Source organism: Enterobacter sp. CCUG 70166, from assembly GCF_020224095.1.
Classification (GTDB): domain Bacteria; phylum Pseudomonadota; class Gammaproteobacteria; order Enterobacterales; family Enterobacteriaceae; genus Enterobacter; species Enterobacter intestinihominis.
Map to the genome: position 1 here is coordinate 57,672 of NZ_NRIQ01000035.1, position 226,430 is coordinate 284,101.

A 226,430-nucleotide genomic window follows, 5' to 3' on the forward strand; every position below is an offset into this window, starting at 1 on the left:
GAAAATGAAGTTAAAATCCCGCGTCGAAGCCGCCGTCTGGGTGCATCAGGAGCGCATTTTTTAACTTACTCATCCGGCAGCAACTTCCACCGTGGATCGTCGGCAGGCATTGCGACGAGCGGTTGCACCACGGAAAGCGTGATCTCATTGGAGGAGACACGCTGCCCATCCTTATCTTCCACCACGGCCGTAAGCCGCCATTCGTTTTTCGCCCCTTCCGCGTCGTTCCAGGCGGGCATGATTATGCTCCAGCCATCGCTGCTGTTGCTGTTTGCCGGTGAGGTCAGGCTGAGCGCCTGGGTATCACCCAGCCAGTGGATCTGACGGATACCGTGCGTGCTGCGAATTTGCAGCTTCAGCATCACAGTTTCGCCTGGCTTAAGATCCCACGGCGGCGTGGCCAGATAGACCGAGAGGGTTTTACGCTGACGGAATTCCATCACGGGCAGATTATCACGCTCAGGTGAATCATAGCGGCTACCCCGCAGCGAGCGCGTCGCCGCCACTTCCCCGGCGGAAAGCTGTTTCGCCAGCGGCACGCCAAAGCGATAGTTGAGCTTCAGCCCGAGGTTATTCTGGCTAACGCCGCTCTCCCCCTGCTTATGGGCAGCCGTCAGGGTGACCAGCGGAACGGGGGTATAATTCAGCCCCAGGTTGACCGCAACCGGGTTGTGATACCCCGTACCGCTGTTAAACAGATCGACGTTATCGCCAAAATACTGTTCAAAGCTGACGCTGGTGTTCAGGTGATGAAACCAGGGAAGCCAGGCTTTGGCCGTTACGTCGTACCCGCGCGCCATGCGCTGCTCCCGGATGTCGGAACGCGGCTGCCAGCCAGCGAACGGCTGGTAGTAATTGGCCGACAGGCGAAGGTTTTCGCCCCACGCCTCTGCGCCCAGTCCGGCACGTTGCAGGTTGTCTTCCAGCAGGTTGTCGTAAAAAGTGTTGTAGCCCAGCAGCCAGTTTCCGGCAACCCAGCGCTGCCCGATCCCGACGTTGCTCACCAGCCCGTCTGTCTGCTGCGTCAGGCCAAGCTGGCTCCAGCTCAGATAGCGGGTGTTGTCGTTCCAGGGGATAAACCAGCTTCCGCTGCTGCCGTTAAAGTTGCCGTCGTCATCCACCAGTACATTGACGTTGGCGTTACCCCAGGGGGAAAGCCAGGATTCAATCTGCTCGTTGACTTCCCCGCTGACGGCATCCCGCACCTTGCCAAACGCGAACTGTCGCGCCTGCTGACCGGCCGTCAGGCCGTTATCGATCATACTGGCTTCACCGAAGGCCTTTGCCATTTCAGCCAGGTGCTTTTCGCCTTCGGTAGTCGGTTGCGCCATACCGAGATCCGGCAGACTATCGCCGTTGTTATCAAACGGATTTTGCGCCTGCTGCACGAAGGATTTCGGCGCACCGTGAACGGCTCCAGCCGTAAAAAGGGGGAGTAACAGCAAAAAACGGATGCGGGACGATACAGCCTTCAACGTCGTCAATCAGAACCTGTGTTTATGAACAAACACTTATTATGTTAACGCCATAAGCCCTGAAAACCAGTCTTAACAGAAATTTCAGGAATATCCTGAACAGAATTGTCGGGTGGCGGCTTCGCCTTACCCGACCTACAAATTCGTGCCGGTGCGAAGCCGCCACCTGACGCCTTTACACTATTATCCCAACAACCCTTTCAGCTCCGGCAGGCAGGAGCCGCAGTTCGTACCGCAACGCAGCTTCACGCCCAGCGCTGCGGCAGAATTACAGCCTCCGGCTATCGCCTTACGTATCGTATTTTCACCCACGCTAAAGCAGCTACAGATAATTCGCCCGGGATCGGCATCTTCGCCCGGCCGTTGTCCCTGCAGCAGCGCGTGGCGTTCAGCGAGTTGTACGGGCGCAGCAGCAAAGGCTTCTTCAATAAACGCATGCGCCAGCGCCGGCAGCGTCTGGCCCTCCCAGTAGCCCAGCATCAGCTCGCCGTGATGCCAGGCGAGCACGCTGCTGCGTTCTCCCGTCTGTGCCACCTGTAACTGCCAGCCCCGACCGCTGGCGTACGCCATGACCCACGACAGCAACGGCTGCTCCCCCGCCACCGTCAGACGTGAGGCTTTACGCCACCAGCAGACCGACAGCGGCAGCGCTGGCAACTCGCGGGCATACAGCTCCCCCTGCCAGGCGGGTAGCCAGGGCAGGATCCTCACCGCGGTTTGTTTACTCTCCGGCTGGCCGGACCAGGCATCAACCCGCCCTTCCACCAGCGCGTTGACCTTCCCCTGCCGGGCAAACTGCGCGTTCCAGTGCATCGGCGCAAACAGCTCGCCCGCACGCTGTGCGGTAGAGATACGTACTCTGGCAACCATGACCCCGCGCGGGGAGCTTATCCGCACCAGTTGGCCGTCAGTCAGCCCCGCGCGCGCCGCATCGGTTGCGTTCATCTCAATAAAAGGCTCATCGATATGCTGCATCAGGCGCGGAACATACCCTGTGCGCGTCATGGTGTGCCACTGATCGCGGATCCGCCCGGTATTCAGTATCAAGGGGTACAATTCGTCGACGCCTGCCCCATGTGAGGAAGGATCAACCGGTACAAGATTTCTTTGCGGGAAATCACCGGCATGCCACTGATAAGGCGCCAGCTCGTCCCACGCCTCTCGCGACAGCGACGCCAGTTCGCGCAGGTTTAGCGCCCGTTCGCCGTTATTTTCAAACGCCGTCAGCGCCGCATGTTCACAAAATATCTCATGAGGGTGTTCCCAGGCGAAGGCATCGCCATAACCGAGCTGCTCTGCGATCCGGGCGATGATCCACCAGTCCGGTCTGGCCTCGCCCGGCGCAGGCAGAAACGCGCGCTGGCGAGAAATACGCCGCTCGGAATTGGTCACCGTTCCGTCTTTTTCGCCCCAGCCCAGGGCGGGAAAACGGATATGAGCAAACCGGCTGGTGTCCGTCTCCTGCATCACCTCAGATACTATGACCAGCGGGCAGGCTGCCAGGGCCTGGCACACCGCGTGGCTGTCGGGAAGTGACACGGCAGGATTGGTGCCCATGATCCACACCACCTTCACTTCGCCGCGGGCAATCGCGTCAAACAGCTCTACCGCCATCAGCCCCGGCGTTTGTGCCAGCCGCTCGGTTCCCCAGAAACGCGCCACGCGCGAAAGATCGTCCGGCTCGAAGTTCATGTGCGCCGCCAGCTGGTTCGCCAGCCCACCCACTTCCCGCCCGCCCATGGCGTTTGGCTGTCCGGTCAGCGAAAACGGGCCGCAGCCCGAACGATTGAACTTCCCGCTGGCAAGATGCACGTTAATGATGGCGTTACACTTGTCGCTGCCGCTGGAGGACTGGTTGATCCCCATGGTGTAGAGCGTGATCGCGCGTGGCGCAGTGACAAACCAGTCGTAGAAGGTGCCAATCTCGTCTGAAGGCAGATCGCAAAACGCGGCCACGTGAGGAATCGGCCACTCGCCGCTCCCCTGAATCAGATTGAGCAATCCCACAAACAGCCCGGCGTCGCTGCCGGGCTTAAGCGCCAGATGCAGGTCAGCGACATCGCAGGTGGCGGTTTTGCGCGGATCGATCACGACCACTTTCATCTGCGGGTTGCTGCGTTTTGCCTGCACCAGCCGCTGATACAGCACCGGATGCGTCCAGGCCGCGTTTGAGCCAACGAGTACCACCAGATCGCTGTTTTCCACGTCCTCGTAGCTGCACGGCACAATGTCTTCACCGAAGGCGCGTTTGTAGCCCACCACCGCTGACGACATGCACAGCCGCGAGTTGGTATCAATGTTCGCCGCCCCGATAAAGCCTTTCATCAGCTTGTTGGCCGCATAGTAATCCTCGGTCAACAGCTGGCCGGAGGCATAAAACGCCACCGCCTGCGGCCCCCATACGTTGATGATCTTCCGTAGCCGCTCGCCCGCTTCACCCAGCGCCTGCGGCCATGCCACCTCTATGCCGTCAACAACCGGGCGCAGCAGACGTCCCTGCAACCCCGTCGTTTCCCCAAGGGCAGATCCTTTTACGCACAGGCGACCAAAGTTCGCCGGATGAGTTTCATCCCCACGAACGCTTACCGCGCCATCTTCCACACTGGCGACCACACCGCAGCCCACCCCGCAGTAAGGGCACGTTGTACGGGTTTCCGTCATGAGGCCTCCGCACGCATCACCAGCTCTTGGCTTCCAACCCAAACCTTGCCGTTTTCAATTTTTACCGGCCAGGCGCGCACCACGGGTTCGCCGTTCTCCACCTGACACCCATCGCGCAGACGTATGCGCTGCTTGTAAAGCGGGGAAATCACCACCGGCTCGCCCGCTGCATCGCCAAGGATGCCGCGCGAAAGCACGTTCGCGCTGCTGCCCGGCTCCAGGTCGTCCAGGGCATAAACGGACGTTCCAAAGCGGAACAGCGCAATCGGTTTTCGGCCAAGCCGCGCGCCGATGCCAGCCTGCTCGGGGATATCATTGATGCCGCAAATTTCCTGCCAGCGCTTGCTCTCCGCCGCGGCAGGGACATTCACCGCGGTGCGGAACAGCGCCAGGCGATCAGGATCGTTGAGGGTGGTTTGCCATTCGCACTGATAGGTCTCCACCACCCGGGCCATCTCCTGCTCCAGCTCGTGGGCGATCCCCAGGCTGTCGTTGAGGATCACCTCGCGCAGATAGTCGAGGCCGCCTTCCAGGTTATCCATCCAGGTACTGGTGCGTTGCAGACGATCTGCCGTGCGAATGTAGAACATCAGGAAACGGTCAACGGTGCGGATCAGCGTTTCGTCGTCCAGATCGCTGGCAAAGAGATCCGCGTGGCGCGGCTTCATCCCGCCGTTGCCGCACAGATAAAGGTTCCAGCCCTTGTCCGTGGCAATCACCCCCACGTCTTTGCTTTGCGCCTCTGCGCACTCACGGGTACAGCCGGAGACCGCCATTTTGATTTTGTGCGGCGCACGTAACCCCTTGTAGCGATGCTCCAGTTTGACCGCAAGGCCGGTGGAGTCCTGCACGCCATAGCGACACCAGGTCGACCCGACGCAGGATTTCACCGTGCGCAGGGATTTCCCGTACGCATGTCCGGTCTCAAATCCGGCCTCCACCAGCGCCTGCCAGATTTCCGGCAACTGTTCGAGCGTGGCGCCAAACAGGTCAATACGCTGTCCGCCGGTGATTTTGCTGTAAAGGCTATAGCGTTTCGCAATCTGGCCGATGGCGATCAGCCCGTCGGCCGTCACTTCCCCGGCGGGCATGCGCGGCACGATGGAATACGTTCCGTCCTTCTGAATATTGGCAAAGTAGCGGTCGTTGGTGTCCTGCAGCGGCAGATGCGCCGGTTTCAGCAGGTATTCGTTCCAGCAGGAGGCCAGAACTGATCCCACCAGCGGTTTACAGATCTCACAGCCGTGCCCTTGTCCGTAACGGCTGATAAGCTGGTCGAAGGTCCGGATATGGTTGACGCGCACCAGGTGGTATATCTCCTGACGCGAGTACGGGAAGTGCTCACAGATATCTTTTTTCACCTCCACGCCCTGCTCCGCAAGCTGGAACTCCATCACCTGCTTCACCAGCGCGCTACAACCTCCGCAGCCGGTCGCCGCTTTGGTGCACTGCTTAATGGCGCCGATATCCGTTGCGCCCGCACTTACCGCCAGGCAGATATCCCCTTTGCTGACGTTATGACACGAACAGATCTGCGCGCTTTCCGGCAGCGCCGCCACGCCCAGCGCTTTCGGCGCGCAGCCTGACGACGCGGGTAAGATCAGCGTTTCCGGCTCTTTTGGCAGACTAATGCCGTTAAGCATCATCTGCACCAGCGTGGCGTATTCGCTGGCATCGCCCACCAGCACGCCACCCAGCAGGGTTTTGCTGTCGTGACTGACCACAATTTTTTTGTAGATTTGCTGCGGCCCGTGCGTCCACTGGTAGCTCAGCGCCCCCGGCGTGCGCCCGTGGGCATCACCAAACGACGCCACATCCACCCCCAGCAACTTGAGTTTGGTACTCATATCCGCGCCGGTGAAGCGCTTCTCCTCACCCGCCAGCACAGCGGCAGCCACGCGCGCCATCTGGTAGCCCGGGGCCACCAGGCCAAAGATTTTCCCCTCCCACAGCGCGCATTCCCCGATGGCAAGCACGTCCGGATCGGAGGTCCGGCAGCCGTCGTCAATACAGATCCCGCCGCGCTCGCCAATAGCCAGCCCGCTGCTGCGTGCCAGCGCGTCCTGCGGACGAATACCGGCAGAGAAGACGACCATGTCCGTTTCCAGCTGTTCACCATCGGCAAAGCGCAGTACCAGCCCGTCGTATGCGGTGGCAATCTCCGTCGTCGATTTACTGGTGTGTACCCCTACGCCCAGCGCCTCAATTTTCTTGCGCAGCATTGCCGCACCGTCGCTGTCGAGCTGCACCGCCATCAGGTTCGGCGCAAACTCCACCACGTGGGTTTCCAGCCCTAGCTGCTTAAGCGCATTCGCCGCCTCCAGCCCCAGCAGGCCGCCGCCAATTACCACGCCGCGGCGAGAGCCTGCCGCATGGGCCGCAATATTGTCCAGATCGTCGAGGGTGCGGTAGACAAAACAACCCGGCAGATCGCTGCCCGGAACGGGCGGTACGAACGGGTACGAGCCGGTCGCCAGCACCAGCTTATCCCAGTGGGTTTCATGGCCGCTGGCGGTACGCACAACGTGTGCATCACGATCGATAGCGACAATCTGCTGCGAGAGGCGCAGCTCTATACCGTTATCGGCAAAGAACTCCCCCGCCACCAGCGAGAGCGAGTCCGCGCTGCGTCCGCCAAAATATTCCGACAGATGCACGCGGTCATAGGCCGCATAGCGCTCTTCGCCAAAAACAATAATCTGATACTGCTGATGCAAATTGCGGTTAACGCAGTCTTCGAGGAAATGATGGCCGACCATACCGTGCCCAACCACCACCAGAGTAGGTTTTGTCATAGCGTTCTGTCCTGCAACCTGCGGTTGCGTTGTGAAACGATCGAACAGCCAGTCCGCGTGGGCGGGCGCAGCCGTTGCCAGTAAATCGGTAAAGGTTGCCGCACTGCGGCAGTCACCCAGCAGCAGCACGCCAGCCAGCGCCCCCTGATGGATCAGTAAACGTCGATAGTGACGGGTCAGCGGATCCCATGAACTCCATACCACATCGTCCGCCTGCGCCGTCGCGCGTCCGAGGCTGAACAGCTCCACGCCGGTCACCTTAAGACGCACGCCGTTGTCGGTCCGGGTAAACGGCGCGGTGATCTCCCCGGCCAGCCGCGCGGCGAGAATATCCGCCTGCGCCAGACAGGGGGCGACCAGGCCAAATGTCTGGCCGTCAATTTCACAGCACTCGCCGATGGCGTAGATATCCGGCACGGAGGTTTGCATCTGGTGATCCACCACGATGCCGCGCGCGCAGTGAATGCCGCTGGCTTTTGCCAGCGCAACGTTGGGTTGTACACCCGTGGCCAGCACCACGCGCGCGGCGGTGACGCTGTGCCCGTTGAGTAGCGTCACGCTCTTGCCGTTAATCGCCGCGATGCCAGAGGCGAATTCACAGCTAACACCCCGCGCCGCCAGCGCCTCTTCAAGCAGCAGTCCCGCCTGCTGATCCAGCTGCTGTTCCATCAGCCAGGGACCACGATGGATAAGCGTGACGTTGTCACCGTTGCGCGCCAGCGCTGCCGCTGCTTCCACGCCAAGTACGCCACCGCCCAGCACTACCGCCGGACCGGAGAGGTTCTGGATGGCGCGGGTCTCTGCCAGGGTGCGAAAGGTGAACACATGCGGCGCATCGCCGCCGGGGATCGGCGGCACTACAGGGGTAGACCCGGTGGCAAACACCAGCGCATCCCAGCCCAGCGTGCGAGCAGAGGTACGCACTTTACGCGCGTTAACGTCTACTGCGAGCACCGTTTCTCCTCGCAGCACCGTCACGCCTCGTGCCGTGTACCAGTCTTCATCGTGCAGACAGATGTGCTCCGCCTGCTTTTCACCACTCAGCACCGGCGAAAGCTGGATGCGGTTGTACGCCTGCTCCGGCTCGTCACCGATGACGGTGATAGCAAAACGACCGGTCACACGCCCGGTGAGCGATGCAATCAGCCGGGTTGCCGCCATACCATTACCGATAATGACCAGTCGCATCGTGCCCCCTCATTACGCCGCTTTCGGCTGTTTTTCGTAGAGGAAATGGAGGATCTGCTGGCGCATGTGGTGATAGCGGCTATCGTCCGCCAGCTGCACCCGGTTGCGCGGGCGCGGCAGATCGACGCGCAGGATCTCACCCACGGTGGCCGCCGGGCCGTTGGTCATCATCAGTACGCGGTCAGAGAGCAGTACCGCCTCGTCCACATCGTGGGTGATGAGCACGATGGTGGTGTTCAGCGCCTGCTGGATCTGCATCACCGAGTCCTGAAGATGGGCACGCGTCAGCGCATCGAGCGCGCCAAACGGCTCATCCATAAGCAGCACTTTCGGCTTCATTGCCAGCGCCCGGGCAATACCGACGCGCTGCTTCATACCGCCGGAGATCTCCCCGGGGCGCTTATGCAGCGCGTGGCCCATCTGCACCCGGTCGAGATTGTGCTCAATCCACTCTTTGCGCTCGGCCTTACTCATGGTGCGACGGAAGACCTGATCCACCGCCAGCGCCACGTTGTCGAAGCAGGTTAACCACGGCAGCAGCGAATGATTCTGAAACACTACCGCACGCTCAGGCCCCGGCCCGGCGATTTCGCGGTTGTCGCAAATCAGCCCGCCTTCCGTCGGCAGCGTGATCCCGGCGATCAGGTTTAACAGCGTCGACTTGCCGCAGCCGGAGTGACCAATCAGACTGACGGTTTCGCCCTCGTGGATATCAAAAGAGACGTTTTGCAGCGCCAGAAACTCGCCGCTGGCGGTGGAAAAACGCTGGCTCACGGCCTGGACCTGAATTAAAGGTTTCATCTTCACTCCTTATTTTTCCTGCCAGCTAAAGCGACGGGCGATCAGCATCAGCCCCTGCTCCAGCAGCAACCCGACCACGCCAATGATGACGATGGCGATGAGAATGTTTTCGACGTTGAGGTTGTTCCACTCATTCCAGATCCAGAAGCCAATGCCTAAACCTCCGGTGAGCATCTCGGCGGCGACAATCACCAGCCAGGCAATGCCAATGGAGAGACGTACCCCGGTCAACACCGCAGGCAGCACGGCGGGGAAAAGAATGCGGCGCATGATGGTCCACTCTGAGAGTTGCAGCACCCGGGCCACGTTGAGGTAGTCCTGCGGAATACGGCGCACCCCTTCGGCGGTGTTAATGACCATCGGCCAGATGGAGCAGATGAAAATGGTCCAGCTCGACGCGGGCTCCGCTTTCTGGAACAGCAGCAGGCCGATAGGCAGCCAGGCCAGCGGGCTGACCGGACGCAGGAGCGCGATCAGCGGGTTGAACATGCGGGAGAAAAAGGTGAAGCGCCCAATCAAAAAGCCCAGCGGAATGCCCGCCAGCGCCGCCAGACCGAAGCCGATGGCGACGCGCTGCAACGACGCCAGCACGTTCCAGCCAATGCCCATATCGTTTGGCCCGTCGCGATAAAACGGATCGGCAAACAGGGTCATGGCCGAATCGAGCGTGCTGAGCGGCGTCGGGAAACCTTTACTGTTTATCGCCGCCAGCTGCCAGAGCACCACCAGCAGACCGAGACCGAGCAGCGCCGGGATGACGCGCTGTAAAAACTCATTCATCCGACGCGTAAACGCTGGCGCACGACGGCGAACCTGTAGCGGAGGCAGGACAATCACTTCCCCGCTCTCTGACTTCTCTTGTGGTTGCGTATTTTGCAGATGCTGCATACTCAGGCCCCTTTACGGTGAATGGCGAAGCGGTTGGCGTACCCTTCCGGATCGGTGCCGTTCCAGACGGTGCCGTCCATCAGGGTACTGCTGCGATACGGTGATGACGGTGTGGACATGCCGCCCACGGCGGTCGCGGCATCCTGCCAGACCGCGGTCTGGTTAATGCGCTGTGCGATGCCCGCATAATCCGGCGCGGCGTTGAGCAAGCCCCAGCGACGGAACTGGGTTAAGAACCACATGCCATCGGAGAGATACGGGTAGCTCACGGCACCCTCATTGAAGAAACGGATCGGGTGCGCATCCTGCCAGCGCTGACCGAGCCCGTTGTCGTATTCGCCGAGCATGCGTCCGGTGAGGTACTGTTCCTTGCAGTTGAGCCATGCGCGGCGCGAGAGGATCTGCGCGGTTTCACGTTTGTTTTCCGCTGACGCCTCGATCCAGCGCGCGGCTTCCATCACGGCGCTCACCAGCGCACGTGCGGTGTGCGGATTTTTCGCCACCCAGTCGCGTCGGGTGCCGAGGATCTTTTCCGGGTGATCGGCCCAGATGGACTGTGACGTGGCGGCGGTAAACCCGATGCGGTCGTTAATCGCCCGCGCGTTCCACGGCTCGCCGACGCAGAACCCGACCATGTTGCCGATGCGCATGTTCATCACCATCTGTGGCGGCGGGACCACCACAGTGCGCACGTCGTCAAACGGGTTAATGCCCGCACTGGCCAGCCAGTAGTAGAGCCACATAGCGTGTGTCCCCGTCGGGAAGGTATGCGCGAAGGTGTAGGTTCCCGGTGCCTGCTGTGTAATCAGCTTTTTCAGCCCGTCGAGATCACGAACGCCCTTCTCCGCCAGATCGCTGGAGAGCGTAATGGCCTGACCGTTCTGGTTGAGAGTCATCAGGTTCGCCATCTGCTGCGGCTTGCCCGCGATACCCAGCTCCAGTCCGTACAGCAGGCCGTAAAGAATGTGTGCGGCGTCCAGCTCCCCCGCCACCAGCTTGTCGCGCACCGCCGCCCAGCTCGCCTCCTTGGTAGGTACAATGGTAATGCCGTGTTTTTTATCGAACCCTTTCAGGGCCGCGATAACCACTGGCGCGCAATCGGTCAAGGGGATAAACCCGATACGCACGGTATCCTGCTCCGGCTTATCTGACCCCGCCGCCCATGCGGCCTGCATGACACCCGGCAACAGCATCGCACCACTCGCCAGCATGCTGGCCTGCAATAACCGCCGTCTCGACAAATCCGCCATAATTGCTCCTTAAAAAAGGCAAAAAAAAGCGCCCGACGGTGCTGAAGCACCGCTGGACGCCTTTATCCCGAAGACGTATGCACCGCCGTTGGCGCATCGTCAAAAATAGTTAATCTGTTAATGCAAAGGTGATGCCAGCTTTTTAACCCCGGCGTTACGGGGTTTCTGCAAGGAGAGCGCTGTTTTACGCACCTCAATCAGGCATTAAATGCCCACTGACTGTGCAACTACTCCCCAGGGGGTATCTTCCACAGATTTTTCACCGTAAGGAGCGCACGGGCGATATCCACCATGCGTTGGTTTTTATCCATCGCCATTTTGCGCAGGGCTGTCCACGCCTGCTCCTCGCTCATGTTCTGATGCGTCATTAGCACGCTTTTGGCCTTGTCGATGGTCTTGCGCTCCTCCAGCGTGTCGCGCAGGGAAGCAAGTTGACGGGAGAGTTGCTCAATTTCGCGCGCCTGCTGGCGCACCAGCGGCAGCAGTGGTCTATCCGGAAATCGCGCCAGGATATCGCCGTACTCATCGTCTACGTGCAGGTTTTCGCTATAGCGACGCTCCTCAACTGCCGTCATCAGATCGGCAATGGCTACCTCCTCCAGCGTGCGCAGATGCTCAAGACGCGCGGTTTGCAGGGCAAACCATTTGAGGGCGGTATCGCCATTATCTGCCGGAGGCTGGCGGGTGCACGCTTCACGCCTGAGTTTTTCAGTCTCCAGACCCGGCTGACAGTTGAGGGTAAACGTCTCCTGCACGTCTGGAGTGCAATGGGAGATAAAAACCTCAAAGCAGGCCTGCTGGCCATCAATGCGATCCACCAGCCGCTGGCGAGTTTCATCGTCAAAGAATCCCTGGGTGAAACCAATAGCCCCTAACGCCCGCTCTTGTCCCACAAGTTCTTTGCCCTGCATCAGGCTGTAAAGGGCCACAAATCGGCCCGCGATGTGCGGATCGTCAATGCTGTCGCTGAGTTGAGGTACGATATTGAGCAGATGACGCAGTATGCGGCTGTAGTGTTCCATCGCCTGCGGCGCGGTGACGCGTTGACCTGTAACGCCATCACGCAGCACCGTCAGCGTTTCAAGGCCGTGCAGTGCGCTGGCGATACGTTCGCAGAGGGCGCTGCCCGGCAGCGGTTCGCTAAACAGGAGGTGCAATGCAGCAAGGTTTTCATCCACCAAAGCCCTGCTGGCCTTGCATTCAGGCCCGTACAATTTACCCTGCGAGCAGAGCCAGACATTTGACGCACCGCGTTCGCACTGTAGCATATGCACCAGTCGACTGATGCCGTTCACCAGTGCGCCCAGCTGCGCTAATCTGCCGAGCTGTTCCTCCCGCAGCATTCTTGCACGCTGGAACCATTCGGTCGCGCCAGGCGAACTGCCAGCCACTATCGTCATCGTTTCTCTCTCCGATACATATTCTTCGGTATGAGAAGCAATATTCGTGCCTTTTCAAAGAACAGGAGTCAACATGCAGAAGATTGTGATCGTCGCCAACGGTGCGGCCTACGGCAGTGAATCCCTTTTTAACAGTCTGCGCCTGGCAATCGCGCTGCGCGATAAGGAGAGTGAGCTGGAGCTGCGCCTCTTTTTGATGTCCGATGCCGTCACGGCCGCGCTGAAGGGGCAGAAACCCGCTGAGGGCTACAACATACAACACATGCTGGAGATCCTGACCGCGCAAAACGTTCCGGTCAAGCTGTGCAAAACCTGTACCGACGGTCGCGGCATTACCGGGCTGCCCCTGATTGATGGCGTGGAAATTGGCACGCTGGTTGAACTGGCTGAATGGACTCTTACCGCTGATAAAGTATTAACTTTTTAATAATAAATCGCTAAAAATATTATTTTCTTATGGACGCGGTTTCAGCATCAAGTTTACCTGCGCCATTGCCGATAGGCATGGAAACAACACAGCAGGTATTACACTTATGTTCAGATCCATTCGCGCCCGCATCATTGCGGCGACGACAGGCTGTATGGTCGTCGCCCTTCTTCTTAATACCATTATCAACTTTCAGGTCACGCGCCAGGATAATCAGCAGTCGCAGCGCGATATACTGACCAGCACCAGCGCCAGCCACAATATGGCGATTGCCGACTGGGTCAAAAGCAAAATGACGGTGATTGCCTCCGCGCAGAGTATCGCGCTGGCTGACGATCCGGTTCCGGTGTTTAAGCAATTAGCCCAGGCGGGCGGCTTCACCAACGTCTACGCAGGCTACGCCAGCAAGACGGCGAAATTCTCCGATCCTGCGGGGGTCCCGGCGGATTATGACCCAACCATTCGTCCCTGGTATCAGCAGGTGGTGAGCACGGACGGCCCGGTTGTGACGGCGCCCTACGTTGATGCCGGGACCGGGAAGCTGGTGGTGACGTTTGCCGTACCGGTGAAGGAGAATGGTACTCTGAAAGCAGTGGTAGCGGGCGATGTCGCCATGGATAGCGTGGTGGCGAACGTGCGCGGGATCCACCCAACGCCTGCCAGCAGCGGGTTGCTCCTGAACAGCGACGGCACGGTTATTGCCGCCAACGAGCCGACCCTGACGCTGAAGCCGTTTACCGGGACGATCAAAGGCATCGACCTTGCGGCGCTGAAGAGCGGTAATCCGGTCGACGGGACGCTGAATGATGAGGAAAAAACCTTTATCGCCTCAGCCGTGCCGGGCACGAACTGGCTGCTGGTCGTCGCCCTCGACAGCAGCGACGCTACCTCCGGCATGCGTTCCTTGCTGAAAGCGTCGGCAATCTCGCTGGTGATTCTGGCGCTTCTGAGCGGCGCCATTGTCCACCTCCTGATAGCCCGCCTGCTTAAGCGCCTGTCCGACATTCGCGACGCGATGCACAGCATTGCCAACGGCACCAACGATCTGTCCCAGCGTCTGCCGGATAGCGGCGATGACGAAGTGGCGCAAATTGCGCAGGCGTTTAACGCCTTCAGCAATAAACTCTCGGTGGTGATGGTCCAGCTTCGCGACGCCAGCGCCTCAGTGAAAAACGCCGCGCAGGAGATTGCGGCAGGCAATCAGGATCTCTCCGGACGTACCGAGCAGGCCGCGTCCAGCCTGCGTGAGACCGCCAGCGCCGTGGAAGAGATAACCGCCTCCGTCACCCAGTCGAATGAATCGGCCGAAGAGGCCAACGACCAGGCCAGTAAGGCCTCTGCGGCCGCAGCGCGCGGCGGCGAAGTTGTCTCGCAGGCAATCAGCACCATGCAGTCCATCGAAGTGGCTTCTGCAAAGATTGGCGATATCACCAGCGTGATTGACGGCATCGCCTTCCAGACCAACATTCTGGCGCTTAACGCCTCCGTCGAAGCGGCTCGTGCCGGTGAGCAGGGCCGTGGGTTCGCGGTCGTTGCGGGGGAAGTGCGTAATCTGGCCAGCCGCAGCGCTCAGGCGGCGAAAGAGATAAAATCCCTTATTGACTCCACTACCGAAAGCGTTGCAACCGGCTCCCGGTTTGTGCACCTTGCGGGCGACAGCATGGATGAGATCCGCGCCAGCGTCGGGAGCGTGTCTGGCATTATGCGTGAAATATCTATTGCCACCCGCGAGCAGATGAAAGGGATCCATGAAATTAACCACGCGGTGACTCACCTGGATCGTATGGTGCAGCAGAACGCTGAACTCGTTGTACAGTCTGCTGCGGCGGCCAGCGCGCTGCAAAGCCAGGCGGGCGACCTTGCTGAGACCGCTGGCCATTTCCGCATATAATTTTTCCCGGACGCGCGTTAAGCAGGGAAAACGCGCGTCCGCTGAAAGGTTTCAGGGATTTTGTCATTTTTGTTTAATCGTTGCGCCATTTTTTGATCGAAATCAGCATCACCCACCTTCCCCTTTGGTGTTATGCAATGAGTAAATTGTGAACAACATCACGCTCGGGATGGGCAAAAACGACGGGGTATAAAAAATGTCCGCTGTCAAGCTTCTAGGTGAGCGATGCAGCGCGACGATAGGGCTTGTGGGACAACAGGTTAGGCCAATTTCTGGCTTCTGCGTGTCGTTGCCGTTTTTCAAGCTAGGTGTCGTATAGGCGCTTCGCGATAGAAAGCGTAAGAGCGCCGTAGCGTGCAAGATCGCATCGATATCACGCCTTGAGTTGCCACAAGACTTCCTCAAAAGCGAAAGCGCAGCCCGCAGGCTGCGCTTTCATTCTGGGCAGTGGTGGCTGCGCCGACATCGTCAACTCGATTTCGGAGGCTCAGTCTTGCTCGTGCCCCCCTTCCTGAATCCCCGATCTCCAGCCATGAACGCTTCCAGCATATGCGGGATTAGCGTCGCCGCGTCGACAGCCTCGCCATACGCCTGCGCGTGTAGCGCGGCGTAGCGGTCGAGGTCGGCTTTCAAACTGGTCGGGCAAACGAAAGTCAGCTTGGTGCTCTCGGTCTTCGGCAGCGGGCCGAGTCGCAGCTTCTTGGTCGTGCTCATCGTGAAGTCCCCCGGTTGAAGAACAGCGGCTGGTACGGCCGCAGCACCAGATCCCGGTTGACGATGATGCGAACCGGCAGGCCCGGCCGTTGCGTCAAGGTCGGCTGGATGTTGAGGTTGCGCCGGGTCATCTCCTGGCCGACCTGATTGATGCTGTCCTGCGCGCTGTCGCGCCCAGCGATGATGACGCGATCACCATCCTGCCGGTTCTCCGGCGCGGCCAGCTCGGCACCGACGCCCAGCAGCGTGGTGAGTGCCGCACCGGCAAAGATGCGGCCCCAGTGGTAGTCCACATCGTCCTCCAGCCCGGCATAGCCGGCTGGGTCGGTGCCGGCCAGGTTGTCGAGCGTGAGCGAAGACGTGTCCGGCAGGATGATCCGGTTCCAGACGACTTGAACGCGGCTCTGCCCGTAGCTGACCTGGCTGTTGTATTTGCCCAGGATGCGCGAACCCTGCGGAATCAGCAGGAAGCGCCCGGTGGCTGTGTCATAGACCGGCTCCGTCACCGTGGCGATCACGTCGCCGGGCAAGTCCGACTTGATGCCCGTCACCAAGGCACCTGCGACCACTGTTCCGGCCATAACCTGATACGGCGAAATTGGCAGAGTCAGATTGCCGGAATTACGGGTTTCAGTGGGGCCAGCTTTCATGAAAGCCTCTTTCTGGTCTTGCCGGTTTTGCACCGCTGTCGGGTCAGCAGGTTGGGCCGCCGTGGAGGCCGGCCCGGCCGCCAGCGGGTCAAACGCCGCATTGGCGGCGAAGCCCGGCGCAGCGGCCACCTGTGTCTGCGCTACCGGCGCCGCATTCTGCCCACCCGAGCGGAAGAACACGGACGAGGCCGCGGCCGCCTCGGCTTCTTTTCGCAGGGCATCGTTCGGGTCGTGACCGGGGGCCGCGTAGGCAGCCGTCGCCGGCTGCTGCGACTTCACGATAGCCGGGCCAAGATCGCCCGGCAGCGGTGGCCCTAGTTCGGGAACGGCAGGCGGCAACGCCGGCGGCAGCTTGGAATAGTCCGTCGGCAGCGCATCCAGTCCTTCCGACTTTGACACGCGATCGACGTTGTAAAGCTCGGTCTGCTCGCCTGTGCTGCGTCGATGAGGTTGCAGCGACCACATCAGCGCGCCGAGCACGGCGACCGCTAGGACGCCGGCAAGGATGGCCAGCGAGCGCCGGTTCAGGCGTGTGACTGGACGCGGCTGGGCGCGCAGCGCCACTGCCTCCGGCGCCACCTTGTCCGCCTGCGGCGCGGCAAGGTCGGGAGTGTCATCCTGGCTCATGGTCAGTTCCTCCGTGCAACACCATCGGTGCGCTCGATCCGCACCACGTCGCCGCCATCGCCGCCCAGCCGCAGTTCGGCCGCGCCGAACAGGCGATCCACGACGTAGTACGGCGAGCGAAAACGGTAGTTCACCAGTTGCCCGTCGCCCTGCGCGCCGATGACAAACAGCGGCGGCAGCTCGCCCTGGGCGATGCCCGGCGGGAACTGGATATAGACCTTCTCTCCATCATCGAAGGCGCGCAGAGGCTTCCACGGCGGGTTGCTGCCCGATACCGCGTAGCGGAAGCGGATCTTGTCCAGCGACAGGCCCGTATCGACAGGCGTTGTTGCCTGCGCTGCCTGCGCCTGGCGCTGCAACGCGAGCATTCGGTCTTTCGGATAGTCCCAGGACACCGACGCCATCCATGCCCTCTCGGTCGAGGTCAGCTCCAGCAGGTAGGTGCGCCGACTGGTGGTGATGACGAGATTGGTTTTCAGACCGGAGCGGATAGGCTTGACCAGCACATTGACGCGCAGATCGGCCCCGCCGCCGCTGGACGTGTCGCCCACGATCCAGCGCACGGTATCGCCGGCGGCGACCGTTACCAGTTCCTCGCCCGGTTGAAGCGAAACCACCGTCACGCGCCCCGGCGACGCATAGACCTGATAAAGCGCGCCATCGGTGAACGGCCACACCTGAATCGCGTTGACGTAGCCCTCACGGGTAGGCGCGATACGCGCTTCTGCATTGGCACGGGAAACGCGCACCTTTTCGTCGGCCGGCTCCGGCGCAACGGGGGCCTCATCGAGTTCCGGCAGCGGCTTCAACTGCGCCGGCAGCGCCAGCGGTTCAGGGACGGCGACGACTTCGACGGGCGTGGGCGGTTCGGGCAATGGCTGGGCCAGCACCGGCTCGTCGAGCAAGATGGACGGCGGCGGCTTGCCCTGCGAGGCGCAGCCCGCGAGGGCCAGAAGCGTCAAAGGAAAAACGTAAAGGCGGAAACGAAGTTTCATGGTTTGGCTCCTTCGGAAGAATCCAGTTCGCGGCTCCATGACAGGCCGTTGACGTAGATGCCCAATGGGTTCTTGCGCAGGCGCTGTTCAGTACGCGGGGTTTGCAGGACGGTCGAAAGCACGGCGTTCCAGCGTTCGGTGCCGGCGGGCGCACCGTTGACATAGCGCTGCTCTGTCCAACGCACGTTGAAAGACGTGTCGCTGGCGCGAACCACGCTGGTGATCTGCACCGTCACCGATTCCTTGCCGATGCGGGCGAATGGGTCATTGGTGCGGGCGTAGTCGTTGAGCACCGCCGCGCCCTTGTCGGTGGTGTAGTCGTAGGCATCGAGCCAGTTCTGCCGCACCACGATGGGGTCGATGGACAGCGAGCGAACCAGCGTCACGAAGCGCGCCAGGTGGTGCGCGATCTGCGCGTCGCCGGGCCGGTACGGCGTGGCGGCCTCACCTACGGCGCGCACGTGCCCGGCCTGATCGACCTCGATGACATAGGGCGTCACGATGGACTGCGCCGAGCGCCACACCAGGCCACCGGCCATCAACAGCGCGAGCACCAGGCAGCCGAAGGCCATCAGGCGCCAATTCTTCGCCTGCACGCGAGCCGAGCCGATACGGTCGTCCCACACCTGGGCGGCGGCTTGATACGGGGTGGCAGGCTGCGGCGTATCGGCGTAGCGCACCTGCGGTCGTTTGAATCGCATGGGTGTTCTCCTTGAAGATTAGGTATCCGAATCCCGCAGGCTCGGGCCTTGCCCGGAGCCGCCGCCGTCGCCGCCGCGCAGCGTGTGGGCGGCAGTGGTCGCGGCATGGGTGGCTTGCTGGCGGCGGTGCATCCGCTTGGCCCAGGCAGGCTGCTCTTGCTTCTGCGAGCCTGCGGTGCTGTCCGCGGCCTGGCCGGGGCCGGCACCGTCGCTGCCGGCTTCTGTGCCGTTCCAGCCGGCGCGGAAGGAATCGGTCATCTTCTGCCCCGCAGCGGAAGCACCAGAGGCGACGCGGCGGCCTGCGGCTTGTGCGCCAGTCTTGGCGACATTGCCGAAGCCAGCCACCGCGCCCTTGGCACCGCCGCTGGCCGCAGTGGCACCGGCCTGGAACGCCGATCGGGCACTGCCGGCCGCCGAAGTCGCGGCACGCGCGCCGGCACCGGCCAGCTTTGCGGCCGCCGGGGCCATTCGTGCACCTGCCATGACGGCGCCGCCCACGCCCGTTGCGGCGGCCCCGATCGCAACGCCGGTGCCGACAGCCCCGACCGCAGCACCAGCCATCGCGCCCGCACCAAGCTGCGGCGCACCGGACACCAGGCCGGTGGCGATACCGGGGCCGAAAATGCCCAGCGCCAGCAGCGCGAGCGAGGCCAGCATCACGACCAGCGCGTGGTCGATGGATGGCTCGTCCGGATGCACCTGGAACTCGGCGAACAGGCCGGAACCGATGCCGACGATGACGGCCAGCACCAAGACCTTGATGCCTGACGACACCACGTTGCCTAGCACCTTTTCCGCGAGGAACGAGGTCTTGTTCCAGAGTGCAAACGGGATCAAGACGAAGCCGGCGAGCGTGGTCAGTTTGAACTCGATCAGCGTGATGAAAAGCTGTACCGCCAGCACGAAGAAGCAGAGGATCACCACCAGCCAGGCGATGAACAGCACCACGATGGGGTCGATGTTCACGAACACCTCAGGGAACCCAGCCATGTCCCCGATTTGCTCCAGAATCGGCGCGGCAGCGTCGATGCCGGTTTTTGCCAGGCGGCCCGGCTGAAGGAAGTTCTCCATCGTGATGGCCGAGCCGGTCGCGGTAATCCCCAAGCCGGCGAACGAGCGGAACACGATGCTCGCCAGCCAGTTGAAGTTGCCGATGATGTAGGCGAACGCGCCGACATAGAGCACCTTGCGCAGCAGCTTGGCGATCACGTCGTCTCCCTGGCCGGTGGCGTGGCTCATGGCCCAATACAGGCCAGCGATCGTCATGTCGATGATGATGAGCGTGGCGGTGAGAAATGCCACTTCGCCCTGCAATAAACCGAAGCCCGAGTCGATGTAGCGCGAGAACGTATCGAAGAAACGGTCGATGATGGTCACGTCGTTCATGGCGAATCCTCGGGCGGAGTGAGCGGAGCGGCGCCCTCTGGCAATTCATCTGCGGGCGTATCGAAGCTCGGCGGAATCGGCAGGAGTTCAGCCAGCGAGTTGTATTCGTCCGGCCCGGTATAGCCGGCGAAAAAGCGCCGCCGGAAGGCTTCGGCGGCGGCGCGGCAGGCATCCTCGCCCACGGCCTGCCGGTCGGCCGCGCATTGCCCGCGCAATGCCTTGAGCCGCACCGGATCTGCGGCCAGGGCGTCGGCCAGGTTCTCGGCCGGCTGCTGGCCGCACGCGGTCAGCAGCACGGCCAGCAGGACGGAAGCGCATCGCATGGCCGCCTCCGGTCAGTTGTTGTAGAAGTTGACGGACTGCGGCGTGTACGGCGTGCCGGTGCCGAGGAAGCGCCGCCGCACTTCGCGGGCGCGCTCCATAGCCGCCGCTTGCCGCGCCAGTTCCAGCGAAGCGGCCCGGTCTTGCGTGATCTGGAGCTGCTGCGACTGGATCGACTGCTTGGCCTGCAAAGCCAGGAGCTGGTTCGTCGCCTGCATCGCTTGCAGCGCGCCGGTGGCCGACTGGCTCTGGCTCACGAGGTCGGCCAGCGCGCTTTCGTCTTGGGCGAGGTTCTGCGACACCTGCGCCTGCATCCGCATCGCGGTATGCAGGCCGTTCAGGGTGTTCTGCCAGCGTTCGCGGGCATCCTGTGCCATGCGGTCGCCGCTGATGGTGGCGGCGTACTGTTCCGGGTACAGGCGGGCGAACGTGGCATCCATGCTCTGCACGTCGTAGGCCAAGCCGCGCGCCTCGGCGATCAGGCGCTCGGTGGTGGCGAGCGTCGAGCGCAGGCGGTTGACGATGTTGAAGTCGAGATTTGCCAGGTTCCTGGCCTGGTTCATCAACATCTGCGCCTCGTTCTGGAGCTGGTTGATCTGGTTGTTGATCTGTTCCAGCGTGCGCACGGCGGTCAGCGTGTTCTGCACGAAGTTGGACGGGTCGAACACCGTCAGCGCGGATGCGGGCTGCACGGCCAACATCGATACCGACAGCACGGCAGCGAGTGAGACGGAGAGCAAACGGGGCTTGGTCTTCATGGCGAAACCTCCAGCGGTTGAGAAGCGAGAAAGGAAGCTGCCGCCTGAGCGGACGGCAGCAGGTCGGCGGCCCAGCCGAGGCCGCGATGACGCAGCCACGCGCCGGCGAAGCCTGGAGCGCCGGCCTGCGTCAGCATGCGGTCAATGTCGCGTTGGTCTTGAGGGGTGGATGCGCCCGCGAATGCGAGCGCGACAGGCCCCAGGTCGAGGTCGAAAAGGCGGTTGCCGAGGCGCGACTGGTAGTAGTAGTCGCGCTTGGGCTGCGCGGTGGCGACGATCTCGATCTGCCGGCTGTTCAAGCCGAAGCCTTCGTAGATCGAGCGAATCTGCGGCTCGGTCGCCTGCGGATTAGGTAAGAAAATCCTGCTCGCACAGCTTTCGATGATGGCTGGCGCGATGGTCGAGTCCTTGATGTCGGCCAGCGACTGCGTGGCAAAGATGACGCTGACGTTCTTCTTTCTGAGCGTCTTGAGCCATTGCCGGATGCGGGCCGCGAAAGATGGCTCATCAAGGAATAGCCACGCTTCATCGAGGATCAAAAGCGTGGGCGCGCCGTCGAAACGTTCGTCGAAGCGGGCGAACAGGTAGCGCAGCACCGCTTGAACGGCGGCAGGGCTGTGCATCAGTTCTTCCATCTCGAAGCCCTGCACGTCTGCCATGCCCAGCCGGTCTTGGTCAGCGTCCAGCAGCTTGCCGTGTGCGCCGCCCAGCACATAGGGCGCGAGCGCTTGGCGCAGCGCGTTGGACTGCAATAACACCGACAAGCCGGTCATGGTGCGCTGCTCCGCCGGCGCACCGGCAAGGCTTCTCAGCGCCGACCAGATGGCAGCCTTCTCGTCCGGGCCGACCGTCACGCCTTCGTGCAGCAGCCGGCCCTCCACCCATTCGGCGGCCCAGGTGCGGTAGCCCTCCTGGGCAATTCGTGCGAGTGGCTGGAAGGCGATGCCGCCATCGGCGCCGAGGTCATAGTGCTCACCGCCAAGGCCGAGGATGGTGGCGCGCATCGAGCGCCCCATGTCGAAGGCGAAGATCCGCGAGCCGAAGTAGCGCCGGAACTGCATGGCCAGGATGGCGAGCAGTACTGACTTGCCCATGCCAGTCGGCCCAGCGACAAGGGTGTGGCCCACGTCGCCGATGTGCATTACCAGCCGGAACGGCGTCGCACCATCGGTGCGTGTCACGATCAGCGGCGGGCCGTCGAGGTGGTCGTTCTTCTCCGGCCCAGCCCATACCGCTGACAGCGGCATCATGTGGGCCAGGTTCAGCGTTGAAACGATGGGCTGACGCACGTTCGCGTATGCGTTTCCGGGAATCGAAGACAGCCAGGCATCGACGGCGTTCAATGTTTCGGGGATCGTCACGAAGCCCCGGCCCTGGATGACGCGCTCCACCATGCGCAGCTTCTCGTCGGCCACGGCCGGGTCGGCGTCGAGCACCGTCACCGTGGCGGTGAGGTAGCCGAAGGCAACTTGGTCGCTGCCCAACTCCTGCAAGGCGGAGTCGGCGTCAGCGGCCTTGTTGCTCGCATCGGTATCCACCAGCGGGGATTCCTGCTGGAAGATCGTCTCGCGCAGCAACGCGACGACGTTCTTCCGCTTCGCAAACCATTGACGGCGCAAGCGGCCGAGTTCCTTTTCCGCCTCGGCTTTGTCCATGCAGAGAAAGCGTGTGCTCCAGCGGTAGCCAAAGCCCAGGCGGTTGAGGTCGTCCAGAACCCCCGGCCACGTCGAGGTCGGAAAGCCTCGCACCGACGCCACGCGCAGGTGTTGGTCGCCGAGCATGGGCGCAAGGCCACCGACCAAGGCGCAGTCGGCCAGCAGCGCGTCGATATGAAACGGCACGTCGGGCACGTCGACGCGGTAGCGCCGCGTGGACACCGTGGCGTGCAGGTAGGTCAGCGTCTGGTTGTCATCGAGCCAGGCAATCTCCGGCATCACGCCATCGAGCAGATCGAATACCCGATCGGTTTCCGACACGAAGGCATCGAGCCGGCCACGCCAGTCCACTCCGTCGCCTGGCGAGTTCTCGTAGAGCAGCTTGGCAGCGCGGGCACGCGATTCCTCGGGCGGCAGAAACACCATCGTCAGGTGATAGCCGCTCTCGAAGTGGTGGCCCGATTCCTCAAAGGCGGCGCGGCGTTCCTCGTCCACCAGCCAGGACAGTGGCTCGGGAAAGTCCGAGTGCGGATAGTCTGCCGCTGGCCGGCGCGCGGCTTCGATGAACAAGGCCCAGCCTGAACCCAGGCGGCGCAGCGCGTTGTTGAGCCGCGCCGATGTGGCGATCAGCTCGCCCTGCGTGGCGCTGTCCAAGTCTGGCCCGCGAAAGCGTGCGGTGCGCTGGAATGAGCCATCCTTGTTCAGCACCACGCCTGGCGCGATCAGCCCGGCCCAGGGTAGCCAGTCGGCAAGCAAGGCCGGGCGCTGACGATATTCGGCAAGGTTCAGCATGCGATCCTCCTCACACGTCCAGCAGCGGCTTGTGCTTGATGTGGCGCGCGAAGACCTGCATAAACTGCGGATCGACGCGCGCACCCCATACGGCCAGCGAGTGGCCTACGATCCAGAGCACCACGCCGAGAATCCACAGTTGCAGGCCCAGGCCGACGGCGGCGGCCAGCGTGCCGTTGGCGATTGCCACGGTGCGCGGTGCGCCGCCCAGCAGTATTGGCTCGGTCAGCGAGCGATGCAGCGGCACCTCGAAGCCTGGAAAGTCGCTGGCCGCACTCATACGACGGCCCCGCCGGAGAACGAGAAGAACGACAGGAAGAATGAGGAAGCGGCGAACGCGATGCTCAACCCGAACACGATCTGGATCAGCTTGCGAAAGCCGCCGCTGGTGTCTCCGAAGGCCAGCGCCAGTCCCGTGGCGATGATGATGATGACCGCGACGATGCGTGCCACCGGCCCCTGGATCGACTCCAGAATCGACTGCAAGGGCCCCTCCCACGGCATCGAGGAACCGGCGGCCTGCGCCGTCCCGGCCAGCAACAGCAGCAGCGCGGCCAGCAGCAGTCCATGACCCGCAGGGCGGGTGAGGCTGCACAGCGGCGCCAGGCCGGACAGGCGAGGAGGCGGATTTACGGAAAAGCGGAAAGAATCAACATGCGTCATGGCAGTTCTCCAAGTCGGTTGGGGGGGCGGGGATGTGCAGCGGCGTCAGCTGCGAGAGGAACCGGCGTCAGCTCCGGAAACGGCGTTTCCAGTGCGTCCGCCAGGCGATAGCCCGTGTCGTCGAAGCCGACGACACGGGCTATGGTTTCGACGTGGCGCTTGCGGCCGCGTCCGGCGATGTGGATGACGACGTTGACCGCCTCGGCGATCAGCGCCCGCGGCGGATTCACAGCGACTTCGAGAATCAGCTGTTCGAGGCGCAGCAAGGCGCCCAGCGCGGAGCCGGCATGGATGGTTGCAATGCCGCCGGGGTGGCCGGTGCCCCACACTTTGATGAGGTCGAGGGCTTCGCCGCCGCGCACCTCACCGACGATCACGCGGTCAGGCCGCAGACGCATCGTGGCTCGCACCAGCTCGGTCATGGTGACGACGCCGGCGCGGGTGCGCAGCGGCACATGGTCGCGGGCCGCGCATTGCAGCTCGATGGTGTCTTCGAGCACCAGCACGCGGTCGCCTGTGGCGGCGATCTCGGCCAGCAGCGCGTTCGCCAGCGTGGTCTTGCCGGTGCTGGTGCCGCCAGCGATCAGGATGTTCTGCCGCTCGCGCACGGCGCGGCGCAGGAACTCGGCCTGCCCGGCGGTCAGGATGCCGTCGGCCACGTAGCGATCCAGGCCGATGATGCTCACGGCCCGCTTGCGCAGCGCGAAGGCTGGCCCCGGGGCGGCCGGAGGCAGGATGCCCTCGAAACGCTCGCCGGTCTCCGGCAACTCGGCGGTCAAGAGCGGCTGGCCGCGATGCACCTCCGCACCGACATGCGCGGCGACCAGGCGGATGATGCGTTCACCATCGGCCTCGGGCAGCTCCACGCCCAGCGGCGAGCGACCCGACGACAACCGATCCACCCACAGGGTGCGATCGGGGTTGAGCATGATTTCCACCACATCCGGGTCTTCGAGCGCAGCGGCGATCAGCGGCCCCATTGCCGTGCGCAGCATCTGGATGCGGCGATCCTGGGACGCTGCTGCGGATGAGCGAGGTTCGGGCGGGATCTGTGGAACGGCACTCATGATGCACGCTCCGCAGTTCGTTCATGGGCGGACGCCATCACTGCTGCGTCATCCATCCGCATCGGATCGGGGTGCAGTTCCTCCACCACGTCGCGCACCAGACTGCGGCCGCGCAGAAGGTGGCGGCCCAACTGCTCGACGAACTGCTCGAAGCGCACCTTGCCCTGGGCGCGTGCCGCATCCTGATGGGCTTCGGGCACCGGCGTGCTGACGGTCAGGAAGTAGCGGATGAACAGCGCGAGCGTTTCGATCTGGATGTTTTGGTCGCGCTCCAGGCGTTCGGTCTGCCGCGACAGTCGATCCAACCGCTTGGCAATGGCGGCCTCGCGCTGGTCGCCAGCATCGGGCGACAGCCAGGACGCCAAGGCCGCTGCGACGATGGACGACTTGGACACGCCTTTCTTGGCGGCCAGTTCGTCCAGGCGCTGGGCGTGCTCGGGCTGGATGAAAAGATTGAGGCGGTATTGGCTCATAGGTCGATTCCGTCGTTGGGGTCGAGGGAAGCCAGCCGGGCCGTGCGCTGCATGGCCGGGTCGAGCTGGCCGGGAAGCGGCAGCGCCAGGTCGTCGTCATCGAGCAGCGCCAAGTCGTTCGCATGTGCGTCCGGCTCAGGGTCGTAGGCGACGGTTTCGGAGAGTTCGGGCTGGCGGCGCGGGCCGCCGTCGTCGGTGCCGCCCAGGCCATCGGCGGATGCCGAGGCCGGCGCCGCAGGTACGGCCGGGATCGCCAAGCCACTCCAGTCGTCGGGGCGGGCTGGCGGCGCGTCGGTGTACCTCCCGGCTACGAGCGCGGGCGGTGGCAGGACGCGATTCTTGAAATTGGCGTCGGCGTAGTAGCGCAGCTTCTTCGCGCGGATCGGGGCAACGCTGGACACCATGACCACTGCGTCATCAGGTGGAAGCTGCATCACCTCGCCGGGCGTCAGCAGCGGACGTGCAGTTTCCTGACGCGACACCATCAGGTGCCCCAGCCACGGAGCGAGCCGGTGGCCGGCGTAGTTGCGCTGCGCGCGAAGCTCGGTGGCGGTGCCGAGGGTTTCTGAAATCCTTTTCGCCGTCCTTTCGTCGTTCGTGGCGAAAGTCACCCGGACATGGCAGTTGTCGAGGATGGAATGGTTCTGCCCATATGCCTTGTCGATCTGGTTCAGGCTCTGAGCGATGAGAAAGCTGCGGATGCCGTAGCCGGCCATGAAGGCAAGCGCGGACTCGAAAAAATCTAGGCGACCCAGCGCCGGAAACTCGTCCAGCATCAGCAGCAGCTTGTGCCGGCGCGCGATGCCATCGCTGCCGTCGAGCGATTCGGTCAGCCGCCGCCCGATCTGGTTCAAGATGAGCCGGATCAGCGGTTTGGTGCGGCTTATGTCGGAGGGCGGCACCACCAGATAGAGCGATACCGGGTGCTCGGCGGAAATCAGGTCGGCGATGCGCCAATCGCAGCGCGATGTGACTTCGGCCGCGGTCGGGTCGCGGTACAGGCCGAGAAACGACATGGCGGTGGAGAGCACGCCCGATCGCTCGTTGTCCGACTTGTTGAGCACTTCGCGGGCAGCGGATGCGACAACCGGGTGAGGCGCATCGCCCAGGTGCTTCGTCGTCATCATCCGGTGCAGCGTCAGCTCGAACGGACACGCCGGGTCGCTGAGGAAGTTGGCGACACCGCGCAGCGTCTTGTCCTCGCCTGCGTACAGTACATGCAGGATGGCGCCAACCAGCAGCGCGTGACTGGTCTTTTCCCAATGGTTCCGGCGTTCGAGTGCGCCATCGGGATCGACAAGAATGTCGGCCACGTTCTGCACGTCGCGCACTTCGTGCGCGCCGCGCCTCACTTCCAGCAGCGGGTTGTAGGCTGCCGACTGCGCATCCGTGGGGTTGAACAGGAGGCAGTGGCTAAACCGCGAACGCCAGCCTGCGGTGAGCGTCCAGTTCTCGCCTTTGATGTCGTGAACGACGACGGATGCGGGCCAACTCAACAAGGTGGGAACGACCAGGCCCACACCCTTGCCCGAGCGCGTTGGTGCGAAGGTCAGGACGTGTTCCGGGCCTTCATGGCGGAGGTACTGGCCGCGATGCAGCCCGAGGAAAACCCCGTCGGGCTGGATCAGCCCAGCTTTGCGTATGTCTTCCGCATCGGCCCAGCGTGCCGAACCGTAGGTGGTGACAAGGCGCGCTTGCCGCGAGCGCCACACCGACATGGCGATGGCGACCACCACGGCCACCAGACCACTTCCACCCGCGATGGCCCCGCCGATATCGAAGACGTGCGGCGCGTAGGCATCAAAGAAGAACCACCACTCGAACAGCCGCCAAGGGTGATAGACCGGGGTTCCAAAGAAGTCGAACCATGGCGAGCCAAGGCGTAGTTGATAGCCCAGGGCGGCGGCTGTCCATTGCGTTGCACCCCACACGCCGGCGATCACGATGCCGAATACGGCGGCGATCTGCCCGAACAGTACGCCCTGAGCTTGCATTGACTGGCCTCCGATTTCCCTGCACTGATTCCTCGTTCAAAAGCGGCACAGGAACGTGCCGCATAGAGCGAGGATCGGTGCCGGGTGGGTGCCCGTCAAAGACCGTTTTGAGCACAACGGTCGAGGGAAAAGAAAGAATGAGCGGCGGGGCGAGTCGAAGACAAACGCCGCAAACTACAGCACCCTATGGCGCATTTGGAGTTTCCAAGAGGTTGCCCAGAAAAAAATTCTCGCTGGGTCTTGCTCCCCTCATGAGCAGAATCTAGATATCATGGAAAAGAATTATTTATTGAAATCTTGATAAGAATGAAAGATATGAAGAGCATGGATCTCAACTTACTCAAGGCGCTGGACGTATTGTTGGACGAACGCAACGTGACACGGGCGGCAGCACGTCTTGGACTAACCCAACCGGCCTTGAGCGGCATGCTTGCGCGGCTGCGTGAAAGCTTCGGCGACCCGCTGTTCGCGCGTGCGCAGCGGGGCATCGTTCCGACGCAGCGGGCGCTAGACATAGGGATATCTGTCAAACAGGTGCTAGCGGAAATCGACGCGCTGCTCCAGCCACCTTCTTTCGACCCAGCCACCGCACAACTGACCTTCTCCATCGCCGCGACGGACTATGCGCTGCGTGCCATTGCTGTCCCATTTCTATCGGCACTCAAACAGCACGCACCGCGCGTTCGAGTCTCATTAGTGCCAGTCGAGAGCGGACTGCTACAGAACCAGCTTGAGCGCGGTCAGATCGATCTAGCCCTCCTGACGCCAGAGATCACTCCGCCAAATCTGCATGCCCGAGAGCTATTCAAGGAGCACTACGTGTGTGTCCTGCGGGAAGACCATCCAGCGGCTATGGGGCGCAAGCTGACAGTTAAGCAGTTCTGTGCTCTCGACCATGCGCTTGTTTCCTACGATGGTGGAGGTTTCCGCGGCGTCACCGACGATGCGCTAGAACAGTTGGGCAAACAACGAAGCGTCACACTGTCGGTCAAGAGCTTTCTGATCTTGCCAGACATCCTGCGTGCCAGTGACATGGTTGCGATCTTGCCGAGCCGCTTGGTCGCCGGTATGGACAAGCTGGCTATCTCCCTGCCGCCGGTGAAGATACCGGGGTTCACCAAGACGGCTGCTTGGCACGAACGCACCCATCACGATCCAGCACATCGCTGGATACGAGCACTGCTGTTCACTTCCTGTGCTAACAACAAGTAGGCAAGATGGCTCTCATCGTCATGCTCAGCACAACTCTGCCTCGCACTACAAATATGCAATCAGCCGGCTCAATTGGAGACGGACCCTTTCGTAGCACCGCTGCGAGATAGCCTTGTCGGCGGATGGCAGAACCTAGACGCTGATATCAAATTATATGATTTCAAAAATAAAAAATTAGTATTTCACTTATTTCACAGGGAGGATCATGATTGCTCTATGACCACTTGAATGACGCAGCCACCCCTGTTGCGTCATTGACATTTTGTGAAGGAGCTTCGATATGAGCAAGCAACAGAACGCCATCCTCTGGCCCGAAGGCTACACGCCGGGCTTTACTGAGAATTTCGCCTCTAATGAGATCATCGCCGCCGGCTTGAGCGCGGCCGACGTATGGCCGCTACTCGTCACACCATCGCTGTGGTCAAGCTACTACGCCAACTCGGCTAACGTGCGCTTTCATGGCGGCAAAGGCCCGGTACTGGCCGACGGCGATCGATTTTATTTCGAGACCTTCGGCTTCCCGGTAGAGGGGCAGTGCAACGAGTACGTGGCACCTGCGGATGGGCAACCCGGCCGCGTGGCCTGGCACGGCTGGTCCGGCGAGGAAGGCACAGATACGCGCCTGGATGTGCATCACGCCTGGCTGGTCGAGAACCTGGACGGCGGGCGCGTGCGCATCCTCACGCAGGAAACGCAGAAGGGCAAGCCGGCCGAGGAGCTGCACAACGCCAAACCCAACCCGATGATCAACGGCCATCAGGACTGGCTCGACAGCTTGGTCGAGACAGCGCGCAAAGCCAAGCAGGCGTAATGGTCGCTGGCCGCTTGATCCCAAGCGTCTGAACTGAGAAAACCATGATGGGAACTCCCCTCGAGATTCTGCTGGTTTTGACTTCGCAGGCAACGATGGGCGACGACCCGCGCCTGACCGGCGTGTGGTTCGAGGAACAGTCCACCCCGTACTACGCCTTGGTCGATGCAGGTGCCAATGTGGATATTGCGTCAATCGCCGGCGGCGAGATTCCGGTGGATCCTCATTCCATAGCGAGCGAAGGCATGAACCCGCCGAGCGTGGAATGCTTCCTCGATGACAAGGTGTCGATGGACAAGCTCGAAGGCTCGCTGAAGATCGACAGCATCGCCCCGGAAGGGGGTGCGGTGATGTTCCTGCCCGGCGGCCATGGCACCATGTGGGACTTACCCGGAGCGGGGCGCTCGTCAATCTGCTGTCGGGCGCTTGGGCTGACGGCAGGGTGGTCGCGGCGGTCTGCCACGGCCGAGCCGGACTGGTTAATGTCAAGGAAGCGAATGGCCAGCCGCTGGTTGCCGGCCGTCGCGTCAGCCCCTTTGCCAAACGCATGAGCCGCGAGACTGGGCTACCTGTGGCAGTGAGTTGGGGCATCGACCATCCGCGAATGGCCGAGCACGTGATCGCTGGCAGGTAGATGGGTTTGGTGATTCTTGGCCGCGCCATGCTAGCCAACCCACACTCTTTCTCCACCTTTGCAGGAGCTGAAGGTGGAGCACCCGGAATGGCTGCTCCACCGCCTTACGCGCACTGGCTCGAACTCTCCCGAGGCTGCGGCAAGCTCACCACATATAACGACTAGGAGGAGGTGACCGTGCGAGTTCCCAGAACCCGATCCAGTCTGTGTCGCAGGGTGTCCCAGTGACTACGCTATCAAAGGAGCTAGTACTCAACTCGATAACTTGAGCGTGATAACGCCCAGGATGATCAGCGCCACGCCAAGGTATCGCATCAGGGAGGTTGGGTCGCCATAGAAATGAATTCCGACTAAGAACGTTCCCGCCGCTCCGATACCCGTCCACACCGCATAAGCAGTCCCAATCGGTATCTGACGCTGAGCAAGCCATAGGAAGGCGCCGCTAATTGTCATGAAAGAGACGGCTACTGCGACCCCACTCCAACGCGATGTTGGCTCTTGCGCCATTTTCAGCCCGACCGGCCATCCGATTTCAAACAATCCAGCCAAAACAAGATAGATCCAGCCCATTGCAATTCTCCTTCAAGTTTTTCATATCCGGCATACATACTCCAGCGTGACCACCAGCTTAGAACTTCGGCGGCTCTTTAGGTGTGGTGTAGGGCACATCGCCATCTTCGTAAAAGCGCTTTCGGGTAGCCTCGGCAACCCGGTTACATAGTTGGTCGCCCAGCATAGGACGATCCAACTTGCATTGCTGGCGCAACTTTTTCAGCCGCTCAGGATTGAGCGCTAATTCATCGACCGTCGGAAGGTTGCCTTTATCTGGTTTCCCGGATGGGCTGCAGGCTGCCAGTGTCGAGGAAAGCAATATGAGAGCAATCTTCTTCATGGTTAAGTTTCCTTGGGAGATTGTGTGATGGTTTACCGCCGACTTTTGGCGTCTGGAGATTTGATCGAATGAACGCGTTCCATGAAGCGAGTCAGTATTTCTGACGGCTCGCTGGCCGGTCGTAGCAGATAGGTCGTGAGCATGGGCGAACCTCCAGTCAGCGGCCGTGCGACCACACCCTGTTCCCTGCTGGCAGTAATATGCGCACCTCCTGTGAGGCCTAGTGCAAGTCCCGCCGAAACCAGGACCATCATTAGATCGCTGGAAGTCACGCGTTCGGCAATTAGAGGCTCAATGTCCACGCGACGTAGCACCCGTTCAACTTGCCGAGCATGGCCCTCACACGCCACCGCGTCGCAGAGCACCAGCGGATACCGCAACAGCTCTTCCAGGGGAATCTGTTTGTGGGATAGCAAGGGGTGCCGTGCGGGCACAGCTACCATCAGAGGGTCACTCCACACCGGCACGGCGATGATGCCTTCGCCGACTTCATCCGATTGAGCGAAGCCGAGATCGTACAGTTCGCCACACAATCCCTTGATTTGCTGTGACAAAGGCACTTCGAAGAAGCGAACTTCCACTTCCGGCTCTTCCTGCCGGCAGAGCGCCAACAACGCAGGCAGGCGCGATGGCGTGATTCCATCAGACAATGCAATACGGAGCTGGCAATGAAAGCCATTGGCTGCGGCGTTCACACTGTCGCGCGCCTGCTGCAAAGCTGCGAAGACACGGGGTACGCTCTCAAAGAAGAGTCTGCCTGCACGAGTCAAGCGGGTGCTCCGAGTGGTTCTCGCAAATAGCGCTACGCCCAACTCCTCTTCAAGCTCTTTGATGGCGCGCGACAGCGGCGATGTCTCGATGTGGAGGCGCTCTGCGGCTCGGGCAAAGTGCAGTTCCTCTGCCACCGCTAGAAAGTAGCGCAGATGCCGAATTTCCATGTTCGCATTCCTCCTCACTTAGGCCTCACCACCTTCGCCTTGCGCCACGCTATCTAGCCTTCGCAAGCTGCTCCAGCAAGCTTCCCCGATCAAACAGGTGGGCCGGATAGTGCTTTTGCCAGCACACCCCATTGCACGGCTGTCTCGGCCCGCGTGCGGATCAGCGAAGCCTGCGCTGACATCACCCCCGCCTCAGCCTCGGCCACCACCGTGGCGTCCACTTGTCCCGCCTCAAACAGACGGCGGCTGCGATCGAGCTGACGCTCCGCGACTGCGACCCCCTCGGTCTGATGCTCCAGTGCGGCGTGCTGCGTATGCCAACCGAGGTATGCGTTCTCTACGTCCTGCAATGCACTCAACAAAGTGCGCTCGAACTCCGCGCGCGCAGCTCGGCTGCGCGCCTCTCCGGTCTCGATGCCGGCACGGATCGCGCCACCATCGAAGATCGGCAACGAAACCCCGGCCCCAAGTGAAAAAATGTTGCCGGTAATGCGCGTCCCCGCACTCTCAACGCGCTGCCGTCCGCCGCTCAGGTCCAACACCAGCTTAGGGAAGCGTTCGCCTTCGGCTGCGTTCCAGCGCGCGGTTTCGGCTGCGAACTTCGCTTCGGCGGCGCGCACGTCGGGCCGCTCACTCAGCAGGTCCGCAGGTATGCGTGTCGGTGTCCAATTGGGGGCGGCGAGTGAAGCAAGAGTCGGAGAAGCTGCAGACGCTCCGGGCGTTTGTCCCGCTAGTACATCAAGTGCATGCGTCGCCTCGCCGCGCGCACGCCGAAGTTGCTCTTGCTCCACACGCAGTGCGACGACGCCGGAGCGGGTTCGCTCGATGTCGAAGCCGGTAGCTTGTCCGGCCTCGAACTTCCGTTGTGTCAGCAAGACAAGTCGCTCGGCGGATGCCAGCCGCGCCGTGGCGAGCGCTTCGAGTTCACTGGCTTGGCGCTGCTGCACAGCCGCCGACACTGTTTCAAACGCGACCTGCCAACGCGTGGCAACCCACGCTTGTTCGGCTGCCACCGCATCCAGGCGCGCACCTTCTGCTGCCTGCGAAAGCCGCCCCGACAGGTCTGCCTCCCACGATGCAGACAACGTGGCGCGGCCATCATTGCCGATCGCAACGTTCTCTGAATAGTCGCGTCCTCGAGTTGCCTGCGTGCCCGCGGACAACGAGGGGAGCAGGGAGGCCCGTGCTCGCCGCGTGGCGGCCGAGGCCTCGTCGACGCGCGCGCGCGCAATCGACAGTTCGGTGTTGCGCTCCAGCGCCGCCCGGACTAGGACATTGAGCTGTGGATCGCCGTAGGCCGTCCACCAGTCGACGGGAAGAGTACGGCGGGATGATTTGTCCAGGATGCCTTCACCTCCCTCTTCATTTGAGAAATGGGCCGGTACATCCAGGCGAGGCGGATCGGCAGAGTGCGGAGCATGGCTGCAAGCCGCAAGAAGCATTAGCGGCGAAATCATGGCCATGAGGCGATAGCGTTCAAGAATTTGAGACATGGCAGGTCCTTGCATTCCGAAAAAGTCTTGACGGACTGTTTTACGCCTTCTACTATACCGTCTGGACTGTATATGACTCAAGCTTTTTTTGGAGCACGACCATGCCGCCTCGCGCGAAAACAAAGTTGCACCCCCCGTCCACCGCCCATAGCAGCACCGATGCGCAGCCCGTTCTCCAGCAAGGAGCCCAGCTAACTCGCGAGCGCATCCTGCAGGCCGCTCGCGAACTGGTGCTGGAGGAAGGCGCCAGTCGTCTGACGCTGGACGCCGTCGTCGTGCGGGCCGGGTTGAGCAAAGGGGCGTTTCTCTATCATTTCAAGACCAAACGCGATTTGTTCGTGACACTGATCGACGAGATGATCCGGGCGTTCGACGCGGTACAAGCCAATCACGAGCGCAGGTTTGCCGGAGACCCGGACCCCTGGCTGTCGAGCCAGGTGGAAGCGATACCCGACGACGAGATGCAGAAGATGGGCGCAGCGCTGCTCGCGGCAGCTGCGGAAGATCCAACACTTCTCGACCCACTGCGCGAGTGGTATCGCGTGCAGTACGAACGCGTGCGTCGATCCCCGCGTGGCACCGAGACCGCGGCACTCATCATGCTGGCATTGGATGGCGCCCTGTTCGCCGATCTCCTGGGTCTGCCGATACTCGCACCCGCAGAGCGGCGGCATTTCTTTCGGGCGCTCCAGGATCTCGCCTCGGGCCATCTCGAACTGATCCCTGCGAAAGGACACCCATGAGTCGCGTCCGTAGAGCTTTCATGACCGCGTGCGCACTGCGCTCCTTGACGGTTGCTTGCACACTATTCATTTCGACCCTGGTCTCAGGGTGCGGAAACTCGCAATCCACCGTATCCGAGCCTCCGCGTGCAGTGAAGCTCGCCGCCGCGCAGTCGGATCTTCCGCATAGCTCCCGCATCGAATTGACTGGCTCGGCGCGAGCAACCGAGCGCAGCATCCTAGGATTTGAAACAGGAGGACGGATCGCCAAGTTGAACGTCGACGTGGGTGAACGGTTCGCCCGCGGTCAAGTCATGGCAGAACTTGATGCGGAACCTGACCGGCTTCGCGTGACGCAAGCGCAAGCATCCCTGGCGGCCGCCGAAGCCGGCCTGATGGATCGACGTGTACAGACAGATCAACAGCGCCGGTTGCTCGAAAGCGAAGTCATCTCCCCTGCTGCGTTCGAGAGCGCCAAGGCGCAGCTAGCGGTCGCAGAGGGCCAAGCGCGCACTGCCAAGGCAGCGCTTGGCCTGGCCGAACGAGCACAACGTGGCACGATAATCGTCGCTCCTTTCGATGGTGTCGTGGCGGAAAAGCTGGCTTTGGCGTTCACCGACATTGCTGCTGGTGCGCCGGTATTTCAGGTCGACGGTGTGCGCAGTGGCACTGAGATCATCGCGAACGCGTCTACTACACAGGCACCTCACATAGATGTCGGCCAACGCGCAGAACTGTTCTGGAGCGGAGCCGAACAACCAATCCGAGCGGTGGTACGTCGTGTCGGTCTGCGCGCCGAAAATGGCTCGCTCCTACCCGTGGTGCTAGTGCCTGAAGATAACGCGCAAGCGCGCGCACTTCGGCCAGGTATTCCCGTACAGGTCGTGCTCGACGCACCTGCGGCGACCTCCAAGACCTCTCGGCCCGAGACTGTATCCGTCCCTTATGCCTCGCTGGTGCTCGGCACGAAGCCGGGTGAGGCTTCCGTCTTCGTCTACACCCCTGCAGATAAGAAGGTGCACCGTCGCGCGGTGCGCTTCACGCCGGCACAGGAAGGAGACAGCGCGCGCGTCCTCGCTGGACTTAAGCCCGGCGAGACGGTGGTTGCCGCCGGAGGCGGATGGCTCACCGATGGACAGCCAGTGACACCACTGGAAGCCACCACTCAATTGACCAAGCGCTAACGCGATCCACCAGGTTACTTCATCATGAAGATCACCGAGATGGCGCTGCGCGCCAGTCGACTTACCTACTTTGTAGCGCTTATCATTTTCGTCGCCGGCATCGCGACCTTCCTGAATTTTCCTTCTCAGGAGGAGCCGACTGTCACGGTCCGCGATGCGATGGTCACGGCGTTGAACCCGGGGCTGCCCGCCGAACGCGTTGAGCAACTCATTGCCCGGCCGATCGAGGAGCGCTTGCGCGAACTGGCAGAGGTCAAGCGCGTGACGAGCACCGTGCGCGCAGGCAGCGCCATGATCCAGGTCACGATCTGGGACCGCTACACCGACTTGGCACCGATCTGGCAGCGCGTCCGGGCCAAGGTCGCCGATTCGAAGGATGCCTTACCACAGGGCACGATGGGGCCTTTCGTCGACGAAGACTTCGGCCGCGTCGCGGTTGCCTCGATTGCGGTCACTGCACCAGGTTACTCCATGAGCGAGATGCGCGTCGCGCTCAAGCAGATGCGCGACCGCCTGTACACCGTGCCTGGTATTGAGCGCATCACTTTCTACGGCCTGCAGGAAGAGCGCGTCTATCTCGAGTTCGATCGGCCTAGGCTTGCGCGATTGGAGCTGACACCACAGGGGGTGATCGACCAACTCGTCAAACAGAACGTCGTCGCTTCGGGTGGACAAATTGTCGTCGGCGGCATCAATGCAACCTTGGCGGTCAGTGGCGAAGTGAGTGACGCTCCCTCCCTGCGAGCAATGCCGATCGCGCTGCCGCGACCGCAAAGTAGTACGGCGCCCATGCCGACGATCGCATTGGGTGAACTGGCGCAGGTGAGTGTGCGGCCAGCCGATCCGCCGGAGTCTGCCGCCATCTACAAAGGCCAGCCCGCGGTCGTCATGGCGGTTTCGATGGCCTCTGGTCAAAACGTGGAGCAGTTCGGAAAAGCGCTCAAAGCACGGGTTGCAGACCAGGAGAAGCTGCTGCCGGCGGGTTTCGATCTGTCATACGTCACTTTCCAGGCCGATGTCGTCAAGCACGAGATGGGCAAAATGAACCACGTCATGATGGAGACGATCATCGTCGTCCTCGGTGTCGTCGTGCTCTTCCTCGGTTGGCGAACCGGGATCATCGTGGGCATGATCGTGCCGTTGACGATCCTCAGTGCACTCATCGTCATGCGCGCGATGAACATCGAGCTTCAGAACGTCTCGATGGGCGCCATCATCATTGCGCTCGGCTTGTTGGTGGACAACGGCATTGTGATTGCCGAAGACATCGAACGCCGCCTAGCCGGTGGCGAAGATCGTAAGCATGCCTGCCTCGAGGCCGGCCGCACGCTCGCCATTCCGCTGCTCACGTCCTCGCTCGTGATCGTGATCGTGTTCTCGCCGTTCTTTTTTGGCCAGAACGCCACGAGCGAGTATCTGCACAATCTCGTGGTCGTGCTGGCACTGACGTTGTTCGCATCGTGGCTGCTGTGCCTGACTGTCACGCCCCTGTTGTGCTACCACTTCGCCAAACCCCACCACAAGCAGGAGCATGGCGACGCCTATGACACCCGCTTCTACCGTGGCTACCGGCGCGTACTGGAGTGGGTTCTCCACCATAAGGCGGTCTATGTAGCGTCGATGATCGCGGCGCTTGCCATTGCGCTGTATGGCTTCACCACCCTGCCTTACGATTTCATGCCCAAGTCCGACCGGCTTCAGTTCCAGATTCCGGTGCAGCTCGCCCCAGGTACGGATTCGCGCGAAACGCTCGCACGCGTGAAGCAGATCAGTAGTTGGCTGGGCGACACGAACATCAATCCAGAAGTCTCCGATCACATCGGCTACGTCGCCGATGGTGGACCTCGCTTCATCCTTAGCCTGAATCCACCGCTGCCGGCATCGAACATCGCGTACTTCGTTGTCACACTGAAGCCGAAGAGCGACATCGACGCTGTCCTCGCCCGAACCCGCAGCTACTTTGCGCACGCACATGGCGACGTGCGCGCCGAGCCCAAGCGCTTCTCGCTCGGTGCGACCGAATCAGGGACCGCCATCTATCGTGTCAGCGGTCCGGATGAGGAGGTATTGTTGGAGGCTGCGTCCAAAATCGAAGCAGCACTGCGCAAGCTGCCCGGAACCATCAACGTCAAGAACGATTGGGATACGCGCATTGGCCGCATCGACGTAAAGGTTGACCAGGACCGCGCGCGTCGGGCGGGCGTAACGACTGAAGACATCGCTGGCGGGCTGGATGTCCGCTACAGCGGCCGATCGATCTCGGTGATTCGCGACGGTGACACCTCCGTTCCGATCGTCCTGCGCAGCATCGTAAGCGAGCGTCGCAGCACGGCAGACGTAGGCGCGACGCTCATCTATCCCAGCAACGGCGGTCCGGCGGTGACGCTGGCCCAGGTCGCAGACGTATCGCTCGCGAGCGAGCCATCGGTCATCCAACGGCGTAATCTCATCCGCACGATCACCGTGCAAGGACAGAACACCTCCTACACCGCCCAGGAGATCGTCAACCGCCTGGTGCCTAGCGTCGCTGCCTTGGACCTGCCCGCGGGCTACTCGGTCGAACTTGGCGGCGAGATCGAGGAAGCTGCCGAATCGAACGCCGCGCTGTCGACCTACATGCCCCTCGCATTTCTGGCGATGCTGATGCTGTTCGTATGGCAGTTCAATTCCTTCCGCAAGCTCGGTGTGATCCTCGCGACGATCCCTTTCACGCTTATCGGCGTGGTATTGGCTCTGAAGCTAACCGGCACACCTTTCAGCTTCATGGCGACCTTCGGCGTACTGGCCTTGTTCGGGATCATTGTCAACAACGCCGTGCTGTTGCTGGAACGCATCGACCAGGGCTTAGCGGAAGGCCTGCCGCGCCATGAAGCCTTGGTTGGGGCCGCGATACAACGACTTCGTCCAATCGTGATGACCAAGGTCACCTGCATTTCGGGACTGGTGCCACTCATGCTCTTCTCCGGACCGTTATGGAAAGGGATGGCGATCGCGATGATCGGTGGGCTGGCGCTCGGAACGCTGGTGACGTTGGGCTTGATTCCGTTGCTTTACGAAGTCCTGTTTGGAATCAAGCGAATTGGGCCGTGGAGCCTGAGTGCCGCCACCGCGCATGGAGATCGCTCATGAGTCTCTTGCGGACCGCCTCGTGCTGCGCATTCTCAGAATTCGTATGTACCCACGCTTCATCCGTATGTCTCGCTAGGCTTATGCGATTCAGCATCCATCCGCTGATCTGGAAATCCTGGTCGATTGTCATTGCCGCAGGGGTTCTAGGAGCGGGCTATCCATTGGGCCTGCGGGCCATCACGGCGGGCGGTCCGACGCGCTGGGTCGGCCTCTGTGTGGCAGTGACGTGCATGGCGGCCAGCGGCGCACTTTTGTGGCTCGCGCTCAAGCGGATTCCGATCAGCGCGGCCTCTGCAGCCTGGGCAGGAATCGGGCTACTTGGAAACTTGGGTATCGGCGCCCTCTTGCTAGGCGATCTCGCATCAGTGACGCGCTGGTCTGGCACCGCCCTCATCGCAGCAGGCATTGCCTGTCTTAGTTTCGTTTGATCAAGGAGACCCATTATGAAGAGCAAAACTGCATTGATCCGCGGCGGCATTTTTTTTTGCGTAGCAGCCGCGCTCTCTGGATGCGCGACCAACAGCATGACGCGCTCCGGATTTCTCGGCGACTACGAGAAGTTATCGCCGACACGATACGAGAACGTACTGATGTACCGCGCAGCGGGATTCGAGCCCAAGCGTTATGCCGCTGTCGTGGTGGAAGATGCGCAGATCAAGACCGCCTCGGGTCGCATCGATGGGCTCGATGACGCGCAGCAGCGTGAAGTGCTAGACCATGTGACGAGCGAACTGAAACGCCAGGAAGGCAAAAGTCCCGCCACCCCAGGTGGCACGGGACAGGTTCGGGTGCGTGTAGCGGTCACCGAACTGCAGACACCGAATCGGGCAGTCAATGCAATGACGACCCTGCTGGTTGGACCCGTGACGACGGGCGGTGCCAGCCTAGAGTTCGAAGCAGTCGATGTAAGTACGGGACGACGCGTTGCTGCCGCCAGTTGCTTCGAGCGCGGCAACGTCATTAAAGAGTTCGCCGGTTCGTACACATTGCTGGGTCATGCCAAAGCGGCGATCACGAACTGCATCGAGCGCATCGACAGCGCTTGGCGGGACACGCAGCCATGAGCAACGCTTCACAGGCTTGGCTCCGGCAGGATGCCATGGTCGGCGGTGATCACAAATGGCTGGCGGGTGGCGACTGGACGATAGAGCACTACGCCAGTCTGGCAAAATCCGTGTCCGCCGCCCGCATCAGCCATGCCGAGGGGTACGCCACTCCCTTGCTCGACTGGACGCAAGTCCAGAGACTGGACACCGCCGGCGCGGCTCTGCTGGTGGAAATTCTCGGGCCAGACTCGATACTCGACCGGCCGGAGGCAGCTCCAAATCTGTCCCCGGATCGCCTCGCCCTAATGAAAGCGCTTGCCGCCGCTGCTACCGCTCAGCAGAAGACGGACAAAGCAGCGGTGAGCGGGAATCCTCTGCTCCGCGGTCTGGGACGCATAGGCCTGACCGTGGAACAGGGCTGTCGTGCGTGTCTTGGTCTGGCCGGGTTCGTGGGTCAGATCATCGAAACATGGAGCCGTACCGTTCGTCACCCGCGTCGCTGGCGCACGACCTCGGTGATCGCTCAAATCCAGCGGTCAGCGGTGGACGCCATTCCCATCGTGGCGCTACTGAGCTTCATGGTAGGAATGGTGGTGGCGTTCCTGGGCGCAACGGTGCTGGCCAACTTCGGTGCGAGCATCTTCTCGGTGCATCTGGTCGCCTTCTCGTTCATGCGCGAGTTCGGAGTGCTGCTCCCGGCCATATTGATTGCAGGCCGTACCGCAAGCGCGTATACCGCCCAAATCGGTTCGATGAAGGCAAATGAAGAGATCGATGCGCTTCGCTCCAACGCGCTCGACCCCATCGAGTTGCTGGTGCTGCCACGCGTGCTGGCGCTTCTTGTGTCCTTGCCACTGCTCACATTAGTAGGCATCTTGGCTGGCATTGTGGGCGGCGCCACTGTATGCGCACTGAGCTTGGAGATTCCTCCTGCACAGTTCCTTGCCATCGTGCAGGAAAAAATCGAGGTGCGCCATTTTCTTGTCGGAATGAGCAAGTCCCCGCTCTTCGCGGTGATGATCGCCGCTATCGGCTGCCATGAAGGGTTCAAGGTCGCCGGTAGCGCTGAGTCGGTAGGCGACCACACGACTTCTAGTGTTGTGCAATCAATCTTCATGGTGATCCTGATCGATGCCATCGCTGCACTGTTCTTCATGGAGATGGGCTGGTGAGCGCGGTGAAGCAAGACACCGACAACGGTGTGCGACACGCTATTGAAGTGCGCGGCCTAGACAACAGGTTTGGAACCCAGCAGGTCCATCAGGACCTGGACCTGGACGTGCGACGCGGGGAAATCCTTGGCGTGGTGGGAGGATCAGGCACCGGGAAATCCGTGCTCTTGCGTAGCATCGTCGGGCTGCAGAAGCCGCATTCGGGCGTGGTCCGTATCGGGGGGCGCGACCTACTGCGAGCCCAATGGCTTGCACGCGCGCGTATGGAGCGAAGGTTCGGCATTCTGTTCCAGAAGGGCGCGTTGTATTCATCGCTGACCGTCTTGGAGAACGTCGCTCTTCCTTTAATCGAGCATGTCGGTCTGGCGCGGCCTCTTGCCGAGCGTTTGGCAAGAAGCAAGCTGGGCTTGGTGGGGTTGCCTGCCGGAGCGGGAGACAAATATCCGGCCTCGTTGTCCGGAGGCATGGTGAAACGAGCAGCACTGGCGAGAGCCTTGGCGCTTGATGCGAACATCCTGTTTCTTGACGAACCCACCGCAGGACTGGATCCAATCGGGGCTGCATCTTTCGACCAATTGATTCTGACCCTGCGCAATGCACTGGGTCTCACGGTGTTTCTGGTAACCCACGACCTCGATACGCTGTACACCATATGCGACCGTGTCGCGGTCCTGGCGAACCAGAAGGTACTCATCAACGACGGCATCGAGGCAGTCGAGCGATTCAAGCACCCGTGGATACAGGAATACTTTCACGGCCCCCGTGGCCGTGCGGCCGCACAGGCCACTGGTGCTTCCAGCCAAGAGACGCAGCCATGAAACCCTTCCGCATCTGCATCATTCTTCCGTCGCGCACGCATTGGGCTGGGCGCACGCAATATTTACACTCTGAAAACGAGGTGGTCTGATCATGGAGCCACGTGCCCATCATGTATTCATTGGTCTGTTCGTCGTGCTGCTCGGTGCGATTGGTATCGGCTTCGCGCTCTGGCTCAGCGACACACGTTCCGACCACGATTACCAGTATTACCGGATCATGTTCGATGAGCCAGTGACCGGGCTTACGCCCGGCAGCCAGGTTCAGTACAGCGGAATCACGATTGGCGAAGTCGTTGCACTTTCTCTTTCGCCGCGTGACCCAAGGCGGGCGATAGCGCGCGTGCGTATCAATGCCACCATCCCGGTCCGGCAGGATACCCGCGCTGAATTGGTCATCACGGGAATTACCGGCAACGCGGTGATCGAGTTGAGCGACGGCGGGCCAAACGTGCCATTGCTGGATCGGAAAGAGGACGAGGAACCGTTGATCCTCGCGCCACGTTCGGCGATGGCATCCCTGGTCTCCGGCGAGGGTAACAGCATGACGACACTCAACGGCATCTTGCTGCGCACGCAGGAGTTACTGTCGAAGGAGAATTTGGCTCTTGTGCACCGCAGTCTAGTGAATCTCGAACAGACTACGGGCGCGGTCGCTGACCAGAGGGCCGAGATCGCGACGTTAATCAGCAATCTGACCGAAGCAAGCAGAGAATCGACAGCTGCCGTGCGCCAAGCAAATAGCACTCTTCGCGATGCCAACCTGCTACTAAATAACGATGGTAAGCAAATCATGGTGAACACGCGTGATGCAACGGCATCCCTCGAACGCGCCGCTTTCAGGGTTGAGACGCTACTGCAAAACAATCAGGAATCGCTGAACCAAGGCATGGCCGCCACAGGCCCTGCCATGCACGAACTCCAGCAGGCGCTGGCCAATCTAAACACCGTGCTGCGCCGACTGGATCGCAATCCGGCGCAATACCTGCTCGGTGGAGAGAACATTGAGGAAACCAAGCCGTGAACACTTCCGCCAGGATGATTCCCGTCGCTGCCGCGACTATGACGCTAGTACTCGGCTTGTCCGCGTGCAGTGTGCTTCCCAAAACAGCTCCAATGGTCACCTACAAACTGCCCGACTATCACATCGCCCAGGCGGAGAGTACGCCACGCGCCGTTCCTGGACCTGGGGCGCTGCGCGTCTACGCCCCTGAGAGTAGTCGCGTCCTGGATTCGGAGCGGCTTTTCATTGCGCAGCCCGATGGTCGCTTGTCGGCTTGGCAAGGAGTGCGTTGGGCCGACCCCGCACCGGTGCTGCTACGCGACCGAATCGTCGAAGCCTTCATGCGCGATGGCCGGTCGACTTCGGTGATTACCGATAGCACGCCAATGAGCGCCGATATGGAGTTGCGCAGTACGCTACGGGCGTTCCAGCTCGAATACCGCGGCACTGAAGCGATCGCCGCGGTTCGGGTTCGGCTCGATGTGCAACTGGTCGATCCGGCCAAACGGACTGCTATTGCCAGTAGACGCTTCGAAGCAATCCAAGCTACAGGCAGCAAGCGAGAGGCAGATGTGGTGAGCGCGTTCGGTGTCGCGACAGACGTGTTGGCCGGGCAGATCGTTGAATGGGCAGTTCAGGTCGGGGCAGCGCGTTTGCGAGTTGCACCGGAATCGGCAAGCAACCATGCACCCACAGCGTCGGCGATAAGCACAGACTAGTCGCCTTAACGGAGCACAGAAGCTAGGGCCAGAACGCTGCTCGACACCTTAACTCGGTACGACAGCCTACGGCCCCTATCCAATCCCAGGACCTCGTTGCCGTCCAACCTCCCATGACACACCGCCGCCGCGTACAGTCGCGGCGATCTGCTGCCCCAGTCGTGGCTCGATTATCGGCCGCCAAGGCACCAGACTGAACCCCATGCCGTCATCGAGCAGCGCATAGCGACCGCTGGCGAGAATGACCGAGCGCCGGTAGATGCCGGCTACGCGCTGCCCGTCTGTGACGTGCCGATGCTCCAACCCACTATCGGCGGCAATGTGCTGGGCGGCCTGCGCCAGCTCCCGATTGCGCAGCGTTTCCAGCAGATTCCGGGAGAGAATCACCCGCTGCCCACGCCGCTGGGCCAGCCCCTGTTCTTCGAGGAAGTCGGCGCGCTGCTGCAAGGCTTGCTTGGCATCGCCACCAAAGCCCAGGTCGCCCAATCCCCGGCCGCCGCCGATCAGTTGCTGGTCGAGCCAGGTGGCGCCGATCACGCGGGCCTGCCGCTCGATCGGCAGGTGAGATTTCAGGTCCACGGCCACGCCGCCCAGTCGCTGCGCATCGTACTGGCGCCCACGCTCGGATAGGTCGTCCGGCACTTTCCATAGCCCTTCCGCCACGCGCTCCACGATGCCGGCCCGGCGCAGGGCTTCCAGCCGTCGGACGTGGGCCGCGACGACTTCCTGCGGGTCGCGGCCGGGCTTGGCTCGGCCTTGCTCGATCGCCAGGTGATGATCGGTACGGTACAGGCCATCGCTCGCCAGTGCGGCGATGTTCTTGTCCGCCGCCCGTACCTCGGCGGAACCACGCACCTCCACCACCGCGCCGGTGGGGTAGCTCGCCAGTTCGTCGCGGGCGTTCAAAGCGACGTAGTGGGCCTTGCCGTCCACGCCGTCGATGACCAGATAGCCGCGGTCGTGCAGCTCGTCGGCCAGCCCCTTGGCGGCCACGCGGCCGACGAGGGTACGGCCGTCGTCGGCCGGCTCGAATATCGCCAGCTCGCGCGGCTGGCCGCTCATGGCGCGCTGCATGGTGCGGATGATGTCGCCACGCTCGCCCAGGGCACGCAGGGTCTTCTCAGCGTCGGCATGGATGGCCCAGGTGCTGGGCTGCACCTCGTCGGCCAGGCCGAGCCGCTGCAAGCGTTGCAGCCGGCCGATCAGTAGCAGGCGCTGGCGTTGCAACGTCGGTTCGTTGAAGCGTTCGATCCGCACCCGGTCATCCTCGCCGACCTCGCGCTGCAACGTGCGGTCGAGGCTCGTCCACCGCTCTTGCTTCACCTCGCGCTGCCAGGTCTGCTGGATCTCCAGTTCGGTGCGCGGCCCCAGCCATTCCGTCGCCAGCTCGGCGGCGCGATGGCGGAAGCCGTGGGCGATGTAGTCGCCCGCGATGACGAGGTCTCTGCCGGTATCGTCGCGTCCGCGCACGATCAGGTGCGTGTGCGGGTTGTCGGTGTTCCAGTGATCGACCGCCACCCAATCCAGCCGCGTTCCCAGGTCGGCCTCCATGCGGTTCATCAGGTGCCGGGTGTAGGTGCGCAGGTCGTGCAGCTCGGCTCCGTCTTCCGGGGAAACAATGAAACGGAAATGGTGTCGGTCGTCCTGGCAGCGTTTCTTGAAGGCATCGAGGTCGGCATGGTCGGTCTGCGGCCCGTAGGCACGGCCCGGCTCGCCGTCCCGGCCGGCACCGTCGCGCTCGATGTAGCGCAGGTGCTTGGCGAGCGACTGCGGGCTGGCGTTGCGCTGGTTGACCAGCAGCGTCTTGACGGTCACGCGCCGTGACATGGGTGTCAGCTTTGCACCTGCGAAGCGCGCTGCCGTATGGCCGCGCCCAAGCCGTGAGCCGGGCCGCTGGCCCGCGTGCTGGCCGCTCCCGCCAGCGACAGGACGGCGCACCGCCGACTTGCCGCCGCTGGCTTTGCCAGCCCGCTTGAGCACCTTGGAAACGAAGCTCCGGCCCTGGCCTTTGCCTCGGTTCTTCGGCGCGCCAGGGCGCACCCGGAAATCGTCGTCGCGGCGGTCGGTCATGGCAGCGCCCCTGGCAAGCTCCGGCGTCTCCGGGCGTGCGAAGCACGCGGACATGCCTGCATTGGCGCGGGCCTCGCGCCCCACGCGGCACGGCGGCAAAGCCGCTCCGTGCCGCGCCACCCCCATGTGCAGACAGGCCTTCGACGCGGCCCGGTGCCGCGTCCTTTTGTCTTGCCTTCCGCCGTTGCCCTTCGCTCCCGCTCCGGGCATCGTCGGCCCGGCGGCGCTGCTGCACCCGCAGCCAACCCGCCGGCGAACGCGCAGGTGGACAAGCCTGGAGCCGCAGGCCAGGCGCGTTCGAAGCAAGACGTCTGCACGTTGGACGGCTGCGCTGAAGGCGGCGCGAAGTGCGGTGCGAATGCACGCGCACTGCACGCGCGACGGCACGCCGAAGACCTGCAGAACGACGCACCTGATAGCACGACAAGAGGCACGGCAACGTGCAGTGAATTGGCGGCCATCATGGGCGTGCCTCCATCCAGACCGGATGCGCAACGCCGATCACGGCGGATGCGCTGACCGGCCCGAAATACCGGCTGTCGAACGATGCCGGATTGGTCACGCTCAACAGGAACAGTTCGCCCGCCTCAAGGCGACGGCAAAGCTGCAAGGATGGCAACGGCCGGCCCAGCCGGTCGGCAGGCAGCGCAGCGGCCATCGGCACGCCGTCGATGCGTACCTGACCAGCGACGATGCAGACGTGTTGCGGCGCGACCGCGCCCACACGCTTGAGCAGCGGAACGCGAGTCGGCAGGTAGCCGCGCTGCGCAGCGAGCGCAGCTACATCTGGCGGCAATGTGGTCAGGACGACGCTGCCCACGGACAAGGGACGCGGCAGCGAATCGGCGCCGTGGCGCTGCGGATCGACGCGATACCAGCCGACCGGAACGCTGTCAGACGGGTTGTAGATCAAGCGCGGCAGCGGCTGCACGAAAGCCGCCCAGGCCAGCGCAGCGAGACCGACGGCGGCGAAGCTCGCCAGCACGAGGCGAGCACGCAGGCGCGAGCGAGGAAGCGGCGCGGCTTTGTGTGTGTGTGCGGTGGTGGGATGGGCCGTCATGGCGGCGCCCTCCCGGCCAGCCAGGCGGCGTGCCGCTCGGCGGTGTATTCGGGCAGCGGCGAATGCGCGGCGAGCCGGTTGGCGAGCGTGCGCCAGTACGCGGGCGACACGTCGATGGCAGAGATACCCAGCGCCTCAATGCCGTCGATGCGTTCCAGCACAGCACGCACATTGGCGTCACCTTCGGCATGCAGCAGCAGGCACGCGCCTGGCTGCACGCCGGGGATGCGTTGCACGGCATCAAGCGGTGTAGCAGCCTGCATCACCATGAGCTGCCAGCGGATCGTGCCGTAGTCGTTGGCCTGCCAACGAACGCGGCAGAGCATTGCACCCGGCATGAACATGGCACAGCGCCGCCAGCGATCTAGCTGGAGCGTGCGCGCTGGTTGGCCGAAGCGCAGGTAGAGCTTGAAACGTGGTTCGATGTAGGCGAGCGATACGCGCGTCAACGGCGCGCTGGCGGGTTGGCTGGAAGGTGATGTGCGCGCAGCCGTGGCCGCGATGGCGGCAGGTGCGGCAGCAGACAATGAGGATGTGGTCATGGCGTGTTCTCCCTGCGGTGTTCTGGAAACTCGCGCTCCAGCAAACCGCGCAGCAAGTCGGCCACGGTCACGCCTTGCGTGAAGGCCGACACCTTGATGCGCGCCCGCATGGCGGGCGTGATGTCGAGGGTCAGGCGAGCGGTGTAGAGGTCGCCCTTGTTGAGCGCATCCGCGTCGCCCTGTCGAATCCAAGCCTCGGCGTGCGGATTGGCGGGCGGACGCGCGCCGATGCCGACCCGCTTGGCCGGGCGTTTTCTGTTGGGTGGGTTGCTGTTGTCGCTCATGACGGCCACCGCAGCAGCTCATCGACCAGCGCGGTGATTTCCTGCGCCGCCGCGCTATCGGGGGCCGTCTCCCGCGCCAATCGACCCGCAGCCACGCTGTCGGCAAAGACGATGCGCTGGCGCACCTCGCTGCGCAGCGCTGGCAACGGCTGTTCGGCCAAGGCTTGTCGTACTTCGCGCCCGATTACCGTTGTGCTGACGCGCCGGTTGATGACGAAGGCCGCGCTTAGCGCAGGCCGGAACACCTGGGCCTCACGGATCAGCGCCACCATCTCGGCGCTGGCCCACAGGTCGTAGGGGCTGGGTTGTACCGGGATCAGCACCCGTTCGGCCGCCAGCAGCGCAGAACGCGCCAAGGCGGCAATCCTGGGTGGCCCGTCGATGATGACGTGATCGGCCCGTCTGGCGAGTTCTGGGGCTTCCTGGTGCAGTGTTTCGCGTGCCAGGCCCACTGCGCTGAAAAGCCGGGGCAAGCCCTGCTGGCTTCTGCGCTGCGTCCAGTCCAGTGAGGAACCCTGCGGATCGGCATCCAGCAGGACGACATGCTGGCCGCGCAGCGCCAGTTCGCCAGCGATGTGCGTGGCGAGCGTGGTCTTGCCGACACCGCCTTTCTGGTTGAGCAAGGCAACGATCATGGCGCGGCCCTCCAGCTTGGAAGACCGGACTGTTTTTGCCGTGCCGAACGGGGTGATTTTTGCGGCTTTTCCTGGCCGGTTTTTCGGCCTGCGGCACTTGTCCACCGCAATGCTGTTTCTCTATCAATAGTTAGAGAATTTAAGTTAGTAATGTTAGAGGGATCGCAAACCCGCGCCGTTACTGGCTTTCCGGCGTTTTCGTACTCCTGATAGCACGATAGGCGTACTCCTGATAGCACGACACCCCTTACTCCTGATAGCACGACCCCATCCACAGCTTGTCCCGCTGTTATCCCCGTGCCGTCTGCGGCACGGGCCGGAAGGTCAGCAATTCCATGTCGTCCTCGGGAATCCGCACGATTCCCAGCTCGTAGCCCGGCAGCGATTGCCGGGCAACCAGCGCCCGCAAGTCGTAGGCGAAATCCGAAAACCGCGTGCTGCTGCCCGACTTGCGGTGCAGATGCCGGAAGTCGAACTGCCAGCCGTATTCCTGCCTCCCGCCATGCTTGCGCACCAGGCGGTACAGCCAGCGCTCGATGCCGCCCGTGAGGCGGAAATACGTCGGGTCGATGGTCAGCACCAGGGCGGCGTCCAGCACGCCGGCATAGAACCAGTCCGGCAGGATCAGTTCGATGCCCAGCGGTGTGCCGTTGGCATCGGCCAGTTCCTTCCATTCGTTGATCCACGAAAAGCGGTGCAAGCGCCTTCCCGTCGTTTCGCGGATGGACGTGGCCACCGTGGTCGATTGCAGCCGGTCGAGCGCGGCCTTGAGACGCTGGTAGTCGCGCAGCGACTTGCCGCGCCCGATGAAGCGCAGGATCTCGTAGGGCGTGGCCTGCATCCGCCGAGAGGGCTGGATGCCCGCGTCCTTGGCTTCGACAATCTGGCTGGCCGCCCAGATCAGGATGTCGGCATCCCAGATCGTGGCAATGCCATGCTCCTGCGTGCCTTCCACGCGAATGGTGATGTTGCCGCTGCGAAAGTCGATCGGCGCGGTGCGCCGCGACTTCGCCAGCGAGAAGAACGGATAAGCCATCAAGTCCTGGGCATCGCGCGGTGCCATGTCCTCGCCCGGCAGAGCTCGGAACAGGTCGAGCTGTTCGCGCTGCTGCAAGGCGTGCCCTGGTGGGCGGGACATGGAGATGGCCACCGGCGATGCGCCGATCAGCGCGCACGGCTGTCAGCCGAGTGGTGCTCGGCATATTCGGGGTCGGAAGTGGTCTCGAAGCTGCGCGTTTCCGCCCAGGCATCGAGGTCGGCCACGGCGTACATGACACGGCGACCGAACTTGCGGAACTTCGGGCCACCACCAATGACGCGCTGTTTCTCCAGCGTGCGCGGTGACAGGCGCAGGTAATCGGCAGCTTCATCGTTGGTGAGATAGCGCTGGGGTTGTGCGGGTGTGGCAACGGGAGCGGCGGCAGGCCACAAGGGAGCGGGTCGCATGGGATGTACCTCCATCAAGCCCGGCCACACAGCGCAGCCGGATGGAGGCAGTCTCAAGAAACTTGGGACTCTTGCTCAGGGACGTTCTGCAGGGGATGCGAAACGTCCCCCCTCATGCGAAGTGACAGCCGGAAGCTGTGCCAGACGGCGATAACCGCCGCGCATCAGCCCATCGCCCCGTCGCACCAGCCGCCGCACGCGGGCGCGCAGAGCGCTGTCGGCGTGCCAGTCGGCGGCAACGGCATCCACACCAAACAGCCCTTCGGCCACCTCCCGCAAGGACGCACCCGCCAGGGTTGCGTCCAGCGCCTGAAGCGTGTGCAGTTCCAGCAATGCGGACAGCGACGGACGTGGCCGGACGGTCGCCGCAGGTACGGCACCGGCTGCTACGGCGATCTTGTTCAATTCGCTCGCCAAGGCCGCATAGCGTTCGCAAGGCGCGGCGCAGGCCCGGATGGCATAGGCGTACGCCATGCCATCAGCCAAGCCTGGTGCGAGAACGAAACGCAGGCAGCAGCCGGGCCAGCGCGCCACCAGCACCAGGCGCTTGCCGTCATGGATCAGGTGTTTGTGGCCCGGCAGCTTCCAGAACTCAAAGCACAAGGCATCGGGCGGCGGATCGGCGTCGGGGTAGAGCTGCACCACGGCATCGTGATCGGGGAACCAGGCCGGGTGCGCGTCCCGCGCATCCAGGGCGGGATCTTCCAGCAGGCGCAGCCCCCAATGCCCGGCAGCATCCGGTTGGCGACGATAGCGCAGCCAGTCGTGCCGATAGTCTGGATGACGGCGCAGGTACTCCCAGGCCAGCGCCGGGCCATCCAAATGCAGAACATAGAGATAGGCCGCCGTGGCATACCACGGCTCGGCACTGCGATCAGCCATGAGGCAACCTCCCTGTGCTGGGGATGCGTCGCCACGGCGAAACGGCGTGCTACGAGGCCATCGTCAAAACGTCATGGGTGAAGCGTAAACTGGCAGTGTCAAGACCGATGAACTCCGATGCGTTGCTGAAATCGTCCGAGTGCGACGGCGGCAACGCACTCCAATGGCATGCCGCGTCGGTCAGCTTGCCGCAGCCCGCGCCAGGCATCATGACCGTTTCGATCTGGCACGCACCACTGCGGTGCAACACTGCCGATTCAGACCTAACGGGTCACAGACCAGACCGAAATAGACACATTGCGCCACCGTTTCGCGGTGGCCCTCAATCGGTGATCGAGCTGTTGTCTTCGGCCAGCCGCAGGTATTCCGACAGCCGCCGCACCGGCTGGAAGTAGCGATCCCGCATCACGGACTGCTGGCGCGGCCCGACGATGGCGGCCAGGTCGGACAGCTTCACCGTTCCCAGTGCAGGCATGCCAATCCCCAAGTCGATCAGGCCGTGGGCAGTATCGCCATCGGCTGGGTCGAGCGAAGCCAGCAGCCAAGTGGCATGCGCATCTGGCGTGAACAGGCGCACCACAGGCAGCGGGTCGGTGTCCTGCCCGGCGGCGCGGGCGTGGCCGTTGGCCAGCAAGTGCGTGCGCTCGTTGGCGGTGATGAGCGCGGTCATGGTTGCACTTCCACGGATACACAAAGCATCAGAGACGCTTTCACGCCTTCCCACGAAAGCACCAATGCGCAACCCCACGTATCCGCAGAGACGTAGAAACACGAAGGCACATGCACGGAAGTCAGGAAAGACACGGAACAGGCTCTCCGCTTTTGAAGAAAGCCGCCGATGCGGTTTTCAGTAAAGGCACAAAAACAGTTGATATTGGATGAATGAGTTAAATATAACGTGGTTTTAATTGTGCTGTGAATCGACGCTTCTGTCTATGCAGAAGCGAACCGTCCAGCGCGGCCGACCGGCCGGCTCCACCACCTTCGACGCCGAGCTGGCCCAGGCCTTCGGCGCGGCGGTGCGCGCACTGCGGGTCGAGCAAGGCGTGGCGCAGGAAACCTTGGCACATCAAGCCGGTATCGAGCGTTCTCACATGGGCAAGATTGAGCGCGGCGAACACATGCCCACGCTGGCGATTATTTTCAAGATCGCGCGTGCGCTGGGGCTCAGCGTCGCCCACTTGATGGGGGCCGTTGAAGAAGTCCTGGGCGAAGTACCTAATTGACTCTGCATCGCATAGCTTCGCTTGGCGTGGTGCAACTTTGGAAAGGAACTCAATGGCGAAGACATGCATCGTGTGCGGACAGGCCGCAGGCTCTGGGGAGCACGTTTTTCCGGCGTCTCTTGGAGGCCGGCGGGTCAACTCCGGCATCTATTGCCCCAAGCACGACAACAGCTATTCGGGTCTCGTCAATGAGATTGCCGAGCAGCTCGACTTCCTCAATGCATACTTGGGCGTTCGGCCGGATCACTCCAAGCACCCCAAAACTGCCTATGGCGAGCATACGCTGACGGGAGAGACCGTTTCGATCTCTGCCAAGGAGATCAAATTCACGAAGCCCCGTATCATCTCCCGCACAGCAGTTGGCGAAGGTGAAGAGTTGCATCTGGCATTTCCCAACCAGCAGTCCGTCAAACAGTTCGCAAACAAGATGGAGGACGATGGACACGAGTGGACACCCTTGTCGAAGCCCTCCGCTCGGCCGTATATCACCGGCTCCATTCACCATAAGCGCAAATTTGGCGGTGCCTGTGGTCTGGGCGCCATCGCGTACATGACGCAGACATTCTTCGCGCAGGAATTCCCAGAGCTCGCGCGATCAGGGACGCTTTTCAACTTCATCAACTACACGCAAGCCATCGCCAAGGTCGCAGCGCTGGGCGGCTGCGAACAGCAGCCGGAAGAGCGCGAGGAATTGATCAAAGCACGCGCGGCGGTGACGGTTGCGCTGGAGCCCTTTGGAGGCACGGCACCGATCTGGTGGGATTTCAGCCCGCCCGCCGGAGCGCGCGCCAACAAGTTTGAATTTGGGCATCGAGTGACGGTCGGCGTTGATGGCTTCGACGGCCAAATTTACGGCCGTGTCGCGCTGTTCTCCGCTTTAAACTTTTCCGTACACCTGGGCACGGCACCGCAGGGTTCCGCCACGCGCGAAGTGACAGTGGACATTGATCCTCTCGCGGAGCATCCGCCACACGATATCGACAAACATCAGGTGCTCTTAGCGCCAAGCCGCGTTCAAGTGCCGGAACACGCTACCGAAGGGCTTGCGAATGCGCTCGCCGACGGCACGCAACAGCGTGCGTTCGCAAACCTGCTGGAACGCTTGGAAGAACATCAACTCCTCAAGCTGGCGCGCACCATGAGTACGGCGCTCGCGCCATGTTCCACGTTGTCGCTATTTGAGGCGCGAACACTGATCGAAAAGGAACTTGACCAGCAACCACAGCAAATTTGGCGCTTGGTCACTGCTGTCGTTGAAGGCTTACGGGCGGAAATGGTCAAAGGCGGCATGGAAAATATTACCCCAGTGCTCGATAACCTGATTGCGTATGACGCTCAATCAGCGAGCGGCCTATCGCAGCAGGCAGAGGCCACGTTGGCCCTGGCCAAAGCCGCATTGGTTGCACAGATGGAGCAAGACTGCGCGGCAGGCGTACTCCACGAGGAACGAATTGCGGAACTCATGGGCAGAGGGCCGGGCCTTTATTCCGTGGGCCAGTTGGTGCTGGCGCCTGTCTTGCAGGTGTTTGGTAAATTCGCTGACCCCCAATGAAGTGAGCAGGTAGGCCAAGCGCCTCGCCATAGTGGGCGAGGCGCTGAGGTGGTTACGCCGCCTTGGGCTTGCTGCGTGACCAGATCAGGGCATGCGTGCCATCCTCGTTTTCGATCAGGCGGGCATAGACCGTTGCAGGGAACGATGGATCATCAAGGGTCACGGACACATAAGGGCGTCCGGCCTCACTGGTCTTTTTCCACGCTGCGCCGATGTCGTGGCCAGCCGCTTGCAGGCGGTAGTCGGGTGCGCTTTCGTTCTCGCCCTTGGGGTTGGCAACCAGCTTGACCTTGACATTGAGTGTCAGAGTGCGAAGCGTGCCGGTGAAACCGTCTTTCTCTGCGGTGAAGGTGCCGATGTTTGCCATGATGAATTTCCTTTCGATTGAACAGGGTTCGCGCCCATCGCGTCCTGTTGTGATCCGACCGGCGGGGGACGGGCTGGCTGCACCGCTTGCGGGCGCAACGCAGTGGAGCGCCTGGAAGCGAAAAGAATTTGTGCCGCGAGGAATGCGCGCAGCGCAGGGGAAATTGTTTTCGCCTCCAGGTTGCGGTCATAAAGCCCAAGGCGCAGCCGCGCCACCGCCAGGATTCGCAACAAGACAAGGACGCACGGGCCGCCCGCTCCCGAATGGAAACATGGCCGACTCGGCATCCTCGCATGACAACTTCACCGGCTTGTTCCCTGACGCGGCCAGGTCAATGCCCCAGCAACAAGGTACGAGCGCTCCTGCCACAACTTGCGGCCACATGCTTGATGCGTGGCGTGGAAGTTCCAAATCGAGGCTATGTGGCGTGTCGGTGAACCGTCCTTCGTGACGTACAGGCAAAGAACCGCCAGCGTCGAGCACGGCACGCTTTCGAGCAACCTGCCGCAGCAAGCCGGGGCGTAGGCCCACAAGCGCCGCCCATTGCGGCGAGGTGCTGTCGGAATGTCGGCGGCGCGTGCGCCGCTGCACTTGCATGGCCTCAATGGCTTTTGCGCACAAGGCGACTTGTGCGCGGCCCCTTTACCGCCTGACCGAAGGCGGCAAAGGGGCGTTTTGGCTTTGAGCCTTGAAACCGGGCGCGGCCACCGCCGTGCCCGGATTTTCGGCATTCCCCGCGCCCAAGACGGAACGGCTTGGGCGCGGGGGGCTTCCTATTCTTTGGTTTCGATGATCCACCACACGGCACGCGGCAAGGCGCGGCCCGTAATGGGGTGTAGGTCGGTCAGGTCGGCACGGGCTGTCCAGCCGCGAGGCGGACGATAGCCGCGCACGTCGCTATCGCCATGCCAGCGGCGGGCGCGTACCGTGCCGGGGGCGTAAGTCGCGGCCATGCGCGGGCGGTTCGTGGTGTCGTGGCTCATGGGGGGAGTCCTCGGCATGATAGCGCCCCGCAAAGGAACCGGGGCGCTATCTGTGGTGCGGGGTCAAGCGGCCAATGCCTCGGCTCGCGTCTGCTCATCCGCCACGGCGGCGACTTCATTCGGTGCTTCGACTGCCTCGTCCGTCACCACCTCCTGCACGGTCTGCTGCGTGGCTTCGGCGGCGAAGATGGCAGGCATCCAGCCGGTGCCATCGGCCAGCCGCTCGGCTTCGCTGGCAATGTCGCCTTTTTTCAACTTCGCCAGCCGGGTGACGTGCTCCGGTGCGAATTCGCCCACTGCTTCCAGAGTCGCGGCCTTCGGCACATGCTGGAAATAGCCGTCTGCGGTCGGTTGCCACCATGCCGCCATGTCCAGCGCCACGGCCTGCGCCAGTTCGGCGCCCGGTTGGTGCTGCGTGGCGCGGGGTGTCACCACATCGACCGTGGATGCCACGCATACGGCCAGCAGGCGAACCAGTTCATCCTGCGGCTTCGCCAGCAGTGCGGCGAACAGTTCGGCGCTGTCCTCCGGCAAGGCTTCACCCGCTACCTGTTGCAGTTCGCGCAGTGCCACGGCGGCGGGCGATTCCGGCCAGTCCGGGGCCATGCCTTCCAGCCGATCTTGCTGGGTCAGCTTCACGCCCAGCGGCAGATCGTGGCCGTAGTAGCTGCCCTGCAAAACGGTCTGCGCCATGCCATGCACCAGTGCGGCCAGCGCCACCTGCGGATGCCGGGCCACTTCGATCTGCAGCGCGGCGGTACGGTGGGCACTCAAGCGTTGCGCCAGCCGGTCGGACATGGCGGCGGGCTTGGGGGCGTCGTCGGCTTGCTCGCCTGTGTCGTCGTTCCCAGCTTCGCCCTCGCTGCCGAAACCCTGCCGCAGCCGTTCAAGCGTGCGCAGTGCTTTGGCCTCGGCTTCGCGCAGCAGGCCACGATGAATCACGGCCTCGCCGTTGCGGTCGATGGTGACGATGGCACCGGCGGCAGCTTTGACGGCTTCCCCGTAGTCCAGCAAGCCATCTTCCAGCGCCTGCAACTGTTCGCCCAGGTGTTCGCCTTCTTCCTGCAAGGCATCGGCCTTGTCTTCATCGTCGGCGTCCAGGGCGGCATCCACGGCCTCGGCCAACGCCTGCATCTTGGTTTGCAGCTTCTCGATGCGTTGGGCTTCGCACTTATCCGGGCTGCGGCGCTGTCTCGGGGCGCGCTGGAAGGCTTGCAGGTCGGCATAGGTCGTGCCGGTGGTGGCATCCACCCATGCCCAGCCTTCGGCCTTCACCTCGGCGGCAAGGCTGGCCAGCTTGTCCTGCGCCAGCCGTTCCAGCAGCGTGGCATCGGTCAGATACACGCCGCTATCGGCCTCCGCGAACAGATCGCGGCGGATGCCACCGTCTGCGGCCTCGTAGGTGTCCAGCCCAACGAAGCGCACCAACGGATGCCGATGGGCATCAATCTCGCGCTCGGTCAGGCGGTCGCGCAGGTTATGCGGGCTGCGCTGCCATGTCGGCGCATCGTAGAACGCGGCTTCCTGCGCGGCGTGGTCGTCGGTGATGGCAAGGGCCATCAACTGGTCAAGGCTCACGGCCTCGGCCCGGTAGTCGGCCAGCAGGCGCGGCGACACGTTGGCGAGTTTCAGGCGGCGCTGCACCACCAGCGGTGTGACGCTGAAATCTGCGGCTATGTCCTCGATGGGTCGGCCTTCGGCCACCAGCGCGGCGAATGCCTCGAACTGGTCAGCGGGGTGCATGGCTTCGCGCTGCACGTTCTCGGTCAGGCTGGCGGTGCGGGCGGTGCCATCGGCCACCAGCAGGCAAGGCACATCCCATTCTTTGCTGATGCGGCGCTTCTTCGCCAGCAGCTTGAGAGCGGCAAGGCGACGGCCTCCGGCCACGACTTCGTAACGCTCGCCATCAGTGGTCGCGGTGACGATCAGGTTTTGCAGCAGGCCGACACGCTGGATGCTGGCGGCGAGTTCAGGAATCGACATGCGCGGGGTCTTGCGCACGTTGCGGCCCGTAGGGCGCGATACCAGCCGCGACAGCGGCACAAGAATCAGATTCTTGCTCGGGTCGGCGGCTTCCAGCAGCACGGCAGGCGCGGCGCTGGCTGCGGCGTGGATGGCTTGGGCTTCGGTGTGGTTGATGGCGTTCATGGTGAAAACTCCTTGCGATGATGGAATGCAGCAGCGAATGACGCGGCAAGGGTTGCTGCCTGCCCCTGCCGCGCAGGGGAATCAGGCTTTCAACTGGCGCAGGCCGTCGGCCAGCAGCCACAGAGCGCGATTGAGGCGAATATCGGAATCAATGCCCTGCACGGGGCGGGTCTGCTGGCGGCGTCCGTTGGCGCTGCGCCCATGCAAACCGCCTTTGGTCAGGTTCTCTTGGGTGCGGTTGAACACGCTCCACAAGTCCGGGCGGCGGTCGTCGAACCGGCGCGGCATCAGGATTTGCGATTCGGTGATGGGTGCGGGCTTATCCGGGTCGTCGTACTTGAGCGACAGCGCGGCGCGGGCGAATACTTCGGCCTCGCCTTCGTCCAGCGTGATGGCCTGCATGGATTCGCGGGATTCCAGCGCACGGTCAAACCCGTGCAGCACCTGATAGGCACCTTCGATCACTTGTCCGGCCACGTCGCCCTTATGCGGCACGCGCACATCGGCCACGGTATCGCCGCACACCAGCCCATTGCTGCACACGAAACGGAACATTCCGGCCAGCATCTGGTAGCTGCTGGTGCCATCGTGCGAGTTCAGCAGGATGATTTCGTTGGCTTCGCCTCGGGCGTTGATCTGGCTGGCATGGCGCAGCCGGATCATGTGCTTGGTGTAGTCGCGCCGGTCTTCGTGGCGGGTGCGGGTCTGCGTCACCATGAAAGGCTGAAACCCTTCCTTGCGCAGTTCGGTCAGCACCGTGGCGGTGGGGATATAGGCGTAACGCTGGGAACGGCTTTCGTGGGGGGCTTCCGCAAAGATGGACGGGGCCACGCGGTGAATCTGGTCATCGGACAGCGGGGAATCGCTGCGCAGTACCGGGGAACGGGAAGCAAAACGGGATGCAAGCATGGTCTTTCTCCTGACGAAAAGGGTTTGCTGTTCAAACCGCACACCGGATTCCTAGATTCGGAGCCCAGCCTTTCGGCTGTTCGGTGCGGTTGGCACGAGGAACCCGGTTGGCCCTGTTGCCACCGTCTTTCCTGAGTTCATCGCCCGCGACGGTCAGGAGCCCACGGACGTGGGCCGTCAAGGAGAAAAGCGACAGGTTGGTGCGGCCCGCAGGCGCAGCCGAGGACACGGCCTGGCGCGCCTTGATGGCACGCGGCCACGGGCTACAGTCGCGAGCAAGGTGATGGAGTCAGGAGAGACGGCTGGACATGGCAACGGCCGCCACGATGTGCAGACCGCACGCAAGCGAAGCGCGCAGGCCCGAAGCTGGAAGCCGGGCCGTAGGCGTCAGCCGAGCGGAGCGAGGGAACGATGGAAGCCCGAACAGGGGCGAGACTCGTGCAACGAGGCTCGATGCGCGGCACGACAGCGCGACCGGCCATGCTTTTGGGCCGGGGACGCCCGCCATGTTTGTTCCTTCAGCCTTATGCGTCCGACACGATTAATATCGAAATATCTGTTACATTCGATACGAAGTATCGCGACAGGCACTCCAACACCATTTCGGCAAAAGAGGATCACATGGCAGACAAGAAAGTTATTTTCGTTGCATTCGCTATTGAAGACGAAAGGCAAAGGGACTTTTTGAAAGGTCAATCACTTCTTACAAATTCCCCTTTCGAATACATAGATATGTCAGTCAAGGAAGCCTATGCGTCGGAATGGAAAGACAAAGTCCGTACCCGAATTCGCCGATCGGATGGCGTGATCGCCTTGATTAGCAAGAACTCCTTGGCGTCAAGCGGGCAGAAATGGGAGATTGCATGCGCACGTGAGGAGGGGAAAAAGGTGCTGGGCATCTGGGCCTATTCCGATGACAGGACAAAAATTGAAGGCGTAAACACTGTCGTATGGACATGGGATGCCATAAAGAACTTTATCAACGGTCTCTGACATACGCGGAGTGACGTTATGCGCATAGCTCTTATCGTTGGCATAAATCATTACGAGCATGGTGGCTCTTTATATGGATGTGTCGATGACGCTCACGCGGTGCAAGCTGTCCTAGCTCGTCATGGGGATGGCTCCGTCAACTTCGATTGCAAAATGTTCACCGGGACTGGCCCAACAGATCGCGTCGAACGGTCTTTATTAAAAGATCGGGTTGAGGAGCTTTTCAAGGCGCAAGCTGATATTGCTCTTTTTTATTTTGCTGGTCATGGGCATATTGAAGCAACTGGAGGATATTTGCTGGCGACGGACTCTCGCCGTGGTGACGAAGGTCTATCGCTGTCGGAAGTCCTCGCATTGGCAAATAAATCGCCAGCACGCAACAAGATAATCATCCTTGATAGCTGCCATTCCGGAATAGCCGGCACACCTCCAGTCGCAGGAGAGCTTGCCAGTTTGTCTGAAGGTTTGACGATCCTGACTGCTTCAGCAGCTGATCAATATGCAACGGAAGAAAATGGTAGGGGCGTATTCACAACCCTGTTGGTAGATGCTCTTCATGGAGGGGCGGCCAACCTTACTGGAGACATCACCCCGGGCAGCATTTATGCACATGTTGACCAATCCCTGGGGGCTTGGGAACAACGTCCGATTTTTAAAACTAACGTCCGGCAATTCGTCTCGCTTCGAAAGGTCAATCCGCCGATCTCTCTTGATGATCTCAGACGCATAACTGAATTTTTCCCTCAACGTGGGTTTGAATACAAGCTTGACCCTACGTTCGAGCCAGAACTTAAGGGTAGAGATCCCGGCATGCCTCCGCCAGACCCTGAAAATACGCGGAAATTCGCGCTACTCCAGCGATACAATCGCCTTAACTTGGTTGCGCCTGTCAATGCACCACACATGTGGCACGCTGCCATGCAAAGCAAGTCCTGCAAATTGACAGTACTAGGCGAGCACTACCGACTTCTTGCTGAAAAACAACGTTTGTAAATTGCATCCAAAGGAGGGGGCATGAAGATATTTTTATCCCATCAGCAGTTGGACTCGGCATTAGCCTTGAGGATACAAGGCCACTTGAAGAATAATCACAATATTGACTGCTACCTAGATGTAATTGATCCAAAGTTTAACAATGGTGAAGATGTTGCTGCGCATGTCAGAAAAGAACTTGATAAATGCACGCAACTATTGGCTGTTGTTTCTGAGGCGACCAAGGCGTCATGGTGGGTACCATGGGAAATAGGTGTTGCAACGGAAAAGGACTTTCCTCTTGCTACATTTGGCGGAAACATCGAGCTTCCAGATTATTTAAAGAAGTGGCCATATCTCAGAAGCACTTCTGATCTGGATAAATACGCTGAGACATCCAAAGAAGCAGCCAGGCGCGTGGTAACAGCAAGTATGGACTCAGCTTCGTCTGGGACGACTGTATTCAGAGGTGATGCAACTAGACACTTCTATAAAACATTGCGAGCAAAGCTTGGGCAGTAAAAGCGGTGACAGAAACCCCTGTCACACTGGCGTAATCAAGTCTCTGCCAAGAGTGCATTATTGAGCCATTGCGTAAGCTTCATATCAGCCCGCAATGGCTCAAGATTCCCGGCAGGAGGGCTCTGTGAGAGAGCTACTATCGCCGCACCGAGTCGAGATGCCTCCTTTGCCCATATAAAAATCCGAGGCAGCGTCTCGGTTTTTTATAAGAGAGCCTAACCAAAAAAACATCGTAAAAAGGGGCCGAAGCCCCTGTACTCACAGTAAGCCATGCTCTGCAAATGATGTTGTGCTCGTGCCGCAAACAATGATGTGATCCAGCACGCGCACGTCCACCATTGCCAGCGCCTCCCGAAGTCGCTTCGTCAGCGACTTATCGGCTGCGCTAGGCTCGGGATTCCCGCTCGGGTGGTTATGAGAAATGATGGCTGCCGCTGCATTGAGCCGCAGTGCCTCCTTGAGAACTTCACGCGGGTACACCGATGCACTGTCGATGGTGCCCCGGAAAAGCTCGCTGTACTCGATCAGCCTATGCTGCGTATCAAGGAACAGCACTGCGAAGACTTCATGCTCCAGGCACGCCAGCTTGGTGCCCAGATACTCCTTTACCGCCATCGGTGATGTAAAGGATTCGCCGCGCGGCATTTTCTGGTCGATGACCAAGCGTGCAGCTTCGAGGATCTGATTGGCAGAAGCTGGCTGGTAGCGCCCACGCGCGCTGCGAACCATCAGAACGGAATCGAAGGAAGAAAGAGAAAGTTGCGACATGATCGTGCTCCGGTTGCACGGGCGGAATTGCCCGGAACCGTGGCCAGCACGGCGCAGCGCAAGCAGTCAGGGGTCGCAGACGGCCAACGTGCCGCAAGCGCGCATGGCGCGTGCAGCCATTGACGGCGAGAACACCGTGATACGGTGAAGGGAACAGCAAGACCGCCTAAACCCGCCCAGTCACACAGTCGGCTTTCGGGCAAGCGGAGCGCGCAGGTCCACGAGGGCCGAAGGCGTCAGGGGGCAGCCGGATGGCTGCGATTCGGCACGAAGCGCGGGGCGCAGCCCGCGAACCCGACGGCGGTACGCCAGGACGCACGGATACTGCTGTCAGGACTTCTCGCCAGGCTCCCGCTGCTCGATCTGCAATCGCGCCCTCTCGGTCGCCTGCTGCAGCTTCTCGCCCAGCACCGCTCGCGGCGGCAAGCTGGTCAGGTACTCGGCGACGTGAATGCCTGACTTATCCAGTTCCAGTAATTCGATCTGTTCGCGCTTCTTGCCGGTGCAAAGGATGATCCCCAGCGGCGAGGCTTCTTCCGGCTCCCGCTCGTGCTTGTCCAGCCAGCGCAAGTAAAGCTCCATCTGTCCCTTGTAGGCTGCTTTGAACTCGCCGATCTTCAATTCCACCGCCACCAGCCGCCGCAGCTTGCGGTTGTAGAAAAGCAGGTCAAGGTGGAAATCCTCGTCGTCGATCTGGATGCGCTTCTGCCGGGCAACGAAGCAGAAACCCGCGCCCAGCTCCAGCAGGAAAGCTTCCATTTCGCGGATGATGGCTGCCTCCAGGTCGCTTTCCTGCCAGCTATCTCGCAGCCCCAGGAAGTCGAGGATGTAGGGATCGCGCATGACCAGTGCTGGGGTCATGCGCTTTGCATCGCGCAGTGTCGCCAGCTCCTGCGCGATGGTTTCTTCCGGTTTTTGGGATAGCGCCGTGCGCTCGTACAACATCGAGTCGATGCGCTCGCGTAGCGTCCGCACGCTCCAGCGCTCGGTGCTCGCCATCTGAGCGTAATAGTCCCGCTGAAGGGGGTCTTTCAGCGGCAGCAAGGCTACGAAATGCGACCAGCTCAATTGTCGTGACAGCGTCACGACAATTGGCTCCTTGGGGTAAGTGGCCGCGAACTGCACCATCCGGCGCAGGTTCTTGTCCGCGAAGCTGCGTCCATAGTCGCGGACAAGCTGCTCGGCCAGAGACGGCAGGATCTCCTCGCCGTACCCGGCCCGTTGCCCGGCCAGCACTTCCGTATGGATGCGCTGGCCTATGCGCCAGAACAGCAAGGTTAGTTCGGCATTGACCGCCGAGGCGGCGCGCTGGTGCGCAGCCTCAATCAGTGCCCGAATGTCACCCAACAGTGCCTTCGGCGCTGCTGGTGAAGAGGGGGACACCTTGCGCCTGCTCATGCCGTCACCTCCGCAGGGGATTGCTTAGCGCCGGTGATCGCCTTGCGCCGGTTCGCCACCAACTCGGCGGCCTCCCGCACGGGCTTGTCTTCGGTGTGGACGTAGCGCATGAACATCGCCACGGTCTTGTGGGCTGTCAGAGCCATACCGACCTTCACCGGGATGCCAGAATTGGCGATGTCCGTCGCCGAGCGGTGACGGATGCCGTGCGTACCCACATGCGTCACGCCAGCGGCTTTGAGAGTGCGGCTCCAACCGTTGTAATACTCCCCGTCGGTCAAATGCCGATCAGGGTGACGCGGAGACGGTAATACATGGGGCGTCGTAGCATTGCGAGCCGCCGTCGAAAGAAGCCGATAGGCTTCTTCGCTCATGGGCTTGGACATACCGCCTGTCTTGCTGTCAGGCCACACCACCCGCCGGTTTTCCAGATCAATCCAATCCCATTGGAGTGAGACGATCTCAGAAAGGCGAGCGGCAAACTCGAATTGCAGGCGGATGGCCAACGGGATCACGGCATGCTCCAGGCCTTCCGCCTCCAATTGGTCAAGGTAGCGAAACAACTTGCCCATTTCCTCGTCGCTGATGAGGTGAGTCGCCTTGCCGTTCGGGTACATGGGCACATGGCGGCATGGGTTAGTGCCGTCAGGGCGATAGCCCCATATCTCGGCCAAGTTGAACATCTTGCGCATCACGCTGAACGTGCGGTTCGCATCGGCGGGTTTGTGCGCCATCTTCTTCATCATCGAAGCCACGTCAGGCCGCTTCAGATCCTGCACCTTCATGCGGCCAAGCATCGGGATGATGTTGCGATCAATGACGCTCTGGTAGCCTTCCTGCGTGCTCGGCTTGTTACGCTGGCTGGAGTAGTCTTCCATGAACTTGATGCACAGCTCCTTGACCGTGGGTGCCTGACGCGCTGCAGCCTTCTCTGCGGCAGGATCTCCACCCCGGCGCACTTGCGCCAGCCACTCCTGCGCCAGCGACCGAGCCTGTTCGACGGTCAGCTCTCCGTATAGGCCCAAGGCAGGTTTGCGCCGCTCTCCGGCGTTTGTGCGGTACTGGAGCATGAACACCTTGCGGCCTGCCGGGGTGATCTTGCACAGGAAGCCAGGAACCAGGGTATCGCGCAGTTCGACTGGCTGCGCTTGGGCTTGTGCCGCATCGACTGCGGACTTGGTGAGTTTGATTTTCGCCATGATGACTCCTCGGAAGACCCGATTTCCAGGAGCCTGTTGGGAGCCAAGCGGATGGAAGCCGGGTCAAGTTTCAGAAAGCACCGGCATATGATGAATCCGCCTAAGTTATTGATAAACCTGCTGTATCTGGCTGCGGCGTAGTCCAGCGAAGTTCGGTGCTGGAGTCATGGTGAAATAAAAAATGGCACGAGTTAAAACGAGTCTGAAACTGTTTGGCGGGGATACGGTAGTGGTGCGTTGCTCAGAACGTTGCCGCATCCATCTGATGAGTACAAAAGGGCAAAAGCAATCGCAGGCAGATATCCTTACCGTCCAGGATGATAAGGCCTGGCTGACGGTGCCTTACACCGGCACCTGGGATGTGCTGATCGACAGCCACAGCCAGTCGCTCGAACATTCCGTAAGTTACGTGGCAGCATAACCATAAACGCCCGGCCAGCCGGGCGTATTATCAGGCAAAACCCGGGCGCAGCGTATTGCTGAGCGGGTTCCCTTCCAGCAGCGCTTTAACCTTCACCACCAGCTCACTCAGACAGTCGTCCTGCATACCGAGACGCGTCAGCTCCTGATCGAGCGAGAAAAGGTACTGGGCGTTAGTGCCCAGCGGTCCACTGGCGGCGGCAATCAGCGGGGCAATCACCTGGGTTCGGGTGTCGGCTTCATACAGCGGGTGGCGCGGATCCATAATGAACACCAGCGCGTTGACGGTGCGGCCGTCGTCCAGTTCCAGCTTGCACCAGCTGGGCATATAGCAGCCGGTGATCATCTCGCGCTTCCACAGCAGCGTCAGCTCATCTTCCAGCGTGGTATCCGGCAGCCGGTATGCCACGCCCGTGGTGCGCCCGCCCTCTTTTAGTGCAAGCATACGTCCAGGCTGACAGGCGCTGCCGCGTCCGGCGGTCAGGCGCAAACAGAAGGCGCGGTGCCAGCCAGGCAGCGTTCCGGTTGCCGATTCAACAAACTCGAGCGCCGGGTTCCACATCAGAGAGCCGTAACCAAAAATCCAGACCGGGCCATCATCCGGGCGGCAGGCCAGCGTTGCCGCAAGCGACGCCGCACGTTGTTCAGCCGACCACAGAAGCGATTCCTCAATAGCACCAAATGCCGTCTTACAATCTGCCTTCATCAAGAAATCACGCGTTAACACATTCCACCTCCGCCACTGCATGCTTCCTTGCGACATCTTTAATGCGCCTTCCCGGCATTCTGTGCTGTTCATTTTAACAGCAGTTGAGCAACGATAAGCAATTCGCGGGCCAGATGCAATACAGCGGCAGTTCAACCGCCTGAAATGTCAAAATGGAGGCAGCGTATTATTCGGCAGCTATTTCTTTTTGTGCCATTTGTCATCATCCCCTTTCTCATAGTCATTTTTTACGGCGGCCCAGGCCACTTTATGCGCCGTCTCTTCACGGCTGGCATCGTCCCGGCGATCTTCTTTATCTTTGTACTGATCCCAGGCGCTGTTAAAGGCTTCTTTGTAGATATCCTGAGCGTGGGCAGGCAGTACGTTTTGCACGTTATCCGGTAATTCGCTTTTCGATTTGTATGGCATCGTTAACCTCTCTTTTGGCTAAAAGATAAGTGTGGACGACGATACGCCAGGGTGCCAGCCGACAGCAAGAAATGAACTAATTAAGAGCGCAAGGCGTTGTTATTAAATTAATATTTTGTGTAAATAAGGTATTATAAGCTTCAGGAAGAAAATTCCCATTAAAGGGTAAAATTAAGTAAAAAATACAGGGTATTTAACCGTTTTCTGTTAATTTAACACCCTCAAAATCTATCTATAATTACAAGCACCTGCACTGTTGGAGAAACACATGACAGCAACACACGAGGCGGTAAAGACCCGCCACAAGGAGACCTCTCTCATTTTCCCGGTTCTGGCACTGGCTGTGCTGCTCTTCTGGGGAAGCAGTCAGTCATTGCCAGTGGTTGTGGGGATCAATATTCTGGCTCTGGTGGGTATTTTAACCAGTGCATTTAGCGTGGTACGCCATGCGGATGTTTTAGCCCACCGTCTTGGAGAGCCGTATGGGTCATTAATTTTAAGCCTTTCGGTTGTGATTCTTGAGGTCAGTCTAATTTCCGCATTAATGGCCACCGGCGACGCCGCACCAACGTTAATGCGCGATACGCTCTACTCCATCATTATGATTGTTACCGGCGGCCTGGTCGGTTTTTCGCTTTTATTAGGTGGCCGCAAATTTGCCACCCAGTACATGAACCTTTTTGGCATTAAACAGTATCTGATCGCCCTGTTCCCGCTGGCGATTATCGTGCTGGTATTCCCGATGGCATTGCCGGGCGCAAACTTCACCACCGGCCAGGCGCTGCTGGTGGCGCTGATTTCCGCGGCAATGTACGGCGTGTTCTTGCTGATCCAGACCAAAACGCACCAGAGCCTGTTTGTTTACGAGCATGAAGACGACGGCGACGATGATGACCCGCATCACGGTAAGCCGTCGGCCCACAGCAGCGCGTGGCACACGGTTTGGCTGATCGTGCATCTGATTGCCGTTATTGCTGTCACCAAGATGAATGCAAACCCGCTGGAGGCGCTATTAACTGAACTGAACGCGCCGGTCGCCTTTACCGGTTTCCTGGTGGCCCTGTTGATCCTGTCGCCAGAAGGCCTGGGAGCGCTGAAAGCGGTGCTCAATAATCAGGTGCAGCGTGCGATGAATCTGTTCTTCGGCTCCGTTCTGGCGACCATCTCCCTTACCGTTCCGGTGGTGACGTTGATTGCCTTTATGACGGGAAATGAATTGCAGTTTGCGCTGGGTGCGCCAGAGATGATTGTGATGGTGGCATCCTTGCTGCTGTGCCAGATATCCTTCTCCACCGGCCGCACCAATGTGCTGAACGGCGCGGCGCATATGGCGCTGTTTATTGCGTATCTGATGACGATATTTGCGTAATTTTTTTGCCGGGTGGCGCTGCGCTTACCCGGCCTACGAAACCCGTAGGCCCGCGCAAGCGTAGCGCCGCCGGGCAAAGAAAAACCCGCCGAAGCGGTTTTTTATTAGTTGCTGGTATCCAGCTCGTCGAAGCTCTTCACCAGATCGTCAATCGCTTTAATCTGTTTCAGGAATGGCTCCAGCTTATCCAGCGGCAGCGCGGATGGACCGTCGCATTTCGCGTTAACCGGATCCGGGTGCGCTTCAATGAACAGACCCGCCAGGCCGGTTGCCATACCGGCGCGCGCCAGTTCGGTCACCTGCGCACGACGCCCGCCAGACGCGGCGCCAAACGGGTCGCGACATTGCAGGGAGTGGGTCACGTCGAAAATCACCGGAGACTGGTTAGAGACGTTCTTCATTACGCTGAAGCCCAGCATATCCACAACCAGGTTGTCATAACCGAAGTTTGAACCACGGTCGCACAGGATCACCTGGTCGTTACCACCTTCGATAAACTTATCGACGATGTTACCCATCTGGCCAGGGCTCACGAACTGAGGTTTTTTCACGTTAATCACGGCACCGGTTTTCGCCATCGCTTCTACCAGGTCAGTCTGGCGCGCCAGGAACGCCGGAAGCTGAATCACGTCTACCACATCAGCCACGGGCTGTGCCTGAGACGCTTCGTGCACGTCGGTGATCACTTTCACGCCAAACGTCTGTTTCAGCTCCTGGAAAATCTTCATCCCCTCTTCCAGGCCCGGGCCACGGTAGGAGTGAATGGAGGAGCGGTTGGCTTTGTCAAAAGAGGCTTTAAACACGTACGGGATGCCCAGCTTTTGGGTCACAGTCACGTAGTGTTCGCAGATGCGCATAGCGAGATCGCGGGATTCCAGTACGTTCATACCGCCAAACAACACGAACGGCAGGTCGTTTGCCACGTTGATATCACCAATGCTAACCACTTTTTGTTTCATAGGATCGCCTTATTCAGGTGTGAATCGGAATTAAGATTAATGCAGTGTAATGTGTTTATGCGCGATCGCGTTGATCTGCGCGCGAATCATTTCGCTGATCGGATCTTCCGGACATTGCTCGACGAAATAATTCAAATCATTCAGCGCCACGTGTTCGCAGTCGAGCTGCGCATAAATCAGGCCGCGGTCGCGGATTTCGTACGGATCTTCCGGATTGAACTGTAACAGCACTTCGCTTGCGCGCAGGGCCAGCTCCATCTGACGCTCTTCCATCAGCGCAGACTTCAGCGTATCCAACAGCTTGCGGATCACTTCGGCGTTATCGGCTTCATCGAGATCTTCATTGAACAGCTCCGCTATCGGGCTGATGTTGCCTTTCAGCCAGACGTCCAGCGTATGCTCATCCAGCGTGTCGCCGTTAAACGGATTGATTAACCACATCTCACCGTCCAGCCACTCCGCCCGCAAAATCATCTGCGTGGGGAAAATGACCGGCACCAGTGGAATATCCAGTCGGTGCGCAACCCACAGTAAAATGGCGCCCAACGCGACGGCGCTACCCTGTCGATTTTTCAGCACCTGGTCCAGCCACAGTGCGTCAGACAGGCGATACACGCCTCGCGTGTCGCAGAAACCCCATTCGCCGTAGAAAAGCTCAATCAGCTTCTCTAATTGCCAGTCTTGCGGACGTGCCTGATTGATCTCTTCGCGCGCCAGGCTGACCAGATTTTCCAGTTCAGCGTAAACGTACTGTGATGTGAAATCGTCGCGGATCATCTCTGAAATCAGGATCATACCATCGCATAGCGGCACTTTGTTAAATTCGAAATCGGCTAAGGACCTCATGACTTACCCCAGTAACGGTATTCTTGTGGTGGCGAGTTTAATGATGATGTACAGCACCACCAGACCCAGCAGAAAGGCGATAAACCCTGTCTGCTGGCTGCGCGGACGATGACGCCCAAGCGCGATAAAACCCAAAACGATGTAGATGATAACGCCAAACAGCTTTTCAGTCAGCCATAGGCCTTTATCAGTAAATGGCAGATAGCCGGTCTTCCAGATTAACCCGGCTCCGGAAAGGAACAGCACTGTGTCGATACCGTGTGGGGCGATACGTACCCAGCGGGCGTTAATCAGCGGATTATTGCTGTAGCGCCACCCGTAGCGGACAATGAAAAAGCCGATGGTCAGGGCAACGGAAACCAGGTGAACGGAGATTAGCAGCGTAAACAGGCTCATGACCACTGCCCCAGCGTCAGACGTTCATTGCCGCCGTAATCCCGGCAGGTTTCCACGGCGGCGTATCCGGCACGCGTAAACAGTGCTCGCACCGCCTTTCCCTGCGTCCACCCATGTTCCACCAGCAGCCAGCCACCGGGAAGCAAATGTTGCCGTGACGTTGTCACAATGTGATCGAGATCCGCAAGTCCCTGATTCGCAGCGACCAGCGCGGTCAACGGTTCGAAACGCACGTCGCCCTGCGCGAGATGCGGATCGTCTTCGTCGATGTAGGGCGGATTGCTGACAATCATTTCGAACATGCGGCTTTCAAGCGCGGCAAACCAGCTGCTTCGCAGAACGGAAACATTGTTCAGCCTCAGCCGTTCAACGTTGCGCCGCGCGAGGGCGACCGCATCAGGCATCACGTCTACCGCCATCACGGTACAGTCCGGCCGCTCGCTGGCAAGCGCCAGCGCAATCGCACCGGTGCCGGTACCGAGATCGAGGATCTGACACGACTGCGCCGGTAACCGCGCCAGCGCCTGCTCCACCAGACACTCGGTGTCCGGGCGCGGGATCAGCGTCGCCGCTGAGACATACAGCGGAAGTGACCAGAACTCGCGCTCACCAACCAGATGCGCCACCGGCTCGCCGGTTTTACGGCGGGCGAGCAGCGCCTCCAGCTGCGATAGCTGTTCAGCTGTCAGTTCGGTTTCGCCGAAAGCCAGCAGATACGTGCGGGCTTTACCCGTCACATGCTCAAGCAGAATTTCGGCGTCCCGCTTCGGGCTTTCACTTTCTGAAAGTTCACGGGCCGCCTCACGTAACCAGCGCTGAAAATCCATTAATCCTGCTCGGACAGCGCCGCCAGCTGGTCGGCCTGGTATTCCTGCACGATAGGCTCAATCAGCATATCGAGCTTGCCTTCCATTGCCTCATCCAGACGGTAGAGCGTCAGGTTGATGCGGTGGTCGGTTACGCGCCCCTGCGGGAAGTTATAGGTGCGGTTACGATCGCTACGGTCGCCGCTGCCCAGCAGGTTACGGCGGGTAGAGGCTTCCGCCTGCTGGCGTTTCGCCATTTCCGCCGCGTGGATACGGGCACCCAGCACGGATAACGCCTTAGCTTTGTTCTTGTGCTGGGATCGCTCGTCCTGACACTCAACCACAATCCCGGTGGGCAGGTGAGTAATACGGATAGCGGAGTCGGTGGTGTTAACGTGCTGACCACCCGCCCCTGAAGAGCGGAAGGTGTCGATGCGCAGATCCGCCGGGTTGATATCCGGCAGTTCCGCTTCCGGCAGCTCGGGCATGACCGCCACCGTACAGGCCGAAGTGTGAATGCGTCCCTGAGATTCTGTCGCAGGCACACGCTGCACGCGGTGACCACCGGATTCAAACTTCAGCCGACCATAAACGCCGTCGCCGCTGATTTTGGCGATAACCTCTTTGTAGCCGCCATGCTCGCCTTCGTTGGCGCTCATGATCTCTACGCGCCAGCGGCGTGATTCCGCATAACGGCTGTACATACGGAACAGATCTCCGGCGAACAGCGCCGCTTCGTCGCCGCCGGTACCGGCGCGGACTTCCACAAAAGCGTTACGCTCATCGTCCGGATCTTTTGGCAGCAGAAGGACCTGAAGCTGCTGCTCCATCTCTTCTGACCGTGCTTTAGCGTGCTGCAACTCTTCCTGGGCCATCTCGCGCATTTCAGGATCGTCGAGCATCATCTGCGCGGTTTCGATATCTTCCTGGACCTGTCGCCAGTCGGTAAAGCATTTTGAAACATCACTTAACTGCGCGTATTCACGCGACAGCGCGCGAAAACGTTCCTGGTCGGCAATGGTCCCGGCATCGCCGAGCAGCGCCTGGACTTCTTCATGGCGCTCGTGCAGAGCTTCCAGTTTAGCGACGATAGAAGGCTTCATAGGCGTAAATGCACCTTGTCTTAGAAAATGGGTATAGGGCGCTATTCCAGCCCGAGGCTGTTGCGCAGAATAGTCAGGCGTTCATCGTCCCCGTCACGGGCAGCCTGCTGAAGAGATTTGGTTGGGGCATGGATCAGGCGGTTGGTCAGTTTCCAGGCTAAATCCTGCATAATCGCCTGCGCGTCGCCGCCCTGTTCAAGGGCCGCTAACGCTTTGGCCGTCAGGTCATCACGCACCTGCTCCGCCTGACCGCGGTATTCGCGGATGGTCTCGCTGACGCTTTGCGCGCGCAGCCAGGCCATAAATTCGCTGGTTTCCTGTTCAACGATGGTTTCCGCCTGCACAGCCGCCGCCTTACGCTGGGCAAGGTTGTGCGAAATGATGCTTTGCAGGTCATCCACGCTGTACAGGTAGGCGTTCGCCAGTTTGCCCACTTCCGGTTCGACATCACGCGGAACGGCGATATCCACCAGCAGCATCGGTTGATTGCGGCGGGATTTCAGCGCACGCTCGACCATCCCTTTCCCGATAATCGGCAGCGGGCTGGCGGTAGAACTGATAATAATGTCCGCCTCTTTCAGACGTTCATCGATGTCGCTCAGCGCAATCACCTCAGCGCCCACTTCATCTGCCAGCACCTGCGCACGTTCGCGGGTGCGGTTAGCGATGATCATCTTCTTCACCTTGTGTTCGCGAAGATGGCGCGCCACCAGCTCGATGGTTTCGCCCGCCCCCACCAGCAGTACGGTGACGGTCGACAGCGATTCAAAGATTTGACGGGCAAGAGTACAGGCCGCGAAAGCAACCGAAACCGCACTGGCGCCAATGTCGGTTTCGGTTCGCACACGCTTCGCCACGGAGAATGACTTCTGGAACATTCGCTCCAGTTCGCTGGCTTTCAGATGCCCTTTCTGGGAATCCGCGAAGGCTTTTTTCACCTGGCCGAGGATCTGCGGCTCGCCCAGCACCAGCGAATCCAGACCGCTGGCCACACGCATCAGATGGCTGACCGCATCGTTATCCTGATGCCAGTACAGGCTGTTGCGCAGCTCTTCTTCGTTGAGGTTGTGATAGTCACATAGCCAGCGGATCAGCGCCTCGTGCAGGTTGTCCTGCTCCTCCACGCTTAAATAGAGCTCGGTACGGTTGCACGTCGACAGCACCACGCCACCCTGCACCATCGGCTGTGCAAGCAGGCTATCCAGCGCCAGGTCGAGCGTATCCGGCGAAAACGTAACGCGTTCTCGCAGTGAAACCGGGGCCGTTTTGTGGTTAATACCGAGTGCTAATAGGGTCATGTTGAGCGGGAGTAGTACCAGCGTTAATAAGGTTAGCAGGACGCATCATACAGGATGCGCGAGATCAATAAAAGAGACTGCCCCCTTTCGGAGTAATAGCTTACGCCGCGCTTTGAGATAATTTGAACGTAGACGGTGGCACCCTTCAACGCTAGCATTAACAGTTATAACTGCAACGTATCTCAAGGATTTGTCATCATTATGACCCGAATGATTCGCCTGCTGCCTCTGGCGGCCCTGGTTCTGACCGCCTGTTCCGTTCATCAGCCGAAAGGCCCGGGCAAAAGCCCCGACTCACCGCAGTGGCGTCAGCACCAGCAGGATGTGCTGAAATTAAGCCAGTACCAGACCCGCGGTGCATTTGCATATCTCTCTGACGAACAAAAAGTTTATGCTCGCTTCTTCTGGCAGCAAACGGGGCAGGACAACTATCGCCTGCTGCTGCTCAACCCGCTGGGCAGCACCGAGCTGGAGCTTAACGCGAAGCCTGGCGAAGCGCAGATCACCGATAACAAAGGCCAGCACTACACCGCGACCGACGCCGAAGAGATGATTGGCAAACTGACCGGGATGCCGATTCCGCTCAATAGTCTGCGCCAGTGGATCCTTGGCCTGCCGGGTGACGCCACCGACTATACGCTTGATGACCAATACCGTCTGAGCCAGGTTAACTACACCCAGGGCGGTAAAACCTGGAAAGTGGTGTACAGCGCGTATGACAGCAAGACGCAACCATCGCTGCCGTCCAATATGGAGCTGACGCAGGGTAGCCAGCGTATCAAGCTGAAAATGGATAACTGGATCGTTAAATGATGACCCACTGGCCCTCTCCCGCAAAACTGAACCTGTTTCTCTACATTACCGGGCAGCGCGCTGACGGCTATCACACCCTGCAAACCCTGTTTCAGTTTGTCGACTACGGCGACACGATCTCAATCGAACCGCGTCAGGACGGGCAGATTTGCCTGCTGACGCCAGTCGACGGCGTGGCGCATGACGATAACCTGATCGTGCGCGCTGCCCGCCTGCTGATGAAAACGGCGTCGTCGTCGGATCGTCTGCCAGCGGGAAGCGGTGCGGATATCCGTATCGACAAACGCCTGCCGATGGGCGGCGGTCTTGGCGGCGGTTCGTCAAATGCTGCAACCGTTTTGGTGGCGCTTAACCATCTGTGGGGCTGCGGTCTGACAACGGACGAGCTGGCAGCGTTAGGGTTGACGCTGGGCGCCGATGTACCAGTGTTTGTACGCGGCCACGCGGCGTTTGCTGAAGGGGTGGGCGAAATCCTCACGCCGGTCGATCCGCCGGAAAAATGGTATCTGATCGTTCACCCTGGCGTGAGCATTCCTACCCCGGTCATCTTTAAAGATCCTGACCTGAAAAGAAATACCCCGGTACGGTCAATAAAAACGTTATTAAATTGTGAATTCAGCAACGATTGCGAGGATATCGCAAGAAAACGTTTTCGCGAGGTTGATGCGGTGCTTTCCTGGCTGTTAGAATACGCGCCGTCGCGCCTGACCGGTACAGGGGCCTGTGTCTTTGCTGAATTTGACACCGAATCCGCCGCCCGTCAGGTGCTTGAGCAAGCGCCGGATTGGCTGCATGGTTTTGTAGCACGCGGGATGAACACCTCCCCCCTACAGCAGGCCATTCTGGCGCAGACTGAGTTTCGGTGACAACGTCACCCTGTTCCAGACGTTGCATCGCGCTCTTTAATACACCGCCTGGATAGCGTTTGCTTAGGCCCCGCAGTTTGCGGCGAACGCTATCCACCACTGGACGCATGCCTGAGGTTCTTCTCGTGCCTGATATGAAGCTTTTTGCTGGTAACGCCACCCCGGAACTAGCACAACGTATTGCCAACCGCCTGTACACTTCCCTCGGCGACGCCGCTGTAGGTCGCTTTAGCGACGGCGAAGTCAGCGTACAAATTAACGAAAATGTACGCGGTGGTGATATTTTCATCATCCAGTCCACCTGTGCTCCAACGAACGACAACCTGATGGAATTGGTTGTTATGGTCGACGCGCTGCGTCGCGCTTCTGCTGGCCGTATCACTGCTGTTATTCCTTACTTTGGCTATGCACGTCAGGACCGTCGCGTCCGTTCCGCGCGTGTGCCAATCACCGCTAAAGTTGTCGCAGACTTCCTGTCCAGCGTCGGCGTTGACCGCGTACTGACGGTCGACCTGCACGCAGAGCAGATCCAGGGCTTCTTCGACGTGCCGGTTGATAACGTTTTCGGCAGCCCAATCCTGCTGGAAGACATGCTGCAACTGAATCTGGACAACCCGATTGTGGTTTCTCCAGACATCGGCGGCGTGGTACGTGCTCGAGCTATCGCGAAGCTGCTGAACGATACCGACATGGCGATCATCGACAAACGCCGTCCGCGCGCTAACGTTTCTCAGGTGATGCACATCATCGGTGACGTGGCTGGCCGCGACTGCGTGTTGGTGGACGACATGATCGATACCGGCGGTACGCTGTGTAAAGCCGCTGAAGCGCTGAAAGAGCGTGGTGCGAAACGCGTATTCGCTTACGCGACTCACCCGATCTTCTCCGGCAATGCGGTAAACAACCTGCGTAACTCCGTCATCGACGAAGTTGTGGTGTGCGATACCATTCCACTGAGTGACGAGATCAAAGCGCTGCCAAACGTGCGTACGTTGACTCTGTCCGGGATGCTGGCCGAAGCGATTCGTCGTATCAGCAACGAAGAATCCATCTCTGCAATGTTCGAACACTGATCGAACACGGCCAAAAAACCCGCTACGGCGGGTTTTTTTGTTTATAGTATTTATTTGTATGACTTATGCCTCCTTCACCTGCCATTCATATGACAGATGATGCGCACACGGATGATAGATAATTGTGAAAAACGTAACCTCCTCACATGTTCTGCCCTTTCGCGCCCTCATCGACGCCTGCTGGAAAGAGAAATACACGTCGTCACGCTTCGTTCGTGACCTGATAGCCGGGATCACCGTCGGGATTATTGCCATCCCGCTGGCGATGGCACTGGCGATTGGTAGCGGCGTCGCGCCGCAGTACGGGCTGTACACCTCAGCCGTTGCGGGGATTGTGATTGCGCTGACGGGCGGGTCCCGCTTCAGCGTCTCCGGCCCAACTGCCGCCTTTGTGGTGATCCTCTACCCGGTTTCCCAACAGTTTGGTCTGGCAGGCCTGCTGGTTGCCACCCTGATGTCCGGCATCTTTTTAATTCTGTTCGGTCTGGCCCGCTTTGGTCGCCTGATTGAATATATTCCCCTTTCCGTGACGCTGGGGTTCACCTCGGGGATTGGGATTACCATCGGGACCATGCAGATTAAGGATTTCCTCGGCCTGCAAATGGCCCATGTTCCGGAGCACTACTTACAGAAAGTGGGCGCGCTGTTTATGGCGTTGCCGACGGCCAACCTGGGCGATGCAGCCATTGGCATCGTTACCCTCGGCACACTCATCGTCTGGCCTCGCTTAGGCATTCGTCTCCCGGGGCATCTCCCCGCTCTGCTGCTGGGCTGCGCGGTGATGGGCGTCGTCAACCTGCTCGGTGGACAGGTCGCCACCATTGGCTCCCAGTTCCACTATGTTCTGGCGGATGGCTCACAGGGTAACGGTATTCCGCAGCTGCTGCCGCAGCTGGTTCTGCCGTGGGACATGCCGGGCTCCAGCTTCACCCTGAGCTGGGATTCCCTTCGCGCTCTGCTGCCTGCCGCGTTCTCCATGGCAATGCTGGGCGCGATTGAATCCCTGCTCTGCGCCGTCGTGCTCGACGGCATGACCGGCACTAAGCACAAAGCCAACAGCGAACTGGTCGGTCAGGGCTTAGGGAACATCGTTGCACCGTTCTTCGGCGGTATTACGGCTACGGCTGCGATTGCCCGTTCCGCCGCGAACGTACGTGCGGGCGCGACATCACCGGTTTCCGCGGTCATTCACTCCCTGCTGGTGATCATGGCGCTGCTGATCCTTGCCCCACTGCTTTCATGGCTTCCGCTCTCTGCCATGGCTGCGCTGCTGCTGATGGTGGCCTGGAATATGAGTGAGGCGCATAAGGTGGTGAATCTGCTGCGCCGTGCGCCGAAAGACGACATCATCGTGATGCTGATCTGCATGTCGCTGACCGTGCTGTTTGATATGGTTATCGCTATCAGCGTCGGCATAGTGCTGGCCTCGCTGCTGTTTATGCGCCGCATCGCGCAGATGACGCGTCTCTCCCCGGTTAACGTTGAGGTGCCTGAAGATGTGCTGGTGTTGCGCGTGATTGGCCCGCTGTTCTTCGCCGCGGCGGAAGGTTTGTTCAGCGATCTGGCGTCCCGCATCGCGGGCAAACGGATTGTGGTGCTGAAGTGGGATGCCGTCCCGGTGTTGGATGCCGGCGGTCTGGATGCCTTCCAGCGCTTTGTTGCCCGCCTGCCGGAAGGCTGCGAGCTGCGGATCAGTAACCTCGAATTCCAGCCCCTGCGCACCATGGCGCGCGCGGGCGTGCAGCCGATCCCTGGCCGATTGTCCTTCTACCCTAACCGTGAAGCTGCATTAGCGGATCTGTGAGTCATCTGATGCAGAGACACGTCTTTGCATCATCACCCCGATCGCCTGCTGGAGCCATTCAAGCACGGCAGGCGTCATCCACGTGCCTTTCATCAGATGCGGCTCCTGCTGCATGGCGAGACGAAATTTTTGCTGGGTCTGCGGGTTTGTTCCCGCATAGGACTGGAATAAAACCAGCCACTTTTCTGCCAGCTTTTGCGCATCGTCAGAAGCGGGACTGAGATTATCCCGCTGCGCCTGATGCAGCTTCGCCACCAGCGGCGGCCATTCCATCATCCGGTCAAAGTAGTGCGCCCGGGTAAAGGCCATCTCTTCGGCAGTGAGATATTGCTCCCAGATGCTGAGCTTTGATTCGGCAAACGCCCGCGTGATGTAATCCGTAATCTCCGGCGTAATGCCGGTTTGCTCCTGCATCTGCGGCTCCACGCTGTGCATTTCGTTCAGACGGGTCAAAAATTCCGGTTTGCCTGCGGTATCCTGTTCCAGGCGTTCCATCCACCGTGAAGCCAAATCGGTCGCCCGCGCGTCCGTGACGCTGACGTTCTGTTCCAGCAAGCGTTTAACCTCCGTCACCAGACCCGACCAGATATCCGCCAGCGCCTCTTTCTCTACCGCAAACGGCAGTTGCTGCAACTCTTCTTTGCTAAACCAGCGATCGTACATATTCATTAACTCCAGAGTCTGTAGCCAGGATTCCAGATCCGGCGTCGCATCGTCGGTCAGCCCGGTACGCAATTCCACCAGCCGGTTGCGCAGCGTATGGATGCTACGCAGTTGCTTGTCCAGCAAAGTGATTTGCCCGTCGAGTAATTCCGCTAATGACAGCGAACGCTGTTCCAGAAAATCCCTGATTTCGGCAAGCTCCAGACCGGCTTTTGCCAGCGTCTGGATCATATGCAGACGTTGCACATCCGCCAGGTTATAAAGCCGGTAGCCTGCCGCGCTTCTGGCAGAAGGTAACAACAGCCCTGTTTGCTCGTAGTGATGCAAAGTCCGCACGGTGATCCCAGCGCGTTTCGCCAGTTCACCCACCTGAATCAACATAACGGCTCCTTTTGTTCTGCCAGTGTCGCTACTCTGAAGCCTTACGTTACGTGAGGGTCAATGCGTCATGCAAAAAAAAACGACTTCATCTGAAGTCGTTTCGGTGTTCTTTATGGGGCACTAGCCGTGCTTATGCTGGTCGCGGCGGCATCGTTTATCGTAATGGCGCACCCACCAGTATTTATCGCAGACTTCCTCATGTCCGCTCACGCGCGCCCCGGCGAGCCACAATACCGCACCGAGGAAGATACTCAGCACCGCGCCATGCGCAAAGTATTGTGGGAGGTCAAGCTGTGGTAATTGGTTTAAAATTGAATAACCGACACCGGCGACCATCACGAACAGTCCCAACCCCATTAGCACGTTACCGAGCATTGAAGCGTTTTTGCGTTTCATATGTCACCTCCGGAACTTTGGGTTGTCAGGGGAAAAACCCCTTCTCCTTGTGTGTAAAGTATAGACAACGCCACTTATATGAGTTGCGTGAATGATCACATTTACAGATAACTCCCGGACAAAAATTTACAAATAAGACATTGAACAGCTTGAAATTCTAATTGTTCAAAGAAGAAATTATTCGCATTTCGGTGTACAGCAGGCAGAACTTTGTCAAGCGGCGCGCCAGACAGTAAACTACGCGCCAGATCTGGAACCCATTAGGAAGTAAATCGTGACGATTAAACTGATTGTCGGCCTCGCCAATCCGGGCGCAGAGTATGCCGCTACCCGCCATAACGCCGGCGCCTGGTATGTTGATCTGCTGGCGGAACGTCTGCGCGCGCCCCTGCGTGAAGAACCCAAGTTTTACGGGTATACCTCACGCATCAATCTTGCGGGTGCCGACGTGCGGTTGCTGGTGCCAACCACCTTTATGAACCTGAGCGGCAAAGCCGTGTCGGCCATGGCAACGTTCTATCGCATCAATCCGGATGAGATCCTGGTGGCCCACGACGAACTGGATCTGCCGCCAGGCGTGGCGAAGTTCAAGCTGGGCGGCGGTCATGGCGGCCACAACGGCCTTAAAGACATCATCAGCAAACTGGGTAATACCCCTAATTTCCACCGTTTGCGCGTGGGAATCGGCCATCCGGGCGATAAAAACAAAGTTGTTGGTTTCGTACTGGGTAAACCACCGGTTTCTGAGCAGAAGTTGATTGACGAAGCGGTGGACGAAGCGGCCCGCTGCACCGAGATTTGGCTTCAGGACGGCCTGACGAAAGCCACCAATCGACTGCACGCTTTCAAAGCGCAATAATAGGCGCCATGGGGCTTTTTTACCGCGCGTCGTGCGGGTTACGTGTATAATAGGCGTAGTTATTTACTTTTCTTCAATCGGTTATCGTTAACGGATTGATTATCAAGATATTAAGGTGATTTAGAAATGGGATTCAAATGCGGTATCGTCGGTCTGCCAAACGTAGGCAAATCCACCCTGTTCAACGCGCTCACCAAGGCAGGTATTGAAGCGGCGAACTTCCCGTTCTGTACCATCGAGCCGAACACCGGTGTTGTTCCTATGCCCGATCCGCGTCTGGACCAGCTCGCAGAAATTGTGAAGCCGCAGCGCATTCTGCCAACTACCATGGAGTTCGTGGACATCGCGGGCCTGGTAAAAGGCGCATCCAAAGGTGAAGGCCTGGGCAACCAGTTCCTGACCAACATCCGTGAAACCGAAGCGATCGGCCACGTTGTGCGCTGCTTCGAGAACGACAACATCATCCACGTTAACAACAAAGTGGATCCGGCTGACGACATCGACGTCATCAACACCGAGCTGGCCCTCTCTGACCTCGACACCTGCGAGCGCGCCATTCACCGCGTGCAGAAGAAAGCCAAAGGCGGCGATAAAGACGCGAAAGCGGAACTGGCTGCGCTGGAAAAATGTCTGCCACAGCTGGAAAATGCGGGTATGCTGCGCGCGCTGAAAAACCTGACTGAAGAAGACAAAGCGGCGATCAAATACCTGAGCTTCCTGACCCTGAAGCCAACCATGTACATCGCCAACGTTAACGAAGACGGTTTCGAGAACAACCCGTACCTCGACAAAGTACGTGAAATTGCCGCGGCTGAAGGTTCTGTGGTGGTAGCGGTTTGCGCGGCCGTTGAATCTGATATCGCCGAGCTGGACGATGCCGACCGTGAAGAGTTCATGGCCGAACTGGGTCTGGAAGAGCCGGGCCTGAACCGCGTGATCCGCGCGGGCTATGAGCTGCTGAACCTGCAAACCTACTTCACCGCTGGTGTAAAAGAAGTGCGTGCGTGGACCATCCCTGTGGGTGCAACTGCGCCTCAGGCGGCTGGTAAAATTCACACCGACTTCGAGAAAGGCTTTATTCGTGCGCAGACCATCGCGTTTGAAGACTTTATCACCTACAAGGGTGAGCAAGGCGCGAAAGAAGCTGGCAAGATGCGTGCTGAAGGGAAAGACTACATCGTTAAAGATGGCGATGTGATGAACTTCCTGTTTAACGTCTGATTAGTTTTGAATGAAAAAAATCCACGCTTTGGCGTGGATTTTTTATTCCGAGATTAATTCCCCGATCAGTATTAAATTTAAAAAATACCTTCTTTGGGAAGAGGTTCTCTCACCCTCCAAGGATCATCTAGCAAAAACTTCGCAGCTGTACGTTCATGCCATCAAGCGCGCCATGCTGTTTCCTTATAACACCCTATGGCTTATCATAGCATTTTATTAAAAAATCTCATAACAACAGCAACTGTAGCGAATAATTCGCTTACATTTAATTGCTTCTTAGGAAAGATCTTCTTCTGTTACCAATCCATTAACAAATTTAGAAAATGAATTTGTTAGATATCTTTGAAGTTTTGTGTGATTTTCTTGCATAGTCAAATCCTCATCAAAAGAATCTGTAGCAAAATATACGATTGAATAATTATCTAAATTCAGACAAAAGAAGTTCCCTCCCCAATCATTTGCGAAAGGAAGCAAGTTATTAGGAATGACTTCCCGAGCCAACATGCTGATATAGCAGCCGTCAATTAAAGATCTAGGATCATCATTTGTCTGAGCATTATAAACAAACGGTTTAAACCCTGCCACCTCTACTGGCTCAAAATCTTCATCACAGTCCCACCAACTTTTCTCAGGAGTGCCACCATTAAAATGCAGATAATGTGAAACAAAATCATCCGGAAGGGTAATAGATAATTTCTCTTCGATTTTAGCAATATCTGCACGTTCAATCTTTTTTTCACAGTTACTGAAATGATTCATAGATTTATACCTCAATGGTGACAGTTTGCACGCAATTTTTTCGGAACACGCCCCTTCAACCAGCCTTTAGAATGTGAAACAGCAATAGCTTCTTGGGATCCATATTTTACACCAAAATATTTCTCGAATTGTGAAACTGAGCCTTTGTGGGGGAAAGTAGCTTCATGCGCAGAAGTTTTTACTAGTTGCATTGTTGTCCTTCCTGTGGCTGGGTCAAAATCATCGACATGGTGCCATGTATATCCGATTGCTTCGCTTTTAGAAATACCGGCTGCCTTGAATGCCTCGGTGAAATCTCTATCTCGAGTTCCTTGCATTGTAATAGATACAATATTCTGTTTCGTTCCATTGATTGGGAAAAGATCTGGGCTTCCTGTAAAGTCGACTCCCTTTAATGCCAACCCCCACGGATCCACCCACCCCAGCGCATTCGGCGCATACTGGTATAGGTTTATCCCCCCCGCCAGCCCTATCTGGTCCTGCTGCGTAAACCGTCCGCAGTCCGGGTCGTAATACCGGAACAGATTGTAGTGCAGCCCTGTCTCACGATCCAGGTATTGCCCCTGCATCCGCAGATTCTGGGAATACCCAGATACCTGCGTCTCGCTTTCCCGCAGCAGTTTGCCCCAGGCGTTGTTCACCCCTTCCCAGCGCACCTGCCCTTCGCTATCCGTCATCCGCTCCGGCGTGCCGTTGGGCTGACAGTGGAACCAGAAGATTTCCGGGGCATCAACGCCGTCAAGACGCGCCAGCGGGTCGTAGCTGTCCTGATCGCTGTAGACGTAGGTCAGCAGCACATCCCCGCACATTTCCTGTAACAGCCGTAACCGTTCCCGGACAAACCGCGTGGCGACCAGCTTACCGGTTGGCAGGCCGTCAGGCATCTGGCGGTGCGTATTGCTGATGCGGCGGCCCAGTGGATCGTAGCGGAAGCTGACCTCCGTCTGCGGTCTGTTGCGGTCCCGCGGCTGGCTGATGACCTCCGTCAGGCGGTGCTCGCCGTCGTAGCGGTAGTGCCAGCGGGTCTGGCCGTTATCTTTCTCCACGGTGCGTCCGTGGACGTCATAGCGCCAGCGAATGCCGTTGAGCTGCGTCAGACGGTTTTGCGTGAGCTTCTCAGCAGAACCTTCAAGCGGTGAAGGTTCGTTAGTGGTAGTAGTTTGCGCCACGGTTGAATCCGATAATGCTGAACTGGACGATGCCGACCGTGAAGAGTTTATAGCCGAGCTGGGTCAGGAAGGGCCAGGCGCGAAAGAAGGAGGCAAGATGCGTGCATAAGGAAAAGATTACATTGTTGAAGATGGCGATGTGATGAACTTCTTGTTTACGTTTAATTTTTATGAACGGGAAAAATCCACGCTTAGGGGTGGATTTTTTATTGCAGGGTAAAAGTTATTGTCTAAGAGAACTGTCTTCAAGCTGGGTACAAAAGTAATGATTTCAGAGTCTCAAACTTTAAAGTCTGTAAAGACTTCTCGCGTAGATGCTTTCCAAGTAAGGCCTGACACTAGCACTTAGCGAGACTGACACCTCCGATTCACAGTATCAGTATGCCGGACGCCTGAAAGATCCGCTCTGAATTCCCCTTTTCTAGCCATTCCACATGAGCAGGTATCGCTGCGTCAATCTCTTTGACTGGTTTTATATAGGTAAATATGACAAAGTAAACAGTGCTCATCCTTTGCTTCTCAGCACAGTTTATCAGCCACTTGTTAGAACTGCTTATGCAACCCTCTTTTGCCACTAGTTATTGTTAATATTTTGGGGCGCTTTCGATCTCAACACGCAGGGCCTGACCGAGACAGCGTGTTAAGCTTCATATCATAGGTATAAAACCAGTCATACCAGCCATTTTGGTGAATTGCGAAACTACAGACAACAATGACTTCCTTCGACAAATTAAATGTTAAGTAATAGAAATAAGCGTTTTCAGGTGGTGCAGAAAGTAATAGCTCTTGGCCCTCAGCATTGAAGATTTTCAAAACGGTTGGTAATGTTTCTGGTTCGCTTATCGCAAAGACTAATTGGCGTACAGGATCGACCTTTGCGGCATCTAAGCGAGGTATGTTTAGTCTAATAATTTTTGAACAGAAAATCCATTCTAGCACGTTGTTTTCTCAGATAAACCTGAAGTCAGCGATCATATTCGCTCTCAATAAAAAATAATTTTATACATGGATGATGTTGAAAGCTTTTGATATTGATGCTGACTTTACTCTTTAAAACGGCCTCAAGATTCCAATGAGGCTTCAGGTTTTTATCATTAAGAATAACAACCTTAAATTTAGTTTTGATTTGAATATCTTATCTGAGAAATAATAAAAATATCATCTATTTGGTTGTTGATAGCTTTCCAGGCTCTGGAATTATAATATTTTAAAAGAAAAGGATTGATATGCTTAATCACGGGCCATAAAAATGCATCAATGTACTAAGATCATCTAAATCTTGTGCGGTGAGTTCATTTCTCTCCATTTTGTCATACTTATACATTATACCTTTCATCGGAGGGCCGGAATCATGTTTAGTTGCCATGCTCATTAACTCATCAATATCTGATTCTTTTATTAAAGTTCTCTTTATAAATTCAAAGAGCATTTTTTCTGCATCTTTTCTTTCTAAAAAATACATTTTGATTACCTTACTGATTTTATGTAAAAAGTCACAAGTATAACTAGAAGTGCCTTTTTGTCGCTGATCTATGGTTCTTCATTTTAACATTTTTTTGGATGAAAAAATCTACGCCAGGGCGTGGATTTTTATTCAGAGATAAACACCCTCTTCTAATGAGTTTTCAGTAAACGTTGCTTTTGTAAAGGAAATTAGCACATCTGAACCATGCTTTTTATATTTAACCTCGTAACTACCTGGTTCTAAAGTAATAAACTCGCCTGAAATAGCATCTGAATCATCTGGCTCCAGATCTCCGCCAGTGACATCCTCTCCCGCCCCTATTAAAACCTTTCCAGTAGGTACGTTTAAAAATAACGATCCGGCATATTCACCAATGTCACTTTTAATATCAACTTTATAGTTACCATCATCTCCAAGATTGAGAAATAATACATTCCCTTTATTTATTTCTTCAACTTCATCTTCTTGAAGACTCCACCAATCTGCATCATCATTAATCCTATGCTTCAATGACATCAAATCATAAATTACTAATGTGGCAGTATCCGTCTGTATATTAATAGATTTATTCATTTTACCCCCTATTGAAATATTATTTCACTGATGGCATCTCCGGGCTGAAGCCCCGCCTTTCTGCCTGCATTTTTCAAAGAACTACCGACACTTTTATTAATAGTTTCATTCAGCATTTGTAATCTTTGTGTAGGCGAACCTCCAACAATTAAATCAACAGGATGATCAGCGTTTAATTTACTTAGATCAGGTGCTGAACCAAACATTTTTTCAAAGCGTGCTGAAACAGCCTGCCTGTAAGAACTTTGCAAAGATGAAATCCTAACCTCATGGGTGCCAGGGGACCAAACTAACTCTCCTCTTTGAGCCGCTCGGTTTAAGGCATTCATTTTTTCATAAACTGTCTTTCGAGGAATTTTCTCTAAGTTGATGACAGCTTTGTGCTGCTTAAAATCTTCGGTTTATTAACAGTTAAGCGGGTACCTCCAGAACACCTACTCAACCCCCACGGATCCACCCACCCCAGCGCATTTGGCGCATACTGGTAAAGGTTTATCCCCCCCGCCAGCCCTATCGGGTCCTGCTGCGTAAACCGTCCGCAGTCCGGGTCATAATAACGGAACAGATTGTAGTGCAGCCTGTCTCACGATCCAGGTATTGCCCCTGCATACGCAGGTTCTGGGAATATCCTGATACCTGCGTCTCGCTTTCCCGCAGCAGTTTTCCCCAGGCGCTGTTCACCCCTTCCCAGCGCACCTGCCCTTCGCTATCCGTCATCCGCTCCGGCGTGCCGTTGGGCTGACAGTGGAACCAGAAGATTTCCGGGGCATCAACGCCGTCAATACGTGCCAGCGGATCGTAGCTGTCCTGATCGCTGTAGACATAGGTCAGCGGCACATCCCCGTGCACTTCCTGCAACAGCCGGAACCTTTCCCAGACAAACCGGGTGGTGACCGGCTTGCCGGTTGGCTGGCCGCCCAGCATCTGGCGGCGCGTTTTGCTGATGCGTCGCCCGAGCGGATCGTAGCGGAAGCTGACCTCCGTCAGGCGGTCTGTTGCGGTCCCGCGGCTGGCTGATGACCTCCGTCAGGCGGTGCTCGCCGTCGTAGCGGTAGTGCCAGCGGGTCTGGCCGTTATCCTTCTCCACGGTGCGGCCATGGATGTCATAACGCCAGCGAATGCCGTTGAGCTGCGACAGGCGGTTGTGCGGGATCTTCTCAGCAAAATCTTCGAGCGGTGAAGATTCTGTAGTGGTGGCGGTTTGCGCCGCGGTTGAATCCGATATCGCTGAAATGAACGACACCGATCGTGAAGATTTAATGGCCGAGCCGGGTCTGGAAGAGCCGGGCCTGAACCGCGTGATCCGCGCGGGCTATGAGCTGCTGAATCTGCAAATCTACTTCACTGCTGGCGTAAAAGAAGTGCGTGCATGGACCATCCCTGTCGGTGCGACTGCGCCTCAGGCGGCCGGTAAGATCCACACCGACTAAATCATAGGGTAATTGCGTCCTATCCCTAGCAGCTGTAATGTTCCACCATTAATTTATTCAAGATATGCACTTGAAAAGTTGCAACAGTGCAGCGGGCACGCTCGTTAGAGCTCTACACAGTTTAACAGAAGATGTCATAGTTCCAGCGAATGCTTGCGCTGGGCTTTTTATCAAGTAATAATCCGTAGTATAAATCCTAATTCATACTGGGGCATTTTATTTTCGAAGGCTCCAATCTGTGGAATCAGCTACACGGATTTCATTAAGAATGAGATCTAGAGGAACGTGTGCAATTATTTACCCCTCATTAACTACACTGAATCGACCACCTGTGGACGTGGTACACCATTGATATGTTTATGCGTATCGATTATTAAAAAAGAAAAGATCAAAAAACAGTCAACATGCGATACTTATTTGATAGTTAATTCCATGTTATATAGATACCGCAATTAAATGATTTAATGTCATAGCAGACAGTAATATCACCCCATTCCAAACGCCATGTTACACTATGTTTTTCTTTTGCATCTGGTTCGCCAAGATCATATTCCTCTGCTACCCAACGATATAAGAAATCAACTTCTTTGTTTAACATATCAATGTTAGAAACTTTATTCCAATCACTTATTGTCTGATAATACTCACCCTCTTTATAAATTAATTGCACCATAAATGGAAAATTGCTAAAGCATAATGGGCGTATTATAAGCTCAAATTTCTTATCAAACCAAAGAACGGTATTAACGGTATAATGATAAGGAATTAATCTTTGCATTTTATTTTTTGATTCAAGATATTTGTAAAGTTCAGAAACTATAAACGTATCCTCCCGTTGTATGAAAAGATATTTATTATCTAACTTAACTTTGCCATCTGCGATGTTAATTTCAAAATCAATCATATGCTTATAACCTTCCCCGGTATCAGTAGATTTCTAAATTCCTCAGGGATAAAGAATTGCATCCCTCCCCCTCGGCCATAAATGTTATTAGCCAATGCTCTTCCATATGCGACATCAATATCCTCGCTGACATAATAAGCTCTTACTTGCGTTCTTAATGTACGATGAGGATCAATTTTAACCTGAAGCGCTTCATGGTAGCCTATAGCATTTCCTTTGTTTTGCCTAACGGTTGGATAAGTCACCGCATATGATGGAGGAGTATCACCGTTCGGATATAATGCATACAAAATCGTGCCTTTTTTCAGTTTCCTATTTTTGTAGACATCTATACCTTTGTAATCACCTTGACCTTGCCATTTCGTAGCTTCTTTAGATGGATCCTTACATTTACGGCTCAACCCCCACGGATCCACCCATCCCAGCGCATTCGGCGCATACTGGTAAAGATTTATCCCCCCCGCCAGCCCTATCGGGTCCTGCTGCGTAAACCGTCCGCAGTCCGGGTCGTAATACCGGAACAGATTGTAGTGCAGCCCTGTCTCGCGGTCCAGGTATTGCCCCTGCATGCGCAGGTTCTGGGAATATCCTGATACCTTCGTCTCGCTTTCCCGTAGCAGCTTGCCCCAGGCGCTGTTCACCCCTTCCCAGCGCACCTGCCCTTCGCTATCCGTCATCCGCTCCGGCGTGCCGTTGGGCTGACAGTGGAACCAGAAGATTTCCGGGGCATCAACGCCGTCAATACGTGCCAGCGGATCGTAGCTGTCCTGATCGCTGTAGACGTAGGTCAGCGGCACGTCCCCGTGCACTTCCTGCAACAGCCGGAACCCTTCCCAGACAAACCGGGTGGTGACCGGCCTGCCGGTTGGCTGGCCGCCCAGCATCTGGCGGCGCGTTTTGCTGATGCGTCGCCCGAGCGGATCGTAGCGGAAGCTGACCTCCGTCTGCGGTCTGTTGCGGTCCCGTGGCTGGCTGATGACCTCCGTCAGGCGGTGCTCGCCGTCGTAGCGGTAGTGCCAGCGGGTCTGGCCATTATCCTTCTCCATGGTGCGTTCGTGGACGTCATAGCGCCAGCGAATGCCGTTCAGCTGCGTCAGGCGGTTGTGCGTGACCTTCTCAGCAGAGCCTTCGTGCGGGTTACCGGTAGTATCCCAGCGGTGCAACCAAGAGCACTGAGAATTACCGGTAACTATATCCCGGCGATGCAGGCGGCCAAGACGGTCATATTCGCTGCGGGTAGACAGCCCCCCTGCGTGCGCCTAGAGCAAGGGCTTATACGTGCTCAAGCTATAATGTATAAGGACTCCACGCCGACAAGGATAAGCAAGGCACGAAAGTAGCGGACAAGATGGTTGTGGAAGGGGAAAATTACTTCTTACAGATTTCTATGAGATAATTTTTTATTTATGTTTTAATCGCTTTGAACAAAAAACGCCCCCCATGCGTGTTTTTAGTTCTCTATTATAATTGGCTAAAGTTAACTTTTACAAAGAACCTCATTGAGCGACTTATTTTGGTTTGTAGTAAAAAACCATCCTTATTACTGATCGACAGGTAATTATTAAAAATGAGGCCAATAATTTAGCTTTTCTTTTTTTCAATGGCTATTAAAACCTCATAAGCATCCTTTTCACTCATTTGAACTTTTTTGGCCTCATCAATGCTCAATTCTTCTTCCTCTTCTTTCATAACTATCCCCCCTGAATAAAACCTAATAAAAAAACGCCCTTCTCTTTCGATAAGGATTACTCCATAATTATTAAATATTATTTTATCCATTGCGCCTCCTTTTTTTAATTTTTCAACGGTGTGATCTTTAATTGATTTAGCGGAGTAGGATCTATGGCCGCCTCTGGGATACCACCTGAAGTATATCCTCCCGGCAACCAAAATTCATTTGCTCCTCGTTCATTTCCTGTTGGCATTCTTAAACCTGTCGGATTATTAATATCAACTCTTAAAGGAGCGTCTCCGAGATCACCTGCATTTAACCCTAACAATCTTTCAAGCTTTGGAATGTTCCCACCCGAACGTCTAATTAAGTCATCAGCAACGGTCCTTGGCATAACAAAGTGGCCTCCTGGAGGACCTAAATGACTAAATTCAGGATTAATACCCCAAACGAACTTAGTAACCCCTCCCTTGAATAGTTCTAAATGCCTACTAATTTTTCCTGCATCGAGGTATGTCGCCGGATTAGGGAAATCTGGCTTTGAAATTCCATGAGTAGCTCGGTAGGCCCGTGCAGCATGACCTCTTGTAGCAAAAGCACCTCGAGTTTTGCTCTGGAAATCATTCCAGCTATTTCTGCACGATAACCCCCACGGATCCACCCATCCCAGCGCATTCGGCGCATACTGGTAAAGATTTATCCCCCCCACCAGCCCTATCGGGTCCTGCTGCGTAAACCGTCCGCAGTCCGGGTCGTAATACCGGAACAGATTGTAGTGCAGCCCTGTCTCGCGGTCCAGGTATTGCCCCTGCATGCGCAGGTTCTGGGAATATCCTGATACCTGCGTTTCGCTTTCCCGCAGCAGTTTGCCCCAGGCGCTGTTCACCCCTTCCCAGCGCACCTGCCCTTCGATATCCGTCATCCGCTCCGGTGTGCCGTTGGGCTGACAGTGGAACCAGAAGATTTCCGGGGCATCAACGCCGTCAATTCGCGCCAGCGGATCGTAGCTGTCCTGATCGCTGTAGACATAGGTCAGCGGCACATCCCCGTGCACTTCCTGCAACAGCCGGAACCCTTCCCAGACAAACCGGGTGGTGACCGGCCTGCCGGTTGGCTGGCCGCCCAGCATCTGGCGGCGCGTTTTGCTGATGCGTCGCCCGAGCGGGTCATAGCGGAAGCTGACCTCCGTCTGCGGTCTGTTGCGGTCCCGCGGCTGGCTGATGACCTCCGTCAGGCGGTGCTCGCCGTCGTAGCGGTAGTGCCAGCGGGTCTGGCCGTTATCCTTCTCCACGGTGCGGCCATGGATGTCATAACGCCAGCGAATGCCGTTGAGCTGCGTCAGACGGTTGTGCGTGACTTTCTCAGCAGCCCCCTCAAGCGGGTTACCGGCCGCATCCCAGCGCCACTGCTCCTGGCCGGGCAGCGTGCCGTCCTGAACGAGCAGGCGCCCTGCGCTGTCGTACTGCCAGCGGTACCAGCTGAACGGGTTATCGTCCCGCTCTTCGCGGACAAGATTATTGCGGTAGTCGTAATCCCAGCGGCGGGACCAGCGGCGCGGCGACGGGCGCTGGGCATTGCCGGTAAAAACGTCCCGGCGATGCAGTCGGCCAAGACGGTCGTATTCGCTGCGGGTGGTCAGCAGCCCCTGGGTACGGCTGGTTTCACGATGGAGTTCGTCGCGGGTAAAGTCGGAGACCGACAGCTTATCAAGGGCAATGCTGAGCAGATGTCCGCTGCCGTAGTAGAACTGCTTCAGCTCGCGGCCATCGGGCAGCGTGACGGAGGTGCGGTTACCGAGGGCGTCATACTCCCACGCCAGCTCTCCGTGTTCGCCCGTTTCGCGCGTGACGCGTCCAATCGCGTCATACTCAAACACAAGCTCCTGCTCGGCTTCGGCGCTCCAGGCATCGGCTGAAAGCGTAGGATGCAGCCCAATCCGGCTCAGAAGGCCGGACGGGGTGTAATGGTAGCGGGTCTGCCCTTCCGGCGTGGTGCGGGCGACCAGCTGGCCGCTCGCGCTCCAGGCGAAGGCATGGGTAATGGCCTCCGGATGTCCAGCGGCAAAGGTGCGCGCTATCGTACGCCCGCAGGCGTCGTAGCGATACTGCGAGGCCACGCCATCCAGCCCCACCTCTTCCAGCAGCAGCGAGTCCGCACCCCAGCGGAACTGGTACGCTTCGCCGTTTTCGTTTTCCAGGGCAATCAGACGCCCGCGGCTGTCCCAGCGGCGACGCACCTCTTCACCCTGCGTATTACGGGTGGCGGTTAAGCGCCCTGCCTCGTCGTATCTGAACTCGCTCTCTTTCCCGTCGGCGCCCGCATGCTTCACCGGCAGGCCACGCGCGTTCCATTTGAGCGACTCGGTCCAGCCTTCCGGACGGTCGAGCTGCACCGGACGCCCCGCGGCGTCGTAGCGGTAACGCGTCTCTTCGCCGTCGGCGCTTATCTCAGCCACCAGCCAGCCCAGCGGATGATAACGGTATTGTGTCACACGGCCCGAACAGTCCGTAACACGCACCATCTGCCCGGCCTCGTTGTACTCCTGGTAGCGGCTGTTGCCGGCGGCATCAACTTCTTCCACGACCTGACCAAACTCGTCCCGACGAAGCAGCGTGGTCTGCCCCATCGGATCCACCACGCACTTCAACCCGTGATGTTCGTCATACAGGAAACGGGTGGCGCTACCGTCGGCTTCGATGATGGAGGCCGGAAGCGCACGGTGCTCCAGCCAGGTGGTGGTGCGGGTATTGCCGTCGGCGTCGATCTCCTGCACCCGGTTACCCATGTCGTCATAGACGAAGGTAACGGCATTACCGAGCGGATCGATGCGGCGCGTGAGGAGTTCGTTGTCATCCCACTCGTAGCGCCAGTTCTCACCGCGCTCGTCAACGTAGCGAACAATCAGGTTTTGCGCGTTCCAGTAATGCTTTCGCGTCTGACCGTCGTAGTGATCGACGTTCGTCAGCCCGGCGGCTAGATCATAGCTAAAGCGACAGCCGTCGCCGGTGCTGGTGCGGTTTTCCACCACGCGCCAGTGGTCGAATTTTTGCCATCGGTATTCACTCTCCAGACCGCCCGGCAGACGGTGCCAGACCATCAGGCCATCATCGTTATAACGGTATTCACGGGTTACCACGCCGGAGGCATCCGTTGCGCTGGCCAGCTGGCCGCGCACGTCGTACCCCCACTGCATCAGCGGCCATGTCTGGTTGCCGTCAAAATGGCTCGCCGAGGTAACGCGCTGCGGGAAACGTTCATTTTCATAACGCAGAGTGACGTCGATCGCCCGCGGCTCATCGTGCAGACCGACCAGCCGCCCGTGTTCATCCCACGCCGTCAGCAACGCGTTGCCGTACTCGTCGCTGAGGGAGGCCAGGCGCAGGATGGCTGGGTTGGCGCGGGTCGGTTTATACAGACGCCACACCGCGCCGTCATCGTCGGCAATCGCCACGTCGCCGCTCTCATTGCGGCGGATGATAATGCCTTCGCTGATGCTGTAAAACGCGCGGTCGACCGGCGGCAGTTCAAAGCTCAGCTCGCGCCCGGTTTCATCGAACCAGGTGGCGTTGTTTTCTTCCAGCGTCAGATAGCTGTCAAAGGTGGTAGCCCAGCCCAGACCAAACAGCCCTTCGCGGGTGGTCAGGCTGTTGTAGCTGCGTTGCCAGCGTAGCGGAAAGCGCCCCGGCAGCGAGAAATCTAGTTCGTCGTCGTCATTCAGCACCTTCACGCCGGTAGCGGCGTGAACCGGGTGCGAGGAGCCGAACACGGCGTTGACGGCCATATCAGCCAGCATCCCGCCACCGGCAGCAGCCAGCGCGCAGGGCATGTTTTTCAGAATCTTGCCCGGACGCCCGCGCAGCAGGGAGAGCGCAATCATCCCCAGCGCCAGGCCCGGCGTTTTGCCGCTTTTAATATCGCGAACCGTGAGGGTGTCGCCGCCGATGATCACGTTCGGGGAGACGTCGTCGGAAACGGTGCCTTCGCAGGTGGTGCGATCTTTTGCACGCACCGCGGGCTGCCCGTTGATAAAGACGCTTTTCGAGCCTTCCGCCAGATACTGCGGCCCGGAGTGTTTCTCGCACGCCACCTTGTCTTCTTCCAGCGGCGAGGTCCCGGCAGCGGCAGAGGCCACGCTCGGCTGCCACATTTCGCTGCCGAACTGTCCGGCAGCGGCAAGCAGCATGCCCGCGTAATCGGCAAAGCTGCCCGGCGACTGCGGCTCAGGGGAAGGGGTATCGGCGGGCGTCAGCGTGCCTGCCGCGCGTGCAGCGGGGATCGCATTGGTAAGAACGTTGCTGGAACCGGTAGTGATCTTACCCGCAGGCGACGGCGGGAAAAGCGCGTTGCCCAGCCCTTCAGCGGCGTTGCTGATATCGTCGGTGATCCCCGCGACGTTCGCCAGAACCCCACCAATAATGCCGCTCAACAGACAGCTGGATCCAATTGCCGCCACGCCTGCCGCTGCGGCCCCGGCTCCCAGCAGTGGGGCCGCGACGGTCGCTGCCGCGCCCACCGCCGCGCCAATCACCGCATAGGCAGCGCCTTCCGCCACAATGCTGGTAATATCAGCAAAAATACTGGAGTGAATAATCTCGTCGCCCCTACGGGCCGCGTTGTTATCGCTCATGCCTTACACATTCCGGTTGTCGTTTAGCGTCAGACTTTGCTTCAGTGCGCTCCAGCGCGCCTCGTCCTCTTCCGTAAAGGCTTTTAAGGCCGAGAGGGTAAAAATCATCAGTACCGGTTTGTCCGGTGTCTGCACGGCAAGCTGTTTTTGCCACAGGCGCTGGCCGTTACGGTCAAAGGTGGTCTCAACTTCCAGTCCGCTAATGTTTCCGTCTGGCCCGGCTTTTACGTGCTTAAATTCGCTCTGGGCGATCTCCCCCATCTGAGAACGCAGCACATCCCACTGGCGGTGAAACTCTTGTTCGTAATTGCTGCCATCCGGGATGACGCCGCGGCTGACCACCACGGATAATCCGCTCTCGTCATCACGAATTATGTTCATGCTATTATCCTGCCAGGCGGCAGGAAAAAGGGAAAACGAACCTTCCTGGAGGGTGTATTTCATAAGTGAACTCGGGATGATATTAGAAAAATAAGATTAAAAGCGCTAAAGTTTATACAGCCAATATTAATTACTGCTTAGCGACTCAGAGGGACAAGATCATTACAACGTTAGCACTTTCTTTTTTTCCGCAAAAACTTTAGGGGCAGCGATATTATTGGCCGTTTGATGATTATCTTCTTTCACAGCCCGTAAAGTTGCCTCGCAACTTAATGTTCGTAGCGTGACATAACTACCCTGCTCAGGCATTCCTGATTCAGAACTGGAAAGCTAAATGCCCATGCCAGCCCGCGTTCATCGGTAGGAGTGCGATATCCAACTGATTGTCCCGGCGTGTTTCCGCGAGGGATATTAGACAATTTCAGATCTGGAAAATGAGATTTGACTTGTTCAAGAGTAATACATGGTTGATTAATTACGAAAGAAACCAAAGATACGCTGTTATCGCCATTTCCCCATAAACGAACATCCACATCGCTGATCCGTGCGCCATCAGTTAACGTAAAGGGAGCTGAAGTATAACGGTCTTCTTTCTCCTGTGTATTATTAATCAGCGGTTGGTTAAACAGTTTACTGACATCCTCAACTTGTTTACCCCACACTGATTTCATTTCTTTGATCATTTGCCACAACGAATCTTGATTCATTTTATTATGCCCTGCATAGGTAAATGCTGAAAATAATGGAAGAACAATGAGGAATGTAGCTTTAATCATCCTACTTTCCATAGAATCCTCCATAGTAATCATTATAATTTAAATTAGTCCCTGAGGCTATTTCGCCTTTACCATACACTTTTCCTATTGCTTTGGCTGCATCAATGCGAGATAACTCACCGCTCACCATTTTATCATATGCAGAATTATATGCTTTTAGGTTTTCGGCACTTCCCGCTATATCAATATCAATACCGCCGTTTGCAAGGATCTCGCGTTGTATTTTAATGTTATTCAGCGTTGCTCCACCTTCATCCATAAGCTGGCTGTTGATGAAGTTTTCCTTACTCGAAGCATCTACCGCAACAGGATAAGTTGCATGCCCTGCCTCATGTGCCAGAGTTTGCACAGTTGTGGCTGTATCCTCCATGTGTTCAGGGTCCATGACAATCAATTTGTTATTAGTATCAGCGTAACTCCCCCCTCCTGCGGCTCCCGGCTGGATAGCCCACCCTTTATCTTTTAGATCTTTTAATTGTGTCTGAAGCGTTGGTGACTTATTGATTTCCTTAACTACATCTTCACTGAAGGGCATCACATCAGAGTTGTAGGAATTATTTTGATAAACGTAACTCCCTTTTAATGGTGGAGCTGCTGCAAATTTTGTTGTTGGTTTTGGTCTGGATGCTGCTGGCGCTGAAACTGCGGGAGCCGGATTCTTAGCACTTTTATTTGGAGAAAACTTCTCCTGCACCGCCGCATCAATATCCCCTTTATGCCCCGATCCCGGTGCCGTTGTGCCCGGCTTGGTTCCCGAGGTATTCAGATGCAGCTTACCACCCGTGGTGATATACCCATCTCCCTCAACGAAAAAGTTAAACTCTTTGCCAATCAGGTTAATCTTGCCGTTAGCGTTAAGCTCAATAGCACTCTCACCCGAGACCAGCCGCAGCTTCGTCCCGGAAGCAATGACATACTGCTCTACCGCTGCATCCAGCTTGCCTTTTCCCGTCAGGATCTCGGTTCCGCCTTTCACGGCCTGGATCTGGTTCGCTTCAACACGATGCAGCTCATTTTTCTTCACGTAATGGCTGCGCGCGCCGCCAACGCTGTGCGTTTCATCATTCTTGACGCTGGTGTCCATGTTGCGCTCGGCCTGGATCCACACCTGCTCTGCTCCCGCCTTGTCCTCAAAGCGCAGGGCGTTGGCGTTGTCCACTGAACCGTCTTTCGTACGGCTCATAAAGCCCATCTGCGTCGCCGCAGCCGGCAGCGCCCACGGCGGCATGCTCGCCTCGTTATACACGCGCCCGGTGATAATCGGTCGGTCCGGGTCACCGTTGATAAAGTCCACCACCACCTCATCGCCGACGCGCGGGATTTGCACCCCGCCGTAGCCCTGGCCCGCCCATGCGCTGGAGACACGCACCCAGCAGGAACTGGTGTCGTCACCCTTCGCCAGCCTGTCCCAGTGGAACTTCACCTTCACGCGGCCATATTTGTCCGTCCAGATACTCTCCCCCTGCGGCCCCACGACTTTCGCCGTCTGCGGGCCGTAGGTCCGCGGCCACGCCGTGCTCTGCGCCGGACGGTACGACACCGCCGCCGGGATAACGGTGAAATCGGTGCGGTGAATGGTTTCCCCTTCGCCGCTCGCGTAGCGGTTCTCCTCGAAGTGATACCCGGCCGCCGTCACCAGATACTCACCGTTATCGCTGAAGAATGGCGCGTTGGTCAGGGTAAAGATGTGGCCCGGCGCAATGCCCGCCGCCGTGGCTGTCGCCTGAATCTGCTGATGCTCCACCTGCCAGCGCTCCTGACGAATGCGGGCGTAGAACTCCGCATGGCCTGTCTCCACAAAGCGGCCCGGCCAGTCGTACACATCGATGCTGCCCGGTTTCGGTGACGCCGGGTTCTGCTGGGCCTGGAAAAGCCACGCGTTCGGCTTGCGGAAGTCGTAATCATCGAGGCTGTAAATCCCCGGCGTCACGCTGTCCTCCAGCGCCCACTGGCTGATGCCCTCTTCATACGTACTGCCGCCGGACGGCGTCTGATGGTAAGGAATGACCTCATAGCCGCTGAACGGCTGATGCTGCGTCGCGGCGTCGGTCAGTACCAGGGTGTGCTTGTCCGCCTCGTGGCTGAAGTGATACGCAATCCCCTCCAGCTCCATCAGGCGGCTGATGAAGTCCAGGCTCGACTCCTGATACTGCACGCAGTAGTCCCACACCCGGTAGCTGCCGGTGAGTTTGTCTTCGAGGTTAACCTGATGCTCACCCAGCAGGGTTTTCACTATCTGTGGTACCGTCTGGCCCTGGAAAATCCGCAGGTTACGGTCGCGCTTCATCGGCCACAGGTCCGGCTCTACAGTCAGCTGGTAGACCGCATAGCGGGTGCCCGTCAGCTCCACGGCACTCACCGCCACGCGCGTCACCTTACCGTTGATATAGCGGGGGGTGAGCAGGTTCTGCGTGGGGATGGTCACTGTGACCGGCTGACCGAGCAGCCTGCTGCGGTCAATGCGCGCATCCGTGCCGAGCAGGGTCAGCGTCAGCGCGAACGACTCGGACATCGCCTCGCGGCCGGAGAGTTTCCAGAAAAGCAGCCCCTCAACCGGGAGCTGAACGGTAATTCGGTTGAGCATAATCTTTATTCCACTATGGACTAATCTCAGTGTTCATTGAGATATTTTTTATTAAATATCGTGCTTATTTAAGCCATAAACCTGAAAACATAAGGACGCTACCCAGGGAAACCAGGCATTTTGCAACGATAAGTAAGCCAGGCGCAACGACGGGTGTTATAGACGATATTGCTTCATAATTTTTCGCATTGTATTTTTTGTGCCTTCCTATAATCCCGGAAAAGATCGTGCAGAGCAGCACAACGGTAACTTTTAGTCCCCATACGCACAGTAAAGACATGGAAAAGATAATTGAATATTGTTTCGCCGTTGCGACGGAGAATAATGACATTGACAGAGCTAACCATTTCAACGTTAAACCAATAACTACCGTAGCCACCAGCACCAGAACAAACATCACCCGGCCAGGAACCATTGTTTTTTACTGAACAAGTCTTTTCCATTCCATATAAGCGTCTGTGTCCAAATCATAAAGAGAATAAAGAAGAGCCAATGCATCATAACATACCACATTTATACATGTTGTATCTCCAAGCATTGTCGTGTCGTCATCTCACTTCACATCACACTTTTTCCAAACCAAACACTATAAAACATCAAAATACAGCTTAACGAAGCGAGAGATTTTGCTACCAAGCGTAATTTTTGGCCCGAACCGTTGATTGATTATACCAATGACACCATTAATTCAACCCAGCTTAATATAATTTTTATCCACAAACCATGGTAACCACATCTTCTCTTCTGAAAGAATATGTATTTTAAAATGTTTGACACGCAGGGATGTTTTTAGCTAACAAAACATTAGGTACAGACAAAGAAAGAGGCACGGTACAATACCCGTGCCCGATGACTAATATAATTATAAAAAATTATCCTCTGGAGCTCTATCGAACAGTTCACCAGCCATTTTGGCGATACGTTCGTGCTGTACGAGTTTGCTTTTCCACTCCTGCGGAATACCGGAATAACCATATAATGCTCCAGCGATTTGTCCCGCTGTCGCCGCAACGCTGTCAGCATCATCGGCAAGATTGGCGGCCAGCAGAATCGCATCCCGGAAGTTATCAGTATTCCATACGGACCACATCGCGGCCTCAAGCGTATCGATAACATAACCACTTGAACGAATCTGATCGCGAGTTTTTTGCTTATATTCACCCGCATTTATGATCATTACACGCGCGCACAAAGGAAAAACATGAGGCGAAAAAGCTTCTTCTTTTTGATAACCGTTAATTAAATAGTGCAATACCAATCCGAGAAATTGGCATGCATTAATTGACTCTACCGCGCCATGAGTTGCGCGACTCTGAGCCTGGGATTCGAAGTAAATCGCACGCAGCGATTTTCGACGAAAGATAGACACCGGAGCTTGACGAATAACCCCAGCATTACCAGCAGTGTGTTTTTCTGTATTACCATACCAGGAAGGCCCGATACGCATATACTGTTCAAGCGCAAATCGCGTCGTATTGCCAATATCGAAACAACGACCATTACTGCTATTATCACCGTTAAGATACCATTTGACGAGATATTTTCTAAGTACATCGGTATGCATTCTGTTTTCTGAAAGATAAGTTTCCGCCAGACATAATGCCATGGACGTATCATCTGTCCATTCGCCAGGTTTTAATTGGAAAGGTCCGCCACCAATCATATCCGCTACATGTTCACTGTCTCTTTTCTTAAACTCGAGAGTAGTGCCGACTGCGTCCCCAACAGCCAAACCGACCAGCGCCCCAAGTGCTTTATCACGTGAAATATCTTCAGTCGTAATTAAAGGTAATGTTTCATCCCAGGCTTGTGAAGAAGTTAAACCATCAATACCGTTGTTTTTTATTGCCTTACGGACATTAATTGGCATGTATGAACGATAGCGATCGGCATAATGATTTATTTCAGAGTCTTCAGTATGAAGGTCGATCATGGTATTTCCCTTAATTCTATATTTGTTATCCCAAGCTCATCTGACCTGCTGATAACCTCAAACGATGTATTAGGCTTAAATAGCACTTCAGTCTCTGTTGCATTGAATTCTGAAAGGAAGTCAATTTTCCGACCGGAAAAACCTTCAATACGCATTTGGATAGGACCGCTGAAGCCTTGATTAACATCAGTACTAACAAAGGCTGGATCGATAACTGTTTTGCCCGGAGTATATCCTTCCAATATGTGTGAAGGTAAGCTGTTCATCCCGCGGTATGTCTCTCCACTAAAAGCAGGAAGCTGGTCCAAGCCATCATTTATATGTTGAGTAAATGCTTCCATTTCTTTAGTCATTGGTTTCATACCTCGTAATGCTGGGTTTACCATTTTGTAGCCAGGATCGGTAGTATAACCATACAATGCGCCTACTTGCTCATCACTGAGTAAAGCAGACAAAGCAGGATCACGATTCTCCGCTAATTCTCTACCACGAGTGATCCATTTTCGGCTCGTTGTTTCCCTACGGCTTCGCTTAAGCTCATCCTTGGCGAAGCAGGGGCTGTAACGGGTTCCGCACTAACGCGCGACATTGATTTACCAGCCCGCCACGCATCAAACCTTGCACCACCCTTCATGCCAGCCCCGCCGCCGATAACAGAGCCGATCAGCATCCCCCATTTCTGCCCGTCGCTGCCTTCGCCAAACAGCATTCCACCCGCGTAGCTACCAACAGTGCCACCGCCCATCGCACCGAGGGTACTCAGAAGTGCGATTGCCGGACTGGCCAGCACCGCCATCGCTCCGGCACCAACGGCGAGCATCGTCCAGTTTACCCATTCAGGGATTTCAGGGCTTATTTCATCGGTCTGAACTTTGCTTCCACCAATAATAACATTACGCGATCCCTGACTAATCTCAGCGCTACACGTCAATTTATCGCCAATGCGGGAGGCGGGAAAGTTGTTGATGTAAACCTTTATCGACCCTTCCGCAACCCGTTGCAAGCTACCGCTGTGCTCGTCACACTCTCCGGCTGACAGATGAGCGCGGATAGCCTTTCGGCTGTTGATAAAAACATTGGGTGAACCTTCTTTCAGCGTACCTGTCGTGTGGCGTGGAGCCCATGACATACTGCCGAGGAGTTCTCCTAACCCACCCGCAGCACATGCACCAGCCGCAACGGCAGAAACAGCAACCAGCGCGGTCCCTCCAGTGACGACAACGGCAGCAGCGCCCAGAATGGCCCCACCAACCAATCCTGCAATCATCCAGCCTTTTGAGGCTGTATGAGCAATCTCATCATCTTCGCGAGCGGCCAGACATTCGGACATAATTATTCGGCACGCTGTGCCATCAGATATCCACGTATCCGATCGGGTGTACTAAGTTGGTCAGAGCCAGCGACCTGACGGCAAACGGAAAGCTGTGAAAGCAAGTGATGTGACTCGTCTGCGAAAGTCGTCCACAGCGCGTAACGAAGGGGTTGGCTGCCCGGAACGGGGGCAATACTGAGCGGTTTACCCTGTTTATCAAAAAGCAGATATTGCCCCTCTTTCGCCCGCTGAAGCGAAAGATGTCCATAAAGTTCCTGAATTTTTTCAAAAACACTAAGTACCTTACTCTCAACATCAAGCGCAAAAAATGGCCCCAGGCTGTCGGCAGCGAGCATGTCTTTAGTTTCGGTCAGAGCTGGTTTGTGGAATTTAATACTGCGAATAATTTCCCAGTATTGATTATGATAATAATCGCTGAATTCGCCAGGACATGTGCCAATATAACACACCAGCTTTTGTCCGCCAGGATGGTCACCGAGCAAAATCACCGTCTGCTTCTGAAAGATGGCTGAGTTATCATTTTTAAATTGATAAAAAAGCTCTACCGCCGGGTGACCATCAACAGAAGTCATCTGAGAGGATTCAAGACGAAAATCGGGCACCGTGATTTCCAGCTCTCGTACCAGGCGAGTTGCCGCATCATGAACTTTATCTTCATGTTTAGCACTCGCACGAGAAACAACAAAAGTAAACTCACTTGCTCCATTATCACTCAGGGTAAATAAATTCATTGTTCTGTCTTTAAATACATCGGGTAAGGCGAGAGTTGCTTCCTGAAGAATATATTCGGCCATTCTGATCACTCTTACTTATTGGCATTAATTACAAAAAAACCATCTACTTCCTGCTGGATTTCGCCCTGAAGAGATGCACCAGGCGGATCGATGACGTTTCGTCCATCATCAGGATTCAAATGTAATTCGCCGGAGAGTGTATTAATTTGTGCAGTCTGTTTTGCAGTAAAGTTAAAGTTATTACCAATGATATGAACGCTACCGTCTTTGGATAGCTCGAGGGCACTCTCACCACATTCCAGTCTCAGCGTATTCCCTGCGGAAAGTATAAAGTTGTTAACGACTTTATCGGTTCGACTCTTACCCGTCAGGCATATCACATCGCCTTTAATCCCTGATTTCTGGTTTTTCGCTACCCGTAACGTTTCATCTTCACCAACAAACTGGGTACGATTTTTTTCAGTAGAATGAGACTCGTCGTTTTTGACGTTAATATCCAGATTGCGCTCAGCCTGGATCCACACCTGCTCTGCGCCCGCCTTGTCCTCAAAGCGCAGGGCGTTGGCGTTGTCCACTGAACCGTCTTTCGTGCGGCTCATAAAGCCCATCTGCGTTGCCGCAGCCGGCAGCGCCCACGGCGGCATGCTGGCTTCGTTATACACGCGGCCGGTGATAATCGGACGGTCCGGGTCGCCGTTGATAAAGTCCACCACCACCTCATCGCCCACGCGCGGGATTTGCACCCCGCCGTAGCCCTGGCCCGCCCATGCGCTGGAGACACGCACCCAGCAGGAGCTGGTGTCATCGCCCTTCGCCAGCCTGTCCCAGTGGAACTTCACCTTCACCCGGCCATATTTGTCCGTCCAGATACTCTCCCCCTGCGGCCCCACGACTTTCGCCGTCTGCGGGCCGTAGGTCCGCGGCCACGCCGTGCTCTGCGCCGGACGGTACGACACCGCCGCCGGGATAACGGTGAAATCGGTGCGGTGAATGGTTTCCCCCTCGCCGCTCGCGTATCGGTTCTCCTCGAAGTGGTAACCCGCCGCCGTCACCAGATACTCGCCGTTATCGCTGAAGAACGGCGCGTTGGTCAGGGTAAAGATGTGGCCCGGCGCAATGCCCGCCGCCGTGGCCGTCGCCTGAATCTGCTGATGCTCCACCTGCCAGCGCTCCTGACGGATACGGGCGTAGAACTCCGCATGGCCTGTCTCCACAAAGCGCCCCGGCCAGTCGTACACATCGATGCTGCCCGGTTTCGGTGACGCCGGGTTCTGCTGGGCCTGGAAAAGCCACGCGTTCGGCTTGCGGAAGTCGTAATCATCGAGGCTGTAAATCCCCGGCGTCACGCTGTCCTCCAGCGCCCACTGGCTGATGCCCTCTTCATTCGTACTGCCGCCGGACGGCGTCTGATGGTAAGGAATGACCTCATAGCCGCTGAACGGCTGATGCTGCGTCGCGGCGTCGGTCAGTACCAGGGTGTGCTTGTCCGCCTCGTGGCTGAAGTGATACGCAATCCCCTCCAGCTCCATCAGGCGGCTGATGAAGTCCAGACTCGACTCCTGATACTGCACGCAGTAGTCCCACACCCGGTAGCTGCCGGTGAGTTTGTCTTCGAGGTTAACCTGATGCTCACCCAGCAGGGTTTTGACAATCTGTGGTACCGTCTGGCCCTGGAAAATCCGCAGGTTACGGTCGCGCTTCATCGGCCACAGGTCCGGCTCCACCGTCAGCTGGTACACCGCATAGCGGGTGCCCGTCAGCTCCAAGGCACTCACCGCCACGCGCGTCACCTTGCCGTTGATATAGCGGGGGGTAAGCAGGTTCTGGGTGGGGATGGTCACCGTGACCGGCTGACCGAGCAGCCTGCTGCGGTCAATGCGCGCATCCGTGCCGAGCAGGGTCAGCGTCAGCGCGAACGACTCCGACATCGCCTCGCGGCCGGAGAGTTTCCAGAAAAGCAGCCCCTCAACCGGGAGCTGAACGGTAATTCGGTTGAGCATAATCTTTATTCCGTAATGGTTTATGCTGAGAGTATTTTTAACGCAAGGTTTTTTTAAACGTGAATGTTCTGGTTGTTGGCCGTCTTACTCTTTAACCGGGGGCCATTCCCCTTCATATTTATAAATCCACAGGGAATAGATTTTCAGAAACTCTGACAAAAAGAACAAAAAGCCATTTAGCCAGACATTCATCACGCCCGTGAAACTTAACACCAGGGGAAAAAGGGAAACTGAGTAGCGAAATCCAACCAGACGCAGTATTTCCTGGTAGAGCGCCAGTCTTCTCGCGTATAAATTCCGGGCGAAGAAGCACCATGCTGAGGCAATAAAAGAGAGCAACAACAAGAAATCGAGAATAAAGAAAAGAATAACCAGAGCGCTATACCCACCAGCAGACAGCGTGTTCACAACCGTACTGAAGGCGTGTATATCGGAAATAAAAGGGATTCTGTCATGTCGCACGGACTGGGCACAATAGAGCACAATGGCCAGGGCATCCATGCATCCCCAGAAAACGAAAACCTTTTCTCTGGCGTTCATGACAGTTGAGCAATCACTTAACCGGCGCGGGTGGCCATTCGCCCCCCTTCTGGATGAGCTTCTCTTTTATTTCGTTTAATTTCTCGTAATGCTCACTGCCTCGGTCAAGTCCATTCAGCGCGTCCGCGAGCGCATTGCTCATCGACCAGCCATTTTTGGCCTTAATTGACGGATCCGCTCCCCGATCGAGCAGCAACAAGACATGATCGTAAGCCTGGTTATCCAGCGCATCAAACACCAGCGTTTTACCCAGTGAGTTGGTTGAGTTGACGTCAGCACCGCGATCGAGCATGGCTTCCAGCGTCTCTGTATTTTTCGCTTTAAGCGACTGGAAGACGATCGGTTCGTGGAAAACCTTATCTTTCACGTTGGGTGAGAGGCCACCGTCCAGCATCGCGTCGATCCAGTCCGCACTGTCTCCCTTTAGGGCAAATTCAGCAGGACTGCTTTTTCCCTGCGGTCGAGGCTGGAGCGGATCTGCGCCATCCTTAACTAGCAACGTAATCACCTTTAAATGGCTCGACGTTTTTTTAACATTAATTGCGTTGCCAAGGGCCCAGAAAAGCAGGGTCATATCCTGCTTTCCTGGTTGATTAAGGTCGCTGTCTGGCGCAAGCGTCTTCACCGCATCGACGTCGCCTTCCTCAATCGCTTTCGCCAGTTCAAGCTGCTGGCCGCTGAAGTAGTCCTGTGGATTAAGGTCCATATCCTGCTTACACCCCTGAATCATGAATAAAAAACATAACGCGACAAAAGCCATCAACCTTTTTTTCACAATCGACTCCCGATTATCGAAATATCCTCATCCTTCTGTTGCTCTATGCAATCAATCGCTTGATTAATTCCGTGGCGGTCCAGCGCGCTTCCGGTTCCACCGGGAAGATCATGGGGTATTCCGGCAGCATTAGGGCTCAGTGCAGAGATTTCCTCTTTGAGGATCCACGAAGGGACATGCCCTTTCATCGTTTTCAGATCTTCCCAGGGGTTAACTTCCTGAATCTTCGTCAGCAGTTCACCTTCAACCCGATACGCCTGGATATTATCCGTATTGCCTAATATCTTACCGCCGTATTTTTCTACGGTTCCGACATTGAGGCCGGCGGCGTTAAACGTCCACCCCGCTTTCCCGCTGCCCATAGAGGTTGCAGAGGCGAGACCACCGCCAAGGGAATGACCGGCAATATCAATATTCTGCCCTGACCTTGCCAGCTCCTTACCGATACTCACGGCCTTTTTATAATAATCTGAAGCCATACCCATGCCCTGTGAGAAGTTATTCGACCAGTCAGCCCCGTTTACCACCGGCGCCAGTTCCCCTTTGGTCAGTAGAGAGGAGACATTCTCAGACAGAGAGGCGAAACCAGGCTCGCGCGATCCCCTGAATACCAGCGTGGGGTTCATATCTGCACCAAACACTTCCGGCTTCGGTTGATAGACGCGCGCCAGAAAATTGGGGGACGTATCATCGTCAAAGAGCATGGATTTGTTCAGCCCGAACTTTCCTAACAGCGCATCGTCATTACTGATATCTGTCCATCCCTCCGGCACGCCCGGTGTGGTTTCGAGCGGGTTCACGGTCTTATAAATATTTTCCGCAAGCTTCGCTTTTTCCACCGCGATATTATTCGCTGCCAGACGTTTCGCGGCGATCTGGGCATCCGGATAAAGGCTATTGCTCCCCTTCGCAATCAGATCCTTACGCGCCTGCCAGCGTTCTGCTTTGGTCATCTTCTGAAGCTGCCCGGCATAGGTTTTACCGTCCTTACCGGGAGTAGGTTCATCCGGCACCTGTGCCGTTTTAGATTTCACTACCTGTTTTGGCAGTACCGTTGGCGCAGGGCGAGATCCGTACGTTCTCACCATGGTTTCGTAGCAGTCAACAATCGTATTCACCGGATACCAGCCCAGGCCGACCAGCGAGGCAGCCTGGAGTTGCCCTTTGGCGTTGATATAAAAAATTTCCGTTACTGATGACCAGTCACGAAAACTTTCGTCAATGGCAACCACTCTGCCCATCTCTAAATCCTGCGCGATCAGCGTGCGGGTATCGCGCCCGGACTGATAAGGATTCGCACCGGTGATCGTGCGCAGCAGATCGTAGCGCGTGAAGAGCGAGCGCAGCGAATGGTCGGGAACCGACATAATCCACTGTCCGGCAACGGACGGGCGGATTATTTTCGCAAACAGCGCTGGCGAGACGTTCTCGTGGAACAGATAGACAAACTTGATGTTATACATTCGCTCCGTCCTGTTACCCGCAGGCTTACGGATTCACCAGCCAGGTGCCTGGCTTCGCAATATCCAGCGTCTGGGTACGCGTTCTTCCATTGCCTTCCAGTTCAATGCGGGTCTCGCCTGCAGGCAGTTTCAGCGATGCGTAACCGTTATTCCCCGGACGCAGCGCTTTCGGCTCGCCGTTCACCTTCAGCGTCTCGCCATCAAGCATGCGGATATAGACCAGCGCGACCGGGCTGGCGTCGACAGGCGACGCACTCTGCTGCGCCGTAGCAGGTGGCGCTACCGGCTCGCTCACGTCGGCAGTGGCCGGTCTGGTTTCCGCTGCGGCGGAGTTTTCAGCCGGAGGGCTCACGGCAGGGGTTTGCGCCGTCTGCGCTGGCGTTCCCTGGCTGCCGCCGCCGAACAGCATCGCACCGGCAACCACCCCAACCAGCACGCCCGCGGCCACCAGCCCCGGAAGCTTGTAACGTCGCCAGTCCAGCGCGGAAGCAGATGTCTTCTCTTCCACCGGCACCAGCATCGTGCCGGTCTTCTTCGCGGTCAGCACCTCGTCGATACCGGCGACGGGCATCTCGATCAGCGCCGCGAACTCCTCGATGGATTGCGGACGGTCTTCCATATGCAGCGCCAGCGCCTTGTCGATGGCCTGAAGCAGCGGAATGGAATACCCCTGCGGCATCAGTTCCACCAGTGGTTTGCAGGTGTCCTGAATCGAACGCACCACGCTGACCGGTGGCGGAGAGCCGACGATGAGGGTGCGCAATACGGCGCCGAGCGCGTAGATATCCGTCCACGGCCCCTGCTCGCTTTCATTGTCGTCGGTATACTGCTCGATAGGCGCGAACCCCGGACGCAGCATGGTTTCCGTCTCATCCGAGAGATTACCGATGGTGCGGCGCGCCGATCCGAAATCAAGCAGCACCGGCAGGCCGTTATCCTGAATCTGAATGTTATCCAGCGAGATGTCGCGGTGCAGGTAGCCCTCATCGTGGATCGTTTTGATGGCGCCGAAGAGCATTGGCAGCATGCGGCGGATCCACGCCTCGTTAATCAGCTCCGGTTTCTCTTCGCGCAGACGCGACAGCGTGGTGCCGCTGTAAAACAGCGTCCCCATATAGGCCGTGTCGTTTTGCACCCAGAAGCGCAGCACGTGCAGCAGGTTCGGGTGGTTAAAGCGCGCCAGCAGGCGGGCTTCCTGGATGAAGCTGTTCAGACCGGCAGAAAACGCTTTGCCGAAGCGCTCGCTGCGCAGCACCAGCGTCATATCCTCGCCGCGCACGGCGAGGGAGGAAGGCATAAACTCTTTGATAGCGATAGTGCGTTCGAGCTGGTGATCCCAGGCGCGATAGACGATGCCGAATCCGCCGCCGCCAATCACCTCTTTTATCTCAAACTCATTGAAACGGTACCCGACCGGGAGCGCGTTTGGGACAGTCCGATTGTTATCATTATCCGTCATCTTTTACAGTTCTCTTGATGATTATTACGCGGCAAACTGACAGTGGAACTCGCCCTGCTCGCAGGTGACATGCAGACGTCGGTACTGCTCGTCGCTGCGGCTGGCGGTAAGTAAAATCTGGCTCATCTGAGGCAGCAACGTATTGGTCAGAATCGCATCCACCATACGCCCGCCCGACTCAACCTCGGTACAGCGCTGAACAATCTGTTCGACCACGCTGTCGTCAAATTCAGAAATAATATTGTGATTCTCTTCCAGACGACGCTGAATGCGCCTGAGCTGAAGACGCACAATCTGCCCCAGCATCTCGTCGCTCAGAGGGTAATACGGCACCACCAGCAGGCGGCCCAGCAGCGCAGGTGGGAACACCTCCAGCAGCGGCTGGCGCAGGGCGCCGCTTAACGCATCAGGATCCGGCATCAGTTCCGGGTCGGCGCACATGGCTGCGATCAGCTCGGTACCGACATTAGAGGTCAGAATAATAATGGTGTTACGGAAATCAATGTGACGCCCTTCGCCGTCCTCCATCCAGCCCTTGTCGAAGACCTGGAAGAAGATCTCGTGCACGTCCGGGTGCGCTTTTTCAATTTCGTCCAGCAACACCACGCTGTAGGGACGGCGGCGCACGGCCTCGGTTAAGACGCCGCCTTCACCATAGCCCACATAGCCCGGAGGCGCACCTTTTAACGTCGAAACGGTGTGCGCTTCCTGGAATTCACTCATGTTGATGGTAATGACGTTCTGCTCGCCGCCGTAAAGCGACTCCGCCAGCGCCAGCGCGGTTTCGGTTTTGCCCACGCCGGACGGCCCGCAGAGCATAAATACGCCGACCGGTTTGTTCGGATCGTCAAGCTTCGCCCGCGAGGTTTTTACCCGACGGGCAATCAGATCCAGACCGTGACGCTGACCAATAACCCGCTGGTTCAGCGTATCAGCCAGGTTCAGCACCGCGTCGATCTCATTTTTCACCATCCGGCCCAGCGGGATCCCGGTCCAGTCCGAAACCACCGCAGCCACCACGTTTTCATCGACCGCGGCAAACAGCAGCGGTTCGTCACCCTGTAAGGTCTTCAGCGCCTGCTGCTGTTCTGCCAGCTGGCCGCGCAGTTCAGCCGTATCCTCATCACTCGCCGCAAACAGTGCGGCACGCAGACGGATAATTTCCTGCACCCGCGTGCGCTCTTCTTCCCAGCGACGAGCCAGGGCCTCGCGTTGGGTTTCGAACGCGTCACGTTCGGCGCTTAATGTCGCCACGCGCGCCGGATCGCCCGCCCCCACGCGCGCTTCGCGTTCGGCAATCTCCAGCTCCACGTCCAGGGCCGCCAGATGACGCAGGCAGTCTTCCAGCTGGGCAGGCGGCGCGCTCTGGCTGACGGCCACGCGCGCGCAGGCGGTATCCAGCAGCGCCACCGCTTTATCCGGCAGCTGACGCGCAGGAATATAGCGATGCGACAGTTTCACCGCCGCGCTGACCGCTTCGTCGAGGAGTAAAACCTGATGATGAGTTTCCAGCGGCGACACGGTGCTGCGCAGCATCAATACAGCTTTCGCTTCATCCGGCTCGTGAACCTGTACGGTCTGGAAACGGCGGGTCAGCGCCGGATCTTTCTCAATGTATTTTTTGTATTCCGCCCAGGTGGTCGCGCCGATGGTGCGCAGTTGCCCACGCGCCAGGGCAGGCTTGAGCAGGTTAGCGGCATCACCGGTACCCTGCTGGCCGCCAGCGCCAATCAGGGTGTGGATCTCATCGATAAACAGAATAATCGGCGTGGCGCTGGACTGCACCTCGTTAATCAGCGCCTGGAGGCGCGCCTCAAATTCCCCTTTCATGCCCGCTCCGGCCTGAAGCATGCCGATATCCAGCAGCCACAGCTGAATGTTTTGCAGCGGCTCAGGCACGTCGCCGTCAGCGATACGCAGCGCCAGCCCTTCCACCACCGCCGTTTTCCCGACGCCAGCTTCCCCGGTCAGCAGGGGGTTGTTCTGGCGACGACGCATCAGAATATCGACCATCTGGCGGATCTCTTCATCGCGCCCCACCACCGGGTCAATTTTCCCATCCCGGGCGCGCGCCGTCAGATCCTGACCATACTGCGCCAGCGTGCCCTGCGCAGCCGGTACTGCCCCGGCAGCTGCGTCCGCAGCGGCGGCGGCCTGCTGGCTCTCTTTGCTGCTGGCGCAAATAGCGTCGAACTGCTCGATCAGCACCTCGACGTTAAGACGGGTGAACTGCGCCGAAATACTTTTCAGCACGTTAGCCAGATTCCACGTTTTCAGTATGCCGATCAACAAATGGCCGCCGCGGATGCGGCTGACGCCAAACTTCAGCGAGCCGTAGACCCAGGCGCGCTCGACGGCGCTGTCGATATGCTCGGAAAGGTCAGAGACGGAACTTGCGCCACGCGGCAGGGCATCCAGCGCCGCCACGATATCGCGCGTCAGCTGCTGTTCATCAAGGGCGAAGTGACGGATGACCTGTTGCAGATCGCCATCCTGCTGCTGCATCAGCTGATGCAGCCAGTGCACCAGCTCAACGTACGGGTTGCCGCGCAGCTTACAGAAGGCAGTCGCGCTTTCCAGAGAGGTAAATAACAGCGTATCCAGTTTGCCGAAAAGCACGGCACGGCTAATTTCTGACATGTTAGTTTCCATTAACAATGATTCGGTATACGGAAGGATTATCGCTCTGCGCGATACACCAGATCGCCACGCGGAACAGGCTGAGGCTGAAGGCCCAGCCAGGTGTTGTACCCTAATCGCCCGGCGCTGCCGAGCGTGGTGCCCTGCACCGCATCGGCGCGCAGGATCACCCGTGTTTCCCATTCAAATTCCACTCCGGCGTACTGTCGCACCCAGTCGCGCAGCTCGGTGACCCACCCTTCGCCCGGCAGAAAACGGTTGTATTCGTCTGCGCTCAACGGGCCAATCTCAAGACGAAATTTATGCTGCACGTCGCGTACCGCAATGCCGAGAAAAGCGGACTCCCCCATGCGCGGCAGGCGACGCCCCTCACCCAGCTGTGCCTGCTCCCGCGTTGAGAGCGGCATCCACTGCGGTACATTGGCCACCAACCTGACCGGAATGCTGAAATAGTTGCGCAGGATCTTCTCCAGCCCTTCCGGGTCCCGCCCGTGGCGGGTCAGGTGCCCGGCGTGAGTAAAGCGGGCATGCGGGCTCAGGCTGCCTTTCGACATCTGGCCGGGCTGACCCATGCCAATCAGCGATGCAAGATACCCTTCGAAGCGCCTGTTGTCGTCGCGATCCAGTGAAACGGCAGGCTGCGCGTCCGCCCAGGCGCGGTAAAACAGCAGCGTCAGGCGGTGGTGAAAGAGGTCAGCAAACGCGCTGAGGCTGTGATCCTGATGATGATGAATACGCTCGCGGGCATACTCGGTCATGTGCACCGGCAGTGGGCCGTTAGGACCAAACAGGCCGAAGCTCAGAATGGAAACCTCATGCAGTCCGTTCTCTTCCCGCTGCCGGACCTCGGCAACCGTTGACGGCGCAAACCCCATTGAAGGCTGCTGACCAATACGCAGCGGCTCAAATTTAGGCAGCGGCGCGCGCCCCAGCGGGTAACGTTCACCGCCCTGGGCATCAATACGTCTTAACAGCTGAAACAGATCGTAGCGCCACGGCGTCTCGCACACTCCGCGCCAGAACGCATCGGGCAGCGGCGTCAGGCGATGCACGCGCAGCGTTGCAGGGGCAACTTCACTCATACCAGCGCCCTTTTACCCATGCGCGGCGCCCAGTAGCCGATTTCGCCGCGCTGCTGGCTCTTGAGCGTGAACTCCGTAAAGCTGTTGATGGAGACCAGGCGGGCAAAAAGGCGTTCCAACACGCTGCCGAAAAGCCACGGGCTGGCACCGGAAAAGGCGCGTTCGTCCACCGTCAGGGTGATGCCGATCCCGCGGGCGAACACCACCGGGCCGGGTTCAGGCACGCGGCGGTGCACCGGCTCCAGCACGCAGTGACGAACGCCATCCACCTGACGGGCAACCGGCGTCTCGGCGAGGTTAGCGTACAGCCCTAACAGCTGACGCAGCGCGGCAGCGCCCTCTTCGTTTTCGCTGTCCATCAGGCTGAGGTAGTTCATTTGCAGCTGGCTGATGAGCCGCCAGGTACTGAACCCTTCCGCCAGCGCCGGACGCGGCGGCGTCGGGCCTTTACGCAGGGTTAACGCCTTCACCGGCATGGAGTCGGCCATAATAAACTGCCCAAGCTCCTGCTGGAGCATCAGCGGCAGGTCGCGGCTGGTACACAGCACCTCGGCGGAAATGTAGCGCAAATTCTCCTGCCACGGCGCGTGCTGCGCATCCACCAGCGAGACGAAGACCTCCGAGCCGATATAGCCCGTGCGGGTGCCGTAGCGCAGCGCGTGTTCAGAGAGGACGCGCTGTTCACGGCGCAGGGAAAAATAGGCGCCGTAGTTGCCCGCGTCTCCGCTCCAGGTACTCCAGAACGGACGAAACGTCTGGTCGTCCCGCTGACCATCCGCGCTGGCATAGATTTTTTTCACAGCATAAATTTCATAATCCAGCGGGCGGATGTTATCCACCACCAGATGATATTCATGCTGGCTTTCGCTCAGCTTCTGCCGGGCCGCCACTTTCGGGAACAGGTTGATCACCGGCGTACAGTGCAGCGCCATGTGGCTGGCATCCACCACGCGCTCCAGCTGATCGTCGCTTTTGTCGAGCAGAATGAAGATATCAAACGCTTTTTCGTCTTCGCAGCGCTGGATCAGCTTGCCCAGCCCGCTCAGGCTGATGAAGCGAAAACGCGCCGGGAACGCAAAGTACTCCTGCAACAGGCGATAGCCGTCGAAGTTACGCAGATCGTCCGGGAGCAGCGATTGATCCGTATCAAAGCCTTCCTGACGCAGGGCGTCAGACGACAGCAGCTGGCGCTGGGGCTGCTTGCTGACCGTCTGGCAGACAATACCCGCGTGGTGCTCCATCACCAGCTCCAGCAGCTTCAGCGCCTCGATGTCCGGGCCGCTTAAGAAGAACTCCAGGCGGTCAAAATCCAGGTGCCCAAGATGCTGCGGGCCATCGCAGGCAATGCGGATCCGTAAGGCGCTGCTGATCCCCCGCTGGCTCAGGCCGAGCTGGGCCAGCGGCAGATCGGCGGGAACGCCGCCCAGCTCGATCCGCTCAATTTTTAACGGCAGCAGGTTGACCTCGTGCGCCGTGGTATAGCTGCACGTAACGCCGGTTTTTTTCAGCGCCAGGCTGTCCATCATGGTGCCGCGCGGCACAATAAAGCCTTTGCTCAGGTCGCCCCGGCTGCTGTCGGGCTGAATCTCAGCGATCGCCATCGACGGCGTAGGCGCCAGGTAATTTGGCGCAATCATCTCCAGCATACGCTGTGAAAAGCGTGGAAATTCGGCGTCCATTTTCATCTGCACGCGGGAGGTCAGGAAGGCGAAACCTTCCATCAGGCGCTCAATGTACGGATCCGCCACTTCGATGCCGCGCATGCCGAGCCGCCCCGCCACTTTTGGGTAGCGTTCGGCGAACTCCGCGCCCATCTCGCGCAGATAGGCCAGTTCACGGTTGTAATATTCGAGCAGTTTGCTTTCCATAATTACCCCGCATCCTTCAGTTCAAAATGGCCGTTCTCAAGATCGACGTCGGTGCGAAAAAGAAACTCCAGCGGATACGGTACGCACCACAGGCGGCCTTTGATTTCGATAGACAGCACGTTGTGCAGATCTAATGAGGAGGTATCGGACACGCAGCGAACCTGAAGCCCCTGCGGCAGGATCCGCGGTTCAAAGTTAATAATCGCTTCGGTGAGCTTGCGCTGAATGTCGTGCCATTCGATATCGGACATTCTTTTCCCCGCCAGCGGCGCGACGCCAAAGTTAACGACAGAACGGCTCACCTGCGTCAGACCACTCAGATCGCTGGAGGCATCGTGGTTAATGGTGTTAAACAACCACTGTAAATCCCGCAGGACGTTACGACGCAGCGCGGCGTGGGTAATCAGATTACTGTTGGCGGACTCGCGTTTTTTTTCCGGATCGTTATCCGTCAGGCGATCCAGCAGTGACGGCTGCATTTTGTCGCGCGCCCCCACTTTCTCCTGCCTGCTGCGGGCCTGCCAGCCGCTGCGCAGCAGATCGCCTTCGCCAGCGGGATTACTCATCCGCGCCATCCGCGGCGAACGTCACCAGGCTCAGGGTGAGCATCGGGCTTTCGCTTAGCTCACTCAGCCAGGCTTTCTGCCCCATGCCTTCATACAGGGTGCCGTCATCGTCGAGTGGAAGCCACTCGGTGGTGCGCCCCAGCTTAACGCTGTCTGGCGCTCCGTCAGCAAACGGATAGCGCGCCGGGATCTGACACACCTGCTCGGTGCCGTCCGTGAGGCGGACCAGCGCATGACGCCACACCAGATCGGTCACGCTGGCCGGAGCCTGAAAACGGATCGTGTCGATGGCGCAGAACGGCACCCAGAAATAACGGCCATTGACCAGGGTTTCACACACCGGCCCCAGACGGGCATCGCCGTCCATCAGCCATTCAAAGGTGTGGCTCTCTTCATTCTCCAGCGTGACCTGCCCGCGGCTTGCCGGGGCCTGTTCGAGTGCCGCCAGGCGCAGCGTTTGCGCATGCCCTGCGCTTTCGGTCAGCGCCTGGGCTAACGTGGTCAGCCACGGCCACTGCGCCTCGGGCATTGCCGGTCGTACCTCTCCCGCGAACACGCGCGCCCGCTGCTGTTCACCCTGAATGGCCTGCTCCAGCAGCGTCACGGTTGGTTTTGCCTGCGGCTTCAGCGCCAGCCAGCTTTTCAGCTGGGTCAGGGCGCGCGCCCAGTTGCCGCTGAGGATCAGAAACTGCACAAACGCAGCGCGCAGATCGGCATCCGCCGGACGAGCTTTGATTTCGGCTTCCAGGCGAAGCAGCGCGTCGCTAATCGACTCACCCGCCAGACGTTGATAAAGCGTATTCATAGCCCCTCCTTAATTCGCCGCGCGCCAGGCGCCCACAGCCGGATCGCGTAGCTGCGGACGCAGCGTGTCAATCAGAACAACATTCAGCTCCGCGCCCGGTGCAACCCATGCGCTCCAGATCTTCTTCACCTCTGCGATACGCGCCTGGAGTCTGGCGTCGTCGCTGGCGATCTCACGGGTGATTTCCACCGCCACCGTGCCGTTGCTCTTCCAGCCGTTCAGGGTGCTGTCGTACGGTAGGATCATCCAGCTCTGGTCGCTGTTCGGGGTGCTGAAGACCATGCGCTCTTTGTTAACGGAGGTAATCAGCGCCTTTTCAGGATCGACCGCGTTGTTCAGTCCCATCACCGGGAAGCCGTGAATGTAGGTGACCGGAATCGCTTTCTGCGTCCCGTTACGATTCTGCGTCACCACGGTGTGGCCGCTGAGCCAGCTGCCGTTGCCGCAGCGAGTGGTGTCGGAATCGGGAATAAACAGCGCTGGCGCGGAGGAACCGCCCTCCCAGAAAGTGCGCAGGTGGCAACCGTCCTGAAGGGTGAACTCCTGCCATGGCGTACGATCTGCCGCCACGGTGTGCGTCTCCGGATTCTGGTCAGGCGGTAGCAGCGCGCCTGAGGTGGTGGTCGTTGCCGCCGCCGTTTCCTGCTGTTTCACCACCAGCGCCCAGTCCTGCGCTTTAGCCGCTGTGCCCCGGGCAAGCGTCGTGCCTTCCGGATCGTTAAGCGTCCAGTTCAGGGTATTCAGTTTGCTACACTGGTGCTCCAGCAGCGAGCCAAGGCGCGGCACGAAGTTTTCCAGCACCGAAACCTCTTTCTTGCCGTTCGCCACGATACGCAGCGCCACGTCCGCCTTACACCAGCTTTGCGGCGTATTGTCTTTAATGTTGTCGATCCAGATATCCAGCTTCTGCGCAGGAGACTGCACGATGCGGAAGTTTTCAGCCTGTGCGGTGGTCGCCACCGTCAGAAGAGCCAAACCCGATAGCCAAAGTTTCATATCAATCCTTGTGTGTCTAATCAGTTCCGCAGGGAAGAAATTGTGCTGCGTCAGAGAGCGTATGCAGCAAAGTGGTGTCCTGAGGGTTGCCCATCCACACCGCCACGGCGGTATAGTTATCCTGAGCTTTGCCCACCTGTTCAGCATTCTTTTGAATGATTTGGTTCATCAAGGTCAGCCACTCCTGTGGCGTATTGACCATGTGCAGCGACTGTTTCATCTGCTCTTCGCTGACGCCGTGCCAGAAACCGTCGGTGCAGAGTAAAAACGCATCACCGTCTTCAACCTGCACGACATCGCTGTAGCTCGCTTCCGGTCCGCCATTCTCAATACCCAGCGCCAGATACAGGAGGTTGCTGTTGAGATCGTCGGTCTGATGCCCGGCATCTTTCATCTGCTGCACCAGGCTGTGGTCGGTGGTGACGTGCCACAGCCAGCCGCGGCGAAACAGGTACAGGCGGCTGTCTCCGGCGTGCGCCCAGTAAGCCAGACGGTAATCCCTGTCGATAAACAGGCTGACCAGCGTGGTGCCCATCCGGCGATAGTCCTGCACGGCCTGTTGTTCGCTGAGGATGGTGCGGTTCGCCGTTTGGACGTAGTCACGAATATGCTGCGCATTCAGGTGCTTGTCGCCGTCAAAGCGGGAAATAATGCTGTTGCGGGCCAGCTCAGCGGCCACCTCGCCGCCCGGCAGGCCCGCAATGCCGTCACAGACGACAAAGCAGGCTGAACGTTCCCCAATGGTTTCTCCCGTCTGATCCTGGTTGCTGGCGCGCGTCCCCTGGCGGGAGAGAGAAGCCGTTGCGATATTCATTTTTCTTCCGATCCGCTTTGTGAGTCTTTGTACTGATTGACCTCCATGTCATAGGCATGGAGGAAGGCTTCGCCAAACAGGGTATGGAAGTCGTCCTCGATCTCGCCCGCCGTCTCGCCATAGCTGCGAACAAAATAATCCCACAGCGCGGCTTTACGGCTGCCCGGCAGCGCCAGGCGTGACGTCATTCCGTTCTGTTTCGCCTGCTCTTCCAGCTGTTCCGGGTTAAAGGATTGCAGCATGGCGGCGATAATGGCGCGGATACCGGAGATCATCCCCAACTGGTGCGCCTGCAGATCGATCAGCGCATCACGCACCGATTTGGTCGGCGGCATAAAGCCCGGCATCGGCGTGCCGAACATCTGGATCAGGACCGTTTTACCGGTTGGCAGCAGCTTGAACGGGTTGTTGGCATCGTCAAGCACCATGGTCATATCGGCCTTCACCCCGCGCTTGAGAATGGAGCGCGAGGAGAGCAGCGCCACGGTTCCCTGCGAGAACATGCCCAGGATCTGCCCCAGCTGACGCATATTTTCCCGGTCAAACTGCGGCACCGGCTGCATTTCGCTCAGGCCCATGCCCTCCAGCAGCGCCTCCAGCAGTTCGCCCTGAAGCACCTCGCCCCGCTCGCCGGTCTGCGCTGAGGCAGCAGGCGATGCAGCGTTTTTAACCGGGTCGATACGCAGGCGGCCTTTCGGTGCCTGCGCGTTGCTGCGCGCCACGGCCTGCGGCGTTGGCATGGTGAAGCCAGCGTAATCGGGACGCGCGGGCTCTTCTTCCGCGCGCGGCGCGTCCTGTGGTTCAGTCGGTTCCGGATCGAACAGCGGTGAACTGGCCAGCGCATCCTCTTCCTGTGCGGCTTGCGCTTCAGGCTTTGGCTCCGGCTTATCAGCCACGATTTCATCCGGATGGGTTAACGGCGCGCCGCCCATCAGGCCGAGAGGGTCATCGTGACGCGCGGCAGGTGCGCTCGCCGACCCGCCAAACAGGGCTAACGGATCGAGTTCGTCCGACGCCTCTTCCTTTGGCTGGGCAGGTTTGCTTTCGTCCGGCTGTACCAGCGTTGAAGGGGTGACATCGTCAAAGATGCTCTCTTTTTTAAACAACGCTTCATCGCTGAACAGCGTGTCCGGGTCCACGTTTTTACGTTCAAGCGACGGATCGGCATCGTTGAACATCGCCAGCGGGTCTTCGGCATTCCGCTCCGGGGCCGCAGGCTGGGAGAACGGGTCGTGGGAGGCCGCGGGCTGTGGCTTTGCCCGATTGCTGGAGATGCTGTCGGAGATGGAGAACTCCTGCATCAGGCTGTCCCAGATTTCCGACGGCACGGCCGTAGGTTCAGCTTTTCCGCGAGGCGCGGCGCTGGCCGGTTTCGGTTGTGCCGCCGGAGCAGGTGTCGCCGCTGGGCGCGCCTGCTGCATGCTGGCCGCCATGCGGCTTACGGGCTGGGTGTCATGAATGAGTTCGCTGACTTCAATGCGATAATCATCAATACCGAGAATATCCCCATCCTGAAGCTCAACCTGACGCCCACGCTCCAGCGGGATATCATTCAGTACCACGCGGGTAACGCTGCCGCGGTTCGTGACGCGGCATTCGCCACTGGCGTCGACGTGAACGATGGCCTGCAAACGCGAGATGGTGCGGTCATTATCCGGCAGCACCAGATTGTTATCCGTACCGCGCCCAATGGTGCCGCCCGGGGCATAAAAATCACAGCTGCTTTGCGGCGGCTGATGACCGGGTTTTGTAGAAATAATCGTGAATCGCATGGCGTATTCCTGCTGGTATGATTAGCGCTCAAACGCTGCCGCTCTCGGGGGTGAAAACGGCGGGGTTTGGGGGTTAATTCAGAAAGGCATCATTTAAATTTCAGAATAGGATTACATATTATTAACGATGGAAAGAATTAACAGCACTAAAAATATAATAGTGGCAATAATGATTTTTCTTCTGTACGACTTAACCCATGATAACTCAAAGGCAGACAAAATTTCATTGCACGACTGTGGCTCAAGCCAACGACACTCAGTGAGTCTCACACGCTTACCCTGTAAGATCCGTGATAAAATTGTGGTGAGAAAACCAAACCCCCAGAATCCAAGATTTTGCCAGGTTTGATAATCTTCTTTTTTGAGCAACTGTTGATTTGTGAATATCGAATATATTTGGTTAACCTGGCGATGTTTTTTCCGATAGTCTATATAAAATGAAATAACCAGGATTATAAAGGCAGCAAAAAGACATATAATAACAGCAGAGTAAATATTATTAAAAATCACTTTATTCTCCGCTAAAAATTAAGTTATTGAGCTGTTCTCCTGCAAACCCACCGATTTGTGTTCCACCCGCAGCCCCGACTGCACCAACCACTAAACCACAGATGAGTGTTCCTGTCCCCGCTGTGGGTACACCTAATGCAAGACAAATGGGAGCCGCCAGGGATGAGCCTAATGCAGCACCAGCGACACCGCCTCCAAATTTGCTATATTCAGTCACTGCAACCCTGCTGCACTCATTTTCTCTTCCAGTGGTGCAGGCATGATAAACTTCGTTAGACGTGTTAACAAAAGAAAAACCTAAAGCAACCCATCCGCCTGCTTTCAGATAAGAGGTGATTTTGGCAGTTCTGTCAATATATGTTGAGTAACCTGGGATTGCGCCAATCCCAACAGTACTCCATTCATGGACAATTGATTTCGTGGAAAGCCCTAATGCTCTCTTAAGATCCGCATAATCTTTAAACTTAAGCTGTTTTTTAGTTATTTTATTTAACAAGGGTTTCAATTGTGCGAAAAGCGCATTGCGCTCAGCATAAAACTGTTGGCCGAAAAGCGCACCTTGTGTTCTGTACTGATTTTGATAGGTAGCTTCAATTTTAATTAAAATATTTTCTATTTGCTTAAAATAAGACTCACCAGCACCACTCACACCACCGACGATTGTATCGCCCCAGCCTGTTATGGCTTTTATATTATCATAATTATTTTTCAAAAATTCAGCAGTGGCCACGTCCAAAGTCGCAAGCGCGTTGGTTACCTTCTTTTTCGCAATGGCTAAACTATTAATCTGCTGTGTTTAATTATCGCTACGTGGATCAGCGACAATTAATATTTGTCCAGGCTTGAGCCACGCAGTGTCTTTATTCAATTGCATAAAATATTCGGATTTTTCATTGCGCACATTGCCAAATAGCTGTCTTGCCTGAAAATCCAGAGTGCCGGGTTGCTGAACAACACAGTAACCTGGAGCAACGTTTGACGGACTTGCCATGGAAACTCCTTGTATTCTTTTTAATTTTTTAGCTTCTGCAGAAGATTTATTTTTGCACACTGAGTTGGCGAATCACATCGCTATGGGAAATTAGGCTGCACTTTAAAACCTCATAGTTTACCGGTGCTGTACCACCTAGCTTCTGTTTCAGTAAGGTGTTAATAACCTCGTCGGCCTTTTCGAAATTCTCGGCAGGCAGGTTACTGGCTTCCAGCCATGCTGCGGCGCTTGCCTTTGCATCATTTTTCAGTGTCGTACTATCCGCAATCTTTCCGATACAGCGATTTTGCACCCAGTTTTCAAAAATCTGTTGCTGAGAAAAGGTATTAACGTTCGGCAGAGTTTGGGCGAAGGTATATGAGGTATTCAACGCCAGCACGAAAGCGAGTAAATGTTTCATTTCAGGCTCCAGAGCGTAGCGCTGCCAGGAATAAACGAACCATTACCGGGAGAACCCAGAAAATGGCAATCATCGGAGCAAATATTCCCATTCCAGAGCGTGACATGTCCAGTGGCATCGCTCCAGCCATGACCGGTAAAGATGATAATGCCTTGCTTACCTGCAAATTGGCCTGGTGTTGGAGACGTCACCGTCAGATCTGCATTACCCAGTACGGTTGGCAGAAAAGCAATCATATCCTTTACGCGATACATGTAACGTTTTTTATCACTCCCCGTAACCGTCGCATATCTACTGTTGGCGGGAATTGGAACGCCACAATAATTTAAAACGTAGCTCATACGAATGGGGCATGCATTTTGAAAAATTCCGGCTTCGATATTGTGCTGGACTTTTCCACCCAATAATTTACCCACCGTCTCGACATTGACATTAACTTCTCTGAATCTGTTCCAGGCGGCACCAAAAGCAGGACGCATAAGTATTTTCCCTTTTAAAAAGCACAGGATAAAGTGAGCCCTTTCGGGCCCACTCCTGTTATGCTTCTTTGTTTTCTTTAATGTTCCAGCCAGCGCTGCTTTCAGCACCTTTACCACCGGCAGTGGTCTGCTCCCAGTACTGCTGTTTCACTTTCGCAGCCTGGAATGCATAGGTCACGCCAACGGTATCGCCGTTGTCTGCACCGGTGTACTGAACAGAAGTCACGAGAACGTCTTCCAGGGTGATGCGGGTGTATTCAACCTGCTGACCACCCGCTTTGCAGACGGACAGTTCAACTTTGGTCAGGTGTTTACCGCTTGCGCAGTGTTTCAGGATTGCTGTAGTGGATTTGTCGATCAGAGCGTTAACGTGCAGATCGTTAAAGTTAACTTTACCGGCACCGCCGCCGCCACCAACGCTCATATTACCCGGCTGGGACGCGCCCCAGGAGAAGGAGGTAATGTCAGTCCAGCCGGTGTGGTTAGAATCTTTAGATTCGCCCGTAACACCCTCGACCTTCAGAAACATATCAATAGCCATAATATCTACTCTTCGTGGATGAACAATATTGCTTTCGAAAAAGCCCTTATATGGCAAACAGGAAAGCATGGGGCTGAATAAAACCGTCCATATTTTACCTCTGCCTCATATCAAACGACCCGTGTCATTTGACAGTCTTACATTCCCCCTGAATGAACGGAAAGAATGTGAAGTCTTTTACTACTGCGGATTATCCTGAATCCAGGTACGATCAGGATCGCCAATGATGAGCTGCGGAACCAGTTTATTCAGTTCGTCGCTATGATAAAGACGTAGACAATTTAAGGTTACGCCTTTTACATCAGGTTTGCGCTCCGAGTGGAAACCATTAATTTGGTTTTTATACTTCCCAATAATGGCGTTAACTTTGTCAGTACCGTTTTCAGCATCAAACGGTATCCATTCAATAAATGCACTCGCACTGCGGGCCGCATCAGCAGAAAATTGACTGCCTTTATCTGCTACCTGCGCAAGGCAGCGCGCCAGGACAAAATCTTTAACCACCTGCCGGTATGTTTGCTGCTGATAAAAATCAACGTAAGGGTTGTCGCCGCGAGCAGAAAAAGATAAGCAAGTGAGCAAAAGAAATACGGTCTTTAAACACCTGAATGTAATTATTTTAATTCCCAAAACCAGATTTCCTGACAGTACGGAAAGCAATCGGAGTTACATATAAACGAATTATTACTCAGAGGCTCGATAAGGTCGATATGACCACCGCCATACCCATCAATTTTATTGAAGAAAACAACACCTTTTCGGCCCAACATTGAGCGTGCACCAGCCTCGCGGTCTTTAAAGATTTCTGCCTTGCCAAACACATGGGATTTATAAAGCTGATCGGCAAGTAATTTTGCTCCAGGCTCGATTGTTTTTCCCTTATAGGGACCGGTCTTTATGGGTAAACGCCCTGTAAATTCAACATTGCATTTTAACAATGCCAGGCTCATTCTTACCGCACAGGTATTTTCGTATGCCGGTTGTTGCTTGATAATCGTCGAATAATCGTAGCCAATTTCTGAAAAAACCTGTTCACCCGAGGCAAAACCCGCGCGTGTGTGATTTGAAGAGTAATGCTGACGTTTAAGTTGTTCGTATAATGGTCTCATTTGTCACTCTCCTTTTTTGCACGGGCGTAATTCTTTCATGCCGCCAATGATGATTTTTGAAGCGCGTTCCTCGCCTTGCTGTTTCGATAAGTCCGCAAAACGAGAATAGAGAAACTCATGTATTGTATTTGGCAAAAAAGGCCTGCCCTTGCACCATGCAGTGCCCTCAGACGCGTCGACTACGCCGAGAAGATACATATTTGCCTTAATGCGTTCACGTTCATTCGTTTTCGACAGCCAGGCTTTAGCAAAACGCTCTGCACTCAGATTTAAATCGTACCCTGTTAACAGCGTCGGATCGCGTTGGAAGTTTGATGTGTCATCCTGAGGCAATGCTTCCGCTTGAGGGTATTTGTAATTTCCTGCCTCCGCGCCTGCGAGAGTAGAAACTGCCAGGAAACTGGTCGCGATCAAAAGTATATGTTTCACCGTCTATCCTTATTCACTGACAGAAACAAGCTAAGCTCTTCCGCTCAAATTGCCGGCCCCTTCGGGCCGGCAATCATCATTACGCGTCCTTCGTCTTCAGCGACGGCAGTTTAGATACCAGACGCAGGGAAACGGTCAGGCCTTCCAGCTGGTAGTGTGGACGCAGGAAGAACTTCGCGGCGTAGTAGCCCGGGTTGTCTTCAATTTCCTGCACCTGCACTTCCGCAGCCGCCAGCGGTTTGCGGGACTTAGTTTCCTGGGAGGAGTTAGCCGGGTCGCCGTCCACGTAGTTCATCACCCAGTCGTTCAGCCAGCGTTCCATCTCTTCGCGCTCGCGGAAGGAGCCGATTTTGTCGCGCACGATGCACTTCAGGTAGTGAGCAAAACGACAGCAGGCGAACAGGTAAGGCAGACGGGAGGCCAGACGCGCGTTAGCGGTGGCATCCGGGTCGTGATACTCGGCCGGTTTTTGCAGGGACTGCGCGCCGATGAAGGCGGCGAAGTCGGAGTTTTTGCGGTGAACCAGCGGCATAAAGCCGTTTTTCGCCAGCTCGGCTTCACGACGATCGCTGATGGCGATCTCGGTCGGGCATTTCATGTCCACGCCGCCGTCATCGCTCGGGAAGGTGTGGCACGGCAGGTTTTCCACCGCCCCGCCGGACTCCACGCCGCGAATCGAGGTGCACCAGCCGTACTCTTTGAAGGAACGGTTGATGTTGGCGGCCATCGCGTAAGCCGCGTTCGCCCAGGAGTAGCTGTTGTGGTTCGCGCCGTCGGTCTGCTCTTCAAAGTCAAAGCTGTCGACCGGATTGGTGCGAATGCCGTACGGCAGACGCGACAGGAAGCGCGGCATGACCAGGCCCAGATAACGGGCATCTTCCGATTCACGCAGTGAACGCCAGGCGGCGTATTCGGTGTTCTGAAAGATTTTTGTCAGGTCGCGCGGGTTAGCCAGCTCCTGCCAGGACTCCATCTGCATCACGCCCGGCGCGGTGCCGGTAATGAACGGACAGTGGGCCGCAGAGCCGATGCGCGCCATCTCGCCCAGCAGCTCAACGTCCTGCGGGCTGTGGTCGAAGTAGTAGTCGCCTACGATGCAGCCAAACGGCTCGCCACCGAACTGGCCGTACTCCTGCTCGTAGATTTTCTTGAAGATCGGGCTCTGGTCCCAGCCCACGCCCTTGTAGCGCTTCAGGGTGCGGCCCAGCTCCTGCTTGGAGATGCTCATAAAGCGGATCTTCAGCATCTCGTCGGTTTCGGTGTTGTTCACCAGATAGCTCAGCCCGCGCCAGGCGCTCTCCAGCTTCTGGAACTCCTCGTGGTGAATGATCTGGTTCACCTGCTGTGAAAGCTGCTCGTCAATACCGGCAATCAGGTTCTGAATGGTGCGGTAGGTATCGTTTGAGAAGGTCACGGTGTTTTCCAGCGCCTGCTGCGCCAGGGTTTTTACCGCGCTTTCTACGGCAGAGCGCGCCTGATCGGTTTTCGGGCGGAACTCTTTATTCAGCAGCGCGCTGAACTCGTCCTGGCTGAAGGCCTGGCCCGCCTGCTGATCGTGTTGTTGAGTCTGGTTGCTCATCGATTATTCCTCGCTACCTTTTGCACTTTCGTCATTTTTTGGCATCTGGCTCAGGGATTTGAGCAGCGTCGGATCCTGAAGGATTTTTGCAATCAGCTCTTCCGCGCCGTTTTTGCCGTCCATGTAGGTCAGCAGGTTGGAGAGCTGGGTGCGCGCTTCCAGCAGCTTGTTCAGCGGCTCAACCTTGCGGGCCACCGCGTCCGGCAGGAAGTCGTCCATGCTGTCAAAGGTCAGATCGACGTTGAGCTTACCTTCGCCGGTCAGGGTGTTATCCACCTGGAACGCCACGCGCGGCTTCAGCGCCTTCATGCGTTCGTCGAAGTTGTCGATGTCGATTTCAAGGAACTTACGCTCGTCGACGGCTGGCAGGTTTTCCACCGGCTTGCCAACCAGATCGGCCATAACGCCCATCACAAACGGCAGCTGAATTTTGCGTTCTGCGCCGTAGATCTCTACGTCGTATTCGATCTGCACGCGGGGAGCACGGTTGCGTGCGATGAATTTCTGTCCACTGTTACTCATTGCCATGATGTTCTCCATCAAAGATGCGCGGTGAAGGTGAAACGGCAGACTCCATGCCTGTCGTCATAATGCCAGGACGCGTCATTCGCGGCGTCCAAAGATGTTTTCCAGTTGGTTAACGCCGTCTGGCGCCAGGTCGCGAATAATGTCCATAAAGTTGAGTTCAGACAGCCGCTGCACCCGTTCAATCATCAGCGGTGCGGGGTGGCTGGGTTCGTACTGCGCAAAATACTGTTTCGCTTTTTCCAGCATCAGCTGCGCGTCGGCGCGGCTGGTCACCTGCACGCTGCGCCAGTCCGTCACCTGCTGAACGGGCGACGCGGCCACTGGCTGCGGCTCGGCGTGCTGCTCAGCCTGCGCGTCACGGTTCGGCAGCAGCTTGCTGATATCGGTCACCTGACAGGCGCTGGAAACCAGCCCGACGGTTTTCAGCAGCTGTTCCATCTCCGGTACGCCACTTTCCCCGAGATAGCCGGTAAGCAGTTCGCGGATGGCGAGCAGGCGTTCGTTGATCACGATTACCGCTTCGGTGCCTGGCTGATCGCCCCGAGCCAGCTCATCTATTAATCGTGGACGACCGCCCGGATAATCCGGACACTCTGTTTTACTGCCGTCAAGCAGCGCCTGGGCGTCACGGAGCGAAATCTCATCGCCGTTAGAGCGGAGCAGTGAGGCGTTACGCACCGCGACCGTCAGGTCAGATTTATCACTCAGCCCGGCGAGGGCGTTGATGCGGTAGAACGGATCGGTTTCGCCATACTCTTCCAGCAGCGGGTAAAGTTGCTCCCAGTAACGGGACAGGGCTTCCTGCACCAGCAGTAGCCCGTCGGCGTAACCTGCCAGCCCGCGACGACGCGTCCAGGCATGGGTTAACGCCAGCATGACGCGAAGATCTTTGGTGCGTCCCAGTAGGCTGGTGGCGAGTTTTTCCACCGTGTTCCAGTCGGCAGGCTCTGCCGGAATGATGGTGTCGCCAAACTGCTGCTCGGCTTTGCCCTGACTGGCCTGCCCCATGGCCTGGAAATCAGCGTCGTACTCCAGGTTTTCACCGCAGGGGTTATCGGGGCTTATCGGCGCGAGAAATTCATCGATATTCATAAGATCCCTGCTTATTCAAACATAGGCGGGTAAAGACCGTGGCGGCCCGGACGGGCGCCGCCTGCCGGATCGAACAGCAGCGTAAAGAGCTGCCCGGTGAAGTTTCCGCTGTGGACGTGGGTGTAAAGCGGATAGCCGTCGCAGCGGTTTGTCCACCAGTAGCTGGTCTGGCGCAGCGGATCAAAACACTCCGCCGCCTGCGGCCAGCCCAGCGTGCTCTGACCCTCGTCGTCATAGCCAATCACGTCGAGAATGTCGGAACGCTTTTGCGGCTCAACCGGCTGGGGCGCCGGGATAGTCATCAGCATTTCATCCAGCTGGGAGGCAGAATAGCTGTTACGCACCGCGTGCAGCCCCAGACGGCCAAGCTGCTGGTACCAGCTTTCAGCCTGCCCGAGCAGACGGGATGACCACTCGGCCGGGGTGAAGCTCAGTTGCAGGCATACCGGATAGTGACGGCCTACGCTGTCACGGCCCGGTAGCAGGCAGCCCATCTGAATCATCTGGCTACCAAGCATCGGCGGGACGACAAAGTTCCACACCGGGGCTTTAGAAAACGGGCGCTCACCGCTGCGCTGCTCTTCCTGTTGCCAGGCCAGCAGGCCGACCTGAAACCAGTGCGACCACTGGCGTTGCAGGGTATCCGGAAAGCGACGCTGCAAAAAATCTCCGGCGCTGGGTAATTTGCCATACCAGCTATAACGGTTCATCGCAGGGGTATTCGTCATACGGCTGTCCTTGCGGTTATGGGCATGAGAAACGGGGAAGCTGGAACGGGTTACGGATGCTGTTCGGGGCAAACTCCAGCGTGACCTGATGTCCGTCGACGTTGAAGGTGGCCTGACGGCTCAGGCTACCCGCGCCAGGGCTGGTGCGCGCCTTGTCGAAAAAGCGGTTCAGCGCCCAGGAACCGTTAGTCACCAGCGTTGCGGTGCTGCCATTGGCCAGACCGAGCTGCATACGCACCTGGTTCGTCCCGCCCGGCCCCGGCCAGGTCATGATCTGCACCGCCTGCGGACCGTGGCTGTAGCGCAGCAGTTGGCCGTCCACGTCCAGCGTCAGGTTCAGAATGGTATTGTCCATACGCACGGTGCGCACCGTCACCTTGAAGGATGGCGTGGTCGCGCCGTTTGCGAAGAAGGCATCGCGGACAGACTGCGCCTGCTGGAACGGACGCAGCAGCCCTTCACTGCCCGGCAGCGTTTTACCGTCGATGCCCGGCATAAAGCGCCAGTTCGCCTGGGTGGTGTCCACCTTGTTGGTCAGGTTGTCGCGGAAAAAGGTGTCCATCAGTCCGGTGCCCGGCGCGAACATGCGGGCGAGATCGTCCGGCGTCACCTCAGTGCTGGCGCTGCGCACCAGCGGATAACGCCCGGCAATCGCCTGACGGCAGAACCCACCCACTTCCACGTTAATGCGCTTACGCACGTTCTCCAGATCGCGACGCTGAGTGTCGCTGCTGGCGCCGACGGCCATATTGCTGAACATGGTTTGCAGCCCGCCCGGCAGACGTCCCGCGCTGGCTTGCAGGCGGCTGATTGCATCGCCGCCCGGCGCAGGCATACCGCTGTTGGCTGCATCCTGAACGGCGGTCAGGTAGCGATAAAGCTCGTCAACCTGCTTAAGAAAATCATCAAAGACGATGGTCTTGCCGCCCTTCTCCAGCGGCTGCGCCAGCTCAATCATCGGCGCATAGTGGTCGGTCACCAGTTGCTCAGGCGCCTGCGTCACAACCGCGCCCTGCGTCGGGGCATTGTCACCGTTGCTGAACAGTGCTTCCAGCGTGCGGGTGGCGCGGTTGCTTTGGTCTTCCGCTTTCTGCGCATCTTCCGGCGCAGGCGCAGTGCGCGACAGGGTCAGCACCTTGCTCAGGTTAAGTACCAGACGGCGCAGCGGCGAATTGGTGCCTGAAAGCAGGCGCGCGGTGTTGATACGCTGGGAAAGATCGGCGCTGTTGTTGAGCTGAATATCAGCGAGAAAGCGATCCCAGTTAACGATAAAGTCGCGCATGTAGAGCTGACGCACGGCGTTGTCGATCTGCTGTTTATCTTCCTGGGCAGTGGTCGCTCCCAGTACCCAGGCATCGTCCTCGTGCAGGGCGGTGGTCACGCTGTCGATCTGGTCGTTGAAGCTTTTCCAGTAGCCGTCCGGCGTATAGAGGCCCGGTACGCCCTCACTCACCGGCTTGCCGCTTTTACGCGAAAACACCAGCTCGCTCTGCGGGCCGCCGAGATCAGAAAGCGAAACCGGCTTCAGGTTCTCATCATGCTCCAGCAGACGTTTCAGGCGCCCATATACGCGTGTTGAGAGCGGCTGCTGGCTGATCAGCGCCCTCTCGCGGGCCACCAGATCCTCATCCTGCGCATACGGTGAAGCCTGAATTTTTGGCTCCAGCAGCTGCGTCAGGTGCCATTCCAGCTCCTGAAGCTGCGCCTGCGTCACGTTCTGCGGCAGGTTGCGTTGCAGGTTGAGCATCACCCACGAGTGCAGGAATTTACCGTCATAATGCTTAGGCTGGTAGAGCATCTGATAGGCTTTCAGCGCCTCATAGCTGTACTCCACGTCGCTGCCGTTGTCGTTGCGCAGCCAGGTGGTAATGTGCATCGCCACGGCAGGCAGCAGCATCTGATCCAGCGCCTTCTGATACAGAGACTGCGAGGCATCGCTGACGTCATCCCCGCGATAAAGCCCCATGCGGCGGGAAACCGGCGGGTTGTTAACGTCGAAGGCATCGCTTTTCGGCAGATCCACCAGGCTGTTAAGCAGCGGCAGAAGCGCAAACAGATCGCGCTGGGGCTGGTTTTGCAGCGCCTTGCTCTGCTGCTCCAGCATCGGCACTTTTGCATCTACCTCTTCCAGATAAGCTTTATTTTTGGCGTAGCTGGTCAGCCACAGACCACCCAGGATCACCAGCAGGGCCAGCAGCGCCGCGTAGCCGGACCACATCACGGCGCGGTTGCGCAGCTCCCACCAGCGGTTTTCCCCGGCGATGCCCGCTTCCTGGAAAATCACGTTTTGCAGCAGATTTTTAATGAAGAAGCTTTGGCCCTTCGCGCCCGGGATCGGCGCCTCTTTGCTTACCGAATCCCAGCGCGTGCTTTCCTCCCCTTCAGGTAAGGAGAGCGCGCGGTTCAGCTCGCCCATCACGCGGTCAAACGGCATCCCTTCCTGGGTGCCGCTGGCAAAGTAGATGCCGCGCGGCGAAAATTCGGTTTCGAAGTTTGAGCGGGCAAAGACCGTGCTCAGGTAGTCTGCCAGCAGCGGACGCAGCGCGGCGAACTCCTGCGGGAAGAGATAGGCTTCCGCACGGGTTTTGGCGTCATGCTCTTTAAGCATGGTTTCCGGCAGGCCAGCATCCAGACGCTGTTGCAGCAGTGAAAATTCCTGCTGGAAGTTGCCCATCAGGTCGTAATCGGCGTGTTTGGTCTGCTCCCACGGCAGCGTAAAGCCCCAGATCTGATCGCGCTGGGCTTTGTCGTAATCCGCAAACCAGGCGCGGAAGCCTTTAAGCAGATCCGCTTTGGTCACCATCACATACACCGGGAAGCGAATACCCAGCTGTTCATGCAGCTCGGAGAGACGCTGGCGCAGGTTGACCGCCTGCTGGCGGGAGGCCTCAGCGGACTGCGAAAGCAGGTCGGAAATGCTGATGGTGATAATCACGCCGTTGATGGGCTGGCGACGGCGGTATTTACGCAGCAGGTTGATAAATTCCAGCCACTCCCCGGCGTCCTGAACCTGCTCGCTCTCCTGAGTGGTGTAGCGCCCCGCGGTATCCAGCAGAACCGCCTCGTTGGTAAACCACCAGTCACAGTTGCGCGTGCCGCCAATGCCGCGCAGCGCGGTTTTACCGAAGCGGTCCGCCAGCGGGAATTGCAGCCCGGAGTTGGCCAGCGCGGTGGTTTTACCTGAACCCGGCGCGCCAATAATGACGTACCACGGCAGCTGATAGAGGTACTGCGTGCTGAAGCGCTGCGTCCACTGCGCGCCATGTCCCGCTTTGCTGAAGTGGGCTTTTTTCAGCATCTGGGCGGCTTCATCGAAACGCCCGGCAAGGATCTGCTCCTCGCTGTTCAGACGTTTCTGCGGATCGGCCGCCTCCGGGCTGGTGGTATTTTCGTTAAGCTTGTCCATCAGCTTACGGTTCAGCCAGGCGTTATACAGCCGCGGCAGAATGTGGCTCTGGGCCCAAATCAGGTAGACCACCGCAATGCTGATGACGCGGTTCTGCTCTGATTCAAGGGGCCGGGTGTCCACGATGGACAACAGCGGGCCAATCATCCAGATGACCGCCGCGAGCGCCGTTACGCCCAGGAAGCTCCACAGAATGCGATTGGTCAGTATAGAAAGTAGAGTAGTCAGCATCCTTAGTTTCCTTGCGGCAATCCGTTCAGCTCGGCCTGGGTATTGTCAGGCGATACCAGCAGCGTAATCTCCACGCGGCGGTTACGGGCGCGATTTTCAGGCGTCGTGTTAGGCGCTACCGGGTTGATCTCGCCCCGCCCTTCGGCTTTGACGCGCTCAGGCTGCGTGAGGCTACCCTGGAGCTGTTTTTGCACCGAACGGGCGCGCTCAAGCGAGAGTTCATAGTTAGAGGCGAAGCGTGCGCTGCGGATCGGCACGTTGTCGCTGTACCCCACCACCAGAATTTTGCCGCTGACGTTATTCATCGCCTGGGCGATGCGGTCGATGACCGGCTCATAGCGATCGCGCACCACCGTTGAGGCCGAGGCAAAGAGTCCGTCCCCTTTCAGGATCACCACGCTGCGATCCGCCTCATCCTTAACGGCCACCAGACCGGCATCAATTTCCGGTTTCAGGAAGCCGCGCAGGTTCAGTACCGCCGGCAGCTGGCGCGCAGGTTGCTGGATCGTGGTTTCCGGCAGTTGGGACTGGTAAATTTTCGCCAGCACCGGGCTGGTGTTATCACCGAGACGCCAGTTCAGCACGATATAGAACAGGCAGGCGATAAAGCCGACCAGCGCCACGCACGCCCAGAGTGGAATCATCGGCCGCCAGAGCTTGCGCAGAACGGGGCGATCTTCCGGGTGCGGCGAGAGCGGCGGCGGGTAGCTGCCGCGAACGCCACGGATCATCTGCCACAGGCGCTGTTTGATGGTTTCAAGCTGGGTCCGGCCATTGTCCAGCACGCGGTAGCGGCCTTCAAAGCCGAGCAGCAAACAGTAGTTGATCATCTCCAGCAGCAGAATGTGTTCGCGCGGATTCTGAGACAGACGTGCCAGCAGCTGGAAAAACTTCTCGCCACCCCAGGTTTCGTTATGAAACGTCACCAGCAGACCATTGCTTGACCAGACGCCGCTGCTTCCCCAGGGGGTCAGAGCGGCGGCTTCGTCCAGCGCCGTGCAGAGGCAGTAGCGCGCGCCGACAATCACTTCATACGGTAAGCCCGCCTGCTGGCATCGCACCTCGAAACGGCGAATTTCGTCAATCAGGCGCTGGCGCAGCCCGACCTGATCGTCGTGGGAAACCGAATGACGGATTTGCGGAATCGCATTGAGCAGCGGATTGGCGGCCGCCACCAGCTGATTGTTCCCACTGGCTCCGGTAAACACGGCATCACTGCCGGTATCCTGTCGTTCCTGCATATTAAGCGCTCGCTTTATTATTCTGTCGGGCTACGGATGGCCCAGAACTCCATATCGAGACCCGGGAATTCCCCTGCGAGATGCAGCGCGAATGCCCCAGACTTGTCCATCTCGTGCCACAGTTCGCTGCCCCTCTCGAGCTCGAAATAGCTGTAGCCTGCATGCCACGGGATCTGCGGCGGCGCGACGGGCATTGCCCGAAGCATGATGCCCGGCAGCTGGAGCTGAACCAGATCGCGAATTTTCGAGACTGGCGCAACCTTCATCTGGGCAGGGAAATGGGTTTGCAGGTGTTCGCCGGGGACATTGGCTTTTACCGCCAGCACGAAGCCAAATTCGCGGACCATGCTGGTCTCCGGCACGGTGGCGATGTTAAGACCGTGAGAGCGTTCGTGCAGCGGCAGCTGGATGGCATGATCTTCCATGACCAGCGACAGCCCCTGACGCAGCATCAGCATCAGTTTGCCGAAGCAAAGGGCAAGATCGTCATGGTCGTATACCGGCAGTACGCTCTCTGCGGTACGCTGCGGCGTCCAGGTGGCGAGTTCCGTGGCAAACGGCAGCCAGCTTCGCCAGAGCGCTTCAGGGTGAAGCAGCGGCAGCGTTTTTAAATGTGAGATGTCGCCAAGGTGGCGGTTGATCAGCGAAAGAAGCGTGAACTCAACCATCTCGGACGTATTGAAACGCCCCGGCTGGCGCAGGCGGCCGCCGATCTGCTGGCTACGCTGCACCAGCAAGCCGTGCAGGTCATTGATCATGCCGTACACCTGCGGGCTGTTATTGGCGTTCAGCATTGGCGGGATGTAGCTGTTATCCAGCCGCACGTGGTTGTCGTTGCGCTTTTCAGCGACGCACGCCACGCCGATGGCGGTCCATTCTGCCGTCAGATCTTTCTCCAGCATCAGGGTCAGACGCAGGCGGCCAAACTGAACCGTCGCTTCCCCGACCGACATGGCGTTGTCGTCTTCTACCTCTTGTTCAAACGTAATAAAACGCGCCAGAGAAGAGTGCTCCTCGCTGAAAATCACCTCTTCACGTCCACCGCGACGAACCGGCAGCGCAAGCACCACCTTTTCATTGGTAAGATTATCGGGGATTTTTAGCGGGGCCGGACCGTTGCGGTCGCTGCGCACCTGGAAAAAGGTGCCGTCAGGCAGCAAACCGCTACAGTAGCTCAGGGCAATACAGCCCTGGCGAAGCATCGCTTCATCCAGCTCAAGGTCGAGAAAGCCCCAGAGATACGAACGCTGCAAGGCCCCCCACTCACGAACGTGGTTGAGGAGGTAACTTTCTGTCCGCTGAAAATGGTGGGGACGCAGGAACATGCCCTCGGTCCAGACGACCTTTTCTGCTTTCGTCATGATGATCTCTTTCCTGTTATGAAGGGCGTTACTGACTGATGACCCGGATACCATTTACGTCAAGGAAGACGCTGGCCTGGAGTTCATCTGCGGACCATTTCCAGAACTGGTAAATCGCGTTTTCGCCGGGAACAGGCAAAGGAAGTGAGACGCGCCATTTTTTGCCGTCCAGTGCCTGGTATTCCGCCATTACGCCGATATAGCGCGCTTCCGGTGAGCTTTGGCCGCTCAGGGTTTTCGAAAGCTGGCCCGGCATCAGGAAGAACACATCGCTGTTCAGCAGATTCGCGCCAAGCGTGGCTGACGCGTTGTTCTGTAAGGAGTAGAAGTCGCTGGACATGAAATCCGCATCGGATTTCAGCAGCAATACTCTGACCTTAAGCGGTGCAGAATCATTGATTTGAGGATGAGCCTGAAACTGAAGATTGTAGCGGGAGGGGTCGCTGTGTGAAGACGACGTACAACCACCGATCAGCGCGAGAATCAACGCAAAAAAAGGGAACCACATCCGATGGAAATTTTTATTATTCATAAAAATATGCTCGTGAAACCCGTTTAGTTCAGGATCCAGGTACCGTTCGCGCTGTCTTTGCAGGCTTTGCTGTTGCCATCGACATCAACACAGGTGGTTTTCTTGCGCGCTTTAGGGCGCAGTGCCTGTTTACGCACGGTGGCTTCGTACTGGTCGGCCTTGATCACGGCACGCATCGGCACGTAACCAATCAGCTGTTCACTCCCATCATCGGCCAGCGCCATCCAGAAATGTTCAACCTGCCCAAGCACGACGTAAGTTTTTCCGGTCTCAAGCGTACGGATCACTTTTCCACCGTAGTCAGGACGGCTCATCAGGGATGCCGGGTACATAGCACGATACGGTTCATTCACCTGAGTGAACTCCGCCGGAGGGGTAACAGCGTGACGGTGCGTCAGCGTGATGCCATTAACCTGGCTGGTCACAATCGTATCATCGGTGATCGCTGGTTTTTGCGGCGCCTTACAGCCCGCCACCGCCATAACAAACAGAAGTGATAACAATACACGCAGTTTCATATGCTTTTCCGTAGCGATATTTAGAGGATGAAGAGAGGGGATAAAATTTGACTTAGGTGCTATTGTTAAAATAGTCAGGTTTTTCCGGGGCGTTACTATTATTTGGGCATAGCTACCGCACGAGCCTTCGAGAATAAGGCCCAGCGTAATCCTGACATATTTTGACAAACGGTAAACAAGTTTACATGAGCTTATCACCTTTTCAATATTTCCTTTTTCGCTACTGCTGATTCATGAGGCATTCGCCTCACTCTGAGATTAATCTGAAAAATAGAGAAATCACGCAATTAGCTGATTTAAAGACAAAAAAACCCAAAAGAGAACCATTCTCACTAACGTAATACCACTATTCCTGCCACTACCATAATTAGTAGAACAGAGAATTTTTCAGTTGCATATGAATATATCTCACACGAATTATTTGTTGTATCGATAGCAAATCGTCAATACTCAGGACGATGTCCCATCAAATTAAGAAAACACAGTAAGGGTGAAAAAATTAATTTCACGCCGCAAATTAACTTTATGCTCTCCCCCTTCTTAAGATAATTTTCTCTCGTCTGGGCCGTACAAATAATTAAGCCTGACTACAATCTTACTCGCCAAGGCATTGCTCAAAATATAACCCACCCTTTCCAGGTAATTAATAAAGACGCTGCTTTCGACAGGCGAACTTCATTTGGCATTTTACCGTCACTACACTATTGCTTGCTTTCCACCACTCCGACGATTTATTACAAACATGATGAAAATTTGTTATGAGTTCTTTGCTTTCCCGCACCATAGCTTACAGGCCGAGCGGTAAAAACAGGTTAAGTGGGTATCAAAATATGTGCCGTTGCAGGCATCGGGGTTGACCAGAACCGTGCTCGGTAACGGTCAACGTCCTCCACTTGACTTATATTGTAAGAAAGGTACTTTTCATGACATGAAGAAGATCCTGATAATCGTTCCTGATGGTGGCATGTTGTTTGAAGCCGCCGGTATAGCCGACATTCTGATGCAGGCCAACCGTCTGCACCCGGACGGTCTGGCGCAGCCCCGCTACCGCATCATTATTGCCACTACCCAGCCTCACCTGGTGATCCATGGCCAGTCCGGCTTAAATCTGCTGGCGGACTATCGCCTGCCGGAGCTGGATCCGCGCGAGCCGCTGGACACGATTATCATCACCGGCCGTGGCATGAATGAGCAGGAAAGCACTGCGGTGGTGGACTGGCTGCACCTGGCCGCGCCGCATGCGCGACGCGTCGCCTCTGTCTGCGGCGGGGCCCTGCTGCTGGCACAGGCCGGACTTCTCGATGGGCGCCGGGCAACGACCCACTGGCGGCTTCTGGAAACGTTGAAAACCCGCTATCCTGCGGTCAACGTTGAGGGCGGCCCGCTCTATGTTCAGGATGGTCCCGTCTGGACATCCGGCGGCGTCAGTTCCGGGTTTGATCTGACGCTGGCGCTGGTGGAGGATGATTACGGCTTCACCCTCGCCCGCAACGTGGCGCAGGATATGGTGATGTACCTGCGCCGGCCTGGCGGCCAACTACAGTTCAGCCGCTATAATCTGGAGCAGTCCGGCGCGACCGGACCGGTTAGCGAACTGCAAAGCTGGATCCTGCAAAACCTCACCGCAGATTTGTGCGTCGAAAGGCTGGCCGAACGGGTCGCCATGAGTCCGCGCAATTTCACCCGCGTGTTCACGCGTGACGTCGGTGTACCTCCGGCCCGTTATGTCACCGAAGCCCGCCTGGCCGCCGCACGACAGCTTCTGGAGCAGACCCCGTATCCGCTTGAGGTCATTGCCGAAAAAAGCGGGTTTGGGACCAGCATCAACCTGCGCCGCGTTTTTGAAAAGCAGCTTCATCTCACGCCGGGCGAATATCGCCAGCGTTTCCACTGCCGCAGAATGGCGTAATCTGATCCTTTTTTGTCATTTACGCCAACCGACCTGACACCTACAGTAACTCCAGACAACACAGATAAGGAGTGCATCATGGTTAAGGTCGGTATTAACGGTTTCGGCCGTATCGGACGTAATGTCCTGCGCGCGGCGTTGGGCAATCCGGATCTCCAGATTGTGGCCATTAACGATCTGACGGACAGTAAAACCCTCGCCCATCTGCTGAAATATGACTCTCTGCTTGGCACGCTACCGGTACCTGTGGAAGCGGCGGACGGCGCGCTACAGGTTGACGGGCAACGCATCACCGTATTCAGTGAACGCGACCCGGCAAACATTCCGTGGAAAGACGCTGACGTTGAGGTGGTAATCGAAGCCACCGGTTTCTTCACCGAACGTGATAAAGCGGCGGTGCATATCACGAGCGGCGGCGCAAAACGCGTCATTATTTCCGCCCCGGCTAAAAATGATGATCTGACGGTGGTAATGGGCGTGAACCACACGCTGTACGATCCGGCCCAGCATTTTGTGGTCAGCAACGGGAGTTGCACCACTAACGGTCTGGCGCCAGCGGCGCAGGTGCTGCACCAGCAGTTTGGCATTGAACACGGGCTGATGAACACCACGCATGCCTACACCAACAGCCAGGCGCTGCATGACCAGCCGGAAAAAGATCTGCGCGGCGCGCGTGCGGCAGCATTATCGATTGTGCCTTATTCCAGCGGCGCGGCAAAAGCGCTCGGGAAAGTGATCCCCGAACTGGACGGTAAACTCACCGGGTATTCCCTGCGCGTGCCGGTGCCAGTGGTGTCGATTGTCGATCTGACGGTGACGCTGAGCCGCAACGTGACCGCCGAAGAGGTGAATGACGCGTTCCGTCAGGCTGCCGGTAGCGGGCCGCTGAAAGGCATCCTGGGCTACAGCGATGAACCGCTTGTCTCCAGTGATTATCAGGGCGACCCGCGCTCATCCATTATCGACGGGCTTTCAACGCTGGTGATTGGCGGGAGTATGGTGAAGATCCTGTCGTGGTATGACAACGAGTGGGGCTTCTCAAACCGTCTGGTGGATTTGGCGGTGCTGATGGATAAAAAAGGGTTGTAGGGCTTAAGCCGGGTGGCGTGAAGCTTACCCGGCCTTTCCGTGGTGTGGTTAAAAATTAAGTAATCCAACCCTGGTGTAGTGAAAGCGCACCCGAATTTTCTGGTTATGCGAAAAATGGGACATTCAACACGCGAAGTTATCGATATTCGTCTAAGGTTTTCAGGTAATTGACAACAGCGGTCACGCTGCTCAGCGAAGACAGGAGACGAACCGATGATAAGACCTCGCGCACGACGCCCCGCTTTTTTACCCCTTGCGTTGGCAGGCGCACTACTCGGTGTTACCGCATTTGGTTATGCTGAAGACCAGCCAACGAGCCAGCAAAGCTCACCTGATATTCTTCTTGGCCCCCTCTTTAATGACGTTCAGAGCGCCAAACTGTTCCCGGATCAGAAAACCTTCGCGGATGCCGTTCCCAAAAGCGACCCGCTGATGATCCTGGCGGATTACCGGATGCAGCATACCCAGTCCGGTTTTGACCTGCGTCACTTCGTGGAGATGAACTTTATCCTGCCGAAGGAGGGTGAGAAATATGTTCCCCCTGAGGGCCAGAGCCTGCGCGAACACATAGACGATCTGTGGCCTGTGCTGACCCGCACCACCGACAAAGCGAACAAATGGGACTCCCTCCTGCCTCTGCCAAAACCCTATGTCGTGCCGGGAGGACGATTCCGCGAAGTCTATTACTGGGACAGCTATTTCACCATGCTGGGGCTGGCCGAGAGCGGCCACTGGGATAAGATCGGCGACATGGTGGACAACTTCGCATACGAGCTTGATACCTGGGGCCATATCCCTAACGGTAACCGCAGTTACTACCTGAGCCGCTCTCAGCCGCCGTTCTTTTCTTTGATGGTGGAACTGTTGGCCACGCATGACAGCGACGCGTTGAAGAAATACCGTCCGCAGATGGAGAAGGAGTATGCCTACTGGATGGAGGGGGCTGATGGGCTCCAGCCTGGTCAGGCAAACAAACGCGTAGTGAAGCTGGATGACGGCTCCCTCCTCAACCGCTACTGGGACGATCTGGACACGCCACGCCCTGAGTCGTGGCTGGATGACGTGACCACCGCCAAAAATAACCCTAACCGTCCGGCCACCGAGATTTACCGTGATCTGCGCTCTGCCGCGGCCTCGGGCTGGGATTTCAGCTCCCGCTGGATGGACGATCCCCAGAAGCTGGGTACCATCCGCACCACCAGCATCGTGCCGGTGGATCTGAATGCGCTGATGTTTAAGATGGAAAAACTGCTGGCCCGTGCCAGCCAGGAAGACGGGGATACCGCAAGCGCAAGTAAATATGACGCGCTGGCCTCCGCACGTCAGAAAGCCATGGAGAGCCACCTGTGGAACGATAAAGAGGGCTGGTATGCGGATTACGATCTGAAAACCAGGAAGGTGCGTAATCAGCTGACTGCCGCGGCCCTCTTCCCGCTGTATGTGAAGGCCGCATCACAGGATCGCGCCAATAAAGTGGCCGCAGCCGCATCGTCGCGCCTGCTGAAACCGGGCGGTATTTCTACCACCACCATCAACAGCGGGCAGCAGTGGGATGCGCCGAACGGCTGGGCGCCGTTGCAGTGGGTAGCGGTGGAAGGGTTGCAGAACTATGGTCAGCAGAAAGTGGCGATGGACGTGACCTGGCGTTTCCTGAAAAACGTTCAGCATACCTACGATCGCGAGAAGAAACTGGTTGAGAAGTACGATGTCTCTTCGACCGGTACCGGCGGTGGCGGCGGTGAGTATCCGTTGCAGGACGGTTTCGGCTGGAGTAACGGTGTGACGCTCAGGATGCTGGACATGGTCTGCCCGAAAGAGAAGCCGTGCGACAGCGTACCGGAGAATCAGTCTGCGGCAAACGATGATGTTGCACCTGCTAAACAGGCGGCGCAGTAGCGCCCCTCACCCTAACCCTCTCCCCAAAGGGGCGAGGGGACTGTTCAGTGTGGTAGCGCCACCGGGCTTTTTTCAGAAGCTGTAGCTCGCCCCGACCTGGAAGGTGCGGTCGCGGCCTATCCAGCAGTTGGTCGCGTCATAGCAGGTGAGCGTCTCTTTGTTGGTGACGTTCTGCGCGCTCGCTTTCAGCGTCAGCCCCTCCAGCGATGGCGCCAGTTCACCCATGCGGTAAGATGCCGCCAGATCGTACTGCGTCGTACCGCCCAGCTTGCCTGCATCATTGGCTGGCGAGATCTCCATCGGCCCGGTGTAGCGTGCACCAGCCCCCAGCGTTAACCCTCTCAGCGGCGTGCTGTCAAAGGTGAAATCTCCCCACAGATTAAAGGCGTTCTCAGGGACCTGCGTCGGTCGTTTGCCCTGGTACTTGTCATCTTCAGTATTGATGGCGTGGGTGTAGGCATAATTAGCAATCAGCGTCAGGTTATCCGTTGGACGACTAATAGCGGAAAGCTCCGCGCCTTTCGATTCCACTTCCCCGGTCTGTCGGTAGTTGAGGAAGCCCGGATCGCTGGTCACCACATTTTTCTGACGAATGTTAAACACCGAGGCGGTGAAGGTAGTTGCATATTCCGCCAGCAGATATTTCACCCCACCCTCCACCTGCTTACTGGTGGTGGGCTTAACGTCTTTCGCGGTCAGCGTACCCTGCGGCGATACCGGTGCGAAGCCTTCCGAATAGCTGATAAACGGCGAGAGACCATTGTCGAAGGCATAAAGCGCCCCCAGTCGTTTTGTGAGGCGATCCTGCGATACCCAGGCTTTGTCACCGTTTTGCAGATAGTTGGTGGTGACGGAACGGTAGTCGTCAAAGCGCAGGCTGGCCAGCACGTTAAGCCCGCCAAACGCAATCTGATCCTGAAGGTAATAGCCATTCTGCTGATAGCCGAGACGGTTTTTCTGCGCGGTTACAAGCCCCAGCGCATCGTTATCGATCTGCGAGTGATCCGGATTGCGCATATCGATACCCGGAGTGGACGAGGCGTAACGATAATGGAAGTGAGAGTTCAGCTTCTGGTAGTCAAAGCCCGCCAGCAGATGATGTTGCCAGTCCCCCAGCGCGACGGTTCGGGTAACCTGGTTATCAATGTTGAAGCTCTGCAAATCTTCATCCGTGGTATAGGCGAAGCGGTTAAGCTGGTAGACCTCGCTGCCCGTCCCGGTGGAATAGGCGCTGCGCTGGTGGGTATCCACGTCAAAGTAGCGCGCTTTCTGGTTAAAGCCCCAGCCACTGTCAAACTCATGTTCAAAGCTGTAGCCCAGCATCCACTGGCGCTGTTTGAAGCCGCTCCACTCATCCCCGGCATAGTCACGACGATCGGCGTATTTAGACCGCAGATAGCTTAGCGGCATCGGATCAGACGGCGTCAGGCTCGGCGTATTTTGCGCCAGCGCGTCAATGGTCAGGCGCGTTTTGTCATCCGGCTGCCAGGTCACGGAGGGGGCCACCAGATAGTTTTCATAGCGCGTGGTGTGCGCCTGTTCGTCACTTTCCGTCGCTTTGCCCAGCAGACGATAGTTCCAGTCGCTGTTCGCGATCTGCCCCGTGGAATCCAGGTACCCCTCTTTCAGATTGCGGTTTCCGGTATTAAAGCCCAGTTCTGTTTTCGCCTCTTTCTGCGGCTTTTTACTCTGAATATTGACCAGCCCACCCGGGGAGCCGCCGCCATACAGCACGGATGACGGCCCCTTCAGGATATCGACGCTCTCAATCAGCAGCGGATCGATTCGCGCTTTGGTGTTCCCGGTGACGTTATAGGGAAGTTGCAGGCCGTTGTAGAACTCCTGATCGACGTTGAACCCGCGGATTTTGTACTCGCTCATGTAAGAGGTGCTCCCGCGCACCTCCGTGGAAACGCCCGGCGCATAGCGCAGGATCTCGTTTACCGAACTGGCGTGCCGCTGCTCAATCTCTTTAGCGGCGATGGTGTTGATCACCTGCGGCGTTTTACTTTCCGCGACGGCTGATTTCGTGGCGCTATTGGTCCAGGCAGGGAGCGCGCTGCCCTGTTCTGTACCGGTTACCACGATGGTGGGTTCTTCTGCGAAAGCCTGTGTCTGCAATGCCAGCGTGACGGCGCCTGCCAACGCGCATAACGCAAAACGTGAGGTGCTCATAGTGTCGTCTTATTATTAGATGATATTGGGAACGACAATTATTATCATTTTTATTACCGAATCAATATCAGCGGAGAAAAACAGATCGTTTGTATTAAGTTTCATGCCATCGTGCCGATAACCCAGAGACAGTCTGTCATCTATCGAGGAGCCATCTGGCGTGAGTAGCTACAGTGAGCAGTTCCTGAAACAAAATCCGCTGGCTGTATTAGGGGTGTTACGCGACCTGAAAAAGGGCGAGGTGCCGCTGCGCATCAACTGGTCAACCAGCCAGTTTATCAGCAAGATCCTGGACGTGACGGCAGAACACCTGATCGTGGATCTGGGTAGCCAGAGCGATGAAAACCGTGCCGCGCTACAGGCAGAAAACCTCTCGGTGATGGCCGAAACGCAGGGGGCTAAAGTTGAGTTTATACTGCCTCACCTGACCACGATCGTGTACCAGGGTTTGCCTGCGTTTATCACCCCCCTGCCCGCTAATCTCTGGTTCGTGCAGCGCCGCGAGTATTTTCGCATCAGCGCCCCGCTTCACCCGGCCTACTTCTGTAAGGCGAAAATGCCGGACAAAAATGAGATCCGCTTTCGTCTCTTCGACCTGTCGCTGGGCGGCATGGGAGCGTTGATGGATATGCCGAAGCCGGAAGGGCTGGTGGAAGGTATGCGTTTTAGTCAGATCGAGCTGGATATGGGCGGATGGGGACGCTTCTGGTTTGACGCCCAGCTGACTGCCATCAGCGAGCGCAAGGTGGTGGACGGCAAAAACGAAACCATTACCACGCCGCGACTGAGTTTTCGCTTTCTGAATGTCGGGCCAGGCGCCGAGCGCGAACTACAGCGCATCATTTTTTCACTGGAGCGTGAAGCGCGGGAACGCGCGAATAAAGTGCGCTGAAAGGCGTCGGGCAGCGTGCTGCCGCCCGACAAAGACGTTACATGGCGTCCATTGCTTTCTGTACTTTCCAGATATAACGTGGAGCCTGTGCTGACGGATGATTCTTCACAACGTGTTCGAAGAATTCATCTTTATCCATATCGTTAATCTCTTCTATCGCCTCTTTGCGATCGGATGAGAAGGTTCGGAGCAGCGCGCCAGCTCCGTTAACGTACGACACCACCAGCGCATATTGCATCACTTCCGGATCGTCAATTCCCTTCAGAATGCCATGCTCCAGAATGCTCAGGTAAGCGGTTCCCATAGAGATATTACGTTCCGGGTTTTTCAGCTCGCTGGTGGATGGCTGTCCCTTCCAGCCCATGTAGCGATAGACCTCTCTTCCCGCCGTAGAGGCTTTTAACTGCATCAGCCCCACCGCATTCGATTTACTCACCAGCGTCGGGTTACCGCCGGACTCCACGGCGATGATCGCGGTGATCAGGCGCGGGCTCACGCCCCAGGCCTTCCCGGCTTGTTCGCTGATCGGCATCCACTGCATGGCCCGCTTTACCGGGACTTCAGGATTCCAGGGGGGATTTTTATAATCATGTTTTGAACTACAGCCAGCGAGCAACACAATCAAAAAAGCAAACCATCTCAATTTCACGTCATCTATCCTTATAGCCGGTCATCGCGGTACGTCGCCCCTTGAAGCAGGCGGCGTATAAGCGGCATGATATAGACAATTAGATTCTCATTCAGCAAGGAATTGCCATGCCTCAGTTTCATCTCATTGCACCGTCGGGCTACTGCATCAACCAGGAGGCGGCACAGCGGGGCGTTCAGCGCCTGCTGGAAATGGGCCATCAGGTAGAAAATCAGACAATTATCCCCCGCCGCATGCAGCGTTTTGCCGGTACGGAGGCGCAGAGACTGAGCGATATCAACAGCCTGGCGACGCTGGAAGGTGAAAACACTATTGTGCTGGCCGTGCGCGGCGGCTATGGCGCAAGCCGGCTGCTGGAGAGCATCGACTGGGCCGGGCTGGCCGCACGCCAGCAGCAGGATCCGCTGTTAATCTGCGGACACAGCGATTTCACGGCGATCCAGCTCGGCCTGCTGGCGTTGCATAACGTCATTACCTTTAGCGGTCCGATGCTGGCCGGCAACTTTGGTGCGCCGGAGCTGGATGCGTTTACGCAGGACCATTTCTGGCGCGCCCTGCAAAACCCGACGTTTACCGTCGAGTGGCAAGGCAACGGACCGCACTGGGAATGTGAAGGGCAGCTGTGGGGCGGAAACCTCGCGATGCTGGTATCGCTGATTGGGACACCGTGGCTGCCGCAGATCGAGGACGGCATTCTGGTGCTGGAAGATATCAACGAACACCCGTTCCGCGTCGAACGCATGCTGTTACAGCTTTATCACGCCGGGATCCTGGATCGGCAGTCGGCCATTGTGCTGGGCAGTTTCAGCGGGTCAGCCCCCAACGATTACGACGCAGGCTACACGCTGGAGACGATGGTCGATTTCATTCGTTCCCGGCTGGATATTCCGGTGATCGCCGGTCTGAATTTCGGCCATGAGCAGCAAACCATTACCTTGCCACTGGGTGCCCGGGCGCACCTTGCACACGGTAATTCAGGCAGTCGGTTAACAATCAGCGGTCATCCGGTCTTAAAGGCATAAAAAAGCCGTTATTCCCCCTCAATAAAACGCAGATACAGTTGTTAATATGTTAGGGTTTTAATAACAGCGTTCACATTGAGGTGGGAGTAAGACGACATTGAGTGCCACAGCGATAATCAGTCTTTTCATTCTGGGTTCCATCCTGGTAACCTTCAGCATTTTATTAAGTTCATTTTCATCGCGCCTTGGCATACCTATTCTTGTCATTTTCCTGGCTATCGGCATGCTGGCGGGGGTTGACGGAATCGGCGGTATCCCCTTCGATAATTACCCTTTCGCCTATATGGTAAGTAACCTCGCGCTGGCGGTGATCTTGCTGGACGGCGGCATGCGCACCCAGGCAAGTTCGTTTCGCGTTGCCTTAGGCCCGGCGCTGTCTCTGGCTACCGTCGGCGTGCTAATCACCTCCGGCCTGACCGGTATGATGGCAGCCTGGCTGTTTAACCTCGATATGATGGAAGGCCTGCTTATTGGCGCGATTGTCGGCTCTACCGATGCGGCGGCGGTGTTCTCGCTGCTCGGCGGCAAGGGGCTGAACGAGCGCGTTGGCTCCACGCTTGAGATTGAATCCGGCAGCAACGATCCGATGGCGGTGTTCCTGACCATCACCCTGATTGAGATGATCCAGCAGCACGAAACTGGCCTGAGCTGGATGTTCGCCTGGCACATCCTCCAGCAGTTTGGCCTCGGGATTATCATTGGTCTCGGCGGCGGTTACCTGTTACAGCAGACAATCAACCGTATTACGCTGCCTTCCGGCCTTTACCCGCTGCTGGCCCTGAGCGGCGGGATCCTGATCTTTGCCGTCACCACCGCGCTGGACGGCAGCGGTATTCTGGCGGTTTACCTCTGTGGATTCCTGCTGGGCAACCGACCGATTCGTAACCGTTATGCGATACTGCAAAACTTTGACGGGCTGGCCTGGCTGGCACAGATCGCCATGTTCCTGGTGCTGGGCCTGCTGGTGACGCCTTCCGACCTGCTGCCTATCGTCGTGCCAGCGCTGCTTTTGTCGGCCTGGATGATCTTCATCGCCCGTCCGCTGTCGGTGTTTGCCGGGCTGCTGCCGTTCCGCGGGTTTAACCTGCGTGAGCGGATATTTATCAGTTGGGTGGGGCTGCGCGGCGCGGTGCCGATTATCCTGGCGGTTTTCCCGATGATGGCCGGGCTGGACAACGCTCGTCTGTTCTTCAACGTCGCCTTCTTCGTGGTGCTGGTATCGCTGCTGTTCCAGGGGACGTCGCTGGGCTGGGCGGCGAAAAAAGCCAAAGTGGTGGTACCGCCCGTTGGCTGGCCGGTCTCCCGCGTGGGGCTGGATATTCATCCAGACAACCCGTGGGAACAGTTTGTCTATCAGCTAAGCGCCGATAAGTGGTGCGTGGGTGCTTCGCTACGCGATCTGCATATGCCCGCTGAAACGCGCATTGCCGCCCTGTTCCGGGATAACGCCCTGCTTCACCCGACCGGCAGCACGCGGCTGCGAGAGAACGATATCCTCTGCGTGATTGGCCGCGAGCGCGACCTGCCTGCCCTTGGCAAGCTGTTCAGCCAGTCGCCCCCGGTGGCGCTGGATCAGCGTTTCTTCGGCGATTTTATCCTCGAAGCCAGCGCCCGCTTTGCGGATGTGGCGCTGATTTATGGCCTGGAGGGAGGACTGGAGAATCGCGATAACCAGCAAACACTGGGCGAGATTATTCAGCAATTATTAGGGGCTGCACCGGTCGTCGGTGACCAGGTGGAGTTTGCCGGGATGGTCTGGACGGTGGCCGAGAAAGAGGATAACGCGGTGCGCAAAGTCGGCGTAAGGCCGATGGAGGAGGAGGCGGAGTAGCTGCTTTCTTGCCGGGTGGCGCTAACGCTTACCCGGCCTACGTTCGGGCTTTTGTAGGCCGGGTAAGGCGAAGCCGCCACCCGGCACACACAAGTTACACCGTCACAACAGGCACTCTTGACGCCAGCGCGCACATCAGTTCATACCCGACAGTGCCCGCCGCAGCGGCCACATCATCAATTTTAACCTCGTTGCCCCACAGCTCAACCGGTGAGCCGATCCCCGCCTGAGGACATGGCGTCAAATCAATAGCCAACATGTCCATTGAGACGGTGCCTACCGTGCCCGTACGCACGCCATCGACCCACACCGGCGTGCCGCTCGGGGCGATGCGCGGATAACCATCTGCATAGCCCCCCGCCACGATACCGATACGCTGTTCGCCCGCTGTCCGATAGCGGCTGCCATAGCCCACCGTATCGCCCGCTTTCAGGGTTTGCACGCCGATAATTTCGCTTCGTAACGTCATCACCGGCTTCAGGCCGCTGTTGGCGATATCCTGCCACTGACCTGAGGGTGACGCGCCGTACAGAACGATCCCCGGGCGCACCCAGTTGTAATGCGCCTCGGGATGCCAGAGCGTTGCCGCTGAGTTCGACAGCGAGCGCGGACAGTCCAGCCCTTCTGCCGCCTGCTCAATGCGGACCATAGCATCGGCAATGCCGTCCGGCTTTTCCGCATCGGCAAAATGCGCCATCAGCGTCATCTCACCGACGTTTTTCAGCGCACGAAGCTGCTGCCAGACCGTGTGCACACGTTCAGGCTGGAAGCCCAGACGATTCATACCGCTGTTCACTTTGAGATAGATATCCAGCGGGGCATGCAGCTTCGCGTCCTGAATGGCCTTGATCTGCCAGTTACTGTGAATGCTGGTCGTCAGGCGGTACTTATCCAGCAGAGGCAGATCTTGCGCATGGAAGAATCCTTCCAGCAGCAGGATCGGTCCTTTCCAGCCGCGCTCACGCAGCAGGATGGCCTCTTCCAGATTCAGCAAGGCAAAACCGTCGGTGGCGCCGAGCGCACTCCAGATACGGTCGATACCATGACCGTAGGCGTTGGCTTTCACCACCGACCAGACACGAGAACCCGGCGCAGCACGACGAACAATTTGCAGGTTATCCTTCAGCGCCTGCAAATCCAGCTGGGCCAGAATGGGACGGGACATGACGACTCCTTAATTATGCGCGCCGTGCAGGTGTTGTGGACGCGAGGGGGTAAACCCTGATTGATAGCGTGCGGCGCTTAAATCGTCAAACGGAATTGCCGGCGTCCGCCCGGAAATCAGGTCGCTAAGCAGCTGGCCCGAACCGCAGGCCATGGTCCAGCCAAGCGTACCGTGGCCGGTATTTGTCCACAGATTTTTGTAAGGCGTACGGCCCACAATCGGCGTGCCGTCCGGGGTCATTGGACGCAGGCCGGTCCAGAACGTCGCCTGCTCAATGAAACCGCCGCGCGGGAAGAGATCGCCGACGACCATCTCCAGCGTTTCACGACGTGGTTTGAGCAGTTCGGTATTGAAGCCCACGATTTCCGCCATGCCGCCGACGCGGATCCGGTTATCGAAACGGGTGATGGCGATTTTGTAGGTTTCATCAAGAATGGTTGATACTGGCGCGCCGCTGTCCTCTTTCACGGGAATGGTCAGGGAGTAGCCTTTCAGCGGATAGACCGGGATGTCCAGGATCCCTTTCAGCATCGCGGTAGAGTAGGAGCCAAACGCCATCACGTAAGCATCGGCTTTGATGACCTCTTCTCCACACTTCACGCCGTAAATCTTCTCCCCTTCCGACAGCAGCTTGTCGACAGAGGTGTTGAAGCGGAATTTCACCCCGGCCTGCTCACACATGCGCGCCAGACGCTGGGTGAAAAGCTGGCAGTCGCCAGTTTCATCGTTCGGTAAACGCAGGCCGCCCGTCAGCTTGTGCGCGACCTCGGCAAGTGCTGGCTCCACCTGGGCAAGTTGGCTGGCTTCCAGCAGCTGATAGGGTACGCCCGCATCTTCAAGCACGGCGATATCGCGGGTCGCGTTTTCGTACTGTTGCGCGGTACGGAACAGCTGAAGTGTGCCGCCCTGGCGCCCTTCATATTCGATCCCCGTTGAGGAACGCAGCGCTTTCAGGCAATCGCGGCTGTATTCTGCGAGGCGCACCATGCGCCCTTTGTTTTCCATGTAGTGGCGGGTGTCGCAGTTGCGCAGCATCTGCCACATCCACTTAAGCTGGAACTGTGTGCCGTCAAGGCTTATCGCCAGCGGCGCATGTCGCTGAAACATCCATTTGATCGCCTTCAGCGGAACGCCCGGGGCCGCCCACGGCGCAGCGTAGCCCGGGGAGATCTGCCCCGCATTCGCCGCACTGGTTTCCAGCGCCGGACCGGATTCGCGATCGATAACGGTAACCTCATGTCCCGCCTGACTTAAATACCAGGCGCTGGTTACGCCAACGACACCACTTCCCAGTATGACAACACGCATAGCCACTCCATTATGAGCAAAAGAACAATCATCTAATTACAGATTGATAACCTAGCTGAAAATATTATTCAACATATGACTTTTTTATGGTGACTCAACTCACATATCCCGCTGTATCAGGGGATGGCGCTTATTTGGGATCTCCTGCTGCGCGTTATTTTTAACCAGTAGAAAATTCTGCTAGCACCGCTTTTTTTGCCGTATCGAAAACGGGAAATCGCAAAGAAAAAATTTCTGCGCCCCGCGTATTTGAATGGGGTGATCTATGCTTGAAAGGAGGCTCTCCAGTCAGAGAGAGCGACCAACAACGAGGGCGCGCTAATGGCTACACTAGATTCCATGTCAAGGGACAGCACCCGTCTGAGCGATGGACCCGACTGGACCTTCGAGTTGCTGGATGTCTACCTGGCGGAGATCGACCGGGTGGCCAAACTCTATCGTCTGGACACCTATCCCCATCAGATTGAAGTCATCACCTCGGAACAGATGATGGACGCTTACTCCAGCGTCGGGATGCCGATTAACTATCCGCACTGGTCGTTTGGTAAAAAATTCATTGAAACGGAGCGACTGTATAAGCACGGACAGCAGGGGCTGGCGTATGAAATCGTTATTAACTCTAACCCGTGTATTGCCTATCTGATGGAGGAGAACACCATTACCATGCAGGCGCTGGTGATGGCGCACGCCTGCTATGGACATAACTCGTTCTTCAAAAATAACTATCTGTTCCGCAGCTGGACGGACGCCAGCTCCATCGTCGATTACCTTATCTTCGCCCGCAAATACATTACCGACTGCGAAGAGCGCTACGGCGTGGACGAGGTAGAGAAGCTGCTGGACTCCTGCCACGCGCTGATGAATTACGGCGTTGACCGCTATAAGCGTCCGCAGAAGATCTCATTGCAGGAAGAGAAAGCCCGGCAGAAGAGCCGCGAGGAGTATCTGCAAAGCCAGGTGAATATGCTGTGGCGCACCCTGCCGAAACGTGAGGAGGAGAAAACCGTCGCCGAGGCGCGTCGTTACCCTTCCGAGCCGCAGGAAAACCTGCTCTACTTTATGGAGAAGAACGCCCCACTGCTGGAGCCGTGGCAGCGTGAGATCTTGCGCATCGTGCGCAAGGTGAGCCAGTATTTCTATCCTCAGAAGCAGACCCAGGTGATGAACGAAGGCTGGGCGACCTTCTGGCACTACACCATTCTTAACCACCTGTATGACGAAGGAAAAGTCACCGAGCGGTTTATGATGGAGTTTTTGCACAGCCACACCAACGTGGTATTCCAGCCAGCGTATAACAGCCCGTGGTACAGCGGCATTAACCCGTACGCACTCGGCTTTGCCATGTTCCAGGATATCAAGCGTATCTGCCAGTCGCCCACCGAAGAGGACAAATACTGGTTCCCGGATATTGCCGGTTCTGACTGGCTGGAAACGCTGCACTTCGCGATGCGTGATTTTAAGGATGAGAGCTTTATCAGCCAGTTCATGTCGCCGAAGATCATGCGTGATTTCCGCTTCTTCACCGTACTGGATGATGACCGCAACAACTACCTGGAGATCTCTGCGATCCACAACGAAGAGGGCTATCGTGAGATCCGCTCGCGCCTGTCGTCTCAGTACAACCTGAGCAATCTTGAACCGAACATTCAGGTCTGGAATGTGGATCTGCGCGGTGACCGCTCTTTGACGCTGCGCTATATCCCTCACAACCGCGCGCCGCTGGATAAGGGGCGTAAGGAAGTGCTGAAGCATGTGCATCGCCTGTGGGGATTTGACGTGTCGCTGGAGCAGCAGAATGAAGATGGCAGCGTGGAGCTGCTGGAGCGGTGTCCGGCGCGGTTGAATACGTTGTAGTTTTTTTGCCCGGTAAGCGAAGCGCCACCGGGCGAAAAAAACCTCTCAATCGAGAGGTTTTTTATTTCAGCGACTCTGAATCGCTAAATCACCCGGCAGGGTTTTCTGCATTCGGTGCCAGATTTCACCGGAGTCGTGGCCATAACGACGCACCGTTTCATAGACCTGATCGTGCAGCCCTTCGGTGCAGAGCTTGCTCAGTTTATGGTAGAAGCCGAGCGCCAGGCTGCGGGCTTCAGGGTTGGCAAAGTAGTGACGACCAATGCGTGTATATAACCCTTTCATTCCATTCAGGATCAGACCGTAAACCGGATTGCCGGAAGCAAACGCCAGACCGCGGAACACGTTGTAGTCGAGGGTCGCAAAGGCGTCCGCGTGGTCTTCCACCTCATTGGCGGTGGCAAGCACCTTCAGCGCATCTTCAGGATGCTGACGAAACGCGGTGCGGATGAAAATGGTAGCGATGTTGGTGCGCACCGAAAGCAGATTGTCAATCAGCTGCGGTACGCTTTCGTGATCGAGACGCGCCAGCGTTTCCAGAATATTCAGCCCGGACGTTTCCCAGAAGTTATTCACCTTAGTGGGTTTGCCATGCTGTATCGTCAACCAGCCATCGCGCGCCAGACGCTGGAGCACTTCTCGCAGCGTGGTACGGGTGACGCCAATCAGTTCAGAGAGTTCGCGTTCAGCAGGTAGAATTGATCCCGCAGGGAAACGATTATTCCAGATGCTTTCAATGATGTACTCTTCCGCGAAACCCGCCGGGCTCTGCGCCTTAATGACCATAGTGAGATTTCCATTACACAGCTTTAGCAAATTGCACTCATCATACCAGAGGCGCACAGAGGCAGATAGCGCAGCAGAGACAGAAAAGAGGGATCGCCGTTTCATTTTTATGAAATTTACAAAATGGCTTTATCCCCCTCTCCGCCGCCGTTTTTGCGTATACTGATGTCTTGTCTTATTTGACGGGGAAAGGACGTCTGTCGTGGAAATTTCATTTGGGCGCGCGCTGTGGCGCAACTTTTTAGGTCAGTCACCTGACTGGTACAAACTCACTCTACTGGTATTCCTGGTCGTTAATCCCGTTATCTTTTTGCTGGATCCCTTCGTTGCCGGGTGGATGTTGGTCGCCGAGTTTATCTTTACCCTGGCGATGGCATTGAAGTGCTATCCGCTGCTGCCCGGCGGGCTGCTGGCGCTGGAAGCCGTGGTCATTGGAATGACCAGCGCGGAGCATGTTAAAAACGAGATTGCGTCGAATCTTGAAGTCCTGCTACTGCTGATCTTCATGGTGGCGGGGATCTACTTTATGAAGCAGCTTCTGCTGTTTATCTTCACCCGTCTGCTGCTGAGCATTCCGTCGAAAACGCTGCTCTCGCTGGCGTTTTGCCTCGCCGCGGCTTTCCTCTCTGCCTTCCTGGATGCGCTGACGGTTGTGGCTGTGGTGATCAGCGTCGCCGTCGGCTTTTACGGTATTTACCACCGGGTCGCCTCGTCTCGTCCTGGCGATAACTTACAGGACGACAGCCACGTTGAGGCGCACAACCGCGATGTGCTCGAGCAGTTCCGCGCGTTTCTGCGCAGCCTGATGATGCATGCGGGCGTGGGGACGGCGCTGGGGGGCGTGATGACAATGGTCGGAGAGCCGCAAAACCTGATTATCGCCAAAGCGGCTGAGTGGCATTTTGGCGAATTTTTCCTGCGCATGGCGCCGGTCAGCGTGCCCGTTCTGATCTGCGGCTTAGCGACCTGCGTGCTGGTCGAAAAATTCAACCTTTTTGGGTATGGCGCGAAGTTGCCCGATCAGGTCCGTCAGGAGCTGCATAAGTTTGACGAGCAGAGCCGCAAACAACGCACGCGCCAGGAGACGCTGCGCCTGATTGCACAGGGCATCATCGGCGTGTGGCTTATCGCTGCGCTGGCCTTCCACCTTGCCGAGGTGGGGCTGATTGGTCTGTCGGTAATTATTCTGGCAACCAGCCTGAGCGGCGTCACGGACGAACATGCTATCGGAAAAGCCTTTACCGAAGCGCTGCCGTTTACCGCCCTGCTGGCGGTATTTTTCGCCGTCGTGGCGGTGATTATAGATCAACATCTGTTCACGCCAATCATCGCGTTTGTGCTTCAGGCCACGCCAGATTCGCAGCTAACGCTGTTCTATTTGTTTAACGGTCTGTTGTCTTCTATATCCGATAACGTCTTTGTCGGGACGGTATACATCAATGAGGCTAAAGCCGCGATGGAGCAAGGGATTGTCAGCAGTGAACAGTTCGAGCTGCTGGCGGTGGCGATCAACACTGGAACCAACCTCCCCTCCGTGGCAACCCCGAACGGTCAGGCGGCCTTCCTCTTCCTGCTGACCTCGGCGCTGGCGCCACTCATACGACTTTCTTATGGAAGAATGGTCTGGATGGCGCTGCCGTACACGCTGGTGCTTACCCTTGTTGGTTTGCTGTGCATCAAAATTACTCTCGTTCCCTGTACGCAATGGTTGTTGCAAGCAGGTATACTTGCGGCGCATTAAAATTCGTTTACACTGCGCTGTCTAAGCATGTTCCAGGGAAATGATTATGTTGCGATTTTTGAACCAGTGCTCACGCGGTCGCGGAGCATGGTTGTTGATGGCCCTGACCGCCTTTGCGCTGGAAATGGTCGCGCTGTGGTTTCAGCATGTGATGGGGCTGAAACCTTGCGTCCTGTGTATTTATGAGCGTTGTGCGCTGTTCGGCATTATGGGCGCGGGTCTGGTAGGTGCGATTGCACCTAAAACACCGTTACGCTATGCCGCAATTGCCATCTGGCTGTACAGCGCCGGGAAAGGGATTGCGCTTGCCTGGGAGCACACCCAGATGCAGCTTCACCCGTCGCCGTTTATGACCTGCGACTTTGCCGCCCGCTTCCCGAGCTGGCTGCCGCTGGATAAATGGCTGCCGCAGGTGTTTGTGGCCTCCGGTGACTGCTCTGTACGCCAGTGGGAGTTTCTGACGCTGGAGATGCCGCAGTGGCTGGTGGGCATTTTTGTCGCCTACTTCGTGGTAGCGCTGCTGGTGCTGATTGCCCAGCCGTTCAAGCCAAAGAAACGCGATCTTTTTGGAAGGTAAAAGCAAAACGGCAACGTCAGTTTTGTAGGTCGGGTAAGCGCAGCGCCACCCGACAAAATTGCGCACAATAAAAAACCCGCCTCGGCGGGTTTTTTATTATCACCGATTAGGGTGATTCATAATGTGGTCTTCCCAGTCCTGCACCTCGGACTCTTTCACCGCAATGTGGCGCACGGAAATACGCTCGCCGTGCATCGCCGCTTTCGACCCCGTCAACAGCGGATGCCATGTGGGCAGATCTTTTCCTTCCGCCAGCAGGCGATACGCGCAGGTATGCGGCAGCCACTCAAAGGTCGGCAGATTTTCACGGGTTAACTTGATGCAGTCCGGCTCATAGTCGAAACGGCGCTCATAGTTGCGGCACTGGCAGGTTTTGATGTTTAACTGCTTGCAGGCTACGTTGGTGAAATAGATCTCGTCCGAATCTTCATCCATCAGCTTATGCAGGCAGCACTGCCCACAGCCGTCACACAACGATTCCCACTCCGCGTCGGTCATGTCGTCGAGAGTTTTGCTTTGCCAGAAAGGAATGTCGTTCATCGGGATGTCCACACGTCAAAATAGAGCGCACCTTATAACGAGTCTGGCACGTTGATGCAAGTTTTGCCGCCCTTTTCAGGCGGCAAGGTGCTTTTACAGCACGCGGGTTTTCAGCGACAGGCCGTTAAAACTGACGTCCAGTTCGTCGCCACTGTGCAGCGGCCCCACACCTTCCGGAGTGCCGGTAAGGATCACGTCGCCGGGTTTCAGGGTGAAGAAGCGGCTCATGTAGGCAATCAGCGGAACGATCTTATGGATCATGTCAGCGGTCGTCCCCTGCTGGCGGATCTCGCCGTTGACCTTCAGGCTGAGGGGCGTATTCTGCGGGTCGTCGGTAAATTCACTCACCGGAACGAAACCGGAAATCGGGCATGAATTATCAAAACCCTTGGCTTTTTCCCACGGCTGCCCCGCTTTCTTCATTTTGCCCTGGACGTCACGCAGCGTCAGGTCGAGCGCGACACCGTAACCCGCAATCGCCTTCTCTACATGCTCTTCAGTTGCCTGGCGCAGCGTCGCGCCGATCAGCACCGCCAGTTCCACTTCATGATGCACCGAACCCAGTCCCTGCGGCAGAACCAGCGGCTGGCGAATATCGCACAGTGCGGTTTCTGGCTTAATAAACAGAACCGGCTCTTCCGGCACGGCGCTGCCCATCTCCTGAATATGTTTTGCATAGTTGCTGCCCACGCAGACCACTTTGCTGACGGGATAATCCAGTAATGCACCTTGCCAGTTATGATGTTGATACATGGTCGACCCCTAATCGGTTGATGAGTTGTTCCCGGAAGGACCCGGGCTTATTTCTTTCCGCTCAGCTCAAGGTGCTGTTTTAATAAATTCTCCGGTGGCGGCGGAAGCTGTAAATAATAGCCCTGCTCGATTAACGCCTTTTTGACTTTCTCCAGATCGGCGTTCACCAGCTTCTTACGGCCGTCCAGCGGCAGCAGCATCGCCAGCTGCGGTCGGCCAAAGCTTTTCATTAATTCTTCAGGCACGCGGGAAAAATCGTCTTTCTTTTCGACATAAAGGTAGGTCTGGTCGCGGCTGGTACTTCTGTAGATCACACAAAACATGTTTTTACTCTGAATTAATGGGTGGTTGCTTGCCTCAATATACTCCTGACTATAACATGCCTGATACTCTTCGGAATATCGCGGCGATGTGTTGCGGTTAATAGCAAATTGAGTAAGGCCAGGATGTCAAATACGCCCATCGAGCTTAAAGGCAGTAGCTTCACCTTATCAGTGGTTCATTTGCATGATGCAAAACCCGAGGTTATTCGTCAGGCGTTAGAAGACAAAATCGCGCAGGCTCCCGCTTTTCTTAAGCATGCTCCTGTTGTCGTTAATGTAAGCGACCTTGAGGGGCCGGTTAACTGGAAGCGACTCCAGCAGGCCGTCGTCTCCACGGGGTTGCGCATCGTGGGTATAAGCGGCTGTAAAGACGCAGAGTTAAAAGCCGAAATTGAACGCGCGGGTTTGCCCTTGTTAAACGAGGGTAGAGAAAAATCCCCGCGTGCAACGCCTGCAACCGTTCCCGCTCCCCCGCCTCCGGCGCAAAATGTAGCCCCAGTCACAAAAACGCGATTGATTGATCTGCCGGTTCGTTCCGGTCAGCGCATTTATGCGCCAAACTGTGATCTGATTGTTACAAGCCACGTCAGTGCGGGCGCAGAACTGATTGCAGACGGCAATATTCACGTTTACGGTATGATGCGTGGGCGTGCGCTTGCGGGCGCCAGCGGCGATCGAGAAGCACAAATTTTTTGTACTCACCTGACGGCAGAACTGGTGTCTATCGCAGGTGAATATTGGCTGAGCGATAAAATCCCAGCCGAATTTTATGGCAAAGCGGCTCGTCTGCAGCTGGCAGATAACGCTTTGACCGTTCAACCGTTAAATTGATCCCTTTTAACAAGGAATTTCTATGGCACGCATTATTGTTGTGACTTCGGGTAAAGGAGGCGTTGGCAAGACCACCTCCAGCGCGGCCATCGCTACTGGTTTGGCCCAGAAGGGAAAGAAAACCGTCGTAATCGACTTCGATATCGGTCTGCGTAACCTGGACCTGATCATGGGTTGCGAGCGTCGCGTGGTGTATGACTTCGTGAACGTCATTCAGGGCGATGCCACGCTTAACCAGGCGCTAATTAAAGATAAGCGTACCGAGAACCTCTACATTCTCCCGGCGTCCCAGACCCGTGATAAAGACGCGCTGACCCGTGAAGGCGTGGAAAAGGTGCTCGACGATCTGAAAAAGATGGAGTTCGACTTCGTGGTCTGCGACTCCCCGGCCGGTATCGAAACCGGCGCGCTGATGGCGCTCTACTTCGCGGATGAAGCCATCATCACTACTAACCCGGAAGTCTCGTCAGTACGTGACTCCGACCGTATTCTCGGCATTCTGGCCTCGAAATCTCGTCGCGCGGAAAATGGCCAGGAGCCGATCAAAGAGCACCTTCTGCTGACCCGCTACAACCCGGGTCGGGTGAACAAAGGTGACATGCTGAGCATGGAAGACGTGCTGGAGATCCTGCGCATCAAACTGGTTGGCGTGATCCCGGAAGATCAGTCCGTATTGCGCGCCTCTAACCAGGGCGAGCCCGTGATCCTGGATACACAGGCAGACGCGGGTAAAGCGTATGCGGATACCGTTGACCGTCTGCTGGGAGAAGAACGTCCTTTCCGCTTCATTGAAGAAGAGAAGAAAGGTTTCCTCAAACGCCTGTTCGGAGGATAAGTTATGGCATTACTGGACTTTTTTCTCTCGCGGAAAAAAAGCACCGCCAACATCGCAAAAGAACGTCTGCAAATCATTGTGGCGGAACGTCGTCGTAGCGACGCCGAACCGCACTACCTGCCGCAGCTGCGCAAAGACATTCTGGAAGTGATCTGCAAATACGTGCAGATTGACCCGGAAATGGTCACCGTTCAGCTGGAGCAAAAAGACGGGGATATTTCGATTCTGGAGCTGAACGTGACGCTTCCGGAAGCGGAAGAGTCGCGTTAATCCGTTTGTGGTTTTGTAGGCCGGGCAAGCATCGTACCGCCCGGCAATTTCCCCGGTGGCGCGGCGCTTACCGGGGCTACAATTCTTTAGCGCGGATACCCTTCCAGCAGGGTATTCAGGCGTTCAGCCATCAGTTCCCCCCGCCATCCGGCGACCAGTTCAGGTAAACCATTTTGCGGTTTCAACTTCCAGTGCCAGTTCAGCAGCTGGTTAATCTGACGACGTGAAGCCAGCAGTTCGGCGCTCAGTTTGCTTTCCCCCGCCACCGTCTGCACCAGCGCTTTGATATCTTTGAACGCCTTGCGGTAGCCCGGCATATCCATCAGGTTAAGCAGTGGTTCTGGCAGTGCGTCCTCCGGCAGCTGCTGAGCTTTCTCTACCAGCGCGAGCAGCGTTTTACCGTGGAAACGGATCTCACTCCCGGAAAGGCCAATGCTGTCCAGTTCGCCAAGGCTACCCGGCATATAGCGCGCTACCGCCCACAGGTGTTCTTCACGCACCACGAAGTTTACCGCCAGATCGCGCTCACGCGCTTTACGCAGCCGCCAGTCAGCCAGCAGTTGCAGACAGGCCAGTTGACGGGTGCGCAGCTGCCAGGCGTTAGTGATGTCACGCCAGGCCTCTTTCGGATCAACCACTTCCTGACGACGCTGCTGCGTCATGCGGCACTCGTCCAGGGCGGCAGACAGCCAACCGGACGCCTCAGCCTCTTTCATAAGCTGGCCAGCAATCGGCAGCAGGTAGAATACATCTGCCGCGGCGTATTCAAGCTGACGCGCCGTCAGCGGGCGCGCGAGCCAGTCGGTACGCGATTCGCTCTTATCCAGCGTCAGACCGGTGTACTCTTCCACCATCGCCGCGAAGCCCCAGGAGAGCGGACGACCGCTGAACGCCGCGAGGATCTGGGTATCAATCAGCGGCTGCGGCATGATGCCAAAGGTATTGAGAAAGACTTCCAGATCTTCACTGCCGGCGTGCAGATATTTGGTCACGGCGGTATCAAGCAACAGCTCGCGCATTGGCGCCCAGTCGGTAATGCCGAGGGGGTCAATCAACGACACGTGTTTGCCGTCATACATCTGGATCAGGCCCAGCTGCGGGTAGTACGTGCGGGTACGGACAAATTCCGTATCCAGGGCGATAGCGGGGAAATCACGCGTCACCTCGCACAGCGAAACCAGCTCGTCGTTGGTAGTGATCATCTGGTAATTCAAATCGGACTCTCTTTTGTTTGCGCCCATAAAAAACGCCGGCTTAACCGGCGTCTGGGCGATTAACGTGAAGCTCAGGCCTTATTGTCCACTTTGGCACGGGCTTCGTCACGTAATTCTCGTCGTAATATCTTCCCGACGTTGGATTTCGGCAGCTCATCGCGGAATTCCACCAGCTTCGGCACTTTATAGCCCGTCAGCTGCCGGCGACAAAACGTTATCAGCGCTTCCTCGGTAAGAGAAGGATCTTTCTTGACCACAAATATCTTCACCGCTTCACCACTGCTGCCGGAAGGAACCCCCACCGCTGCCACTTCCAGCACGCCGCTGTGCTGCATCACCACGTCTTCGATTTCGTTCGGATAGACGTTGAAACCGGAAACGAGGATCATGTCTTTCTTGCGATCGACGATACGCAGAAAACCTTCGTCATCCATCACCGCGATGTCGCCGGTGTACAGCCAGCCGTCTTTGATGATCTCATCCGTGGCATCTGGGCGCTGCCAGTAGCCCAGCATCACCTGCGGCCCTCTGACGCACAGCTCGCCCGGTTCGCCGTGAGGCACTTCGTTACCCTCATCGTCCACCAGTTTAGCTTCCGTCGACGGGACCGGCAGACCGATACTGCCGCTGTGGTAGTCGATGTCATGCGGGTTGACGCTGACCAGCGGGGCGCATTCCGTCAGACCATAGCCTTCCAGCAGATACTGTCCGGTGAGTTTTACCCAGCGCTCGGCAACCGCCTGCTGAACCGGCATCCCGCCGCCCGCAGAAAGATGCAGCGTGGAGAAATCGAGCTGCTGGAACTCTTTATTGTTAAGCAGCGCGTTAAACAGGGTGTTCACGCCGGTCATGGCGGTGAACGGGTATTTCGCCAGCTCTTTAACCAGCCCCGGAATGTCGCGCGGGTTGGTGATCAATACGTTTTGACCGCCAAGCTCGATAAACAGCAGGCAGTTCATGGTCAGCGCAAAAATGTGATACAGCGGAAGCGCGGTGATCACCAGCTCCTTGCCCGGGTGCAGTAGCGGCCCGTAGGTGGCGTTCACCTGTTCAAGGTTCGCCAGCATATTACGATGGGTCAGCATCGCCCCTTTAGCCACGCCGGTGGTACCGCCGGTGTATTGCAGGAACGCCAGATCTTCTGACACGATCTCCGGCTTAACGTACTGCATCCGATAGCCCGCATGCAGCGCACGGCGGAAAGAGATGGCATCCGGCAGGTGGTATTTCGGCACCAGCCGCTTAACGTATTTCACGACAAAGTTGACCAGCGTACCTTTCGCGGTAGAGAGCTGGTCGCCCATGCGCGTCAGGATGACGTGCTTAACCTGGGTTCTTTCAACGACTTTTTCCAGCGTGTGGGCAAAGTTGGAGACAATCACAATCGCCGCCGCACCGCTGTCATTCAACTGATGTTCCAGCTCGCGCGGAGTATAGAGCGGGTTAACGTTAACCACGATCATCCCCGCCCTGAGGATCCCGAACAGCGCCACCGGGTATTGCAGCAGGTTTGGCATCATCAGCGCGACGCGATCCCCTTTCTGCAAGCCCAACCCTTCCTGTAAATAGGCCGCAAACGCCCGGCTGCGCTCTTCCAGCTTACGGAAAGTCATCACTTCGCCCATATTCACAAATGCGGGCTGGTCAGCGTAGCGCCGTACCGAGTGTTCAAATAATTCAATCAGGGATTGATAACGGTCAGGATTGATCTCCGCAGGGACATCCGCGGGATAACGGTTAAGCCAAACCTTTTTCAATGCATCACCTCTGAAATGAGTGTTCGTCGTCATCACAGCCCCGATAATAAACAGTTTGTTAACATTATATTAACTCAGCGTACCAGTTTATTAATTGTTCAGATTGCAGGTTGCGAAGCGCGTCACTCTTTTTTTTCGTTTTATCCGTAAAAAAACAGAGACAGCGGCTGAGCCGCTGTCTCTTTCCTAATAATAACAGTAACTTATTCAGTTACGATTGTTTGAACCTGTGCAGGGCCTGGATTGTACCAACCCCAGCCACCGTAGCCGTAACGATACGGATGTGGACCCCACATCCACGGATCGATTGGCTGTGGCGGCATCACCACCTGCTGGGCGATACGCCAGCGTTTATAGCCGTTCACCTGCATGGTCATAAATTTGTATGGCGTATTGCCGATTTTCCCCGCCACCGAACCGGTAATCGGCCCGACGACGGTCACCAGCTGTCCGCGGAAATCTACCGGATCGAGGAAGCCGCTGACGTCAGCGTAGATCCGCCCGCGCGAGGCTTCACCCAGAACAGGCCGTGCGCCGCTGTCCAGTGGAACGGTGGCAATCTCCAGCCGGGTTTTCCCCTGCTGGTTTAGCACTTCAACCACCTTGCCGCCAAAGCGCGCTTCCTGCCCGACATACAGCTCCGGAGCATTCATCACGCGTACCAGATCCTGCTGTGGCGTCGAGCTGGTGCCCTTGATCGCATCAGGAACGGTGACGCACCCGCTCAGTGCTATGGCAACCGCGCCTGCCATAAAAAAGCGTACAACTTTAGTCTGAACCGCCATGATGCGACTCCTTTTTCTCAGTTCCTGTTACTGAGATTCACTCGCGGCCAGGAAGTTTCTTCCATGCGACGGTGTTTCGTAAATAAACCGGCTCGGCGTGTTCAACGGCCACGGTTTTTCCTGCGGCAAGCTGCTGACAGGCAACAGGCAACATATCTTCGGCGGCAGGCAGGAGCATGTTACCGTCCACCAGCGTAAGGCCGGTGTCCTTCGCCATCTCAGGCCATGCCGGCCAGCCGGTTCCGACCGTCGCCCACTCACCGGTGAGCTGTTTCAGGCGCTCGGTGACGGCTTCAGGTTTAAGCACGGCTTCCGACTCTTCGCCGTGCCAGACGCCGTTTTCGTCACGGGTGTACTCCGCCCAGTAGACTTCACCCATGCGGGCATCAATCGCGGCCAGCACGCGGCTGGCACCGGTCATGCGCCAGGCACCCTGAGCCATAGTCGCAAGCGTTGAAACGCCGATCATCGGCAGGTCAGCGCCCAGCGCCAGCCCCTGCGCAATGCCAATCCCGATACGTACGCCCGTAAAGCTGCCCGGGCCACGGCCGTAGGCCAGCGCGTCGAGGTCAGTCAGGGCGTTGTTGCCCTCAGTTAAAATGGTTTTTACCAGGGGCAGAATACGTTGGGTGTGTTCCCGTGGGCACTCTTCGAAATGAGCAAAAGTCGTACCGTCGTTCCACAGGGCAACGGAACAGGCCTCTGTCGCGGTATCAATAGCCAGAATTCGCATCAGTCGTCGCGCTCTCGCAATGGTCAGTCACAAAATGGCGCGCATCTTAACACACTCCGGGAAGAATTACTCCGCCGTCGGGTTCGCCAGGAAGCGGACCGCGCGTTTAATATCCCGTGTGCGCGGCGCAGGCGGCAGGCTGGCGAGGAAGGTGGCGCCGTAGGGACGCATCACCAGGCGATTGTCGCAGATCACCAGCACTCCGCGGTCGGTGACGTCGCGTATCAGTCGCCCTACCCCCTGTTTAAGCGTGATAACCGCGTCCGGCAACTGGACGTCGTCGAACGGATCGCCCCCGCGCAGACGGCAGTCCTCCATGCGTGCTTTCAGGAGCGGATCGTCCGGCGATGTGAATGGCAGCTTATCGATAATCACCAGCGAGAGCGTATCGCCGCGCACGTCCACCCCTTCCCAGAAGCTGCTGGTCGCCACCAGCAGGGCATTACCGGCGCTGACAAACTGCTGGAGCAGCTGGCCTTTGCTGGTTTCCCCCTGCAACAGCACCGGCAACGTCATGGTCGCGCGGAACTGCTCGGCCAGATCGCGCATCATGGCGTGAGAGGTGCAGAGCATAAAGCAGCGTCCGTTGTTGGCCTCAATCATCGGCTTTAGCATGGCCGCCAGATGGCGCGCCGCCCCTGGCTGGTTAGGCAGCGGCAGATTGCGTGGCACGCACAGCAGCGCCTGTTTCTCATAGTCGAACGGGCTTGGGAGGAGTAAGGATTCAGCCTGCTCAATGCCGAGACGCTCGGTAAAGTGGTGCAGATCGTCGTTGACCGACAGCGTGGCCGAGGTAAAGACCCAGGTGCCGGGCTTTTGCGCCATCACCTCTTTGAATTTATCGGCAACGGTCAGCGGCGTGAGCGCCAGGGTAAAGTGGCGCGAGGTACATTCATACCAGTAGCTGTAGCCCGGCTGGTTGATCTCTTTCAGCCGTTTCAGCCGCCCGCGATAGAGCGTGGCGCGTTCAAAGGCAGCGTCTAACAGGGCGGAACGGCCCAGTGACAGCTTCGCCACGTCGTAGTAGAGCTCAAGGGCATCATCGAGCAGCAGCAGCGCGCGCTGGATATTTTTGTCTGCCAGCAGTTCGCGCAGGTTGCCGCGATAGCCCGGCTCGCCAAGCTGTAAGCGGAAATCCTGTGCGCATTGCGCCAGGCGGTCCGCGCACTTCTGCAACTGCTGGGTATCTTTGAGCTCGGTGCGATAGGCAATGGTAATATCTTTCGCCAGATCCTGAAGCTGACGGCTGGAGAGCGACTGGCCAAAATACTGGCTGGCGATGTCCGGTAGCTGATGGGCTTCATCGAAGATCATCACCTCCGCCTCCGGGATCAGCTCGCCGAAACCACTGTCCTTGACCACCATATCCGCAAGAAACAGGTGATGGTTCACCACCACCACATCGGCTTCCATCGCCGTTTTACGCGCTTTCACCACAAAGCAGTCTTTATACAGCGGGCAGTCGCTGCCGAGGCAGTTGTCGTTGGTGCTGGTCACCAGCGGCCAGGCCGGGGAGTCTTCCGGCACGCTCGCACAGGTGCTGATGTCCCCCTCCTCCGTCTGGTTGGCCCAGGCGCGCAGGACGATCACATCGCTGAGTGTTTGTACCGGCAGGTCACCGCCCGCCAGTGCCTGCTGTTCGAGACGCTCCAGACACAGATAGTTAGAACGCCCTTTCAGCAAGGCCAGACGCCCTTTGTATTTCAGCGCTTTCGCCACCGTGGGTAAGTCGCGGCTGTAGAGCTGATCCTGGAGCGCTTTTGATCCCGTAGAGATGATCACCTTTTTTTTCGCCCGCAACGCAGGAGCGAGGTAAGCGTAGGTTTTCCCCGTACCGGTGCCGGCCTCCACAACCAGCGGCTGCGCCTTGTCGATGGCGTGCGCGACGGCATGCGCCATCTGACGTTGGGGTTCGCGCGGTTTAAAACCGGGAATTGCCTGTGCTAACTGACCTTCAGGGGAAAAATCGTCTGCCACGGTGTTCTCTCACTGTATTTTTGCACAGGGATTATGTCAGCCCCTTCTCTCCGGTGCCACCCCAAATAGTGACGACGGCGGAACAATATGGCAGTCTTGCCGCCTGACGATGAAAGATAACGAGGATACGTTTATGACAATTTCGCGCATTGATGCCGAAGCCCGCTGGTCTGATGTGGTGATCCACAACCAGACGCTGTACTACACCGGTGTCCCTGCCAATCTGGACGCCGACGCCTTCGAGCAAACCGCTAACACCCTGGCGCAGATCGACGCCGTACTGGAAAAACAGGGCAGCGATAAATCCCGCATTCTGGACGCGACGATTTTCCTGGCGAATAAAGACGACTTCGCGGAGATGAATAAAGCCTGGGATGCGTGGGTAGTGGCGGGTCACGCGCCTGTACGCTGCACCGTACAGGCCACGCTGATGAAACCGGAGTATAAGGTGGAGATTAAGATTATCGCGGCAGTTTAAGCCCGGTTATTCATCTTCATCTTCAAATCGCGCCACAATCCGCTCGCCGGTATGACTGGCGCGAATTTCCTGAGCGACGACGGTGATCGCTTCTCCGCTGCTCATACCCTGGCCCATCAGTTCCTGAATCCGCTCTACCGCTTTCTGCTGTTGGTCATGGCTGAGAGAAGGTAAACCTGCAAACATCGTTAACTCCTGCTAAATTATTCGCGCTAATTATTTCACGCTACCCGGTAGTATGCCATACATGAACATGCGCTTCCCCACTGTTATGACCTTACCCTGGCGTGCAGACGCCGCCGAGTTCTGGTTTGCCCGTCTGAGCCACCTTCCTTTTGCCATGCTGCTGCACTCCGGGCATGCGGATCACCCCTACAGCCGCTTTGATATTCTGGTGGCCGACCCGGTTAAAACGCTGACGACCGATGCGCTGTCACCCACGGACGATCCGCTGATGCGGCTTCAGAACGAGATCTATGCTCTGGGCTTATCTGCCACACCGGATCCGGATCTGCCTTTCCAGGGGGGCGCGCTGGGCCTGTTTGGTTACGATCTGGGTCGCCGTTTCGAAAAGCTGCCCGAGCATGCACAGGCGGATATTTCCCTGCCGGATATGGCGGTGGGGCTGTATGACTGGGCGCTAATCGTGGATCACCGTAAGCAGACGGTTTCCCTGCTTAGCCACCGAGACGTGCAGGCGCGTCTGGCCTGGCTTGAGGCGCAACGGCCCGCCACAGCGGAACACTTTATGCTGACCTCTGGCTGGCACTCGAACATGAGCGCGGCGGAATATGCGGAAAAATTCTCTCGCGTGCAGGCGTATCTTCACAGCGGCGACTGTTATCAGGTCAACCTTGCCCAGCGTTTCCAGGCGGCGTACCGGGGAGACGAATGGCAGGCATTTACCCGCCTCAATGCCAGCAATAAGGCCCCGTTTAGCGCATTTTTACGCCTTGAACACGGCGCCATCCTCAGCCTTTCGCCTGAGCGTTTTATTCATCTGGCTGACGGTATTATTCAGACCCGCCCGATCAAGGGCACCCTGCCGCGCCTTGCCGATGCTAACGCCGACCGCCAGCAGGCGGAGACGCTGGCGGCCTCGCCGAAAGATCGCGCTGAAAACCTGATGATTGTCGATCTGATGCGCAATGATATTGGCCGCGTCGCCGAGCCGGGCAGCGTGCGCGTGCCGGAGCTGTTCGTTGTGGAGCCTTTCCCGGCGGTACATCATCTGGTCAGTACTATCACTGCACGCCTGCCGGCCTCGCGGACCGCCTGCGATCTGCTCCGCGCCGCGTTTCCGGGCGGCTCCATCACCGGCGCGCCGAAGGTCCGCGCGATGGAGATCATCGACGAACTGGAACCGCATCGCCGCAACGCCTGGTGCGGCAGCATCGGCTATGTGAGCCTGTGCGGAACCATGGATACCAGCATCACTATTCGCACCCTGACGGCCTGCGACGGTAACCTTTACTGTTCCGCAGGCGGCGGCATTGTAGCCGACAGCCAGGCCGGGGCGGAATATCAGGAAACCTTTGATAAAGTGAATCGTATCCTGAAACAACTGGAGAACTCACGGTGAAGAAAGACAACCTGACGCTGGATGATTTTCTGTCGCGTTTTCAGCTTCTGCGGCCCCAGGTTAACCGCGCCGCGCTGAATCAACGTCAGGCGGCGGTACTGATCCCGGTCGTGCGTCGTGAACAGCCGGGTCTGTTGCTTACCCAGCGCTCACCGCATATGCGAAAACACGCCGGTCAGGTTGCGTTTCCGGGCGGCGCGGTGGACAGCACCGATGCTTCCCTGATTGCCGCCGCGCTGCGCGAAGCGCATGAGGAGGTGGCGATCCCCCCGGAGGCGGTCGAGGTAATTGGCGTGCTGCCGCCAGTGGACAGCGTAACCGGTTTTCAGGTTACGCCGGTCGTCGGCATTATTCCGCCCGATCTTCAGTATCACGCCAGCGTCGATGAAGTTTCAGCGGTGTTCGAAATGCCGCTTGAAGAGGCCCTTCGTCTGGGCCGCTATCATCCTCTGGATATTCACCGCCGCGGGCACGATCATCGGGTCTGGCTGTCGTGGTATCAGCATTATTTTGTCTGGGGCATGACGGCAGGCATCATTCGTGAGCTTGCGCTACAAATCGGCCTGAAGCCTTGACTATACTTTACATTCCACCCTTTTCTGGCAGGTTTGCGATCGGCGTCGCGCTATTAGCTAAACCATCGTTAACCATTAGTTTAATTCATGTGAATAGTTAAGCCGAGGTTAGTGTTCCCTCTTACACTATGCGCAGTTATAACATCGTTACTGGAACCCCAGTAACCCTGTCAGGAGTGTGAAAGTGATTAGTATATTCGACATGTTCAAAGTGGGGATTGGTCCATCTTCTTCCCACACTGTAGGGCCGATGAAGGCCGGTAAACAGTTCGTCGATGATCTGGTCGAAAAAGGATTACTGGAAAGCGTTACCCGTGTCGCCGTAGACGTTTACGGTTCACTGTCATTAACGGGTAAAGGCCACCACACCGATATCGCCATTATTATGGGTCTGGCGGGCAATATGCCGGACACAGTTGATATTGATGCCATTCCGGCATTTATCCGCGACGTGGAAACGCGCGGTCGTCTGCTGCTGGCTAACGGTCAGCACGAAGTGGACTTCCCGCAGGATGACGGGATGCGTTTTCGTAGCGACAACCTGCCGCTGCATGAAAACGGTATGACCATCCACGCCTGGAGCGGCGAAAAAGAGATCTACAGTAAAACCTACTACTCCATCGGCGGCGGCTTTATCGTTGACGAAGAACACTTTGGCAAAGAGAGCGCGGGCGATGTGAATGTGCCCTATCCGTTTAAATCTGCCACCGAGATGTTGGCCTATTGCAAAGAGACCGGTCTCTCCCTCTCCGGCATGGTGATGCAGAACGAACTGGCGCTGCACAGCAAGAAAGAGATCGAAGACTATTTTGCTAACGTGTGGCAAACCATGCGCGCCTGTATTGACCGCGGGATGAACACCGAGGGGGTTCTGCCTGGGCCACTGCGTGTGCCACGTCGTGCCTCTGCGCTTCGCCGTATGCTGGTCACCACCGACAAATTCTCCAATGATCCAATGAATGTGGTTGACTGGGTGAACATGTTTGCGCTGGCGGTTAACGAAGAGAACGCAGCGGGTGGTCGCGTGGTGACGGCGCCAACCAACGGCGCGTGCGGTATCGTTCCGGCGGTGCTGGCCTACTACGATCACTTTATTGAGCCCGTGACATCGGAGATCTATATCCGTTATTTCCTCGCGGCAGGCGCTATCGGCGCGCTGTACAAGATGAATGCCTCCATCTCCGGTGCCGAAGTAGGCTGTCAGGGTGAAGTGGGCGTGGCCTGCTCTATGGCGGCGGCCGGTCTGGCGGAACTGCTGGGCGCAAGCCCTGAGCAGGTGTGCGTGGCGGCGGAAATCGGCATGGAGCACAACCTCGGTCTGACCTGTGACCCGGTTGCCGGCCAGGTGCAGGTACCGTGCATTGAGCGTAACGCCATCGCCTCCGTCAAAGCGATCAACGCCTCGCGTATGGCGATGCGCCGTACCAGCGAGCCACGCGTGTCACTGGATAAGGTTATTGAAACCATGTACGAAACCGGCAAGGACATGAACGCGAAGTACCGTGAGACTTCGCGCGGCGGTCTGGCCATTAAGGTGCAGTGCGACTAAACCTTCCTTTTCGCCCATCTGCAACAGATGGGCGAATTTTCCCACCGCCTCTCGTCGCTTCACGTATTCCCCACTACACTGTCACTGTTGCGTCTGGCTTTTCCGGCCGGTGCTTATCAGGCGACCGTTCATGCAAACTGCACAAACGATCATTAAAGACTATCGCCGAAAACGCGTTATCGTCTGTGTTACGGTTGCGCTCGTTACGCTCGTCCTGACGCTGGGCATTCGCTTTATTTCACAGCGCAACATTAATCAGGATCGGATCCACGACTTTACTCACCACACCGTGCGTGCGCTTGATAAGGTGCTTCTTGCGTTAGAAACCCAGCGTGAAACTCTACGTTTTCTGGTTGATATGCCCTGCGCTGAAGCGAATCCGATTCTGCGAAAACAGGCGGCGATCCTCCAGACCGTGCGCTCCATCGCCCTCGTCAAAGACGGAATACTGTATTGCTCGAGCGTATTTGGCAGCCGAAATATGCCCGTCAGTGACATTGAGCCGATGCTTCCGTCCAGTGAACCCAGGCTGATCTTGTTGACCGATCGGTGGCTGTTAAAGGGCAGTCCGGTACTGATTCAGTGGTCACCCCTTGCGGGCGACGGCAGTGACGGGTTGATGGAGGTAGTGAATATCGATCTCATCACCAAAATGATTCTGGAGCCACAGCGGCCACAAATCACCGACGTGGTCCTGAGAGTAGGCGATAATTTTCTCCGCGACGGGCAGCAGGTGACGAATACGCCGACCTTCGATGAACACGCCTCCCTGCTGGAACAGTCTTCACAGCACTACCCTTTCAGCGTCACGGTCAGCGGCCCGGGGGCAGGCCAAATGGCATTGAAAAATCTGCCCACCCAGCTACCGCTGGCGTTGATGCTCAGTTTACTGATGGGCTATATCGCCTGGCTTGCCACGGCGCGACGCATAAGTTTCACCTGGGAAATTAATATGGGGATTGCTGCCCGGGAGTTTGAACTCTTCTGCCAGCCGCTGGTAAACGCCCGCACCCGGGAATGCGTTGGCGTCGAGATCCTCCTGCGCTGGAACAACCCGCGTCAGGGCTGGATTTCTCCCGATGTCTTTATCCCCCTGGCTGAAGAACATAGCCTGATTGTTCCGCTTACCCGCTACGTCATCAGCGAAACGGTGCGGCAGATAGGCTTTTTCCCGGCCTCACGGGATTTCCATATTGGCATCAACGTGGCCGCCAGCCATTTTCGCCGCGCTGCGCTGATCCGGGATCTCAACCGCATCTGGTTTAAGGCGAACCCTGTTCAAAAGTTGATTGTAGAGTTAACCGAGCGCGATGCGTTGCTCGATGTGGATTACCGCATCGTGCGAGAGCTGCACCGCAAAGGGGTGAAGCTTGCGATTGATGATTTTGGTACGGGCAATAGTTCTCTTTCGTGGCTTGAAAAACTTCACCCGGACGTGCTGAAAATTGATAAATCCTTCACCACCGCGATCGGCACCGACGCCGTGAACTCAACGGTAACGGATATTATTATTGCGCTGGGCCAGAGGTTGAATATTGAACTGGTTGCAGAAGGGGTTGAAACCGAGGAGCAGTCACGCTATTTGCGCCGCCACAGCGTACATATTTTGCAGGGGTACTTGTATGCGCGGCCGATGCCGCTGCGGGAGTTTCCGAAATGGCTGGCGGAAAGTAACCCTCCGCCAGCCCGTCACAACGGACACATCGTGCCTTTATTGCCGTTACGCTAGATAGCGTTACTCTTCTTCGTCGTGTACAGAGTGCTCTTTAACAATACGAACCATATCAACGCGATAGTCGTTGGCTTCAACGATGGTAATTTGCAGCGGCGGCAGCTCAAGCACATCACCGATACGCGGGATCTGCCCGTTAACGGCAATCACCAGCCCCGCTACCGTGGCGATGTCTTCATCGTCATTGACCACGTTTTCGACGCCCAGCGTGTGCGAGAGCGCGTGCAGGTCGGTGGTGCCTTTCACCAGCCAGCCGTCACCGTCGGCAACGATTTCTGGCGTTTCATCCGCATCAGGGAATTCACCGGCAATGGCTTCCAGCACGTCCAGCGGCGTTACCAGACCTTGTACCACACCAAATTCGTTGGTGACGATAACAAAGCTCCCGCGAGCACGACGCAACACGCCCAGCAGGTTAATCGGATCCAGCGTCTCCGGCACCACGATGGCAGGCGACGCGGCCGCTACGGCCTCGACGTTGACGCCCTCTTCCAGCGCCACGAGCATCTCTTTCGCGCGCACCACACCGATGATCTCATCCAGCTCGCCCCGACAGACCGGGAACAGGCTGTGCGGCGAGGAGAGCAGCTGCTGGCGAATTTCGTCGACGCTCAGGTTGGCGTCCACCCAGCTGATTTCACCGCGCGGCGTCATAATGCCGCGCAGGGAGCGGGAGGCCAGCGAAAGCACGCCGTTGATCATGTAGCGTTCTTCTTCCACAAACGCGCCTTCCGGCACCGGAACCGGGTTACGGTTCTCGTTATCCGCCTGCACGTTCACCTGACGACGCCCGCCCATCAGGCGCAGGATCGCATCGGCGGTACGCGCGCGCAGCGGCTGATTCGACTGCTGCTTAATGAAGTTACGGCGCGCAATCTGGTTAAACAGCTCGATCAGAATCGAGAAGCCAATCGCGGCGTACAGGTAGCCTTTCGGTATATGGAAACCAAAACCTTCTGCCACCAGGCTCAGACCAATCATCAACAGGAAACTCAGACACAGCACGACGACCGTCGGATGTTGGTTGACGAAACGCGTCAGCGGTTTCGACGCCAGCAGCATTACCGCCATCGCAATCACAACCGCCGCCATCATCACCGGCAGATGGTTCACCATGCCAACCGCTGTAATCACCGCATCCAGTGAGAAGACCGCATCAAGCACCACAATCTGCAGGACCACCACCCAGAAGCTGGCATACCCCTTACCGTGGCCATCATCATGCTGCCGGTTCTCCAGCCGTTCATGCAGCTCTGTTGTAGCTTTGAACAGCAGGAAAAGCCCCCCCACCAGCATGATTAAATCACGGCCGGAGAAGGTGAAATCCATGACGGTGAACAGAGGCTTAGTCAGCGTAACCATCCACGAGATCACGGACAGCAGGCCCAGTCGCATGATCAGTGCCAGCGAGAGGCCGATCAGACGGGCTTTATCACGCTGTTTCGGCGGCAGCTTATCCGCAAGGATGGCAATAAACACCAGGTTATCAATACCGAGAACGATCTCCAGCACGACCAGCGTAAGCAAGCCTACCCAGATTGACGGGTCCATTAAGAATTCCATGACACGCTCCTGCTAAAGGAATGACAAAACGGTGCCCCGCTAATTTCGGGCATTTCAAAGGGAATGGGGGTCGATGCGTGGCGAAGGTCGCCGGTGAATAAGGCGCGGAATGGCCTGGAAGATGACTGACGTCGGTGACGGTCCATATAGTGGGCTGTAGCCCTATACTCCTGAATAATTAAACGGACGCTAAACATATCAGAGACAATGGGTTTTTAGCAAAGATTTACGTTCCTTTGCAAACTTCTGTAACACACGTGGTTTATCTTACAGAAAAATCTGTAAGGCGTAGCTAAATTACGGATCTTCATCACATAAATTATTTTTTCACTATCTAAAATAATTCGCGGAAGTCTTGGTTTTTTAGAACTCTAACCCTTATCTGAATCGATTCGGTTCGCCAATACGATTCTCAGTACGCCTGCCTGGCAGACGTATAAATGATAATAATAGGAGGTAGCAAGTGACCATTGCTATTGTCATAGGCACACATGGTTGGGCTGCGGAGCAGTTACTCAAAACGGCAGAAATGCTGTTGGGCGAGCAGGAAAACGTCGGCTGGATCGATTTCGTTCCCGGTGAAAACGCCGAGACGCTGATTGAAAAGTACACTGCTCAGCTTGAGAAGCTGGATACCAGCAAAGGCGTGCTGTTTCTCGTGGATACATGGGGCGGCAGCCCGTTCAACGCTGCCAGCCGCATTGTCGTCGATAAAGAGCATTATGAAGTCGTCGCCGGGGTAAATATCCCAATGTTGGTGGAAACCTTCATGGCGCGTGACGACAACCCAGGCTTTGACGAGCTGGTGGCGCTGGCGGTGGAAACCGGTCGCGAAGGCGTGAAGGCGCTGAAAGCACAGCCGGTTGAAAAACCTGCCCCTGCCCCTGCTGCACCAAAAGCCGCGGCACCGGCGAAGCCAATGGGTCCGAACGATTACATGGTTATCGGCCTTGCGCGTATTGATGACCGTCTGATCCACGGCCAGGTGGCGACGCGCTGGACCAAAGAGACCAACGTACAACGCATCATCGTGGTCAGTGACGAAGTGGCCGCCGACACTGTCCGTAAAACCCTTCTTACCCAGGTTGCACCGCCGGGCGTCACCGCGCACGTCGTGGATGTCGCCAAAATGATCCGCGTTTACAACAACCCGAAATATGCGGGCGAACGCGTGATGCTTCTGTTCACCAACCCGACAGACGTTGAACGCATTGTTGAAGGCGGCGTGAAAATCACCTCCGTTAACATTGGCGGTATGGCTTTCCGTCAGGGCAAAACGCAGGTCAACAACGCGATTTCAGTGGATGCGAAAGATATCGAGGCCTTCAACAAGCTGAATGCACGCGGTATCGAGCTGGAAGCCCGTAAGGTTTCCACGGATCAGAAACTGAAAATGATGGATTTGATCGGCAAAGTGGGGAAATAAGCCCGGGCCGGTTTTTCATATAGAGCTTATGTAATAGGAGAAGTGCAATGGAGATTACTACTCTTCAGATTGTGCTGGTGTTCATCGTCGCGTGTATTGCGGGTATGGAGTCCGTACTTGATGAATTTCAGTTCCACCGCCCTCTGGTGGCCTGTACGTTGATTGGCGCCGTTCTCGGTGACATGAAAACCGGTATCATCATCGGTGGTACCCTGGAAATGATCGCCCTCGGCTGGATGAACATCGGTGCGGCAGTTGCGCCAGATGCCGCGCTGGCGTCCATTATTTCGACCGTTCTGGTTATCGCCGGTCATCAGAGTATCGGTGCCGGTATCGCGCTGGCCATTCCACTGGCCGCGGCAGGCCAGGTGCTGACCATCATTGTTCGTACCATCACCGTTGCCTTCCAGCACGCGGCGGATAAGGCGGCCGATAACGGCAACCTGACAGCGCTCTCCTGGATCCACGTCTCGTCCCTGTTCCTGCAGGCGATGCGTATCGCTATTCCGGCCGTTATCGTGGCGATTTCCGTTGGGACCAGTGAAGTTCAAAGTATGCTGAACGCCATACCAGAAGTGGTCACCGGCGGTCTGAATATCGCGGGCGGTATGATTGTGGTCGTAGGTTACGCGATGGTCATCAACATGATGCGCGCAGGCTATCTGATGCCGTTCTTCTACCTTGGCTTCGTTACCGCTGCATTCACCAACTTCAACCTGGTTGCGCTGGGTGTGATTGGTGCGGTGATGGCGATTCTTTATATCCAGCTCAGCCCGAAATACAACCGTGTCGCGGGTGCCCCTGCGCAGGCTGCTGGTAACAACGATCTCGATAACGAACTGGACTAACAGGTGAGCGAAATGGTTGATATGACAAAAACTACCACTGAGAAAAAACTCACTCCGGGTGATATTCGTGGCGTGTTCATCCGTTCTAACCTGTTTCAGGGTTCATGGAACTTCGAACGTATGCAGGCGCTCGGCTTCTGCTTCTCCATGGTGCCGGCAATCAAACGCCTGTATCCGGAAAACAACGAAGCACGCCGTCAGGCAATTAAGCGTCACCTGGAATTCTTCAACACTCACCCTTACGTAGCGGCGCCTGTTCTGGGCGTAACGCTGGCGATGGAAGAGCAGCGTGCAAACGGGGCTGAGATCGACGATGGTGCTATCAACGGTATTAAAGTCGGTCTGATGGGGCCGCTGGCAGGCGTGGGCGACCCGATCTTCTGGGGTACCGTGCGTCCGGTCTTTGCGGCACTGGGCGCCGGGATCGCCATGAGCGGCAGTCTGCTTGGTCCCCTGCTGTTCTTTATCCTGTTCAACGCGGTGCGTCTGCTGACCCGCTACTACGGCGTGGCGTATGGTTACCGTAAAGGGGTGGATATCGTTAAGGATATGGGCGGCGGCTTCCTGCAAAAACTGACTGAGGGGGCGTCAATCCTCGGCCTGTTTGTAATGGGGGCTTTGGTTAACAAGTGGACGCACGTGAACATCCCGCTGGTGGTATCGACGATCACCGGTCAGGATGGTCAGACGCGCGTCACCACCGTGCAGACCATTCTGGACCAGCTGATGCCTGGCCTGGTACCGCTGCTGTTAACCTTCGCCTGTATGTGGCTGCTGCGTAAGAAAGTGAACCCGCTGTGGATCATCGTTGGCTTCTTCGTCATCGGTATCGCGGGCTACGCCGTCGGCCTGCTGGGTCTGTAATAAAATGCGTTACCGACCGGGGGCTTGCCCCCGGTCTTTTTATCTGGAGGATGAATGACTGTCACGGACACCGTACTGGTTTTATTTATTGTTGCCCTTCTGGCTTACGCGATCTATGACGAGTTCATTATGCCTCGCCGCCACGGCGAGACGCTGCTGACCCTTCCCCTCTTACGCCGTGGGCGCATTGATGCGTTTATCTTCGCCGGTCTGGTAGTCATCCTGATTTACAATAATGTGACCAGCCACGGCGCAATATTAACCACATGGTTATTATGTGCGCTGGCATTAATGGCGATTTACCTGTTCTGGATCCGCTCGCCAAAACTCATTTTTAAAAAACACGGATTCTTCTTCGCCAATGTCTGGATAGAATATAACCGCATTAAAGAGATGAATTTATCCGAAGACGGAGTTCTGGTGATGCAATTAGAACAACGCCGCCTGCTCATTCGCGTCAAAAATATTGACGACCTGGAAAAAATCTACAAATTACTCCTTAAAATTCAATGAATTAATTTTATAGCATCGGCTATGTATTGTATTATTCTCAAACCAGCAATATAGCCGATGCTATATCTCCCCTGCGAATTAACTTATATTTATTAACGATACATTTACGCATAAACCTAAATGAAAATCGTTATCAATATAGTGGCTATATAAAGCCATCTTCGTTGTTGTTTTATATTCTCAAAATATGTTAAGGTTGCGCCCGTCGTTGGGGAGTAGCCGATTTCCTGCCTGCGGGAAATGTACGTGTCAACATACTCGTTGCAAAACGTGGCGCGTACGGATCGTTTTCAGCACACTTACTGTGCCAAAAGCGATCAGGCGAGACCATAGATACATCAACTGCTGTTTACTGGGGGCAGTGATGTGTCATATGGATATCCCCGGTCTGGACGCACTTATGAATATCTCCGCTACGATACTTCTGGCTTTTGGCATGTCCATGGACGCATTTGCCGCCTCTATCGGTAAAGGTGCCACCCTCCATAAACCTAAATTTTCCGAAGCCCTGCGCACCGGTCTCATCTTTGGCGCAATCGAAACGCTGACGCCGCTTATTGGCTGGGGTCTGGGGATGCTCGCCAGCCAGTTTGTGCTGGAGTGGAACCACTGGATCGCCTTCGTGCTGCTGGTGTTCCTCGGCGGACGCATGGTAATTGAAGGTTTTCGTGGCAACAGCGATGAAGATGATGCGCCGCTGCAACGCCACGGCTTCTGGCTTCTGGTGACAACCGCTATCGCAACCAGCCTGGACGCAATGGCCGTCGGTGTCGGTCTGGCGTTTTTGCAGGTCAATATTATCGCCACCGCGCTGGCGATTGGCTGCGCCACGCTGATTATGTCAACGCTGGGGATGATGGTGGGGCGGTTCATTGGCCCGCTGTTAGGCAAACGCGCCGAAATTCTGGGCGGTATCGTGTTGATCGGGATTGGTGCCCAAATACTCTGGGCACACTTCGCGGGTTAATCTTCGCGCTGCCAGCAATGGATGCTGAAATCCGTCTGGCAGCGAAATTCTGTCTGTGCTGCCAGCGTTTCCCACACCTCTGGTTTTGCCCGCCACGCAAACGGCGTCATTTGCAGTAACGCCACCGCTTCACTTCCCTGCAACGTCATCTCATACGCCACTGACTGTGCCTGCTTTAACGCGAAGCCCGCCAGCTGTTCAGAGTGCGGCGCATGCAGGTGAACTTCATCATAGATCAGCCCTTTTAGCTCCAGCAGATGACGCGGTCCCGGCGTAACGGTGATAACCCACCCGCCGGGCTTAACGACGCGCGCCAGCTCCTCTGCCTTGCACGGGGCATAGATACGCACCACGGCGTCCATACTCGCTTCCTCAAACGGCAGGCGGTGGCTGGAGGCCACGCAGAACGTTACCGCTGAGTAGCGTTTTGCTGCTGCACGGATAGCCACTTTCGACACGTCCAGCCCGTAAGTTTCGGCGCCCTTCCCAGCCGCGACGTCAGCAAACGTGGCGGTGTAGTAGCCCTCGCCGCAGCCGATATCCAGCATGGCGGATGCGCCTTCTGTCAGATATTGACGGAGTAAGTCGACAACGGCATCCCTGAGCGGTTGATAGTGCCCGGCGTCAAGAAACGCCCGGCGCGCCTGCATCATCTCCGCGCTGTCACCCGGATCCCGGGAACGCTTGTGCTGTACCGGCAGAAGATTGACATAGCCCTCTTTAGCCTGGTCAAACTGATGTCCCAGTGGACAGATGAACGTTTTCTCCGCGCGCGTCAGCGGCGCGTGGCAAAGGGGACAACTGAAAGACATGACAGCTCCAGGGCGAAAACCAAAAGGCGAAGTGTACCGCTATTCGCCAGGGTTATAAACGGCTGGGTGACGCATCACGATCAGATGGTCAGAATCTGCCGGCAGCCCGTCTGGCTTCACGTTTTCCAGGCGCAAGACGTTACCCATAATTTCGCTGAACACGGGCGCGGAAACGGCCCCGCCGTAGTAGGCTCCGTTTTTCGGATCGTTGATCACCACCACCAGTGCAAAACGGGGATCGCTGGCGGGCGCAACGCCTGCTGTGTAGGCGACATATTTATCCACATACTTACCGTGTTCATCGATTTTTTTGGCCGTCCCGGTTTTAATCGCCACACGATAGTTACGCACCGCCGCTTTAATCCCGCCACCGCCGGGTAACGCGACGCTCTCCATCATGTGTTCCACCTCGTGAACAATCTCCCCGGGCATCACCCGTTTGCCAATCACGGGGGGATCGATACGGGTGATGGACAGAGGCCGTTCAATGCCATAGCTACCGATGGTGGCATACACATGCGCCAGCTGGAGGGGAGTAACCATCAGGCCATACCCAAAGGCAAAGGTCGCCCTGTCTAACTGACTCCAGAATTTTCGCTGCGGCAGTAAACCTGAGCTTTCTCCCGTTAAGCCAAGCCCGGTACTCTCGCCAAAACCAAAGTTTTTATAGGTATCAAGTAACCGTTGCACGGGCATCGCGAGAGAAAGACGGGATACGCCCGTGTCGCTGGATTTTTGCAGGATCCCGGTCATGGTCAGCTCGGGGTAGTAGCCCACATCGCGAATACGATGGCCATCAATGGTGTAGGGATGCGTGTCTATCACGCTGTCAGGCTGCACCAGCCCCTGCTGTAGCGCCGTCATCAGCACCAGAGGCTTAACGGTCGAACCCGGTTCAAAGGTGTCGCTGATCGCGCGATTACGAAAGTCATCCAGCGTTGCCCCTTCCCGATTGTTGGGGTTGAAGTCAGGGAAGCTCGCCATCGCCAGAATTTCGCCCGTCTGGATATTAATCAGCACCGACGCGCCTGACTCGGCTTTATTCCACGCCACGGCATTATCCAGCGCGTCTTCGGTGATAGTTTGCAGGCGTTCATCGATACTAAGCTGGATATTATGTGCCGGTACGGGCGCCACCTCCGTGAGGTTCTCAACCACATGCCCGTAGCGATCTTTCCTGACCAGCCGCACGCCTGCCTTCCCGGTGAGCTGCGTGTTAAAGCTTTTCTCGACGCCCTCAATACCCTGACCATCAATATTAGTGAAGCCAATCAGGTTTGCCGCCACGTGTCCGGCAGGATAAAAGCGGCGGGACTCATCGCGTAAGTTGATACCGGGAAGACGCAGCTTATCAATCCACTTTGCCTGGGAGGGATCAACCTGACGAGCTAGATAAATGAATCGCCCGTGCGGATTGCTGTTTATTCGCGATGCGAGCGTGCTCAGAGAAAGGTGTAAAGCATTTGCCAGGGCCTGCCAGCGCGAATCAAAGCCGATCCCCCCTTTATCAAGCACAGTTTTGGGATCGGCCCAGACGGCCTGGACAGGTACGCTTACCGCAAGGGGACGCCCTTCACGGTCAACAATCATCCCACGCGGGGCGTCTATCGCCACTTCGCGCAGGGAACGCATATCCTCCTGCTTCACCAGATTATCCGGTTTGATAATTTGTAGCCATGCCACGCGGCCTAACAGAAAAGCAAGGCTACAAAAGATGGCGAGACACAGAAGTGCAAAACGTGCCGGTGTAAAGTTTCCGTTGGCCGTTATTGTCTTTTTTTTCACTTTAACCCCAGGGCTGTTAATCAACGCCCTGATTTAACGGGAAAAAGGGATAATAAGGCGGGAAAACAATGCTAATAATCTCGCGGGTTTGCAACAAGATAATAACAGAGGAGGAATACGTAACATTTTGAAAAATAAGTGAATAAAAAAGCCCCGCATCGGCGAGGCTTATGTCTGAGATCGAAGCGCTAAGCGCTTCAGTCAGCAGTGATTCGATCAGATAGCAGTTACGTTAACCGCAGCTGGGCCTTTCTGGCCGTCCTGAATTTCGAACTCAACGTTCTGGCCTTCAGCCAGAGTTTTGAAGCCGTTACCCTGGATTGCAGAGAAGTGTACGAACACGTCTTTGCTGCCGTCAGCAGGAGTAATGAAACCAAAACCTTTAGACTCGTTGAACCACTTAACTTGACCTTTAATCTTTGCCATTTGCAAAATTCCTTAGAGTGTTTTCTTAGCCCGCAGGCTTTAACATAGATAAAACTGAGACATTACTGCTTGAGGCACTAATATAAGGTTCGGCAGAGAAGCGGTATTCAACGACAACGTGTTTACTCAGGACTTCTTTACTGAAAATGCCACACATAAACAGAACTGTACCTCGTTTGACCCAAAACGTGTTATCACACACAACGTTTAATATGGCAAGCCATTTTTAAACGTGTCTCGATCCGCCGCACAAATTCAGGCGTTACTCCATAACAATCTGCACAGTTATGCGAATTGTCAAATGAAGCGCCACCTGACCTCACCGCCCACAGGGTGCGCTGACGCGCCCTGTAATCAAAGACTTTTTAAACATAGCTCAATCATTTCAAAGCGTCCATCCCAATCCCTGAATTTCTTTAAAGGAATGACTGAGTTAGAACATTTTGTGAAAAGTTATGCTGAAAACATCGCAATGCACCAGAGTGTGACAGTGAATAAACGATGTTAAATACATTTTGCTAACTGTATTAAAATCCACCATTTAATAAGCGTTATTCTGCACCAAAATAATGAAATTTTTATGACTCTGCCTCAAAACAAGGCAAGCAAAACGTTTCGATAAAAATAAAACACTTCGGGAAAGTTAAAGCTCACAATTTATTCAACGAAACGGTACGACTTGTATAAGGATAAATATTCGCCAGTTTTCAGTATACTGAAACAGTAGTTAACTGCTGCTTAATTATATGTTGGGATGTTATGGGTCACATTTGATAAGGGAGGAGATTTACGCCGCACGTCAGGCCACCTCCCCGTTCCGGGCAGACTATCGTTCGGCCACCAGGCGAATGAACTCTTCCTCGTCTTGTTTTTGAGCATCAGCTTCCTTCGGCACCGCTTTCTCCTCCGGCTCGTTGGCTTCGCACAGACGACGCAGCAACGCAGTCTGCCGTTTCTGCTGATCGAACAATGCTTCCAGCAGCTCAATCTGCTCGTTTGTGCGGGAGCTGGCGCGATTAACGAAGAACCACAGCACCAGTCCAACGACCAGCACCACTAAAGACATTACCAGGGATGCAATGCTCAGCAGCCCCGAATTCATTAACTCACCCATTTCACCACCTCAGTAAAAACAGTCATTTTACCACTGCAGCCACGTAAGGACATCGCTCAGTGCAAAAATAGCCACTACCAGGGGATAAACTTATTGATTGAACAAATGCCGCTAAAGAACTGTACATCCTGATCGCACATCACATTGATAGTCTGCGTCCACAGCACCACGCATGCTATCAGCACTATAATCAGAATTACCCAGCGTATTTTTTTCACTCCACACTCCGTCTTATGACCTGATGTAGCCAGGTTATCACGGCTATCTTAAACAGGGGCTAACTGTACCTTCAACAGACGCTTTTCGGAATCGTGCACTTGTTTCACTGCGTAAACCCGTTACGCTTACTCCATGACAACAAAGAAAAAAGAGGCATCGATGCGTTTACTCGTTCGTACGATAATTGTACTGGCACTTGTGTGGATCGGCCTGCTGTTAAGTGGGTATGGCGTATTAATGGGAAGCAAAGAGAATGCCGCTGGTTTGGGTATTCAGTGTAAATATCTCACCGCCCAGGGGGTAAGCACGGCTCAGTACATCCATTCCGACAGCGGGATCATCGGGTTAACCAACTGTCCTGTGCTGCGTAAATCATCTGTTGTGGTTGATAACGGCTAATCAGAGCTAAATTTCGCTTACAAAAACGCCGCAAGAGTGCGGCGTTTTTATTGGAGGCATTGATCAGAACGGGTATTCGTTATAGCCCATCTGCTCTGAAATTTTGCGCGCTGCGGTATGCAGAATTGCCACATACTCATGAAGACGCTCTTCGGAGAAACGCAGCGTTGGGAAAGAGATGCTCAGTCCCGCAATGACAACGCCGAAGCGGTCAAACACCGGCACACCGATGCAGCGCAACCCTTCTTCCTGTTCTTCGTTATCTTCCCCATAACCCTGCTCACGCACTTTATCCAGCACGCTCAGCAGTTCATCCGTACTGGTTATCGTGCGATCGGTGCTGCGTTTGTATTCCACACCGTCAAGGATTTGCCTAACCTCTTCACGATCGCGCCAGGCCAGCAGGACTTTACCAATTGCGGTACTGTACAGCGGGTTACGACGACCGATGCGTGAATACATGCGCAGGTTGTACATGGAGTCAATTTTGTGGATGTAAACGATGCTGTCTTCATCCAGTGCGCCGAGGTGAATGGTCTCTTTCGTCAACCGCGAAAGTTCACGCATCTGAATGTCAGCGCTGCGGATCAGATCCACGTTCTGCAAGGCGCGGGCGCCCAATTCAAACAGTTTCAGGGTCAGAGAATATTTTTCTGATTCTCCTTCCTGCGCGACATAACCCAATGATTTCATCGTCTGCAAAAAGCGATAAACGGTGCTTTTCGACATCATCACACGCTGCGACAACTCTGTAATACCAATTTCACGCTCTTCTCCGAGCGCCTGCAAGATGCCAAACACCTTCAGCACGGAAGAAACAGAATCTGGCTGCTTATCCAAATCTGCGATTGCCATTTATCACCTCATGGAGACTGTTTTATAAAAATCAGAACCGGTTTTTATTATAAATTCGTGTGATGCGCGCTGCAATCTATCTGGGTTTACTTCGTTACAAATCTGCGACATAAAACCGAAATAACGATGCTAAAATAGTTACTCTGAAAATAATTTCACACTGAGTCATTCTTTTCCCATGCAAAAAAACGTTTCTGATGGCCTGCCCTTACCACAGCGGTACGGGGCAATTGCCACTATTGTCATCGGCATTTCGATGGCTGTCCTTGACGGTGCGATTGCCAATGTGGCTCTTCCTACCATTGCCAAAGACCTTAATGCTTCTCCGGCAAGCTCCATCTGGATTGTGAACGCGTACCAGATAGCGATTGTGATTTCCCTTTTGTCACTCTCTTTCCTGGGCGATATGTTTGGTTATCGCCGGGTTTATCAGTGCGGGCTGGTGGTCTTTACTCTCACCTCGCTCTTCTGTGCCCTTTCCGATTCACTGCACACCCTTACGCTTGCGCGTATCGCACAGGGTTTTGGCGGTGCGGCGCTAATGAGCGTGAACACGGCCCTGATACGGCTTATCTATCCTCATCGCCATCTGGGGCGCGGCATGGGCATTAACTCCTTTATTGTGGCCGTGTCGTCCGCCGCCGGGCCGACGATTGCCGCCGCCATTCTGTCCGTTGCCTCGTGGCAGTGGCTGTTTGCCATTAACGTGCCGCTGGGCATTGTGGCGATCTTCTTCGCCCTGCGCTATCTTCCGGAAAATGGTCCGAAAAACACCATGCCACGTTTTGACCTGCCCAGCGCTGTGATGAACGCGCTGACCTTTGGCCTGCTGATTACTGCGCTAAGCGGATTTGCGCAGGGACAGTCTTTGTCGCTCATTGCCGCAGAAATCGTTGCCCTGCTTATCATCGGCTTTTTCTTTGTACGACGCCAGCTGGCGCTGCCCGTGCCGTTACTGCCGGTCGATTTGCTGCGTATTCCGCTGTTTTCGCTATCAATTTGTACCTCCATTTGCTCGTTCTGCGCCCAGATGCTGGCGCTGGTTGCGCTGCCATTCTTTTTGCAGAGCGTGCTTGGCCGTTCGGAAGTGGAAACAGGCTTGTTGCTCACACCCTGGCCTTTGGCAACCATGGTGATGGCCCCGCTGGCCGGGTACCTTATTGAGCGCGTTCATGCCGGACTGCTGGGGGCTATCGGGCTGATCGTCATGGCAGCAGGACTGTTTGCGCTGTCGCTCCTGCCCTCCTCGCCGGGGGATCTGGATATTATCTGGCGCATGATCCTGTGCGGGGCAGGTTTTGGTTTGTTCCAGTCACCTAACAACCACACAATTATCACCTCTGCCCCACGTCATCGCAGCGGTGGTGCCAGCGGGATGCTGGGTACGGCAAGACTGTTAGGGCAAAGCACCGGGGCCGCAATGGTGGCGTTGATGTTTAACCTTGCCGGGCAAAATGCGACACACGTTGCGCTGATTACCGCAGGGACACTGGCGACCCTCGCGGCTATCATTAGCGGCCTTCGTGTGACCCAGCCAAAGGCGCAGGCATAAAAAAACCGGGCGGAGATTGTCTCCTGCCCGGTTTTTTTCATCCGGCGGGTATTACTTCAGGTACTCGCCGCTTCGCAGCGCTTCAATACGTTTATCCAGCGGCGGGTGTGACATAAACAGCTCGCTCAGCGACTTTGATTTACCATTGATACAGAAGGCCATCATGCTGTTTGCTTCCTGCGGCTCGTAGCTGGTTTTCAGACGTTGCAGCGCAGCAATCATCTTCTCACGACCCACCAGTTTCGCAGAACCGGCATCCGCGTGGAACTCACGATGACGGGAGAACCACATGGTAATGATGCTTGCCAGGATACCGAACACCAGCTCCAGCACCATTGAAACAGCGAAATAGATCAGCGGGTTACCGTTGCTCTCTTCACCCTCATCACGGTTGCCACCCATAAATCCGGCAGCAATCTGCGCCAGAATACGGGAAATAAAGATAACGAAGGTGTTCACCACGCCCTGGATCAAGGTCATGGTGACCATATCGCCGTTAGCGATATGGCTGATCTCGTGAGCAATAACCGCTTCCGCTTCGTCACGGCTCATGTTTTGCAGCAGACCGGTACTGACGGCCACCAGGGACGCGTCACGACGCGCACCGGTAGCAAACGCGTTGATATCCGGCGCGTGGTAGATCGCCACCTGCGGCATGGCTATGCCCGCCTGCTTTGACTGCTGAGCAACCGTGCTCATCAACCACTGTTCCATATCGTTACGCGGCTGCTCAATAACTTCACCGCCCACGGATTTCAGTGCCATCCACTTCGACATCAGCAGTGAAATGAAAGAGCCACCGAAACCAAACAGCAGCGCCATAATCAACAGACCCTGAACGCTGCTCGACTGAATTCCCGTCAGGCTTAGCACCAGCCCGAATACCACCATCACCGCCAGGTTGGTGAGCAGGAAGAGCGCGATTCGCATCATAATATTCTTTTAACCTCAGTTTAACAAAACGCACTATGCGATTACCCACATCGTATGGGTATTGCGGCTATTTTCAAGCATCCAGACGGCGTAAGTCACCAGAAAGACACAACTTTACACAATTGGAAATCTGCCTGACGGAAGGATGAGGAACAAAAAGAAACAGGCACAATTTCTTGTGCCTGTTGGGGGATTATTTTGTCGGAGCAGGTTGTACGGCAGGTTTCTCTTTTTCCAGCTTCGCGAGATCAAGCGCGATATGCACCGTCTCGTCCAGATACGGATCGGGCTCCTGGTAATCCTTAGGCAGATCGTCCAGTTTTTTGAGCAGAGGCTTGCCTTCACGTTTGAAGCGATCGTTGATACGCGCCAGACGTGTCGCGTCATCTTCATTGTTCTCTTTCTCACGCTGGGCGTAGTTCAGAGAGACAATGTTCCGTTTCGCTTTCAGAGCGTTGAAACGCGCGATGTCCTTCATGATGTACTGGAATTCCGGATCCTTCCCGATACGGTCGTTGTGATTTTTCAGCAGTTCCGGACCGAACTGTTTCATATCACCCGATTTCACGAATGTCGCGGCATCAATGCTATCCCACGGCAGCGCGTTATCTTCAAACTTCTCGCCCGTTTCCGTCTCTTCGGTACCTGTCGGCATCATGATGTCCGGCGTCACGCCTTTGCGCTGCGTACTGCCGCCGTTAACACGGTAAAACTTCTGAATGGTGTACTGTACTGAGCCCAGCGCCGGCCATTCAGGACGCAGCATCTGGTCGTAAATACGGTTCAGAGAGCGGTACTGCTGAACGGTGCCCTTGCCAAACGTCGGTTCGCCGACGATTAACGCCCGGCCGTAATCCTGCATGGCAGCAGCGAAGATTTCCGATGCAGAGGCGCTGAAGCGATCGACCAGCACCACCAGCGGACCCTTATAATAGACCACGCCATCGGTATCGGCATCTTCACGCACTTTACCGTTGTTATCGCGCACCTGAACCACCGGGCCAGACGGGATAAACAGCCCGGAGAGCGAGACGGCCTCGGTCAATGCCCCGCCGCCGTTGCTGCGCAGGTCGATGATCACACTGCTGACATTCTGCTTTTCAAGCTTCTGGAGCTGCACTTTCACATCATCGGTCAGGCCAACGTAGAAGCCAGGGATATCCAGAACGCCAACCTTCTCTTTACCCACGGTTTTCACCGACATTTTCACCGCGCGATCTTCCAGACGGATACGCTCACGGGTCAGAGTAACGATACGGGTTTTGGTCCCCTTTCCGGCTGGCAGGATCTCCAGGCGAACTTTGCTGCCCTTCGGCCCTTTGATCAACGCAACTACGTCATCAAGTCGCCAGCCAATCACGTCCACCATGCTCTTTCCGGTTTGACCTACACCGACAATACGGTCGCCTACGCTGATCGCTTTGCTTTTCGACGCAGGGCCACCAGCTACCATGGAGTTGATAACGGTGTAGTCATCGTCCATCTGAAGCACAGCACCGATACCTTCCAGAGACAGGCTCATTTCGGTATTGAACTGTTCGGTGTTACGTGGAGAGAGATAATTAGTGTGCGGATCAATTTCGTGCGCAAACGCGGTCATCGCCAGCGAGAAAACATCTTCACTGTTGGTCTGCGCCAGACGACGAATTGCGAATTTGTAGCGACGGTTTAACGTCTCACGGATCTCTTTCTCGTCTTTGCCTGTGAGCTTGAGGCTCAGTTCGTCATATTTGACTTTTCCGTCCCACAGCGCATTCAGTTCAGCCTCATCTTTCGGCCATGGCGCTTTGCTGCGGTCCAGATTAAAGGTGTCGTTGCCGGTGAAGTCCATCGGACGTTCCAGCACTTTCAGCGCGTATTGATAACGCTCAAAACGGCGCTTTTGCGATAAGTTGTACAGATCGTAGAAAAGATCCAGCTTTCCGGAGCGCAGCTCATCACCCACTTCGGATTTGCGTTTAGCGAACTGTTCGACATCGCTGGCCAGCAGTACGTTATGGCTGTAATCCAGCAAGTTCAGATAACGGTCAAAGATTTTGGCCGAAAAGGCCTGATCGAGATCGAACTGACGATAGTGCGAACGAGTAAAGCGCGACGTCACGCGCTCACTCACCGTCGCGTGCTGAGTTTCTTCCTTAAGAACCGGAATTTGATCAACACGCGTAATATCGTCCACAGCGAAAGCGTGGCCTGTTATAGCAAACAGGCCAGCCAGCGCGGTGAGCTTAAAAAAAGTGTTCATGCCAGGCTCGGCCTCCGTTTCAGAACAACAAGTGTTCTGCGCGTACAATCATTGACATACCAGAAGTCAGCTGTACACGAACGCCATCTTTGGTGATTTCCAGTACGGTGGCATCCATCGCATTGTTACCCGCTTTAACCTTCAGAGACTGACCTACGCTCAGGGCGTTGATGTCCGAAACTGGGGTGTGGCGCGGCTCTTCGCGCGGCGCACGTGGGGCTTTAGCTGCTGGTTTGTCAGCACGCGGTTTGCGATCGTTATTTTCAGTACGACGCGGTGCCGGACGCGGTTTACGCTCGCGACGAGGGGCGTCTTCCTGACCGTTTGCCGCTGCGGCTTCGCGTTTTTTGGCCTGCTGTTCAGCACGCTGTGCCTGAACGCGAGCTTTAGCTTCTTCAAGCTGCTTACGCGCATGTTCTACGTGCTGCTCGTCCAGCTCACCACACGGGTTGCCGTCAAGGTCGACACGGGTCGCACCCGGCTTGATACCGTACAGGTAACGCCAGCTCGAGGTATAAAGGCGCAAGGCAGAACGAAGCTGCGTTTTGCTGAGGTTCATCTCCCCCTCAACGCGCGCGACCAGATCCTGAAAGATACCGACTTTCAGAGGACGCGCTTCACCTTCAGCGCTGAAGCACTGCGGGAAACGCTCGGCCAGAAATGCGATAACTTCTTTACTGCTATTCAACTTAGGTTGATTTTCCATGAAATTTCCTGATTACAACGGACGTTGCCAACAAGCGCAGGCATGAACAGGCGACATTATAATGACGCTATCAGTAAATGCTACGTTATCCGTTGATTATCCTGCGACGCTCGCAAAGAATTTATGATAATCGGTCTCTGCCAGAACATTTTCCAGGTTTGCGGCCAACGCGCGCAGCCCCTGCTCATCCTCGGCAGTAAAGCGGCTGAAGACCGTGCTGTCGATATCCAGAACGCCAATAATCTGATTTTTAACCACCAGCGGCAGTACGATTTCAGAATTGCTGCTGGCATCGCAGGCAATGTGGCCGTCAAACGCATGTACATCTTCGACACGCTGAACCTGACGGGTCGCCACTGCGGTACCGCACACGCCGCGACCTACCGGGATGCGTACGCAGGCGAGTTTCCCCTGGAAAGGCCCCAGCACCAGCGTGTCGCCTTCCAGCAGATAAAAGCCCGCCCAGTTCACGTCAGAAAGGCGTTCGAACAGTAACGCACTGGTATTTGCCAGAGTGGCTAAGAAACTGGTTTCCCCTGCCATTAATGCCTTAAAATCGCGATTCAGATCCGCGTAGAATTCTGTTTTGTTCATTATTCAATCACTTAGTTATCTTACATAATTACCGCATAGCCTATTAAAATAAGCATTAAATGCGCTCATGCTCAAGATGAATCCGTTCATGAGTTATTATAACTTTCAACAATACTTATCTGTGTGCGACTGATGGCCCTAAAAACACCCCAAATTACGCCGACAAGAAAGATCGTTGTCCGTACGGTAAGCCAGGCTCTGCCTCGTGCACATTATCAGCGTTGTCCCCAGTGCGATACGCTTTTTATGTTGCCGAAGATGAAATCGCACCAAAGTGCTTTTTGCCCTTGCTGCGATGCCAAAATTCGCGATGGCCGGGACTGGTCATTGACGCGTCTGGCGGCAATGGCGGTTACCATGCTGCTGCTGATGCCGTTCGCCTGGACCGAGCCGCTGTTAAAGCTCTACCTGCTTGGCGTGCGTATTGACGCTAACGTATTGCAGGGGATCTGGCAGATGACGCGCGAGGGCGATCCGCTCACCGGCGCTATGGTGCTGTTCTGCGTCGTCGGCGCACCGCTGGTGCTGGTCGCGGCAATTGCCTACCTGTGGTTTGGCAACATTCTGGGGATGAACCTGCGCCCTGTCCTGCTCATGCTGGAAAAGCTCAAGGAGTGGGTGATGCTGGACATCTATCTGGTGGGCGTCGGCGTGGCCTCCATTAAGGTGCAGGATTATGCGTTTTTACAACCCGGCATTGGCCTTTTTGCGTTTATTTCACTGGTCCTGCTGAGTATTTTGACCCTGATTCATCTGAATGTTGAACAGCTTTGGGAGCGATTTTACCCTCAGCGTCCCGCGACCCGGCCTGATGAAAACCTGCGCGTCTGCCTGGGGTGCCATTACACCGGTTTTCCGGATAAACGCGGGAGGTGTCCTCGCTGCCACATTCCGTTAAGATTGCGGCGCAACAACAGCCTGCAAAAATGCTGGGCGGCGCTTATCGCCTCACTGATATTTTTATTCCCGGCCAATATGCTGCCGATCTCCGTAATTTATGTGAACGGCGCCCGACAGGAAGATACTATCCTTTCGGGGATTATCTCTCTGGCGCACAGTAACGTGGGGGTTGCCGCCATTGTGTTCATCGCCAGTATTCTGGTGCCCTTTACCAAAGTGGTGGTGATGTTTACGCTACTTATCAGCATTCACTTTAAATGCGCACAAGGACTACGCACCCGCATCCTGCTTCTGCGATTCGTGACCTGGATTGGTCGCTGGTCGATGTTGGATCTGTTCGTGATTTCGCTGATGATGTCGCTCATCAATCGCGATCAGTTACTTGCTTTTACCATGGGACCCGCAGCTTTTTATTTCGGCTCTGCGGTGATATTGACTATTCTTGCAGTGGAATGGCTGGACAGCCGCTTACTTTGGGACGCACATGAGTCAGGAAACGCCCGCTTCGCCGACTGAAGCGAGAATTAAAACAAAACGCCGCATTTCGCCATTCTGGTTGCTGCCTGTCATCGCGCTGATGATCGCAGGCTGGCTTATCTGGACGAGCTATGAAGATCGCGGGAGTACCATCACGATTGATTTCCAGTCTGCGGACGGCATTGTCGCCGGACGTACCCCCGTTCGCTTCCAGGGGGTGGAAGTGGGTACCGTGCAGGATATTTCCCTCGGCAAAGGGCTGAACAAAATCCAGGTCCGGGCGAGCATTAAGTCTGACATGCAGGATGCCCTGCGCGCCGAAACGCAGTTCTGGCTGGTCACGCCTAAAGCCTCCCTGGCCGGCGTTTCCGGGCTGGATGCGCTTGTGGGCGGTAACTATATCGGCATGATGCCTGGCAAAGGTGAGCCACAGGATCACTTTGTTGCGCTGGATACCCAGCCGAAATATCGGCTGAATAACGGCGATCTGATGATCCACCTCCGCGCGCCGGATTTGGGCTCGCTGAACAGTGGTTCTCTGGTCTATTTCCGCAAAATTCCGGTTGGCCGCGTTTACGACTACGCCATTAACCCGAACAAAGATGGCGTGACCATTGATGTACTGATCGATCGCCGTTTTACCAACCTGGTAAAAAAAGGCAGCCGCTTCTGGAACGTCTCCGGTGTCGATGCCGACCTGAGCTTAAGCGGTGCGAAAGTGAAGCTTGAGAGCCTGGCGGCGCTGGTGAATGGTGCTATCGCCTTCGACTCACCTGCTGACTCCAGCCCTGCCGCCGCAGAGGATACCTTTGGTCTGTACGCCGACCTGGCACACAGCCAGCGCGGTGTCATCGTCAAGTTGACCCTGCCGGATGCCAAAGGCCTGAAAGCCGGTTCGACACCGCTGATGTACCAGGGTTTAGAGGTCGGGCAACTGACAAAATTAACCCTCAACGCGGGCGGCTCCGTTACCGGCGAAATGACGGTGGATCCGAGCGTTGTGGACCTCCTGCGGGAAAAAACACGCATCGAGCTGCGTAATCCGAAGCTCTCCCTCAGCGACGCTAGCATCAGTTCCCTGCTGACGGGAAGCACCTTTGAGCTGATCCCCGGTGAAGGTGCGCCGAATAAAAACTTTGTCATCGCGCCGGCGGATAAAGCTCTGCTGCAAAAACCGGGCGTGTTGACGGTTAAGCTGAATGCGCCGGAAAGCTATGGTATCGAAGCCGGTCAACCGCTAATCCTGCACGGTGTGCAGGTGGGTCAGGTTCTGGAACGAAAGCTGACGGAAAAAGGGGTCTCCTTCTCCGCCGCCATCGATCCGCAGTACGGCAACCTTGTGCACGGCGACAGTAAATTTGTGGTGAACAGCCGGGTCGACGTGAAGGTGGGTCTGGACGGCGTTGAGTTCCTCGGCGCCAGCGCCAGCGAGTGGGTTAACGGCGGGATCCGCATTCTGCCGGGCAGCAAAGGCGCGCTGCGTGAGAGCTATCCACTGTTCGCCAATCTGGACAAAGCCATTGAAAACAGCCTCGGCGACCTGCCGACCACCACGCTGACCTTAAGCGCTGAAACGCTGCCGGATGTCCAGGCAGGCTCCGTCGTGCTTTATCGTAAGTTTGAGGTCGGAGAAGTGATCACCGTTCGTCCTCGTGCGGACGCGTTTGATATCGAACTGCATATCAAGCCGGAGTATCGCAAGCTGCTCACGCCAAACAGCGTGTTCTGGGCTGAAGGCGGCGCGAAAGTGCAGCTCAATGGCAACGGGCTGACCGTACAGGCGTCTCCCCTCTCCCGTGCCCTGCGCGGTGCGATCAGCTTCGATAACCTGAGCGGCGCGGGCGGCAACATGCGTAAAGGTGACAAGCGGATCCTCTTCCCGTCTGAAACCGCGGCGCGCGCCGTCGGGGGACAGATTACCCTGCACACCTTTGATGCCGGTAAACTGGCAGAAGGCATGCCTATCCGCTATCTCGGAATTGATATCGGGCAGGTTCAGAAGCTGACGCTGATCACCGCGCGCAATGAAGTTCAGGCTACCGCCGTGCTTTATCCGGAATATGTACAGACGTTCGCCCGGGCAGGCTCGCGCTTCTCGGTGGTTACGCCGCAAATTTCTGCCGCAGGGGTTGAGCATCTCGACACCATACTTCAGCCGTACATTAACGTTGAACCGGGTCGGGGCAACGCGCGTCGTGAGTTTGAGTTGCAGGAGGCGACCATCACCGATTCCCGTTATCTGGACGGTCTGAGCATTGTGGTTGAAGTACCGGAAGCCGGTTCGCTGGGCATCGGTACGCCGGTCCTGTTCCGCGGTATTGAAGTGGGAACAGTAACAAGCCTGACGCTGGGTAATCTGTCCGATCGCGTGATGGTCGGCCTGCGCATCAGCCAGCGTTATCAGCATCTGGTTCGCAACAACTCGGTGTTCTGGCTGGCTTCAGGCTACTCGCTGGACTTCGGCCTGACCGGTGGCGTGGTCAAAACGGGGACCTTTAACCAGTTCATTCGCGGCGGCATTGCCTTCGCGACGCCGCCTGGCACGCCTCTGGCGCCTAAGGCGCAGGCAGGAAAACACTTCCTGCTGCTGGAAAGTGAACCGAAAGAGTGGCGCGAATGGGGAACGGCGCTGCCGCGTTAATCTCGCAGGCTCCGGTGTCAACGCGCCGGAGCCTTTATGTTACACTGCGCGCCTGAATGTTTCCCTGTGGTGTGCCCGTGGCTCAAAACTCCGTATTTCTTCCTGAACAATTCCTCGCACAGATGCGCGAGGCGCTTCCTGCTCATCTCTCTTTCGACGATTTCGTCGCCGCCTGCCAGCGCCCTTTGCGTCGAAGTATTCGCGTCAATACGCTGAAAATCAGCGTCGGAGCGTTTCTGGATCTCGTCTCCTCCTACGGCTGGCAGCTGACGCCGGTGCCGTGGTGTGAGGAAGGGTTCTGGATCGAGCGGGATGAAGAGGAGAGCCTGCCGCTCGGCAGCACCGCCGAGCACCTGAGCGGGCTGTTTTATATTCAGGAAGCCAGCTCCATGCTGCCGGTTGCCGCGCTGTTTGCCGACGGAAACCAGCCTGAGCGGGTGATGGATGTCGCGGCGGCGCCGGGCTCTAAAACCACGCAAATTGCCGCCCGGATGAACAACCGCGGCGCGATCCTCGCCAACGAATTTTCCGCCAGCCGCGTCAAAGTCCTGCACGCCAATATCAGCCGCTGCGGGATCCACAACGTCGCGTTAACACACTTCGACGGTCGCGTGTTTGGCGCTGCCTTGCCGGAAGCTTTTGATGCCATCCTGCTCGACGCGCCCTGCTCCGGCGAAGGCGTAGTGCGTAAAGATCCTGATGCGTTAAAAAACTGGTCCGTTGAAAGCAACCTGGAGATCGCCGCCACGCAGCGTGAACTGATCGACAGTGCGTTTCATGCCCTGCGCCCCGGTGGAACGCTGGTTTACTCCACCTGCACGCTGAACCGCGATGAAAACGAGGACGTCTGCCTGTGGCTCAGGCAACGCTATGCGGATGCCGTCGAGTTTCTGCCGCTGGACACCCTCTTCGATTCGGCCAGTCACGCGGCCACCCCTGAAGGCTTCCTGCACGTCTTCCCGCAGATTTACGATTGCGAGGGGTTCTTTGTCGCACGACTGCGTAAAACCCGCGCCGTCGATCCGCTGCCTGTCCCTAAGTTTAAGGTCGGCAACTTCCCGTTCGCGCCGGTTAAAGGCCGTGAGGCGACACAGGCGCAAGCGGCTGCCAGCAAAGTGGGACTGCACTGGGATGAGAGCCTGCGCCTCTGGATGCGGGACAAAGAGCTGTGGCTGTTCCCGGTCAACATCGAACCGCTGATTGGTAAGGTGCGTTTCTCCCGCCTCGGTATTCGCCTGGCGGAGATCCACAACAAAGGATATCGCTGGCAGCACGAAGCGGTCATTGCGCTGGCAGGCAATGAGAACACCTTCGCCCTGACGCATCATGAAGCGGAAGAGTGGTATCGCGGTCGTGACGTTTACCCGGAAGACGGCCCGTCACAGGATGAAGTCATCGTGACGTATCAGGGCTATCCGCTCGGGCTGGCGAAAAAAGTCGGCTCGCGGCTGAAAAATAGCTATCCGCGTGAACTGGTACGCGATGGTCGCCTGTTTACCGGTAACAGCCGCACTGACTGAAAAAACGCATTTTTTTACTGGCTATTTCGCTCTCCTTGTCTAGGATCAAAAATGGATGACTGCACTGGTCATACCAGATTTTGGGCAACAAACCGGAGAGCATTATGACGAAAACCAGCGTACGCATTGGCGCTTTTGAAATCGACGACGCTGAATTGCGCGGCGAAGCACAAGGCGAACGAACGTTAAGTATTCCCTGCAAATCCGATCCGGATTTGTGCATGCAACTGGACGCCTGGGATGCAGATACCAGCGTCCCGGCGATCCTTGATGGGGAACATTCCGTTCTGTACCGTGAACATTACGACAGTAAAACCGATGCCTGGGTCTTGCGTCTTGCATAACCCAAAGAGAACCCGCCCGAAGGCGGGTTATTTATTACTGAAGCTGCGCCAGCGTCAGAAAGCCCCCGAACACCGCTCCCGTATCAATGTAGTGCAGATTGTTGAAATCGTAGCGCTTGTCCACAGGCGTATGTCCGAACCAGAAGTGATCCGCACCGCTAATGCCCTGCCCTCTACCCACCATAAAGCCCATTAACCGGTCGCGATCCCACAGCACCCGCTGGGCATCTACCGGCTTATGCCAGGCATATTCGGCGGCGGGATAATCCGCATGAGCAATCACGTTCAGACCGTTTTTGCAGGTTATTTCAATAATGTGCGGTAAGTCCCGACACGCGTCGAGTAAATCCTTCGCCTGCTTTTGTTGAGCGACCGTAAGCCGGTAAACCAGTTACCGCCATTTATCGACCAGAGACTAAAATCATTATTTTCAAGCGCATCTAACGCCATTTGCTCGTGATTACCGCGTACCGCATAAAACCACTTTTCCTGCATCAACTGTAAACATTTCACGCTGTCGGGACCGCGGTCGATAATATCCCCCACCGAGATAAGCAGATCCGCATCAGGATTAAAATGCCGTCGTTTAAGCTCATCCATAAGCCACTGATAGCAACCATGAATATCGCTGACAACCCAGACATGACGCCAGTGTTCTCCCTCTATTTTCTGATACATAACGCCTCCTGTAAGAAGTATAGCTGCCACAGAAAATGTCATGCGCTGGCGTTGGATATCGCGAATCCAAACAAACCATAAACCAGCCGGAAATAAAGATCGCTGCGCTATTAATCCCTTATTCCCTGGCCTTTAAAATAATGCGGAATAAAAAGAGGGATTTTCACGTGTCAAACATATACCTGCAAAACGATGTTTTTTATCCGCATCGCACAAATATTATTTCTGAACTGGTGAGAGGGAAACGCGTTCCCGGCCCAATCTGGCACAAACGTGATTACCGGTTAAAGTTCCTTCTGCGCTCGCTTTTATTCTGGTCCTCCACCCATCGCATGCTGGAGGCGCTATCCGGGCGCGATGATTTCGACAGGCTGCTCACCTCTCAAATTACCTTGCCGAGCAAAACTCACCGCCAGTATCTGATGCGTGGCCTGAACTCAAACGACCGGGCCGATGCTATCGTCAGCCACTATCAGTGGATTGATAGTCTGACAAATACCGCCCTCGCCCACGCGCTGACTAATCCGCAAGAGGTGCCGGTTGTCCGGTTCGAGGCAAAAAACGGCGAAATTTATACCGTCCACGCCTCGTCCGCAGGTAAGGCTGAACGTGAAGGCGAAAGCACGCTTTGGCTGCATGACAATGACAACACGCTGCTTGCCAGCCTGACGTTCTGTGTCGCACGCAGTAACGGCCGTATGGTGCTGGTGATCGGCGGCCTCCAGGGTCCCCGTCGTCATGTTTCACGGGAGGTGATTAAGCAGGCTACCCGTGCCTGCCATGGGCTTTTCCCGAAACGCGTGCTGATGGAGGTGATCTTCCAGCTTGCCTCACGCTCGAACATCAGCGCGATTTTTGCCGTCAGCGATGAAGGCCATGTTTTCCGCGCGCTGCGCTACCGTCTGAGTAAAGGGCGTCATTTTCACGCCAGCTACGACGAGTTCTGGGAAGGCCTGAACGGAAAGAAACTCTCCGCCTTCTGCTGGCAGTTGCCGCTCCAGATGGAGCGTAAAGCACTGGAGGAGATTGCCAGCAAAAAACGCGCCGAATACCGTCGCCGCTTTGCGTTACTTGATGATATTGCGGCTTCCGTACATGCGCGCATTGATCCCGCAGTCGTCTCAGGCAAAATACAAACAAAAATTTAACAAAACAGCCAAAAAGGACTGGACTTACGCCTGCCGGGTTGTGGTATGTTTGAAGCAGGCGCACAGGAAGTGAACCTTCTGCTGAGACGAAAACCGGATTTTATCGTTTATTTTCATGCAGATAAAAAGAGACCGAATACGATTCCTGTATTCGGTCCAGGGAAATGGCTCTTGGGAGAGAGCCGTGCGCTAAAAGTTGGCATTAATGCAGGCTCAATCGCCTTGCCCTTTAAGAATAGATGACGACGTCAGGTTTTCCAGTCCACAGTAAAAGTGGTCTGAAAAAAAGCGTCAGAACATCACTAAATGTGAAAAACCGCAGAGCTTTTACAAGCACCTGCGGTTTTTTTTACTGGAAACCTGACGGCTAGCAGAGCTTTTTAGCGCGCTCAATAAACGGTGCCAGACTCTTCTTCTGCCCGGGGTTTGCCGGGTCATCCACCTGGATCACGCTGACAGGCTGTCCGTTACTTTTCCCGCTGGCAACCTGCTGCTCCGCTACGTCATTTAACGGATACTGCACGAGCGTACTGGGATTGATGACATACAGCGCGTTACCGGGACGGCAGGTGAGCATGACCTCTTCACGATTAAATGCCCAGTTGTCCTTACCCACTTCAAACCTGCTGACGGTGATGACCTGCGGCGCGGCCAGCGCACTGCTGGCACAGGTGAGAAGTAAAAGAGAAAGCAGTGTCTTTTTCATAAGTTATTAAACCTTGTCAGAAGGGTTCCCAGGTCGCGAACAGGCTGACGGCCGCCAGTACCAGCGCGCCCAGCACCACTTCTGCCTGTGTCATCCTGATAAAAATCTGTTGTTCCCGCCCGGCATCAGGGCGAAAGCGTGGTACAAGAAAATACCGATTCGCCAGCGCAATTGCCACCATCATGATGACCAGCGCACATTTAAACAACAACAGCCGTACATAAGGCGCTTCCCACGGCACGTCTATGCCCACAATAAAGAGCGTATTGATTATCCCGGTCAGCAGCACGCCCGCCACGGCATAATGCCCCACGCGGGAGAAGCGCATCATGGTAAAGATAGCGGCTGGCTGCCAGCGGCCTTTCGCCAGCCGCATACAGAACAGCAGCGGCAGTAAACCGCCCACCCAGGTGGCGGCGCAGAGCAGGTGAATCGCATGGTTCAGACGATGCAACGCACCCGGCGCGCCACCGTTCATCGCGGCATGTCCCACGCCCGCCAGCAGCACCAGTTGCCCCATCGCGAGCAGTAACAGCCGTGAGCCCTTTTGCGGGGTAAGCCATGCAGCACCCGCGGTCACAGCGGCCAGCACCATTTGCCACAGCCAGACGCCACCAAACTGCGTGCCCAGCACGCTGCGCCAGACCGCCGGGCGAATGACATCACCCCAGCCATTGCCCATTAACCCACTTTGCAGGCCGAACATCAGCAGAGCAGCCATCAGGCTGATTAAGGCCGCGATATTCTGCTGGCGCTGGAAACGCTGCGTCATGAGGCGCTGCAACGAAGACGGTGCAAACCAGACACTGTATAGCGCGTTGCCGAAAAGTAGTATCAGCGCAACAAAATGGATAAAGCGAAACGCTACGTAGCTCAGGGCCAGCATACTATTTCACGCTAAAGTGATAGCTGCCCTTGGTTTTGTGGCCGTCCACGGAGACCACATGCCAGTCCACCGTATAGATGCCGGTCGTCAACGGTTTCTCAAGAGGAACAATCAGCTTTGCGTTATCCTTCTCGTCACGCTTCACCGCGCCGGTCTGGATTTTGTGCTGCTGCGCGTCCGTCACCACGACGCCGCTGAAGGCAGGTTCAATGCCTTCCGAGAAATTCAGGGTAATGACGTCGGGTGCCGTCGCGACGGTATTTTCCTGCGGGGATTGTTGCTTAAGGTGCGCATGGGCCAGAGCTGATGGCGCGATTGCCGAAGAGAGCAGAAACACCAGCGCACACGCGACGCGGGAAGGGGTAAAGTGCATCACAATCATTCCTTTTCGTTATGCCTGAATGCTAAAGAATAACTCTGTATAATTAACGAGTCGAGGAACATCCTTTGCTCCCTTGTCATCGTTGAACAATCGCGGTAACGTTGCCGCCGCAGAAAAAGGAGAAGGAAATGAACGTTAACCTGGCCGCCCTTCCTCAGGACGAGATGGACAAAGTGAATGTCGATCTCGCCGCCGCGGGGGTCGCATTCAAAGAGCGTTACAACATGCCCGTCGTGGCTGAAGTGGTAGAGCGTGAACAACCCGCGCATCTGCGCGACTGGTTCCGCGAACGTCTTATTGCGCATCGCCTCGCCTCCGTTAATCTCTCGCGCCTGCCGTACGAACCTAAAGTTAAATAAGCTTAACGTCCCGTTACACTTCCTTACGCGTTATGTGGCAGGATAAGAAAACCCTGATAAATTTAGGTGTAATCTTAAAATCCCAGCGACTTAGTGTATAAGGAAGTCACGATGTCACGATGGACTATTGCCGCGGCTCAGTATGCTCCGCGGCACAACTGTGTTGATGAGCACGTAAAACATCACCTGCACTTTATTGCCGAGGCTGCCTCGCATGGGTGCGATTTAGTCGTCTTTCCGGAGCTTTCGCTTACCGGCCCTGGCGGAACAACCTTACCCCCACCCCCCGACGATTTGCAGCTTGCCCCCCTCCTTCACGCGGCGCAGTCACGTTTCATCACGGTGATTGCCGGTATTACGCTCCAGCAACAGAAAGGACTCGCGCTTTTCACCCCTAACCTGTCGACCATCCGGCGTTATCCGCAGGGTAACGGTGCGGGTGTTATTCCTGGCAATAAACGGTTAACCATCGTTGATAATCAGGCTGACGCCCCGGAACTGGACCCAGAGGCAACACTATTCACCAGCAGCCTGGCGGTGGGTGAGCAACGCTGGCGGCAATCCATCAGTTCGTTACAACGCTTCGCGCATAAGTACGCCATCGCGGTATTAATGGCGAACGCGCGCAGCGGTAGCGCGTTATGGGATGAAAAAGGTCAGCTGATCGTGCGTGCCGATAAGGGAGAGTTGCTGTTAACCGGTTCTTTGGGCCGACAGGGTTGGCAAGGGGATATCATTCCATTAGGCTAGGCATTTTAGGATCAGGAGCGATCAATGCTGCGCGTTATCGATACCGAAACCTGCGATTTGCAGGGTGGAATTGTGGAAGTCGCCTCTGTCGACGTGGTTGACGGAAAGATAGTCAATCCAATGAGCCACCTGGTGCGCCCGGACCGTCCCATCAGTGCGCAGGCGATGGCAATTCATCACATTACGGAATCGATGGTGGCGGATAAGCCGTGGATTGAAGAGATCATCCCTCTTTACCACGGTAGCCAGTGGTATGTCGCCCATAACGCCAGCTTTGACCGCCGCGTGCTGCCGGAGATGCCCGGTGAATGGATTTGCACCATGAAGCTGGCGCGCCGTCTGTGGCCGGGGATCAAATACAGCAATATGGCGCTGTATAAGTCGCGCAAACTAAGCGTGCGGACGCCGGAAGGACTGCATCATCACCGCGCCCTCTATGACTGCTACATCACCGCAGCGCTCCTGATTGATATCATGAATACTTCCGGCTGGACGCCGGACGATATGGCGACCATTACCGGCCGCCCCGCCCTACTGACCACCTTCACGTTCGGTAAATATCGTGGAAAACCGGTATCGGAAGTGGCGGACAACGATCCGGGCTATCTGCGCTGGCTGTACAACAACCTCGACAGAATGAGCCCGGAACTGCGCCTGACGCTGAAGCATTATTTAGGCGAAGCCTGAGTTCCCGCGCGGCCTGGCAGCGTATCCTGCGCCAGGCCAATCAAAAAGGCGTACTCCAGCGCCACCCCTTCATAGGATTTAAATCGCCCTGATTTCCCTCCGTGCCCCGAGTCCATATCGGTACACAGCAGCAGCAGATTATCGTCAGTTTTTAGCTCACGCAGCTTCGCCACCCATTTCGCGGGCTCCCAGTACTGCACCTGGGAATCGTGCAGGCCGGTGGTCACCAGCATATGCGGATAGGCTTTCGCCTCGACGTTATCGTACGGGCTGTACTCTTTCATGTAACGGTAATAGGTTTCATCCTGCGGGTTCCCCCACTCCTCAAACTCCCCGGTGGTCAGCGGAATGGTTTCGTCCAGCATGGTCGTCACCACGTCCACAAACGGCACCTGAGCGATAACGCCTTTAAACAGTTCAGGCCGCTGGTTTACCACGGCTCCCATTAACATGCCTCCGGCGCTGCCCCCCATGCCAAAGCAGAGTTGCGGATCGCCATAACCCTGCGCGATCAGCGCATCGCAGACATCAAGGTAGTCATTGAAGGTATTTTTCTTTTTGAGAAATTTTCCGTCTTCATACCAGTGCTGACCCAGCTCGCCGCCGCCGCGAATATGGGCAATCGCATAAACAAAACCGCGGTCGAGCAGGCTCAGCCTGCTGCTGCTGAAATCGGCGTCCATGCTGGATCCGTAGGAGCCGTAACCGTAGACGAGGATGGGGTTTTTACCTTTGTTGAAGTGATCCTTGTGGTAGACGAGAGACACGGGGACTTCAACGCCGTCGCGCGCGGTCACCCACAGGTGTTCACTGCGATAATTTTCCGACTCAAATCCCCGGACCTCAGCCTGTTTAATCACCTGACGCTGCCCGGTGTCCATATCCAGCTCAAACAACGTGTCCGGGGTAGTCATTGACGAATAGCCGTACCGCAGGCGGGACGATTCCGGTTCCGGGTTAAAGCCGATCCACGTCACGTAAGCCGGGTCATCGAACGCAATGCCCACCACTTCGCGGGTTTTGCGGTTGATTTGGCGGATACTGGTCAGTCCGCGCTGACGCTCTTCCACCACCAGCCAGTCGGTAAACAGGGTGAACCCCTCCAGCATCACCTGATCGCGCGCAGGAATTAACACTTCCCACTTCCGTTCATCGCGCACTTTGGTTTTATAAAGGCCAAAGTTTTTGCCCTCGCGGTTCGAACGCAGGTAAAAGCTGTGCTGGAAGTGATCCAGACTGTACTCATGATCTTTACGGCGCGGCAGGAAGCATAACGGCTGGGCATCCGGCAGTTCGGCATCCAGCAGCAGCACCTCAGAGGTGGTGGCGCTGGCAAGGAAGATAATCACGTAGTGGCGAGACGAGGTTTTATGCAGGCTGACGTAGAACGTCTCGTCTTTTTCTTCATACACAAGCTCATCGTCGGCGGAATCGGTCCCCACCGTATGACGCCAGACCTGATAAGGTAGCAGCGTTGAGGCATGCTTTTTAACGTAGTAGACCGTTTCTGAATCGTTACCCCAGACGAAATCGGGGGAGACATTATCCAGCATTTCGGGATACCAGTTTCCCGTTTCAAGATTGCGGAAACGCAAACCGTACTGGCGGCGGGAGAGGTAATCCTCAGCCAGCGCCATAATGGCGTTATCGGGGGAAATGGACATGCCGCCCAGCGTATAAAACTCACTGTGGGCAGCACGTTTGTTAGCATCCAGCAGGTTCTCCCATTCGTCCCACTCGGCGCTCAGCACAGACTGGCGCTGGTAGATGGGATATTCGTTTCCCGGCTCATAAATATGGCGATAGCGATAACCGTTTTTGCACCACGGGGCAGAGACATCACGCTGGGGGATACGCTGCACCATTTCGTTCAGGAGCTGATCCTGAAGCGCCTGCTGGCTGGCCATGACCTGGCGGCCATAGTCGTTTTCCTCGTGCAGATAGTCGAGCACCTCTGGCCGGGAACGAGAATCGTCCCGCAGCCAGTAGTAGTTATCGATACGCGTATCGCCATGCGTGGTGATCGCATAAGGAGTACGTCGGGCTTTTGGAGGCATGGCATTCTTACTTTTTCGTTTTACATCCTATAAGGTTGGCAAAACACGCGTATGATGCAAGCGAAACATGGCCTTCTAGCCCGCGAGGGTCTGCTTCTGCTGCTGAATATCCTGCTCAATTCCCTCACGAACGTCCTGTGGGATCTTCAGCGCATCACCCAGGGCGTTCAGGTAGCTGCGCTCCATAAAGTGATCGATATCGATGGCAGCACAGCTCAGAAAATAGAGTTCCAGCGCCTCTTCTTCGTTTTTCACGCTTTGCGCCAGACGCTGCGGATCGAGCGGCTGTTCGATGGCCTGCGCCACCAGCGCCCTGCCCTGCTCCTCAACGCCCGCTTCCCGCATCTGCTGTTCAATTGCGGCACGTTCACTGGCATCAATATGCCCGTCGCTCTTGGCCGCAAAGACCAGGGCGAGGATCAGGCGCTCGGTGCGTAAATCTAACGGCGATACCTGCTTCCCGTACTGCGGTTCATCCTGATGCGCGTTGCGCACCTTGTCTTTGTATTTGTTCCATAAGACGGAGCCTGCAATAGCCCCTCCGCCCGCCAGCAGCGCGCCGGTACCGTATTTGGTAAGCAGTTTCCGCGATGATTTATTGGCAACCAGCAAACCGGCCAGCCCGCCGAGCGCACCCGGCACAAGCAGCTTGCTCAGACCCTGCTCGCCGGACGACGAGCCTTTTTGTCCCAACAGGGATTGCAGTTGATTCATCCAGCCTGACATATTTTTCCTCACGTAACAGTGCGTAACCTTCACAGCCTAAGCGAGCGGGTGTCAGGAAATGTCTGTCAGTGCTAAAGAAGCGCAAATTTCCCCCGTGTCCGGTTATTGCCATACAAGACATACGCAAACGTTTTCGTTTATACTGCCCGCATCTTTTTCAGGGGGATTTTTATGACTCGTTTAGGAACCGCGCTGCGTCCTGCCGCGACGCGCGTCATGCTGTTGGGATCGGGTGAACTGGGTAAAGAAGTGGCCATTGAATGCCAGCGTTTGGGTGTGGAAGTGATTGCGGTGGACCGTTACGCGAATGCGCCCGCCATGCACGTCGCGCATCGCTCGCACGTCATCGATATGCTTGACGGTAATGCCCTGCGGGCGTTAATTGCCGACGAAAAACCGGATTTCGTGGTACCTGAAATTGAGGCCATTGCCACTGAGATGTTGGTTGCCCTTGAACAGGAAGGCCAGCGCGTGGTGCCCTGTGCCACAGCGGCAAAACTGACCATGAACCGGGAAGGCATTCGTCGCCTGGCGGCAGAAGAATTACAGCTCCCGACCTCCAGCTACCGTTTTGCCGGGGATAAAGCTGCGTTTCTCCAGGCCGTAGAGGAGATTGGCTACCCGTGCATCATTAAGCCGGTAATGAGCTCCTCTGGCAAAGGGCAGAGCTTTATCCGCGACAGCAGCACGCTGGACAAAGCCTGGGACTATGCCCAGCAGGGCGGCCGTGCCGGTGCCGGGCGCGTCATCGTAGAAGGCGTGGTGAAATTTGATTTTGAAATTACCCTGCTCACCGTCAGCGCCGTGGATGGCGTTTATTTCTGCGACCCGATTGGTCATCGCCAGGAAGACGGCGATTATCGCGAATCCTGGCAGCCGCAGCAGATGAGCGCGCTGGCGCTGGCACGCGCGCAGGAGATCGCCCGCAAAACGGTGCTGGCGCTGGGCGGCTACGGCCTGTTCGGCGTGGAATTGTTTGTTTGCGGCGACGAGGTGATCTTCAGCGAAGTCTCCCCTCGCCCGCACGATACCGGGATGGTCACACTGATTTCGCAGGATCTCTCTGAGTTCGCGCTGCACGTACGTGCTTTCCTCGGCCTGCCGGTTGGCGGCATCCGTCAGTACGGCCCGGCAGCCTCGGCGGTGATCCTGCCGCAGCTGACCAGCCAGAATGTCACCTTTGATAACGTCGAAGGTGCGGTTGGTGCAGGCTTACAGGTCAGACTGTTCGGCAAACCGGAGATCGACGGAAGCCGTCGTCTGGGCGTGGCATTAGCAACCGGGGAAAACGTGGACGAAGCCGTCGCGAGAGCGAAAATAGCGGCCACTGCGGTAAAAGTGACAGGGTAAATAACTAAAGGCTGGCCAACTAAGCGACCAGCCACATAGCATGATTAACGTTGTTTCGTTTCTATCGCTTCCATTCGTATTCCATGTCCTCGTAGGCTTCATTCGTTTTCGAGATGAAAACAAAACTACCGAGGCCTATAAAAATAACGAAGGGAATGATTATGCTCGCAATCAGTTCCCAGATTGCTGGCGGATCGTTTTGCGCCAGGAAACTGATACGATAGGCAATGAGGGATAACACGCAGAATAAAGCCGCCATCCCCGCAGGATAAAGGGGATTACTCCAGTTACACCAGGTAAGTTTTTTTGGGATAGCTGTCTTCATGGAGGAAAGCGCAGTAATACAAAATTTGTTTTTGTCTGAATATGCTACCAGTTGCTCCCCCTGGGCATATTTTACCGCATCCGCCGCAAATGCCAGAGCCAGCCACCGATACCCGGCACTCTTTGCGCCCAGAGAGGCATCGATATCCAGCCGTTTCACCGTGAGCGCTTTTTTGTCCAGTGCCTGCATTAATGGATATTTTTCAATACAGGATAGCCCGGTATACCAGAGATTTTTCGGCGTAAGTACCGAACCCGTCTCAAGGAAGACCGCCATTTTGTCCTCTACATCAGTCACGTCAGACATAGGCTGATATAAATATACCGGTTTTTCGCCCTCCTCCCGGACATAATGACTGGTCAGCAGGAATGCACATGCATTTTCCATGCTCTTTGATTCGCCGCTTTCTTCATGTAAATGAACGATAACAATCAACCGGTTTTCAACTCTGTAATCAGATAAGTTCATCCATTGGCTAACGATCGCGTAGTCAGGACATTCTGTGCTGTACTCAATTTTACACGTGCTGGCCGTTTCAATACCCAACCGCTCCAGAGTGCGCCTCAGTTCATCAATGCAGGATCCACTCCCTCCGTGAACCCAGACAACGGTTTCAAAAATACGGTAGTTATAGTCCTTCAATTTTTCTGCCATCGGATCCAGTAAGCGGTAAAACATCTGTTCATTCCTGGTCTGGTCGAAGCGATCTTCCAGCTGAATATTAACCGGCGTTTTCGGTGCCAGCGGAAATTCGCCTTCCAGTTTCAACATATTCAGCGCGGGTTGCTCCAGGGGGGTTATTGAAGACCATGCTGCGATAGCCATATTTTTCCGCGCATACGCCTTTAAATTAATCTCCTGCTCTTTTGCTATGAATTTTCGGGTTTCAGCATAATGAATGTTGGCGTCATGAAATATGAAACTTGTAAAAACTAACAACGACACAACACAGATGGGCAGAATAACTGAAGGCACAAAAAAGAGAACCGTAACGTGTTCCTGTTCAGGCCAGGTGAGAGCCCGGATCGCGAGGCCCATTGCGACGGCTATCACATAGAGGAAAACAATCATGACGACTGGCACAGTGGAAACCGAGTCTGGCTGTTTTTTGTATAACCACCACGCGCGCATTACGAAGCTCCCGCCACAGGTAAGGTACTTTTGATTTCACATCCACACGCCGCACGACAGCCATCTACCACAACCCCACGGCCATGCATGGTCCAGGTTGGGTGACATTCAGTGATTGCGAACGTCCCTTTATGGAGCGGACACTGCACAAGATCATCTTTCAAGGCCACGGGCTGACCCATAAAGTCTGCCCCAGAGGCCTTAGTGACTTTTCCTCCGCTTATCAGCGGATCGTTTAACCTAATGACGCCTTTCATCACTTTATCTCCCTATTTTCCCGCATCCATGTTGCATTGCATATGATCCCAGCCGGTATAGCCCTTCACGTCGGGTACGCTGTCGGGTAAATCTTGCCAGTTAGCCTTAAATTGCTGCGTGCTGTGCTTAAGCCCCTGCTTAGTCATATAGACCATTCCCCAGGCCCAGCCAGGGAAACGGGGGTCCAGCGTATCGCTTACTTTATTTCCCATTCCGTCATCCACGGTATAGGCAATCCCCGGCCCACCGGGCAGAATGCGCGGGTCTTCAAATGGCTTTGATGACATATACAACCGGTGTTTGGTCAGTAAAAAGCCCTGATCGTTGACGACGGTGAAAGATATGACATCATCATAATAAGGAGCGTTACTTCCATCAGGTTCATTGCTCCCTGGTGACATAGATGCACCACCTCTTTCCCACGTTTTCCCATAGTCTTTTGATACTGAAAAACCACCAGTAACATTTCCCCACCACGGAATAGCAAGATAGTGCTCTGAAGGATGCACGAATTTTTTGGTGAAGATTCGATAAAACTGACTGGCAATTTGTGAATGGATACCTTTCTTAGTATCGCTAAACCAGAGTTCACCTTCGCAATCCCAGCCTTTCAGTTCGAGATAACGATGATCATCGAACCGGTAAACAACCTGTGTCGGCGGTTCTTTCGCCTGGCATCCGGTTGCCAGCACCACTACTGCGGCTGACAGACCCATACATAATTTTTTCATGCTCAATCCTTAAGCCAGCTGACTCTCACTCTTGGGTTTCGGCATATCCCATTGCAGGTTTGCTATTTCCTGATTTCCAACAGCCAGATCGCGGGACGGTTTAACCATTGCGGAATTGTTAAAGTGGTTCTTTACCCCAAATACTCCTGTCGGTAAAACCTCGTCAGGTTTGTTCATGTAGTTTTTTGTAAATTGCTCATTGAGTCGTCCCGTTTTGTAATAATCTTTCGCAAATTGATAACCGTTCTGCGGATCGCGCCAGTCTGCCCGATGTAACAACCCTTCCCAAAATTTCCCTGCCTGATAATCGAATGATTTGCACTGCCCAATAGCCAAATCAAACGCCATAGCGTGCGATGGCGCAAATTCGCTCATCACAATAGAGGAGTGCTGGCTGTAGCCCACCGGGTCTATTTTCTGCCATTCCGCTTGCAGTTCTTCCGATGTTTTCTTCCAGGTAAGTGTGACTAACTGAAAATCTCGCGAACCTGACACCTCACCATAAATAACCTCATGCTTACGTTCAAAACTCTCTTCTTTAAGCTCTGAAGCAGATAAAACGTGACCGGGCTGCCAGCCAATATTTTGATAGCGGTTCACAGCAAAGGTTGTCGTTACTGTGCGCTTAATGGCGCTGGCTTTGGCGGAATAGGAAATGTAGGCGTCCGGGCTGTCCGGATCGACATAATAGGTATACGGTTTATCACTGGTTTTAGGATCGTTATCCGGGTGATTATCCTCCCCCTGGAGTTTGAAAATAAAAGGTTCCGGTAACTCCTCACCGTTTATTACCACATCGCGAGCGCTGTAACTGGCGTTCGTGAGAAAGGCATATTTTGCATCCCCCTCATTTCGCGGTGGTAGCTCAAAGGGGTTAGCATCAGGTATGTTTCCTACTTCACCATGCTGGTAAAACACGCGCTGAAACAGATTCGGTATATCACTGGCAATATTCTGAGGAATGCCCCGCCAGCCAACCCCCTGCACATTCTCCAGCGACACGACGCCATCATTCGGGCAAAAGTAGTTATACACTTTACCGTCGTTGCTTCGGCAATATCTGTCATCCGTTCGTAGCGGATTATCGGAAGGTTTACGCAGGGTACAGGAGGCCTCCAGAGCCAGTAATTTGCTCTCTGCCATTTTCCCGCCACCTTTCCATTGCGTATGCATCAGGCGACAGAAATTTTTAAATGTCTGCTGTCTGGCATCGTCGGTCTGTTGATAACCCGGCTGAATATTTTCAGCCACGCGCGACTTAAGAGAATACGGTGAGTGATTAAGAATCACACAGTTTACCGGAGCATACCCGGCCTGTTTCACCAGCATATTTGCCAGCATAGTAATAATCGTGCCCTGACTATGGGCCACAATGTTAATCACATCTTTCGCCGTAATCGGCTCACTTCGAATCTGAATAATCAAATCCGCCAGCCGTTGAGCGGCAAAAAACTGGTAAATGCGGTGCGGGTTTTCATAAATGGGATGGGTAAAATCGCCATCATTGAAGTGCAGCGAGGCAAATCCCGCAGCGGCAACGCCGAAGCCACCGGCGCCGGGTCCCAGCATATCCGGGATCGTCGTCGTTGCGTTGGCAAAGGTCCCGCCCCCCTTGGCAAAACTCGTATCAAGTGCATTTTTAAAGTTATCGTTCTGGTACTGAAACGGCCCTTTCCCGTCATTACCCAGCGACTTTTTATTCGTCTCGTTATCTTCCTGGTACGCATCATAGGGCAGATGCGCTTTGTCACTCAGCTTCCCGACTTCCTCCCGGTAGCGCTTCTGGTCCGCCCGGTAGTCAGCATGCGTAACCGGTTTATATCCCCAGTAAAACGGGATGATGGGGGAACGCCCGGGAGTGATAATTCTGTAGTCTTTCCATTCGTGGGCGTAAAAATCCTGCCGGTTGAGTCGCTTACCCAGCCCGACAAGTATTCCTTTCTCCTGATTCTGGTAAGCTTCACCCACGTCGTTCTCGCCATGGACGAGGATCACAATGCCGGGCATCGGACGCGGTATCCCGACGTTGCGCGTCTGGGCGACTTCGCCCAGGGTTTTGTGTACCGGAATATCGCCTTCTGATACCACCCGTGGAGCGTAGGGTTTTGTCTTCGCCTCCGTCATTCCATTATCTCCATTTTATAGCTGTCGAGGTCGTCAGCATCGAGCAGTGTTGAACGACCGGAGCTGTCCGTCACGCCTTCCACCACCTGACCGGATGCACTGGTCAGCCTGAATTTTTTGTTTGCCAGAATTTGCTCCGGATCATCGCAGGCGTGCAGTTTGTAGCGAAGTTTAAAGGCGCCTTTGTCAAAGGATGGCGTCGGTACCGACACACTTTCCGGACCGTCGTATTTCAGGCTCGGCGCTTTGAGCTCAATGCCCGTCGGCGAGAAAATCGTGACCAGTCCGGTCGGGCTGATACGGATCCCGCCGCCCCCGCAGACAAACTGCATTCCCTTTCTGGCACTGCCGTTCATTATCCCGGCGGTTCTCGTCAGCGTGAAATCCTGCTGCGACAGCATGTGCATTTCGCCCCGCTGCGCCTGCGTCGTAATATCCCCCGCACCGGCAATCATCTGGATGCCGAGTTTGCGGGCAAACAGCGACAGTTTTTCCCCTACGGCCAGCGAGAATTTTTTCGCCACATTCACGCTGGCATTCCCGCCCGCTGTGGCAATCAGGTCTTTCCCAGCTGACAATTGCAGGCTGTCCGGCGTAACCTGCGCAATTCCACTTTTTCCATATGCCAAAATACCGGGCTCCGCGAGATGACTCAGCGTCTGGCTGAGCGCATTTTGCCGATCGGTTTCCACATTACTCGCACCTGCCGTAAGCGCACTTTGTTGTAGGGTCATCGCCAGCGATAACGCCTTTTCGAGTTGTGCAATAGCCGCTGTCATATCCAGTTGCTTACCCCCCGCGCGGGGCTGTGCTTCCGTGGTGATCATCACGCCTTTGGCAGCACGCAGCGCCATCCAGTCGTCGGTGCGAGCCTCCACACCTTCCCCGCGCTTTTTGCCCTCAGCATCAACCAGGTGGCCCACACTCACTTGCCCTTTGCCGTACTCGGTAGAGATTTTGATGTGTTCCTGCCCGCGACGATCTTCAAGACGGATCTTGTTTAACGCGGCCGTGCGGATCACGTTTCGGGTATCGTTACGGTTTGTGACTAAATCCGGGTGGCTGCCGTCGTGCATGACATGGGCGATAAAGGGTCTGTCCGGGTCGCCGCCTTCAAAACCTACGGCAACTTCAGTCCCCTCCAGCAACGGAAAGTGAATACCAAAAGTGTCACCGGCGTACGGCCTGCCGAGGCGTACCAGGGCGCTTTCAAATCCGACCCGTTTTTCATCAAGGTCAAAATCGAACTTAACCCGGTAGCGCCCAACCGCATCAAGTCCGGCATAGGTTTTATCTCCCCCGATAGCCATCACTCTGGCGGGCAACGTTCCGGCTATCACCGGCCGGGATATGTATTCAGGACGGAAGCTATAGCCGTGGATATAGGGGATCCCAGAAAGTACGGCGCGATAGTGTTCAGCACGGCTGCCGCGGATAGTCATCGCAGTTATCACAAACCCGGACTTAAACCCGTCAGGTACAGGCCCTGCAGGATAAAACATTATGCCTGGCTGAAGCTCGGGATCGCTGGTTGTCGCCCCTAGAACACTCTGTCCGTTCAACAGGCGTTCATAACGCAGACGGGCGTAAAATGCGGCGGTTTCCGCCTCTTCACCGTGAAAATCCCCCGCAGCAAGATAGTGATCGGCATAGTGATAGTGTTGGCCTGTCGTTACACCTTCGGGAATATCGCTCGTTTTAACGGTCTTATCCGTCTGCGGCGATTGCGGGTCACGGTAGTTATAAGTGCGAACCAACACATTTTTTGGGATCAGGCCGTGCTGCTCCTCCAAATCGGTGATGTATTCGTTATAACTGGTCATGCCTGAATGTCGGACATAAGGCATCTGTTTGTCGCTGAAGTTGTAACGACGCGCAGAATCCCCAAAAATAACGACGGTTTCCGTTTTCACTTTGTTGTGATTCTCAAAACGGAACCAGATCCCTATCTCTGCCAGCAGCCGACCGATGAACCGCAAATCGGTTTCTTTCCACTGAACGATCATTTCCCGTCGTGGATAGCTGTGGCTCAGTTGGTCAAAATCAATGTTGTAGCCGTCAAAGTGACCACTGTCCTTCATCAGCTTTGTAACGAGCTCCGGGACTGTCATGTTCATGTAAACCGCAGAACGGTAATTTTGATCCAGCAGCGCCAGCTCATGCTCCAGCACGCATTCATACAGTGCTTCGTCACCTGAAGACATCAGCCGGGAAAACTGGGTGATCGTGCCATTTATCTGGCGAACCGGCAGCCAGGAGGTTTGCCCATGCCATGAGGCTTCCAGATTGGGTGCACGCAGAATAAACTCAGCCCTTTGATTAAGAACAGCATTAATGGCAATGTTTTGATCCGGACTGGTAAAGCGAATGGTATAGCGATAAGGCTCGCTTAATATCTCTTTTCCTGTAAAAGAATGAACATCAGAAATAACATTTTTGCTACGCGGGAAATACAATAAATATCTGTTTAACGTGTCCCACCGTTGAGCCACCTCAGATTCCCCTGACATTATTATCTATCCTTTTAACAAACATTCCGTTTATTAAAAACAATACACCTATCGCTCTCCTATTAAAATACCCAACCTCAAGTTGAATTGACTCAAAGGAAGTAATATTATTCACAGAATAAATAAAAAGAGCCCAGGCAATCTCATCACAGATAAATTAAGAATGAATTATTCATCAAATATATAAGTGAGGGATTATTTAATAATGAAGAATGATACGCCTGGGGTTAGGGATATTAAAAAATGTTTGTGGGGAGAAGAAGAAGAAGAACTTATACATGCTGGTCACATAAAGTGACCAGCATCAGGTCAGAGGGCCTGCTTTATGCATTGAGCATTTGTTACTGTTTCGCGCCTTCTACCGCTTCGCGAGCCAGTTTAGTAATGCGATCCCAGTCGCCTGCTTCCAGCGCATCCGCCGGAACCAGCCAGGAGCCACCGATGCACAGCACGCTTTTCAGCGCCAGGTAGTCGCGGTAGTTGGCCGGAGAGATGCCACCCGTTGGGCAGAAACGTACCAGGGAGAATGGGCCTGCAATCGCCTGCAACGCTTTGGTGCCGCCGTTCGCTTCAGCCGGGAAGAATTTAAACTCTTTCAGGCCGTAGTCCATACCCAGCATCAGTTCAGAAACGGTGCTGATACCCGGGATCAGCGGAATAGTACCTTCGGTTGCGGCTTTCAGCAGCGGCTCGGTCAGGCCCGGGCTGATGGCAAACTGTGCGCCCGCTTCGGTCACTTCCGCCAGCTGCTGCGCATTCAGAACCGTACCAGCACCGATGATCGCTTCCGGCACTTCTTTGGCGATAGCGCGAATCGCATCCATCGCACAGGCAGTACGCAGGGTCACTTCCAGAACACGAACGCCACCCGCAACCAGCGCCTTCGCCATTGGGACAGCGTGCTCCAGTTTGTTTACCACAATAACCGGCACGACAGGGCCAGTAGTCAGGATTGCTTCTGCACTTGTTTTCCAGTTTTTCATCAGAGTTTTCTCTCGCCAGATCGTTAAAATCAAGTCGTCTTAAAACGTAATACAGGTTGCGCCCTGCTCCGCACCGGAGAGTTTCTCACGCAACGCACCAAACATCTCGCGTCCGGTACCCACTCGGGATGCGCTCAGGTCAGGAATATGTGGCTGACGCGCCGTCAGCTCTGCTTCGTCCACCAGCAGGGTTAACTCGCCTGTCTGACCGTTAACGCGGATCATGTCTCCATCATGGACTTTCGCCAGCAGGCCGCCGTCGTAGGCTTCCGGGGTGACATGAATCGCTGAAGGCACTTTACCTGATGCCCCCGAGAGGCGTCCATCGGTCACCAGCGCAATTTTGAAACGGCGGTCCAATAATACACCAAGCGGCGGCATAAGTTTATGTAATTCTGGCATCCCGTTCGCTTTTGGTCCCTGATGACGCACCACGACTACGCAGTCTTTATCAAGCAGACCCGCGTCGAAGGCAGGTAAAACGTCGTGCTGGCTTTCAAACACCACCGCCGGGGCTTCGATAACCTGATTCTCTTCCGGCACGGCAGAGGTTTTCATTACGGCACGCCCAAGGTTACCGCTCAGCACTTTGGTGCCGCCGTGAGGAGAGAACGGCTGTTCGAAGGTCGCGATAACCTGAGGATCGAGCGAGTTGCTCGCCCCCTCGCGCCAGTCCAGCTCACCGTTGTTCAGCCACGGCTCAAGGGTATAGCGATGCAGGCCAAAGCCCGCCACCGTGTTGACATCCTCATGCAGCAGGCCGCCTTTCAGCAGCTCGCGCATCAGCACCGGCACGCCGCCCGCGGCCTGGAAGTGGTTGATGTCCGCCGGACCGTTCGGGTACAGACGCGCCATCAGCGGTACCACGGAAGAGATCTCGGAGAAGTCATCCCAGTTGATCTGAATGCCCGCCGCGCGCGCCATCGCGACAAGGTGCATGGTATGGTTGGTTGAACCGCCGGTCGCCAGCAGGGCGACAATCCCGTTGACGATGACTTTTTCATCCACCATTTTGCCCATTGGCATCCACTCGTTGCCGTTACCGGTCAGACGCGTCACCTGACGGGCTGCGGCTTCGGTCAGCGCTTTACGCAGTGGGGCATCCGGCTGGATGAACGACGAGCCCGGCAGCTGCATCCCCATAAACTCCACCACCATCTGGTTGGTGTTGGCCGTACCGTAGAACGTACAGGTGCCCGGCGCGTGATAGGACGCGGCTTCCGCTTCCAGCAGCGCCTGACGGTCCGCTTTTCCTTCGGCATACAGCTGGCGGATACGGACTTTTTCCTTGTTTGGCAGACCGCTTGCCATCGGGCCTGACGGCACAAAAATCGCTGGCAGATGGCCAAACGACAGCGCGGCCATCACCAGCCCCGGGACGATTTTGTCGCATACGCCCAGGTAGAGCGCGCCATCAAACATATTGTGAGAGAGGCCCACTGCCGCCGACATGGCGATCACTTCGCGGCTCAACAGAGACAGCTCCATACCGTCCTGTCCCTGAGTCACGCCATCACACATGGCCGGCACGCCGCCTGCAACCTGGCCCACCGCGTTCACGCTGTGCAGCGCATTGCGGATGATAGACGGGTAAACCTCATACGGCTGGTGGGCTGAAAGCATGTCGTTATAGGAGGTAATGATGGCGATATTGTTACGCAGCATGCTTTTCAGCGCGTCTTTATCACCAGGCTGGCAGGCGGCAAAGCCGTGGGCCAGATTCCCGCAGGCCAGCTGTGAGCGATGGACCGTTTCACTCTTCGCCTGTTCGATGCGGGCAAGGTAGGCAGCACGGGTCTCTTTCGAGCGTTCAACGATGCGTTGTGTTACGCGTAACAATGTCGGATTCATAAAAGCTCCTCTAATTTATCTGTCCAGGCTCGGGAGTTTACACAGTTTCTGACGGTTATTAACAACGCTGAAACGCCTGATATCCGGAGCACAGGGGCAAAATGTCTGAAGGGAGTGTAATAAAAAAAGCTCCGCGGGTGAATCCACGCGGAGCTTAAAAGATTAAAAATTATGCCACTTGCTGTGTTAGATCATGTTACCGGTAAAATAACACCTTTGGGCTAGAGATGGGGGTTATTCAAACTCGTTCCAGGAGCGGCCATCACGGGTGATCATCGCAACGGAGGCGACAGGTCCCCATGTTCCCGCCTGATACGGTTTTGGCGCGTCCTGGTCGGCTGCCCACGCTTCGGTGATTGAGTCCACCCACTTCCACGCCTCTTCCACTTCATCGCGGCGGACGAACAGCGCCTGGATACCACGCATGGTTTCCAGCAGCAGACGCTCGTAAGCATCGGCCAGATGCGTCTGGTTGAAAGTTTCAGAGTAACTCAGGTCGAGTTTGGTGGTTTGCAGGTTGTGTTTGTGATCAAGACCCGGCACTTTGTTCAGGATCTGAATATCCACACCCTCGTCCGGCTGTAAACGGATGGTCAGTTTGTTCTGCGGCAGTTCCTGCCAGGATTCTTTGAACAGGTTCAGTTCCGGATTTTTGAAGTAGACCACCACTTCGGAGCATTTTGCCGGCAGACGTTTCCCGGTACGCAGGTAGAACGGCACGCCGGCCCAGCGCCAGTCGTCGATATCCACGCGGATCGCCACAAACGTCTCGGTGTTGCTGGACTTGTTCGCGCCCTCTTCTTCCAGATAGCCAGGGACTTTTTTCCCCTGGGCAAAACCTGCGGTGTACTGGCCGCGCACGGTTTTCTCACGCACGTTGGAGCGGTCAATACGGCGCAGTGATTTCAGCACTTTCACTTTGGCGTCACGAATACTGTCGGCCGTCAGATCTGACGGTGGAGACATGGCAATCATGCACAGAATTTGCAGCAGGTGGTTCTGGATCATGTCACGCATCTGGCCGGCCTGGTCGAAGTAGCCCCAGCGGCCTTCGATGCCCACTTCTTCCGCCACGGTAATTTCCACGTGGTCGATAGTGCGGTTGTCCCAGTTGTTCACAAACAAGGAGTTGGCAAAACGCAGCGCCAGCAGGTTCAGAACCGTCTCTTTACCCAGATAGTGGTCAATACGGTAAACCTGACACTCCTCAAAGAACTCGCCCACCTGGTCGTTGATTTCACGCGAGGTTGCAAGCGACGTACCCAGCGGCTTCTCCATCACCACGCGCGCCGGTTTGGCGTTCAGCTTCGCTTCGCCCAAACCTTTGCAGATGGCGCCGAAGGTGCTTGGCGGCATGGCGAAATAGTTAATGGTGACGCGATTTTCCTGGTCCAGCATTTCACCCAGACGGGTAAAGGCGCTTACATCGTTGACGTCCAGATTGCAGAAATCGAGACGCCCGCTCAGCTTATCCCAAAGGCTTTCATCGATTTTCTCTTTCATGAACGTTTCGAGCGCCTCGCGCACGACTTTGGTATAAGCCTCCTTATCCCAGTCGGCGCGCCCTACCCCAAGAATTCGGGTATCGGGATGGATCTGGCCCGCTTTTTCGAGCTGATACAGGGAAGGCAGCAATTTTCGGCGTGCAAGATCGCCTTTCGCGCCGAAAATGACCAGGTCACATGCCTGGGCTGTTTGCGTTACCGCCATGTCATTCTCCTCAGTTAGATCTCCTGGTACTCTGCCAGGTATCGTTGTAATTTTATTACAATGCACTGTACTGCTTTTACGCGTTTCCTGAAACCATTAGCGCTTAACGACGCGTGCGATACGGTGATTTTTCGTCGCGCGGGCCATTACGCCCGTCTGGTGACGCAACAAACGTCGATTCTTTGCGCAACAGGGTCAGAGCAAAACCCGACGTCGATCAAGTAATGAAAAAAAACAACAACATTTCTTGTCGACGATTACCCTTTCGGGTGTCCCGGGGGTAATATCGGCTAAATCGAATCAAGGTTTCATCTCTATGAAATCGTTTATGCCCTCATGAGCGTCTTGTTAACAATGAACATGCTGGAAAAAATCCAGTTTCAACTGGAACACCTTAGCAAATCCGAGCGCAAAGTGGCCGAAGTTATTCTCGCCGCGCCCGCTCAGGCGATTCATTCAAGCATCGCCGCTCTGGCACAGGAATCGGGCGTCAGCGAACCGACGGTCAATCGATTCTGTCGTAGTCTGGACACCCGCGGCTTTCCTGATTTTAAACTGCATCTGGCACAAAGTCTGGCAAACGGTACCCCGTATGTTAATCGCAATGTAGATGAAGACGACAGCGTTGATGCTTACACCGCAAAAATATTTGAATCGGCAATGGCCACGCTCGACCATGTTCGCCAGTCTCTGGACATGAGTTCAGTGAATCGCGCGGTCGATCTTCTTACGCAGGCCAAACGGATTGCCTTCTTTGGCCTTGGCTCGTCCGCCGCCGTGGCGCATGACGCCATGAATAAGTTCTTTCGCTTTAACGTGCCGGTGATTTACTCCGATGACATTGTGCTGCAACGCATGAGCTGTATGAATTGTAGCGAAGATGATGTCGTGGTACTCATCTCCCATACGGGCCGCACCAAGAGCCAGGTGGAGCTGGCGCAACTCGCGCGTGACAACGATGCGATGGTCATCGCCCTGACGACGGCAGGTACGCCGCTGGCCCGGGAAGCGACGCTCGCCATTACCCTGGACGTACCGGAAGACACCGACATGTACATGCCGATGGTCTCCCGCCTGGCGCAGCTGACGGTCATCGACGTGCTGGCGACCGGTTTTACTTTACGCCGGGGCGCAAAATTCCGGGATAACTTGAAGCGGGTCAAGGAAGCCCTGAAAGAATCGCGTTTTGATAAAGAATTGCTTATAAAGAGCGATGTTCCCTAATAACGACGATGTACGATTTACGGCATTCGGTCCCCTCGCTACTGCCTTGCGATAGATGAAGGCCGATTCTATGTTCACGCAACACCAAAGTTGTTTCAGTCAACGGAGTATTACATGTCCAGAAGGCTTCGCAGAACCAAGATCGTCACCACCCTAGGCCCGGCCACCGACCGCGATAATAACCTCGAAAAGATTATCGCCGCGGGTGCCAACGTGGTGCGCATGAACTTCTCTCACGGTACGCCAGAAGACCATAAATTACGTGCCGACAAAGTGCGTGAAATCGCAGCTAAACTGGGCCGCCATGTTGCTATCCTCGGTGACCTGCAAGGTCCAAAAATCCGCGTATCGACCTTTAAAGAAGGCAAAGTCTTCCTCAACATCGGCGATAAATTCCTGCTGGATGCCAACCTGAGCAAAGGCGAAGGCGATAAGGAAAAAGTGGGTATCGACTACAAAGGTCTGCCTGCTGACGTTGTGCCTGGCGACATCCTGCTGCTGGACGACGGACGCGTACAGCTGAAAGTGCTGGAAGTTCAGGGTATGAAGGTGTTCACCGAAGTGACCGTCGGCGGCCCGCTCTCCAACAACAAAGGCATCAACAAACTCGGCGGTGGCCTGTCTGCCGAAGCGCTGACCGATAAAGACAAAGCGGATATCGTGACCGCAGCGCAGATCGGCGTGGATTATCTGGCCGTCTCCTTCCCCCGCTGCGGCGAAGATCTGAACTATGCTCGCCGCCTGGCGCGTGATGCAGGCTGCGATGCGAAAATCGTTGCGAAAGTGGAACGCGCTGAAGCGGTCTGCGATCAGGACGCGATGGACGACGTGATCCTGGCGTCTGACGTGGTGATGGTTGCCCGTGGTGATCTGGGCGTGGAAATTGGCGACCCTGAACTGGTCGGTATCCAGAAAGCGCTGATCCGTCGCGCGCGTCAGCTGAACCGCGCGGTGATCACCGCCACCCAGATGATGGAATCCATGATCACCAACCCAATGCCAACCCGTGCGGAAGTCATGGACGTGGCGAACGCCGTGCTGGATGGTACTGACGCGGTGATGCTGTCAGCAGAAACCGCTGCGGGTCAGTATCCGGCGGAAACCGTGGCCGCCATGGCGCGCGTCTGCCTGGGTGCGGAGAAGATCCCAAGCATTAACGTCTCCAAGCACCGCCTGGATATCCAGTTCGACAATGTGGAAGAAGCGATTGCGATGTCCGCGATGTACGCAGCCAACCACCTGAAAGGGGTCACGGCGATCATCACCATGACCGAATCTGGCCGTACCGCGCTAATGACGTCTCGCATCAGCTCCGGTCTGCCGATCTTCGCCATGTCCCGTCACGAGCGTACGCTGAACCTGACGGCGCTGTATCGCGGCGTGACGCCAGTCTACTTCGACAGCACCAACGATGGCGTGGCCGCCGCGCACGATGCCGTGAACCTGCTGCGCGACAAAGGTTATCTGGTATCCGGTGATATCGTTATCGTGACGCAGGGTGACGTGATGAGCACCATCGGCTCAACCAATACCACCCGCGTACTGACCGTAGAGTAAGCTCCGATCCCCTCTCCCCTAAGGGGAGAGGGGTGAAGGTTTCCTATTTCTTCGGGAAAAGCTCTTTACGCTTGTACGGCTCTGTTTCGCCAGGTTTACGCGTTTTGAGCAACTTCAGGATCCACGTATATTGCTCCTTATGTGGCCCCACCAGCACTTCCACCTCTTCATTCATGCGGCGTGCAATGGTGCGATCGTCCGCGGTCAGCAGATCGTCCATCGGCGGACGTACCTCAATGCTCAGGCGATGCGTTTTACCGTCATAAACCGGGAACAGCGGGATCACGCGGGCGCGGCAGACTTTCATCAGGCGACCAATCGCGGGTAGCGTAGCTTTATAGGTCGCGAAGAAATCGACAAACTCGCTGTGCTCAGGACCGTGATCCTGATCGGGCAGGTAGTAGCCCCAGTAACCCTGACGTACGGACTGAATGAAAGGCTTAATGCCATCGTTTCGGGCGTGCAGACGTCCGCCAAAGCGACGGCGCACGGTATTCCAGACGAAATCGTAGATTTTGTTTCCCTGATTATGGAACATCGCCGCCATTTTCTGGCCCTGCGACGCCATTAACATTGCCGGAATGTCGACCCCCCAACCGTGCGGCACCAGGAAAATCACTTTTTCATCATTGCGACGCATCTCGTCGATGATTTCCAGCCCTTTCCAGTCAACGCGGTCGACGATCTTTTCCGGCCCTTTCAGCGCCAGTTCCGCCATCATCGCCATGGCCTGTGGCGCGGTGGTATACATGTCATCAATGATTGCTTCGCGTTCGACGTCGGTTTTATCCGGGAAGCAGTACAGAAGGTTTATTTGCGCGCGGCGGCGTGCGCTTTTACCCAGGCGCCCTGCCAGGCACCCCACTTTTCCGAGAACCGGATCGCGGAGGGAAGCAGGTAGCAACGCCATGCCAGCAAACGCGTATACGCCAAGCCAGGCGCCCCAGTTACGCGGGTGGCGAAAGGATTTTTCAAACTCGGGAATGTACTCAATATTGTTTTTTTTGGTTTCCATGCGGGTTCCAGGGTCTGGTGACGCAAAAATATATTCAGATAGTGTAGCGAGGCAGCCGTCCGCGTACAAAAGAAAAAGCCGGCGCACACTGACGCCGGCTTATTTTTGAGGGTGTTAGCTTAGTCGAAGCGCAGCTGTGGCATCACCTCTTTCACCTGCGCCAGGTAATCTTTGCGATCTTTCCCGGTCAGCCCTTCGGTGCGCGGCAGTTTTGCCGTCAGCGGGTTAACCGCCTGCTGGTTGATCCACACTTCGTAGTGCAGGTGCGGGCCCGTCGACCGGCCGGTGTTACCGGACAGCGCGATGCGATCGCCACGTTTCACTTTCTGGCCCGGTTTGACCAGCAGTTTACGCAGGTGCATGTAGCGGGTGGTGTATGTACGACCGTGACGAATAGCAACGTAATAGCCAGCAGCACCGCTGCGTTTCGCCATGACCACTTCACCATCCCCTACCGCCAGCACTGGCGTGCCCTGCGGCATGGCGAAGTCAACGCCACGGTGCGGCGCTACGCGGCCCGTTACCGGGTTCAGACGACGCGGGTTAAAGTTGGAGGAGACGCGGAACTGTTTCGCCGTTGGGAAACGCAGGAAGCCTTTTGCCAGGCCCGTACCGCTGCGGTCATAGAACTTACCGTCTTCCGCGCGAATGGCGTAGTAGTCTTTGCCGTCTGAACGCAGACGAACACCCACCAGCTGGCTCTGCTCGCGCTTACCGTCGAGCATTTCGCGGGACATCAGGACAGAGAACTGATCGCCTTTTTTCAGTTTGCGGAAATCCATCTGCCACTGCATGGCTTTGATCACCGAGCTGATTTCAGCGCTGGTCAGGCCAGCATCGCGGGCACTGGAAACAAAGCTGCCGCCGACGGTCCCTTTCATCACGCTGTTAACCCAGTCGCCCTGCTGCATTTCACTGGTCATTTTGAAACCGTTTGCGGTGCGATCGTAGGTGCGGGTTTCGCGACGGGACATCTCCCAGGTCAGACGTTGCAGATCGCCATCGGGCGTTAAGGTCCAGGAAAGCTGCTGACCAATTTTCAGGTTACGCAGCTCTTTATCGGATGCGGCAAGCTGGCTAATGTTGCCCATGTCGATACCGTACTGGTTCAGGACGCTGCTCAGCGTATCGCCAGTAGAAACAACATATTCATGAATGCCGGTTTCATTCTGGATCTTGTCATCCAGCTCATCCTGGGGAATAGCTTCATCTTCCTGTGCGGCCTGATCGATAGGCTCGCTGGCCTCAGGCAGCAGAGAGCGGATCTCGCTCTTCTCCAGTTCGATGGTTTTAATAATAGGGGCAGAACTCGGGTGGTAAACATAGGGCCGCCAGACGGCGACCGCTAACGTGAGAACTGTAAGCGACCCCAGCATAACGCGGTGGGGTCGAGGCAGATTGTTAAATGCCAGGGCGACAGAGCGGGCTATCTGTTGCACGTATTCACTTCCTCGTTAATCTCCTTTCAGGCAGCTCGCATACTGATTCGCCAGTTGGCTGAGGAACTGCGAATAGCTCGCTTTGCTCAACTGGATGTTCGTACCTAGCGGGTCAAGGGTTCCCATGCGCACGGATGTTCCCCTGGCCACGGCTTCTACGACCGCTGGCCTGAACTGTGGCTCAGCAAAAACGCATGTCGCTTTTTGCTCAACCAACTGTGTTCTGATTTCATGTAAACGCTGCGCACCAGGCTGAATTTCAGGGTTGACGGTAAAATGCCCCAATGGGGTCAGACCGTAATGTTTCTCGTAATACCCGTAGGCATCATGAAAAACGAAGTACCCTTTTCCTTTAAGCGGTGCGAGCTCGTTACCCACCTGTTTGTCGGTTGCGGCTAATTGAGCCTCAAAATCCTTCAGGTTGGCGTCGAGTTTGATTCGACTTTGCGGCATAAGTTCCACTAATTTGTCGTGGATTGCAACCGCTGTAAGCCGCGCTATCTCTGGGGAGAGCCAGAGATGCATGTTGTATTCACCGTGATGGTGATGGTCGTCACCTTTTTCGCCATGAGCATGGTCGTGGTCGTGTTCGTCGCCCTCGTCCTCAGCCCCTTTCATCAGCAACGGTTTCACAGCGGACAGCTCACCAATCGTCACCTGTTTCTGCGCAGGGACCTGTTTAGCGGATTTCTGCATGAACGCTTCCATCTCAGGACCAATCCAGACGACTAAGTCCGCGTTCTGTAAGCGTTTTACATCAGACGGACGCAGAGAATAATCATGCTCGGAGGCCCCGTCAGGCAGAAGAACCTCTGTGTCCGTCACACCGTCGGCGATGGCAGCGGCGATAAAGCCAAGTGGTTTAAGCGAAGCGACAACGGCAGCGTTAACATCTTGTGCTGTTGTCCCCAAAAGAGCAGCGGATAAAGCTGCGAAAAGAAGCGTATTTTTCTGTAACATAATGCGACTAATCATCGTAATGAATGCGTGGAATGTGATATTATAACATTCGATGACTTCTGCAAGCTTAAATTGACATGACGACTTTAGTTTCTCTTGAAAATGTTTCGGTCTCATTCGGCCAGCGCCGCGTCCTTTCTGACGTGTCGCTGAATCTGAAGCCCGGCAAAATACTCACGCTGCTCGGCCCTAACGGTGCAGGCAAATCGACGCTGGTGCGCGTCGTATTAGGCCTGGTAGCCCCTGACGCAGGTGTTATCGTCCGCGAGGACAAATTGCGTATCGGCTATGTGCCGCAAAAATTACATCTTGATGCCACCCTGCCCCTGACGGTGAGCCGCTTCCTGCGTCTCCGTCCCGGTACGCGTAAAGCGGATATCCTACCGGCGCTAAAACGCGTTCAGGCGGGACATCTTGTTGAGGCGCCTTTGCAAAAGCTGTCGGGCGGTGAAACCCAGCGCGTATTGCTTGCCCGCGCCCTGCTCAGCAGCCCTCAGCTGCTGGTCCTGGACGAGCCGACGCAGGGTGTCGACGTCAACGGTCAGGTTGCGCTGTACGATCTTATCGACCAGCTCCGTCGGGAGCTTAACTGCGCGGTGCTGATGGTCTCCCACGATCTGCATCTGGTAATGGCCAAAACCGACGAAGTGCTGTGCCTGAACCATCACATCTGTTGTTCCGGCACGCCGGAAGTGGTGTCAATGCATCCCGAATTTATCTCCATGTTTGGCCATCGTGGCGCCGAACAGCTGGGCATCTATCGCCATAATCACAATCACCGCCATGATTTACAGGGACGAATTGTCCTGCGTCGGGGAAATGGACACTCATGATTGAACTGTTACTGCCCGGCTGGCTGGCCGGGATTATGCTTGCCTGCGCCGCGGGTCCACTCGGCTCGTTTGTCGTCTGGCGCAGAATGTCCTATTTCGGCGATACGCTGGCCCATGCGTCATTGCTGGGTGTCGCGTTTGGTTTGTTGCTGGACGTAAACCCGTTTTATGCGGTGATTGTCGTCACGCTGCTGCTGGCCGCCGGTCTGGTCTGGCTGGAAAAACGCCCTCATCTGGCAATTGATACCCTGCTCGGCATTATGGCGCACAGCGCCTTGTCGCTGGGCCTGGTGGTGGTGAGCCTGATGTCAAACATACGCGTAGACCTGATGGCCTATCTGTTCGGCGATCTGCTGGCCGTCACGCCCGAAGATCTGATTTTCATTGCCATTGGCGTGGTGGTGGTACTCGGGATCCTGCTGTGGCAGTGGCGGAATTTACTGGCAATGACCGTCAGCCCCGATCTGGCCTTTGTCGACGGCGTGAAGCTTCAGCGCGTGAAGCTGCTCTTGATGCTGGTGACGGCGTTAACCATCGGGGTGGCGATGAAATTTGTTGGCGCGCTGATCATCACGTCGCTGTTGATAATCCCTGCCGCCACGGCGCGTCGTTTTGCGCGTACGCCGGAGCAAATGGCCGGTATCGCGGTGATAATCGGGATGATCGCAGTGACGGGCGGATTAACCTTCTCGGCGTTTTATGACACGCCAGCGGGGCCGTCGGTGGTATTGTGCGCGGCGGTGTTGTTTATTTTCAGTATGATGAAGAAGACCGCGCAGTAGTCAGCATGTCCCCGGTGGCGCTTCGCTTACCGGGGCTACCATTAATCGCTACTTACGGCATCGCGGGCGGCGTAATGCCGAAATGATTCCACGCCCGCACCGTCGCCATACGACCACGCGGGGTACGCTGTAAGAAGCCCTGCTGGATCAGATATGGCTCCAGCACGTCCTCGATAGTCTCACGCTCTTCGCCAATTGCCGCCGCCAGGTTATCCAACCCCACCGGCCCGCCAAAGAACTTATCCAGCACCGCCAGCAGCAGCTTACGGTCCATATAGTCAAAGCCTTCGGCATCAACGTTCAGCATATCCAGCGCCTGCGCAGCAATGTCAGCCGAAATGGTGCCATCGTGCTTCACCTCGGCAAAATCACGCACGCGACGCAGCAGGCGGTTGGCGATACGCGGCGTACCGCGGGAACGTTTCGCCACTTCAAACGCTCCCTCTTCGCTCATATCCAGCCCCATGTAGCGCGCGCTGCGCCCCACAATATGCTGAAGGTCGGGCACCTGATAAAACTCCAGACGCTGCACGATACCAAAACGGTCACGTAGCGGAGAGGTCAGTGAGCCGGCGCGGGTCGTGGCGCCAATCAGGGTAAACGGTGGCAGATCGATTTTGATCGAGCGCGCGGCCGGGCCTTCGCCGATCATGATATCCAGCTGGTAATCCTCCATCGCCGGATAGAGCACTTCCTCCACCACCGGTGACAGGCGGTGGATTTCATCGATAAACAGCACGTCATGCGGTTCGAGGTTGGTCAGCATCGCCGCCAGGTCCCCTGCTTTCTCCAGCACCGGGCCGGAGGTGGTACGGAGGTTAACGCCCATTTCGTTGGCGACGATATTCGCCAGAGTGGTTTTACCTAGCCCCGGCGGACCAAAAATCAGCAGGTGATCGAGCGCATCGCCGCGCAGCTTTGCCGCCTGGATGAAAATCTCCATCTGAGAACGAACCTGCGGCTGGCCAATGTACTCATCCAGCAGTTTTGGACGGATCGCGCGATCCACCACGTCATCTGGCTGAATGGTGCCTGCCGATACCAGGCGGTCTGCTTCAATCATCCTTTACCTCACAATGCAGCGCGCAGCGCTTCACGAATCAGAGTTTCACTGCTGGCATCCGGTTTGGCAACTTTACTCACCATACGGCTGGCCTCCTGAGGTTTATAGCCCAGCGCCACCAGCGCGGCAACCGCTTCCTGCTCGGCATCATCATCTGTCGCTGGCCCGCCCGGTGAAGTCAGCACCAGATCGGCCGCCGGGGTGAACAGATCGCCATGCAGACCTTTAAAGCGGTCCTTCATCTCGACAATCAGGCGCTCGGCGGTTTTCTTGCCGATGCCCGGAAGTTTAATTAACGCAGCCGGATCTTCGCGCTCAACAGCATTCACAAACTGTGGCGCTGACATACCGGACAGAATCGCCAGCGCCAGCTTGGGCCCGACGCCGTTGGTTTTAATTAATTCGCGGAACAGAGTGCGTTCCTGTTTGTTATTGAATCCGTACAGCAGCTGAGCGTCCTCACGCACCACAAACTGGGTAAAGACAACCGCCTCTTTGCCCGCCTCCGGCAACTCGTAGAAGCAGGTCATCGGCATATGGACTTCATAGCCCACGCCACCCACTTCCAGCAGCACTAACGGGGGTTGTTTTTCAATGATGATGCCTCTGAGTCTGCCTATCACGTGACGCTCCTGCGTTCTGGATGAAATTAACTGCCGACATAATAAAAAAAGGCTGGATAAACATCCAGCCTGATTTGTCATTATCGTAATCTGCCTCGCGCCAGATTGAGCCGCGACTCACTCATTTGCATCGCGTTCTGGCTGACGTGGCAGTGGGTAATCGCAATGGCCAGCGCATCGGCGGCGTCGGCCTGCGGGTTCGCCGGGAGCTTCAGCAGGGTACGCACCATGTGCTGCACCTGGCTTTTCTCCGCGCTACCTATGCCCACCACCGTCTGCTTAACCTGACGGGCCGCGTATTCAAACACTGGCAGGTCCTGGTTCACGGCGGCAACTATCGCCACGCCGCGCGCCTGCCCGAGCTTTAACGCCGAGTCAGCGTTCTTCGCCATAAAGACCTGCTCGATGGCGAAAAAGTCCGGCTGAAACTGGGTGATGATCTCCGACACGCCCGCATAAATGAGCTTCAGGCGCGACGGCAGATCGTCCACTTTGGTACGAATACAGCCGCTGCCGAGGTAGGTTAGCTGGCGTCCCACCTGACGGATAACGCCATACCCGGTGACGCGTGAGCCGGGGTCAATCCCGAGGATAATCGACATCACGCGTCTCCCGTAAACGGTTTACAGGCTCTCATCAGAGAGTCGCTGCAACCTCATCAGAGATTTCACCGTTGTGATACACTTCCTGCACGTCGTCGCAGTCTTCGAGCATGTCGATCAGACGCAGCAGTTTCGGTGCGGTTTCTGCATCCATGTCCGCTTTTGTGGAAGGGATCATGGACACTTCAGCGTTATCCGCTTTCAGACCTGCCGCTTCCAGCGCATCGCGCACGGCACCCATCTCTTCCCATGCGGTGTAGACATCGATAGCGCCGTCGTCGTAGGTCACTACGTCTTCCGCACCGGCTTCCAGCGCCGCTTCCATGATCGCATCTTCGTCGCCTTTCTCGAAGGAGATGACGCCTTTTTTGCTGAACAGGTAAGCAACGGAACCGTCAGTGCCCAGGTTACCACCGGTTTTGGTGAACGCGTGGCGCACTTCCGCAACGGTACGGTTACGGTTGTCGGACAAGCACTCTACCATCACCGCCGTACCGCCAGGACCGTAACCTTCATAAATGATGGTTTCCATGTTCGCGTCTTCATCACCGCCCACGCCACGTGCGATTGCACGGTTCAGGGTGTCTCGCGTCATGTTGTTGGACAGGGCTTTATCCACCGCCGCGCGCAGACGTGGGTTAGAGGCCGGATCGCCGCCACCCAGACGCGCCGCTGTAACCAGCTCACGAATGATTTTGGTAAAGATTTTACCGCGTTTGGCATCCTGTGCCGCTTTACGGTGTTTGGTGTTGGCCCACTTACTATGACCTGCCATAAAAAGTTCTCCAAAAATCGCGCCTTCTCAGGCAGCGTTAATTACAAATTCTTCTATCGCCTGCCGGTTGCTCCATGACTTGGTCAGTGCGGCGGCATCCGCCGCATCCACCCAGCGGTAGGTCAGGTGTTCCGTGAACACGATCTCCCGCTCATGGGGAAGCGCAAGGCAGAACCACGATTCCGTATTGCGCTCAATTCCCGGTGCATAGCGATGACGTAAATGGCTAAAAATTTCAAACTCCACCGTGCGCTGACAGTCCTTCAGGGTCAGTTGCTCGCGAGCAACGTCAATGGCGACCTCTTCCTTTACTTCACGCGCGGCGGCCTGCGGCGCGGACTCTCCCTCTTCCAGACTGCCGGTAACCGACTGCCAGAAATCAGGATCGTCGCGCCGCTGCAACATCAGCACCCGCTTCGAGTCTTCTGCATAAATGACCACCAGAACCGAAACGGGACGCTTATATGCCATATCAGTTTTTCTCTTCCTTCTTCACCACCTCAATGCCCAGCTCAGCCAGCGCGGCCGGGTTGGCAAAGCTTGGCGCTTCAGTCATCAGACACGCCGCTGCGGTGGTTTTCGGGAAGGCGATAACATCACGGATGTTGTCGGTGCCGGTCAGCAGCATGGTCAGACGGTCAAGACCAAAGGCCAGACCCGCGTGCGGAGGCGTACCGTATTTCAGGGCGTCCAGCAGGAAGCCAAACTTCTCGCGCTGCTCCTGCTCGTTAATGCCCAGAATGCCGAACACGGTCTGCTGCATTTCACCGCTGTGAATACGCACGGAGCCGCCGCCCACTTCGTAGCCGTTGATAACCATATCGTAGGCATTCGCTACCGCATCTTCCGGTGCAGCCTTCAGTTCCGCCGCCGTCATGTCTTTTGGCGAGGTGAACGGGTGGTGCATCGCGGTCAGGCCGCCTTCACCGTCGTCTTCAAACATCGGGAAGTCGATCACCCACAGCGGCGCCCATTTGCTTTCATCGGTCAGGTTCAGGTCTTTGCCGAGCTTCAGACGCAGCGCGCCCATCGCATCCGCAACGACTTTCTTGTTGTCTGCGCCGAAGAAGATCATGTCGCCATCCTGCGCGCCGGTGCGCTCCAGAATAGCTTCCACGATGTCCGCATTCAGGAATTTCGCAACAGGGCTGGTAATGCCTTCCAGACCTTTAGCACGCTCGGTTACTTTAATATAGGCCAGACCTTTCGCACCGTAGATCTTGATGAAGTTGCCGTAGTCGTCAATCTGCTTACGGCTCAGCGCAGCACCGCCCGGTACGCGCAGGGCAGCCACGCGGCCTTTCGGATCGTTAGCCGGACCAGCAAAGACCGCGAACTCAACGGCTTTCACCAGGTCTGCCACGTCCACCAGCTCCATCGGGTTACGCAGGTCTGGTTTGTCGGAGCCGTAGCGACGCTCGGCTTCCGCGAAGGTCATGATTGGGAAATCGCCCAGCTCAACGCCTTTTACGTCGTTCCACAGGCTACGCACCAGGGCTTCCATCACCTCACGCACCTGCTCGGCGGTCATGAAGGAGGTTTCCACATCGATCTGGGTAAATTCTGGCTGACGGTCTGCACGCAGATCTTCATCGCGGAAGCATTTCACGATCTGATAGTAGCGGTCGAAGCCGGACATCATCAGCAGCTGCTTGAACAGCTGTGGTGACTGTGGCAGCGCGTAGAATTTGCCCTTATGGACGCGGGATGGCACCAGGTAATCGCGCGCGCCTTCCGGCGTGGCTTTGGTCAGCATCGGGGTTTCGATATCGAGGAAACCGTGGTCATCCATAAAGCGACGCACCAGGCTGGTGATTTTCGCACGGGTTTTCAGGCGCTGAGCCATCTCCGGGCGACGCAGATCCAGGTAGCGGTATTTAAGACGCGCTTCTTCGGTGTTGACGTGGTTGGAGTCCAGCGGCAACGCTTCTGCGCGATTGATAATCACCAGATCGGACGCCAGCACTTCGATAGCACCGGTCGCCATCTCGGCGTTGATGTTTTTCTCGTCACGCGCACGCACGGTGCCCGTCACCTGAATGCAGAACTCATTACGCAGCTCAGAGGCCAGCTTCAACGCATCAGCGCGATCCGGATCGAAGAACACCTGAACGATACCTTCGCGGTCACGCATATCAATAAAGATAAGGCTACCAAGATCGCGACGACGATTGACCCAACCACACAGGGTGACCTGCTGCCCGACGTGGGACTGACGCAGCTGCCCGCAATATTCTGTACGCATGAGATATCCCTTAATTAGCCGCAGGCTGATTGTCGCCTGTCTTACAGGCTACGATGTCGCAGCTTTCTGTATGTCACAACTGGATGAAAAAAGGCGGCTATTATACTGGAAATTCTGCCGCACGATAAGAGCGAAGCACGGCCTGACGCGTGTTTGCTGTGCTCTTATTGTCTATTCTCACAAAAATTAACAAAATTATCCGACCGATAACAGGCCATCCCGTCGTAAGGTGTAAAAAAGCAATTAATTTTACTGGAGTGACAATGTTAACGCTTGATGCCACCAAAACCGCCCTTGTGGTCATTGATTTACAGGAAGGGATCCTGCCTTTTGCCGGTGGTCCACACACCGCTGACGATGTTGTAAGCCGTGCTGCGCGTCTGGCGGAAAAATGCCGGGCCAGCGGTGCGCCTGTCGTCATGGTGCGCGTCGGCTGGTCCACTGATTTCGCCGAAGCGCTAAAGCAGCCAGTTGATGCTCAGGCCCCGGCGCATGCGCTGCCGGACAACTGGTGGACATACCCGGTCTCACTCGGTAAACGCGACAGCGATGTAGAAGTCATCAAACGCCAGTGGGGCGCATTCTATGGCACTGACCTGGAGCTCCAGCTGCGCCGTCGCGGGATAGACACTATTATTCTGTGCGGGATCTCCACCAACATCGGTGTGGAATCCACCGCCCGTAACGCCTGGGAGCTGGGCTTTAACCTGGTGATAGCGGAAGATGCGTGCAGCGCAGCCTCTGCGGATCAGCATCAGGGCAGCATGACCCATATCTTCCCGCGTATTGGTCGCGTGCGCAGCACGGATGAGATCCTCAGCGCACTATGATGTACGTGGGTTTGCCCCAGTGGTCGCACCCGAAATGGGTGCGCCTGGGTATTACTGGCCTTGAAGAGTATGCCCGACACTTTAACTGCGTGACGCGGCAA

209 protein-coding genes and 9 pseudogenes (1 of these 218 only partly in view) are annotated in these 226,430 nt (G+C 56.7%); 70 read left to right on the forward strand and 148 right to left on the reverse strand.

Translation table 11 applies throughout. The features are described from left to right. Nucleotides 1-64, forward strand: the 3' portion of a protein-coding gene (narL, locus tag CKK19_RS14460; RefSeq protein WP_003856701.1) for a two-component system response regulator NarL. It extends 587 nt beyond the left edge of the window; only the last 64 of its 651 coding nucleotides appear in the window; its start codon lies beyond the left edge, outside the window; the stop codon is at nt 62-64. Nucleotide 65: 1 nt separating this feature from the next. Here the strand turns inward: narL and CKK19_RS14465 are convergent, their stop codons facing one another. From CKK19_RS14465 to nasR, 7 genes are all read right to left on the reverse strand, one after another. Further along, a complete protein-coding gene (locus tag CKK19_RS14465; protein ID WP_023306424.1) occupies nt 66-1,484 on the reverse strand; it encodes a YchO/YchP family invasin in 1,419 nt (472 codons plus the stop codon). Between the two features lie 174 nt (nt 1,485-1,658). After that, nucleotides 1,659-4,136 (reverse strand): nitrate reductase, encoded by a 2,478-nt coding sequence (locus tag CKK19_RS14470; protein ID WP_063853516.1) that lies wholly within the window; start codon nt 4,134-4,136, stop codon nt 1,659-1,661. Continuing rightward, nucleotides 4,133-8,119, reverse strand: coding sequence for a nitrite reductase large subunit NirB (nirB, locus tag CKK19_RS14475; RefSeq protein ID WP_074174389.1), 3,987 nt, complete (start codon nt 8,117-8,119; stop codon nt 4,133-4,135). The genes CKK19_RS14470 and nirB overlap by 4 nt, the downstream gene beginning before the upstream one ends. 12 nt (nt 8,120-8,131) lie before the next feature. Continuing rightward, entirely contained in the window at nt 8,132-8,920 is a 789-nt protein-coding gene (locus tag CKK19_RS14480; RefSeq protein WP_042715167.1) for an ABC transporter ATP-binding protein, read from the reverse strand. Between the two features lie 9 nt (nt 8,921-8,929). Next, nucleotides 8,930-9,808 carry a nitrate ABC transporter permease gene (gene ntrB / locus CKK19_RS14485; protein ID WP_022648369.1) on the reverse strand — a complete coding sequence of 293 codons (879 nt, stop codon included), beginning with the start codon at nt 9,806-9,808 and terminating at the stop codon, nt 8,930-8,932. A 2-nt stretch (nt 9,809-9,810) separates the two neighbouring features. Next, entirely contained in the window at nt 9,811-11,058 is a 1,248-nt protein-coding gene (locus CKK19_RS14490; RefSeq protein WP_063138066.1) for a CmpA/NrtA family ABC transporter substrate-binding protein, read from the reverse strand. A 227-nt stretch (nt 11,059-11,285) separates the two neighbouring features. Next, on the reverse strand, nt 11,286-12,458 hold the full coding sequence (nasR, locus tag CKK19_RS14495) for a nitrate regulatory protein NasR (protein WP_058646421.1): 1,173 nt from the start codon (nt 12,456-12,458) through the stop codon (nt 11,286-11,288). 73 nt (nt 12,459-12,531) lie between these two features. On the opposite strand from nasR, the gene CKK19_RS14500 reads away from it, so the two are divergent. Both CKK19_RS14500 and CKK19_RS14505 read left to right on the forward strand, forming a co-directional pair. Further along, nucleotides 12,532-12,885: a DsrE/DsrF/TusD sulfur relay family protein gene (locus CKK19_RS14500; RefSeq protein ID WP_023300288.1), complete on the forward strand. Its 354-nt coding sequence runs from the start codon at nt 12,532-12,534 to the stop codon at nt 12,883-12,885. A gap of 106 nt (nt 12,886-12,991) precedes the next feature. Next, entirely contained in the window at nt 12,992-14,776 is a 1,785-nt protein-coding gene (locus CKK19_RS14505; RefSeq protein WP_023306429.1) for a methyl-accepting chemotaxis protein, read from the forward strand. A gap of 468 nt (nt 14,777-15,244) precedes the next feature. Here CKK19_RS14505 and CKK19_RS14510 read toward each other — a convergent pair whose 3' ends face one another. Genes CKK19_RS14510 through CKK19_RS14570 form a run of 13 tightly spaced genes read right to left on the reverse strand, consistent with a single transcriptional unit; the run spans nt 15,245 to nt 27,572 of the window. Next, a complete protein-coding gene (locus tag CKK19_RS14510) occupies nt 15,245-15,490 on the reverse strand; it encodes a DUF2274 domain-containing protein (protein ID WP_034018438.1) in 246 nt (81 codons plus the stop codon). Continuing rightward, nucleotides 15,487-16,767 (reverse strand): TrbI/VirB10 family protein, encoded by a 1,281-nt coding sequence (locus tag CKK19_RS14515; RefSeq protein ID WP_014603536.1) that lies wholly within the window; start codon nt 16,765-16,767, stop codon nt 15,487-15,489. Before CKK19_RS14515 ends, CKK19_RS14510 begins: the two co-directional genes overlap by 4 nt. A gap of 2 nt (nt 16,768-16,769) precedes the next feature. Beyond that, nucleotides 16,770-17,762: a P-type conjugative transfer protein TrbG gene (gene trbG / locus CKK19_RS14520; protein WP_164823731.1), complete on the reverse strand. Its 993-nt coding sequence runs from the start codon at nt 17,760-17,762 to the stop codon at nt 16,770-16,772. Next, nucleotides 17,759-18,463, reverse strand: coding sequence for a conjugal transfer protein TrbF (trbF, locus tag CKK19_RS14525; RefSeq protein WP_181853944.1), 705 nt, complete (start codon nt 18,461-18,463; stop codon nt 17,759-17,761). The genes trbG and trbF overlap by 4 nt, the downstream gene beginning before the upstream one ends. An 18-nt stretch (nt 18,464-18,481) precedes the next feature. Further along, nucleotides 18,482-19,849, reverse strand: coding sequence for a P-type conjugative transfer protein TrbL (gene trbL / locus CKK19_RS14530; RefSeq protein WP_068596007.1), 1,368 nt, complete (start codon nt 19,847-19,849; stop codon nt 18,482-18,484). Further along, nucleotides 19,846-20,172, reverse strand: a complete 327-nt coding sequence (locus tag CKK19_RS14535; RefSeq protein ID WP_068596004.1) for a hypothetical protein — start codon at nt 20,170-20,172, stop codon at nt 19,846-19,848. Before CKK19_RS14535 ends, trbL begins: the two co-directional genes overlap by 4 nt. Nucleotides 20,173-20,184: 12 nt before the next feature. Then, nucleotides 20,185-20,928, reverse strand: a complete 744-nt coding sequence (gene trbJ / locus CKK19_RS14540; protein WP_164823732.1) for a P-type conjugative transfer protein TrbJ — start codon at nt 20,926-20,928, stop codon at nt 20,185-20,187. Next, nucleotides 20,925-23,375, reverse strand: coding sequence for a conjugal transfer protein TrbE (trbE, locus tag CKK19_RS14545; protein WP_164823733.1), 2,451 nt, complete (start codon nt 23,373-23,375; stop codon nt 20,925-20,927). The genes trbJ and trbE overlap by 4 nt, the downstream gene beginning before the upstream one ends. A 10-nt stretch (nt 23,376-23,385) precedes the next feature. Further along, nucleotides 23,386-23,655 (reverse strand): VirB3 family type IV secretion system protein, encoded by a 270-nt coding sequence (locus CKK19_RS14550; RefSeq protein WP_068587373.1) that lies wholly within the window; start codon nt 23,653-23,655, stop codon nt 23,386-23,388. Continuing rightward, nucleotides 23,652-24,038, reverse strand: a complete 387-nt coding sequence (locus CKK19_RS14555) for a TrbC/VirB2 family protein (protein WP_068587371.1) — start codon at nt 24,036-24,038, stop codon at nt 23,652-23,654. Before CKK19_RS14555 ends, CKK19_RS14550 begins: the two co-directional genes overlap by 4 nt. Continuing rightward, nucleotides 24,035-25,105: a P-type conjugative transfer ATPase TrbB gene (gene trbB / locus CKK19_RS14560; protein WP_164823734.1), complete on the reverse strand. Its 1,071-nt coding sequence runs from the start codon at nt 25,103-25,105 to the stop codon at nt 24,035-24,037. The genes CKK19_RS14555 and trbB overlap by 4 nt, the downstream gene beginning before the upstream one ends. Next, nucleotides 25,102-25,578 (reverse strand): CopG family transcriptional regulator, encoded by a 477-nt coding sequence (locus CKK19_RS14565; RefSeq protein ID WP_068605611.1) that lies wholly within the window; start codon nt 25,576-25,578, stop codon nt 25,102-25,104. Before CKK19_RS14565 ends, trbB begins: the two co-directional genes overlap by 4 nt. Then, nucleotides 25,575-27,572 carry a conjugal transfer protein TraG gene (locus tag CKK19_RS14570; protein WP_181853945.1) on the reverse strand — a complete coding sequence of 666 codons (1,998 nt, stop codon included), beginning with the start codon at nt 27,570-27,572 and terminating at the stop codon, nt 25,575-25,577. The genes CKK19_RS14565 and CKK19_RS14570 overlap by 4 nt, the downstream gene beginning before the upstream one ends. Nucleotides 27,573-27,878: 306 nt before the next feature. Here CKK19_RS14570 and CKK19_RS14575 point away from each other — a divergent pair, with 306 nt between their 5' ends. The 3 genes from CKK19_RS14575 to CKK19_RS14585 all read left to right on the forward strand — a co-directional run bounded on the left by CKK19_RS14575 (nt 27,879) and on the right by CKK19_RS14585 (nt 30,146). Then, on the forward strand, nt 27,879-28,784 hold the full coding sequence (locus CKK19_RS14575) for a LysR family transcriptional regulator (RefSeq protein WP_034018434.1): 906 nt from the start codon (nt 27,879-27,881) through the stop codon (nt 28,782-28,784). A gap of 280 nt (nt 28,785-29,064) precedes the next feature. Continuing rightward, a complete protein-coding gene (locus tag CKK19_RS14580; protein WP_034018433.1) occupies nt 29,065-29,595 on the forward strand; it encodes a polyketide cyclase in 531 nt (176 codons plus the stop codon). Nucleotides 29,596-29,639: 44 nt separating this feature from the next. Next, a complete protein-coding gene (locus CKK19_RS14585) occupies nt 29,640-30,146 on the forward strand; it encodes a hypothetical protein (protein ID WP_052157317.1) in 507 nt (168 codons plus the stop codon). Nucleotides 30,147-30,481: 335 nt separating this feature from the next. Here the strand turns inward: CKK19_RS14585 and CKK19_RS14590 are convergent, their stop codons facing one another. The 4 genes from CKK19_RS14590 to CKK19_RS14605 form a co-directional block, all read right to left on the reverse strand. Beyond that, nucleotides 30,482-30,799 (reverse strand): DMT family transporter, encoded by a 318-nt coding sequence (locus tag CKK19_RS14590; RefSeq protein WP_000539741.1) that lies wholly within the window; start codon nt 30,797-30,799, stop codon nt 30,482-30,484. A 58-nt stretch (nt 30,800-30,857) separates the two neighbouring features. Then, the gene (locus CKK19_RS14595; RefSeq protein ID WP_016487824.1) at nt 30,858-31,121 is read right to left on the reverse strand and encodes an EexN family lipoprotein; all 264 of its coding nucleotides are present in this window, start codon (nt 31,119-31,121) and stop codon (nt 30,858-30,860) included. Between the two features lie 32 nt (nt 31,122-31,153). Continuing rightward, the gene (locus CKK19_RS14600) at nt 31,154-32,059 is read right to left on the reverse strand and encodes a LysR family transcriptional regulator (RefSeq protein WP_006378999.1); all 906 of its coding nucleotides are present in this window, start codon (nt 32,057-32,059) and stop codon (nt 31,154-31,156) included. Between the two features lie 89 nt (nt 32,060-32,148). Next, complete coding sequence (locus tag CKK19_RS14605; protein WP_016487825.1) at nt 32,149-33,552, reverse strand: efflux transporter outer membrane subunit; 1,404 nt, start codon at nt 33,550-33,552, stop codon at nt 32,149-32,151. Nucleotides 33,553-33,653: 101 nt separating this feature from the next. Between CKK19_RS14605 and CKK19_RS14610 the strand changes: the two genes are divergently transcribed. The 9 genes from CKK19_RS14610 (at nt 33,654) to CKK19_RS14650 (ending at nt 43,342) form a co-directional block, all read left to right on the forward strand. After that, complete coding sequence (locus CKK19_RS14610; RefSeq protein WP_034018431.1) at nt 33,654-34,295, forward strand: TetR/AcrR family transcriptional regulator; 642 nt, start codon at nt 33,654-33,656, stop codon at nt 34,293-34,295. 20 nt (nt 34,296-34,315) lie between these two features. After that, entirely contained in the window at nt 34,316-35,458 is a 1,143-nt protein-coding gene (locus CKK19_RS14615; RefSeq protein ID WP_225455167.1) for an efflux RND transporter periplasmic adaptor subunit, read from the forward strand. A gap of 24 nt (nt 35,459-35,482) precedes the next feature. Then, the gene (locus CKK19_RS14620) at nt 35,483-38,587 is read left to right on the forward strand and encodes an efflux RND transporter permease subunit (protein WP_034018429.1); all 3,105 of its coding nucleotides are present in this window, start codon (nt 35,483-35,485) and stop codon (nt 38,585-38,587) included. A gap of 80 nt (nt 38,588-38,667) precedes the next feature. After that, on the forward strand, nt 38,668-39,015 hold the full coding sequence (locus CKK19_RS14625) for a DMT family transporter (RefSeq protein WP_032665245.1): 348 nt from the start codon (nt 38,668-38,670) through the stop codon (nt 39,013-39,015). Nucleotides 39,016-39,030: 15 nt separating this feature from the next. After that, the gene (locus tag CKK19_RS14630; protein ID WP_016487830.1) at nt 39,031-39,651 is read left to right on the forward strand and encodes a DUF3313 family protein; all 621 of its coding nucleotides are present in this window, start codon (nt 39,031-39,033) and stop codon (nt 39,649-39,651) included. Further along, nucleotides 39,648-40,805 carry an MlaE family ABC transporter permease gene (locus tag CKK19_RS14635; protein ID WP_016487831.1) on the forward strand — a complete coding sequence of 386 codons (1,158 nt, stop codon included), beginning with the start codon at nt 39,648-39,650 and terminating at the stop codon, nt 40,803-40,805. The genes CKK19_RS14630 and CKK19_RS14635 overlap by 4 nt, the downstream gene beginning before the upstream one ends. Continuing rightward, a complete protein-coding gene (locus tag CKK19_RS14640) occupies nt 40,802-41,623 on the forward strand; it encodes an ABC transporter ATP-binding protein (RefSeq protein ID WP_241656707.1) in 822 nt (273 codons plus the stop codon). The genes CKK19_RS14635 and CKK19_RS14640 overlap by 4 nt, the downstream gene beginning before the upstream one ends. A 91-nt stretch (nt 41,624-41,714) precedes the next feature. Beyond that, nucleotides 41,715-42,644, forward strand: a complete 930-nt coding sequence (locus CKK19_RS14645; protein WP_034018428.1) for an MlaD family protein — start codon at nt 41,715-41,717, stop codon at nt 42,642-42,644. After that, nucleotides 42,641-43,342, forward strand: coding sequence for an ABC-type transport auxiliary lipoprotein family protein (locus CKK19_RS14650; protein ID WP_016487834.1), 702 nt, complete (start codon nt 42,641-42,643; stop codon nt 43,340-43,342). Before CKK19_RS14645 ends, CKK19_RS14650 begins: the two co-directional genes overlap by 4 nt. A gap of 75 nt (nt 43,343-43,417) precedes the next feature. Here CKK19_RS14650 and CKK19_RS14655 read toward each other — a convergent pair whose 3' ends face one another. The 9 genes from CKK19_RS14655 to CKK19_RS14695 all read right to left on the reverse strand — a co-directional run bounded on the left by CKK19_RS14655 (nt 43,418) and on the right by CKK19_RS14695 (nt 50,931). Next, nucleotides 43,418-45,412, reverse strand: a complete 1,995-nt coding sequence (locus tag CKK19_RS14655) for a relaxase/mobilization nuclease and DUF3363 domain-containing protein (protein ID WP_034018426.1) — start codon at nt 45,410-45,412, stop codon at nt 43,418-43,420. Between the two features lie 460 nt (nt 45,413-45,872). Further along, nucleotides 45,873-46,472 carry a S26 family signal peptidase gene (locus CKK19_RS14660; protein WP_034018425.1) on the reverse strand — a complete coding sequence of 200 codons (600 nt, stop codon included), beginning with the start codon at nt 46,470-46,472 and terminating at the stop codon, nt 45,873-45,875. Next, the gene (locus CKK19_RS14665; protein ID WP_034018424.1) at nt 46,469-47,014 is read right to left on the reverse strand and encodes a DUF2840 domain-containing protein; all 546 of its coding nucleotides are present in this window, start codon (nt 47,012-47,014) and stop codon (nt 46,469-46,471) included. Before CKK19_RS14665 ends, CKK19_RS14660 begins: the two co-directional genes overlap by 4 nt. Then, nucleotides 47,011-47,298 carry a hypothetical protein gene (locus tag CKK19_RS14670; protein ID WP_034018439.1) on the reverse strand — a complete coding sequence of 96 codons (288 nt, stop codon included), beginning with the start codon at nt 47,296-47,298 and terminating at the stop codon, nt 47,011-47,013. Before CKK19_RS14670 ends, CKK19_RS14665 begins: the two co-directional genes overlap by 4 nt. Further along, nucleotides 47,295-47,933, reverse strand: coding sequence for a ParA family partition ATPase (gene parA, locus CKK19_RS14675; RefSeq protein WP_034018423.1), 639 nt, complete (start codon nt 47,931-47,933; stop codon nt 47,295-47,297). The genes CKK19_RS14670 and parA overlap by 4 nt, the downstream gene beginning before the upstream one ends. Nucleotides 47,934-48,222: 289 nt before the next feature. Further along, nucleotides 48,223-49,071: a replication initiator protein A gene (locus CKK19_RS14680; protein WP_103243856.1), complete on the reverse strand. Its 849-nt coding sequence runs from the start codon at nt 49,069-49,071 to the stop codon at nt 48,223-48,225. 26 nt (nt 49,072-49,097) lie between these two features. After that, complete coding sequence (locus tag CKK19_RS14685) at nt 49,098-49,379, reverse strand: helix-turn-helix domain-containing protein (protein ID WP_034018421.1); 282 nt, start codon at nt 49,377-49,379, stop codon at nt 49,098-49,100. 75 nt (nt 49,380-49,454) lie between these two features. Beyond that, nucleotides 49,455-50,261: a DUF2285 domain-containing protein gene (locus CKK19_RS14690; RefSeq protein WP_034018418.1), complete on the reverse strand. Its 807-nt coding sequence runs from the start codon at nt 50,259-50,261 to the stop codon at nt 49,455-49,457. Nucleotides 50,262-50,583: 322 nt separating this feature from the next. Further along, the gene (locus tag CKK19_RS14695) at nt 50,584-50,931 is read right to left on the reverse strand and encodes a DUF2958 domain-containing protein (RefSeq protein WP_034018415.1); all 348 of its coding nucleotides are present in this window, start codon (nt 50,929-50,931) and stop codon (nt 50,584-50,586) included. Between the two features lie 265 nt (nt 50,932-51,196). On the opposite strand from CKK19_RS14695, the gene CKK19_RS14700 reads away from it, so the two are divergent. Beyond that, complete coding sequence (locus CKK19_RS14700) at nt 51,197-51,487, forward strand: helix-turn-helix domain-containing protein (protein WP_034018414.1); 291 nt, start codon at nt 51,197-51,199, stop codon at nt 51,485-51,487. 52 nt (nt 51,488-51,539) lie between these two features. After that, nucleotides 51,540-53,039: a hypothetical protein gene (locus CKK19_RS14705; protein WP_034018412.1), complete on the forward strand. Its 1,500-nt coding sequence runs from the start codon at nt 51,540-51,542 to the stop codon at nt 53,037-53,039. 52 nt (nt 53,040-53,091) lie between these two features. Here CKK19_RS14705 and CKK19_RS14710 read toward each other — a convergent pair whose 3' ends face one another. From CKK19_RS14710 to CKK19_RS14725, 4 genes are all read right to left on the reverse strand, one after another. Continuing rightward, a complete protein-coding gene (locus CKK19_RS14710) occupies nt 53,092-53,406 on the reverse strand; it encodes a DUF736 domain-containing protein (RefSeq protein ID WP_034018411.1) in 315 nt (104 codons plus the stop codon). A gap of 773 nt (nt 53,407-54,179) precedes the next feature. Further along, entirely contained in the window at nt 54,180-54,389 is a 210-nt protein-coding gene (locus CKK19_RS14715) for a hypothetical protein (protein WP_028624810.1), read from the reverse strand. 63 nt (nt 54,390-54,452) lie between these two features. Then, nucleotides 54,453-56,537, reverse strand: coding sequence for a ParB/RepB/Spo0J family partition protein (locus CKK19_RS14720; protein ID WP_034018408.1), 2,085 nt, complete (start codon nt 56,535-56,537; stop codon nt 54,453-54,455). A gap of 81 nt (nt 56,538-56,618) precedes the next feature. Continuing rightward, nucleotides 56,619-57,446: a DUF932 domain-containing protein gene (locus tag CKK19_RS14725; RefSeq protein WP_022960621.1), complete on the reverse strand. Its 828-nt coding sequence runs from the start codon at nt 57,444-57,446 to the stop codon at nt 56,619-56,621. Nucleotides 57,447-57,857: 411 nt separating this feature from the next. Here CKK19_RS14725 and CKK19_RS14730 point away from each other — a divergent pair, with 411 nt between their 5' ends. From CKK19_RS14730 to CKK19_RS14740, 3 genes are read left to right on the forward strand one after another with little or no spacing between them, the layout of a single operon-like run. Next, nucleotides 57,858-58,439 carry a TIR domain-containing protein gene (locus CKK19_RS14730; RefSeq protein WP_225455168.1) on the forward strand — a complete coding sequence of 194 codons (582 nt, stop codon included), beginning with the start codon at nt 57,858-57,860 and terminating at the stop codon, nt 58,437-58,439. Between the two features lie 18 nt (nt 58,440-58,457). Next, complete coding sequence (locus CKK19_RS14735) at nt 58,458-59,432, forward strand: caspase family protein (RefSeq protein WP_079391118.1); 975 nt, start codon at nt 58,458-58,460, stop codon at nt 59,430-59,432. Nucleotides 59,433-59,453: 21 nt separating this feature from the next. Further along, entirely contained in the window at nt 59,454-59,933 is a 480-nt protein-coding gene (locus CKK19_RS14740; protein ID WP_079391116.1) for a toll/interleukin-1 receptor domain-containing protein, read from the forward strand. A gap of 258 nt (nt 59,934-60,191) precedes the next feature. Here CKK19_RS14740 and radC read toward each other — a convergent pair whose 3' ends face one another. From radC to CKK19_RS14755, 3 genes are all read right to left on the reverse strand, one after another. Continuing rightward, the gene (radC, locus tag CKK19_RS14745; protein WP_034018403.1) at nt 60,192-60,701 is read right to left on the reverse strand and encodes a RadC family protein; all 510 of its coding nucleotides are present in this window, start codon (nt 60,699-60,701) and stop codon (nt 60,192-60,194) included. A gap of 330 nt (nt 60,702-61,031) precedes the next feature. Then, complete coding sequence (locus tag CKK19_RS14750; protein WP_034018401.1) at nt 61,032-62,099, reverse strand: PDDEXK nuclease domain-containing protein; 1,068 nt, start codon at nt 62,097-62,099, stop codon at nt 61,032-61,034. Beyond that, nucleotides 62,096-63,298, reverse strand: coding sequence for a tyrosine-type recombinase/integrase (locus CKK19_RS14755; RefSeq protein ID WP_034018398.1), 1,203 nt, complete (start codon nt 63,296-63,298; stop codon nt 62,096-62,098). Before CKK19_RS14755 ends, CKK19_RS14750 begins: the two co-directional genes overlap by 4 nt. 181 nt (nt 63,299-63,479) lie before the next feature. On the opposite strand from CKK19_RS14755, the gene CKK19_RS14760 reads away from it, so the two are divergent. Then, a complete protein-coding gene (locus tag CKK19_RS14760; protein ID WP_015570352.1) occupies nt 63,480-63,719 on the forward strand; it encodes a hypothetical protein in 240 nt (79 codons plus the stop codon). Nucleotides 63,720-63,749: 30 nt separating this feature from the next. Here the strand turns inward: CKK19_RS14760 and CKK19_RS14765 are convergent, their stop codons facing one another. Beyond that, a complete protein-coding gene (locus tag CKK19_RS14765; RefSeq protein ID WP_017384255.1) occupies nt 63,750-64,445 on the reverse strand; it encodes a gamma-glutamylcyclotransferase in 696 nt (231 codons plus the stop codon). Nucleotides 64,446-64,622: 177 nt separating this feature from the next. Further along, nucleotides 64,623-64,853, reverse strand: a complete 231-nt coding sequence (chaB, locus tag CKK19_RS14770; protein ID WP_003856674.1) for a putative cation transport regulator ChaB — start codon at nt 64,851-64,853, stop codon at nt 64,623-64,625. A gap of 268 nt (nt 64,854-65,121) precedes the next feature. Here chaB and chaA point away from each other — a divergent pair, with 268 nt between their 5' ends. Beyond that, complete coding sequence (gene chaA, locus CKK19_RS14775; RefSeq protein WP_003856672.1) at nt 65,122-66,222, forward strand: sodium-potassium/proton antiporter ChaA; 1,101 nt, start codon at nt 65,122-65,124, stop codon at nt 66,220-66,222. Nucleotides 66,223-66,326: 104 nt separating this feature from the next. Here the strand turns inward: chaA and kdsA are convergent, their stop codons facing one another. Genes kdsA through hemA form a run of 6 tightly spaced genes read right to left on the reverse strand, consistent with a single transcriptional unit; the run spans nt 66,327 to nt 71,630 of the window. After that, nucleotides 66,327-67,181 (reverse strand): 3-deoxy-8-phosphooctulonate synthase, encoded by an 855-nt coding sequence (gene kdsA, locus CKK19_RS14780; protein WP_022648375.1) that lies wholly within the window; start codon nt 67,179-67,181, stop codon nt 66,327-66,329. A 36-nt stretch (nt 67,182-67,217) separates the two neighbouring features. Next, nucleotides 67,218-68,027, reverse strand: a complete 810-nt coding sequence (sirB1, locus tag CKK19_RS14785) for an invasion regulator SirB1 (RefSeq protein WP_022648376.1) — start codon at nt 68,025-68,027, stop codon at nt 67,218-67,220. Nucleotides 68,028-68,030: 3 nt separating this feature from the next. Next, complete coding sequence (gene sirB2, locus CKK19_RS14790) at nt 68,031-68,423, reverse strand: invasion regulator SirB2 (protein ID WP_063853517.1); 393 nt, start codon at nt 68,421-68,423, stop codon at nt 68,031-68,033. Then, nucleotides 68,420-69,250: a peptide chain release factor N(5)-glutamine methyltransferase gene (prmC, locus tag CKK19_RS14795; protein ID WP_063853518.1), complete on the reverse strand. Its 831-nt coding sequence runs from the start codon at nt 69,248-69,250 to the stop codon at nt 68,420-68,422. The genes sirB2 and prmC overlap by 4 nt, the downstream gene beginning before the upstream one ends. Then, nucleotides 69,250-70,332 (reverse strand): peptide chain release factor 1, encoded by a 1,083-nt coding sequence (prfA, locus tag CKK19_RS14800; protein WP_023306432.1) that lies wholly within the window; start codon nt 70,330-70,332, stop codon nt 69,250-69,252. Before prfA ends, prmC begins: the two co-directional genes overlap by 1 nt. A 41-nt stretch (nt 70,333-70,373) precedes the next feature. Further along, complete coding sequence (gene hemA / locus CKK19_RS14805) at nt 70,374-71,630, reverse strand: glutamyl-tRNA reductase (protein WP_003856666.1); 1,257 nt, start codon at nt 71,628-71,630, stop codon at nt 70,374-70,376. A gap of 201 nt (nt 71,631-71,831) precedes the next feature. On the opposite strand from hemA, the gene lolB reads away from it, so the two are divergent. From lolB to dauA, 4 genes are all read left to right on the forward strand, one after another. After that, nucleotides 71,832-72,443, forward strand: coding sequence for a lipoprotein insertase outer membrane protein LolB (gene lolB, locus CKK19_RS14810; RefSeq protein WP_003856665.1), 612 nt, complete (start codon nt 71,832-71,834; stop codon nt 72,441-72,443). After that, nucleotides 72,440-73,309 carry a 4-(cytidine 5'-diphospho)-2-C-methyl-D-erythritol kinase gene (ispE, locus tag CKK19_RS14815; protein ID WP_023300294.1) on the forward strand — a complete coding sequence of 290 codons (870 nt, stop codon included), beginning with the start codon at nt 72,440-72,442 and terminating at the stop codon, nt 73,307-73,309. The genes lolB and ispE overlap by 4 nt, the downstream gene beginning before the upstream one ends. A 125-nt stretch (nt 73,310-73,434) precedes the next feature. Further along, on the forward strand, nt 73,435-74,382 hold the full coding sequence (gene prs, locus CKK19_RS14820; RefSeq protein WP_003856663.1) for a ribose-phosphate diphosphokinase: 948 nt from the start codon (nt 73,435-73,437) through the stop codon (nt 74,380-74,382). 124 nt (nt 74,383-74,506) lie between these two features. Then, complete coding sequence (gene dauA, locus CKK19_RS14825; RefSeq protein WP_023306435.1) at nt 74,507-76,186, forward strand: C4-dicarboxylic acid transporter DauA; 1,680 nt, start codon at nt 74,507-74,509, stop codon at nt 76,184-76,186. Here dauA and CKK19_RS14830 read toward each other — a convergent pair. Next, on the reverse strand, nt 76,172-77,230 hold the full coding sequence (locus tag CKK19_RS14830; RefSeq protein ID WP_063853519.1) for a MerR family transcriptional regulator: 1,059 nt from the start codon (nt 77,228-77,230) through the stop codon (nt 76,172-76,174). The two genes, dauA and CKK19_RS14830, sit on opposite strands and share 15 nt — an antisense overlap. A 120-nt stretch (nt 77,231-77,350) precedes the next feature. Then, nucleotides 77,351-77,626, reverse strand: a complete 276-nt coding sequence (gene ychH, locus CKK19_RS14835) for a stress-induced protein YchH (protein ID WP_022648382.1) — start codon at nt 77,624-77,626, stop codon at nt 77,351-77,353. Between the two features lie 274 nt (nt 77,627-77,900). Here ychH and pth point away from each other — a divergent pair, with 274 nt between their 5' ends. Then, a complete protein-coding gene (gene pth / locus CKK19_RS14840; RefSeq protein ID WP_023306437.1) occupies nt 77,901-78,485 on the forward strand; it encodes an aminoacyl-tRNA hydrolase in 585 nt (194 codons plus the stop codon). A gap of 126 nt (nt 78,486-78,611) precedes the next feature. Then, nucleotides 78,612-79,706 carry a redox-regulated ATPase YchF gene (gene ychF / locus CKK19_RS14845; RefSeq protein WP_010432886.1) on the forward strand — a complete coding sequence of 365 codons (1,095 nt, stop codon included), beginning with the start codon at nt 78,612-78,614 and terminating at the stop codon, nt 79,704-79,706. Nucleotides 79,707-79,982: 276 nt separating this feature from the next. Here ychF and CKK19_RS14850 read toward each other — a convergent pair whose 3' ends face one another. After that, nucleotides 79,983-80,465 (reverse strand): SMI1/KNR4 family protein, encoded by a 483-nt coding sequence (locus CKK19_RS14850; protein WP_063147196.1) that lies wholly within the window; start codon nt 80,463-80,465, stop codon nt 79,983-79,985. A gap of 11 nt (nt 80,466-80,476) precedes the next feature. Further along, nucleotides 80,477-81,604: pseudogene (locus CKK19_RS14855) on the reverse strand (RHS repeat-associated core domain-containing protein); the annotation flags it as partial. On the opposite strand from CKK19_RS14855, the pseudogene CKK19_RS14860 reads away from it, so the two are divergent. Next, nucleotides 81,588-81,743, forward strand: a pseudogene (locus tag CKK19_RS14860) (hypothetical protein); the annotation flags it as partial. The pseudogenes CKK19_RS14855 and CKK19_RS14860 overlap by 17 nt on opposite strands. Nucleotides 81,744-81,802: 59 nt before the next feature. Here the strand turns inward: CKK19_RS14860 and CKK19_RS25430 are convergent. The 6 genes and pseudogenes from CKK19_RS25430 to CKK19_RS14885 all read right to left on the reverse strand — a co-directional run. After that, nucleotides 81,803-82,143: pseudogene (locus CKK19_RS25430) on the reverse strand (hypothetical protein). 100 nt (nt 82,144-82,243) lie between these two features. Continuing rightward, nucleotides 82,244-82,573 carry a hypothetical protein gene (locus CKK19_RS14865; protein WP_225455169.1) on the reverse strand — a complete coding sequence of 110 codons (330 nt, stop codon included), beginning with the start codon at nt 82,571-82,573 and terminating at the stop codon, nt 82,244-82,246. A 295-nt stretch (nt 82,574-82,868) separates the two neighbouring features. Further along, a complete protein-coding gene (locus CKK19_RS14870) occupies nt 82,869-83,096 on the reverse strand; it encodes a hypothetical protein (RefSeq protein WP_063853522.1) in 228 nt (75 codons plus the stop codon). 132 nt (nt 83,097-83,228) lie between these two features. After that, entirely contained in the window at nt 83,229-83,672 is a 444-nt protein-coding gene (locus CKK19_RS14875; protein WP_063853523.1) for a DUF6386 family protein, read from the reverse strand. An 8-nt stretch (nt 83,673-83,680) separates the two neighbouring features. Further along, nucleotides 83,681-83,923, reverse strand: coding sequence for a hypothetical protein (locus CKK19_RS14880; protein ID WP_154819158.1), 243 nt, complete (start codon nt 83,921-83,923; stop codon nt 83,681-83,683). Nucleotides 83,924-84,105: 182 nt separating this feature from the next. Then, nucleotides 84,106-84,852 (reverse strand): annotated as a pseudogene (locus CKK19_RS14885) (RHS repeat domain-containing protein); the annotation flags it as partial. Between CKK19_RS14885 and CKK19_RS14890 the strand changes: the two are divergent. Further along, nucleotides 84,851-85,099: pseudogene (locus CKK19_RS14890) on the forward strand (DUF933 domain-containing protein); the annotation flags it as partial. The pseudogenes CKK19_RS14885 and CKK19_RS14890 sit on opposite strands and share 2 nt — an antisense overlap. A gap of 427 nt (nt 85,100-85,526) precedes the next feature. Here the strand turns inward: CKK19_RS14890 and CKK19_RS14895 are convergent. The 41 genes and pseudogenes from CKK19_RS14895 to CKK19_RS15095 all read right to left on the reverse strand — a co-directional run bounded on the left by CKK19_RS14895 (nt 85,527) and on the right by CKK19_RS15095 (nt 132,501). Beyond that, a complete protein-coding gene (locus CKK19_RS14895; RefSeq protein WP_063853525.1) occupies nt 85,527-86,006 on the reverse strand; it encodes a hypothetical protein in 480 nt (159 codons plus the stop codon). Continuing rightward, nucleotides 86,003-87,256 (reverse strand): annotated as a pseudogene (locus CKK19_RS14900) (RHS repeat domain-containing protein); the annotation flags it as partial. The gene CKK19_RS14895 and the pseudogene CKK19_RS14900, both read right to left, overlap by 4 nt. 331 nt (nt 87,257-87,587) lie before the next feature. Then, on the reverse strand, nt 87,588-87,785 hold the full coding sequence (locus tag CKK19_RS14905) for a hypothetical protein (RefSeq protein ID WP_023300305.1): 198 nt from the start codon (nt 87,783-87,785) through the stop codon (nt 87,588-87,590). Between the two features lie 14 nt (nt 87,786-87,799). Then, a complete protein-coding gene (locus CKK19_RS14910) occupies nt 87,800-92,305 on the reverse strand; it encodes an RHS repeat-associated core domain-containing protein (RefSeq protein WP_063853527.1) in 4,506 nt (1,501 codons plus the stop codon). A gap of 3 nt (nt 92,306-92,308) precedes the next feature. Further along, nucleotides 92,309-92,749 carry a DcrB-related protein gene (locus tag CKK19_RS14915; RefSeq protein WP_225455170.1) on the reverse strand — a complete coding sequence of 147 codons (441 nt, stop codon included), beginning with the start codon at nt 92,747-92,749 and terminating at the stop codon, nt 92,309-92,311. Nucleotides 92,750-92,955: 206 nt separating this feature from the next. Continuing rightward, nucleotides 92,956-93,462: a hypothetical protein gene (locus tag CKK19_RS14920; protein ID WP_223862037.1), complete on the reverse strand. Its 507-nt coding sequence runs from the start codon at nt 93,460-93,462 to the stop codon at nt 92,956-92,958. Nucleotide 93,463: 1 nt separating this feature from the next. Next, nucleotides 93,464-96,046 (reverse strand): type VI secretion system Vgr family protein, encoded by a 2,583-nt coding sequence (locus CKK19_RS14925; protein ID WP_225455171.1) that lies wholly within the window; start codon nt 96,044-96,046, stop codon nt 93,464-93,466. 64 nt (nt 96,047-96,110) lie between these two features. Next, the gene (locus tag CKK19_RS14930; protein ID WP_225455172.1) at nt 96,111-96,443 is read right to left on the reverse strand and encodes a hypothetical protein; all 333 of its coding nucleotides are present in this window, start codon (nt 96,441-96,443) and stop codon (nt 96,111-96,113) included. 465 nt (nt 96,444-96,908) lie between these two features. After that, nucleotides 96,909-97,979: an ADP-ribosylarginine hydrolase Tri1 gene (gene tri1 / locus CKK19_RS14935; protein WP_038416222.1), complete on the reverse strand. Its 1,071-nt coding sequence runs from the start codon at nt 97,977-97,979 to the stop codon at nt 96,909-96,911. Further along, nucleotides 97,976-99,309: pseudogene (locus CKK19_RS14940) on the reverse strand (PAAR domain-containing protein). The gene tri1 and the pseudogene CKK19_RS14940 overlap by 4 nt, the downstream one beginning before the upstream one ends. A gap of 2 nt (nt 99,310-99,311) precedes the next feature. Then, nucleotides 99,312-100,106 (reverse strand): DcrB-related protein, encoded by a 795-nt coding sequence (locus tag CKK19_RS14945; protein WP_038416224.1) that lies wholly within the window; start codon nt 100,104-100,106, stop codon nt 99,312-99,314. Nucleotides 100,107-100,117: 11 nt separating this feature from the next. Continuing rightward, nucleotides 100,118-102,046 carry a type VI secretion system Vgr family protein gene (locus CKK19_RS14950; protein ID WP_225455173.1) on the reverse strand — a complete coding sequence of 643 codons (1,929 nt, stop codon included), beginning with the start codon at nt 102,044-102,046 and terminating at the stop codon, nt 100,118-100,120. 84 nt (nt 102,047-102,130) lie between these two features. Next, complete coding sequence (locus CKK19_RS14955; RefSeq protein WP_022648397.1) at nt 102,131-102,547, reverse strand: hypothetical protein; 417 nt, start codon at nt 102,545-102,547, stop codon at nt 102,131-102,133. Nucleotides 102,548-102,599: 52 nt separating this feature from the next. Next, complete coding sequence (locus CKK19_RS14960; protein ID WP_063853572.1) at nt 102,600-103,346, reverse strand: ankyrin repeat domain-containing protein; 747 nt, start codon at nt 103,344-103,346, stop codon at nt 102,600-102,602. An 11-nt stretch (nt 103,347-103,357) separates the two neighbouring features. Further along, nucleotides 103,358-104,824, reverse strand: coding sequence for a hypothetical protein (locus CKK19_RS14965; protein WP_063853530.1), 1,467 nt, complete (start codon nt 104,822-104,824; stop codon nt 103,358-103,360). 25 nt (nt 104,825-104,849) lie between these two features. Next, entirely contained in the window at nt 104,850-106,283 is a 1,434-nt protein-coding gene (locus CKK19_RS14970) for a serine/threonine protein kinase (RefSeq protein WP_063853531.1), read from the reverse strand. Nucleotides 106,284-106,307: 24 nt separating this feature from the next. Next, nucleotides 106,308-108,923, reverse strand: coding sequence for a type VI secretion system ATPase TssH (gene tssH / locus CKK19_RS14975; RefSeq protein ID WP_225455174.1), 2,616 nt, complete (start codon nt 108,921-108,923; stop codon nt 106,308-106,310). Nucleotides 108,924-108,961: 38 nt separating this feature from the next. Further along, nucleotides 108,962-110,005 carry a type VI secretion system baseplate subunit TssG gene (gene tssG, locus CKK19_RS14980; RefSeq protein WP_063853532.1) on the reverse strand — a complete coding sequence of 348 codons (1,044 nt, stop codon included), beginning with the start codon at nt 110,003-110,005 and terminating at the stop codon, nt 108,962-108,964. Then, on the reverse strand, nt 110,002-111,873 hold the full coding sequence (gene tssF / locus CKK19_RS14985) for a type VI secretion system baseplate subunit TssF (RefSeq protein ID WP_063853533.1): 1,872 nt from the start codon (nt 111,871-111,873) through the stop codon (nt 110,002-110,004). The genes tssG and tssF overlap by 4 nt, the downstream gene beginning before the upstream one ends. 2 nt (nt 111,874-111,875) lie before the next feature. After that, a complete protein-coding gene (tssE, locus tag CKK19_RS14990) occupies nt 111,876-112,439 on the reverse strand; it encodes a type VI secretion system baseplate subunit TssE (protein WP_015570336.1) in 564 nt (187 codons plus the stop codon). Continuing rightward, nucleotides 112,432-113,244 (reverse strand): type VI secretion system accessory protein TagJ, encoded by an 813-nt coding sequence (locus tag CKK19_RS14995; RefSeq protein WP_063853534.1) that lies wholly within the window; start codon nt 113,242-113,244, stop codon nt 112,432-112,434. The genes tssE and CKK19_RS14995 overlap by 8 nt, the downstream gene beginning before the upstream one ends. Before the next feature lie 9 nt (nt 113,245-113,253). Next, nucleotides 113,254-114,240 (reverse strand): hypothetical protein, encoded by a 987-nt coding sequence (locus tag CKK19_RS15000; RefSeq protein WP_022651409.1) that lies wholly within the window; start codon nt 114,238-114,240, stop codon nt 113,254-113,256. A gap of 16 nt (nt 114,241-114,256) precedes the next feature. Further along, nucleotides 114,257-115,054, reverse strand: a complete 798-nt coding sequence (locus tag CKK19_RS15005) for a PP2C family protein-serine/threonine phosphatase (protein ID WP_063853535.1) — start codon at nt 115,052-115,054, stop codon at nt 114,257-114,259. Beyond that, nucleotides 115,051-116,826 carry a type VI secretion system-associated FHA domain protein TagH gene (gene tagH, locus CKK19_RS15010; protein ID WP_032624080.1) on the reverse strand — a complete coding sequence of 592 codons (1,776 nt, stop codon included), beginning with the start codon at nt 116,824-116,826 and terminating at the stop codon, nt 115,051-115,053. The genes CKK19_RS15005 and tagH overlap by 4 nt, the downstream gene beginning before the upstream one ends. A 511-nt stretch (nt 116,827-117,337) precedes the next feature. Beyond that, complete coding sequence (locus tag CKK19_RS15015) at nt 117,338-118,123, reverse strand: hypothetical protein (protein ID WP_409249382.1); 786 nt, start codon at nt 118,121-118,123, stop codon at nt 117,338-117,340. Between the two features lie 9 nt (nt 118,124-118,132). Continuing rightward, entirely contained in the window at nt 118,133-118,327 is a 195-nt protein-coding gene (locus CKK19_RS15020) for a hypothetical protein (protein WP_225455176.1), read from the reverse strand. A 46-nt stretch (nt 118,328-118,373) separates the two neighbouring features. Beyond that, nucleotides 118,374-118,727 carry a T6SS amidase immunity protein Tai4 family protein gene (locus tag CKK19_RS15025; RefSeq protein ID WP_063853536.1) on the reverse strand — a complete coding sequence of 118 codons (354 nt, stop codon included), beginning with the start codon at nt 118,725-118,727 and terminating at the stop codon, nt 118,374-118,376. Further along, complete coding sequence (locus CKK19_RS15030) at nt 118,724-119,206, reverse strand: type VI secretion system amidase effector protein Tae4 (protein ID WP_023300327.1); 483 nt, start codon at nt 119,204-119,206, stop codon at nt 118,724-118,726. Before CKK19_RS15030 ends, CKK19_RS15025 begins: the two co-directional genes overlap by 4 nt. A gap of 58 nt (nt 119,207-119,264) precedes the next feature. Next, complete coding sequence (locus CKK19_RS15035) at nt 119,265-119,747, reverse strand: Hcp family type VI secretion system effector (protein WP_014884229.1); 483 nt, start codon at nt 119,745-119,747, stop codon at nt 119,265-119,267. 180 nt (nt 119,748-119,927) lie between these two features. After that, nucleotides 119,928-120,377 carry a T6SS amidase immunity protein Tai4 family protein gene (locus CKK19_RS15040; protein WP_051979828.1) on the reverse strand — a complete coding sequence of 150 codons (450 nt, stop codon included), beginning with the start codon at nt 120,375-120,377 and terminating at the stop codon, nt 119,928-119,930. Next, entirely contained in the window at nt 120,362-120,856 is a 495-nt protein-coding gene (locus CKK19_RS15045; protein ID WP_022648411.1) for a T6SS effector amidase Tae4 family protein, read from the reverse strand. Before CKK19_RS15045 ends, CKK19_RS15040 begins: the two co-directional genes overlap by 16 nt. Before the next feature lie 3 nt (nt 120,857-120,859). Then, nucleotides 120,860-121,285: a Rap1a/Tai family immunity protein gene (locus CKK19_RS15050; RefSeq protein ID WP_225455177.1), complete on the reverse strand. Its 426-nt coding sequence runs from the start codon at nt 121,283-121,285 to the stop codon at nt 120,860-120,862. A 79-nt stretch (nt 121,286-121,364) separates the two neighbouring features. Continuing rightward, nucleotides 121,365-122,864 carry a type VI secretion system contractile sheath large subunit gene (gene tssC, locus CKK19_RS15055; protein WP_006810956.1) on the reverse strand — a complete coding sequence of 500 codons (1,500 nt, stop codon included), beginning with the start codon at nt 122,862-122,864 and terminating at the stop codon, nt 121,365-121,367. A 3-nt stretch (nt 122,865-122,867) separates the two neighbouring features. Next, a complete protein-coding gene (gene tssB, locus CKK19_RS15060; protein WP_022648413.1) occupies nt 122,868-123,392 on the reverse strand; it encodes a type VI secretion system contractile sheath small subunit in 525 nt (174 codons plus the stop codon). A 75-nt stretch (nt 123,393-123,467) separates the two neighbouring features. Further along, entirely contained in the window at nt 123,468-124,484 is a 1,017-nt protein-coding gene (gene tssA / locus CKK19_RS15065) for a type VI secretion system protein TssA (protein ID WP_015570331.1), read from the reverse strand. Between the two features lie 11 nt (nt 124,485-124,495). Further along, nucleotides 124,496-125,212 (reverse strand): type VI secretion system-associated protein TagF, encoded by a 717-nt coding sequence (gene tagF / locus CKK19_RS15070; protein WP_006810959.1) that lies wholly within the window; start codon nt 125,210-125,212, stop codon nt 124,496-124,498. A 16-nt stretch (nt 125,213-125,228) separates the two neighbouring features. Next, entirely contained in the window at nt 125,229-128,849 is a 3,621-nt protein-coding gene (gene tssM, locus CKK19_RS15075; RefSeq protein WP_063853538.1) for a type VI secretion system membrane subunit TssM, read from the reverse strand. Between the two features lie 2 nt (nt 128,850-128,851). Further along, complete coding sequence (locus CKK19_RS15080) at nt 128,852-130,090, reverse strand: DotU family type VI secretion system protein (protein WP_063853539.1); 1,239 nt, start codon at nt 130,088-130,090, stop codon at nt 128,852-128,854. 17 nt (nt 130,091-130,107) lie between these two features. Further along, complete coding sequence (tssK, locus tag CKK19_RS15085; RefSeq protein WP_063853540.1) at nt 130,108-131,451, reverse strand: type VI secretion system baseplate subunit TssK; 1,344 nt, start codon at nt 131,449-131,451, stop codon at nt 130,108-130,110. Nucleotides 131,452-131,479: 28 nt separating this feature from the next. Then, nucleotides 131,480-131,983, reverse strand: a complete 504-nt coding sequence (tssJ, locus tag CKK19_RS15090) for a type VI secretion system lipoprotein TssJ (RefSeq protein ID WP_022648418.1) — start codon at nt 131,981-131,983, stop codon at nt 131,480-131,482. Between the two features lie 23 nt (nt 131,984-132,006). Continuing rightward, a complete protein-coding gene (locus tag CKK19_RS15095) occupies nt 132,007-132,501 on the reverse strand; it encodes a hypothetical protein (protein ID WP_023300336.1) in 495 nt (164 codons plus the stop codon). 928 nt (nt 132,502-133,429) lie between these two features. Here CKK19_RS15095 and CKK19_RS15100 point away from each other — a divergent pair. The 3 genes from CKK19_RS15100 to CKK19_RS15110 all read left to right on the forward strand — a co-directional run bounded on the left by CKK19_RS15100 (nt 133,430) and on the right by CKK19_RS15110 (nt 137,395). Then, nucleotides 133,430-134,410 (forward strand): GlxA family transcriptional regulator, encoded by a 981-nt coding sequence (locus CKK19_RS15100; protein WP_023300337.1) that lies wholly within the window; start codon nt 133,430-133,432, stop codon nt 134,408-134,410. Nucleotides 134,411-134,488: 78 nt separating this feature from the next. Next, a complete protein-coding gene (gap, locus tag CKK19_RS15105) occupies nt 134,489-135,499 on the forward strand; it encodes a type I glyceraldehyde-3-phosphate dehydrogenase (protein WP_022648420.1) in 1,011 nt (336 codons plus the stop codon). 213 nt (nt 135,500-135,712) lie between these two features. Next, nucleotides 135,713-137,395: an alpha,alpha-trehalase gene (locus CKK19_RS15110; protein ID WP_063853541.1), complete on the forward strand. Its 1,683-nt coding sequence runs from the start codon at nt 135,713-135,715 to the stop codon at nt 137,393-137,395. 72 nt (nt 137,396-137,467) lie between these two features. On the opposite strand, the gene CKK19_RS15115 is transcribed toward CKK19_RS15110, so the two are convergent. Then, nucleotides 137,468-139,570: a TonB-dependent siderophore receptor gene (locus CKK19_RS15115; protein ID WP_063853542.1), complete on the reverse strand. Its 2,103-nt coding sequence runs from the start codon at nt 139,568-139,570 to the stop codon at nt 137,468-137,470. Between the two features lie 160 nt (nt 139,571-139,730). Here CKK19_RS15115 and ycgR point away from each other — a divergent pair, with 160 nt between their 5' ends. Beyond that, entirely contained in the window at nt 139,731-140,462 is a 732-nt protein-coding gene (ycgR, locus tag CKK19_RS15120) for a flagellar brake protein YcgR (protein WP_063853543.1), read from the forward strand. Nucleotides 140,463-140,499: 37 nt separating this feature from the next. Here ycgR and emtA read toward each other — a convergent pair whose 3' ends face one another. Continuing rightward, entirely contained in the window at nt 140,500-141,111 is a 612-nt protein-coding gene (emtA, locus tag CKK19_RS15125; RefSeq protein ID WP_022648424.1) for a membrane-bound lytic murein transglycosylase EmtA, read from the reverse strand. Nucleotides 141,112-141,218: 107 nt separating this feature from the next. On the opposite strand from emtA, the gene ldcA reads away from it, so the two are divergent. Together ldcA and CKK19_RS15135 are read left to right on the forward strand one after the other, a co-directional pair. Next, a complete protein-coding gene (gene ldcA / locus CKK19_RS15130; protein WP_022648425.1) occupies nt 141,219-142,133 on the forward strand; it encodes a muramoyltetrapeptide carboxypeptidase in 915 nt (304 codons plus the stop codon). 97 nt (nt 142,134-142,230) lie between these two features. Next, on the forward strand, nt 142,231-143,964 hold the full coding sequence (locus CKK19_RS15135; RefSeq protein WP_063151970.1) for a potassium/proton antiporter: 1,734 nt from the start codon (nt 142,231-142,233) through the stop codon (nt 143,962-143,964). Nucleotides 143,965-144,058: 94 nt separating this feature from the next. Here the strand turns inward: CKK19_RS15135 and dadX are convergent, their stop codons facing one another. Both dadX and CKK19_RS15145 read right to left on the reverse strand, forming a co-directional pair. Further along, nucleotides 144,059-145,129 carry a catabolic alanine racemase DadX gene (gene dadX / locus CKK19_RS15140; protein ID WP_046619458.1) on the reverse strand — a complete coding sequence of 357 codons (1,071 nt, stop codon included), beginning with the start codon at nt 145,127-145,129 and terminating at the stop codon, nt 144,059-144,061. Between the two features lie 9 nt (nt 145,130-145,138). Continuing rightward, the gene (locus tag CKK19_RS15145; protein ID WP_022648428.1) at nt 145,139-146,437 is read right to left on the reverse strand and encodes a D-amino acid dehydrogenase; all 1,299 of its coding nucleotides are present in this window, start codon (nt 146,435-146,437) and stop codon (nt 145,139-145,141) included. A gap of 321 nt (nt 146,438-146,758) precedes the next feature. Here CKK19_RS15145 and CKK19_RS15150 point away from each other — a divergent pair, with 321 nt between their 5' ends. After that, complete coding sequence (locus tag CKK19_RS15150; RefSeq protein ID WP_022648429.1) at nt 146,759-148,291, forward strand: SpoVR family protein; 1,533 nt, start codon at nt 146,759-146,761, stop codon at nt 148,289-148,291. Nucleotides 148,292-148,357: 66 nt separating this feature from the next. Here the strand turns inward: CKK19_RS15150 and fadR are convergent, their stop codons facing one another. After that, nucleotides 148,358-149,077: a fatty acid metabolism transcriptional regulator FadR gene (fadR, locus tag CKK19_RS15155; RefSeq protein ID WP_015570315.1), complete on the reverse strand. Its 720-nt coding sequence runs from the start codon at nt 149,075-149,077 to the stop codon at nt 148,358-148,360. A 202-nt stretch (nt 149,078-149,279) separates the two neighbouring features. On the opposite strand from fadR, the gene nhaB reads away from it, so the two are divergent. Both nhaB and dsbB read left to right on the forward strand, forming a co-directional pair. Then, nucleotides 149,280-150,818, forward strand: a complete 1,539-nt coding sequence (gene nhaB / locus CKK19_RS15160; protein ID WP_063853544.1) for a Na(+)/H(+) antiporter NhaB — start codon at nt 149,280-149,282, stop codon at nt 150,816-150,818. Between the two features lie 46 nt (nt 150,819-150,864). After that, complete coding sequence (gene dsbB / locus CKK19_RS15165) at nt 150,865-151,395, forward strand: disulfide bond formation protein DsbB (protein WP_032622423.1); 531 nt, start codon at nt 150,865-150,867, stop codon at nt 151,393-151,395. A gap of 99 nt (nt 151,396-151,494) precedes the next feature. Here dsbB and CKK19_RS15170 read toward each other — a convergent pair whose 3' ends face one another. The 3 genes from CKK19_RS15170 to CKK19_RS15180 all read right to left on the reverse strand — a co-directional run bounded on the left by CKK19_RS15170 (nt 151,495) and on the right by CKK19_RS15180 (nt 153,011). Next, nucleotides 151,495-151,935, reverse strand: coding sequence for a YcgN family cysteine cluster protein (locus tag CKK19_RS15170; protein WP_022648432.1), 441 nt, complete (start codon nt 151,933-151,935; stop codon nt 151,495-151,497). Between the two features lie 93 nt (nt 151,936-152,028). Continuing rightward, a complete protein-coding gene (locus tag CKK19_RS15175; RefSeq protein WP_015570313.1) occupies nt 152,029-152,688 on the reverse strand; it encodes a fumarylacetoacetate hydrolase family protein in 660 nt (219 codons plus the stop codon). A gap of 47 nt (nt 152,689-152,735) precedes the next feature. Beyond that, nucleotides 152,736-153,011, reverse strand: coding sequence for a YcgL domain-containing protein (locus CKK19_RS15180; RefSeq protein WP_015570312.1), 276 nt, complete (start codon nt 153,009-153,011; stop codon nt 152,736-152,738). A gap of 123 nt (nt 153,012-153,134) precedes the next feature. Between CKK19_RS15180 and minC the strand changes: the two genes are divergently transcribed. From minC to minE, 3 genes are read left to right on the forward strand one after another with little or no spacing between them, the layout of a single operon-like run. Then, entirely contained in the window at nt 153,135-153,842 is a 708-nt protein-coding gene (minC, locus tag CKK19_RS15185) for a septum site-determining protein MinC (RefSeq protein WP_063853545.1), read from the forward strand. 22 nt (nt 153,843-153,864) lie between these two features. Further along, nucleotides 153,865-154,677, forward strand: coding sequence for a septum site-determining protein MinD (gene minD, locus CKK19_RS15190; protein WP_003859938.1), 813 nt, complete (start codon nt 153,865-153,867; stop codon nt 154,675-154,677). Nucleotides 154,678-154,680: 3 nt separating this feature from the next. Continuing rightward, nucleotides 154,681-154,947: a cell division topological specificity factor MinE gene (gene minE, locus CKK19_RS15195; protein WP_003859937.1), complete on the forward strand. Its 267-nt coding sequence runs from the start codon at nt 154,681-154,683 to the stop codon at nt 154,945-154,947. A gap of 86 nt (nt 154,948-155,033) precedes the next feature. Here the strand turns inward: minE and rnd are convergent, their stop codons facing one another. From rnd to CKK19_RS15220, 5 genes are all read right to left on the reverse strand, one after another. Next, on the reverse strand, nt 155,034-156,149 hold the full coding sequence (rnd, locus tag CKK19_RS15200) for a ribonuclease D (RefSeq protein ID WP_225455181.1): 1,116 nt from the start codon (nt 156,147-156,149) through the stop codon (nt 155,034-155,036). Nucleotides 156,150-156,232: 83 nt separating this feature from the next. Beyond that, complete coding sequence (gene fadD, locus CKK19_RS15205) at nt 156,233-157,918, reverse strand: long-chain-fatty-acid--CoA ligase FadD (RefSeq protein WP_072201026.1); 1,686 nt, start codon at nt 157,916-157,918, stop codon at nt 156,233-156,235. A 203-nt stretch (nt 157,919-158,121) separates the two neighbouring features. Continuing rightward, a complete protein-coding gene (locus tag CKK19_RS15210; RefSeq protein ID WP_225455178.1) occupies nt 158,122-158,703 on the reverse strand; it encodes a Slp family lipoprotein in 582 nt (193 codons plus the stop codon). Nucleotides 158,704-158,740: 37 nt separating this feature from the next. Continuing rightward, nucleotides 158,741-159,436, reverse strand: coding sequence for a tRNA (adenosine(37)-N6)-threonylcarbamoyltransferase complex dimerization subunit type 1 TsaB (gene tsaB, locus CKK19_RS15215; protein ID WP_063853546.1), 696 nt, complete (start codon nt 159,434-159,436; stop codon nt 158,741-158,743). A 66-nt stretch (nt 159,437-159,502) separates the two neighbouring features. Beyond that, on the reverse strand, nt 159,503-161,413 hold the full coding sequence (locus CKK19_RS15220; protein WP_063853547.1) for an ATP-dependent DNA helicase: 1,911 nt from the start codon (nt 161,411-161,413) through the stop codon (nt 159,503-159,505). A 133-nt stretch (nt 161,414-161,546) separates the two neighbouring features. Here CKK19_RS15220 and CKK19_RS15225 point away from each other — a divergent pair, with 133 nt between their 5' ends. Further along, on the forward strand, nt 161,547-161,891 hold the full coding sequence (locus CKK19_RS15225; protein ID WP_063853573.1) for a RidA family protein: 345 nt from the start codon (nt 161,547-161,549) through the stop codon (nt 161,889-161,891). A gap of 6 nt (nt 161,892-161,897) precedes the next feature. Here the strand turns inward: CKK19_RS15225 and CKK19_RS15230 are convergent, their stop codons facing one another. After that, a complete protein-coding gene (locus CKK19_RS15230; protein WP_022648441.1) occupies nt 161,898-162,077 on the reverse strand; it encodes a YoaH family protein in 180 nt (59 codons plus the stop codon). 61 nt (nt 162,078-162,138) lie between these two features. Between CKK19_RS15230 and pabB the strand changes: the two genes are divergently transcribed. The 4 genes from pabB (at nt 162,139) to CKK19_RS15250 (ending at nt 167,326) form a co-directional block, all read left to right on the forward strand. Then, the gene (gene pabB / locus CKK19_RS15235) at nt 162,139-163,473 is read left to right on the forward strand and encodes an aminodeoxychorismate synthase component 1 (protein ID WP_063853548.1); all 1,335 of its coding nucleotides are present in this window, start codon (nt 162,139-162,141) and stop codon (nt 163,471-163,473) included. Next, nucleotides 163,470-164,048 carry a CoA pyrophosphatase gene (locus CKK19_RS15240; RefSeq protein WP_022648443.1) on the forward strand — a complete coding sequence of 193 codons (579 nt, stop codon included), beginning with the start codon at nt 163,470-163,472 and terminating at the stop codon, nt 164,046-164,048. The genes pabB and CKK19_RS15240 overlap by 4 nt, the downstream gene beginning before the upstream one ends. 184 nt (nt 164,049-164,232) lie before the next feature. Next, complete coding sequence (sdaA, locus tag CKK19_RS15245) at nt 164,233-165,597, forward strand: L-serine ammonia-lyase (RefSeq protein ID WP_063146325.1); 1,365 nt, start codon at nt 164,233-164,235, stop codon at nt 165,595-165,597. A 130-nt stretch (nt 165,598-165,727) separates the two neighbouring features. Further along, nucleotides 165,728-167,326, forward strand: a complete 1,599-nt coding sequence (locus tag CKK19_RS15250) for an EAL domain-containing protein (RefSeq protein ID WP_023300353.1) — start codon at nt 165,728-165,730, stop codon at nt 167,324-167,326. Between the two features lie 6 nt (nt 167,327-167,332). Here the strand turns inward: CKK19_RS15250 and yoaE are convergent, their stop codons facing one another. After that, nucleotides 167,333-168,892: a CNNM family cation transport protein YoaE gene (yoaE, locus tag CKK19_RS15255; RefSeq protein ID WP_023300354.1), complete on the reverse strand. Its 1,560-nt coding sequence runs from the start codon at nt 168,890-168,892 to the stop codon at nt 167,333-167,335. Between the two features lie 463 nt (nt 168,893-169,355). Between yoaE and manX the strand changes: the two genes are divergently transcribed. From manX to mntP, 5 genes are all read left to right on the forward strand, one after another. After that, a complete protein-coding gene (gene manX / locus CKK19_RS15260; RefSeq protein ID WP_022651434.1) occupies nt 169,356-170,318 on the forward strand; it encodes a PTS mannose transporter subunit IIAB in 963 nt (320 codons plus the stop codon). Between the two features lie 47 nt (nt 170,319-170,365). Next, complete coding sequence (manY, locus tag CKK19_RS15265) at nt 170,366-171,166, forward strand: PTS mannose transporter subunit IIC (protein ID WP_022648448.1); 801 nt, start codon at nt 170,366-170,368, stop codon at nt 171,164-171,166. 12 nt (nt 171,167-171,178) lie between these two features. Continuing rightward, complete coding sequence (locus CKK19_RS15270; RefSeq protein ID WP_006810994.1) at nt 171,179-172,030, forward strand: PTS mannose transporter subunit IID; 852 nt, start codon at nt 171,179-171,181, stop codon at nt 172,028-172,030. Between the two features lie 54 nt (nt 172,031-172,084). Beyond that, nucleotides 172,085-172,543: a DUF986 family protein gene (locus CKK19_RS15275; RefSeq protein ID WP_063853549.1), complete on the forward strand. Its 459-nt coding sequence runs from the start codon at nt 172,085-172,087 to the stop codon at nt 172,541-172,543. 400 nt (nt 172,544-172,943) lie between these two features. Then, nucleotides 172,944-173,510, forward strand: coding sequence for a manganese efflux pump MntP (mntP, locus tag CKK19_RS15280; RefSeq protein WP_032622454.1), 567 nt, complete (start codon nt 172,944-172,946; stop codon nt 173,508-173,510). On the opposite strand, the gene rlmA is transcribed toward mntP, so the two are convergent. The 6 genes and pseudogenes from rlmA to mgrB form a co-directional block, all read right to left on the reverse strand. Further along, nucleotides 173,507-174,322, reverse strand: coding sequence for a 23S rRNA (guanine(745)-N(1))-methyltransferase (gene rlmA, locus CKK19_RS15285; RefSeq protein WP_063853550.1), 816 nt, complete (start codon nt 174,320-174,322; stop codon nt 173,507-173,509). The two genes, mntP and rlmA, sit on opposite strands and share 4 nt — an antisense overlap. A 39-nt stretch (nt 174,323-174,361) precedes the next feature. Continuing rightward, nucleotides 174,362-176,107 carry a peptidoglycan glycosyltransferase FtsI gene (gene ftsI / locus CKK19_RS15290; RefSeq protein WP_023300357.1) on the reverse strand — a complete coding sequence of 582 codons (1,746 nt, stop codon included), beginning with the start codon at nt 176,105-176,107 and terminating at the stop codon, nt 174,362-174,364. A 216-nt stretch (nt 176,108-176,323) separates the two neighbouring features. Then, nucleotides 176,324-176,533, reverse strand: a complete 210-nt coding sequence (cspE, locus tag CKK19_RS15295) for a transcription antiterminator/RNA stability regulator CspE (protein WP_001062678.1) — start codon at nt 176,531-176,533, stop codon at nt 176,324-176,326. Between the two features lie 12 nt (nt 176,534-176,545). Next, nucleotides 176,546-176,690, reverse strand: a pseudogene (locus CKK19_RS15300) (DUF2627 domain-containing protein). 669 nt (nt 176,691-177,359) lie between these two features. Continuing rightward, complete coding sequence (locus tag CKK19_RS15305; protein ID WP_038416254.1) at nt 177,360-177,647, reverse strand: YebO family protein; 288 nt, start codon at nt 177,645-177,647, stop codon at nt 177,360-177,362. A gap of 74 nt (nt 177,648-177,721) precedes the next feature. After that, complete coding sequence (gene mgrB, locus CKK19_RS15310; protein ID WP_003859906.1) at nt 177,722-177,865, reverse strand: PhoP/PhoQ regulator MgrB; 144 nt, start codon at nt 177,863-177,865, stop codon at nt 177,722-177,724. Between the two features lie 160 nt (nt 177,866-178,025). On the opposite strand from mgrB, the gene CKK19_RS15315 reads away from it, so the two are divergent. Continuing rightward, nucleotides 178,026-178,265, forward strand: coding sequence for a YobH family protein (locus tag CKK19_RS15315; RefSeq protein ID WP_022648454.1), 240 nt, complete (start codon nt 178,026-178,028; stop codon nt 178,263-178,265). 63 nt (nt 178,266-178,328) lie between these two features. Here CKK19_RS15315 and kdgR read toward each other — a convergent pair whose 3' ends face one another. Further along, nucleotides 178,329-179,120: a DNA-binding transcriptional regulator KdgR gene (gene kdgR, locus CKK19_RS15320; RefSeq protein WP_063853551.1), complete on the reverse strand. Its 792-nt coding sequence runs from the start codon at nt 179,118-179,120 to the stop codon at nt 178,329-178,331. Between the two features lie 178 nt (nt 179,121-179,298). On the opposite strand from kdgR, the gene CKK19_RS15325 reads away from it, so the two are divergent. After that, on the forward strand, nt 179,299-180,672 hold the full coding sequence (locus tag CKK19_RS15325; protein ID WP_022648456.1) for an MFS transporter: 1,374 nt from the start codon (nt 179,299-179,301) through the stop codon (nt 180,670-180,672). Nucleotides 180,673-180,723: 51 nt separating this feature from the next. Here CKK19_RS15325 and htpX read toward each other — a convergent pair whose 3' ends face one another. The 4 genes from htpX to CKK19_RS15345 all read right to left on the reverse strand — a co-directional run bounded on the left by htpX (nt 180,724) and on the right by CKK19_RS15345 (nt 185,147). Continuing rightward, the gene (gene htpX / locus CKK19_RS15330; RefSeq protein WP_003859899.1) at nt 180,724-181,605 is read right to left on the reverse strand and encodes a protease HtpX; all 882 of its coding nucleotides are present in this window, start codon (nt 181,603-181,605) and stop codon (nt 180,724-180,726) included. A gap of 193 nt (nt 181,606-181,798) precedes the next feature. Next, nucleotides 181,799-183,847 (reverse strand): carboxy terminal-processing peptidase, encoded by a 2,049-nt coding sequence (gene prc / locus CKK19_RS15335; protein WP_003859896.1) that lies wholly within the window; start codon nt 183,845-183,847, stop codon nt 181,799-181,801. A gap of 19 nt (nt 183,848-183,866) precedes the next feature. Continuing rightward, nucleotides 183,867-184,553 carry an RNA chaperone ProQ gene (gene proQ, locus CKK19_RS15340; RefSeq protein WP_003859895.1) on the reverse strand — a complete coding sequence of 229 codons (687 nt, stop codon included), beginning with the start codon at nt 184,551-184,553 and terminating at the stop codon, nt 183,867-183,869. A gap of 96 nt (nt 184,554-184,649) precedes the next feature. Then, complete coding sequence (locus CKK19_RS15345) at nt 184,650-185,147, reverse strand: GAF domain-containing protein (protein ID WP_006811006.1); 498 nt, start codon at nt 185,145-185,147, stop codon at nt 184,650-184,652. 132 nt (nt 185,148-185,279) lie between these two features. Here CKK19_RS15345 and yebS point away from each other — a divergent pair, with 132 nt between their 5' ends. The 4 genes from yebS (at nt 185,280) to CKK19_RS15365 (ending at nt 191,029) form a co-directional block, all read left to right on the forward strand. Beyond that, the gene (gene yebS, locus CKK19_RS15350) at nt 185,280-186,563 is read left to right on the forward strand and encodes a membrane integrity lipid transport subunit YebS (protein ID WP_063853575.1); all 1,284 of its coding nucleotides are present in this window, start codon (nt 185,280-185,282) and stop codon (nt 186,561-186,563) included. Further along, nucleotides 186,532-189,165, forward strand: coding sequence for a PqiB family protein (locus tag CKK19_RS15355; protein WP_022648460.1), 2,634 nt, complete (start codon nt 186,532-186,534; stop codon nt 189,163-189,165). The genes yebS and CKK19_RS15355 overlap by 32 nt, the downstream gene beginning before the upstream one ends. Nucleotides 189,166-189,221: 56 nt before the next feature. Beyond that, nucleotides 189,222-190,685 (forward strand): 16S rRNA (cytosine(1407)-C(5))-methyltransferase RsmF, encoded by a 1,464-nt coding sequence (gene rsmF / locus CKK19_RS15360; RefSeq protein ID WP_063853553.1) that lies wholly within the window; start codon nt 189,222-189,224, stop codon nt 190,683-190,685. A 104-nt stretch (nt 190,686-190,789) separates the two neighbouring features. Beyond that, nucleotides 190,790-191,029, forward strand: coding sequence for a YebV family protein (locus CKK19_RS15365; RefSeq protein WP_006811010.1), 240 nt, complete (start codon nt 190,790-190,792; stop codon nt 191,027-191,029). Between the two features lie 34 nt (nt 191,030-191,063). Here CKK19_RS15365 and pphA read toward each other — a convergent pair. Continuing rightward, nucleotides 191,064-191,707, reverse strand: a pseudogene (gene pphA / locus CKK19_RS15370) (protein-serine/threonine phosphatase). Nucleotides 191,708-191,874: 167 nt separating this feature from the next. On the opposite strand from pphA, the gene CKK19_RS15375 reads away from it, so the two are divergent. Next, nucleotides 191,875-192,855 carry a VirK/YbjX family protein gene (locus CKK19_RS15375; RefSeq protein WP_063853555.1) on the forward strand — a complete coding sequence of 327 codons (981 nt, stop codon included), beginning with the start codon at nt 191,875-191,877 and terminating at the stop codon, nt 192,853-192,855. A 45-nt stretch (nt 192,856-192,900) separates the two neighbouring features. Then, entirely contained in the window at nt 192,901-193,098 is a 198-nt protein-coding gene (locus tag CKK19_RS15380; protein ID WP_032609507.1) for a hypothetical protein, read from the forward strand. 124 nt (nt 193,099-193,222) lie between these two features. Here CKK19_RS15380 and CKK19_RS15385 read toward each other — a convergent pair whose 3' ends face one another. The 3 genes from CKK19_RS15385 to yobA are packed head-to-tail and all read right to left on the reverse strand — an operon-like array spanning nt 193,223 to nt 194,820. After that, a complete protein-coding gene (locus CKK19_RS15385) occupies nt 193,223-193,561 on the reverse strand; it encodes a YebY family protein (RefSeq protein WP_022648464.1) in 339 nt (112 codons plus the stop codon). Nucleotides 193,562-193,577: 16 nt separating this feature from the next. Next, complete coding sequence (copD, locus tag CKK19_RS15390) at nt 193,578-194,447, reverse strand: copper homeostasis membrane protein CopD (protein WP_063853556.1); 870 nt, start codon at nt 194,445-194,447, stop codon at nt 193,578-193,580. A 1-nt stretch (nt 194,448) separates the two neighbouring features. After that, a complete protein-coding gene (gene yobA, locus CKK19_RS15395; protein ID WP_063853557.1) occupies nt 194,449-194,820 on the reverse strand; it encodes a CopC domain-containing protein YobA in 372 nt (123 codons plus the stop codon). Nucleotides 194,821-194,957: 137 nt separating this feature from the next. On the opposite strand from yobA, the gene CKK19_RS15400 reads away from it, so the two are divergent. From CKK19_RS15400 to exoX, 3 genes are all read left to right on the forward strand, one after another. Further along, the gene (locus tag CKK19_RS15400) at nt 194,958-195,188 is read left to right on the forward strand and encodes a DNA polymerase III subunit theta (protein WP_003859784.1); all 231 of its coding nucleotides are present in this window, start codon (nt 194,958-194,960) and stop codon (nt 195,186-195,188) included. Nucleotides 195,189-195,299: 111 nt separating this feature from the next. Further along, a complete protein-coding gene (locus CKK19_RS15405; protein ID WP_023300434.1) occupies nt 195,300-195,938 on the forward strand; it encodes a nitrilase-related carbon-nitrogen hydrolase in 639 nt (212 codons plus the stop codon). Between the two features lie 24 nt (nt 195,939-195,962). Further along, nucleotides 195,963-196,625 (forward strand): exodeoxyribonuclease X, encoded by a 663-nt coding sequence (gene exoX / locus CKK19_RS15410; RefSeq protein ID WP_063853558.1) that lies wholly within the window; start codon nt 195,963-195,965, stop codon nt 196,623-196,625. On the opposite strand, the gene ptrB is transcribed toward exoX, so the two are convergent. Both ptrB and CKK19_RS15420 read right to left on the reverse strand, forming a co-directional pair. Continuing rightward, on the reverse strand, nt 196,607-198,682 hold the full coding sequence (gene ptrB / locus CKK19_RS15415; protein ID WP_063853559.1) for an oligopeptidase B: 2,076 nt from the start codon (nt 198,680-198,682) through the stop codon (nt 196,607-196,609). The two genes, exoX and ptrB, sit on opposite strands and share 19 nt — an antisense overlap. 75 nt (nt 198,683-198,757) lie before the next feature. Then, on the reverse strand, nt 198,758-199,408 hold the full coding sequence (locus tag CKK19_RS15420) for a tellurite resistance TerB family protein (RefSeq protein ID WP_022648470.1): 651 nt from the start codon (nt 199,406-199,408) through the stop codon (nt 198,758-198,760). A 171-nt stretch (nt 199,409-199,579) separates the two neighbouring features. Between CKK19_RS15420 and purT the strand changes: the two genes are divergently transcribed. Then, complete coding sequence (purT, locus tag CKK19_RS15425; protein WP_063162943.1) at nt 199,580-200,758, forward strand: formate-dependent phosphoribosylglycinamide formyltransferase; 1,179 nt, start codon at nt 199,580-199,582, stop codon at nt 200,756-200,758. A gap of 61 nt (nt 200,759-200,819) precedes the next feature. On the opposite strand, the gene CKK19_RS15430 is transcribed toward purT, so the two are convergent. The 8 genes from CKK19_RS15430 to zwf all read right to left on the reverse strand — a co-directional run bounded on the left by CKK19_RS15430 (nt 200,820) and on the right by zwf (nt 212,381). Continuing rightward, nucleotides 200,820-202,214: a hypothetical protein gene (locus CKK19_RS15430; RefSeq protein WP_063853560.1), complete on the reverse strand. Its 1,395-nt coding sequence runs from the start codon at nt 202,212-202,214 to the stop codon at nt 200,820-200,822. Next, complete coding sequence (locus CKK19_RS15435; RefSeq protein WP_074174391.1) at nt 202,214-202,471, reverse strand: PAAR domain-containing protein; 258 nt, start codon at nt 202,469-202,471, stop codon at nt 202,214-202,216. The genes CKK19_RS15430 and CKK19_RS15435 overlap by 1 nt, the downstream gene beginning before the upstream one ends. A 12-nt stretch (nt 202,472-202,483) precedes the next feature. After that, nucleotides 202,484-203,203 carry a hypothetical protein gene (locus CKK19_RS15440; RefSeq protein ID WP_063853561.1) on the reverse strand — a complete coding sequence of 240 codons (720 nt, stop codon included), beginning with the start codon at nt 203,201-203,203 and terminating at the stop codon, nt 202,484-202,486. 9 nt (nt 203,204-203,212) lie between these two features. Then, the gene (locus tag CKK19_RS15445; protein WP_063853562.1) at nt 203,213-205,327 is read right to left on the reverse strand and encodes a DUF3274 domain-containing protein; all 2,115 of its coding nucleotides are present in this window, start codon (nt 205,325-205,327) and stop codon (nt 203,213-203,215) included. Continuing rightward, entirely contained in the window at nt 205,324-207,837 is a 2,514-nt protein-coding gene (locus tag CKK19_RS15450; RefSeq protein ID WP_225455180.1) for a type VI secretion system Vgr family protein, read from the reverse strand. Before CKK19_RS15450 ends, CKK19_RS15445 begins: the two co-directional genes overlap by 4 nt. A 341-nt stretch (nt 207,838-208,178) precedes the next feature. Then, nucleotides 208,179-208,820, reverse strand: coding sequence for a bifunctional 4-hydroxy-2-oxoglutarate aldolase/2-dehydro-3-deoxy-phosphogluconate aldolase (gene kdgA / locus CKK19_RS15455; RefSeq protein ID WP_063853565.1), 642 nt, complete (start codon nt 208,818-208,820; stop codon nt 208,179-208,181). Nucleotides 208,821-208,859: 39 nt separating this feature from the next. Further along, nucleotides 208,860-210,671 (reverse strand): phosphogluconate dehydratase, encoded by a 1,812-nt coding sequence (gene edd / locus CKK19_RS15460; protein ID WP_063853566.1) that lies wholly within the window; start codon nt 210,669-210,671, stop codon nt 208,860-208,862. Between the two features lie 234 nt (nt 210,672-210,905). Beyond that, entirely contained in the window at nt 210,906-212,381 is a 1,476-nt protein-coding gene (zwf, locus tag CKK19_RS15465; RefSeq protein ID WP_022648481.1) for a glucose-6-phosphate dehydrogenase, read from the reverse strand. 354 nt (nt 212,382-212,735) lie between these two features. Between zwf and CKK19_RS15470 the strand changes: the two genes are divergently transcribed. Both CKK19_RS15470 and pyk read left to right on the forward strand, forming a co-directional pair. After that, the gene (locus CKK19_RS15470; protein WP_003859769.1) at nt 212,736-213,605 is read left to right on the forward strand and encodes a MurR/RpiR family transcriptional regulator; all 870 of its coding nucleotides are present in this window, start codon (nt 212,736-212,738) and stop codon (nt 213,603-213,605) included. 114 nt (nt 213,606-213,719) lie between these two features. Beyond that, nucleotides 213,720-215,162: a pyruvate kinase gene (gene pyk, locus CKK19_RS15475; protein ID WP_003859767.1), complete on the forward strand. Its 1,443-nt coding sequence runs from the start codon at nt 213,720-213,722 to the stop codon at nt 215,160-215,162. A 43-nt stretch (nt 215,163-215,205) separates the two neighbouring features. Here the strand turns inward: pyk and lpxM are convergent, their stop codons facing one another. From lpxM to znuA, 3 genes are all read right to left on the reverse strand, one after another. Continuing rightward, a complete protein-coding gene (lpxM, locus tag CKK19_RS15480; protein ID WP_022648482.1) occupies nt 215,206-216,177 on the reverse strand; it encodes a lauroyl-Kdo(2)-lipid IV(A) myristoyltransferase in 972 nt (323 codons plus the stop codon). 119 nt (nt 216,178-216,296) lie between these two features. After that, nucleotides 216,297-217,616: a murein DD-endopeptidase MepM gene (mepM, locus tag CKK19_RS15485; RefSeq protein ID WP_022648483.1), complete on the reverse strand. Its 1,320-nt coding sequence runs from the start codon at nt 217,614-217,616 to the stop codon at nt 216,297-216,299. Nucleotides 217,617-217,631: 15 nt separating this feature from the next. Continuing rightward, nucleotides 217,632-218,576: a zinc ABC transporter substrate-binding protein ZnuA gene (gene znuA / locus CKK19_RS15490; RefSeq protein WP_063853576.1), complete on the reverse strand. Its 945-nt coding sequence runs from the start codon at nt 218,574-218,576 to the stop codon at nt 217,632-217,634. A 77-nt stretch (nt 218,577-218,653) separates the two neighbouring features. On the opposite strand from znuA, the gene znuC reads away from it, so the two are divergent. Both znuC and znuB read left to right on the forward strand, forming a co-directional pair. After that, the gene (gene znuC / locus CKK19_RS15495; protein WP_003859757.1) at nt 218,654-219,409 is read left to right on the forward strand and encodes a zinc ABC transporter ATP-binding protein ZnuC; all 756 of its coding nucleotides are present in this window, start codon (nt 218,654-218,656) and stop codon (nt 219,407-219,409) included. Continuing rightward, nucleotides 219,406-220,191 carry a zinc ABC transporter permease subunit ZnuB gene (gene znuB / locus CKK19_RS15500; RefSeq protein WP_063853567.1) on the forward strand — a complete coding sequence of 262 codons (786 nt, stop codon included), beginning with the start codon at nt 219,406-219,408 and terminating at the stop codon, nt 220,189-220,191. The genes znuC and znuB overlap by 4 nt, the downstream gene beginning before the upstream one ends. Nucleotides 220,192-220,243: 52 nt before the next feature. Here znuB and ruvB read toward each other — a convergent pair whose 3' ends face one another. From ruvB to aspS, 6 genes are all read right to left on the reverse strand, one after another. Continuing rightward, complete coding sequence (gene ruvB, locus CKK19_RS15505) at nt 220,244-221,254, reverse strand: Holliday junction branch migration DNA helicase RuvB (protein ID WP_006811035.1); 1,011 nt, start codon at nt 221,252-221,254, stop codon at nt 220,244-220,246. A gap of 8 nt (nt 221,255-221,262) precedes the next feature. After that, on the reverse strand, nt 221,263-221,877 hold the full coding sequence (gene ruvA, locus CKK19_RS15510) for a Holliday junction branch migration protein RuvA (protein WP_022648487.1): 615 nt from the start codon (nt 221,875-221,877) through the stop codon (nt 221,263-221,265). Nucleotides 221,878-221,957: 80 nt separating this feature from the next. Then, nucleotides 221,958-222,479, reverse strand: coding sequence for a crossover junction endodeoxyribonuclease RuvC (gene ruvC / locus CKK19_RS15515; protein WP_014884319.1), 522 nt, complete (start codon nt 222,477-222,479; stop codon nt 221,958-221,960). A gap of 34 nt (nt 222,480-222,513) precedes the next feature. Next, nucleotides 222,514-223,254 carry a YebC/PmpR family DNA-binding transcriptional regulator gene (locus tag CKK19_RS15520; RefSeq protein WP_003859747.1) on the reverse strand — a complete coding sequence of 247 codons (741 nt, stop codon included), beginning with the start codon at nt 223,252-223,254 and terminating at the stop codon, nt 222,514-222,516. Nucleotides 223,255-223,281: 27 nt separating this feature from the next. Then, on the reverse strand, nt 223,282-223,725 hold the full coding sequence (nudB, locus tag CKK19_RS15525) for a dihydroneopterin triphosphate diphosphatase (protein WP_023300445.1): 444 nt from the start codon (nt 223,723-223,725) through the stop codon (nt 223,282-223,284). A 1-nt stretch (nt 223,726) separates the two neighbouring features. Next, on the reverse strand, nt 223,727-225,499 hold the full coding sequence (aspS, locus tag CKK19_RS15530; protein WP_063853568.1) for an aspartate--tRNA ligase: 1,773 nt from the start codon (nt 225,497-225,499) through the stop codon (nt 223,727-223,729). Between the two features lie 263 nt (nt 225,500-225,762). Between aspS and CKK19_RS15535 the strand changes: the two genes are divergently transcribed. Together CKK19_RS15535 and CKK19_RS15540 are read left to right on the forward strand one after the other, a co-directional pair. After that, nucleotides 225,763-226,329 (forward strand): hydrolase, encoded by a 567-nt coding sequence (locus CKK19_RS15535; protein WP_063853569.1) that lies wholly within the window; start codon nt 225,763-225,765, stop codon nt 226,327-226,329. Next, nucleotides 226,326-226,430: hypothetical protein (locus CKK19_RS15540; protein ID WP_225455182.1), on the forward strand; the 105-nt coding region annotated here is incomplete at its 3' end. The genes CKK19_RS15535 and CKK19_RS15540, both read left to right, overlap by 4 nt.

Coding starts and splice junctions, on each gene's coding strand:
- CKK19_RS14470 (WP_063853516.1), bottom strand. CDS start 4,136: ATGACGGAAACCCGTACAACGTGCCCTTACTGCGGGGTGGGCTGCGGT.
- nirB (WP_074174389.1), bottom strand. CDS start 8,119: ATGCGACTGGTCATTATCGGTAATGGTATGGCGGCAACCCGGCTGATT.
- CKK19_RS14480 (WP_042715167.1), bottom strand. CDS start 8,920: ATGAAACCTTTAATTCAGGTCCAGGCCGTGAGCCAGCGTTTTTCCACC.
- ntrB (WP_022648369.1), bottom strand. CDS start 9,808: ATGCAGCATCTGCAAAATACGCAACCACAAGAGAAGTCAGAGAGCGGG.
- CKK19_RS14490 (WP_063138066.1), bottom strand. CDS start 11,058: ATGGCGGATTTGTCGAGACGGCGGTTATTGCAGGCCAGCATGCTGGCG.
- nasR (WP_058646421.1), bottom strand. CDS start 12,458: ATGACGATAGTGGCTGGCAGTTCGCCTGGCGCGACCGAATGGTTCCAG.
- CKK19_RS14500 (WP_023300288.1), top strand. CDS start 12,532: ATGCAGAAGATTGTGATCGTCGCCAACGGTGCGGCCTACGGCAGTGAA.
- CKK19_RS14505 (WP_023306429.1), top strand. CDS start 12,992: ATGTTCAGATCCATTCGCGCCCGCATCATTGCGGCGACGACAGGCTGT.
- CKK19_RS14510 (WP_034018438.1), bottom strand. CDS start 15,490: ATGAGCACGACCAAGAAGCTGCGACTCGGCCCGCTGCCGAAGACCGAG.
- CKK19_RS14515 (WP_014603536.1), bottom strand. CDS start 16,767: ATGAGCCAGGATGACACTCCCGACCTTGCCGCGCCGCAGGCGGACAAG.
- trbG (WP_164823731.1), bottom strand. CDS start 17,762: ATGAAACTTCGTTTCCGCCTTTACGTTTTTCCTTTGACGCTTCTGGCC.
- trbF (WP_181853944.1), bottom strand. CDS start 18,463: ATGCGATTCAAACGACCGCAGGTGCGCTACGCCGATACGCCGCAGCCT.
- trbL (WP_068596007.1), bottom strand. CDS start 19,849: ATGAACGACGTGACCATCATCGACCGTTTCTTCGATACGTTCTCGCGC.
- CKK19_RS14535 (WP_068596004.1), bottom strand. CDS start 20,172: ATGCGATGCGCTTCCGTCCTGCTGGCCGTGCTGCTGACCGCGTGCGGC.
- trbJ (WP_164823732.1), bottom strand. CDS start 20,928: ATGAAGACCAAGCCCCGTTTGCTCTCCGTCTCACTCGCTGCCGTGCTG.
- trbE (WP_164823733.1), bottom strand. CDS start 23,375: ATGCTGAACCTTGCCGAATATCGTCAGCGCCCGGCCTTGCTTGCCGAC.
- CKK19_RS14550 (WP_068587373.1), bottom strand. CDS start 23,655: ATGAGTGCGGCCAGCGACTTTCCAGGCTTCGAGGTGCCGCTGCATCGC.
- CKK19_RS14555 (WP_068587371.1), bottom strand. CDS start 24,038: ATGACGCATGTTGATTCTTTCCGCTTTTCCGTAAATCCGCCTCCTCGC.
- trbB (WP_164823734.1), bottom strand. CDS start 25,105: ATGAGTGCCGTTCCACAGATCCCGCCCGAACCTCGCTCATCCGCAGCA.
- CKK19_RS14565 (WP_068605611.1), bottom strand. CDS start 25,578: ATGAGCCAATACCGCCTCAATCTTTTCATCCAGCCCGAGCACGCCCAG.
- CKK19_RS14570 (WP_181853945.1), bottom strand. CDS start 27,572: ATGCAAGCTCAGGGCGTACTGTTCGGGCAGATCGCCGCCGTATTCGGC.
- CKK19_RS14575 (WP_034018434.1), top strand. CDS start 27,879: ATGAAAGATATGAAGAGCATGGATCTCAACTTACTCAAGGCGCTGGAC.
- CKK19_RS14580 (WP_034018433.1), top strand. CDS start 29,065: ATGAGCAAGCAACAGAACGCCATCCTCTGGCCCGAAGGCTACACGCCG.
- CKK19_RS14585 (WP_052157317.1), top strand. CDS start 29,640: ATGATGGGAACTCCCCTCGAGATTCTGCTGGTTTTGACTTCGCAGGCA.
- CKK19_RS14590 (WP_000539741.1), bottom strand. CDS start 30,799: ATGGGCTGGATCTATCTTGTTTTGGCTGGATTGTTTGAAATCGGATGG.
- CKK19_RS14595 (WP_016487824.1), bottom strand. CDS start 31,121: ATGAAGAAGATTGCTCTCATATTGCTTTCCTCGACACTGGCAGCCTGC.
- CKK19_RS14600 (WP_006378999.1), bottom strand. CDS start 32,059: ATGGAAATTCGGCATCTGCGCTACTTTCTAGCGGTGGCAGAGGAACTG.
- CKK19_RS14605 (WP_016487825.1), bottom strand. CDS start 33,552: ATGTCTCAAATTCTTGAACGCTATCGCCTCATGGCCATGATTTCGCCG.
- CKK19_RS14610 (WP_034018431.1), top strand. CDS start 33,654: ATGCCGCCTCGCGCGAAAACAAAGTTGCACCCCCCGTCCACCGCCCAT.
- CKK19_RS14615 (WP_225455167.1), top strand. CDS start 34,316: ATGACCGCGTGCGCACTGCGCTCCTTGACGGTTGCTTGCACACTATTC.
- CKK19_RS14620 (WP_034018429.1), top strand. CDS start 35,483: ATGAAGATCACCGAGATGGCGCTGCGCGCCAGTCGACTTACCTACTTT.
- CKK19_RS14625 (WP_032665245.1), top strand. CDS start 38,668: ATGCGATTCAGCATCCATCCGCTGATCTGGAAATCCTGGTCGATTGTC.
- CKK19_RS14630 (WP_016487830.1), top strand. CDS start 39,031: ATGAAGAGCAAAACTGCATTGATCCGCGGCGGCATTTTTTTTTGCGTA.
- CKK19_RS14635 (WP_016487831.1), top strand. CDS start 39,648: ATGAGCAACGCTTCACAGGCTTGGCTCCGGCAGGATGCCATGGTCGGC.
- CKK19_RS14645 (WP_034018428.1), top strand. CDS start 41,715: ATGGAGCCACGTGCCCATCATGTATTCATTGGTCTGTTCGTCGTGCTG.
- CKK19_RS14655 (WP_034018426.1), bottom strand. CDS start 45,412: ATGACCGACCGCCGCGACGACGATTTCCGGGTGCGCCCTGGCGCGCCG.
- CKK19_RS14660 (WP_034018425.1), bottom strand. CDS start 46,472: ATGACGGCCCATCCCACCACCGCACACACACACAAAGCCGCGCCGCTT.
- CKK19_RS14665 (WP_034018424.1), bottom strand. CDS start 47,014: ATGACCACATCCTCATTGTCTGCTGCCGCACCTGCCGCCATCGCGGCC.
- CKK19_RS14670 (WP_034018439.1), bottom strand. CDS start 47,298: ATGAGCGACAACAGCAACCCACCCAACAGAAAACGCCCGGCCAAGCGG.
- parA (WP_034018423.1), bottom strand. CDS start 47,933: ATGATCGTTGCCTTGCTCAACCAGAAAGGCGGTGTCGGCAAGACCACG.
- CKK19_RS14680 (WP_103243856.1), bottom strand. CDS start 49,071: ATGTCCCGCCCACCAGGGCACGCCTTGCAGCAGCGCGAACAGCTCGAC.
- CKK19_RS14685 (WP_034018421.1), bottom strand. CDS start 49,379: ATGCGACCCGCTCCCTTGTGGCCTGCCGCCGCTCCCGTTGCCACACCC.
- CKK19_RS14690 (WP_034018418.1), bottom strand. CDS start 50,261: ATGGCTGATCGCAGTGCCGAGCCGTGGTATGCCACGGCGGCCTATCTC.
- CKK19_RS14695 (WP_034018415.1), bottom strand. CDS start 50,931: ATGACCGCGCTCATCACCGCCAACGAGCGCACGCACTTGCTGGCCAAC.
- CKK19_RS14700 (WP_034018414.1), top strand. CDS start 51,197: ATGCAGAAGCGAACCGTCCAGCGCGGCCGACCGGCCGGCTCCACCACC.
- CKK19_RS14705 (WP_034018412.1), top strand. CDS start 51,540: ATGGCGAAGACATGCATCGTGTGCGGACAGGCCGCAGGCTCTGGGGAG.
- CKK19_RS14710 (WP_034018411.1), bottom strand. CDS start 53,406: ATGGCAAACATCGGCACCTTCACCGCAGAGAAAGACGGTTTCACCGGC.
- CKK19_RS14715 (WP_028624810.1), bottom strand. CDS start 54,389: ATGAGCCACGACACCACGAACCGCCCGCGCATGGCCGCGACTTACGCC.
- CKK19_RS14720 (WP_034018408.1), bottom strand. CDS start 56,537: ATGAACGCCATCAACCACACCGAAGCCCAAGCCATCCACGCCGCAGCC.
- CKK19_RS14725 (WP_022960621.1), bottom strand. CDS start 57,446: ATGCTTGCATCCCGTTTTGCTTCCCGTTCCCCGGTACTGCGCAGCGAT.
- CKK19_RS14730 (WP_225455168.1), top strand. CDS start 57,858: ATGGAAGCCCGAACAGGGGCGAGACTCGTGCAACGAGGCTCGATGCGC.
- CKK19_RS14735 (WP_079391118.1), top strand. CDS start 58,458: ATGCGCATAGCTCTTATCGTTGGCATAAATCATTACGAGCATGGTGGC.
- CKK19_RS14740 (WP_079391116.1), top strand. CDS start 59,454: ATGAAGATATTTTTATCCCATCAGCAGTTGGACTCGGCATTAGCCTTG.
- radC (WP_034018403.1), bottom strand. CDS start 60,701: ATGTCGCAACTTTCTCTTTCTTCCTTCGATTCCGTTCTGATGGTTCGC.
- CKK19_RS14750 (WP_034018401.1), bottom strand. CDS start 62,099: ATGAGCAGGCGCAAGGTGTCCCCCTCTTCACCAGCAGCGCCGAAGGCA.
- CKK19_RS14755 (WP_034018398.1), bottom strand. CDS start 63,298: ATGGCGAAAATCAAACTCACCAAGTCCGCAGTCGATGCGGCACAAGCC.
- CKK19_RS14760 (WP_015570352.1), top strand. CDS start 63,480: ATGGCACGAGTTAAAACGAGTCTGAAACTGTTTGGCGGGGATACGGTA.
- chaB (WP_003856674.1), bottom strand. CDS start 64,853: ATGCCATACAAATCGAAAAGCGAATTACCGGATAACGTGCAAAACGTA.
- chaA (WP_003856672.1), top strand. CDS start 65,122: ATGACAGCAACACACGAGGCGGTAAAGACCCGCCACAAGGAGACCTCT.
- kdsA (WP_022648375.1), bottom strand. CDS start 67,181: ATGAAACAAAAAGTGGTTAGCATTGGTGATATCAACGTGGCAAACGAC.
- sirB1 (WP_022648376.1), bottom strand. CDS start 68,027: ATGAGGTCCTTAGCCGATTTCGAATTTAACAAAGTGCCGCTATGCGAT.
- sirB2 (WP_063853517.1), bottom strand. CDS start 68,423: ATGAGCCTGTTTACGCTGCTAATCTCCGTTCACCTGGTTTCCGTTGCC.
- prmC (WP_063853518.1), bottom strand. CDS start 69,250: ATGGATTTTCAGCGCTGGTTACGTGAGGCGGCCCGTGAACTTTCAGAA.
- prfA (WP_023306432.1), bottom strand. CDS start 70,332: ATGAAGCCTTCTATCGTCGCTAAACTGGAAGCTCTGCACGAGCGCCAT.
- hemA (WP_003856666.1), bottom strand. CDS start 71,630: ATGACCCTATTAGCACTCGGTATTAACCACAAAACGGCCCCGGTTTCA.
- lolB (WP_003856665.1), top strand. CDS start 71,832: ATGACCCGAATGATTCGCCTGCTGCCTCTGGCGGCCCTGGTTCTGACC.
- ispE (WP_023300294.1), top strand. CDS start 72,440: ATGATGACCCACTGGCCCTCTCCCGCAAAACTGAACCTGTTTCTCTAC.
- CKK19_RS14830 (WP_063853519.1), bottom strand. CDS start 77,230: ATGTTGATTCAGGTGGGTGAACTGGCGAAACGCGCTGGGATCACCGTG.
- ychH (WP_022648382.1), bottom strand. CDS start 77,626: ATGAAACGCAAAAACGCTTCAATGCTCGGTAACGTGCTAATGGGGTTG.
- ychF (WP_010432886.1), top strand. CDS start 78,612: ATGGGATTCAAATGCGGTATCGTCGGTCTGCCAAACGTAGGCAAATCC.
- CKK19_RS14850 (WP_063147196.1), bottom strand. CDS start 80,465: ATGAATCATTTCAGTAACTGTGAAAAAAAGATTGAACGTGCAGATATT.
- CKK19_RS14870 (WP_063853522.1), bottom strand. CDS start 83,096: ATGTATTTTTTAGAAAGAAAAGATGCAGAAAAAATGCTCTTTGAATTT.
- CKK19_RS14875 (WP_063853523.1), bottom strand. CDS start 83,672: ATGAATAAATCTATTAATATACAGACGGATACTGCCACATTAGTAATT.
- CKK19_RS14895 (WP_063853525.1), bottom strand. CDS start 86,006: ATGATTGATTTTGAAATTAACATCGCAGATGGCAAAGTTAAGTTAGAT.
- CKK19_RS14905 (WP_023300305.1), bottom strand. CDS start 87,785: ATGGATAAAATAATATTTAATAATTATGGAGTAATCCTTATCGAAAGA.
- CKK19_RS14910 (WP_063853527.1), bottom strand. CDS start 92,305: ATGAGCGATAACAACGCGGCCCGTAGGGGCGACGAGATTATTCACTCC.
- CKK19_RS14915 (WP_225455170.1), bottom strand. CDS start 92,749: ATGAAATACACCCTCCAGGAAGGTTCGTTTTCCCTTTTTCCTGCCGCC.
- CKK19_RS14920 (WP_223862037.1), bottom strand. CDS start 93,462: ATGATTAAAGCTACATTCCTCATTGTTCTTCCATTATTTTCAGCATTT.
- CKK19_RS14925 (WP_225455171.1), bottom strand. CDS start 96,046: ATGCTCAACCGAATTACCGTTCAGCTCCCGGTTGAGGGGCTGCTTTTC.
- CKK19_RS14930 (WP_225455172.1), bottom strand. CDS start 96,443: ATGTTTGTTCTGGTGCTGGTGGCTACGGTAGTTATTGGTTTAACGTTG.
- tri1 (WP_038416222.1), bottom strand. CDS start 97,979: ATGATCGACCTTCATACTGAAGACTCTGAAATAAATCATTATGCCGAT.
- CKK19_RS14945 (WP_038416224.1), bottom strand. CDS start 100,106: ATGGCCGAATATATTCTTCAGGAAGCAACTCTCGCCTTACCCGATGTA.
- CKK19_RS14950 (WP_225455173.1), bottom strand. CDS start 102,046: ATGCTCAACCGAATTACCGTTCAGCTCCCGGTTGAGGGGCTGCTTTTC.
- CKK19_RS14955 (WP_022648397.1), bottom strand. CDS start 102,547: ATGGATGCCCTGGCCATTGTGCTCTATTGTGCCCAGTCCGTGCGACAT.
- CKK19_RS14960 (WP_063853572.1), bottom strand. CDS start 103,346: ATGGCTTTTGTCGCGTTATGTTTTTTATTCATGATTCAGGGGTGTAAG.
- CKK19_RS14965 (WP_063853530.1), bottom strand. CDS start 104,824: ATGTATAACATCAAGTTTGTCTATCTGTTCCACGAGAACGTCTCGCCA.
- CKK19_RS14970 (WP_063853531.1), bottom strand. CDS start 106,283: ATGACGGATAATGATAACAATCGGACTGTCCCAAACGCGCTCCCGGTC.
- tssH (WP_225455174.1), bottom strand. CDS start 108,923: ATGTCAGAAATTAGCCGTGCCGTGCTTTTCGGCAAACTGGATACGCTG.
- tssG (WP_063853532.1), bottom strand. CDS start 110,005: ATGAGTGAAGTTGCCCCTGCAACGCTGCGCGTGCATCGCCTGACGCCG.
- tssF (WP_063853533.1), bottom strand. CDS start 111,873: ATGGAAAGCAAACTGCTCGAATATTACAACCGTGAACTGGCCTATCTG.
- tssE (WP_015570336.1), bottom strand. CDS start 112,439: ATGAGTAATCCCGCTGGCGAAGGCGATCTGCTGCGCAGCGGCTGGCAG.
- CKK19_RS14995 (WP_063853534.1), bottom strand. CDS start 113,244: ATGAATACGCTTTATCAACGTCTGGCGGGTGAGTCGATTAGCGACGCG.
- CKK19_RS15000 (WP_022651409.1), bottom strand. CDS start 114,240: ATGAAACTTTGGCTATCGGGTTTGGCTCTTCTGACGGTGGCGACCACC.
- CKK19_RS15005 (WP_063853535.1), bottom strand. CDS start 115,054: ATGAATATCGCAACGGCTTCTCTCTCCCGCCAGGGGACGCGCGCCAGC.
- tagH (WP_032624080.1), bottom strand. CDS start 116,826: ATGCGATTCACGATTATTTCTACAAAACCCGGTCATCAGCCGCCGCAA.
- CKK19_RS15020 (WP_225455176.1), bottom strand. CDS start 118,327: ATGGCAAGTCCGTCAAACGTTGCTCCAGGTTACTGTGTTGTTCAGCAA.
- CKK19_RS15025 (WP_063853536.1), bottom strand. CDS start 118,727: ATGAAACATTTACTCGCTTTCGTGCTGGCGTTGAATACCTCATATACC.
- CKK19_RS15030 (WP_023300327.1), bottom strand. CDS start 119,206: ATGCGTCCTGCTTTTGGTGCCGCCTGGAACAGATTCAGAGAAGTTAAT.
- CKK19_RS15035 (WP_014884229.1), bottom strand. CDS start 119,747: ATGGCTATTGATATGTTTCTGAAGGTCGAGGGTGTTACGGGCGAATCT.
- CKK19_RS15045 (WP_022648411.1), bottom strand. CDS start 120,856: ATGAGACCATTATACGAACAACTTAAACGTCAGCATTACTCTTCAAAT.
- tssC (WP_006810956.1), bottom strand. CDS start 122,864: ATGAGCAACCAGACTCAACAACACGATCAGCAGGCGGGCCAGGCCTTC.
- tssB (WP_022648413.1), bottom strand. CDS start 123,392: ATGGCAATGAGTAACAGTGGACAGAAATTCATCGCACGCAACCGTGCT.
- tssA (WP_015570331.1), bottom strand. CDS start 124,484: ATGAATATCGATGAATTTCTCGCGCCGATAAGCCCCGATAACCCCTGC.
- tagF (WP_006810959.1), bottom strand. CDS start 125,212: ATGACGAATACCCCTGCGATGAACCGTTATAGCTGGTATGGCAAATTA.
- tssM (WP_063853538.1), bottom strand. CDS start 128,849: ATGCTGACTACTCTACTTTCTATACTGACCAATCGCATTCTGTGGAGC.
- CKK19_RS15080 (WP_063853539.1), bottom strand. CDS start 130,090: ATGCAGGAACGACAGGATACCGGCAGTGATGCCGTGTTTACCGGAGCC.
- tssK (WP_063853540.1), bottom strand. CDS start 131,451: ATGACGAAAGCAGAAAAGGTCGTCTGGACCGAGGGCATGTTCCTGCGT.
- tssJ (WP_022648418.1), bottom strand. CDS start 131,983: ATGAATAATAAAAATTTCCATCGGATGTGGTTCCCTTTTTTTGCGTTG.
- CKK19_RS15095 (WP_023300336.1), bottom strand. CDS start 132,501: ATGAAACTGCGTGTATTGTTATCACTTCTGTTTGTTATGGCGGTGGCG.
- CKK19_RS15100 (WP_023300337.1), top strand. CDS start 133,430: ATGAAGAAGATCCTGATAATCGTTCCTGATGGTGGCATGTTGTTTGAA.
- gap (WP_022648420.1), top strand. CDS start 134,489: ATGGTTAAGGTCGGTATTAACGGTTTCGGCCGTATCGGACGTAATGTC.
- CKK19_RS15110 (WP_063853541.1), top strand. CDS start 135,713: ATGATAAGACCTCGCGCACGACGCCCCGCTTTTTTACCCCTTGCGTTG.
- CKK19_RS15115 (WP_063853542.1), bottom strand. CDS start 139,570: ATGAGCACCTCACGTTTTGCGTTATGCGCGTTGGCAGGCGCCGTCACG.
- ldcA (WP_022648425.1), top strand. CDS start 141,219: ATGCCTCAGTTTCATCTCATTGCACCGTCGGGCTACTGCATCAACCAG.
- dadX (WP_046619458.1), bottom strand. CDS start 145,129: ATGTCCCGTCCCATTCTGGCCCAGCTGGATTTGCAGGCGCTGAAGGAT.
- CKK19_RS15145 (WP_022648428.1), bottom strand. CDS start 146,437: ATGCGTGTTGTCATACTGGGAAGTGGTGTCGTTGGCGTAACCAGCGCC.
- CKK19_RS15150 (WP_022648429.1), top strand. CDS start 146,759: ATGGCTACACTAGATTCCATGTCAAGGGACAGCACCCGTCTGAGCGAT.
- fadR (WP_015570315.1), bottom strand. CDS start 149,077: ATGGTCATTAAGGCGCAGAGCCCGGCGGGTTTCGCGGAAGAGTACATC.
- dsbB (WP_032622423.1), top strand. CDS start 150,865: ATGTTGCGATTTTTGAACCAGTGCTCACGCGGTCGCGGAGCATGGTTG.
- CKK19_RS15170 (WP_022648432.1), bottom strand. CDS start 151,935: ATGAACGACATTCCTTTCTGGCAAAGCAAAACTCTCGACGACATGACC.
- CKK19_RS15175 (WP_015570313.1), bottom strand. CDS start 152,688: ATGTATCAACATCATAACTGGCAAGGTGCATTACTGGATTATCCCGTC.
- CKK19_RS15180 (WP_015570312.1), bottom strand. CDS start 153,011: ATGTTTTGTGTGATCTACAGAAGTACCAGCCGCGACCAGACCTACCTT.
- minC (WP_063853545.1), top strand. CDS start 153,135: ATGTCAAATACGCCCATCGAGCTTAAAGGCAGTAGCTTCACCTTATCA.
- minD (WP_003859938.1), top strand. CDS start 153,865: ATGGCACGCATTATTGTTGTGACTTCGGGTAAAGGAGGCGTTGGCAAG.
- minE (WP_003859937.1), top strand. CDS start 154,681: ATGGCATTACTGGACTTTTTTCTCTCGCGGAAAAAAAGCACCGCCAAC.
- rnd (WP_225455181.1), bottom strand. CDS start 156,149: ATGATCACTACCAACGACGAGCTGGTTTCGCTGTGCGAGGTGACGCGT.
- CKK19_RS15210 (WP_225455178.1), bottom strand. CDS start 158,703: ATGGCGGTTCAGACTAAAGTTGTACGCTTTTTTATGGCAGGCGCGGTT.
- tsaB (WP_063853546.1), bottom strand. CDS start 159,436: ATGCGAATTCTGGCTATTGATACCGCGACAGAGGCCTGTTCCGTTGCC.
- CKK19_RS15225 (WP_063853573.1), top strand. CDS start 161,547: ATGACAATTTCGCGCATTGATGCCGAAGCCCGCTGGTCTGATGTGGTG.
- CKK19_RS15230 (WP_022648441.1), bottom strand. CDS start 162,077: ATGTTTGCAGGTTTACCTTCTCTCAGCCATGACCAACAGCAGAAAGCG.
- pabB (WP_063853548.1), top strand. CDS start 162,139: ATGAACATGCGCTTCCCCACTGTTATGACCTTACCCTGGCGTGCAGAC.
- CKK19_RS15250 (WP_023300353.1), top strand. CDS start 165,728: ATGCAAACTGCACAAACGATCATTAAAGACTATCGCCGAAAACGCGTT.
- yoaE (WP_023300354.1), bottom strand. CDS start 168,892: ATGGAATTCTTAATGGACCCGTCAATCTGGGTAGGCTTGCTTACGCTG.
- manY (WP_022648448.1), top strand. CDS start 170,366: ATGGAGATTACTACTCTTCAGATTGTGCTGGTGTTCATCGTCGCGTGT.
- CKK19_RS15270 (WP_006810994.1), top strand. CDS start 171,179: ATGGTTGATATGACAAAAACTACCACTGAGAAAAAACTCACTCCGGGT.
- CKK19_RS15275 (WP_063853549.1), top strand. CDS start 172,085: ATGACTGTCACGGACACCGTACTGGTTTTATTTATTGTTGCCCTTCTG.
- mntP (WP_032622454.1), top strand. CDS start 172,944: ATGAATATCTCCGCTACGATACTTCTGGCTTTTGGCATGTCCATGGAC.
- rlmA (WP_063853550.1), bottom strand. CDS start 174,322: ATGTCTTTCAGTTGTCCCCTTTGCCACGCGCCGCTGACGCGCGCGGAG.
- cspE (WP_001062678.1), bottom strand. CDS start 176,533: ATGGCAAAGATTAAAGGTCAAGTTAAGTGGTTCAACGAGTCTAAAGGT.
- CKK19_RS15305 (WP_038416254.1), bottom strand. CDS start 177,647: ATGGGTGAGTTAATGAATTCGGGGCTGCTGAGCATTGCATCCCTGGTA.
- CKK19_RS15315 (WP_022648454.1), top strand. CDS start 178,026: ATGCGTTTACTCGTTCGTACGATAATTGTACTGGCACTTGTGTGGATC.
- kdgR (WP_063853551.1), bottom strand. CDS start 179,120: ATGGCAATCGCAGATTTGGATAAGCAGCCAGATTCTGTTTCTTCCGTG.
- CKK19_RS15325 (WP_022648456.1), top strand. CDS start 179,299: ATGCAAAAAAACGTTTCTGATGGCCTGCCCTTACCACAGCGGTACGGG.
- htpX (WP_003859899.1), bottom strand. CDS start 181,605: ATGATGCGAATCGCGCTCTTCCTGCTCACCAACCTGGCGGTGATGGTG.
- prc (WP_003859896.1), bottom strand. CDS start 183,847: ATGAACACTTTTTTTAAGCTCACCGCGCTGGCTGGCCTGTTTGCTATA.
- proQ (WP_003859895.1), bottom strand. CDS start 184,553: ATGGAAAATCAACCTAAGTTGAATAGCAGTAAAGAAGTTATCGCATTT.
- CKK19_RS15345 (WP_006811006.1), bottom strand. CDS start 185,147: ATGAACAAAACAGAATTCTACGCGGATCTGAATCGCGATTTTAAGGCA.
- yebS (WP_063853575.1), top strand. CDS start 185,280: ATGGCCCTAAAAACACCCCAAATTACGCCGACAAGAAAGATCGTTGTC.
- CKK19_RS15355 (WP_022648460.1), top strand. CDS start 186,532: ATGAGTCAGGAAACGCCCGCTTCGCCGACTGAAGCGAGAATTAAAACA.
- rsmF (WP_063853553.1), top strand. CDS start 189,222: ATGTTTCCCTGTGGTGTGCCCGTGGCTCAAAACTCCGTATTTCTTCCT.
- CKK19_RS15365 (WP_006811010.1), top strand. CDS start 190,790: ATGACGAAAACCAGCGTACGCATTGGCGCTTTTGAAATCGACGACGCT.
- CKK19_RS15380 (WP_032609507.1), top strand. CDS start 192,901: ATGTTTGAAGCAGGCGCACAGGAAGTGAACCTTCTGCTGAGACGAAAA.
- CKK19_RS15385 (WP_022648464.1), bottom strand. CDS start 193,561: ATGAAAAAGACACTGCTTTCTCTTTTACTTCTCACCTGTGCCAGCAGT.
- copD (WP_063853556.1), bottom strand. CDS start 194,447: ATGCTGGCCCTGAGCTACGTAGCGTTTCGCTTTATCCATTTTGTTGCG.
- yobA (WP_063853557.1), bottom strand. CDS start 194,820: ATGCACTTTACCCCTTCCCGCGTCGCGTGTGCGCTGGTGTTTCTGCTC.
- CKK19_RS15400 (WP_003859784.1), top strand. CDS start 194,958: ATGAACGTTAACCTGGCCGCCCTTCCTCAGGACGAGATGGACAAAGTG.
- CKK19_RS15405 (WP_023300434.1), top strand. CDS start 195,300: ATGTCACGATGGACTATTGCCGCGGCTCAGTATGCTCCGCGGCACAAC.
- exoX (WP_063853558.1), top strand. CDS start 195,963: ATGCTGCGCGTTATCGATACCGAAACCTGCGATTTGCAGGGTGGAATT.
- ptrB (WP_063853559.1), bottom strand. CDS start 198,682: ATGCCTCCAAAAGCCCGACGTACTCCTTATGCGATCACCACGCATGGC.
- CKK19_RS15420 (WP_022648470.1), bottom strand. CDS start 199,408: ATGTCAGGCTGGATGAATCAACTGCAATCCCTGTTGGGACAAAAAGGC.
- purT (WP_063162943.1), top strand. CDS start 199,580: ATGACTCGTTTAGGAACCGCGCTGCGTCCTGCCGCGACGCGCGTCATG.
- CKK19_RS15430 (WP_063853560.1), bottom strand. CDS start 202,214: ATGCGCGCGTGGTGGTTATACAAAAAACAGCCAGACTCGGTTTCCACT.
- CKK19_RS15435 (WP_074174391.1), bottom strand. CDS start 202,471: ATGAAAGGCGTCATTAGGTTAAACGATCCGCTGATAAGCGGAGGAAAA.
- CKK19_RS15440 (WP_063853561.1), bottom strand. CDS start 203,203: ATGAAAAAATTATGTATGGGTCTGTCAGCCGCAGTAGTGGTGCTGGCA.
- CKK19_RS15445 (WP_063853562.1), bottom strand. CDS start 205,327: ATGACGGAGGCGAAGACAAAACCCTACGCTCCACGGGTGGTATCAGAA.
- CKK19_RS15450 (WP_225455180.1), bottom strand. CDS start 207,837: ATGTCAGGGGAATCTGAGGTGGCTCAACGGTGGGACACGTTAAACAGA.
- kdgA (WP_063853565.1), bottom strand. CDS start 208,820: ATGAAAAACTGGAAAACAAGTGCAGAAGCAATCCTGACTACTGGCCCT.
- edd (WP_063853566.1), bottom strand. CDS start 210,671: ATGAATCCGACATTGTTACGCGTAACACAACGCATCGTTGAACGCTCG.
- zwf (WP_022648481.1), bottom strand. CDS start 212,381: ATGGCGGTAACGCAAACAGCCCAGGCATGTGACCTGGTCATTTTCGGC.
- CKK19_RS15470 (WP_003859769.1), top strand. CDS start 212,736: ATGAACATGCTGGAAAAAATCCAGTTTCAACTGGAACACCTTAGCAAA.
- pyk (WP_003859767.1), top strand. CDS start 213,720: ATGTCCAGAAGGCTTCGCAGAACCAAGATCGTCACCACCCTAGGCCCG.
- lpxM (WP_022648482.1), bottom strand. CDS start 216,177: ATGGAAACCAAAAAAAACAATATTGAGTACATTCCCGAGTTTGAAAAA.
- znuA (WP_063853576.1), bottom strand. CDS start 218,576: ATGTTACAGAAAAATACGCTTCTTTTCGCAGCTTTATCCGCTGCTCTT.
- znuC (WP_003859757.1), top strand. CDS start 218,654: ATGACGACTTTAGTTTCTCTTGAAAATGTTTCGGTCTCATTCGGCCAG.
- znuB (WP_063853567.1), top strand. CDS start 219,406: ATGATTGAACTGTTACTGCCCGGCTGGCTGGCCGGGATTATGCTTGCC.
- ruvB (WP_006811035.1), bottom strand. CDS start 221,254: ATGATTGAAGCAGACCGCCTGGTATCGGCAGGCACCATTCAGCCAGAT.
- ruvC (WP_014884319.1), bottom strand. CDS start 222,479: ATGTCGATTATCCTCGGGATTGACCCCGGCTCACGCGTCACCGGGTAT.
- CKK19_RS15520 (WP_003859747.1), bottom strand. CDS start 223,254: ATGGCAGGTCATAGTAAGTGGGCCAACACCAAACACCGTAAAGCGGCA.
- nudB (WP_023300445.1), bottom strand. CDS start 223,725: ATGGCATATAAGCGTCCCGTTTCGGTTCTGGTGGTCATTTATGCAGAA.
- aspS (WP_063853568.1), bottom strand. CDS start 225,499: ATGCGTACAGAATATTGCGGGCAGCTGCGTCAGTCCCACGTCGGGCAG.
- CKK19_RS15535 (WP_063853569.1), top strand. CDS start 225,763: ATGTTAACGCTTGATGCCACCAAAACCGCCCTTGTGGTCATTGATTTA.